Origin of the sequence: Rhizobium sp. CCGE531, from assembly GCF_003627795.1 — a bacterium.
Lineage (GTDB): Bacteria > Pseudomonadota > Alphaproteobacteria > Rhizobiales > Rhizobiaceae > Rhizobium.
On record NZ_CP032684.1, the window covers coordinates 1,569,894 to 1,797,922 of the forward strand.

A 228,029-nucleotide genomic window follows, 5' to 3' on the forward strand; every position below is an offset into this window, starting at 1 on the left:
GCGCTTTTGCCATTTCGGCGCGGATGGCCGCTTCGCTGACGCCGAGCGAGGTGGCGACCTCGATAGCTGTGTCTTCGGAGGCGCGGCCATCGCTGCCCAGCAGCTTGCGGTGGAACTGTTCATATTTTTCGGGCGCGAGCTGGCGGAAAGCGTTGGAGACGCGTGAGGCGGCAACCGAATCCTGGCCGAGGATCGGGAATTCCTTCAGCACGAAGCGCACGTCCTTGTCCTGCTTCAGCAGGGTGTCCATGTCGCCGAGGGCATGCCGGCAATAGGTGCAATTATAGTCGAAGAATTCCACGACGGTGATGCTGCCCTTCGGATTACCGATGGCCACGTCACCCTTGGAATTGAAGATCGCGTCCTTGTTCTGGTCGATCACCTGGCCCGACTGTGCGATACGGGCGTCGTCCTGCTTCTTCTCGAGTGCGGCCTGAGCGTCCAGCAGAACTTCCGGATGCTCGACGAGATATTCCTTGATGAAATCCCCGATTTCCTTCTTCTGCTGGTTATCCAGCGCGGCGGCCGGCTGGATTGTGGCGAAGGACGCTGTCAAGGCAATCGCCGAAACCGTCAGCAGTCTTTTGAGAGAAAAGGTCATTGGGTCCTCGTTTGAATTTAAGCGGAGACGTCGTTCTCGGGATGCGCATTACATCGTCGGGGCGGTATCCGCAAACATGCATCGACAATTTACGGTGCGTCCTTATCTCCAGAAACAGGAATTTTCACGACAAAGCCGCAATCGCGGGATTGTGAACGAACCGATATTGCGGCAAATGTCGCATGCCGATCCGATCCGAGAGAGAATTGATCTTGTTTTCCCTATCCAAGCGCAGCGATGTCGAACCCTTCCATGCCATGGATGTCCTGGCCGAGGCGACACGGCGGCGGCAGGCTGGGCACTCGGTCATTTCCATGGCAGTCGGGCAACCCTCGCATCCCGCGCCGCAGGCGGCACTGGAGGCGGCGCGCGCAGCCCTTGACCATGGCCGCATCGGCTATACGGATGCGCTGGGGACGCTTGCCCTGCGGCAGGCACTCTCCGTTCATTATCAGGCACGTCATGGCTTGAGCATCGATCCGAAGCGGATTGCCATCACCACCGGATCGTCGGCCGGCTTCAATCTCGCTTTCCTGACATTGTTCGACGCCGGCGACAGCGTCGCCATCGCCCGGCCGGGCTATCCGGCCTACCGCAATATCCTCGCAGCGCTCGGTCTCGATGTCATCGAGGTGCCGGTCACCGAGGAGACGCAGTTTACGCTCACTCCTGAAAGCCTCGAGGCGGCACAGGCAGCAAGTGGCAAGCGTCTGAAGGGCGTGCTGTTGGCAAGCCCCGCTAATCCCACAGGCACGGTGACGGGCAGGGCGGCGCTGAAGGCGCTTGCCGATTATTGCGCCGACCGTTCCATCGCCTTCATCTCCGACGAGATCTATCACGGGCTGACCTTCGTCGGCGAGGAGACGAGCGCGCTGGAGCTGACCGACGAGGCGATCGTCATCAATTCCTTCTCGAAATATTATTGCATGACCGGCTGGCGCATCGGCTGGATGGTCTTGCCGGAGCGGCTGGTCCGCCCTATCGAGCGCGTGGCCCAGAGCCTTTATATCTCGGCGCCGGAATTGTCGCAGATTGCCGCCGAGGCGGCGCTCGGGGCTGGCGCCGAGCTCGATGTCTATCGCGAAAGCTATGGCCGCAACCGCGATTTCCTGATGCGCCGGCTGCCGGAAATCGGCTTCCGCATCGCCTCGCCGATGGATGGCGCCTTCTACGCCTATGTCGACGTCAGCCGCTTCACCAATGACAGCATGGCCTTCGCCCGCAAGATGCTGGCGGAAATCAATGTCGCCGCCACGCCCGGCCTCGATTTCGATCCAGTAGAAGGACATCGAGCGATGCGGATCTCCTATGCCGGCTCGAATGCCGAAATCGAGGAAGCCACCGAACGCATGGCGGCTTGGCTGAAATAGTATCCGCAATCAATGATTTGCGTAGACTTTTGAAAGAACTTTCGCAGGCTCGGAAGTCGCATGCGTATGGTGCGTCACGATCTTTTTCAGACCTGCTTCCTTCGCTTGGAGCAATTCCAGCAAAAGTGCGAAGCGGTTTTGCGTCCGGAATTACGTGAAAGCAAAGAGATGGAGCATTTCCACGGCACCTGCTAAGCCGGAAATGCTCTAGATTTTGCGATCAATCGCAAAACTACAGCACCTTTGTCCGGCTCGCTTACGCACATCCTTCAAAAGCGTCCGTCAGCAGAAACGAAAAATCCGGCCGCGTCGCCACGGCCGGATTTCTGTCAAATCATTCCCTATCGAGCTTCTTAAAAGAAGCCGCGGCGCTGCCACCAGCCGGCCTTCTTCGGCTTGGTCGGCTCTCCATCGCCGTCGCCACCTTCATTGGTGCGGGTGGACTTTACCACCGGAGCGGAGGAGGAAACGTTGGATTCGCGATTGGCGCGGGCCGGCTTGGCTGCATCTTCGGTCGCCGACGCCTCTGCCGGATTGTCCAGAACTTCGGCGATCTCTGCGACCGCTTCGATTTCGACATCTGCCGCGGGTGCGGCTTCGACCTCAGGTGTCTCGACCGGCGATGCCTCGACGGCCTTTGCCTTCCGGCGACCGCGGCCCTTGGCGGGCTTGACATCCTCGGTGACGATGGCTGCCGTTTCGACAGCTGCCATGGCGGGCTGTCCCTCGACGGCGGCTTCGCCTTCGGCAACGGCGATCTCGGCCACAGTTACGGTTGCTTCGTCACCTTCTTCGGCGTCAGCCCCATCGGCTTCGTCCGAATTGGCTTCATCGCTTGCGGCCTGTTCGCCGCCTTCGCTTTCACGATTGCGTCGGCCACCACGCTTGCCGCGACGACGGCGCTTGCGCTTCTGCTGCGCGTCATCGTCGTCGTCACCACCAGCGGATGCGGCGTTTTCTGCGCCGGCATCGGCGTCATCATCGTCGCCTTCTTCTCCGTCGGCATCTTCAGCATTCGCTACGGAGTCGTCGTCGGAAACCGAAGCTGCCTGGCCATCATTGCCACGGCCGCGACGACGGCGGCGACGCTTGCGCTTGCGGTTGCCGTCATTGTTCTCAGAGCGGGCGGCAGGCTGCTGCTCGGTAGCTGCCGCGGCCTTTTCTTCCAGCTCTTCGTCTTCGTCCTCATCGGCTTCGATGACGATATCGTCTTCATCGTCATCGGGGATGGCTGCGAAGTTGAACAGGCTTTCGATCTTCACCGGATTGGCGACAGGCTCGCCGCGGTCGATCGCGAAATGCTGCGTGCCGACGGCATTGTCGGCGTCGATGACGATCGCCACGCCAAAGCGGGTTTCGTAATCAATGATCGTCTGGCGCTTGTGATTGAGCAGATAGAGCGCAATGTCCGGCGTCGTGCGCACGGTGATGTCGTGCGTCGTGTTCTTGAGCAGGTATTCCTCGATGCCACGCAGGACGTGCAGAGCGACGGAGGACTGCGAACGCACGTGGCCGGTACCGCCGCAATGCGAGCAAATCTGCGTCGTGCTTTCCAGAACCGATGCGCGGATGCGCTGGCGCGACATTTCCAGAAGGCCGAAATGCGAGATGCGGCCGACCTGGATACGGGCGCGGTCGTTCTTCAGGCACTCCTTCAGCTTCTTCTCGACGGCGCGGTTGTTGCGCTTTTCTTCCATGTCGATGAAGTCGATGACGATCAGGCCGGCAAGGTCGCGCAGACGAAGCTGACGGGCCACTTCATCGGCGGCCTCCAGGTTCGTCTGGAGCGCGGTATCCTCGATCGAATGTTCGCGGGTCGAGCGGCCCGAGTTGACGTCGATCGAAACCAGCGCTTCCGTCTGGTTCATGATCAGGTAACCGCCGGACTTCAGCGTCACCTGCGGCTGCAGCATGCGGTCGAGTTGCGCCTCGATGCCCGAGCGCGAGAAGATCGGATGGATGTCGCGATAGGGCTGAACCACCTTGGCATGGCTCGGCATCAGCATCTTCATGAAGTCTTTCGCTTCACGATAGCCTTCCTCGCCGGAGACGATGACTTCGCCGATATCCTTGTTGTAGAGGTCGCGGATCGAGCGCTTGATCAGGCTGCCTTCTTCATAGACGAGGCAAGGAGCGGTCGAAGCGAGCGTCAGCGTGCGGACGTTTTCCCACAGGCGCATCAGATATTCGAAGTCGCGCTTGACTTCGACCTTGGTGCGGTTGGCACCCGCCGTGCGCAGGATGACGCCCATGCCCTGCGGCACTTCGAGCAGCTTGGCAATTTCCTTCAGGCGCTTGCGGTCCTGCGGATTGGTGATCTTGCGGGAAATGCCGCCGCCGCGCGCCGTATTCGGCATCAGAACCGAATAGCGGCCTGCAAGCGACAGATAGGTGGTGAGCGCCGCGCCCTTGTTGCCGCGCTCTTCCTTGGCCACCTGCACCAGCAGGATCTGCCGGCGCTTGATGACTTCCTGGATGCGGTACTGCTTGCGCGGCTTGCGCTGGACGCGGTCCGGAACCTCTTCCATTGCGTCTTCGGCGCCGACGGATTCGATCACTTCCTCTTCATGGTCGTGATCATCATCGTCGTCGTCATCATGACGGCGCTTGGAGGAGCGGACGTCTTCGGAGATCGAATCGGTTTCGACCATGGCGGCCATTTCGCCCGACGGACCGTCCTCGTCCTCGCTCGGCGCATCGATCGCCGTCGTCGCTTCCGGGGCGGATGCCTTTTCGGCGGGAGCCTCCGCTACCACCTTCTTGCGGCTGCGGCGCGGCTTCTTGGCCGGAATTGCTTCCTCTGCGGGCGCCGCTGCTTCCGGGACGGAGGCCTCTTCCGCGATCGCGGTCGGCACTTCGGCTTCGTCGCTCTTCTTGGGAACGATGCCGATATCAGGCTGTTCCTGCTGCGAAAGGTCGAGCGCGGTTTCCACATGCTCGACATCATCGTCGCGGCGATGCTCTTCGGCCTCGGCCCTCAGAAGCGCCTGACGATCGGCGAGAGGGATCTGATAGTAGTCGGGATGGATTTCGGCAAAGGCCAGGAAGCCGTGCCGGTTGCCGCCGTAATCCACGAATGCGGCCTGAAGCGAAGGTTCGACCCTCGTTACTTTTGCAAGATAGATGTTGCCGCGGATTTGCTTCTTGTGCTGAGACTCGAAGTCAAATTCTTCTATGCGGTTCCCGCGAACGACAACGACGCGCGTCTCTTCCTCGTGAGACGCATCGATAAGCATTTTGTCTGCCATGAAAGCTGTGCTCCTCGGCGCAGACAACCGGATGGGGGCCCGCCTGTCGCTGGGACAAGCCGGACATGGTCCGCCGTTGCTGCACCGGATAATGAAAGTCGCGATTGGTTCGGAGATGACAGCATCCAGACGGCAGCCGGGGCATCATTTCCCTGGGGTCTGTTCACTCTCTTAAAAAGCTGCTGCGGTAGCATCCGTAACCAAGCGAGATCGACTATGCCTTAGACCCAACGAATGGGTCCGATGAATGTGCTCTCTAAAGAGCGTTTGGTGGCTCTCCACCGATGAATTTCCCGTCTGAACCGGAAATTCAGATATCCACTATTCGGAGCAGAAGCACTGCAGACGACGGATGACTGCCGCTTATGGCGCCTGGTACTCGAGGCGGCTGCCTTTGCGGCGACTCTATCCCGTCAACACTTCTACCCTAATATGCGTTGTATGTTTTATCTGTCACAATAGCAAGGGAAAAGCCAAGTATGCCATAATATTGATGGATTCGTCGGATGATGAGGACGCGGGGAGGGCGCATCAACGATTCGTCTCCCGGCGCATCATCGGGTGCGGCCATCACGTCAAACCTGGTTCCGCTATTGGGACTTCAAAAACAACGCCGAAACCAATATGGGGCGCGTTGGACAGTTGGTAAAGGGATTGCGGCATGTGGCGGAGATTGGCGTGAGGGCTTTGCGAATTGCGGCAGCGGCCTTCGCCCTTATGATTCTCGTGGTGCTTTCGGCATTTGCGCCTGCCTTGGCCGCGGATGGTCCGTTGCTCGCCTATGGCGCGCGCATAGCCGGCGACGATGCCCGCACGCGCATCGTCATCGACATGGACCGAGAGCCGGCCTTCACTGTCCATTATCTCGACAATCCCGCCCGCGTGGTGATCGATCTGCCCGCGACGGCATTCGGCTTTCCGGCCGCCGATCTCAAGCCGACCGGTCTCTTCAAAGATATCCGCTACGGCACCATGGATGCAGACAGCGCTCGCATCGTGCTGACGGCAAAAAAGCCGGTGAAGCTGGTCATGGCCAAGGTGCAGGCCGATGAAGGAGGCAAGGGGCAGCGCCTCGTGCTCGATGCCGAGATGGTGCCGACCGAACAATTCGCCGAGCTGGTGAAGAAGCAGAGTTGGACGAGCGACGATACCGCCAGGGATGTCGGTCCGGTCGCGCCGACGCAGAAGGCCGATCCGAATATCTTCCTGATCGCCGTTGACGCCGGTCATGGCGGCATCGACGCGGGTGCGACCGGTACCGACGGCGTCACGCAGGAAAAGGACATCACGCTCGCCTTCGCGAAGCTGTTTGCCGACAAGCTGAATGCCCAGGCCGGCATCAAGGCCTTCCTCACGCGTGACAAGGATCAATATTTGTCCTTGTCGGAGCGCGTAACCATCGCGCGCCAGAACCGCGCCTCGCTTTTCATCTCGCTGCATGCTGATACGCTGAAGCAGAAGGATATCCGCGGCGCGACCGTCTATACGATCTCTGACAAGGCTTCGGACCGGCTTGCCGGCGAAGTCGCCGACCGTGAAAACAATTCCGATCAGATCGCCGGGGCCGACGCTCAGGCACAGCCGGCCGCCGTCAACGATATTCTGATGGATCTGACCCGCCGCGAGACGCAGGCCTTCTCCATCTCGCTGGCGCAGGATGTGCTGTCCTCGTTCAACGGCCAGGTCTCGATGATCAACAATCCGCACCGTCACGCCGGCTTCCAGGTCTTGCAGGCGCCGGATGTACCCTCGATCCTGCTCGAGCTCGGCTTTCTCTCCAACAAGGAAGACGAGAAGCTGTTGCTCGACCCCGATTGGCGGCAGAAGGTGGCCGACAGGCTGACCGAAGCGGTGAAGCAGTATCGCGTATCGATCATCGCGAACGGCGGCTAACGGCGCCGAATGCCGATGATCAACCGTGGCTTCCATGTAACAGCGTTGAATATTAGAATTGAATGAAACTTGGAATACGGGGGCGAGCCCTATTTTGCTCACATTCCCGCCGTTACAGCGAACTATCATCCGCTCGCGAGTGAAGCACGGCTTTGTTTCAATGCCGTCTTGCATTAACACCGCGAGCATGCAAAACGCCCGTGGCTATGCGATGATCTCGCGCACATGCCGCATGAAGAACAAGCACCGGTAGTATCATATGATCAGACTGATTGGATATTTCTTTGGGCTGGGCTGCCTCCTGTTTCTGGGTGTTGCGGCTGCGGCGGCCATCTATCTGAGCGTGGTCTCCAAGGAACTTCCCGACTATGAGGTGCTTGCGAAATATGCGCCGCCGGTGACGACACGCATTCACGCCGGCAACGGCGCCTTGATGAAGGAATATTCGCGGGAGAACCGGCTTTTCGTGCCGATCCAGGCCATTCCCGATCGCGTCAAGGCAGCATTCCTTTCGGCGGAAGACAAGAATTTCTACAATCATCCCGGCGTCGATGTCGGTGGCCTAGCACGCGCCATTGTGGTGAACCTGCAGAACATCGGTTCCGGCCGCCGATTCGTCGGCGCATCCACCATCACGCAGCAGGTCGCCAAGAACTTCCTGCTTTCCGCCGACCAGACCTTCGACCGCAAGATCAAGGAAGCCATCCTCTCCTTCCGCATCGAACAGGCCTACAGCAAGGACAAGATCCTCGAGCTTTACCTGAACGAGATCTATTTCGGCCTGAATTCCTATGGCATCGCCGGCGCCGCGCTCACCTATTTCGACAAGTCCGTCAACGAGCTGACTATTGCCGAATCGGCCTATCTGGCCTCGCTTCCCAAGGGCCCGTCCAACTACAATCCGTTCCGCCGTGCCGAAGCAGCGCTCACTCGCCGCAATTGGGTGATCGACCGCATGGTGGAGAATGGCTATGTCAGCCAGAGCGACGGCGAAGAGGCAAAGAAGCAGCCGCTCGGCGTCGTGCCGCCGAAGAGCGGCCCGTCGCTTTTCGCCTCGGATTATTTCGCCGAAGAAGTCCGCCGCCAGCTGATCGACCAATACGGTGAAAAGACCCTTTATGAGGGCGGCCTTTCCGTCCGCACGTCGCTTGACCCGCAGATGCAGCTCGAAGCACGCAAGGCCCTGCAGGACGGCCTGGTCGATTATGACGAGCGTCGCGGTTATCGCGGCCCGCTCAAGCAGATCGCGACGTCGCAGGATTGGGGCGCCGAGCTTGTCAAGGTTCCCGCGCTGAGCGACGTGCCGGAATGGCAGGCCGCCATCGTCCTCTCCGTCTCCGATCAGGGCGTCGACATCGGATTGCAGCCGAGTGTCGATGCGGCAGGCAGGATTTCGACCCAGCGCAAGCGCGGCACGATCGCCGCTGCCGATATGCGCTGGGCCTACCGGTCGGCGGGCGGCAAGTCGGTGAAATCGCCGGGCGGCGTGCTGAGCGCTGGTGATGTGATTTACGTGCAGAAGACCGGCAACGCCGATTCGAGCAGCTATCGCCTGCGTCAGCCGCCGAAGGTGCAGGGCGGCCTGGTCGTCATGGATCCGCATACCGGCCGCGTGCTCGCCATGGTCGGCGGCTTCTCCTATGCGCAGTCCGAATTCAACCGCGCGACCCAGGCCAGGCGTCAGCCGGGTTCGTCGTTCAAGCCGTTCGTCTATGCGGCTGCGATGGATAACGGCTATACGCCGGCCTCCGTCATTCTCGACGATCCGCTGCAGATCACGCTCAGCAACGGCGATGTGTGGAAGCCGACGAACTACGAAGGCGAGGGCGGCGGCGTGCATACGCTGCGCTTTGCCATCGAACACTCCCGCAACCTGATGACTGTCCGCCTCGCCTCCGACATGGGCATGCCGCTGGTTGCCGAATATGCCGAGCGCTTCGGCATCTACGACCATATGAACCCGGTTCTCGCCATGTCGCTGGGTGCCGGCGAAACGACGGTACTGCGCATGGTTTCGGCTTATTCTGTCATCGCCAACGGCGGCAAGCAGATCAAGCCGACGCTGATCGACCGCATCCAGGACCGCTACGGCAAGACGATCTTCAAGCATGAGGAGCGCGTCTGCGCTAACTGCAATGTGAATGTCTGGCAGAACCAGGACGAGCCTGTCATTGCCGATAATCGCGAGCAGGTGCTCGATCCGATGACGGCCTATCAGGTCACGTCGATGATGCAGGGCGTCATCATTCGCGGTACGGCCGCCGGCAAGATCAAACTCAACACCGATGTCGCCGGCAAGACCGGCACCACCAACGATGAGAAGGATGCCTGGTTCGTCGGCTTCACGCCGAGCCTCGTCGCCGGCCTCTACGTTGGCTACGACACGCCGACCACGCTCGGCCGGGGCGGCACCGGCGGCGCGCTCGCCGCGCCGGTCTTCAACGAATTCATGCAGGTGGCGACGAAGGATCAACCGCCGGAGAAGTTCCAGGTCCCGGCTGGCATGACAATGGTTGCAGTCAATCGCGCGACCGGCATGGCCGCGCAGCAGGGCGATCCGAATGCCATCATGGAAGCCTTCAAGCCTGGCACCGGCCCGGCAACGAGCCTCCAGGTCATTGGTGGCGGCGATGCCGCGCAGGTGCCGCCGGAGGAGATTCTGAGGACGTCGCCGCAGGCGAACCAGGCGGTCACTTCCGGATCTGGCGGCCTTTTCTGATCCCATCCTATTTGCCTGATCAACATGCCGCGGGGCTTTACAGCCGCGGCATGTATATCTATGTCACCAGCACTCTTTGAATTGGATGGCCGTTCGTCTTGAGCGGCGAAATGAAGAAGCAGGATCATGAGAGCCGAAATCGAGAAAATAGTCGACGAAACCAAGCAGGCTATCACCCTGCTGAGGAGGCATCTTTGACTGGGACCAGGCGGTAAGACGACTGGACTGGTTGAATAACAAGTCGGAAGATCCGACCCTCTGGAACGATGCCGCCGAAGCGCAGAAGCTGATGCGCGAGCGCCAGCAGCTCGATGATGGCATTGGCGGCGTGCGCGCGCTCGAACAGCAGCTTACGGATAATGTCGGGCTGATCGAGCTTGGCGAGGAAGAGGGCGATGCAGAGGTCGTCCGCGAAGCTGAAGAGGCTCTCAAGGGCCTGAAGACGGAAGCGGCGCGCCGGCAGGTGGAGGCCATGCTCTCTGGCGAGGCCGACTCCAACGATACCTATGTCGAAGTCCATTCGGGCGCCGGCGGCACCGAGAGCCAGGATTGGGCGAACATGCTGTTGCGCATGTATACCCGCTGGGCCGAACGCCAGCGCTTCAAGGTGGAGCTGCTCGAAGTTCATGACGGCGAAGAGGCCGGCATCAAGTCGGCAACGCTTCTGGTCAAGGGCCACAATGCCTATGGTTGGATGAAGACCGAGTCGGGCGTCCACCGCCTCGTTCGCATCTCGCCCTATGACAGCAATGCGCGCCGTCACACGTCCTTCTCGTCGATCTGGGTCTACCCCGTCGTCGACGACTCGATCCAGATCGATATCAACGAAGGCGATTGCCGCATCGACACCTATCGCTCGTCCGGCGCCGGCGGTCAGCACGTCAACACCACCGACTCGGCCGTGCGCATCACGCATATTCCGACCGGGATCGTCGTGCAGTGCCAACAGGAACGCTCGCAGCACAAGAACCGCGCCAAGGCCTGGGACATGCTGCGCGCCCGCATGTACGAGGCGGAGCTGATGAAGCGGGAAGAGGCGGCCAATGCCGAAGCCGCTTCCAAGACGGATATCGGCTGGGGTCACCAGATCCGGTCCTATGTCCTGCAGCCCTACCAGCTGGTCAAGGATCTGCGCACCGGCGTTTCGAGCACCGCGCCCGGCGATGTGCTGGACGGTGATCTCAATGAATTCATGGAAGCCGCACTCGCGCATCGCATCAGCGGTGCCGCCGATGCGGTCGTCGACGACGTCGAGTGAGTTCGAACCCATCAACACCAATAAAAAAGCCCCGGAGACGGGGCTTTTTTATTGGCGGGTGCGCTGTAAATTCCGGCTTCAATCCGAAAACTGTTCCGCGAGGATCCGATCCGACCACGATCTGTCCGGATCGGAAAGAATGCGGGCTGTCGTATCTTCGCTCTGGCGGATTTGGATGCCAAGGACGGATTTGACCTCGGCATTGTCGGCGGCGGCGTTGACCGGGCGTTTTTCCGCTTCGAGCACGGTGATGTCGACCGTGACCTTGTTTGGCAGCAGCGCGCCGCGCCAGCGGCGGGGACGGAAGGCGCTGACCGGCGTCATGGCCAGCAGCGGCGCCTCCAGCGGCAGGATAGGGCCGTGGGCGGAGAGATTATAGGCCGTGGAGCCCGCCGGCGTCGTTACCATCAGGCCATCGCAGATCAGTTCCGGCAGACGGACCCGACCGTCGATCTCGACCTTCAGTTTCGCCGTCTGATAGGATTGGCGAAACAGCGACACCTCGTTGATGGCGAGAGCGACGCGGGAGCTGCCATCCGCATTGCGCGTGGTCATCTGCAGCGGATGGAATGCGTTTTCGACAGCCGCCTCGATGCGTTCGGCCAGGCAATCCGTTCGATAATCATTCATCAGGAAGCCGACCGAACCGCGGTTCATGCCATAGACGCACTTGCCGGAATTCATGGTACCGTGCAGCGTCTGCAGCATGAAGCCGTCGCCACCGAGCGCCACCACGACATCCGCGCTCTCCTGCGGCGTCTGGCCATAGAGGCGAATCAGTTCCTGCTGCGCAGCCTGTGCCTCCGGCGCGGTGGAGGCGAGAAAGCAAACGGATTGAAGATTGCGTGACATGCAACGTCCTTTAAGTGGCCATACTAGGTAATGTTATTCCCCTCCTGCGACAAGACGTTTCACTCGGACTGGTAAATCGTTGAAGCCGCGCACCGATCCCCCAGCTTTAAGGCCGAACGAGGTGATTTTCCCTTTACAGGATTTCAAAATCTGTTAGTTGGCATGCCCACATGCCCTTGTAGCTCAGTTGGTAGAGCACCTGATTTGTAATCAGGGGGTCGCGGGTTCGAACCCTGCCGGGGGCACCAGATTTTTCCAAGACTTGGTTGCCTTATTGATCGCTGGTATGGAAAATCGGCGACAACGAGATAATTTATAGACGCCGAAGCCTCAGCATGTCGGCGAAATCATCAACATAATATCTTGTCCCTGGAAACCTATGACCAGCAATCCCAAGAAGCCGAAGTTAGAGCATTCCGAACTCTCGGGTGAATTCACCGATGACGGTGTGACCGTCTTGGTCGATATCTTTCGTCCGGCCGGTACCAATGCCGACTGGCGGATGGAAGTCATTACGCCGGAGGAGGATCTGATCGAATGGGAAGAACCCTTCGCGACCGACCGCGAGGCGTTCGACGAATTCCTGGCAACGATCGCGCGCGACGGCATCAGGTCGTTCTTTGACGAGGCGGATCCCGCGATTCACTGAGCTGCAGATACGTCTTGGCGAGCTGCATCAAATCGCAGCGGTTCTCCATGCATGCATTTGCATGCGTGCTCGGGGTTATAGGCGCATTTACAATGGCCGAAATAGGCATACACTCCATCCGTCAATGGCGGGGAGGATACGTTCATGCGCGAGATATCGCGGCATGTCGTCTTGGGATTGCCGCTTGTCGTGATCACGGCGGTCACAGGCGTGCCAGCGTTAGCCGGTGAAAACTGCTACTGTAAAAATACGGATGGAAAGCAGCATGCGGTCGGCGAGGTTGCCTGCATGACCATCGGTGACCGCAGCTATCTCGCACAATGCGAGATGAACCTTAACGTCACCTCCTGGGCGAAGCTTCAGGACGGATGCCCGGTTACCGAGAGAGTGCTTTGGCGCCAATCGGCCTGGCACCCGGCGCCGATGACCGTGCGATGAGCATTGCCGGCCTGATCTAAAGCATCTGCTTCAGTCGGCCTATTTGCGAACCAGCAGGAGCGGTTCGCCTTCCTCTTCTTCGGACTTCTGGAAACTGCCGTCCGGCTTCATGTCGAAGGAGAGCGAGGAGCCATCACTGCCCAGCATCACCAGCCCGAAACCTTCGGCGGCCCAGAGTGAAAGCTTGAGCTCGCCAATCTCGGCGGCGCAGTCTCCGCTTGGTGACATTTTGGCGGTGCCGTCCTGATCCTTGTCGGTGGTGAGCGTGATATCGCAGACCGGCTTTCCGCCCGGCTGCTGGATGCGCCATGCGCCGGCAAGACTTGCGACGGTCGGCACGTGATCGACATCGCCCAGCGCCGGCAACAGCCATGTAGGGTCGCCGCCTTCGCTTTGCCACGGGGAGCCTTCCTCCTGCTGGAAGCGCATCAGCGGCTTGCCCTCGGCATCCGCGATGGCGAGCGCGCCGTCGTCCGTGAAGTTCCACGCGCGGGCTTTGGCGAGAGCGGGCAGGGGTGTCGCGCAGGCATCGGCACCGGTGATTTCGTGACCGCCAGCAACTGCGTTCGTCCCGAAGGTGAGACGGCAGCCCTTGGCGCCGCTTTCAGGCGCGACCAGCCATGTGCCGGTTTGTGCCTGAACGACTTCGTCGTCGGCTGCCGGGGCCGGCTGGGCCATTGTCAAAGCAAGGGCGGCGGAAACCGCCGCTAGACCGAGAGCACGGATCAAGGCAAATTCTCCCAACATGCCGCGGCCGCCAGGGGCGCCGCTATGATTTGAGATAGGACCGCGTCGCATATAGCGCGATCGCGGCTGCGTTCGAGACATTCAGCGATTTGATGGCGCCCGGCATGTCGAGCCGAGCCAGTGCATTCACCGTTTCCCGGGTCTTTTGACGCAGCCCCTTGCCCTCGGAACCGAGAACGAGTGCGATCTTGTCGCCGCTGAACGTGCCTTCCAGCGGTGCCGGCCCTTCCGAATCAAGACCGATCGTCGTGAAGCCGAGCCGATGCAGCTCGCCGAGCGCATCCGAGAGATTGGTGATCTGTATATAAGGTATGAGCTCGAGCGCACCCGAGGCGGATTTGGCGAGCACGCCTGATTCGGTCGGGCTGTGGCGCTGCGTCGTGATCACGGCACCGGCGTCGAAGGCCACGGCCGAGCGCATGATGGCGCCGACATTGTGCGGATCCGTCACCTGATCGAGAACGAGTAACAACGGACTGCCCTTCAGTGCTTCGAGGCGTCGCACGGGCAGGGGACGCGTTTCCAGCATCACGCCCTGGTGGATGGCTTCAGGACCCAGAATCTTGTCGATATCCTGCGGCGAGACGATCTCGACGGGAATGCCGAGTGCGTCGGCCGGGCCGATTTCCAGCCGCACCAGCGCATTCTGCGTCGTCGACAGCTTGATGTTCTTGCGCTCGGGATTGCCGAGAGCCGCGCGGACCGTGTGCAGGCCATAAAGAAGGACCTGGTCTGGCGCGAGCGCCGGCGGCTTCCAATCGTCCGCGCCAGCCCGCTTGCGCTTCTGCGGTGCCGGGGTCGGAATTTCACCACGTTCGCGCTTGGCGTCGCGATGCGCGCGACGCAGGGTGGCGTAATGCGTGTCCTTGGCCGATTTGTCGTCGGCCGTGTTTTCAGGGCCGGAGCGGCCGGATATTTTATCTTTGCTCATGCGGCTTTATAACCAGCGCCTTCCCGGGCGCATAGCCTCTTTCAGCGTCGGGCTTTTCCCACAGGCTGAAATTTTTTCGTCATTTTTGCCAATTCCTTGTGTTGACAGACGGAAATCGTCCGGTCATATACGCGGCGCAGATCGAAGCGGCGACGCCACGGTCGAGCAACTTGGTCGCAAGATCCAGTCGGAATACTGGAGGGATGCCCGAGTGGTTAAAGGGGACGGACTGTAAATCCGTTGGCTCAGCCTACGTTGGTTCAAATCCAACTCCCTCCACCATTCCGGACCGGATCTTGACCACCCGCGCGGGTATAGCTCAATGGTAGAGCAGCAGCCTTCCAAGCTGAATACGCGGGTTCGATTCCCGCTACCCGCTCCAAGCTTTTCAACCACTTAGCTATATCCTGTGTCACAGCGTGTCAGTCAGTCTTTTTGGCACGCCTTTCATTGCGAGCTTCCGTGATTCGGCGGCTGCTCTCCAATCCATCGCCGCGGCTATACCGGCGAGTGGTTTTTGTCGTGGTATGGGTCGCAAGATCACGGGCATCTTCCAAAGAGCCCGTTGCCTCGACGGTTTCGGAAACAGCTCCAGCTCTCGAATCCATCGACCAGACATTTGATGGAAAGCCGGCAGCATGCCGCACCCTGCGGAATTTCCCCGTATAACGGCTCTTCCGATATGGTTTCCAGTGATCCTCGTCAATGACGACTGGGCCAATATCGAGTTAAAGAACCTTATCGAGAGTTGAGCTTATTTTGCCGTTGTACAACTTTGATGTAAAACAGCGCGTTGCCTAAGTAGAGCTTGCAAGGAGCTATTATGAATTTGTCTGACGTTATGCAGAAGCCGCGCCGTAAGGTCGACAGAGCTAAGCGGCATATTTCAGAGCTTGTGCGAGAAACCAATCCCCTGTCGCGCGATCTCTATGAGCTAAAGATTGAAATTAATCGGTCCAGAGCCGTCCTCAGAACGCCGGACGAGCATCTCTTACGATACAAGCCTTTGACATCGATATCGGAACATTTCGGTGCCGTAATGGGGGATGCAGTTAACAACCTCCGCGAAGCGCTCGATTATTGGATGAATATGGCGCTTCAAACGGTGGGGCCGAAACAGAAGGCGCATTTTCCCTTCGCAAAGAGCAGTGTCGATCTAAGCACTTCGAAGGCATACAAGGATATACAAGCTTGGTTTCCTCAAGCTGCAAACTTTATCGCTACCATCATACAGCCGTGCTTCGACCAAAAACCGAATTTATGGGCAGTGACGAGCCTGTCAAACTATAACAAACACAACGATTTTCTGCCTTCAGTCGGAATTACCACAATCGAGAACGTGAATGTGCGTACAGGAGGGCTTACGATGCAAAGTTGCTCCATTGGTGGTCCTGCCGACCAAAAATTGAATTTAATTCAGAGTGTAGCACCAATACATTTTAGCAATGCGTACAATACAAAGGTAGAATTGCGTTTTGCTGGCGGGACCGAATTTGATGGCACTCTCGTGACCAAGCAGATGACAAGCATGATGGCTGCGGTGTCGTGCGCCTTGGATGACTTAGAGGGATTTATCGCGCCGTATTGTAAGTAGGGGACGGCTTGTCCAACGAGTTGAGGCCAAGAGGCATCAACTGGCCGTTGGCGGTGTTCATATTGTATCGAACCTGATCTATCCTGGCGATGACACGCTGTCGTCCTACTGCAAATAAAGCCTAATCGCGAACATGGCAGATGCTCGACGCCCTCATCCGCCTTGCGCTCATCCCATCTTTGCATATTTGACATGAAGGGTTGCTTATATTCTCGCGAGCGATAGATAATGCTCAAGCAACCGAAACGGGAGAGCGCAATGGGTATCTTCGACAAGATCAAGGGTGCAATCTGGGGAGAGGCGAAGGCTGCTCCAGCGCCGACACAGACTGCAGCAACCGCCAATCCGACGAGCGCGCCGACGCCGGCTCCCTCATCGACCACGGCGGCAACATCCCCCGCGACAAGCGCGCCATCCGCTCCGGTGGATGTCGCCGCCATTCTCGACGCTGCCGTCAAGAAGAATGGTCAGAAGCTCGACTGGAAACATTCGATCGTCGATCTGATGAAGGCGCTCGGTATGGATGCGAGCCTTTCCGAGCGCAAGGAACTGGCGCAGGAACTGGGTTACACCGGTGACGCCGGAGATTCCGCCAAGATGAACACCTTCCTTCATAAGGCGCTTCTGAAGAAGCTCGCGGACAATGGCGGCAAGGTGCCCGCCGATCTCCTCAATTGACATACGCGAAGCTTCGGTACGCCCACATTTGCTGGCCGCGCCGGATAACGCATCGCGGCAGATGACGATTTATTGCCGCTTGATTGTTTTGCGCCCTTTCCTTTCGGAGAGGGCGCTTTGCATTCACGGCCATCTCAGTCCGGAGGCATGCTTCCATTCCGCCGTCCGGCACTGGAATTCCCGCCCGTGCTTTCCTATCTAAGCGCCTGAACCGGCAAATGCTTTTTTGCCTTTCCGGATCGGGCGGCGAACCTTGCGTGGCGAATGAAAGTCGAAGGCTGCGGAGCATCCGTCATCGACCAGGCTGCGACGGGAATAGGGCCTGCAATTAAGTCTTGCGCAAATGCGATGAAAGCCTTAAACGGCGGCACTAAACCGGTTCGCCGGGGTCACTCATTACGTTCACAGGAAGCATTCAAATGGCAAAGAGTAAGTTTGAGCGCAATAAGCCGCACGTTAACATCGGCACGATCGGGCACGTTGACCACGGCAAGACGTCCTTGACGGCGGCGATCACGAAGTACTTCGGCGAGTTCAAGGCGTATGACCAGATCGACGCCGCTCCGGAAGAAAAGGCGCGCGGCATCACGATCTCGACGGCGCACGTCGAGTATGAGACGCCGGCTCGCCACTATGCGCACGTCGACTGCCCCGGCCACGCCGACTATGTGAAGAACATGATCACCGGTGCCGCACAGATGGACGGCGCGATCCTGGTTTGCTCGGCCGCCGACGGCCCGATGCCGCAGACGCGCGAGCACATCCTGCTTGCCCGCCAGGTTGGCGTTCCGGCGATCGTGGTGTTCCTGAACAAGGTCGACCAGGTTGACGACGCTGAGCTTCTGGAGCTGGTCGAGCTCGAAGTTCGCGAACTTCTGTCGTCCTACGACTTCCCGGGCGACGACATTCCGGTTGTCAAGGGTTCGGCGCTTGCCGCTCTTGAAGATTCGGACAAGAAGATCGGCGAAGACGCGATCCGCGAGCTGATGGCTGCTGTTGACGCCTACATCCCGACGCCTGAGCGTCCGATCGACCAGCCGTTCCTGATGCCGATCGAAGACGTGTTCTCGATCTCCGGCCGTGGTACGGTTGTGACGGGCCGCGTCGAGCGCGGTATCGTCAAGGTTGGCGAAGAAGTCGAGATCGTCGGCATCCGCGCGACGTCGAAGACGACGGTGACCGGCGTTGAAATGTTCCGCAAGCTGCTCGATCAGGGCCAGGCCGGCGACAACATCGGCGCACTGGTTCGCGGCGTGAACCGTGACGGCGTCGAGCGTGGCCAGATTCTGTGCAAGCCGGGTTCTGTCAAGCCGCACAAGAAGTTCATGGCCGAAGCCTACATCCTGACGAAGGAAGAAGGCGGCCGTCATACGCCGTTCTTCACGAACTACCGTCCGCAGTTCTACTTCCGCACGACGGACGTGACTGGCATCGTGACGCTTCCGGAAGGCACGGAAATGGTCATGCCGGGCGACAACGTCACGGTTGCGGTTGAGCTGATCGTTCCGATCGCGATGGAAGAAAAGCTGCGCTTCGCGATCCGCGAAGGCGGCCGTACCGTCGGCGCAGGCATCGTTGCCTCCATCGTCGAGTAATCTTCGGATTATTCCTTTATAAGAGGCCCCGCTGGAAACAGCGGGGCCTTTTCGCATTGGGAGGTATGCATGAGCCTGATCATTCTGACCGGCGCTTCGGGATCGGGAAAGACCGCGATCGCGCAGGCGATCGCCAGGGACCATGCGTCTATGTTAGCCGTCTATCATTTCGACAGTATCGGCGTGCCGTCGCTTGACGCCATGATCCAGGACCATGGTTCGCCCGAGGGCTGGCAGCGGGACAAGACCGTGGAATGGCTAGCGCGGCTTGCGCCACAGATGCGGAAGGGCAGGGCCATTCTTCTCGAAGGGCAGATGCGGCCATCCTTCATCAAGGAGGCAGCGGCGGCGGCCGATATCGGTGACTATCGCCTGTTGCTGATCGATTGCGACGACGCAGCGCGGATTCATCGCTTGGCGGTTGAGCGAGGCCAGCCGGAGCTTGCCGATGCGAACATGATGAACTGGGCGGCCTATCTGCGTCAGGAAGCCCGGAAAAATAGCTGCGAGATCCTCGACACGAGCGATCTTTCGATCGAACAGAGCGTGGATACGGTGCTGAAATATCTGTTCCGGTAGCTCCAATGATATCGTCACCGGACGGTGATATGGCTCTGCGTGAGTTCCGCTTTCGCACGACGCACGGCATCCGCAACGAAATCATTCTTCCCGCCGGTATAATGATCCCAGTCGCCATTTGCCTGTTCGGCGAGCCGGCGTATCTATCCGATTATTTTGCCGGAAGAACCTCCGGTCACCAAGGCTTGTCTTGCGAAATGGGCGCAGGGGCCTATTTATCGCTCGATTTTCCAAGGAGGAGATTTTCATGAAGAAACGTATTTTGTTCACGGGCGGCAGCGGCAAGGCGGGGCGTCACGCGGTTCCATGGCTGGTGAATGCCGGCTATGAGGTTCACAATATCGACCTCGTGCCGCTGAACAGCCCCGGCGTCACCAACCTGCAGGTCGATATCACCGATGCGGGACAAGTATATGATGTCCTGACCATGCATCGCGATTTTCCCGATCTCGACCACGGCAAAGGCGTGCAGCCTTTCGACGCAGTCGTGCATTTCGCCGCCATACCGCGCATCCTGATCAAGCCCGACAATGAGACGTTCCGCATCAACACGATGAGCACCTACAATGTCATCGAGGCGGCCGCGAAGCTCGGCGTGAAGAAGATCATCATTGCCTCCAGCGAGACAACCTATGGCATCTGCTTTGCCGAAGGCCATCGCGACTTCCATCAATTCCCGCTGGAGGAAGATTACGACGTCAACCCGATGGATTCCTACGGCTTGTCCAAGGTCGTGAACGAGAAGACGGCTCGGGCTTTCGCCGAGCGTTTCGGTATCGACATCTACGCGCTGCGCATCGGCAATGTCATCGAGCCGCATGAATATGAGCGCTTTCCGGAATTTTTCGCCAACAGCGAAATCCGCAAGCGCATCGCCTGGAGTTATATCGACGCCCGCGACCTCGGCCAGATCGTCCATCTCTGTATCGGCAAAGATGGTCTCGGTTTCCAGGTGTTCAATGCCGCCAATGATACGGTCTCGGCCAACACGCCGTCGCGCGAGCTTGCCGCGAAGCATTTTCCGAACGTGCTTTTCAACCGCGAGATCGGCGAGTATGAGGGCCTTTTGTCCAACCGCAAGATCCGCGAAGTACTGGGCTTCAAGGAAGAGCATAATTGGCGGAAATATGTGAACGTCTAGGGCTTTGCCTTTGAAACGATCCTCGGCGCTCTCTCGCGGCGCCGGGCGGGGAGAGGGGCAGCTGCGCTGCCTCTCCATTTGTTACGCAGCAAAACCAAAAATGCTTCCCCAAACACTCGACAAATATCGCCGTTTATTTAAGTAGGGTTGCGTTCGCGCAGCATCTCCTAGAGATTGCAGCGCATGGTCCGGTATATCCGCGCCCTTGTTTCGAACCAGCACCCTCCGGCCGACGTGCTTCAAGGGTGAGCAGAGCGCGATTTGCGTCGCGGCGAAAAGATAGTTGCCGGCTGACCTGCATGCGCTCAGCCGTTTCGGAGGTATCATGAAGGATAATGTCGCACGTATTTTTGTCGGTTTCGATTCCAAGGAAGTCGTGGCCTATCACGTCCTGACCCAGAGCATCATCGAGCGCTCGTCGATCCCGGTGGTCTTCTCGCCGATCGTGCTCAACAACCTCGACGGCATCTTCACGCGCGAGCGCAATCCGCTGCAGTCGACCGAGTTTTCCTTCTCGCGCTTCCTCGTGCCCTACCTCAGCGACTATCAGGGCTGGAGCATCTTCATGGATTGCGACATGCTCGCCCGCGCCGATATCGCCGAACTCTGGGCATTGCGTGACGATCGCTACGCGGCCATGTGCGTCAAGCATGATTACCAGCCGAAGATCGAAACCAAGTTCCTCGGCCAGACGCAGACCAAATATGAGAAGAAGAACTGGTCGAGCATGATCCTGTTCAACAATGCCAAGTGCACGGCATTGACGAAGGATTTCGTCAACACGGCAACCGGCCTTCAGCTTCATCAGTTCAAGTGGCTGGAGAATGACGACCAGATCGGTGAAGTTCCGGTCGTCTGGAACTATCTCGTCAACGAATATGACCACCGCGAAGATGCCAAACTCGTGCATTTCACCGACGGTGGCCCGTATTTCGACGAATATCGTAATGACGATTACGCCGAAGAGTGGTTCGCCATGCGAGACCGTATGCTGCACGTCCAGCAGAAGTGAGCGATTTGGATCGAAAGACGACAGGAAACATCGATCTCGGCATACCGGCCGCGGGTTCCGCCGCCGGCCTGAACAGCGCCGACGAGTGGCGGGCCATACTGGCGGGGTTTTCCCATATCGTTCTGGTCGCCAATAGCGACGTCGTCGATATCGCCAACCTGCAGGCGCAGTTTCCGGAGACTGCGCTCTTTGTCTTCTTCAACAAGGTCTACAAGGTCCTCGACCGCCCATTCCATGGACATTCGCTGCTGATCTCGCGCGGCCAGCCGCGCGGGGCCAACATCGTCTATCGCGGCGAGGTGGGCGAGGTCGTGAAATTCTTTCCGAAGGAATATTTCCTCGGCATCATGAATATCCGGCTTGGTCCGGAAGAGAAGCTTAATCCGGCAGCGGATTTCCAGGGTGCGCCGACCGGTCATCTCGATCTGGTCGGCTTCTGCTCCGATTTCTACACGGAAGACAAGACGCCGACGAGCGGCTTTGCCCTGGCGCTCTGGCTCAGCGACCTGAAGCTGCCCGGCGCGATCGTGCTTGCCGGTTTCTCGGCCAGGCGCAGTCAGAAGTGGAGGGTGGTCTCCGCCCATGATTGGAACTTCGAGCAGACGTTTTTGCGCCTGTTTGCCCGGCTCGGAAAAATTACCATCCATGGCGGGGTTGCGCTGAACCCCTATATCAGGCTTGCCCAGCGCTTTACCGAGCTGCCGCAGGCCGAAATTTCGCTGGCTGCGGCGGAAGTGCTGTCGGAACGGCTCGGCAATACGGATGCCGAAGTGGACAAGCTGATCTCACTGACGAATGTGATTCGCTCCACCGATAATTTCCTGCGCCGGCTCAGGCCGAAGTTTCTCAAGCGCAAGCCGAAAGGCTCTTCCGGAGAATAGCGAAGCCGTAGGCGCAGTTTCAGCGGCTTCCCCTCGCAAGTGCGTCCGGCAGCGCAAACATGGCCTGCGCGAAGTTGCGGGTGTGATTGGGAAAAACAAAAAACGCTCTTGCCAATCGTTTCGTCCCGCCGTAAAGGGAGCGCCATGTCTTCGAACTGCTTGGGCGGTCCACCGCTTGAAGCGAATAGTCGAAGGAAGAAGGGGTATAGCTCAGTTGGTAGAGCGGCGGTCTCCAAAACCGCAGGTCGTAGGTTCGAGCCCTGCTGCCCCTGCCATTTTTCTTGATTTGACTGGCGCGTCGTTTTCGCTGCTTCTTGGGTCGAGGATTATGCCGAACTGGCGGCAAAATTTAGAAAACACCGTATTGCCTCTTGTTAAATCGGGAATCGGTGTTTATGTAGGGTTTAACAGACACGCGGTGCGTGGGGCTGATATGTTCAGCTTTACGCGCCGTAATTGCGTGGGCAGTCAATGGCATCCAAAACGAATCCACTAGCGTTTCTGCAGCAGGTGCGCTCCGAGACGTCGAAAATTACTTGGCCCTCACGCCGCGAGACCATGATCTCGACGGTGATGGTGCTTGTCATGGTTGTTTTCGCTTCGCTGTTTTTCTTTGCCGCCGACCAGCTCATTGGCTGGATTCTCGGCTACGTACTGAATACCGGCAATTGATATCGGGTGGAGATGAACATGGCGGCACGTTGGTACATCGTCCACGCTTATTCTAATTTCGAAAAGAAAGTGGCTGAATCCATTGAGGAGAAGGCCAGGCAGAAGGGTCTCGAGCATCTGTTCGAGAGGATCCTTGTGCCGACCGAGAAGGTCGTAGAGGTCCGTCGCGGCCGCAAGGTCGATAGCGAACGCAAGTTCTTCCCGGGTTACGTGCTGGTGCGCGCCAACCTGACGGACGAAGCCTACCACCTAATCAAGAATACGCCGAAGGTGACTGGCTTCCTCGGCTCTGACAATAAGCCCGTTCCGATTCCGGATTATGAAGCCGAGCGCATTCTCGGTCAGGTCCAGGAAGGTGTCGAGCGGCCGAAGGCTTCCGTATCCTTCGAGATCGGCGAGCAGGTCCGCGTTTCCGATGGTCCGTTCGCTTCGTTCAACGGCACGGTTCAGGATGTGGACGAAGAGCGTTCGCGCCTGAAAGTGGAAGTGTCGATTTTCGGCCGCGCTACGCCGGTCGAGCTGGAATACAGTCAAGTCGAGAAAGTTTGATTGTGTCCTTTATGAGGGGTCGGCCTGGCGGCTGACCTTTCGTTTGAGTTTGGATATGAGTAATTGCTTACTTATATCTCGCGGCGAAGCCGCAATCCGCGTGGAAGGATAGGGTCTTAGCCGGGCCTGATGATCCGCACCACGCAACCGCAGCCGCCGGAGCGATCCGGCATTAGTCGACCGGGTAACCGGTCATGTAGAAAGGCAGAGAGAAATGGCTAAGAAAGTTGCAGGCCAGCTCAAGCTGCAGGTCAAGGCCGGCTCGGCGAATCCGTCGCCGCCGATCGGTCCTGCGCTTGGTCAGCGTGGCATTAACATCATGGAATTCTGCAAGGCGTTCAATGCCGCCACGCAGGAAATGGAAAAGGGTATGCCGATCCCGGTCGTCATCACCTACTACCAGGACAAGTCCTTCACCTTCATCATGAAGCAGCCGCCGGTCAGCTACTTCCTGAAGAAGGAAGCGAAGATCCCGTCCGGCTCGAAGACCCCCGGCAAGGGCGCCAAGGCTGGCACCCTCACCAAGGCTCAGGTGAAGTCTATCGCCGAAGCCAAGATGAAGGATCTGAACGCCGCCGATATCGAAGGCGCAATGGCCATGATCGAGGGCTCTGCCCGCGCCATGGGCCTGGAAGTGGTGGGTTAAGACCATGGTAGCAAAGCGTATTCAAAAGATTCGTGAAGGCGTTGATCCGACCAAGCTCTATGCTCTGGATCTGGCCATCAGCATGGTCAAGGAACGTGCCGTCGCCAAGTTCGACGAAACCGTCGAAATCTCGATGAACCTCGGCGTTGACCCGCGTCATGCCGACCAGATGGTTCGCGGCGTCGTCAACCTGCCGAACGGCACCGGCCGTACGGTTCGCGTTGCCGTCTTCGCTCGTGGCGTCAAGGCTGACGAAGCCAAGGCTGCAGGCGCTGACATCGTCGGCGCGGAAGACCTGGTCGAAATCGTTCAGGGCGGCAAGATCGACTTCGATCGCTGCATCGCCACCCCGGACATGATGCCGCTCGTCGGTCGTCTCGGTAAGGTTCTCGGCCCGCGCGGCATGATGCCGAACCCGAAGGTCGGCACCGTCACGATGGACGTCAAGGGTGCTGTCGAAGCATCCAAGGGCGGCGCTGTCGAGTTCCGCGTCGAGAAGGCTGGTATCATCCATGCCGGTATCGGCAAGGCTTCCTTCGACGCCAAGGCTCTGGAAGAAAACATCCGTGCCTTCGCCGACGCCGTCATCAAGGCAAAGCCGGCTGGCGCCAAGGGCAACTACGTCAAGCGCGTAGCGATCTCTTCGACCATGGGTCCGGGCGTCAAGATCGAGCCGTCGACGGTTACGGCGCCGGGCGCCCGATAAGTTCTGCTAGGCCCTGCGCCTGGTATTTTAAGAATTCCCGGCCTTTCGGGGCCGGGATTTCCGGAGAAATCCGGAATTCCTGTCCGAGATTGCAGGTGGTTATCCCTTAATCACTTAAGCCTGCATGAGACGGGTAAGACCCGAATTTTGAAGAAGCATCGCTTCGATGAACTCGGTTCGAGCCTTGGATGCCTTGTGCCTTGGAGCCTTTCGGCTCGAGCGCGAGGGGACAGGATCCTCAAGCGTCGCTTGGGATCTGAATTGATCCCAGGAGGCAAAGGCAACCCGGCAGGTCCGTTAATCCGGTCCTGTCAACTGGAGAAAAGCAGTGGAAAGAGCGGAAAAACGCGAATTCGTCACGGAACTGAACGAAGTCTTCAAGGCTTCGGGCTCGGTTGTCGTGGCCCACTATGCTGGTGCTACAGTCGCTCAGATGAACGATTTTCGTTCCAAGATGCGCGCTGCTGGCGGCACTATCAAAGTCGCGAAGAACCGCCTGGCCAAAATTGCTCTTCAGGGCACCGAAGCGGAAGGGATTTCCAATCTCTTCACCGGTCAGACGCTGATCGCATACAGCACTGATCCGATTACCGCTCCGAAGGTCGTCGTGGATTTCGCCAAGGGCAACGATAAGATCGTTGTTTTGGGCGGCGCCATGGGAACAACAACGCTCAACGCCGAAGGTGTGAAGTCGCTCGCGACCCTGCCTTCGCTGGACGAGCTGCGCGCGAAGCTGCTGGGCATGATCCAGACTCCGGCTACCCGCATCGCAGGTGTTGTTGCAGCGCCGGCAAGTCAGCTTGCTCGCGTGTTCTCGGCCTACGCCAAGAAGGACGAAGCCGCGTAAGGCGGTTTTTCGCTGTTCATAACCAACCAGTTCGAACCGAACAAAAGGAACTACAAAAATGGCTGATCTCGCAAAGATCGTAGACGACCTCTCCTCGCTGACCGTTCTCGAAGCCGCAGAACTGTCCAAGCTTCTCGAAGAAAAGTGGGGCGTTTCCGCCGCTGCTCCGGTAGCTGTTGCTGCCGTTGCCGGTGGTGCTGGCGCCGCTGCTGCCGTTGAAGAAGAAAAGACCGAGTTCGACGTCATCCTCACGGAAGCCGGCGCAAACAAGATCAACGTCATCAAGGAAGTCCGCGCCATCACCGGCCTCGGCCTCAAGGAAGCCAAGGATCTCGTTGAAGCCGCTCCGAAGGCTGTCAAGGAAGCTGTTTCCAAGGCTGAAGCCGCTGACATCAAGAAGAAGCTCGAAGACGCCGGCGCAAAGGTCGACGTCAAGTAAGCTTGAAACTGCTTTTGGGAGGTGGCTTTTTGCCGCCTCCCATTCGCCGTTTTTCTGAACGAATTACCCAAAAGCCGCGGGCAAAACGGCTTTTGGGTAATGGGTTCTTCAAGAGGATGGTCTCAAGCCGAACCGCGACGCAATCCGGCCGAGCGGTTTTTGGTTAGTTAGACGAGATTGAACTACTCATTGATTGATGGGGTCGCCTGGCCAGCGATTCCCGTCCGTTGCAGGCCCGGGTGCAGGATTTTAAAGGAGCGACGATGGCTCAGACCCTTTCTTTCAATGGTCGCAGGCGCGTACGCAAGTTTTTTGGTAAGATTCCCGAAGTCGCGGAGATGCCGAACCTCATCGAGGTCCAAAAGGCGTCCTACGATCAGTTTCTCATGGTCGAAGAACCGAAGGGCGGCCGCCCGGACGAAGGTCTTCAGACTGTCTTCAAGTCGGTGTTCCCGATCACCGATTTCTCCGGCGCTTCCATGCTGGAGTTCGTTTCCTATGAGTTCGAGCCGCCGAAGTTCGACGTCGATGAGTGCCGCCAGCGCGACCTGACCTATGCAGCGCCGCTGAAGGTGACCCTCCGTCTGATCGTGTTCGATATCGATGAGGATACCGGCGCGAAGTCCATCAAGGACATCAAGGAACAGAGCGTCTACATGGGCGACATGCCGCTCATGACGAACAACGGTACCTTCATCGTGAACGGCACCGAGCGCGTCATCGTCTCCCAGATGCACCGTTCGCCTGGCGTCTTCTTCGATCACGACAAGGGCAAGAGCCATTCTTCCGGCAAGCTGCTCTTTGCCGCTCGCGTCATCCCGTATCGTGGCTCCTGGCTCGATATCGAATTCGACGCCAAGGACATCGTCTACGCCCGTATCGACCGTCGCCGCAAGATTCCGGTGACGTCGCTCCTGATGGCGCTCGGCATGGATGGCGAAGAAATCCTGTCGACCTTCTATACGAAATCGCTCTACGAGCGCTCCGGCAATGGCTGGCGCATTCCCTTCAAGGCGGAAACGCTGAAGGGCGCCAAGACCGTTACCGACATGATCGACGCCGACACCGGCGAAGTCGTTGTCGAGGGCGGCAAGAAGCTGACGCCGCGCCTGCTGCGTCAGCTGCAGGACAAGGGCCTGAAGGCCCTCAAGGCGACGGACGAAGAGCTTTACGGCCTCTTCCTCGCGGAAGACATCGTCAACTTCCAGACCGGCGAGATCTATCTCGAAGCCGGCGACGAAATCGACGAGAAGACCCTGCCGGTCATCCTGAAGGCCGGCTTTGAAGAAATCCCGATTCTCGGCATCGACCACATCAACGTCGGCGCCTACATCCGCAACACGCTGTCTGCGGACAAGAACGAGAACCGTCAGGACGCCCTGTTCGACATCTACCGCGTGATGCGTCCGGGTGAACCGCCGACCATGGAATCGGCCGAAGCCATGTTCAACTCGCTGTTCTTCGATGCGGAGCGTTACGACCTCTCCGCCGTCGGCCGCGTGAAGATGAACATGCGCCTCGACCTTGACGTCGAAGACACCGTCCGTGTCCTGCGCAAGGACGACATCCTGGCCGTGGTCAGGATGCTTGTGGAATTGCGCGACGGCAAGGGCGAGATCGACGACATCGACAACCTCGGCAACCGCCGTGTCCGTTCGGTCGGCGAGCTGATGGAAAATCAGTATCGTCTCGGCCTGCTGCGCATGGAGCGTGCGATCAAGGAACGCATGTCCTCGATCGAAATCGACACGGTCATGCCGCAGGATCTGATCAACGCCAAGCCGGCCGCCGCCGCTGTTCGCGAATTCTTCGGCTCCTCGCAGCTGTCGCAGTTCATGGACCAGGTGAACCCGCTTTCGGAAATCACCCACAAGCGCCGTCTTTCGGCTCTTGGTCCGGGTGGTCTGACCCGCGAGCGCGCCGGCTTCGAAGTCCGCGACGTGCATCCGACGCACTACGGTCGTATTTGCCCGATCGAAACGCCGGAAGGTCCGAACATCGGTCTCATCAACTCGCTAGCGACCTTTGCCCGCGTCAACAAGTACGGCTTCATCGAAAGCCCTTATCGCCGCATCATCGACGGTAAGGTGACCAACGACGTGCTCTACCTCTCTGCCATGGAAGAGGCGAAGTACTACGTTGCCCAGGCCAACGCCGAGCTCGACGTCGACGGCTCCTTCATCGAGGAATTCGTCGTCTGCCGTCATGCCGGCGAAGTCATGCTCGCTCCGCGCGACAACATCAACCTGATGGACGTCTCGCCGAAGCAGCTGGTTTCGGTCGCCGCCGCTCTGATCCCGTTCCTGGAAAACGACGACGCCAACCGCGCTCTCATGGGCTCGAACATGCAGCGTCAGGCCGTGCCGCTTCTGCGTGCCGAAGCCCCGTTCGTCGGCACCGGCATGGAGCCGGTCGTCGCGCGTGACTCCGGTGCTGCTATCGGTGCCCGCCGTGGCGGCGTGGTCGACCAGGTCGACGCGACGCGTATCGTTATCCGCGCCACCGAAGACCTCGATCCGTCGAAGTCGGGTGTCGATATCTATCGCCTGATGAAGTTCCAGCGTTCGAACCAGAACACCTGCGTCAACCAGCGTCCGCTGGTCACCGTCGGTGACGTGGTCAACCGGGGCGACATCCTGGCAGACGGTCCGTCGACCGACCTCGGCGATCTGGCTCTCGGCCGCAACGTGCTCGTCGCGTTCATGCCGTGGAACGGCTACAACTACGAAGACTCGATCCTGCTCTCCGAGCGTATCGTTGCCGACGACGTGTTCACCTCCATTCACATCGAGGAATTCGAAGTGATGGCGCGCGACACCAAGCTCGGTCCGGAAGAAATCACCCGCGATATTCCGAACGTTTCGGAAGAGGCGCTGAAGAACCTGGACGAAGCCGGCATCGTTTACATTGGCGCCGAAGTTCAGCCGGGCGATATTCTCGTCGGCAAGATCACGCCGAAGGGCGAAAGCCCGATGACGCCGGAAGAAAAGCTCCTGCGCGCCATCTTCGGTGAAAAGGCGTCCGACGTTCGCGATACCTCCATGCGCATGCCGCCCGGCACCTACGGTACGGTCGTCGAAGTTCGCGTCTTCAATCGCCACGGCGTTGAGAAGGACGAGCGCGCCATGGCGATCGAGCGCGAAGAGATCGAGCGTCTCGCCAAGGACCGCGACGACGAGCAGGCGATCCTCGACCGCAACGTCTACGGCCGCCTGGTCGAGATGCTGCGCGGTCAGGTTGCTCTTGCTGGTCCGAAGGGCTTCAAGAAGGGCACCGAACTGTCGAACGCCGTCGTTTCGGAATATCCGCGTTCGCAATGGTGGATGTTCGCCGTCGAGGACGAAAAGGTCCAGGGCGAGCTGGAAGCCCTGCGTGGTCAGTACGACGAATCCAAGTCGCGCCTTGAACAGCGCTTCATGGACAAGGTCGAGAAGGTCCAGCGCGGCGACGAAATGCCTCCGGGCGTCATGAAGATGGTCAAGGTCTTCGTCGCTGTGAAGCGCAAGATCCAGCCGGGCGACAAGATGGCCGGCCGTCACGGCAACAAGGGCGTGGTATCGCGCATTGTTCCGGTGGAAGACATGCCGTTCCTGGAAGACGGCACGCATGTCGACATCGTGCTGAACCCGCTCGGCGTGCCCTCGCGCATGAACGTCGGTCAGATCCTCGAGACGCACCTCGGCTGGGCTTGCGCCGGCATGGGCCGTCAGATCGGCGATCTGATCGAGGCCTATAAGGCAAGCGGCAACATCGAACCTCTGCGTCAGACGATCGATATGGTCGTTGGCGACGGTCCGAAGAGCGATGACGTTCACGAATATGACGACGCTTCGGTTCTGCGTCTGGCCGATCAGTGGAAGCGTGGCGTGTCCATCGCGACCCCGGTCTTCGACGGCGCCGGCGAAGCCGACGTCAACGAGATGCTGGCAATGGCAGGTCTGAAGCAGACCGGCCAGTCGACGCTGTACGACGGACGTACCGGCGAACAGTTCGACCGTCAGGTCACGGTTGGCTACATCTACATGCTGAAGCTGAACCACCTTGTCGACGACAAGATCCACGCCCGTTCGATCGGTCCGTACTCGCTCGTCACCCAGCAGCCGCTGGGCGGCAAGGCACAGTTCGGCGGTCAGCGCTTCGGCGAAATGGAAGTCTGGGCGCTCGAAGCTTACGGTGCGGCCTACACGCTGCAGGAAATGCTCACGGTCAAGTCGGACGACGTGGCCGGCCGCACCAAGGTCTACGAAGCCATTGTTCGTGGCGACGACACCTTCGAAGCGGGCATTCCGGAAAGCTTCAACGTTCTCGTCAAGGAAATGCGCTCGCTGGGCCTCAGCGTCGAACTGGAAAATTCCAAGGTCGACGATCTGCAGACGGCAAGCCAGCTTCCGGACGCAGCCGAGTAAAAGCCTGTCGAGTGCGCGCTGTCGGTCAGCGCGCACTCTTGGAATATTGCAGCGCCGTCGGCGTCCTCTCGGATGCATGGCGCCGCAAGGCGGTTTTAAAGCGTCAGTCCGGTTCCCGGGATTTGCCGGCACTGTTCGCAATTCGAGGGCGTTTCGCCCCTAAAGGAGATAGGCATGAACCAAGAGGTCATGAATCTTTTCAATCCGCAGGTGCCTGCGCAGAATTTCGATTCCATCCGGATTTCGATTGCGTCTCCGGAGAAGATTCTTTCCTGGTCTTATGGCGAGATCAAGAAGCCGGAAACGATCAACTATCGTACGTTCAAGCCGGAACGCGATGGTCTTTTCTGCGCGCGAATCTTCGGACCGATCAAGGACTACGAGTGCCTGTGCGGCAAGTACAAGCGCATGAAGTACAAAGGCATCATCTGCGAAAAGTGCGGCGTCGAAGTCACGCTGTCGCGCGTTCGCCGTGAGCGCATGGGCCATATCGAGCTTGCAGCTCCCGTTGCCCACATCTGGTTCCTGAAGTCGCTTCCGTCGCGCATTTCGACGCTGCTCGACATGACGCTGAAGGATGTGGAGCGCGTTCTCTACTTCGAAAACTACATCGTCACCGAGCCGGGCCTGACCGCTCTGAAGGAGCATCAGCTTCTCTCGGAAGAAGAGTACATGCTCGCCGTCGACGAATATGGCGAAGACCAGTTCACCGCCATGATCGGCGCTGAAGCGATCTACGAGATGCTGGCCAGCATGCAGCTCGAAAAGATCGCCGGCGACCTGCGCTCCGAGCTTGCCGAGACGACGTCGGATCTCAAGCAGAAGAAGCTGATGAAGCGCCTGAAGATCGTCGAGAACTTCATGGAGTCGGGCAATCGTCCGGAATGGATGATCATGAAGGTCGTCCCGGTCATCCCGCCGGACCTGCGCCCGCTGGTTCCGCTCGATGGCGGCCGCTTCGCGACCTCGGATCTGAACGATCTGTATCGCCGCGTCATCAACCGTAACAATCGTCTGAAGCGCCTCATCGAACTGCGCGCTCCGGGCATCATCATCCGTAACGAAAAGCGCATGCTGCAGGAATCTGTCGATGCGCTGTTCGACAACGGCCGCCGTGGCCGCGTCATCACCGGCGCCAACAAGCGTCCGCTGAAGTCGCTGTCCGACATGCTCAAGGGCAAGCAGGGCCGCTTCCGTCAGAACTTGCTCGGCAAGCGCGTCGACTATTCCGGTCGTTCGGTCATCGTGACCGGTCCGGAGTTGAAGCTGCATCAGTGCGGCCTGCCGAAGAAGATGGCGCTCGAGCTGTTCAAGCCGTTCATCTACGCCCGCCTCGACGCGAAGGGTTATTCCTCGACCGTCAAGCAGGCCAAGAAGCTGGTCGAAAAGGAAAAGCCGGAAGTCTGGGATATCCTCGACGAGGTCATCCGCGAGCATCCGGTTCTCTTGAACCGCGCACCGACGCTGCACCGCCTGGGCATCCAGGCCTTCGAACCCATGCTGGTCGAAGGCAAGGCTATCCAGCTGCATCCGCTCGTCTGCACGGCCTTCAACGCCGACTTCGACGGCGACCAGATGGCTGTTCACGTGCCGCTCTCGCTGGAAGCCCAGCTTGAAGCCCGCGTGCTGATGATGTCGACCAACAACATTCTGCATCCGGCAAACGGCGCGCCGATCATCGTTCCCTCGCAGGACATGGTTCTCGGCCTGTACTACCTGTCGATCCTGAACCAGAACGAGCCGGGCGAAGGCATGGCCTTCTCCGACCTCGGCGAACTGCATCACGCCCTCGAAAACAAGGTTGTGACGCTGCACTCGAAGATCCGCGGCCGCTTCAAGTCGGTCGGCGAAGATGGGAAGCCATATTCGAAGATCTACGAAACCACGCCTGGCCGCCTGCTGATCGGCGAACTGCTGCCGAAGCACGGCAAGGTGACCTTCGACATCTGCAACCAGGAAATGACCAAGAAGAACATCTCGAAGATGATCGACACGGTCTACCGTCATTGCGGTCAGAAGGACACGGTCATTTTCTGCGACCGTATCATGCAGCTCGGCTTCTCCCATGCCTGCCGCGCCGGCATTTCGTTCGGCAAGGACGACATGGTCATCCCGGATACGAAGGTCAAGATCGTCGGCGATACCGAAGCACTCGTGAAGGAATACGAGCAGCAGTACAATGACGGCCTGATCACCCAGGGCGAAAAGTACAACAAGGTCGTCGACGCCTGGGGCAAGGCCACGGAAAAGGTCGCCGAAGAAATGATGGCCCGTATTAAGGCCGTCGAATTCGACGAAGCGACTGGTCGCCAGAAGCCGATGAACTCGATCTACATGATGAGCCACTCGGGTGCTCGTGGTTCGCCGAACCAGATGCGTCAGCTGGGCGGCATGCGCGGCCTCATGGCCAAGCCGTCAGGCGAAATCATCGAGACGCCGATCATCTCGAACTTCAAGGAAGGCTTGACCGTTAACGAGTACTTCAACTCGACCCACGGTGCCCGTAAGGGTCTGGCCGACACCGCCTTGAAGACCGCAAACTCCGGTTACCTGACCCGCCGTCTCGTCGACGTCGCGCAGGATTGCATCGTCACGCATGTCGATTGCGGCACGGAGAATGGCCTCACCATGACCGCCATCGTCGATGCCGGTCAGGTCGTCGCCTCGATCGGCGCCCGCATCCTTGGTCGTACGGCGCTTGACGATATCGATCATCCGATCACGGGTGAGCGCATCGTCGATGCCGGCCGGATGATCCTGGAGCCTGATGTCATCGAGATCGAGAAGGCTGGTATCCAGTCGATCCGTATCCGTTCGGCACTGACCTGCGAAATCCAGACCGGCGTCTGCGGTGTCTGCTACGGCCGCGACCTGGCTCGCGGTACGCCAGTCAACCTCGGTGAAGCTGTCGGCGTTATCGCCGCGCAGTCGATCGGTGAGCCTGGCACGCAGCTGACCATGCGTACCTTCCACTTGGGCGGTACTGCGACCGTGGTCGACCAGTCGTTCCTGGAAGCCTCTTACGAAGGCACCGTTCAGATCAAGAACCGCAACATGCTGCGTAACTCCGAAGGCAATCTCGTTGCCATGGGTCGTAACATGGCGGTGCAGATCCTGGACGAGCGTGGCGTCGAGCGTTCCTCGCAGCGCGTCGCCTACGGTTCGAAGCTCCACGTCGACGAAGGCGACAAGGTCAAGCGTGGCCAGCGTCTGGCGGAATGGGATCCGTATACCCGTCCGATGATGACGGAAGTGGCCGGTACGGTTCACTTCGAAGACGTCGTCGATGGCCTCTCGGTTCTCGAAGCGACGGACGAATCCACCGGCATCACCAAGCGTCAGGTTATTGACTGGCGCTCGACGCCGCGCGGCTCCGATCTGAAGCCGGCGATCGTCATCAAGGACGCCAGCGGCAATGTCGCCAAGCTGTCGCGTGGCGGCGAAGCCCGCTTCCTGCTCTCGGTCGAAGCGATCCTGTCGGTCGAGCCGGGGACGAAGGTGTCGCAGGGTGACGTTCTCGCCCGTTCGCCGCTGGAAAGCGCCAAGACCAAGGACATCACCGGTGGTCTGCCGCGTGTTGCCGAACTGTTCGAAGCCCGTCGTCCGAAGGACCACGCCATCATCGCTGAGATCGATGGTACGATCCGCCTCGGCCGCGACTACAAGAACAAGCGTCGCGTCATCATCGAGCCGGCGGAAGACGGTGTCGAGCCGGTCGAGTACCTGATCCCGAAGGGCAAGCCCTTCCACCTTCAGGACGGCGACTATATCGAAAAGGGTGATTATATCCTTGACGGTAACCCGGCTCCGCACGACATCCTGGCGATTAAGGGCGTGGAGGCTTTGGCTTCCTACCTGGTCAACGAAATCCAGGAAGTCTACCGCTTGCAGGGCGTTGTCATCAACGACAAGCACATCGAGGTGATTGTTCGTCAGATGCTGCAGAAGGTAGAGATCACCGATGCGGGCGACAGCCAGTACATCGTCGGTGACAACGTCGATCGTATCGAACTCGACGACATGAACGATACGCTGATCGAAGAAGGCAAGAAGCCGGCCTACGGCGATCCGGTCCTGCTCGGCATCACCAAGGCATCGCTACAGACGCCGTCCTTCATCTCGGCCGCTTCCTTCCAGGAAACGACAAAGGTGCTGACCGAAGCTGCTATCGCCGGCAAGACCGACGGTCTGCAGGGTCTGAAGGAAAACGTCATTGTCGGCCGTCTTATCCCGGCCGGTACTGGCGGTACCATGACGCAGATCCGCCGCATCGCCACGGCGCGCGACGAGCTCATCCTGGAAGAGCGTCGCAAGGGCACGGGTGCCGGCGTCGCAACGCCGATGCTGCAGGATCTCGCCAGCGAGAACAGCCCGGCCGAGTAATCGGTACCGAAGCGAGAGAAATGAAAACCGCCCGGAGCGATCCGGGCGGTTTCTTTTTTTGCTTAGCGTGAAATCGAATAGGCGAGGGCGGTTGGCCTCCGCCGGGCGGTTCCGTCAGCGGAAGCGGATGATGGCGACTTCGCCCTCGAGTGCGCCCTGATAGGCGGAGGCGTGCGGCTCCTCGTCCGGGATGTCTGTCAGCAGGCCGATCTGGTCGAGGTCGGCCTCGATGAAGCCTTCCTCGGCAAGTGCGTTGAGTGCCTCGCGCACGGCGGTATCGTCATCCGGCGCTTTCAGCATGACATGCAGGTCAATGCCTTCGCCGCCGTCGGTCTCGTAGCCTTTGCCGATGATGATGAAGACCATGGGGCCGTCGGAATTGTTGTCGTTGTCTGGCGTAGTAATCATCATACTTCCTTCGGGACTGTCGAATCGGCCCGGCGATTCCCGGCGGTCGCCTCGGGTCGTCGGGTGGAATTACCTTTCAGTGATTCCTTATAGGGATTTTGGCGAAATACCAAAGTCCATCTTGCCGAAGGGGCGGCATTTCCGTATCCCATGCGTCAAATGGCTGGTTTGCCCGGCCTTTCAGGCCTTTGTGACAAAGATAATTTCTTAACCGGCCTTGACGAACCGGCGGGAAACCAGTAGTACCGCCGCCATCGGAACCCATGTGAGGCATGGCTGTTCGGGGCGACTCGCCCTGGAGTTCACCTCAAACAAGGTTCTAAACGCACGTTGAAGACACGAATGCTGCACGCAAGACGCCATTTTCGGCGTCCTCTGCTTTTCTGTGGTCCATCTGCGAAAGCGGATCGGGCCACGTTTTGCGCATTGAGACGAACGTGTGTCGTTGCCGGTGACGGCGAGAGTCATGCCCGTAAGGGTGTCGAGATAGATTTACAAGGGATGGTTGAATGCCTACCGTAAACCAGCTGATCCGCAAGCCTCGCCAGGCGCAGGTAAAGCGTAATAAGGTTCCTGCTCTTCAGGAGAACCCGCAGAAGCGCGGCGTTTGCACCCGCGTCTACACGACGACGCCGAAGAAGCCGAACTCGGCTCTGCGTAAGGTCGCAAAGATCCGCCTGACCAACGGCTTCGAAGTCATTGGTTACATTCCGGGTGAAGGTCACAACCTTCAGGAACACTCTGTCGTCATGATCCGTGGCGGCCGCGTTAAGGACCTTCCGGGTGTCCGTTATCACATCATCCGCGGCGTTCTCGATACCCAGGGTGTCAAGAACCGCAAGCAGCGCCGTTCGAAGTACGGTGCGAAGCGTCCGAAGTAATTCGGTTTTAGATAAACCGGCGCTGCGCGAGGTTCTCCGCGTGGTAAAGCGCCGCTAACAGTTGAGAGACGAGAAGTACATGTCCAGACGTCACAGAGCAGAAAAGCGCGAGATCAACCCGGACCCGAAGTTCGGCGATCTGGTTGTTACCAAGTTCATGAATGCCATCATGCTCGACGGCAAGAAGTCCGTAGCTGAAAACATCGTATACGGCGCATTCGACGCCGTGCAGGGCAAGGCAAAGCAGGAGCCGCTCGGCGTGTTCCATCAGGCTTTGGATAACATCGCTCCGCACGTTGAAGTTCGTTCGCGCCGCGTTGGTGGTGCTACGTACCAGGTTCCGGTCGATGTTCGTCCGGAGCGCCGTCAGGCTCTGGCCATTCGCTGGCTGATCGCTGCTGCTCGCAAGCGTAACGAAACGACGATGGTCGATCGCCTCAGTGGCGAACTTCTCGATGCCTCCAACAACCGCGGCGCTGCCGTTAAGAAGCGCGAAGACACGCACAAGATGGCTGATGCCAACCGTGCGTTCTCGCATTATCGCTGGTAATCCCGAACGGTTTCGGAAAGGCAGTCCATTATGGCTCGCGAATATAAAATCGAAGACTACCGCAATTTCGGTATCATGGCGCATATCGACGCCGGTAAGACCACCACCACCGAGCGTATTCTTTACTACACCGGCAAGTCGCACAAGATCGGCGAAGTGCACGACGGTGCGGCCACCATGGACTGGATGGAGCAGGAACAGGAGCGTGGCATCACGATCACCTCCGCTGCCACCACGACCTACTGGAAGGGCCGCGACGGCAAGACCCGCCGCTTCAACATCATCGACACCCCCGGCCACGTCGACTTCACCATCGAAGTCGAGCGTTCGCTGCGCGTTCTCGATGGCGCCATCGCTCTGCTCGATGCCAACGCAGGCGTTGAGCCGCAGACGGAAACCGTCTGGCGTCAGGCTGAGAAGTATCATGTTCCACGCATGATCTTCTGCAACAAGATGGACAAGACCGGCGCTGACTTCTACCGCTCTGTCGAGATGATCAAGACCCGCCTCGGCGCCATCGCCGTTGTCATGCAGTTGCCGATCGGTGCGGAAACCGAATTCAAGGGCGTTGTCGATCTGATCGAGATGAATGCTCTCATCTGGCGCGACGAATCGCTCGGCGCTCAGTGGGATGTGGTCGAAATCCCGGAAGACATGAAGGCAAAGGCAGCCGAGTACCGCGAAAAGCTGATCGAGGCCGTTGTCGACATCGACGAAGCCGCGACTGAAGCCTATCTGGAAGGTATTCTGCCTGACAACGATCAGATCCGTGCGCTCGTTCGCCGCGGCACGATCGACGTCAAGTTCCATCCGATGTTCTGCGGCACTGCCTTCAAGAACAAGGGTGTACAGCCGCTGCTCGACGCCGTTGTCGACTATTTGCCGTCGCCGCTCGACATTCCGGCGATCAAGGGTATCGACGTCAAGACCGAAGCTGAGATCGAGCGTCATCCTGATGACAGCGAGCCGCTTTCCATGCTCGCCTTCAAGATCATGAACGACCCCTTCGTCGGTTCGCTGACCTTCGCCCGCATCTACTCCGGCAAGCTTGAAAAGGGCACGTCGGTCATGAATACGGTCAAGGACAAGCGCGAGCGTGTCGGCCGTATGCTGCAGATGCACTCGAACTCGCGTGAAGACATCGAAGAAGCTTTCGCTGGCGACATCGTCGCTCTGGCCGGCCTCAAGGAAACCACCACTGGCGATACGCTCTGCGACCCGTTGAAGCCGGTTATCCTCGAGCGCATGGAATTCCCCGAGCCGGTCATTCAGATCGCCATCGAGCCGAAGACCAAGGGCGACCAGGAAAAGATGGGCCTCGCGCTCAACCGTCTGGCTGCCGAGGATCCGTCCTTCCGCGTAAAGACGGACCAGGAATCGGGCCAAACGATCATCGCCGGTATGGGTGAGCTTCACCTCGACATCATCGTCGATCGTATGCGTCGTGAATTCAAGGTCGAAGCAACTGTCGGCGCGCCGCAGGTTGCCTACCGCGAAACCATCACGCGTCAGACGGAAAAGGACTACACCCACAAGAAGCAGTCGGGTGGTACTGGTCAGTTCGCTCGCGTCAAGATCGTGTTCGAACCGAACCCGGAAGGCGACGACTTCAAGTTCGAGTCGAAGATCGTCGGTGGTTCTGTTCCGAAGGAATACGTCCCGGGCGTTCAGAAGGGCATCGAGAGCGTTCTGTCTTCGGGTCCGCTGGCTGGCTTCCCGATGCTCGGCGTCAAGGCGACGCTCATCGATGGTGCCTTCCACGACGTCGACTCGTCGGTTCTGGCCTTCGAAATTGCTTCGCGCGCTTGCTTCCGTGAAGCAGCCCGCGAAGCAGGCGCCCAGCTCCTCGAGCCGATGATGAAGGTCGAAGTCGTGACGCCGGAAGATTACGTCGGCGACGTCATTGGCGACCTGAACTCCCGTCGTGGCCAGATCCAGGGCCAGGAAAGCCGCGGTATCGCCGTTGTCATCAACGCGAACGTCCCGCTGGCGAACATGTTCAAGTACGTCGATAACCTGCGTTCGATGTCTCAGGGTCGTGCACAGTACACGATGACCTTCGATCATTACGCGCCGGTTCCGTCGAACGTCGCACAGGAAATCCAGGCAAAGTATTCCGGTCAGAAGTGACCGGAATACCAATTGACCGATAACAAGAATTGATCCCCTCGGGGACAGGAAAAATGGAGAGCCGAAAATGGCAAAGAGTAAGTTTGAGCGCAATAAGCCGCACGTTAACATCGGCACGATCGGGCACGTTGACCACGGCAAGACGTCCCTGACGGCGGCGATCACGAAGTACTTCGGCGAGTTCAAGGCGTATGACCAGATCGACGCCGCTCCGGAAGAAAAGGCGCGCGGCATCACGATCTCGACGGCGCACGTCGAGTATGAGACGCCGGCTCGCCACTATGCGCACGTCGACTGCCCCGGCCACGCCGACTATGTGAAGAACATGATCACCGGTGCCGCACAGATGGACGGCGCGATCCTGGTTTGCTCGGCCGCCGACGGCCCGATGCCGCAGACGCGCGAGCACATCCTGCTTGCCCGCCAGGTTGGCGTTCCGGCGATCGTGGTGTTCCTGAACAAGGTCGACCAGGTTGACGACGCTGAGCTTCTGGAGCTGGTCGAGCTCGAAGTTCGCGAACTTCTGTCGTCCTACGACTTCCCGGGCGACGACATTCCGGTTGTCAAGGGTTCGGCGCTTGCCGCTCTTGAAGATTCGGACAAGAAGATCGGCGAAGACGCGATCCGCGAGCTGATGGCTGCTGTTGACGCCTACATCCCGACGCCTGAGCGTCCGATCGACCAGCCGTTCCTGATGCCGATCGAAGACGTGTTCTCGATCTCCGGCCGTGGTACGGTTGTGACGGGCCGCGTCGAGCGCGGTATCGTCAAGGTTGGCGAAGAAGTCGAGATCGTCGGCATCCGCGCGACGTCGAAGACGACGGTGACCGGCGTTGAAATGTTCCGCAAGCTGCTCGATCAGGGCCAGGCCGGCGACAACATCGGCGCACTGGTTCGCGGTGTGAACCGTGACGGCGTCGAGCGTGGCCAGATTCTGTGCAAGCCGGGCTCTGTCAAGCCGCACAAGAAGTTCATGGCCGAAGCCTACATCCTGACGAAGGAAGAAGGCGGCCGTCATACGCCGTTCTTCACGAACTACCGTCCGCAGTTCTACTTCCGCACGACGGACGTGACTGGCATCGTGACGCTTCCGGAAGGCACGGAAATGGTCATGCCGGGCGACAACGTCACGGTAGCGGTTGAGCTGATCGTTCCGATCGCGATGGAAGAAAAGCTGCGCTTCGCGATCCGCGAAGGCGGCCGTACCGTCGGCGCAGGCATCGTTGCTTCGATCGTCGAGTAATTCGAAGGCGGCCACTCCATCCGAGTGGCCGATTCGATGACAATAATATGATGCAAGCGGCGGTAGCCGCTTGCTTATGACATGGAAATGTTGCAAATGGCGCGCGAGCGCGATTTGAGCACTGCTTCGCATATAGCGAAGCGGCCAATGCGATTAACAATGAAGGTGGGCCGAAAGGTCTGAAGAGTGGATGGGGATTCCGTAGCCGGCGTCCCTCTCGATCTTTGAAACCGGTGATCCGCCTTAGGAAAAGAACAATCCGTGCCCTTTTTGAGCGGCACGCGAGATAACAAAACACAAGGATAACGTCGAATGAACGGCCAAAATATCCGCATTCGCCTGAAGGCGTTCGATCACCGGATTCTCGATGCTTCCACGCGCGAGATCGTGTCGACGGCGAAGCGCACCGGTGCTAGTGTCCGGGGCCCCGTTCCGCTTCCGACCCGTATCGAGAAGTTCACGGTCAACCGGTCCCCGCACATCGACAAGAAGAGCCGCGAGCAGTTCGAGATGCGCACGCATAAGCGCCTTCTCGACATCGTTGACCCGACCCCGCAGACGGTAGACGCGCTGATGAAGCTCGATCTCGCCGCCGGTGTCGATGTTGAGATCAAGCTCTGAGACCTGGTTCTCGAGCTGAGTGAGAAGGATTGAACCGATGCGTTCAGGTGTGATTGCACAGAAGGTGGGAATGACCCGCGTCTATAACGACGCCGGCGAGCATGTCCCGGTAACCGTATTGCGTTTGGATGGCTGCCAGGTCGTAGCCCAGCGCACAGTTGAGAAGAATGGCTACACCGCAGTTCAGCTGGGTGCCGGCCAGGCTAAAGTTAAGAACACGACGAAGGCCCTGCGCGGTCATTTCGCCGTCGCAAGCGTTGAGCCGAAGGCCAAGCTCGTTGAATTCCGTGTTACGGACGACAACCTGCTCGACGTCGGTACCGAGCTCAAGGCCGCTCACTTCACGGCGGGTCAGCTCGTCGACGTGACCGGCACGACGATCGGTAAGGGCTTTGCCGGCGCCATCAAGCGCCACGGCTTCGGCGGTCTGCGCGCCACGCACGGTGTGTCGGTTTCGCACCGCTCGCACGGTTCGACCGGCTCGCGCCAGGATCCGGGCAAGGTGTTCAAGAACAAGAAGATGGCTGGTCACATGGGCCAGACGCGCGTGACGACGCAGAACCTTGAAGTGGTTTCGACCGATGAAGATCGTGGTCTGATCCTCGTCAAGGGTGCGGTTCCCGGCTCCAAGGGTGCCTGGATCATCGTGCGCGACGCCGTCAAGTCGGCAGCGAAGTAAGGGAGCCAAACCAATGGAATTGAACGTCAAGACCCTTGAGGGCAAAGACGCTGGGAAGGTTTCCCTTTCTGACGCGATTTTCGGCCTCGAGCCGCGTGAAGACATTCTTGCCCGCGTCATTCGCTGGCAGCTTGCCAAGAAGCAGCAGGGCACGCACCAGGCAAAGGGCCGCGCGGACGTATCGCGCACCGGTGCCAAGATGTACAAGCAGAAGGGTACGGGCCGCGCTCGTCACCATTCGGCTCGCGCTCCGCAGTTCCGCGGCGGTGGTAAGGCTCACGGCCCGGTCGCCCGCAGCCACGAGCACGATCTGCCGAAGAAGGTTCGCGCCCTCGGCCTGCGTCACGCTCTCTCGGCCAAGTTCAGGGCTGAAGACGTGATCGTCATTGACGATCTCGTCGCAACCGACGCCAAGACCAAGGCACTCGCCGGCGCTTTCGAGACGCTCGGCCTGACGAACGCTCTGTTCATCGGCGGCGCTGAGCTCGACAGCAACTTCAAGCTCGCAGCCCAGAACATCCCGAACATCGATGTTCTGCCGGTTCAGGGCATCAACGTTTACGACATCCTGCGCCGCGGCAAGCTCGTGCTGTCCAAGGCCGCAGTTGAAGCTCTAGAGGAGCGATTCAAGTGACGGATCTTCGCCATTATGATGTGATCGTTTCTCCTGCGATCACCGAAAAGTCCACGCTGCTTTCGGACAATAACCAGGTTGTTTTCAACGTTGCCAAGAACGCGACGAAGCCTGAAATCAAGGCTGCCGTCGAAGCGCTCTTCGGCGTGAAGGTTACGGCCGTTAACACTCTGCTGCGCCTCGGCAAGACCAAGCGGTTCAAGGGTCTCGTCGGCAAGCAGAAGGACGTGAAGAAGGCTGTTGTGACGCTCGCCGAAGGCCAGTCGATCGACGTCTCCACCGGTCTCTGAGGAATAAGAAAATGGCATTGAAAACATTCAATCCGACGACCCCGAGCCAGCGTCAGCTGGTCATCGTCGACCGTTCTTCGCTCTACAAGGGCAAGCCGGTCAAGGCGCTGACGGAAGGCCTGACCTCCAAGGGCGGCCGCAACAACACCGGCCGCATCACCGTGCGTTTCCAGGGTGGCGGTCACAAGCGTACCTATCGTCTGGTCGACTTCAAGCGTCGCAAGTTCGACGTCGAAGGAACCGTCGAGCGCATCGAATACGATCCGAACCGTACCGCTTACATCGCTCTGGTGAAGTACACGGACGGCGAACTGGCCTACGTTCTCGCTCCGCAGCGTCTCGCTTCCGGCGACAAGGTCATTGCTTCGGAAAAGGCTGTGGACGTGAAGCCGGGCAACACCATGCCGCTTCAGTTCATCCCGGTCGGCTCCATCATCCACAACGTGGAAATGAAGCCGGGCAAGGGCGGTCAGATCGCGCGTTCCGCCGGTTCCTACGCCCAGCTCGTCGGTCGTGACCAGGGTATGGCGATCCTTCGCCTGAACTCCGGTGAACAGCGCCTCGTGCATGGCACTTGCCTTGCTTCGATCGGCGCGGTTTCGAACCCTGATCACGGCAACATCAACGATGGCAAGGCCGGTCGTTCGCGTTGGCGTGGCAAGAAGCCGCATAACCGCGGTGTTGTCATGAACCCGGTCGACCATCCGCACGGCGGTGGTGAAGGCCGCACCTCCGGTGGTCGCCATCCGGTGACCCCATGGGGCAAGCCGACCAAGGGCAAGCGTACGCGGTCGAACAAGTCGACCGACAAGATGATTATGCGCTCGCGCCATCAGCGCAAGAAGTAAGAGAGGAAGTCTCAAGTGGCTCGTTCAGTATGGAAAGGTCCGTTTGTTGACGGCTATCTTCTCAAGAAGGCTGAGAAGGTGCGCGAAGGCGGACGTAGTGAAATAATCAAGATGTGGAGCCGTCGTTCCACGATCATGCCGCAGTTCGTAGGCCTCACCTTCGGTGTCTACAACGGCAGCAAGCACATTCCGGTCAGCGTCAACGAAGACATGGTCGGTCACAAATTCGGTGAGTTCGCCCCGACCCGCACCTACTATGGTCACGGCGCGGACAAGAAGGCGAAGAGGAAGTAACAATGGGCAAGGCAAAAGCCGAACGCCGGCTGAAGGACAATGAAGCGCAGGCAGTTGCGCGCACGCTCCGCGTCAGCCCGCAGAAGCTCAACCTGGTTGCGGCTTCGATCCGCGGCAAGAAGGTTGATCGCGCACTCGCAGAACTGGAATTCTCCCGTAAGCGCATCGCAGGCGCCGTCAAGAAGACGCTCGAATCTGCGATCGCCAACGCCGAGAACAACCACGATCTCGATGTTGACTCGCTGGTCGTAGCGGAAGCTTACGTCGGCAAGTCGATCGTCATGAAGCGTTTCCACGCTCGTGGCCGCGGCCGCGCGTCTCGTATCGAGCGCCCGTTCGCGCACCTGACGATCGTCGTCCGTGAAGTTGAAGCTCAAGGGGAGGCCGCATAATGGGTCAGAAAATCAATCCGATCGGTTTTCGTCTCGGCATCAACCGTACCTGGGATAGCCGCTGGTTTGCGGACAATGCCGAGTACGGCCAGCTCCTTCACGAAGACCTGAAGATGCGCAAGTTCGTCATGAACGAACTGAAGCAGGCCGGTATCTCCAAGGTGGTTATCGAGCGTCCGCACAAGAAGTGCCGCGTCACGATCCACTCGGCTCGTCCGGGCCTGATCATCGGCAAGAAGGGCGCTGACATCGACAAGCTCCGCAAGAAGCTGTCGGACATGACGAATTCCGAAACGCACCTCAACATCGTTGAAGTGCGCAAGCCGGAAATCGACGCGACGCTGGTTGCCCAGTCGATCGCTCAGCAGCTCGAGCGCCGTGTTGCTTTCCGTCGCGCCATGAAGCGCGCCGTTCAGTCCGCGATGCGTCTTGGCGCCGAAGGCATCAAGATCACTTGCGCCGGCCGTCTTGGCGGCGCGGAAATCGCTCGTACGGAATGGTACCGCGAAGGCCGCGTGCCGCTGCATACGCTGCGCGCCGACATCGACTACGGTACGGCTGAAGCAGAAACCGCTTTCGGCATCTGCGGCATCAAGGTTTGGATCTTCAAGGGCGAAATCCTTGAGCACGATCCGATGGCCTCCGAACGCCGCGCGCTCGAGGGCGACGCCCAGGGTCCGGCTAGCCGTGATCGCGATAGAGACCGTCGCCGCGATAACGCTTGATAGCGTACGTGGCAGATAAGTTCGGAGAATAAGAAAATGTTGCAGCCAAAGCGTACGAAGTACCGCAAGCAATTCAAGGGCCGCATCAAGGGCGTTGCCAAGGGTGGTTCTGATCTCGCGTTCGGCGAATTCGGCCTGAAGTCGCAGGAGCCTAACCGCGTCAACGCTCGTGAGATCGAAGCGGCTCGCCGCGCGATCACCCGTTATATGAAGCGTGCCGGCCGTGTGTGGATCCGCGTGTTCCCGGATGTTCCGGTAACCAAGAAGCCGACCGAAGTCCGCATGGGTAAGGGTAAGGGCTCTGTCGAATACTGGGCATGCAAGGTCAAGCCCGGCCGTATGATGTTCGAGATCGATGGTGTGAGCGAAGAAATCGCTCGTGAGGCTCTGCGCCTTGGTTCCGCCAAGCTCTCGGTCAAGACGCGCTTTGTGCAGCGCATTGCAGAGTAAGGAAGAAGCTCATGAAAGCCGCAGATGTTCGCGCCCTGAGCGCCGACCAACTCAAGGACGAGCTTGCCAAGCTGAAGAAGGAGCAGTTCAATCTGCGCTTTCAGAAGGCGACCGGCCAGCTTGAGAAGTCCTCGCGCATCAACGAAGTCCGCAAGGACATCGCTCGCGTGAAAACCATTGCCCGCCAGAAGGCGGCAGAAGCAAAGGCCTAAAGGAAAAATAACATGCCGAAGCGCATTCTGCAGGGCGTCGTGGTCAGCGACAAGAACGAGAAGACGGTAGTAGTCCGCGTAGAGCGTCGTTTCGCTCATCCGCTGCTCCAGAAGACTGTTCGTCGTTCCAAGAAGTACAAGGCTCACGACGAGAACAATCAGTACAAAATCGGCGACACCGTTTCCATCGAGGAATGCGCGCCGATTTCCAAGGACAAGACCTGGACGGTCGTTCCCGCCCAGACCAAGTAACAGAATTTCGCTCAAGCCCTTGCGCTTGGGCGAAATATCTGTATGAAGCACGAGCTTGGAAGCAGGACGCTCGAGAACGAGCGTTCTTTTGCTTTGTTGATGGCCGGCAGAGACGACCCCAGTGGTCCCGAAGCCAGGCATAATCAGACAAGACACTAGTCCATAAGCCGGGGTAGGGGGTCGTTTGACCCAACCATTCCGGTAACAACAAGAAGGCGACCTGACATGATTCAGATGCAAACAAACCTCGACGTGGCGGATAATTCCGGCGCACGTCGTGTAATGTGCATCAAGGTGCTGGGCGGCTCGAAGCGCAAGTATGCCTCGATCGGCGACGTCATCGTCGTTTCGATCAAGGAAGCTATCCCGCGCGGCCGTGTGAAGAAAGGTGACGTGATGAAGGCGGTTGTCGTTCGTACCGCCAAGGACATCCGTCGTCCGGATGGCAGCGTCATCCGCTTCGATACCAACGCAGCAGTCCTCATCGACAACAAGAAAGAGCCGATCGGCACCCGTATCTTCGGACCGGTTCCGCGCGAACTGCGCGCCAAGAACCATATGAAGATCATCTCGCTGGCTCCAGAAGTACTGTAAGGAGCGGAGCGATGCAAAAGATCCGTAAGGGCGACAAGGTCGTCGTATTGACCGGTAAGGACAAGGGCCGCACCGGTGAAGTTATTCAAGTGTTGCCGAAGGAAGATCGCGCGTTAGTTCGTGGCGTCAACGTCGTAAAGCGCCACCAGCGCCAGACGCAGAGCCAGGAAGCCGGCATCATCAGCAAGGAAGCCTCGCTTCACCTTTCCAACATTGCGATCGTCGATAGGGACGGCAAGCCGACCCGCGTCGGTTTCAAGGTTGTGGATGGCAAGAAGGTCCGTGTGGCCAAGACCTCGGGAGAAGTGATCGATGGCTGAGGCAAAGTACGAGCCGCGGCTCAAGAAGGAATACGTTGCTCGCATCCGTGCAGCCCTGCAGGAGAAGTTCTCCTACGCTAACGAGATGCAGATCCCGAAGCTGGACAAGATCGTGATCAACATGGGTGTTGGCGAAGCGACGGCTGATTCGAAGAAGCCGACCGTTGCTGCTGCCGACCTGGCGGCCATCGCTGGCCAGAAGCCGGTCATCACCCACGCACGCAACTCCATCGCTGGCTTCAAGGTCCGCGAGAACATGCCGATCGGCGCCAAGGTGACGCTGCGCGGCGCCCGCATGTATGAGTTCCTGGATCGCCTGGTCAACATCGCGCTTCCGCGCGTTCGCGACTTCCGCGGCCTGAACCCGAAGAGCTTTGACGGTCGTGGCAATTTCGCCATGGGCATCAAGGAGCACATTGTGTTCCCTGAGATCAACTACGACAAGGTTGATCAGATGTGGGGCATGGACATCATCGTTTGCACGACGGCGACGACCGACGACGAAGCGCGGGCTCTTCTGAAAGAGTTCAACTTCCCGTTCCGTCAATAACCGTAACGACGAGCGTAGAAAAGGAAACCTGATATGGCGAAGACAAGCGCAGTTGAAAAGAACAAGCGCCGCCGCAATACGGTTGCCAACCAGACCGCGAAGCGGGCTGCTCTGAAGGCAATCATCATGAACCAGTCTCTCTCGATCGAAGACCGGTTCAAGGCCACTCTGAAGCTGGCATCGCTCCCGCGCGATGGATCGAAGACCCGTATTCGCAATCGTTGCGAAGTGTCTGGCCGTCCGCGCGCCTATTACCGCAAACTGCGCATGTCGCGTATCGCGCTGCGTGAACTCGGCAATCTCGGCAAGGTGCCGGGCATCGTCAAGTCGAGCTGGTAAGGAGCAGATTAGATGACCATGACTGATCCTTTGGGCGATATGCTCACCCGCATCCGCAATGGCGCTTCGCGTCGCAAGTCGTCGGTTTCGACGCCTGCGTCCAAGCTCCGTGCACGTGTTCTCGATGTTCTGCAGGCTGAAGGCTACATCCGTGGCTACTCCGTCGTCGATTTCGGCAACGGCAAGTCTGAGCTCAGCATCGAGCTGAAGTACTACGAAGGCTCGTCGGTGATCCGTGAGATCGGCCGCGTGTCCAAGCCGGGCCGCCGAGTTTATGTCTCGGTTAAGTCCATTCCGCAGGTCGCGAACGGTCTCGGCATCACCATCCTTTCGACTCCGAAGGGTGTGATGGCCGATCACCAGGCTCGCGAACAGAATGTTGGTGGCGAGGTTCTCTGCTCGGTCTTCTAAGATCGAACAGAGATCTCCTTCGAAACAGACAGGTTTGAAAAATGTCTCGTATCGGTAAGAAGCCCGTTCAGGTACCTGCAGGGATCACGGCCACGGTTGATGGCCAGAAAGTGACTGCGAAGGGCCCCAAGGGCGAGCTGTTTTTCGTCGCTAACGACGAAATCGGTCTCAAGCTGGAAAATAATGCAATCGTCGTGACGCCGCTCAACGACTCCAAGGATGCTCGCGCAAAGTGGGGCATGTCCCGCACGATGGTCGAGAACATCCTGAAGGGTGTTAAGGACGGCTACGAGCGCAAGCTCGAAATCAACGGCGTCGGCTACCGTGCCGCCCTGCAGGGCAAGAACCTGCAGCTCGCGCTCGGCTTCAGCCACGACGTGATCTACGAGCCGCCGGAAGGCATCACGATCGCTGTGCCGAAGCCGACGGAAATCGTCGTCACCGGCATCAACAAGCAGCAGGTCGGCCAGGTTGCCGCTGAAATCCGGGAATATCGCGGTCCTGAGCCCTACAAGGGCAAGGGCGTTAAGTATGCCGGCGAGCGGATCGTCCGCAAAGAAGGCAAGAAGAAGTAAGGATCACGCGAAATGGCTAGCAGGAAAGAAGCACTTGCACGTCGTGCCAACCGCGTGCGTCGTCAAATCAAGTCGGTGGCCAATGGCCGTCCGCGCCTGTCGGTTCATCGCTCTTCGAAGAACATCTACGTTCAGGTCATCGATGATGTGGCCGGCAAGACGCTTGCGTCTGCCTCCACCCTCGACAAGGATCTGCGCGGTTCTCTGAAGACCGGTGCCGATACCGCGGCGGCGGCCCTCGTCGGCAAGCTCGTAGCCGAGCGTGCCTCCAAGGCCGGCGTGAAGGAAGTCGTGTTCGATCGCGGCGCCTTCATCTACCACGGCCGTATCAAGGCTTTGGCTGAAGCAGCCCGCGAAGGCGGTCTGTCCTTCTGATCAAGTTTCCGGTCGGCAGCATTTAAACGCCGGCCGGATGTTCACCGGACCGCACGTCTCCCTTCAAGGGGAGGGCATGCGGTCTTTGTTGTTTGCCGATTGCACCCGGAAAAGAAAAAGGAAGAGGACAATGGCACAGGAAAAAAGGGGCTCGCGGGATGACCGTCAGAGCCGTGACGAGCGCGATAGCGAATTCGTCGACAAGCTGGTCGCGATCAACCGCGTCGCCAAGGTTGTAAAGGGTGGCCGCCGTTTCGGTTTTGCCGCTCTCGTCGTCGTTGGCGACCAGAAGGGCCGCGTAGGCTTCGGTCATGGCAAGGCACGCGAAGTGCCGGAAGCTATCCGCAAGGCCACCGAAAGCGCCAAGCGCGACATGATCTTCGTACCGCTGCGCGACGGCCGTACCCTGCATCATGACGTTCATGGCCGTCACGGCGCCGGCAAGGTTCTGCTGCGTTCGGCCAAGGTCGGTACCGGTATCATCGCCGGCGGTCCGATGCGCGCCGTCTTCGAAACGCTCGGCGTTCATGACGTCGTCGCCAAGTCGACCGGTTCGTCGAACCCGTACAACATGGTTCGCGCCACGTTTGACGCCCTGAAGCACCAGGTTCACCCGAAGGACATCGCAGCTCAGCGCGGCATCAAGTATGCCACTCTGCAGGCTCGTCGTACCGCTTCGGGCAACGCCGCCGAAGAATAAGGGAGTTTGACCTATGGCCAAGACGACCACCAAGAAGGCTGAAGCTAAGGCGACCGTTACGGTCGAGCAGATTGGCAGCCCGATCCGCCGTCCGGACGTTCAGCAGAAGACGCTGATCGGTCTCGGACTGAACAAGATGCACCGTCGCCGCACGCTGGAAGATACCCCGGCCGTTCGTGGCATGATCCGTGCTGTCCAGCATCTCGTTCGCGTTGTCGACGAGAAGTGAGCCGGAGGTAAATCGTTATGAAACTGAATGAGATCAAGGATAACGAAGGCTCGACCCATAGCCGCAAGCGCCTCGGCCGCGGCATCGGCTCCGGCTCCGGTAAGACCGGTGGCCGTGGTGTGAAGGGTCAGAAGTCCCGTTCGGGTGTTGCGATCAACGGCTTCGAAGGTGGGCAGATGCCTATCTATCGTCGCCTGCCGAAGCGCGGCTTCAACAATATCTTCGCCGCCGATTACGTTGTCGTATCGCTGGCCCGCATCCAGGCTGCCGTCGATGCCGGCAAGCTCGATGCCAAGAAGACCGTTGATGCGGCTGCCCTCAAGGCTGCCGGCGTGATTCGCCGCGTCAAGGATGGCGTTCGCGTCCTCTCCGACGGTGAACTGAAGGCGAAGATTGCGCTTGAAGTTGCAGGCGCTTCCAAGCCGGCGGTCGAAAAGATCGAAAAGGCAGGCGGCTCCATCAAGTTGCTCGCTTCTGCCGCAGAAGCTCCTGCCGCAGAATAATATTATCAAAGATCGCCCGAGGTGCTTCACTTCGGGCGATTTTTCTCCCATATGTGAGCCTCACGAACCTGAACGATGCGGCAGTGTCTTTCCGGTTGATAACGGGAACCGAGGGTGAGGCGTCCGATTGCATGGCAATCCGTCCGAAGCCCGAATTTTGAACAATTTACTTACTGATTCCGGACCCGGCCGATTATGCCGGAATTGGTGATGCGGAGATTTGCATGGCTTCTGCAGCGGAACAATTGGCGTCCAATCTCAATTTCTCGACCTTTGCTAAGGCTGAGGATCTCAAGAAGCGCTTGTGGTTTACGCTCGGCGCTCTCCTCGTCTATCGACTCGGCACTCACATTCCGCTTCCTGGCCTCAATCCTGCTGCTTATGCCCAGGCTTTCCAGAATCAGTCGGGCGGTATCCTCGGCCTCTTCAACATGTTTTCGGGCGGCGCCGTGCAGCGCATGGCTATCTTTGCGCTCGGCATCATGCCCTATATTTCGGCCTCGATCATCGTCCAGCTGATGACGTCGGTCGTGCCGTCGCTTGAAAACCTGAAGAAGGAAGGCGAGCAGGGCCGCAAGATCATCAACCAGTACACCCGCTACGGCACGGTTCTGCTCGGCGCGCTGCAGGCCTATGGCATTGCGATCGGCCTGGAGCATGGCAACGGCGTCGTGGTGGATCCCGGCTGGTTCTTCCGGATCTCCACCGTCATCACGCTGCTCGGCGGCACCATGTTCCTGATGTGGCTCGGTGAGCAGGTTACGTCGCGCGGTATCGGCAACGGTATCTCGCTGATCATCTTCGCCGGCATTGCCGCCGGTCTTCCGACCGCTCTTGCCGGCACGCTCGAGCTCGGCCGCACGGGTGCGCTGTCGACCGGTCTTATTCTTGCCGTTCTCGTCGTCGCCGTCCTGGTCATTGCGCTCATCGTCTTCGTTGAGCGCGCCCAGCGTCGCCTGCTGATCCAGTATCCGAAGCGCCAGGTCGGCACGCGCATGTTCCAGGGCGATACCTCGCACCTGCCGCTGAAGCTCAATACCTCGGGCGTCATTCCGGCCATCTTCGCATCGTCGCTGCTCCTGCTGCCGGCAACGGTTGCCGGTCTCGGCAACAACACGGCGCTCCCGACCTGGGTAACGTCGATCGTCGCCGCGCTTGGTCACGGCCAGCCCGTCTACATGGTGTTCTACGGTGCGCTGATCGCCTTCTTCGCCTTCTTCTACACCGCGCTCGTCTTCAATCCGAAGGACACGGCCGACAATCTGAAGAAGCATGGCGGCTTCATTCCGGGTATCCGTCCGGGTGAGCGCACTGCCGAATATATCGATTACGTGCTGACCCGCATCACGGTCATCGGCGCGATCTACCTCGTCTTCGTCTGCATCCTGCCCGAAATTCTCGTATCCCAGACAGGTATTCCCTTGTCTCTGGGTGGCACTTCGCTTCTGATCGTGGTTAGCGTAACGCTGGATACGGTGGCACAGATTCAGGGTCACCTGATTGCACAGCAATATGAAGGCCTGATCAAGAAATCGAAGTTGCGTGGAGGAAAGAGGGGGCGATGAGACTCATACTTTTAGGGCCGCCGGGAGCAGGTAAGGGGACCCAGGCCCAGCGTATCGTGGAAAACTACGGCATTCCGCAGCTTTCCACAGGTGATATGCTGAGAGCCGCGGTGGCGGCCGAGACTGAAGTTGGCAAGCGCGCCAAGGCTGTCATGGACGCCGGGAAGCTTGTTTCCGATGAGATCGTCAACGCCATTGTTTCCGAACGCATCGATCAGCCCGATTGCGCGAAGGGTTTCATTCTCGACGGTTTCCCGCGTACACTGGTGCAGGCTGATGCTACCGAGCAGATGTTGAAGGTCAAGGGCCTGGAGCTTTCGGTCGTCATCGAGCTCAAGGTCGATGATGCCGAACTGATTCGCCGGGTTTCCGGCCGTTATTCCTGTTCGAACTGCGGCAGCGTCTATCACGACACTGACAAGGTTCCGGCGACGGCTGGTGTCTGCGATAAATGCGGCTCGACGCATTTCAAGCGCCGGCCGGATGACAATGCCGAGACCATGGCAACCCGTCTCCAGGTCTACTACAAGGAGACCTCGCCACTGATCGGTTACTACTATGCCAAGGGCAAGTTGCAGAGCATCGACGGCATGGCCGATATCGAGCATGTGACCGACAGCATCGAAGGCATCCTCGCTAAGCTTGGATAGACTAAAATAAACTTGCCGGAGCGGTTGCTTTTTTGCGCTGATTCCGCTAAACACCGCGCCAACTCGCGACATGCTATGCGATCGGCGCGGATTTCCAACGGGAAGTCCGGGTACGGTCGTTTTGACATGTGGCGGACGCACATTGAACAAGCAGCTCCCGGGCTGCATAACAAGACCCTTTGCCAAGGCAAAAGGAATGCAAGGAGAACAGGCGTGGCTCGTATCGCTGGCGTCAACATCCCGACTGCAAAGCGCGTAGTTATTGCGCTTCGTTACATTCACGGGATCGGACCGAAGTTTGCACAGGAAATCTGCGAGAAGGTCGGTATTCCGGCCGAGCGTCGCGTCAACCAGTTGACGGATGCTGAAGTTCTGCAGATCCGCGAAACCATCGACCGTGACTACCAGGTCGAAGGTGACCTGCGTCGCGACACTGCGATGAACATCAAGCGTCTGATGGACCTGGGCAGCTACCGCGGCCTGCGTCATCGTCGCGGCCTGCCGGTTCGCGGCCAGCGCACGCACACCAATGCCCGTACCCGGAAGGGTCCGGCAAAGGCGATTGCTGGTAAGAAGAAGTAATTTCCGGGAAACCGGAATGGGGAGGCTGGCGGTCCGCCGGCCTCTTTTGAGTTTGGAGTGGGGCTCAACGAGCGTCACTCCGGTGTAGCCGCTGGCATTACGGCGGTGCAGAGATCCAAGAAAGGACTACCATGGCCAAGGAAGCCGTACGCGTTCGTCGTCGCGAACGTAAAAACATTTCGTCGGGCGTCGCACACGTCAACTCGACCTTCAACAACACGATGATCACTATCACCGACGCACAGGGCAACGCGATTGCCTGGTCGTCCGCTGGTGCCAAGGGCTTCAAGGGTTCGCGCAAGTCGACCCCGTTCGCTGCCCAGATCGCCGCTGAAGACTGCGCCAAGAAGGCTCAAGAACATGGCATGAAGTCGCTGGAAGTTGAAGTTTGCGGTCCGGGCTCCGGTCGTGAATCCGCTCTGCGCGCCCTCCAGGCTGCTGGTTTCATGATCACGTCGATCCGCGATGTGACCCCGATCCCGCACAATGGTTGCCGCCCGCGCAAGAAGCGTCGCGTCTGATCATCGCCACTCACGACACTGGCCGGGGTAGATGCGCCCGGCTCGGTGTTACTCAAGCTCGGTTGCCACGATTGGATGGTGGCAACGAACGGAAGGCAAAAACATGATTCAGAAAAACTGGCAGGAACTGATCAAGCCCAACAAGGTCGAGTTCACCTCGAGCGGCCGTACCAAGGCAACGCTCGTGGCCGAACCGCTGGAGCGTGGCTTTGGTCTCACCCTCGGCAACGCGCTGCGTCGCGTTCTGCTGTCTTCTCTGCGTGGCGCCGCTGTGACGGCCGTGCAGATCGACGGCGTGCTGCATGAGTTCTCCTCTATCCCGGGCGTCCGAGAAGACGTGACGGATATCGTGCTGAACATCAAGGAAATCGCCATCAAGATGGATGGCGATGATGCCAAGCGCATGGTCGTCCGCAAGCAGGGCCCAGGCGTCGTAACGGCTGGCGACATCCAGACGGTCGGCGATATCGAAATCCTCAACCCCGAGCATGTGATCTGCACGCTCGACGAGGGCGCCGAAATCCGTATGGAATTCACCGTCAACAACGGCAAGGGCTATGTCCCCGCCGAGCGCAATCGTGCGGAAGATGCTCCGATCGGTCTTATCCCGGTCGATAGCCTCTATTCGCCGGTCAAGAAGGTGTCCTACAAGGTTGAAAATACCCGTGAAGGACAGGTTCTCGACTACGACAAGCTGAGCATGTCGCTCGAAACCGATGGTTCGATCAGCGGTGAAGATGCCGTCGCTTTCGCGGCGCGCATCCTGCAGGATCAGCTTGGCGTGTTCGTCAACTTCGACGAGCCGCAGAAGGAAACCGAAGAGGAAGCAGTTACCGAACTCGCTTTCAATCCGGCTCTCCTCAAGAAGGTGGACGAACTCGAACTGTCCGTTCGCTCGGCAAATTGCCTGAAGAACGACAACATCGTCTACATCGGCGACCTCATTCAGAAGACCGAAGCAGAAATGCTCCGCACGCCGAATTTTGGTCGCAAGTCGCTGAACGAAATCAAGGAAGTTCTCGCTTCCATGGGCCTGCACCTCGGCATGGAAGTGCCGGCATGGCCGCCCGAGAACATCGAAGATCTCGCCAAGCGATACGAAGACCAATACTAAGGCCGCAAGCGCTCCGTGGAGCGCTTAAAGCTGGCCTTAGCATCTTAAACTGCGCATGCACCTTTCGCTCCGCTGGGAATTGGAGCGGGGCATGCGCCCAACAAACTGCAGGCGAGCGATGCTTGCAAGTGAAGGAGAATAGCCATGCGCCACGGTAAAGCCGGCCGCAAGCTGAACAGAACCGCTAGCCACCGTAAGGCGATGTTCGCCAACATGGCGGCTTCGCTCATCACCCATGAGCAGATCGTCACCACGCTCCCGAAGGCGAAGGAAATTCGTCCGATCGTCGAGAAGCTGGTAACCCTCGGCAAGCGCGGTGACCTGCACGCTCGTCGTCAGGCCATCTCGCAGATCCGCGACGCTGTTGTCGTTGCCAAGCTCTTCGACGCGATCGCAACGCGCTACGCCACCCGCAACGGCGGCTACCTGCGCATCATGAAGGCTGGCTTCCGCCAGGGCGACAATGCCGCTCTCGCAGTCGTCGAATTCGTCGATCGTGACATCTCTGCCAAGGGCGCAGCCGACAAGGCTCGCGTTGCTGCCGAGGAAGAAGCCGCAGCCGCTTAAGGCTCGCTTCGGACCAAAGATTGAAGGCCGGATGAGAAATCATCCGGCCTTTTCTGTAATCAAAGTAAACCTCCACCTACGGTGGAGGACTGGACGCGTTCTACACGGTAGTTGAGAGACCTCCTGCTTGAACCGCTGGCGTGGCCCAGACTTCGAACAAGGAGGTTTTATGGATGAGCAAACGCTCTCGCATGCGACGTGGGACTGCAAGTATCACGTTGTTTTTGGCAGCAAATACCGAACGAAAAGACTCTACGGGGACGTACGGCGTGAGTTGGGAGAACTCTTACGTCGGCTGGCACAGCAGAAAGGCTGCCAGATCGAAGAGGGTCATTTGATGCCCGACCATGTGCATATGCTGATATCGATCCCGCCGAAATATTCGGTTGCGCATATTGTTGGCTTTCTGAAGGGCAAGACGGCGCTTTATGTTGCCAACAAATATGCGCGCAAGCGGCGCTACAAGGGTTATCACTTTTGGGCGCGCGGGTATTTCGTATCGACGACGGGCTACAACGAGCAGGTCGTCAGACAGTATATCCGTAATCAGGAAAAGGCCGACAAAGCTTCCGACTTTGCCGACCTCTTCAATCGTAGCTACTAAGCGCTAACAAAACCACTTCTAGTGGTTCAAGCGCAGCGTTTCAAACCTCCACCTTTGGTGGAGGTCATGACTTCGTTTGTGGATCTTGGAAGCGGACTTTCATTCCTCGCGATCACTATGGAATATCGACGCTGCATTGCTGAGTCGTAGGGCGACTTATGCGCGTCTATCTGTGAAGGGCACCGTCAGGCATGCAGCGGGAATTGACACGCAGGAGAATAAGCCTGTTTCTGGCGCTGTTGCTGACCATAGCTTGCGGCCTAGCGCTCAGGCGGTTCGGATATGCGGCGCATCTGCCCTTCGAGATCGTCAAATACGGCGGCTCGATCCTGTGGGGAGCCATGGTCTACTGGCTGCTCGCGACGGTCTTTGCTGGGGCGCACCGGTTCAGGATCACCTTGGCCGCAATCATCGTCGCCGTGCTTGTCGAGCTTTTCAGGCTTTGGCACACGCCGGCGCTGGATGCATTTCGATTGACCACGACGGGTGCTCTGCTGCTGGGGCGGGTATTCTCGCCCTGGAATATTCTCGCCTATGTCACCGGTATCGCGGCGGCACTGACGCTGGATTGGGTGCTATCGCGGCGGAAACGGAACCGCTTGGTTTGATGCCAGACACCCTACCGCATGCCCATCAATATTCGCATAGCTGCATTTCCCATTTCAGGTAGTGCTTTTGACCATAATAATTTGAATCCTAATTAGTTTAGTGCTAATTGAATTCCATGACATCGTTAAATGCCCTGCAACGTCTCTTCACCGCCAATCTGCTGACGACCGGTCGCCAATGGCGACGCGTCGTCGATCTCGCGCTGAGCTCCTATGGCATATCTGAGGCCGCGGCCGCGCCGCTGCTTTGGATCGGCCGTCTGGGGGGAGGCGTTCGGCAGGTGGCTCTCGCCACCTATGTCGGCATCGAAGGACCGTCTCTGGTCCGCTTGCTCGATCAGCTCGAAAGCATGGATCTCGTCATCCGCAAGGATGATCCGACGGATCGGCGCGCGAAAGGCCTGTGGCTGACGGCCGAAGGCGAGATGCTTGCCTCCCGCATGGAGGACGCCCTCGACGAGCTGCGCGGCAAAATCCTCGCCAATGTCGACCCGGCGGATATCGAAGCTGCCGTTCGTGTTCTGAAGGCTTTCGAGGAATTCGAATCGCCGAGGACCGGCGGGGCCGAGCAGGAGCGGGAGAGAGCCCTATGAGCCTTCCATCCTGGCGCGACTGGCTGTTTTCGGTCAAAGCCTTCATTGCGGCGATCATGGCGCTGTTCATCGCGCTGTCGCTGGACCTGCCGCGCCCCTATTGGGCGATGGCCGCCGTCTATGTGGTCGCCAATCCGCTTGCTGGCGCAACCAGCTCCAAGGGGCTCTATCGTGCTCTCGGCACGCTCATCGGCGCCTGCGCGTCGGTGGTCCTCGTTCCGCTCTTCGTCAATGCGCCGGAATTGCTCTCCATCGTCGTCGCGCTGTGGACCGGCACCTTGCTGTTCATCTCGATGCTCGACCGTACCTCGCGCAGCTATGTCTTTATGCTGGCCGGCTATTCGCTGCCGCTGATCGCGCTTCCGACCGTCGGCGCGCCAGAAACCGTATTCGATGTAGCTCTTGCCCGTTCCGAGGAGATCATTATCGGCATCGTCTGCGCGAGCGTCGTCAGCGCCATCGTCTTTCCGAGCAGCGTCGGCACGGTACTTGGCCAGCGCATCGGCTCTTGGCTGGATGATGCAGGTACCTGGGCGGATGAGATCCTGCGCGGCGAGGGCGCTTCTCCCGCGACGCCCCTGAAGCGCCAGAAGCTTGCCGCCGATGTTTCCGGCCTCGATCTTGTCATCAGCCAGCTCAAATATGATGCGGGCAGCCGCGATATCGTCAGGCATTCGCGTGAGCTGCGCGGCCGCCTGCTGATGTTGCTGCCGCTCTTCTCCTCTCTCGCCGATCGCCTGCACGCGCTGAAAACCGGCGGAAAGCCACTGCCGCGGGAGCTTGTTGCGGTTTTGAACAATGTCGCCGATTGGCTCAGGCAGGGCGGTGGCGGCAAGGCCGACGATACCGCCGATGCGCTGTCGGGAAAGATCGAGGAATTGCAGCGGAGCGACATCGACCTCGGCTGGGATGATCTCGTCCGGTCGAGCGCTCTCGATCGCCTGAAGGAAATCGTCGATCTCTGGCAGGACTGCCTGACGCTGCGCGATCAGATCATCTCCGGCCAGCAGATCGGCACATGGCGTCCGGCCTTCCGCCACCGCAATGTCGTCGGTCATATCAGGCACTATGATTATGGCCTGCTTGCCTTCTCCGCCGGCGCGGTTGTCGTCGGCATCGCCGTTGCCTGCTTTTTCTGGATCTATTCCGGATGGCAGGATGGCGCGGGCTTTGTCACCATGGCGGCGGTTGCCTGTTCGTTTTTCGCCTCGCTCGATCGGCCCGCACCCTTCATCACCTCGATGTTTGTCTGGTGCGCCATGAGCCTGGTCATCGCCTGCGTCTATATCTTCGGCATATTGCCTTCTATTTCCGGCTTCGAGATGTTGGTCCTGGTCTTCGCGCCGCCCTTCCTGGTGATGGGCTTGTTGATCCCACGGCCGCAGACCAACATGCTCGCCATGCTGCTGGCGGTGAACGGTGCCACCTTCATCGCGCTGCAGGATCGCTACACGGCCGATTTCGCCAGCTTCGCGAACAGCGCCGTTGGGGCTCTCGCGGGCGTGGGCTTCGCTTTGGTCTGGACCTTACTCACCCGTCCGTTCGGCGCCGAACTTGCCGCTTGGCGGCTGGTGAGAGCCGGCTGGACCGATCTTGCTGAAACAGCGGCCGGCATCCGCCGCGCCGACCACGAGCGCCTGTCCGGCCGCATTCTGGATCGTCTAGGCCAGCTCGTACCCCGCCTGGCGGGCATCGAGAATCGCGAACTGAAGAAGGTCGACGGCTACGCCGATGTCCGTCTCGGCTTCAACGTGCTGATGTTGCAGAAGGAGCGCGGGCAACTGACGCCGGCTGCCGCCGCATCCGTCAGCGACGTCCTGATCGGCGTATCGGATTTCTATCGCTCCAGGCTGAAGGCCAAGCGCGCCATTGATCCCTCTGATGAATTGCGCGTGTCGATCGATCATGGCCTCGAAGCGGTCGCGCAGGAAAAACGCCACTCTGGCCGGGCGAGCCTCGATGCGCTGGTCGGCCTTCGCCGGGCTCTCTTTCCCCATGCCGAGCCGCCGGCGAGCTGGCGACCACCCGTATCGGACATAACCCAACCTCATTCCATTGCCGCCGAGTAATGTCATGCCCGCAGAATTCGATCTTTATGGCGTCTATATCCCACGCCTTCTCGTTCTCATGCTCGTGACGCTGTTTGCCGTCATCATCCTACGGCGCCTGCTCGCATGGATCGGGGCTTACACTCTGGTCTGGCATCGCGGTCTCTTCGATCTCGCGCTTTACGTCCTGCTGCTCGGCGCCGTCTCCTCTGTCTCTCGTTGGTACTTCACATGAACGCGCTCAAACTCATCGGCCGTGTGGCCGTCACTCTCATCTTCGTCATTGCCGCCGTCTATGTCGGCCGGCAGCTCTGGGGCCACTACATGGACGAGCCATGGACGCGCGATGCACGCCTCAGGGCCGATGTCGTTGGCATCGCGCCTGACGTCTCCGGTCTCGTGAGCGATGTGCTCGTCAAGGACAACCAGATCGTCAAGAAAGGCGATGTTCTCTTCCGTGTCGATCGCGATCGCTTTGCCATCGCTGCCGAGCAGGCGGATGCCGCCCTTGCAAGCAGCAAGGCCGCTCTCGATCAAGCCCGCCGCGAGAACCAGCGGCAGGCGCGCCTCGGCGATGCTGCCTCCCTCCAGCAGAAGGAGCAGGCGCAGACCACCGAAGAGCAGGCGGAAGCTTCTCTCCGTCAGGCGACCGCCAATCGCGAACTCGCACAGCTGAACCTCGACCGTTCCGAGATCCGCGCCACCGTCAACGGTACGATCTCGAACTTCGGGCTGCGTCCAGGCGACTATGTTTCGGCCGGCACAGCCAAGGTAGCGCTCATCGACACCGATTCCCTGCGCGTCGAAGGCTATTTCGAGGAAACCAAGCTGCCGCGCATCCATGTCGGCGACGAGGTCTTCATCCACCTGATGGGACAGGCAGAGAAGCTGACCGGCCATGTCGAAAGCATCGCCTATGGCATCGAGGATCGCGAGCGCACCTCCGGCAGCCTGCTCGCCAATATCACGCCGACCTTCAGCTGGGTGCGTCTGGCGCAGCGGGTGCCGGTGCGCATCGCGCTCGACAAGGTGCCCGACGGCACGAAGCTGATTGCCGGCCTGACGGCGACCGTCGAGGTGCAGGAGCAAGGCCAGGCCAAAATCGCCAGCGCTGCGGAATGACTATCCTCAGAGCCTGAGAAGAGCAGAGCGGCCGGCCTCAGGCCGCGCTGGAACTGGATGCTGCCACAGGCCTGCGCGCGGCCCGGCGTTTCTCCATCATGATCGGCCTGTAGGATCTGTAGAGGATCATGGCGATCAGCAGGCCGATATAGATGAACTGTTCCAGCGACAGCACCTTGGTCGATAGCGCAAAATGCAAGGCACCACAGGCGGCGATGATATAGACCAGGCGATGCAGCCAGATCCATTTCTTGCCGAGCCGTTTGATCGAGAAATTGTTCGAGGTCACGGCAAGTGCCAGCAGCATGACGAGGCCCGCCATGCCGAACATGATGAAGGGCCGCTTCAGCACATCGTTGATGACGGCCTGTACGTCGAGCGCCTGATCGAGAACCATATAGACGGTTAGGTGCATCAGCGCATAGTAGAAACAGATGAGGCCGAGTGCGCGGCGATAGCGCAGATAGTTCCAGCCGAAGAGATCCCGAAGCGGCGTGACCGCAAGCGTCAAAAGTAGGAAGCGGATCGCCCATAGCCCCAGGAAGAGCTCGAAGGTCTTCACTGCGTCGGCGCCGAGCTGGTCCGTCGCGCCGAGATAGAACTCCCATGCGGCCGGCAAAAGCCCGACAAAATAGAGCGCCCAAACGGAGGCGGGTTGCCAGCGCTTGGGCAGAGCGAAGGAGAGCGCCATCAGAAATTCACCCTGAGATCCATGCCGGTATAGAGGCTGGCGACCTGATCGGCATAGCCGTTGAAGGGCAGGGTGGGGTGGCGATTGGCGCCGAAGAAGCCGCCTTCGCCGATGCGACGCTCGGTCGCCTGGCTCCAGCGCGGATGGTCGACGGCCGGATTGACGTTGGCATAGAAACCGTATTCTTGGCTGTTGGTCGCCTGCCAGGTATTCAGCGGCTGCTTGTCGGTGAGCGTGATGCGGACGATCGACTTGATGCCCTTGAAGCCGTATTTCCAGGGCACGACGAGCCGAATCGGTGCGCCGTTCTGGTTCGGCAGGGTCTCGCCATAGAGCCCGACGGCAAGCAGCGTCAGCGGGTTGCGCGCCTCGTCCAGACGCAGGCCCTCGACATAGGGCCAGTTCAAGGATTGCAACAGGCCCGACTGCCCCGTCATCTCCTCCGGCCGGACCACGGTCTCGAAAGCCACGAATTGGGCGCTGGCTTGCGGTTCCACCTTGTCGAGCAGGGCGGAGAGCTGGAAGCCGTCCCAGGGGATCACCATCGACCAGGCTTCGACGCAGCGCATGCGATAGACACGCTCTTCCGGCGGGAACTCCTTGATCAGCGCGTCGATATCGAAGGTGCCGGGCTTGTTGACCATGCCGTCGACCTTGACCGTCCAGGGTCGAGGTTTGAATTTGCCGGAGAGGTTGGCCGGGTCGGATTTGTCGAGGCCGAATTCGTAGAAATTGTTGTAGGTGGTGACGTCCTTGATCGGCGTCAGCTTCTCATTGACCGTATAATTGCTCTTGGTTGCCGCCAGCGCTTCCGCCATCGCAGCCTTGTCGCCGATGGCCACCATGCCGATGCCGGCGGCCGCCGCCGTCAGGAAGCCGCGGCGCTTGAGATAGATCGAGCGGGGTGTGATTTCGGAAGATGCGATTTTGGGCGGACGGTAGGCAGCCATGGAACAATTCCTCTATGCGATAGCAGCTTCGATATAAGCGATACGCAGCAGACGCGGATTTTGTTACACTCTTAGGCCGGCATTTCTTTGGAAGTGAAAGCAACTTTTTGTGTGCGCTTGTGATCGGGCTGCTCCATTCCCAATTCTGGTCGTAACGCCTGCTTGCCCGGCTGCGGCCCATACCCGGCTGCGTACCGGATTCGCTTGAGTTGATAGTGACAGTATCGCACGATTGGATTAGGACAATTCCAAAAAGCGGAGTTGCCGGCGTCCCCTTTGGCTCGAAACCTTGGGCCCTGCCGACGCCACGCAAATTCCAGGATGACGAGGAAGAGACACCATGCCAGCTTATCGTTCCAGAACCACCACCCACGGCCGCAACATGGCTGGCGCGCGCGGCCTTTGGCGCGCCACGGGCATGAAGGACAGCGATTTCGGCAAGCCCATCATTGCGGTGGTCAACTCCTTCACCCAGTTCGTGCCCGGCCACGTCCACCTCAAGGATCTCGGCCAGCTCGTCGCGCGCGAGATCGAGGCGGCTGGCGGCGTTGCCAAGGAGTTCAACACCATCGCCGTCGACGACGGCATCGCCATGGGTCATGACGGCATGCTCTATTCGCTGCCATCGCGCGAGCTCATCGCCGACAGCGTCGAATACATGGTCAACGCCCATTGCGCCGACGCCATGGTCTGCATCTCCAACTGCGACAAGATCACTCCCGGCATGCTGATGGCCTCGCTGCGCCTGAACATCCCGACGATCTTCGTCTCCGGCGGCCCGATGGAAGCCGGCAAGGTCGTCCTGCACGGCAAGAAGGTCGCCCTCGATCTCGTTGACGCCATGGTTGCCGCGGCCGACGACAAGATCAGCGATGAGGACGTTCAGGTTATCGAGCGCTCTGCCTGTCCGACCTGCGGCTCGTGCTCGGGCATGTTCACGGCCAATTCGATGAACTGCCTGACCGAGGCGCTCGGCCTGTCGCTGCCGGGCAACGGCTCGACGCTCGCAACCCATTCGGACCGGAAGGAACTCTTCCTCGAAGCCGGCCGTCGGGTCGTTGCACTCGCGAAGCGCTATTATGAGCAGGACGACGTGACAGCTTTGCCGCGGACGATCGCGAGCAAGGGTGCGTTCGAGAATGCGATGGCACTGGATATCGCCATGGGCGGCTCGACCAATACCGTGCTGCATATTCTGGCGGCGGCGCACGAAGGCGAAGTCGATTTCACCATGGACGATATCGACCGCCTGTCGCGGCGCGTTCCCTGCCTTTCGAAGGTCGCGCCAGCCAAGTCCGACGTTCATATGGAAGACGTGCATCGCGCTGGCGGCATTATGGCAATCCTCGGCGAACTGAACCGCGCCGGATTGTTGAACCCCGATCTGCCGACCGTCCACGCCCCGACCTTGGGCGAGGCACTGGCGCAATGGGATATTGCCGTCACCGATAACAAGGCGGCTCTGGAGCTCTTCAGCGCTGCCCCCGGTGGTGTCCCGACGCAGGTTGCCTTTAGCCAGAGCGCACGCTGGGACGAGCTTGATCTCGATCGCGAAAAGGGCGTTATCCGCGATGCGCAGCATCCCTTCTCCAAGGATGGTGGCCTTGCAGTCCTCAAAGGCAATCTGGCGCTCGACGGCTGCATTGTGAAGACCGCCGGCGTCGATGAATCGATCCTGAAGTTCTCCGGTCCGGCCAAGGTCTTTGAAAGCCAGGACGCTGCCGTCAAGGGCATCCTCAGCAACGAGGTAGTAGCGGGCGATGTTGTCGTCATCCGTTATGAAGGCCCGAAGGGCGGCCCCGGCATGCAGGAAATGCTCTATCCGACGAGCTATCTGAAGTCGAAGGGCCTCGGCAAGGCCTGCGCGCTCATCACCGATGGACGTTTCTCCGGCGGCACGTCCGGCCTCTCGATCGGCCACGCCTCGCCGGAAGCGGCCAATGGCGGCACGATCGGCCTGGTGCGTGAAGGCGACATGATCGACATCGACATCCCCAACCGCACGATCAGCCTGCGTGTCGATGAGGCGGAACTCGCCGCTCGCCGCGAAGATCAGAACGTTAGGGGTTGGCACCCGGCCGAACCGCGCAAGCGCAATGTCACTACGGCGTTGAAAGCTTATGCGGCTTTCGCAACCAGTGCGGACCGCGGTGCCGTTCGCGATCTCAGCGGGAAGTAATAAGTCGCTTATCTAAAGCAAGCTGAAAACCCCTGATTACAAATCAGGGGTTTTTGAATTTTGGAACTCTTTCATTCGCTCACAACGGCCGATTGATCTGCTTGTACGCGTCATTCAGCTCTTTCTGACGCTCCTGATAGGACAATGTGAGGCAAGCGACGTCCGCGCCACAGGCCTGCCGCTTCTTCAGCCATTCCGTCTGCTGGTCCTGCATTGTGCCGCGCGCGCCCATGGCGAGAAGGCCGGAGAGCAGGTCGAAGGTCGTCACCATCTTTACATCCGCATCGTTGAGCGCCCGTACCTCGCATATGGTCTTTTCGTCCGGCTTCAGGCTCTGCGCCTCGCAATCGAAGCTGGCGGCGTGGGAGGCGCCGGCCATGCCTAAGGAAATGAGGAAGGTGGCGGCGGCAAGATGATTCAATCGCATGTTTGGTTCCCTTTGACGATTCCCAACACGAAATGCATGACAGCATGTTTTTGTTCGGCGAGCCTGTTTTTTATCGTTGCCAGCGTCCATTTATGCTTCATGCTTCCGCCCTCTTTTCTTTCTAGCGTCGGGCGCTACAACGTTGTTTAAAGAGAATTAAAAAGGGAAATTTCCATGCATGTCCTCCTGAAGCGCACTGCCGTTTCGATGATTGCCCTCATCATGGCGATGCCGCTTTCCGCTGGGGCCCAGACGGCGAAGACGCTGCCGGAAAGCAAGACGCAAATGCAGCTTTCCTTCGCTCCGCTGGTCAAGCAGACGGCCGGCGCCGTCGTGAACGTCTATGCCGAGCGTGTCGTGCAGCGCCAGTCCCCCTTCGCCGGCGATCCTTTCTTCGAGCAGTTTTTCGGCCAGCGCATGCCGAATCGCACCGAGAAGCAGTCTTCGCTCGGCTCGGGCGTCATCGTGGAGGCCAACGGCACCGTTATCACCAACAACCACGTCGTCGATGGCGCGGACGATATCAAGATCGCGCTTTCGGACGGACGCGAGTTTCCCTGCAAGGTCATCCTGAAGGACGATCGCGTCGATCTCGCGGTGTTGAAGATCCAATCGAAGAATGAGAGCTTCCCGGTTCTGCCGCTTAGCAATTCCGATGGCATCGAGGTCGGCGATCTCGTGCTCGCGATCGGCAATCCCTTCGGCGTGGGACAGACGGTGACCAGCGGCATTGTTTCCGCGCTCGCCCGCAACCAGGTGAAGAACGAGGTCGGCTTCTTCATCCAGACGGATGCCTCGATCAACCCCGGCAATTCCGGCGGTGCGCTCGTCAACATGACAGGAGAGCTGATCGGGCTCAACACGGCGATCTTCTCCCAGGGTGGCGGTTCCAACGGTATCGGCTTCGCCATCCCCGCCAATCTGGTTAAGGTCTTCCTTGCCGCGGCCGATCGTGGCGACAAGTCCTTCGAGCGGCCCTATATCGGCGCCACTTTCGAGCCGGTTACATCCGATGTCGCCGAAGCGCTCGGCCTGGACAAGGTGCGCGGTGCGCTGGTGACCAAGGTGGTCGATGGCGGCCCGGCGGCCAAGGCCGGCCTCAAGCCCGGCGAGGTGATCACGGCGCTGAACAACATCTCGATCGAGCATCCCGATGCGCTCGGCTATCGCCTGACGACGGCCGGCCTCGGCGTGACCGTGTCCCTGACCGTGCTTGACAACGGCAAGGAACATCAGGCCACGATGACGCTTGCCGCGGCGCCTGAATCCATCCCGCGCGATGAGCGGGTGATCGAGGGCAACAATCCCTTCTCCGGCGCGACCGTTGCCAATCTTTCGCCGCGGGTTGCTGATGATCTGCATCTGCCGCCGGATTCCACCGGCGTCGTCATCGAAAGCCTGAAGCAGAGCTCGCCGGCCGATCGGCTGGGATTTGCCGCGCGCGATATCGTTATTTCCATCAATGGCGTGGCGATCAATACGACCGAGATCCTCCAGCAGACCGTCACGTCAAACCCGAGCTTCTGGCGCGTCGAGATCGAGCGTGACGGCCAGCGCATCCGGCAGTTCTTCCGATGAGCAATGACCTGTTTGCACCGCGGATACCGGAGGAGGTCGCCAACAAGCGGCCTCTGGCCGATCGCCTGCGGCCGCAAACGCTGGCCGAAGTCACTGGCCAGGCGCATCTGACGGGCGAGGACGGTGTTCTGCGCCGGATGATCGAGGCGGGTTCGCTGGGATCGATGATCTTCTGGGGACCGCCCGGCACCGGCAAGACAACCGTTGCCAGGCTGCTTTCGGGTGAGGCGGGTCTCGCCTTCGAACAGATTTCGGCGATCTTTTCCGGCGTCGCCGATCTGAAGAAGGTCTTCGAAGCGGCGCGGTTGCGCCGCATGGATGGCCGCCAGACCCTGCTTTTCGTCGACGAGATCCATCGCTTCAATCGCGCGCAGCAGGATAGCTTCCTGCCCGTGATGGAAGACGGCACCGTCATTCTTGTGGGAGCGACGACAGAGAATCCATCCTTCGAACTAAACGCCGCTCTCCTCTCCCGCGCCCGCGTCCTGACATTCCATTCGCATGACGAGGAAAGCCTGGAGGAGCTGTTGCGCCGGGCCGAAACGGTGGAAGGCAAGCCGCTGCCGTTGACGGACGATGCCCGGGCCAGCCTGATCGGCATGGCCGATGGCGATGGCCGTTCGGTGCTGACCCTGGCGGAAGAGGTCTGGCGCGCCGCGCGCAAGGACGAGCTTTTCGATCCCGACATGCTGGTCAAGATCGTCCAGCGCCGCGCCCCGGTCTATGACAAGGCGCAGGATGGGCACTACAATCTGATATCGGCGCTGCACAAGTCGGTTCGCGGTTCCGACCCTGACGCCGCGCTCTATTATCTCGCCCGCATGTTCGATGCCGGCGAGGATCCGCTCTATCTGGGTCGCCGGCTGGTGCGCATGGCCGTGGAAGATATCGGGCTTGCCGATCCGCAGGCCCTGGTCATCTGCAATGCCGCCAAGGACGCCTATGATTATCTCGGGTCGCCGGAGGGGGAACTGGCTCTGGCACAAGCCTGCGTCTATCTCGCGACCGCGCCGAAATCGAATGCCGTCTACACGGCCTTCAAGGCTGCCACGCAGGCCGCCAAGCAGAACGGTTCGCTGCTGCCGCCCAAGCATATCCTCAACGCGCCGACGAAGCTGATGCGCACCGAAGGCTATGGCGACGGCTATCGCTACGACCACGATGAGCCGGACGCCTTTTCAGGCCAGAATTATTTTCCAGAGAAGATGGGTCGCCAGACCTTCTACGATCCACCGGAACGCGGTTTCGAGCGAGAAATCCGCAAGCGGCTGGATTGGTGGTCGAAGCTGCGTAAGGAGCGCGGCGAGCGCTAAGGTCCGGTATCACCGCCCGGTGGCGGTTTCCTGCGGTGCCTTCTGCATGCGGGGAGCCGATGCCGCATCGACGATCTTCACGCTCGATTCAGCCAGTCCGTTGTGGCCTTCCATGTCGACGACGAGATGCCAGTGACCTGATTCCGGAATGGTCAGCCGGATCGGTGATTTCTTGGCGACGCCGCCGATAAACTGGTGCTTGAGGGTTTCCGTGAAGCGCTCGAAATTCGCGCCGTTCATCAGCCTGACATTGGCAATTGCCGAGAGGGTGATTTCGATCACCGTTCCCGCGCGCTGTTCCCTAAGATCGTAGTGGCTGTAACGGAAAGCAGGCTTCGACATGGTTTTCTATTCTTTGGATATCTGGCCGAGAGCTTAACTGAGGGCGGTTAAGGAAGCGTTCGGCGGGATACTGTCGAAGCCTGCTAGGGGCAAGTTCAGTGCAGATTGGACGATGCTGGCGCGAAGCCGTCCAGGTCGAGGATAGCGCCTTCGGGCGCATGGCAGATGTCGGCCGGATTATGGCTGCATTCCTCGGAGGCGAAGTGCAGGGCCGCCGCTTCGTTGCGGAACAGTCCGCCGACGAGGCCTAGCCGGTCCTGAACGATCCAGCTGCCACGGCGGTCACGCCCAATGATGAAGCGGGCCGGAGCCGGCGAAATCGGGCTGTGGGCCGAACGGCGCTGAATATGCTGTGCGTTTGCCATGTCTATATTTCCTCTTGGATCTCTTCGGTTTCACTTAGTGTCCGGTCAGGCGCAGCACCATTTGCAAGGCGCCGGCGATCAGGAGGACAAGTCCGAGGCGCGGAGCGACGGAGCGAAGCCCGTTCAGCAATGCGTCCGAAGAAATGGGCCACTTGCTTCTTGCGAGGGCGGCCGTGCGAGGGCGTTGGAGGGGATCGGCGGATAGGCCGGCATGCGTATGGCGTGACATCATAGGTCCTTTCAGTGTCACCAGCACCGCCGGTCCGATAAGACCATTTCCGGTGCTATGCTGTTGAATCTATGGGGGAGTTGCTAGGTTTTCCATTTGCCTGAAGCGGCAAAAATATAAAAATCTCATAGGGATGGCGCGGTTTCACAATCCCAGGCGATAGGCATGGCGCGAGGCGAACCGGCCGCTGCCGTCGAGCTGAAACGGTGTGATTGCCGCTTGAATGGCCATAGCCGTCTCGCTGGTGACGCCGACCAAGGGCAGGCGTACATCCGCCTCGATATCCCTGACCAGTGACAGGGCGTGCTTGACCGTCGCCGGCTCGCTTTCGCGGGCCAGCGCGCTGAATAATGGCTGGAGGCGCTCGTCGATGGATTGAGCTGCGCTGACGTTGCCGCACGCAGCCGAATGCTGCATGGATCGAAAGAGGCGTGGGACGATATTGGCCGCACTGGAGAAGCAGCCATGACCATGCGCAGTGGTGAAGCCGAGCGCGCTGGCGTCGTTCGACGTAAAGAGCCCGAACCGTTCCGGCAGCAAAGGCCGCCAGAGATCGATGCGCGAGAGGTCACCGCTGCCATCGGCGATCGCGATGATTCCTGGAATCTCCGCCAGCCGTCCGACCGTCGCCGGAGCCAGGTCGATCGCGGTATGCGATGGCTGATTGTGGATGATAATCGGCAGCTCCATCTGCGCCGACAGCTGCTCGAAATGGTGGATGACGCCCTTCTGCGTCGGCTTGGAATAATAGGGGACTGTCACCAGGGCTGCATCGGCGCCAAGCCGCTGCGCCCGTATCGTTTCCTTTATGGTCGTCGCCGTATCGTTGGTTCCCGTTGCGACAATGACGGGAACCTTGTCTTCGGAAAGTTCGATACAGATTTCAATGGCGCGGATGTGCTCGGCTTCTGTCAGCGTCGGGCCTTCGCCCGTCAGCGAACAGACCAGCAGCCCGTCGATGCCGCTCAGCAGCTGCCATTTCACATGCGCCATCAAGGCGACACTATCGAAAGCGCCATCATGAAACGGGGTAACAAGGGCGGTGATCGCACCGCAGATGCGTCTCTGAAAAGTCAGACTGCTCATGGCGGCTACGTCTCAGAGGTAATGCAGCACGATGAAGAGCTCCAGCCCGCCGAGGAGCAGACCAAAGGCGAACATGGCCTGAAAGGTACGCTTTTCGCGGACCTGGCGATTGTTAAGCGTTTGCTGGCGCCGGCCTTTTACGCCTGGGGCCGATGCCGCAACGCGGTGATGTCTCTCATCGCTGTTGTGAACGAGGGCACGGATGGATTCCGTCAGATTGGGTGCGTGCGTGTCGAGCATGGGTCTATCTCCATATTCCACCGCAAGCGTAACGCTGGCCCCCATAGGAAATCCATTCGAGGCGGAAGGCGAAGAAGTAAGTGAGATATAAAGGGCCGGCATCCCCGGATTTTGCCCGGCAGCCGAGCCATAGACCGCTGCCGGAAAGTCAAAAATGCCTTTTGTGGCCAGCGCTAGGCCGCATCCTGCTGGTTCTTTTGGTCGAGCTGCGTGACCAGCGCCAGGATGGTTGCCGAGACCGGCGTCGGCACATTGGCGAGCTTGCCGAGCGAAACGACGACACCGACGAGCGGCGTGATTTCCAATGCCTTGCCGGCAAGCAGATCCTGCAGCATCGAGGTGCGCACAGGGCCAATCTGCCGCGAGCGCTCAACGCGTTCTTCGACCGACATGGCGATATGCGATCCCAAAGCCTCGGCGACGGCCTTCACCTCACTCATCACCTGGCCGACCATGGCTGCCAGCGCCGGGTCATCCATAATGTCGGACATCAATCCGCGGGTGAGCGCACTGATCGGGTTGAAGGCGGCGTTGCCCATCAGCTTGCTCCAGATATCGTCGCGAATGCGCATGGAAATGGAGATGTTGACGCCTGCGTTCCGCAGCAGTGCCGCGATGCCTTCTATGTCGGCGGTCGTTTCGCCGGACGGCTCGCCAAGGATGAAATGGCCGTTGTTGGCGAGCTTGATCTCGCCTGGGCCGACAACTTCCGCTCCCTGATAGGCAACGCAACCGATCACGCGCTCAGGCCCGACCAGGCGCCAGAGATCGCCGTTCGGATCGAGCTCCTCCATCTGGTGCTCGGCATGGCCGCTTTGCCTGTCCCGGTGAAAATACCACCACGGCACGCCGTTGAGGATCATGACGACGCGGGTGCCCGAATGCAGCAGTTTCGCAATGCCGGGGACGGCTGCGGCAAGCTGATGGCCCTTGAGCCCGGTGATGACGAGATCCTGCGGCGGTAGCTCGCCCGCATCGGCTGTTGCCGTCATCCGCGCCACAAGCGGGTTGTCCGCGCCGGCTTCCCAGAGGCGTATGCCGTCAGCGCGAATGGCCTCCAGGTGAGCTCCGCGAGCGACGACAGAGATCTGCGTCTCCGCTCCCTGGGAGGAAGCGAGCTTTGTGGCGATCGCGCCACCCAGCGCGCCGGCGCCGTAGACACAGATGTTCTTAAAGGGAGAGGATGTCATGGCTTGGTGCTCCGAATGAGATCGCGTGCTCAGAAGAGATATGTCGCGCTTTCGATTTAACGAAGGGTCTTTTAGATTTCAGGCAATTGGAATTGAAAATCGCCGAACCTTCCTCCACACTACATGCTTATGGAAGTTTCACCATGCTCGCCCAGGCGCGAATGAGGGCGATCGGCAAGGAAAATCCCTCCCGGCCGTCACGGGTTCGTGCGGATTTCGTGAACAGGATCATGTTTTCACTACATACATTGGGCGGCCTTAGACTTCTGGACAGCGATGGTCGCGAGGTCGCCTTTCCCGAAAAGGGCTTGTTGATCCTGACCTATTTGATGGCGGAGCCGCCGGCGCGCACGTCACGCAGCGCGATCGCCCGGCTTCTATGGGGGGATGACAATGGCAGCGCGCAGGTCAATCTGCGCAAGCTGGTTTCGCGGATAAGGGGCCGCCAGGCAGCTCTCGGCAGGTCGTTCCTTCGTTTCAGCGAAACGATCGTGGAACTCGAAGCGCCTCCGGAAGCCATAGACATGCCGCTTGCGAACACGGAACAGGCTGAGCCGACCGTTGCGAGATTGAGAGGGCTGATGAAAGCGCTCGAGGCGGAGTTCCTGCCGGAGGTCGATTGTCAGAGCGCGGTTTTCTTTCACTGGCGCAAGGCGCAAAGGCGGCGCCATGCCGATATGCTGAAGGAAACGCTGACTGCCGCTGAGGCCCAGGTGAGCACCGTAGAGGATGCCGCACTGGTGAAGGAGGCAGCGCTTCTGATCCTCGGCCTCGATCCGGAGGATCGGGATATCCATCGCATCCTGCTGCGGATATTCGAAGCCGCGGGAGAGGTGGAACACTTCAGGCGAATATTCGAGCAGCGTTCAGAGCTGTTGTCGTCATGGTCGGCGCGGTGGCGGGACGCTTCGGCAGGTGACGTGGCTGCAGACGCTCCTCCCGGCAGCCGGGTGTCGGGCAGGCCGCCGAAGGCGCGCATACCCCTAATTCTCCTGTCATCCTCGGAAAAGCAAGGCGCAGGATACGACGCCTCATCGCTGATGAGCGATATCACTGTCGGCTTCTGCGCCTTGGAGAGTCTCGACATTGCAGATCGCTGCACGGCGGTCCGGGTCGGCAGGGTCGGGGAGCGTGCTGTCGCAACGTTCGATCGATGGGATCGCTCTTACATTCTCGAAATGCGCCTCAGCGTTCGTGATGACGGACCGCTGCTGTTTTCGCAATTGGTCGATGCCGCCAGCGATGAGGTCGTCTGGGCGGAGCGCATCAGCCTTGGACAGTCCTCTCCGGAACAGCAGAGGCAGATGGTGACGCGCCATATCGTGCTATCCCTGGCAGGACAGATCGAACGTCGGGAGATGATGCGGTCTCACTTCGAAAAGGACCTGACAGCCTATCAGCGCTATCTTGCCGGAAAGCGTCACCTTGCTCGTCTCTCGGTGCCAAGCCTGCAGGAAGCGCGGGTAGAACTCAAAGCCGTGCTGGAAAGCAGCGGCCATTTCGCCCCCGTCCTGAGTTCCATTGCGCGAACCTACTCCAAGGAATGGGTGCTGACATCGGGTAGCGACGCGGCCCTGCTGGACGAGGCCGAGAACTATGCGATGCGGGCCATTGCGGCCCGGCGCGATATCGCCGACGGCTATCGCGAACTGGGCATGACGAAGACCTTGAAGAAGGCGAATGAGGAGAGCATAGAAGCGCTGAAACTGGCCGAAGCCCTCAATCCGGGCCATGCCGGCATCATTGCCGACCATGCCGAAGCATTGCTGCATTCCTCGCGGCCGGATCTTGCGCTGAGGAAGATCGAAAGCGCCATCGCGCTCAATCCGGCCAGCCCCGACACGTATTTCTGGACTGCTTCCGTGGCGAGCTACACGCTCGGCCGCTTCGAGGCAGCTCTCGATTATATCGGCCGCATGGTCGATTCACGCTTGGCGGACAGGATTTCCGCGGCGAGCCTGGCAATGCTCGGAGAAGAGGAAAGGGCCGGCTTCTTCGTCCGGCGGGTTCAAAATACCCATCCGGATTTCGACATCGATCGCTGGATTTCCGTCGTGCCGTTCAAGGAGCAGTGGCAACGCGACATCTATCGCGAAGGGCTGCAACGCGCCGGCTTCTGGAAACCTGTTTCGAACCCGATCCAGGTATAGCGGCGATCCTTCGCGCAAGGATGATTGCCGCGATTGATATGAGTGTTTTCCAATCGCTATAGGCTCGGGCTAGTCTTTACCACAATCGCATCCTAACCTCCGCTAGATCGCGCTGGACCAAGGACAACCAGTGCGGTATCGATTTCTCAATTGTCCTTTCTAAGTTGATGAATTCGCCGGGGAAGATCGTTGCGTTTCGAAGCCCTCAACCGTCTCTGGGACAGCGTTCGGGAGACCAGCCATGATTTCCGTGCCTCGACGGACGTTTTTCCCGTCGTCGACATCGAAAAGCTCGGTGCGACCCTCGACCTGAAGGAAAAGGGTGCCGCCGCCGGGCGCGAGAACCGGCCGCCGCCGGATGCGCAGTCGCATGACGAGACGGAGCAGCGTATCGTCGCCTGGGTTGAGGCGGAAAAGAAGAGTTCCTACCAGATCCTCGAAGACCAGTTCCAGACCTTCGACAGCCGCCTGCGCAACCTCGATTTCGAGGGCCAGTTCGGGCTGATACGCCAGGCGAACGCCTCCAGCATCTCGGATTTCAAGGCGGAAGTCGCAAGCGGCGTCGATGAACTTCACGGTCTGCGCCGCAAGCTGAAGACGGCCGAGGATGAAATGGTGGGCTTCAAGGCCAGGCACAAGCTGCAGCGCGCCGCGAAGGTTTCCAGCAAAGCTGCTTGGGGTTTCAAGGTCTCGTTGATCGTCTTCCTCGTCCTCATCGAAATGGTGATGAACGGCAGCTTTCTCGCCAAGGGAAGCGAGCAGGGCATCGTCGGCGGCGTGACGGAGGCGGCCGCCTTCGCCTTCCTGAACATCGGCGCTGCGCTGATATTCTCTTTCTTCTGCGTCCGCTTCCTGGTGCATCGATCCTTTGCGCTGAAGCTGCTCGGTCTCCTCGGTCTCGTCGCGTATGTCGCCGTGGCCTTGGGGATCAACATCGTGCTGGCGCATTATCGCGAGGTCTCGGCGACGATCCTGAGCGGAGCCGGTGCCGAAGTGATTCAGCGCCTGAAGGCAACACCTCTCGGACTGCAGGAACTGAACTCCTGGATGCTCTTTGCCGTCGGCCTGATGTTCTCACTCGTCGCCTTCATCGACGGCTGCTATCTGACCGATCCCTATCCGGGCTTTGCCGGCGTGCAGAAGCGCCTCGATGCGGCGAGAGACAATTACATCGACCGCAAGCTCGATCTGATCGAAGCCCTGCGCGAGATCCGCGACGAGCACAACGGCAAGATCGAGGAAATCATCCGCGACCTTTCGCTGCGCCGGCAGGAGACATCAGCCATCATCGCTCATCGCGCCAGGACGGCGGGTCTCTTTGCCGAACATCAAAACCATCTCGAGCGCGCCGCCAATGTGCTGCTCACCTCCTACCGCGATGCCAACAGGGCCGCACGCACCGAGCCGGAACCATCCTACTTCAAGGATGCCTATAAGATGGAGCGGCTGACGCCTGTCATGCGCAGCGAAGAGGAATGGGACGACAAGGTTCTGGGCTCGCGCATCCAGGGCGCACAGGCGGAATTGTCGGAGCAGATCAAGCGGATTGGCGAGGAATTCGAGCGCGCCATCGAGAAATACCATCAGCTCGACAGTCTTTTCCCGGAGAGCATCCTTGGCGCGACGCAAGCGGCGTAGCCGGCGCGGAGGATCCGCCGGCCTCATCATCGCAACGGTTTGTCTCGCGGTCCTGTCCCTCGGGATCGTCGGCGCCTATGGCTGGCTGCGCTACAAGGCGAGCGGCAATATCGCGATCGACCAAGCCTCGCTTTGCCCGGTGGACGGGCCGAAGGCGGAAACCGCCATCCTGCTCGATGTCACCGATCCGATATCAGACACGACGGCGCTTGATCTGCGCAACCAATTCCAGAAGATCGTGACTGATGTGCCGATCGGCGGCGCGATCGATATCTATGCGCTGACCGAAAAGGAGGGCGAGCTGATCCAGACCTTCCATGGCTGCAACCCGGGAAGCGGCACTAATGTCGATGAATGGACCAGCAATCCTCGCCTCGCGCAGGCGCGGTGGGAAAAGGGGTTCCAGAAGCCGCTCGCCGATATCGCCGGCAAGCTGACCGCGGGCGAGTCAGGCAGGCTGTCGCCGATCATGGCAGGCATCCAGAAGATCAATCTCGAAGTCTTTGCCAACGCGCCAGCAGGCTTGTCGAAGCGCCTCTACATCGCCTCCGACATGATCGAGCACACTGCCGCCTTCTCGAACTACCGGGATGGCGTCTCCTATCAGAAATACCAGCATAGCCCGGCAAACGACCGGTTTCGCACATCATTGAATGGGGTCACGGTCAAGATCCTTGCCTTTCAAAGGCCGAACATGAAGTTCAGCATGGAGGACCTTGCGAACTTCTGGGCGCAATGGATCAAGAACAGCAACGGTGATTTCGGCGGCTTCGTGCGGTTGGAGGGGATACGCTGATGGCCGGCACCGAAGCGAGATACCTCATCCGGGATTACGGGCCGATGGTGCTCTTCGCATCCATCACCATCGGCGGCATGATCTTCATCTGGTCGTCGAAACTCATGGGCTGGTCGTTGCCTGTCGTGACAGGCATACCGCTTCTGCTGATGGCGATCTATTTCATTGTGTCGCTGGCGGTTGCTGGGTTCCGGCTGCATAACGAGCAGGCGGGCGACAACCTCTACTACATGGGTTTTCTCTTTACCCTGTCGAGCCTGGGCGTGTCGCTCTATCTCTTTGCAGGCGAAACATCGATCGAGACCATCGTCCGCAATTTCGGCATTGCCGTCACCTCGACCATTGCCGGCGTGACGCTGCGCATTCTCTTCAACCAGATGCGGCGTGACCCGATCGACATCGAGCGCAGCGTCCGGCATGAACTTGCCGAGATGACACGGCGCGTGCGCACCGAACTCGACTCGTCATCGCGCGAATTCTCCCACTACCGGCGTGTCAGCAACCAGATGCTGTCGGAAGGGTTCGAGGAGATCGCGCGGCAGGCCGAGCGCAACGGCCAGGAGATCAACAAGATCCTGGAAATGCTGGCAAAGCAGGCGGTGACCCCGATCAACGACGCGGCCGCGCAGCTGACGGCAACGACCACGCAATTGTCCGAGATCATCGGCACCTTCGGTGCCGCCGTCGAGAATGTCGGCAGGAAGCTGGAAGAGATCCGCTCGCCCGAGGATGTCGTGCGCGCCGAGCTGGCGCCGGCGATCAGTGCCATCAAGGAGATGTCGGAGGCGCAATTGCAGCCGCTGCGCAATATCGAGGCGGCACTCGGCCGTATGGCGGAAGCGATGGGGCAGGCGCCGCCGCGATCCACTGCTGCTGACCTCGGGGCAGAGCCGGTGAGTGAAGCAGCGCCACGAAAACGTTGGTGGCATCTATGGTAGCAAATGGCTCGGACATTCAGCCGAAAATGGAGCACAAGGGCTACAATCGTGGCCTGATCCTTGGCCTGACGATGGCCGAATCCATGCTGCTTCTGGTCTTCTGCCTGCTGCTCGTGGCCGCTGCCTTGATTTCCGCGGAGAGAAACCGGCGCTACGAGGTCGAGCGCAAGCTCGAGAAGGCCGAACAGCAGGTCGCCTTGCTGGAGAAGAAGCGGGCCGAGCAGACCGCCGAGATCGTGCTGCTGCAATCGAAGGTCGTTTCCGGCGATCTCTCCGCCGCCGATAAGGCCGTGGTGGACAAGCAATGGCGGGAACTGGTGCTGGCGAAGGAGGCACTCGACAGCATCACGGACCAGGGAGCGACCGCGGTCGATCTGCAGTCGCTTTCCAAGGTTGCCGCCGCTCTGAAGGAGCACGGCGTCTCGATGGCGGCAGCTCCCGACCAGATCGATAAGTTGCTGGCTGAAAGCGGGGGCGGGAAGGGCATGCACGACTGGCCGCCCATCATCAATCTCGACGATGCCAAGAAGAATTATTTCCAATCGGGAAGCGCCGAGCTCACCGGCACCTTTTCACAGCTGCTCGGCACGACGATTACCGACGAAATCGCCAGCAATCTGAGCCTTTATGGCGCCAATATCGTCGAGGTGATCGGCCACACGGACGAACAGCCGGTGGCGCGTGAAAAGTCCAACCTCGACGATACGATCATCAACGCGATGGACGGCAAGCTGCCGGTATCGGCCCTGCTTCCGGCCGACAATGCCGGGCTCGGCCTTGCGCGCGCCATTGCCGTCGCCAATGTGCTCAAGGCCAACCCCAAGCTCAAGGGCGCCACCATCCTGCCGATGTCCGCCGCACAGTTGATCCTGCCCGGCGATACCGTCACCTCAGGCCAGCGCGGCGCCGTCGAGGCACGCCGCCGCATCGAAATCCGCGTGCGTGGCAGGACGGCACCGGTTGCCGTGATCAACGCCGGTGCCGCGCCCTCGACCAATACGCAATAGCGCCGGCACGGCGAGCTATCAGCTTTTCAAGCCTGGCGCCTCGTAGCCGGTGCGCTCCACATACTCAGTGTAGCCGCCGGTGTACTGGTGAATGCCGTCCGGCGTCAGCTCCAGCACGCGGTTGGAGAGTGCCCCGAGGAAATGCCGGTCGTGCGAGACGAACAGCATCGTGCCCTCATATTGCGACAGCGCCTCGATGAGCATCTCCTTGGTATCGAGATCGAGATGGTTAGTCGGCTCGTCCAGCACCAGCAGGTTCGGCGGATCGAAGAGCATGATCGCCATGACAAGCCGCGCCTTCTCGCCGCCCGACAGGACCCGGCATTTCTTTTCGACATCGTCGCCGGAGAAACCGAAACAGCCGGCGAGCGCGCGGAGCGAACCTTGACCTGCCTGCGGAAAATCGTGTTCGAGCTGCTGAAACACGGTGCGCTCGCCATCCAGCAGATCCATGGCGTGCTGGGCGAAATATCCCATCTTGACGCTTGCGCCGAGCGCGACGCTGCCTTCGTCCGGCTGCGTCGAACCCGCAACCAGCTTCAGCAGGGTGGATTTGCCGGCGCCGTTGATGCCCATGATGCACCAGCGCTCGCGGCGGCGCACCATGAAGTCCAGTCCCTCATAGATGCTGCGGCTGCCATATTTTTTGTGCACGTTCTTCAGCACGGCAACGTCTTCGCCCGAGCGCGGTGCCGGCTGGAATTCGAAAGCAACGGTCTGGCGGCGTTTCGGCGGCTCGACGCGGTCGATCTTCTCCAGCTTCTTCACGCGGCTCTGTACCTGCGAGGCATGCGAGGCGCGGGCCTTGAAGCGCTCGATGAACTTGATTTCCTTGGCGAGCATCGCTTGCTGGCGCTCGAACTGCGCCTGCTGCTGCTTCTCGTTCTGAGCGCGCTGCTGCTCATAGAACTCGTAGTCGCCCGAATAGCTGGTCAGGTTACCGCCATCGATTTCGATGATCTTTGTGACGATGCGGTTCATGAACTCGCGGTCGTGCGAGGTCATCAGCAATGCACCTTCATAACCCTTCAGGAATGCTTCCAGCCAGATCAGGCTCTCGAGATCGAGATGGTTGCTCGGCTCGTCGAGCAGCATGACATCGGGGCGCATCAGCAGGATGCGGGCGAGCGCCACGCGCATCTTCCAGCCGCCGGAAAGCGCACCGACATCACCGTCCATCATCTCCTGACTGAAGCTCAGGCCCGCCAGAACTTCGCGGGCGCGGCCCTCCAGAGCATAGCCGTCGAGCTCCTCGTAGCGCGCCTGCACCTCGCCATAGCGCTCGATGATCTCATCCATCCTATCGGCCTGATCCGGATCGCTCATCGCGGCTTCCAGCTCGCGAAGCTCGGCGGCAACCGCGCTGACCGGGCCTGCGCCCTCCATCACCTCGGAGACAGCACTGCGCCCCGCCATTTCGCCGACATCCTGATTGAAGTAACCGATGGTCACGCCCTTATCGACCGAAACTTGCCCTTCGTCGGGCAGCTCCCGTCCGGTGATCATCCGAAAAAGCGTCGTCTTGCCGGCACCATTGGGACCGACGAGCCCGATGCTCTCGCCCCTGTTGAGCGCGGCGGATGCCTCGATGAAGAGGATGCGATGGCTGTTCTGCTTACTGATATTTTCGATACGAATCATGGTTACGCCAGGCCCAAGGAAAGTTTTTCGGGGGCCTTATGCCACGGGTTACTGTCTCTGTCGCAGGTTTTTGGGCAGGCGAGTGCAACATCTGCGATCTGGGTCGCGAATGCGCTGAGCCTTTTCCGATTCAACTTCCTTTGAGGATGCGGTTTGCGCGTCCCAATACGTACAGCCCGGACTGTTTCCGGCCGGCATGCTCCTCAAGCCGTGGGGATAGTGTGCCCTCCGGTATCGTGTCGAGTTGGCGACGTCTGAATCCGCGCTAGGTCACCGACTCATAAGATCGTAGCCAGATACGAATTGAGGCGAGCTGGATAGATGCGAGGAAGTTGTCGTCGCGTTTGTCATATCGTGTTGCGATGGCCCGGAAGTGTTTGAGTTTGTTGAAGAACCGCTCGACAGCGTTGCGTTGTTTGTAGAGCCGTGAGCTGAAGGCAGGAATATTGACCCTGTTTGGCATGGGACGGATACAGCCCCATGCTCCACGTGCTTTGAGGTCTTGTCGCAGCCTGTCGCTATCATAAGCGCGATCAGCCAGAAGTATTTGACCGGGCCCGATGGTCGCAAACATATCGGTCGCCGAGCGTCCGTCATGGGCCTGTCCGGCTGTCAGCTTTAAGCGGATCGGTCGGCCATCGGCATCGACAAGAGCATGGATTTTGGTTGTCAGCCCGCCGCGCGAGCGACCCATGCAACCGGATCGCTCGTCTTTTTTTGACCGTTGGCAGCATGTTGGTGAACGCGGATCGACGAGCTGTCGATCATCTGGATGTCGCCATCGTAAGCTTCTGATATTGCATCGAGAATACGTGCCCAATGCCCCGCGTGACGCCATCGGTTAAAGCGGTTGACACAGGTCGTATAAGGGCCATAGCGCGCGGGAATATCCGCCCACGGCGCACCAGTTCTCAGCCGCCAGAAGATCCCATTCAATACGCGTCGGTCATCAACGCGGGCCTTACCACGAACCTTTGTCGGCAGAAGGGGTTCGATCACCGACCATTCGAAATCCGTCAAATCAAAGCGCGCCATCTCTGCCTCCAAGCCTGACAGACAGAGAATCACAAATCATTCAAATCCAAAACTATTTTATGGGTATGTGACCTAGAATCAAATAGGTAGAGCATGGTTTCGTAGCCAGCAGGCACGGGGAAAGCGTGGCGTCAGGGAGGGTGGCTATGGCGTTTTTTTGCGCGAGATCCCTGGAAGTTCGAGGGACTGTTCTTCAAACGAGGATTTTTTCGTGATCGCGACGGATTTTTCGCTGCTCCATCGTTCAAGCAGCGAGCTCACCGGTTGACGCCTGATCGGATGAGCATGTTCAATCAAAGCGCGGTAACCATACGATGCCGTCCATTTCCACCTATCTTAGCCGAATCTTATGCTCGGGCATGCAGCGGAGCTCCGGGAATTTAGCCTGCATCCTATTGTCCGGAGCAGCATTGATCGCCGCCGGCGGATCATCCGAGGCATGGTCTGCAAATGCGGTCTCCCGTCATGCGAAGCTCCATAAGCCGGTCAAGCAGATCGCGGATCAACGCCTGCTGATCGACACGCCGGATGGGAAGGGGGAGCTGCCCGTCTACGCCAATCATGCGGTCGACACGCCGACACCTCAGGTGACGAAGGTGCTGATCGTGATCCACGGCACGCTTAGAAACGCCGATGCCTATTATGCGACGGGGCAGAGACTGCTTGCAAAGGCGGGAGATCTCGCGAAAGGGACGATGGTTATCGCGCCGCAGTTTCTGATAAGGCCGGATGCCAAGGCATTCTCACTGTCGGCCCAGACGCTGGCCTGGACACAAAACGGGTGGAAAGGCGGAGAAGCCGCGCGCCAGCCCGCGCCGATCAGCTCCTTCTCCGCGCTCGATGCCTTGCTTCGGCATTTCGGGGATCGTCGCTTGTATCCTTCGCTGTCGACCATCGTCGTGATGGGGCATTCGGCGGGGGCGCAATTGGTGCAGCGCTACGCGGTGGTGGGGCGCGAGGCGGAAAGCCTGGCGAGCGCCGGCATCTCCGTTCGCTATCTTGTCGCCAATCCGTCGAGTTACCTCTATTTCGACAATGAGCGGCCAGCCTTGCCGGCGGATCAATCGGCGGCTTCCTGCCTGCGCGCAACGCAATGGCGATATGGCCTGACCTCCGCACCGTCCTATGTGTCCTCGCAGGATCCGAAGGCTCTCGAAGCCAGATATGCCGCGCGCAACGTCGTCTATCTGCTGGGGGAGGCGGACACGAACCCATATACCCATTTCATCGATCGGTCCTGCGCTGCCATGGCGCAAGGGCCATACCGGCTTGCGCGAGGGTTGACCTACTTCGACTATATGAAAAAGAGGCATCCGTCCGACCTCAATCAGAAGGTCGTCGAGGTACCTGGCGCGGGGCATGATGACGAGGCGATGCTCACGTCCGATTGCAGTATTTCGGTCTTGTTCGATCGACCGATCCCGCAATCCTGCCCGGTCGTCGCCGGAACGGCAAAAGGGGCCGGAGCGCAGCCGTAGCATTGTCCGAGCAGTCGATGCGTCAGCTGCGATATGCCGGTCGCGGGCGCCGGGATCGCGTTTTCCGGAGGATCGGTCGTTCTATGAACAGGTAACAAACGATGGCAAAAGCCAGCGAACCCAATGCGATGAACACGGGCTGTGCGCCGTGCGGCACCCCGATACGCAACAGCAGCGCCGTTACCATGACGGCCATGAGCACGTGCCAAACGTAAATGGAATAGGAGGCATCCCCCAGAAAATGCAGGGAGGCCAGTTTGGGCACGCGCCGCTCCCGTTCTGCGAAAACAGCGCCCGATAACAGCAGCACCGCAGGGATGCCCCAACGAACCGCCCGGTCGACATGAGGCGCCAGGTCACTCGCCAGCAGCAGCACGAAGCCGGCAATCATCAGGCCGATGGCGGCGTAAAAGGGCAGCCGAAAATCCTGCTTCCACAAGTGTCCGATGATGATTCCGGCCGCGAATTCAAGAATGACCGGCTCCGTGAAAACACTGAGATAGCCAAGAGGCAGCAGATAATGCGCAATGACGATGCTCACCAGAGCCGCCATCAGGAACCACAACCGCCTGAACGCCGGCAGGAGCAATGAAATGGAGAAGACGAGATAGAAGAACATCTCGTAGGACAAGGTCCAACCTTGCTCGACAACGGGATGCAGCGCTTCGTCCTTCAATACGGGCAGGAAAAGCAGCGAGCCGATCAAATTCTCGGCGCTCGCGTTCGTGTTGAAGAAGAACTGCGGTTTCAACACGGCTATGACGAATGTCGCCGCCGTCGCAATCCAATAAAGCGGCACTATTCTGATGAGCCGACGCAACATGAATTGCTGCGGCCCCACAGGTTTTCCCTCGGTCGTGACCCACATGATGAAGCCGCTGATGACGAAGAATATATCGACGCCCGCCGCCCCGATCTGGAATCTAAGGCCGTACGCCTCGCTGATGTGGAAGCAGAGCACGGAGATCGCGGCGATGCCCCGCAGATATTGAATGCCTGTGATGTCGTTGCCGATTTTCAAAACGGTGCCTCTCACGCGACTGGAATGCCGCCGCCAAGACCTTGCAGGCCGATTTGGCGATAGGAATGAGTCGAAAGGCCGGACACTCACGCAGAATGGCTTGGAGGGCACGGCGGACCGAATGTCAGTCGGGACAATTTCAGTGAAAACGGATGATTTCCCGCCGATTTCATGTCAGAAATCAGGCATTTCGGTTTGGGCGCGGTCGCTGCAAATTCGGGATTCTAGCTAGGTACGGCTTTGCTGGGAGGGTATATGAATGAGTAGGTACCGACAGACCTAAAATAAATGTATTGGTTTGATATACCTGAAAGCATAACGGCGGTGCTTATGCATGAACACGCGGAAAGTCGCGAACATGTACTTTATCTTCTGCAGCCATTTCTAGCGCCGATAGATAGGCGTATTTTTGTTTTTCTTCAAACACCTGTTCGCCCAATGTTTGCGTGACTTCTTTTAAAACATCCACCAACTCGATGAAATCTGGGCAGTTAACTCCCAGCCGGTTGCGAAGTTTTCTTACATAAAAATTCTTGAATCCCTTGAGTTTAAAACCCACAAGAGAACGATCTTCCATCGAAAAAATTAGAGTTAAAATCGGATCTATTCTCCTATAGATTGTAGGAGAGGACATGCGCAAGTACTCAAGGCTATCTGAGTCTTCGTAATAGATAGCCACAGGTTCGTATTCCTTTAAAGCTACCAAATCTATTTTCATCGCTACGTATCCGCTTTTCTACCATAGACGGCGGCGATATCTTTGTTTGTGGTCAATGGGCAGTAGGCCACTTTCGTCGGCTTCAACGACTTCCCAATGAGTTACGATACCGCGGCTCATCGGAGTCGATTTGCCTGATGGGGGGTGGCGACCGTAAGGGTAATCCATCCTTACATATATGACACAAACCAAATCCGACGGTATCGTCACCGCTTCGATGACGCATCCCATGGACGGTGCATATTTAAAACGTACACCAGGTTTCGTGACATAAGCGTAGACGTCATAACCTTGATCGTCATCTCCCAAGGGTCTCTTAATACCACGAAAACATGCATGTGCGCTACTCATTGAACGAAGTGAGGCCAGCACATCGCTATTTCGCCATCGTATCAATGCATTATTAACAGGCGGTATTTGGCCGTGGACTAGACACCAAAGATCTAACAAAGGCTGTCGGTGCCCGGCCTCTAAGGCTTTTCTGACGTTAGCGCCAGCTATACGAAAGGTCGTTGGCTCCGAACGATTTTCTGGCGACGGGCATATGATTGTTTGCGGAACTTCAATCCATGCGGAGGGCTTTCGCCCCCCGCCGTTAATCAAGACCAAGTTATGATTTTCAACAGGGCGGCGCATCAAACATACACCTCCCGTATCAATCAAGAGCAGCCGCTCGTTGCCCCGCACGTGTCGCACTTCTCGCAGGTTCCATTCCGGACCATCGTGAAGTTTTGGCACTCCGTGCACATGTTGCCGGTGTAGCCCTGCATGATGGAGCGGGCGCGGCGTTCGGATTCGAGCTTCTTGGCTTCCGTCTTGGCCGTTGCCGCGTCGCTTGCGGCCTTGTCGGTGAAGAGGCCGGTGGTTTCGCTCGCCAGTTCCTCTGCAATCTCTTCGGCCAATTCCTTCGCACGCTCCTCATAGTCGCGCTTGAAGGCGACCACTTCGGAGGTCGAGACCGCACTCGTCGGCTCCAGCTTGCGCACCGTGTTGCCGGCAAAGGCGGTGACGGTCGAAAGCGAGGCTGCGCGTGCCGGCGCGGCCGTTGCCGCACCCTTGATCTCGGCTGCCGGACGCTCGCCTGATGTCGGAACCAGCGTCGGCTTGTAGCCGCGGGTCAGGCCCTTGGAGACGACATCGGCCTTGCCTTCGGAAACGCCGCGCCCAAGCGCCGTGTTGCTGAAGTCCGAAGTGTCGACATGGGCAAGATCGTGACGGCCGAGATAGGAGATCGCCAGTTCACGGAACACGTAGTCGAGGATCGACGTCGCATTCTTGATCGCGTCGTTGCCGGTGACGATACCGGCCGGCTCGAACTTGGTGAAGGTGAAGGCGTCGACATATTCCTCGAGCGGCACGCCATATTGCAGGCCGAGCGAGACCGAGATCGCGAAGTTGTTGATGAAGGCGCGAAGCGCTGAGCCTTCCTTGTTCATGTCAAGGAAGATTTCGCCGAGACGGCCGTCGTCATATTCGCCGGTGCGCAGGAAGATCGTGTGCCCGCCGATCTTAGCCTTCTGGGTGTAACCCTTGCGGCGGCCGGGAAGCTTTTCCTGTGTGCGCACGACCTTCTCGATCACGCGTTCGACGATCTTTTCCGTGATGGTGACGGCCTGGGCGGCAGCAGGGGCCCGCAGGAGTTCCTCCAGCGCATCCTCGTCGCTATCGTCCTCGATCAGCGAGGCGTTCAGCGGCTGGCTGAGCTTGGAGCCGTCGCGATAGAGCGCGTTGGCTTTGAGGCCGAGCTTCCAGGACAGCATATAGGCGTTCTTGCAATCCTCGACGGTCGCTTCATTCGCCATGTTGATCGTCTTGGAAATGGCGCCCGAGATGAAGGGCTGGGCAGCCGCCATCATGCGGATATGGCTTTCGACCGAGAGGTAGCGCTTGCCGATCTTGCCGCAGGGATTGGCGCAATCGAAGACGGCGAGGTGCTCGTTCTTGAGGAACGGCGCGCCTTCCAGCGTCATCGCACCGCAGACATGGATGTTGGCGGCCTCGATGTCCTTCCTGGAGAAGCCGAGGTGATCGAGCAGGTTGAAGCTCATATCGGCCATCTGCTCGTCGGAAACCTTCAGCGTGCCCTTCAGGAAGTCGGCGCCGAGCGTCCACTGGTTGAAGACGAACTTGATGTCGAAGGCGCTCTTCAGGGCGGCGTTGACGGCATCGATCTTCTCGGTCGTAAAGCCCTTGGCCTTCAGCGACGAGGGGTTGATGGCCGGCGCCTGGTTCAGGTTGCCATGACCGACGGCATAGGCCTCGATCTCGGCAATCTGGCTTTCGGAATAGCCGAGCGAGCGCAGCGCTTCCGGAACGGCACGGTTGATGATCTTGAAGTAGCCGCCGCCGGCAAGCTTCTTGAACTTCACCAAGGCGAAGTCCGGTTCGATGCCGGTCGTATCGCAATCCATGACGAGGCCGATCGTGCCGGTCGGCGCAATCACGGTCGCCTGCGCGTTGCGGTAGCCGTGCTTCTCGCCGAGTTCCAGCGCCTTGTCCCAGGCAGCCTTGGCGTGAGCGACGAGATCCTGGTCCGGGTTCTCGGAGTGGATGAGCGCCACCGGATTGACCGACAGGTTCTCATAGCCCGAGGTTTCGCCATAGGCGGCGCGGCGATGGTTGCGGATGACGCGCAGCATATTCTCGCGGTTTGGCTGGAACATCGGGAAGGTCCCGAGTTCCGACGCCATTTCGGCCGAGGTCGCATAGGCGATGCCGGTCATGATCGCGGTCAGCGAGCCGGCGATGGCGCGGGCTTCGTCGCTATCATAGGGAATGCCCGACGACATCAGCAGGCCGCCGATATTGGCATAGCCGAGGCCGAGCGTGCGGTATTCATAGGAAAGTTCGGCGATGCGGCGCGAGGGGAACTGCGCCATCATCACGGAGACTTCGAGAACGACGGTCCAGAGACGAACGGCGTGCTCGTAATCGGCGATGTTGATGCGCTTCGTCGCCGCGTCCTTGAAGGTCATCAGGTTCAGCGAAGCGAGGTTGCAGGCCGTGTCGTCGAGGAACATGTATTCCGAGCACGGGTTGGAGGCGCGGATCGGGCCGGCTGCCGGGCTGGTGTGCCAGTCGTTCATCGTCGTGTTGAAATGCAGGCCCGGATCGGCCGATGCCCAGGCGGCGTAGGAGATGGATTCCCAGAGGTCGCGAGCCTTCAGCGTCTTGATGACCTTGCCGTCCTTGCGGGCGGTCAGGTTCCAGTCGCCGTCACTCTCGACAGCGCGCAGGAAGTCGTCCTTGATGGAGACGGAATTGTTGGAGTTCTGGCCCGATACGGTCAGGTAGGCTTCCGAATCCCAGTCCGTGTCGTAGGTCTTGAATTCGAGATCCTTATAGCCCTGGCGGGCGAACTGGATGACGCGCTGGACGTAGTTTTCCGGAACCTGATCCTTCTTGGCAGCGCGGATTTCGCGCTTCAGGGCAGGGTTCTTGGCCGGATCGAAGCAGTCCTCATTATCGCCTTCGCAATTGACCGTGGCCTTCATGATCGCCTTCAGGTGCTTGGCGACGATCTTCGAGCCGGTCACGAGAGCGGCAACCTTCTGCTCTTCCTTGACCTTCCAGTTGATGTATTCCTCGATATCCGGATGATCGATGTCGACGACGACCATCTTGGCGGCGCGTCGCGTCGTGCCGCCCGACTTGATGGCGCCGGCGGCGCGGTCGCCGATCTTCAGGAAGCTCATCAGGCCGGAGGAACGGCCGCCGCCGGAAAGCTTTTCGCCTTCGCCGCGCAGCATCGAGAAGTTCGAGCCGGTGCCGGAGCCATACTTGAAGAGACGCGCTTCGCGAACCCACAGGTCCATGATGCCGCCCTCGTTGACGAGGTCGTCCTCGACGGACTGGATAAAGCAGGCATGCGGCTGCGGATGCTCATAGGCCGACTTGGACTTGGTGAGCTTGCCGGTGAAGGGATCGACATAATAATGGCCCTGGCCAGGGCCGTCGATGCCGTAGGCCCAGTGCATGCCGGTGTTGAACCACTGCGGCGAATTCGGAGCGACGCGCTGGGTGGCGAGCATATAGGCAAGCTCGTCGCAGAAAGCCGAAGCGTCTTCCTCGGAGGAGAAGTAGCCGCCCTTCCAGCCCCAATAGGTCCAGGTTCCGGCCAGACGGTCGAAGACCTGGCGCGCGTCGGTTTCGGAGCCGCTCTGCTGCTCCTTCGGCAGGTCCTTCATGGCCGCATCATCGGGCACGGAACGCCACAGGAAGGAAGGAACGTCGTTTTCCTCGACCTTCTTGAGCTTGGCGGGCACGCCGGCCTTGCGGAAATACTTCTGCGCGAGAATGTCGGCTGCAACCTGCGAGAACTGCGCGGGCACGTCGATGTTTTCGAGGCGGAAGACGATCGAGCCGTCGGGATTCTTGATCTCGCTGGTCGCCTTGCGGAATTCGATCTCCGCATAGGGTGACTGGCCGGCCTTCGTAAAACGGCGTTCGATGCGCATGGTCCCAATCCTCATTCGTTGGTGTGCGCCCGCATGAAAGCAGGGCGCAAAAATTCTCATTCCGGCATCGCGATTCAACGCGCAGCCAGCTTTCAATCCGCTTTCTGACAGGGGGTGTCACCCGGAGATGAGCTTCCTGTATCTTGTGGTGATGGTGGCTGCAAACACTAAATATAGTATTAACAGCTTATTGCCGCCAGTCCCCGCATATATTTTTTCGACGGCATCGAGATCGACACAAAAACCCCCACGGCGGTCACCGGCAAAGGTGAATCGCCTTGAATCCAGATCCGATTTCGAATTGAGAACCAGCCCTCGTTTACCCGCCTGGTCCAGTCGCCGCCGCAACGTCGTCCATTAACTTTGAAAGACCCGATTCCGTCAAGGGGTGGTTTGCGATGGATTGTTAACCACAATATCTTGTGGGCTCACCTGTGGAAATTGGGGAAACGCCAGTAGAGTAGAAGAATCAAGAGCTTGGTGGGAGATGCTCGCCCTTTGTGCGGCCGAAGACGGCGCAAGCCCCATCACTGCCGGAGTCAAAAACGACAAAATTGTGACCGTGACCGGGATGCCATTGGCAAGGCAGCGAAATCATGCCGTGGCGCATCATGATTCGCTCGGAAACCCTTGAATTCCGCGCATTCCAGCTATTGTGACGCCTACTAAATCTAGTGGGCGCCGTAGCGCCCACCTCTATTACCGTCTTCCGGTTCAATCTCGACACGCAACGGAATCAGCGGGTGATTCGCAAAGCCGACAAGCGGGCTTAGCCGCGTTGACCCTTGGCGATCGGCTCCTGATAGGTGAAGCCCATGTCCCAGGGGAAGTAGATCCAGGTGTCCTGGCTGACTTCGGTGATGAAGGTGTCGATGGTCGGCACACCCTTCGGCTTGGCATAGACGCAGGCGAAATGCGCCTTCGGCAGCAGGTTGCGGACTTCGACGGCGGTCTTGCCGGTATCGGTCAGGTCGTCGATGACAAGCACGCCTTCGCCGCCATTGACCGTCAGTTCCGGCGCGATGCCTTTGAGCAGGTTCATTTCGCCTTGGCTGGAATAGTCGTGATAGGAGGCGACGCAGACCGTCTCGATCAGGCGGATATTGAGCTCGCGCGAGATGATGGCGGCCGGCACGAGGCCGCCGCGGGTGATACAGACGATTGCCTTGAATTCGCGGTTGAGGCCGGCAAGCCGCCAGGCAAGCGCGCGCGCATCGCGGTGGAACTGATCCCAGGATACGGGAAAGGCTTTATCGGGCAGGGACATGGCAGAAGCTCCGGGGCATGGAATAATAACGCGCCGGCAATGCCGGCGACCCTGAGCAGACCCCGCGGCGGGCGCGGACCATGAACCAAATCCGGAACGCGATTCGCTTGATATCTGCCTGAACAGGATCTCATCCGGGAAAAAGCCATATGCCTTTTCGGGACCATGCTCTGTCGACCGCGCGAACGGTTCCCTTGGCGGGAATTCTGTCATCGGTCGCTGCTTTCTGCTGGATTTGCCGGCAAAAGGCAATAGCCGCAAAGCCCGCAATCGGTGCACATCTGCACCGGAAACCGTTTGATTTGAGCTTTCGCGGCTCAGCGGGCCAGAAGCGTCATCGCCGTCATCGATTGCAGCAAGGTGCGCGTCGTGCCGCCGAAGATCATCTGCCACAGCCAGGAATGCGTATAGGCGCCCATGACCAGCAGGTCGATGCTGTCATCCGCCAGGCGGTTTTCGATGACCTGCGATGGCGTCGACTTGCCGGTGCAGGCCGCCGTCTCGAACCTGGCGCGAACGCCATGGCGCGTCAGCGCCGCCGCGATCCGCACGCCGGTTTCCCGCGATGGGTGGGTTTCCTTCTCGGACGTGCTGACCGAGAGGATCTCGACCGAATCCGCGGCCTTGAGGAAGGGCAGGGCATCGAAAGTGGCGCGCGCCGCTTCCTTGGATCCGTTCCAGGCGATCAGCACGCGGCGGACCGGTTTCGGAGCGGTCAATATGTAGGGGATCAGAAGCACCGGGCGGCCGCTGTCGAACAGGAAGGTTTCGACGTCGACCTGGGAGTCGCCGTATTTGGACGGGTCCGGCTGCACGGCAACCAGCAGATCGGCGCTGCGGGCGCTCTCGATCAGTGGTTCGGTGCCGTAGCCGACCGTGCTGGCAAAGCTGTGCCATTCGTAGTCGAGACCGGCGTTTTCCATCCTCGTGCGGAACAGCCGCTCGATTTCGAGTGCCTGGTTATGCGCGACATCCTGGAGAGCCTGCACGGCGACGGGGTCCGGGATTTCCATCGGCGCCACCAGCGGCACCGTCGAGACGATTTCCGCATGAAGGCCGACAACATAAGCGCCGTGTTCCCTAGCCAGCGCCGCCGCAAAATCGGCGGCGATGCGCGTGTTGGCGGGATTGTCGAGAACGGTCAATATGGTCTTGTAGGACATGACGTGATCTCCCATGCGGAGGGGTTGGATCTGCGCATTATATCTCCATTCCGCGATAAATTAATGCGCTTCGATCACCTCTGGTTCCGTCACGGGATGCACTTATTTGTTGAGCGTCATGCCTCAGTCGACTGATTTTCCTTTGCTTTCGCCTGGCGGATGGCTTCGATCATCGCGCGTACTTCGGCTGCGACATTTTCAACTAATTCAGCGGAACGGCCCCTCACGACGATTTCCGTCGAGAAGAACTGGCCGACATAGCGTGGATAGGAGCCGATGCTGGTGTCCGGATGCGCCTTCTGGATGAGCGCGAGCGGGGTGCCGATCTCGCCCTCGCCGTAAGGGCAGGAAATGGCGGTCGACAAAACACGCACCCCGGTCTTGAGCGTCGGTATGACATTATCGAGCATCGCCTGGAAAACCTGCGGCACGCCGGCCATGACATAAACATTGCCGATGTTGAAGCCGGGAGCGGTCGAGACCGGATTGGCGATGTGCTTCGATCCGATAGGCATGCGGGCCATGCGCTGGCGTGCCTCGGTGAATTCCATCTCGCGCCGCGCATACATTTCGCCCATGATCCGCATGGCCTCGGCGTCGTGCTCGCAGGGTACGCCGAAGGCCTTGGCTATGGCATCGGCGGTAATGTCGTCATGGGTCGGGCCGATGCCGCCCGACGTGAAGACATAGTCATACTGGCCGCGCAAGGCATTCAGCGCCGATACGATGGCATCCTCTTCATCGGCAACGATGCGAACCTCTTTCAGATCGATGCCGGCCAGCAGCAACACATCGGCGAGATGGCCGATATTCTTGTCCTTCGTCCGGCCGGAAAGCAGTTCGTCGCCGATGGCCAGCATGGCGGCTGTGACAATGGTATCGTTTGACATGAGGAGATCCGTGAAAAAGCGCATCGGCGCGTTCGCAAAAAGTCCGAGATAGGTAGCGCCGTTTTCCGCGAATGCAAACGGTCGATTTCGGATCCTCGGCAATCATCGGGAAGCGACGCAAATGAATTTTCGTCCACAGGGGATGAACAGTGCGTTCCGGGCATGGGGGCTGCGCTGCTGTCGCTCCGCTGATACAACACTCCGCGACAATCAACGCGTCCAACAAACGGGAGACGTTCATGGCTAAGGTTCTGGTTCTCTACTATTCCTCCTACGGTCATATCGAGAAGATGGCCTATGCCGTCGCGGAAGGCGCAAAGTCCACGGGTGCTGAAGTCACCGTCAAGCGCGTACCCGAACTCGTGCCGGAAGAAGTTGCCAAGGCCTCCTATTTCAAAATGGATCAGGAAGCCCCGGTCGCAACGCCGGATGAACTGGCCGAGTATGATGCGATCATCGTCGGCGCCGGTACGCGTTTCGGCACGGTCGCCTCGCAGATGCGCAATTTCTGGGACCAGACCGGCGGCCTTTGGTTCAGCGGCAAGCTCGTCGGCAAGGTCGGCTCGGCCTTCACCTCGTCCGCCACGCAGCACGGCGGCCAGGAATCGACCATCCTCGGCTTCATCCCGACCTTTCTGCATCAGGGCATGATCGTCGTCGGCCTTCCCTATGCCTTCCAGGGCCAGATGGGCACCGAGGAAGTCAAGGGCGGCTCACCCTACGGCGCTTCCACCATCACCAACGGCGACGGCTCGCGCCAGCCCTCCGAAATCGAGCTGGAAGCAGCAAAGTACCAAGGCGCACATGTCGCCAAGATTGCTGCTAAGCTGTCGGTCTGATTTGATTTTTGCACATTATTGGAGAGAGGCGTGGCGAAAGCTGCGCCTTTTTCGTTTGGGGTCGGGGAGGTCGGTCGCTAAAGAATGTTTGTCTCAACCTGCCGGGGTTTACGAGTAAGCCCGATGGGCAAAAGACACATATCTGAGAAACCTGCCCAGCCGCACAAAAAACGACCGCGCGGCGCTTTCCAAATCACACGACGCAAGATATTGAAATCGCCCAGCGCGGACGTGGCGAAACTGGTAGACGCAAGGGACTTAAAATCCCTCGGCCTTTGGCTGTACGGGTTCGACCCCCGTCGTCCGCACCATCGGCTCATCAGGAAACGGGTGGCTGCGGCTTTAGCCGATGCCTAATCTGATCCCATCAATCGGATCAGAGTATGCCATGTCCATTTTTCTTCATCTGCATGAGATTGCGGCAAAGCGTGGGGACTGTTTGCGCCCCGAATTGATCAGGGCGTTGCGAAGCGCAGGTCAGCAAAAAGCGGCCATCCCGATGGCTGTACAACGGCTACCGGCTGTCTTCGAGACAGCGGACCCGCTGGAAATGGAGCAATCGGCCGATTGCAAGCATCGCACGCATGCGAAGTAACCCAGGCGAAGCCCGCCGGCGCCGACGGATCGGTATTGGGCGGGCCTCTAACCATCGTCATGATGGCTGTGTCATATTGGACGCAGGGGGAGCTTGGCTGTCAACTCGCAGATTTTGAGAATTCAGCTGTCAGAAGCATAAATAGTTAATTGCTCGTTCGTTTGGGCAACATCGTTACTGCAGGTCTGAAAGTGCGATAAACAGGCTTTCTTTGCTCATCTTTCCTGTGTCATAGCGGGGATGGATTGAAGAAGGACGGACAAGCCGTGGACAAACAGACTGTTCTCGAAGCCACCGAGGCCATGCGTGGCCTTTTTCCCGCAACGCCGCTGCAGTTGAACGAGCATCTTTCCGCCCGCTATGGCGCCGATATCTGGCTGAAGCGCGAGGATCTGACGCCGGTCCGCTCCTACAAGATCCGCGGCGCCTTCAATTTCTTGCGCAAGGTAATTGCCGCAGGCGGCACGGGAAAGACCTTCGTCTGCGCCTCCGCCGGCAATCATGCCCAGGGCTTTGCCTTCGTCTGCCGGCATTTCAGCGTGCCGGGCGTGGTCTACATGCCTGTGACGACGCCGCAGCAGAAGATCGACAAGACCCGCATCTTCGGTGGCGAGTTCATCACCATCAAGCTTTTCGGCGATTTCTTCGATCAATGCTATCAGGCCGCGCGCGATCACGTCGAAAAGATCGATGGCGTCATGGTGCCGCCTTTCGACCATGCCGATATCATCGAAGGGCAAGCGACCGTCGCTGCCGAGATCGCGGAACAACTGCCTGATGGCGTTGTCGCCGACCATGTTCTTCTTCCGGTCGGCGGCGGTGGCTTGGCAGCCGGCATCACCGGCTATTTTGCCGATACGCTTGCCCGTGACGCCTTCACCTTTGCCGAGCCGGCCGGCGCGCCGAGCCTGCGCCGCAGCATCGAGGCGGGGCAGGTGGTCACGCTCGCCAAGGTCGATAATTTCGTCGATGGCGCTGCCGTCGGCCGTATCGGCGAGTTGAATTTCGCCGCCCTCAAGGGCTTTGCGGCAGAGCAGGTCAAGCTCATCGAGGAAAACGCCATCTGCGTTACCATCACCGACATGCTGAATGTCGAGGGCGTCGTGCTGGAGCCGGCCGGCGCGCTGGCGATCACGGCGCTGGAAAAGCTCGATCGCGACAGCATTCGCGGCAAGACCATCGTCGCCGTCGTCTCCGGCGGCAATTTCGATTTCGAGCGCTTGCCAGACGTCAAGGAGCGCGCCATGCGCTATGCCGGGCTGAAGAAATACTTCATCCTGCGCCTTGCGCAGCGCCCCGGCGCACTTCGCGATTTCCTCAACATGCTTGGACCGGAAGACGATATCGCCCGCTTCGAATATCTGAAGAAGAGCGCCCGCAATTTCGGCTCCATCCTGATCGGGATCGAGACGAAGAATCCCGATAATTTCAAGCAGCTTATCGCGAATTTTGAAAGCTCCGGCATGGGCTATGAGGACATCACCGAAAACGAGATCCTGGCAAACCTGATCATTTGACTTTGCGAGCCTGCAACCTTCATGCTAAAGGCGATCCATGGCTTCGTTCTTTTCAAATATCCTCTCGATCTTCACCGGTGGCGCATCGCAGGCTGGCACAGAAAAGTCCGCTGGTCCTGCCGTCAGTGTCGAGCCTCAAGTCCACGCCGGCTGCACGATCTATGCGACCCCGCAGCGCGAGGGCAATCAGTTCCGCCTTATGGGCCGGATCGAGAAGGATGTGAACGGCGAGATCCTGGTGCGCAATTTCATCCGCGCCGACGTCTTCACCTCGTCCGATGACGCGGTGGAATCGACCTTCCGCAAGGCGCAGCAAATCATCGATCAGAACGGCGCGGGCCTCTTCGGCGACGGCGAAAAGGTTCGCCAGGTCTGATATCGGGCAGATTTCCTTAATATGCGCGTGATGCAAGGGCCGCCTCCTGCATTTGCTCAGGCGGCCCATAACATTCATTGAAATCGATGGCTGGTTGGACTTTCGCTCGGGCTCAAGCTGTGCGGAACATCTTGGCGCCGGCCGGGGCGTTGACGGCGCCGCCGTCGACGGTGATTTCGATCGCCGTGACATTGGCGGAATCGTCGGAGGCGAAATAGAGCGCAGCCTTGGCGATTTCATCGGCTTCGCTCATGCGGCCGAGCGGGCTCAGGCCGCCAAAGCGCGCCTGCAGCGCATCCAGGGCCTCGGGCGTGGCAGCGCGCGGTTCCCAGATCGGCGTCTTGGTGGCGCCCGGCGTGACCTGGTTGACGCGGATACCGCGGGGCGCGAGCTCGGAAGCGAGATTGCGGGTCATGGCGCGAACGGCGGCCTTCGTGCCCGCATAGGCCGAGGCGCCGGGAATGCCGAGGACGGCATGCACAGAACCGTTCAGGATCACGGAGCCGCCGTCGTTCAGATGCGGCAGCGCCGCCTGCACAGTGAAGAAGACGCCGGTGAAATTGACGCGTACGACGGTTTCGAACTGCTCGAGCGTGGTGTTGCCGAGCGGGGTATCGCCGGCAATGCCGGCATTGGCAAAGACTACATCGAGTTTTCCAAGCTTCTCCGCAGCCTCGGCAAATGCCTTCTCCATGGCGGGGATGTCGGTCGTGTCGGCCTGCAATGCCAGTACGTTGCCGCCGAGTTGTTCCGCTGCCGCGGCCAATGTCTTGGCGTTGCGGCCGGTAATGGCGACCTTGGCGCCCTCGGCGAGGAAGAGGCGGGCGGTGGCAAAGCCGATGCCGCTGTTTCCGCCGGTGATGAGGGCAACCTTGTTGTTGAGACGCATGTTCGTAGCTCCTGTTGGCTTTTGTCACGATCTGGATTATGATCGTTATCTATAAGGATTATGATCATAATCCATTTTGTCAAGCCGGGTACGAAAGGATTTTCGATGGGCCGCTCACAATTGGAAAAGCAGAAGACGCACGAACGCATCGTGACGCTCGCCGCCAAGCGTCTGCGCGAGGAAGGATTGCAAGGGATCGGCGTCGCCGATCTGATGAAGGAGGCAGGCCTGACCGTCGGGGGCTTCTATAAGCATTTCGCCTCCCGCGACGAACTTGTGGCGGAAGCCATGGAATCGGCGATCGGATCATGGCGGCGGCAGCAGGAGGAAAAGGGGATCGATCCGGAGAGCATCCCGCTCAGCGATTATGTCGATATCTATCTCAGCGAAAGTCACCGCGATCACTGCGGCGAGGGCTGCGCCTACGCGGCGCTGACAGCGGATATGGCGCGCAGCAGCGATGCGGTCCGCTCGGTTGCGACGGACGGCCTGCGAAGAAATTTCGATGCCATGACGGCGCGCATGCCACAGCCGGAAACGGCCGAAGCGAGGCGGAGGGCAATCATCGCCTCCTGCCTTATGACCGGGGCGCTCGGCCTTGCGCGCGTGGCGAACGACGAGGCTCTTTCCAGTGAGATTCTGGAAATCGTCAAGCCGTTCGTGAAGGAACTGGCGCAAGCAAAATAGCAAAGCGGCCGGTTGAAGCCGGCCGCCTGTCAGTGTCCCAATACGGCAGTTAATTAAGCGGCGAGAGCCAGCTCGGAGGCGCGGGCCTGGGCGGCGCCGATTGCCTTTTCGACAGCTTCCGGACCAAAAGCGATGCCTTCGATGTAAACGGTCTCGACATCGGTGATGCCGATGAAGGCGAGAACCGACTTCAGGTAGGGAACGGCATGGTTCAGCGGAGCAGCCGGGCCTTCGGAGTAGACGCCGCCAGAGGCAAGCACGATGTAGGCCTTCTTGCCGGTCACCAGACCCTTCGGGCCGGTTTCCGTGTAGGTGAAGGTGCGGCCGGCGCGGGCGATGTTATCGATCCAGGTCTTCAGCGAGGAATAGATGTTGAAGTTGATGAGGCCGGTGCCGATGACCAGCGTGTCGGCTGCCAGCAGCTCGTCGACCAGCGCGTCGGAAACCTTGACCAGTTCCTGCTGCTCGGGCGTCCGGGCATCGGCCGGCGTACGGATGGCTGCGGTGAAGGGGCCGTCGATGTGCGGCAGGTTGTCTGCGGCGAGGTCGCGGTGAACGAGCGTCTTGCCCGGGTTGTTGGTCTTGATCTTCTCGGCAAGCTCGGTCGCGATCTTCGTGGAGAGCGAGTCTGGACGCGGGCTGGAAGTCAGAAGCAGAATGGAGGACATATCCGTTTTCCTTTTCAATGGGTTGCGAAAATCGGCTGGGAGAGTCCGATCACGTTCGCTTCAATAAATAAGTCCTCAGTGCTATCGAGAAAAACTGTGATAATATGGATTGGAATTATCGATAGAATGGATGGCAGATGCTCCCCAACCCCACCCTCGACCAATTGCAGGTCTTTCTGACCGTCGCTGAATCAGGCAGTTTTTCCGCCGCTTCGCGCGCGCTCAACCGCGCGCAATCGGTCATCAGCTACACCATTGCCAACCTGGAAGCACAGCTTGAAATGCCGCTGTTCGAGCGGTCCGGCTCGCGCCAGCCGAAATTGACGGATGCGGGCAGGGTGATGCTGGAGGATGCCCGCCGCATTCTTTCCGATCTCCAGGTGATGCGTGCGAGAGTGAAGGGTCTGAAGAGCGGGCTCGAGGCGGAGGTGGCAGTTGCCATCAGTGTCATGGTGCCGGTGCATGCGACCGTCGACGTGCTGCGGGAATTTCGGGATCGCTTCCCCTATGTTTCCTTGAGGCTCGATACCGGCGAACTCGGCTCGATGCTGGAGCTCGTCACCAGCGGCAGATCGACGATCGGTATTGGTGGCTCGGTGTTGAAGCAGGATGATGCTTTGGTCATCGAGCGCATCGGCCATTCCTTCATGATGCCGGTGGCCGCGCCCACACACCCCCTTGCGCAGATAGGAAGGCCGCTGACGCTTGCCGATGTGCGTGAAGAAGTGCAACTGGTTGTCACCGACGCGTCAAACCTCACGAATGGCAAGGATTTCAACGTCCTATCCTACAAGATCTGGCACCTCAGCGATATCGCCACCAAGCATCAGCTGATCAGAGGCGGCCTCGGCTGGGGCGGCCTGCCAGCCTCGTTCATCATGGAGGATCTGCAGAAGGGGCGGCTGGTGCCTTTGGCCCTCGATGCCTATGATCAGAGCGAATATCCGCTCTATGCCGTCCGCAAGGTCGACAATCCTCCGGGGCCTGCCGCCGCATGGATGATCGAGGCTTTCCGCTCGCGTCTGGCGCGATGCCCGAATCAGGAAGACTTCAGGGCGGCTGTCGAGATGTTCCATCCGGGTGACAAGCGTCTCGCCGCAGAATGAGAAGATCCTCTCCCCGCTGCGGGGAGAGGACAACAGCACTGAGGGATTACAGAACCAGCCGGTAGCTGCGGAAGCCGTCGGCGCCTTCGCCGGCATCTTCGATCTTCACGCTCTTGACCTGATCGAGGAAATCCTTTGCCTTTGGCGAGCTCTGGAACGTCGCCGTCGTGCCCGACAGCGGCTTGAAGGTCCAGTTGCCGTCGGCCGTCGGGTTGATCGTGCCCTGATCGTGGACATAGCGCACGATGACGTCGCGGTTGGTATCGGGTGCCTGGTAGATGACCTTGTCCGCGGCGATCTCGGGGAAGTTGCCGCCGCCGCCGGCGCGATAGTTGTTGGTGACAACAACGAACTTCTGCGCGGGGTCGATCGGCTTGCCGTTGAATTGCAGGTTCTGGATGCGGTTCGAATCGGCATTCAGGACCTTGCCGTCATCGCCGAAGCGACGCGGCTGCGAGAGGTCGATCTGATAGGTGACGCCGTCGATGACGTCGAAGTTATAGGATGGGAAGCTGTTGTTGATCAGATCCGCATCCTTGGCGCCCGGCTTGACCTGGTTGAACATGGCGGCCGACATTTCCAGCCAGTTCTTCACCTGCGCGCCGTTGATGACGACGGCCTGCACCGTATTCGGATAGAGATAGAGGTCGGCGACATTCTTGATGGCGATATTGCCGGCGGGAACGTCCGTATAATAGTCGGCGCCGTTGCGGCCACCGCACTTGAAGGGGGCAGCAGCCGAAAGAACCGGCAGGTCCTTGTATTGCGTCTCCTTCAGCATCTCCTTGATGTACCAGACCTGCGCCTGACTGACGATCTGGACCGACGGATCGTCGGCGACCAGCGCGAAGTAGGAGTAGAGCGGCGCAGACGTCTTGCCGACTGGCGTGCGCACATAGGTCAGTGTCGCCTCATGCTCGGCCTTTGCTGATTCCACCACTTCCTTCTTGTCGGCGACATCGGCGACGACCTTCTTCTTGTCGTCGCGATGGTAGATCGGCCGCGCCTCGGAGGTGAAGTCGACGATCTTCCAACCCTTGCCGTCCTTTTCCAGCAGCAGGTCGATGAGCCCGAGATGCGAGCCCCAGAAGCCGGCCATCACGGCAGGCTTGCCATGCAGCGTGCCCTTGACCGGATCGGCGTCCTTGACGCCGTCCCAGGTCTTCGGGCCGGGGAAAACAAGATGCTGGTGGCCGGTGAAGACGGCATCGATGCCATCGACCGCCGCGACATAGAGCGAAGCATTTTCCATCTTCTCGCTCGGGCCGCTGCCGTCGATACCGGAATGCGAGAGGGCAATGACGATATCCGCGCCTTCGGCCTTCATGACCGGAACCCATGCCTTGGCGGCTTCGACGATATCACGCGTCTGCGCCTTGCCTTCGAGGTTCTTGATATCCCAGAGCATGATCTGCGGCGGCACGAAGCCGATGAAGCCGATTTTGATCGAGCTTTCATTGCCGGCGCCGTCCTTGATCTTCTTTTCCTGGATCAGATAGGGCTTGAAAAACAGGTCATCCTTCGTCGGGTCGGAGGCGAGCTGGCCCTTGGTCAGGTTGGCGCAGACGAACGGGAAATTCGCGCCGGCCAGCACCTTGAACATGAAGTCGAGGCCATAGTTGAACTCGTGGTTTCCAAGCGTTCCCACCGAATAGCCGAGCGTGTTCATCGCCTTGATGACCGGATGGACATCGCCGTCCTTCATGCCGTGCTGATAGGCCATGTAATCGCCCATCGGATTGCCCTGTAGCACGTCACCATTGTCGATGAGGAGCGAGTTGGTGGCTTCGGCGCGAATATTGTCGATGATCGTTGCGGTGCGCGTCAGGCCCATCGTGTCGTTCGGCTTGTCGGCATAGTAGTCATAGGGGAAGACGTTGACGTGGATGTCAGTCGTTTCCATGAGGCGCAGATGCGCCTGGTTGCTGGCCGCGCGGGCGGCGAAAGGATGCAGCACGATCAGCGCCGCAGTGGCGCTGAGGCCTTGCAGCAGGGAACGGCGCGACATGCTGGGTAAATCCAGAATGGAAGACATGGAACACTCCTTCAACGATGGGGCTATAAGTCCGTCGATCATCTCTCGGGCGAGGGAGATTAGGACGATTTTCGAAGGTGTGCACCAGTAATGTGACAGGCTTATTGTGGATCGTAGCCGGCTTGCGCCGTCATTCGATCAGCGCTTGAGAACCGGCTTTATGTCCTTGTGGAAAAAGCGGAAATAGGACGCGACTTTCGCAGACGCGTTGGAGGAGCGATCGAACTCGATGCCGATACGGCCATTGTGAGCCCAGCGCACGAAACCATCCAGGAAGCCGATATCATCGCATTCGACGCGAACCTTGCTGCCCGCGGCCGCGTAGAGCGGCGACTGCAGGTCGAGAGCGATGCCGCTTGTGGAAATATCGACGACACGACCGGTGGCCAGCTTGGTGAAATAGCGGACCTGACCCATTAGGCGCGCATGATGGCGCGACGAACCTCGCGACTTGATTTTCAGATTGCCCTGGACGGGTGCTTTCGAAGAGAACTGCATGATGTTATCCCGGCTCATACATCTTTTTCCCCGCCTGGATACCAGGTGTGTATTGAAGGATGTTTAGGATAAACGCTAAAATTGCATTGGACCGTATCGAATCGGCACCGGAATCAGGTTTCCGATCATTGCCGGGGACGTGATATCGAGACGTAGCTATCGAAAGGTGCAGGAGATGCGCATCATTTCCTTGAATGCATGGGGCGGTCGGCTGCATGAGCCGCTTATCCCCTATCTCGTCGATGTCGATGCGGATGTTCTGTGCCTGCAGGAAGTCGTTCGCACGCATGGCGCGCAGTCGGAATGGCTGGTCTATCGCGATCACGGAATCGAGCTTCCGCAGCGGGCCAAACTCTTCGATGAACTCAAACTTGCTTTGCCGGCTTACGATGCCTTCTTCCTCCCCGTTGCGCGAGGTGATCTCTTCGACGGCGACCGGCGGCTTTCCTCGGAATTCGGCTTGGCGACCTTCGTGCGCAAGACCCATCCCGTCATCGGCCAGGCAGCAGGCTTCGTTCACGGTAAATTCTCGGCTGACGGTTACGGGGATCATCCACGCTCGCGCATCGCCCATTGCATCCGTCTCTTCGACTACGAGCGCGGCTATCCCGTTACCATTGCCCATATGCATGGCTTGCGAGACTTGGAAGGCAAGGATGACACGCCGGCGCGCCGCCATCAGGCGAATGCGCTTGTCGAACTTATCCGCCAGGTGAAACAGGACGGTGATCGGCTGGTCGTCTGCGGCGATTTCAACGTGCTGCCGGGAAGCGAAACCTTCGAAATACTTGGCAGCCTGGGACTAATTGATCTCGTCACCTCGCGGGGACATGGCGACACACGCACGTCTCACTATCGCAAGCAGCCCCGCTTTGCCGACTACATGCTGGTGACGCCAAATGTCGAGGTGATCGACTTCGATCCGGTCGCCGAGCCTGAAGTTTCCGATCATCGCGCGCTGCTGCTGAATCTGCGCTGACGAAGATCACAGGCCGACATTCGGCCGCTCGATGATTTCGCGCAGCGCAAAGCTGGAATTGATCTTCACGACATGTGGCAGCGCGGAGAGCCAGTCGCGGTGGATGCGCTCGTAGTCTTCGAGATCCCGCGCGGCAACGCGCACTATGTAATCGTATTCCCCAGACATGAGATAGCAGGCAAGCACGTTCGGACAGCGCTTCACCGCCGTTTCGAATTCCGACAGCGTCTTGGCGAACTGGCCGGATAGGGAGATGTGCACGAAGGCGATCATCTTATAATCAAGCGCCTTTTGCGACAGATGCGCATGATAGCCGTCGATGACGCCGCTCTTTTCGAGGATATCGAGCCGGCGGGAGCAGGCCGAGGGCGAGAGGCCGACCTTTTCGGCCAGTTCCGCATTGGTGATCCGCGCGTTCTGCTGCAGCATCCGCAGAATCGAATGATCTATGGCGTCGAGGTCTGACATTCGAAGAACTTTCGAAAAAACTCCTGTTTGCGCAATAAACCACGAAAAATGACCGCAACGCAAATCGTCTTTGCAAGGACATTGCGGGGCGGAGGTGGTCTGATTTCCATTGGAGAAAATGCGAGCCGCACAAGCATTCGAGGAGGAATGAAATGCGCGTTGGTTGCCCCAAGGAAATCAAGAACCACGAATATCGCGTCGGCCTAACGCCGGCGTCGGTTCGTGAATATGTCGCCCATGGTCATGAAGTCTGGGTCGAAACGAAAGCCGGTGCCGGTATCGGCGCGGACGATCATTCCTACGCTGCCGCCGGCGCCAAGATCGCCGCAAGCGCCAAGGACATTTTCGAGAAGTGCGACATGATCGTCAAGGTCAAGGAGCCGCAACCCTCGGAATGGGCGCAGCTCCGCGAGGGCCAGCTTCTCTACACCTATCTGCATCTTGCGCCCGATCCGGAACAGACCAAGGGCCTGCTTGCTTCAGGCGTCACAGCCGTCGCCTACGAGACCGTGACCGACGAGCGCGGCGGCCTGCCGCTGCTGGCGCCGATGTCCGAGGTCGCCGGCCGCCTGTCGATCCAGGCGGGCGCGACGGCCCTCCAGAAGGCCAATGGCGGCCTCGGGATCCTGCTCGGCGGCGTTCCCGGCGTACTGCCGGCCAAGGTGGCGATCATCGGCGGCGGTGTCGTCGGCCTGCATGCCGCCAAGATGGCGGCAGGGCTCGGCGCCGATGTCAGCATTCTCGATCGCTCGCTGCCGCGCCTGCGCCAGCTCGACGATATCTTCAATGGCCGCGTCCACACCCGCTATTCCAGCATTCAGGCGCTGGAGGAAGAGGTCTTCTCCGCCGATCTCGTCATCGGTGCCGTGCTGATCCCCGGTGCCGCCGCGCCGAAGCTGGTGACGCGCGAAATGCTGTCAGGCATGAAGAACGGCTCGGTCATCGTCGATGTCGCCATCGACCAGGGCGGCTGCTTCGAGACCTCGCATGCGACGACGCATTCCGATCCGACCTATGTGGTCGAAGGCGTCGTGCATTATTGCGTCGCCAACATGCCGGGTGCGGTTCCCGTCACCTCGGCCCATGCCCTCAACAATGCCACGATTTATCACGGCCTCGCGCTCGCCGATCGCGGCCTGCGTGCCATCGCGGAAGACAAGCACCTCCGCAATGGCCTCAATGTCCACAAGGGCCGCATCACCAACCGGCCGGTGGCCGAGGCGCTGGGCTACGAGCCCGTTGCGCCCGAAAGCATATTGAACGTCGCATAATCCGCATCAAATGGAGGCGCCGGCGTAGGCATATGCCGGCGCCTCCATTTTATCGATGCGGCATTGATAGCAGTTGTTGCGCGCCGAGCGGACGTGGACATAGGCGATGTCGGGACGTTCGAGCAGGGAGGCCGCATAGACGGCAATGTCATCGGTCGGCGTTACCGCACCGGTTCCGTAGACGATGCGATCGTTCTTCCCATAGCCGCGCACGATGAAATCCTTGCTGGTTGTCAGCACGGGCGGCAGGATCTCTTCAGCCTCGTAGCGCTGGCACGGCGTCTTGTGCAGGAAGATAGGACCCGTCTCCGCATAGGGCTGCAATTCCGGAAAGGGCCGATAGGCAAACACGAACAGCTCTTCGCCGGCATCGATATTGCGCAGGCAGTGGCGGCAGGGATGGCCCGGACCATCGGAGATCATGGTCTCCGGCCGGTGACCATAAGCATCGGCGCCGCCGTTCCACAGAGCTTCGGCGTCGGAGGTGGGCATGGCTGCAAAGGCAATGGAGGGCATGGCAAAGCTCCTTTCGAGATCTGCCATGTGATGCTCCGGAACGAGGCGCGAAACCACCCGATTCCTGCCACGTCGAAGTGTCAGCTTTTCTTCGCGAGCTCCAGCAATTCCTTGTCGCTCAAGGGCCGGACGATGCCTTCACCGGTCGAGATCGGCGAGAAGCCGAACATCTGGTAGAGCTGCAATGCCCGCGGATGATCGAGATTGTTCGTCGTCGTCACGATCCGTTGCGGGTTCAGCGTCCATATGGCGTAGAGCGACTGGAGCAGGAACCATTTGCCGATGCCGAGGCCGAGCGCATTTTCAATGAGGCCGAAATGGCTGAGCTCGATCGTCTCCTCGTCCTGCCGGAAATATTCGAAGAATCCCCCCGGAGCGCCGTTGACGTAGAGTACGCTGATATCGTTGCGCTGGTCATGAAGGACAGCGGCCAGTTCTTCATCCGAGAGACGAATCCGGTCCACCCAGTGCCAGCGGGCCCCAACCTGGCGATAGAGATAGCGATAGAAGGGCAGCGGAATATCAGGCGAACGCATGATCGCCGTCTGGATGTTGACCGGCACCGGCAGGCTTGACTTGGGCGGTGCGGTCATTTCCAGTCGGGTGATATGAACCTTGATGGACGAGGGTGTCTTCACGGACGGGGCGCTCAATCTTGACCGGTGACGATGGGCGTATCTGCCCGGCTGCCCCATTCCGACCAGGAGCCGTCATAGAGCTTGTTGCTGTCATGGCCGAGGGATTCGAGCGCCAGCGTGATGATCGCCGCTGTAATGCCGGATCCGCAGGTCGTCACCACAGGCTTGTCGAGATCGATGCCGGCCTTCTCGATCGTTTCGCGCAGCTCCGGCAGGGACTTGAATTTGCCGTTCGTGGCAAAGACGCCCGAGGGCAGGCTTCTCGCTCCCGACATATGGCCCGAGCGCATGCCTTCGCGCGGCTCAGGCTCCGTCGCCGCGAAACGACCGGCGCTGCGGGCGTCGGCGATCTGCAGGGAACTGCTGTCGACGATACCGCGCATCTCGTCGAGCGAAACGACGCGGCTGCCGTTGAACTTGGGCTTGAACGTCGCGGGCGCGAAGGCAGGCGGCGCCGTCTCCAGTGGCCGCCCTTCGGCCTTCCAGCCATCCAGGCCGCCATCGAGCACGAAGACGTTCGGCGCACCCATGACGATGTGGAAAAGCCACCAGACGCGCGGCGAGGCGAACAGACCGGGACCGTCATAGATGACGATGCGATCGCTCTCGCTGATGCCGAGCTTGCCGACTTCGGCCGCGAAGAATTCGGGCGAGGGCACCATATGCGGCAGGTTGGTCGAATGATCAGCTATCTTGTCCTGATCGAAGCGGGCGGCGCCTGGAATATGGCCGCTGGCATATTCCGCATCGGCATTGCGCTTCTGCGCCGGCAGATAGAAGGATGCGTCGAGGATGCGCAGGTCCTTGGCGCCCAACTCGCCTTGCAGCCAGTCGGCGGATACGACGAAACGGCTCTTGTCCGCTGCCATGATGATCTCTCCCTGCTATGGTCTATTGGTTTTGATATCGGGATATGGATATAGGCGCTTGCCGGGTCAATTCTCGTCGGTCGCAGTGCCGAAGCGAATGCGGAAACGGCGGTTTTCCTTGCCCTTCTTCTCGATCTTGGCGATGTGGATCGCGCCGACCTCCTGCGTCTCGGACACATGCGTGCCGCCGCAGGGCTGGCTGTCGATGGCCGAATCCTCGCCGATGCAGACGACGCTGACCCTGCCGAGACCCATCGGCGGGCGCACATTCTTGGACTTGACGATGCCGGGATTGGCGATCAGTTCCTCGTCCGTGATCCAGCGGACGAAAACGGGATGGTTCTCGTTGACGAGCGCCATCATCCTCGCCGTCACCTCGTCCTTGTCGATCGTCTCGCTCATGTCGAAATCGACCCGGCTTTCATCCTCGCCGACGGCCGCGCCCGTAATCGGATATTGGCAGACCACGGAAAGCAGATGGCAAGCCGTATGCATGCGCATCAGCTTGTAGCGGCGCACCCAGTCGACGTGTAGCACCAGCTTCTCGCCGACGAGTGGCAAGGGCTGATCTTCGAGCGGCACATGGATGATGATGTCCTTGATCGGCCCATGCTTCGTCTGGCCGAGCATGATCCTGGAGCCGTCGCCCCGCTCCAGGAAGCCCGTATCGCCCGGCTGGCCGCCCGATGTGGCATAGAAGCAGGTCTGATCGAGCTCGATGCCCCCGTCTTCGTGGATTGCGGTTACGACTGCTTCGGCGGTCGAGAGATAGAAATCGTCACGATAGAGGGCATTGACGGTCATAAGATCACGCTGTTGTTTCGTATGGGACGGCGATTTCAGTCCGCTTTTCCAAATAGCCCGGCAGCGGCAAGCCCTTCGACTTCAGGAAATCGGGATTGAAGAGCTTGGACTGGTAGCGATTGCCGTAATCGCACAGGATGGTCACGATCGTATGTCCGGGACCGAGATCCCTCGCGAGGCGAACGGCGCCGGCAATATTGATGGCGGTCGAGCCGCCGAGGCACAGGCCCTCGTGTTCGACCAGATCGAAGACATGAGGAAGCGCTTCCGCGTCCGTGATCTGATAGGAGAAATCGGGCGTAAAGCCTTCCAGATTTGCCGTGACGCGACCCTGGCCGATGCCTTCGGTGATCGAGGAGCCGGAGGATTTCAGTTCGCCATTCTTGTAGAATTCATAGAGGGCGGCGCCTTCCGGATCGGCAATGCCGATCTTGATGTCCTTGTTGAAGGCATGCAGGCCCATGGTGACGCCCGCCAGCGTGCCGCCGGAGCCGACGGAGCAAATGAAGCCGTCGATCTTCCCGTTGGTGTCGGCCCAGATTTCCTTGGCGGTCGTCTCGATATGGGCCTGACGGTTGGCGACGTTGTCGAACTGGTTTGCCCAGATCGCGCCGTTCGGCTCCGTCTTCGCCAGTTGCTCGGCAAGCCGACCCGAAACCTTCACGTAGTTGTTCGGGTTCTTGTAGGGAACGGCGGGAACCTCGACCAGTTCGGCGCCGAGCAGCTTCAGCGCGTCCTTCTTTTCCTGGCTCTGTGTCTCAGGAATGACGATGACGGTGCGGTAGCCGAGCGCCTTGGCGACCAGCGTCAGGCCGATGCCGGTATTCCCGGCCGTGCCCTCGACGATGACGCCGCCAGGCCTCAGCAGCCCCTTCTTCTCGGCATCGCGGATGATGTAGAGCGCGGCGCGATCCTTCACCGATTGGCCGGGATTGAGGAATTCGGCCTTGCCGAGAATGATCGAGCCCGTCGCCTCGGAGGCGCCCTTGAGCTTGATCAGCGGCGTATTGCCAATTGCTTCGAGGACGGACGGATGGACGGTCATTGGAATCTGCCTTCTGTTCGCAACTACTGTAAGAACGGTCTTTTCCCTTCACAAGGCGGCATAGGCAAGAAATTCTGTTCCTCGCTATTTGTTCGCGCCGCAAAATTCGACTTGGCAGCCTTCGTTGGCCGAAGTCCGCCGCGTGACGGGCCAGTCTCCATTTGGTGACATTGTTTTCCTCGTTGGGCCGCTAAACAGGCCGAAAGCGGCCACAATGATACGCTATTTCTAAAATGCCACGGACGGCCGCGGTAAAGCGTTTGATTAGGCGGCCGCCAGCCAAGGAGAAGAGCCATGAGCCCGTTCATCGCACGTCCTGAACACGGCGTCGCCTGGATTACCGGCGCGAGTTCCGGTATCGGCCGCGCGCTTGCGCTGAAGCTGGCGGAAGAAGGCTATAAGGTGGCCGTGACTGCCCGCAGCCACGACAAGCTTCTGGCCTTGCAGGCGGAGGCAAGCGCGCTTGCAGGCAGCATCGTCGTGCTCGACGGCGATGTGACCGATGCCGAGGATATGGAACACACCGTTGCGGCAATCGAATATCAGCACGGCCCAGTCGCCTTGGCGGTTCTGAACGCCGGCATCTATCTGCCAGCGCGTGGCGAAGACCTCAATCACGAGGCGTTCGAGCGCAGTTTCGCCGTCAATCTTCATGGCGTCGTCAACTGCCTCGTTCCGGCGGTCCGGCATATGCGCGCAAGGGGATACGGCCAGGTTGCCCTCGTGTCTTCCGTCGCCGGCTACGGCGGCCTGCCCGGTGGCGCTGCTTATGGAGCCAGCAAGGCCGCGCTCATCAACATGGCCGAAAGCTTGAATTTCGAGCTCGATCGCATGGGTATCCGTATCCAGCTCGTTACCCCCGGCTATGTCGAGACGCCGTTGACGGCAAAGAACAAGTTCGAAATGCCCGATATAGTATCGGCGCAGCAGGCAGCCGATGCGATATCAGCCGGATTGAAATCGTCGGCCTTCGACATCTGCTTCCCGAAGGGCCTGGTCTTCCGGGCAAAGCTTTTGAAGTTCTTGCCCTATGGCCTCTATTTCCGGGTGCTGAGATATTTTCTCGGCGTCGGCCATAAGGGGCGGTCCGTTGGCCCGCATGTCACCCCGCATCCGGCGGAATAGCGTCTATCCATCCTTTTTCAGGGATGCGTGGGCATCGAGCGCATGCAGCCGTGCCGCGGCGTGATCGACGGTCGGCCAGTTTTTTCCAGCCACTTCCCTTGTTTCTTCAAACGATTTGTCGCCGCCGGAACCAGTATACGATGTCTGTCGCAAAATGGTTCCACCAATGCGCGTTTCATCGCGAAATGGCACTCGCAACTCTCGTGAGGAAATCTGGATGCGGTTTGTGATATAAGGGATGCTTGTCACTGTTCTGTAATGCAAATTCGCTAGCAGTCCACCCGATTGGCGGCCCAGAATTGACAGGCGGGGAAGATTAACATGGCGGAAATCCGGATCGAACAAGTTCGCAAGGCCTATGGACGCAATCAGGTCGTCCATGGCGTCGACCTGAATTTCCGCTCGGGCGAGTTCGTCGTCATCCTCGGGCCTTCCGGCTGCGGCAAGTCCACGCTGCTGCGGATGATCGCCGGCCTTGAGGATATTTCGTCGGGCGAGATCGTCATCGACGGCAAGGTGGTCAATCAGCTCGAGCCGCGCGAGCGCGGCTGCGCCATGGTTTTCCAGAATTATGCCCTCTATCCGCACATGGATGTCGCCGCTAACATGGGCTACGCGCTGAAGGTTGCCGGCGTGCCGCGCGCCGAGCGCGATCGCCGCATCAAGGAAACCGCCAAGATCGTCGGCCTTGAAGATTTCCTCGCCCGCAAGCCGGCCGAGCTTTCCGGTGGTCAGCGCCAGCGCGTCGCCATGGGCCGCGCCATCATCCGCGAGCCGAAGGTCTTCCTTTTCGACGAGCCGCTTTCCAACTTGGATGCCAAGTTGCGCGTTCAGATGCGCGTCGAAATCCGCCGCCTGCACAAGCGCCTTTCGGCGACGTCGGTCTTCGTGACGCACGACCAGGTCGAGGCCATGACGCTCGCCGACAAGCTCGTCGTCATGTACAAGGGCAATGTCGAGCAGGTCGGCACGCCGCTCGAGGTCTACAATACGCCGCGCACCCGCTTCGTCGGCTCCTTCATCGGCTCGCCGGCCATGAACTTTCTGGAAGGCACCTTCGCGGCCAATGGCGAACAGTTTATCTTCGACGGCATTCCGATCGCCATCGACGCCAATATCGGCAAGCGCCACGCCGGCCAGCCGGTCGCTCTCGGCGTCCGTCCCGAGCATGCGCGTCTCGTCCCCGCAGGCACACCGGGCGCTATCCCGGCAACGGTCGATTTTGTCGAAGAGCTGGGCGCCGGCCGCGTCATCCATTGCGATATCAACGGCTCGAGCTTTGCCGTCGCGGTTGCCGATCACACGACCGGTCAGACCGGCCAGTCGGTCGCGTTGGAGCTGCCGCAGCAGCACACCCATCTCTTCGCCCAGGATACCGGCCTGCGGCTCGACGCCGTCGCCTCCGTCACGCCGCTCAAGGTTCTGGCAAGCTGATTTCAAACATGACTTTTCAGTAGGTGCGCCCGGAAGTCTTTCCCGACTTCCGGGTTTTTTGTTTGTGCTGTCATAAGAGGTCTCCCTCTTCCCGCGAGCGGGGAGAGGGGTTTGGCTCGCTACGGCCGCACCCCAAGCAGGGTGCGGTAGACAAAGAGATTACTTCTCGGTCGAGATGAGGCCGCGAACGAACCAGCGCTGCATCAGAACGACGACGGCAAGCGGCGGCAGCATGACGATCAGCGTGCCGGCCATGGCGATATGCCATTCCGGAAGGCCGCCGACGTTTGGGATGAGCGACTTGAGCTCGTGCACAGCCGTCACATGCGCGGGATCGGTGGTCACCAGCAGCGGCCACAGATACTGGTTCCAGGCCCAGAGGAACATGATGGTGCCGAGTGCGGCCATGTTGGTGCGCGACAGCGGCAGCAGGATGTCGATGAAGAAGCGCAGCGCTCCGGCGCCGTCCATGCGCGCGGCCTCGGTCAGCTCCTCCGGTATCGTCAGGAAGAACTGGCGATAGAGGAAGGTGCCCGTCGCCGTCGCGACCAATGGCAGGATCAGGCCGATCGAGGAGTTGAGCAGCCCGAGGTTCAGTGCGACCTCAATGCCTGTAACCTTCTGGATGAGCCAGCTGATGCCGGTTATGTCGAGGATACCCTGATAGGGCGACAGGACATTGGCGGCAACTGCGTAAGTCGGCACGATACGCACTTCAAGCGGCAGCATCAGCGTTATGAAGATCAGCCAGAAAATGAAATGGCGGCCGGGGTAACGGAAATAGACGAGTGAAAAGGCGGTAATCGCCGAAATGATCACCTTGCCCGCCGCAACACCGGTGGCGAAGATCAGACTGTTCAGCAGCTTGGGGCCGAGATTGGCGGTCGTCCAGGCTGTCTTCATGTTGACCCAGAAATCCGAGCCGGGGATCAGCGACATCGGCACTTTGTTGACGTCGGCGATGTTGTGGGATGCGGCTATGGCGACGATGGCTATCGGTCCCACTGCCACCAAGAAGCCGAGGAACAGGATCAGATGGGTGAAGAAATTGAGAATGGGTGTGCGCTCGATCATGTCAGCCTCAACGGTAATGCACACGCTTCTCGATGAAGCGGAACTGGAAGATGGTGAGCACGACGATCAGCAGCATCAGAATGATGCTCTGCGCCGCCGCGCCGGAAAAATCGAGTCCTTTGAAGCCGTCGGAATAGATCTTGTAGACCATGAGGTTGGTCGAGTTGTGCGGGCCGCCTGATGTCATGATGTCGACGATGCCGAAAGAATCCTGGAAGCTCTCGGTGATGTTGATGACGAGCAGGAAAAAGATGGTTGGCGTGATCAACGGGAACTGGACGTCCCAGAAGCGACGGAGCACGCTGGAGCCGTCCATCGCAGCCGCCTCGATCAGCGACCGCGGAATGGCCTGGAAGGCAGCCAGGAAGAAGATGAAGCTGTAGGCGATATATTTCCAGGAGAAGGCGGCGATGATGCAGGCCATCGCGGCGTTTCCGTCGAGGCCTGGGTCCCAGATTCCTGGCCACCATTGATTGACCACGGCAATGAGGCCGGCTTCCGGCGCCAGAATGAAGCGGAAAGCCATTGCCGCTGCGGGCGCGGCGATGCCGTAGGGCCAGATCAGTACCACGCGGTAGATTTTAGAACCGCGCAATTGCCGATCGGTCAGCGCTGCGAGTATGAGCCCGCCCACCATGGAAATGCCAGTGCTGATCGCCGCGAACGTGATGCTGATCGTGATCGAGTTCCAGTAGTCCGCGTTGGCGATAATGGATTTGAAATTATCGAGGCCGACCCAGATGTTGCCGCCGCCCCAGGGCTGCTGCAGCGTCAGCGACCAGAAGACCGCCTGACCGGCCGGCCAATAGAAAAAGGTGAAGATGAGGAGCAGTTGCGGCACTGCGAACAGGATGCCGACGCTCCATTTGCTGAAAGTTATACGCTTTTCCATTGTCTCTTCCGGCTTGGTATCCCGATGCCACGCTTGCTCTCATAACGAACGTCCGCCGGGAAACCTCGGCGGACGCTGTCTGTCTTGAGCTCGTGCTGCTTACGGCAGCTGCTTGCCCTTGTAGGTGGCTTCGAAGCGGTCGAGGACGGCGTCGCCGTTCTTGACCAGGTTGTCGATGCCTTCCTGGACGCTGACCTTGTTGGCGAAGATGGCCTGCATCTGGTTGCCGAATTCAGCGCGGATCTGTGTGAAGCTGCCGAGGCGGACGCCGCGGGTGATCGGGGTCGGCTCGGAAGCGGTCAGGCTGGCGATGGCGACTTCGCGGCCCTTATAGGGAGCCTTGTCGTAGAAGCCGCTGGACTTCATGAAGTCGAAGCCGGACTTCTTGACCGGGATGTAGCCGGTATTGGTGGACCAGAAGAGAGCGGTTTCAGGCTTGCCGATGAAGTCGAGGAACGCTGCAGCGCCCTTGTATTCGTCAGCCGACTTGCCGGAGAGAACCCAGAGCGAAGCGCCGCCGACGAGGGAGTTCTTGCGCTCGGTACCGGCGTATACCGGGAGTTCGGCGACATCCCAGGCCATGCCGGCCTTCTGGGTCTTGGTGATCGAACCATGGTCGCCGACCGAGGTCATGATCATCTGGCAATCGCCGGAAGCGAAGGCCTGAACCATGTCTTGGCCGAGGTCCTTGGACTTGATCTTGATGAGGCCCTGGTCGTACCAGCTCTTGAGATCCGTTACGTACTTGACGAACTTGGTCTTGTTGACGGTCAGACGGGCGTCGAGGCCGTCATAGCCGTTGTTCTTCGTGGCGACCGGCTGGTCGTGGATAGCAGAGAACTGCTCCATCAGCTGCCAGCTTTCGTTGCCGGAGATATTGATCGCCATCGGGCAATCATAGCCGGCGCCCTTCAGGGCCTTCATGTCTTCGGCGGCTTCTTCCCAGGTCTTCGGAGCGGCGGTCTTGCCGATCTTGGCGAAGGCGTCCTTGTTCCAGTAGAGCAGGGCGGTCGACGAGTTGAACGGGAAGGAGAGCAGTTCGCCCTTGGAGGTGGCGTAATAGCGGGCGATACCCGGGAAATAGTCGTCCCACTTAACCTTGTAGCCGTTTTCGGACATCAGCTTGCTGACCGGGTAGTAGGCACCCGAGAGCATCATGGTTGCGGTACCGACGTCATAGACCTGGACGATCGCCGGCTGCTTGCCGGCACGGAAGGCGGCAATGGTGTTCTGCAGGGCGGCGTCGTAATTGCCCTGGCTGACGCAGGAGACTTCATAATCCTTCTGGGACTCGTTGAAGTTCTTGCACAGCGTCTGGACGACGCGTTCCAGGTCGCCCGACAGGCCGAACCAGAAATCGAACTTGGTCGGAGCAGCGGCAGCAGGCAAAGCCAGCGCTACGCTCATGACGCCGGCAGCAACGGCCGAAATACAGTTTTTAAGTTTCGACATAATCCCTATTTCCTTTTTGAAAGCTCGGAACCGGTGGTCTTGCGCAAGTCCGCGGTAGCGGCGTTATAGACAAGCTGTGTGACAGTTTGTTGAGAGCAAGAATCCCATATTGCCGGGGCATTTCCGGCCGAAATCAGGGGTTTCAGGTTGTGGATCTTTCAACGATCGAGCATTTGAGTCAATGCTAATCAAAGCGTGCAATATTGGATGGCTCGCGTTGGGCTTGCCGCATGTTCGTGAGCCAACGGCCGGCTTGCTTGCCGCCCGCCCGATTGGTGATGCATGATCCCTTCGGGGCGAATCCGGAAAAGCATGGAAGGTGGGGAGCGATGGATCTCAGCGAGCGACAGAAGATGGCGGCGGGGGAATGGTATTGCTGCTTCGATCCGGAACTCGACGGCCTTCGCTGGCGGGCGCGGGACGCCGTGCATCAGCACAATACGATGCCGCCGGCCGAACGCGGCAATCTCGGACCGGCTCTCGCTGCGCTCTTTGCCGATGCCGGCGAGAATGTTTTCATCGAAGCGCCGTTCCATTGCTCCTACGGCATCAACATCTCGCTCGGCCGGCGGGTCTATATGAATGCCGGCTGCACCATTCTCGACAGCGGCAGCGTCAGCATCGGCGATGGCAGCATGCTGGGACCGGGTGTCCATATCTATTGCGCCGAGCACCATAAGGATCGCGAGCTGCGCGGTGCTGGCATCGAAATCGCGCGGCCGGTCACCATCGGCAACAGCGTGTGGATTGGCGGCGGCGCGATCCTTGTCGGGGGCGTGACGATCGGCGATGGCGCAATCATCGGCGCGGGCGCGGTCGTGACCAGGGATGTCACAGCCGGTGCGACCGTTGTCGGCAATCCCGCCCGCGCGATCGGCGCAAGATGAGAGACTAGTTGGCCGGACGGCGCTTCCTGGTCCACCATACGGCGAAGCGACGGCGCCAGCGGCGAACCATGGGCATGTCGTGCGAGAGCACGATGAAGCCCAGGGGCAGCATCCAGAAGCCGAGAACCGGCAGGAAGCCGAGCAGGCCGCCGAAGATGAGGGCTACGCCCACACCCATGCGGGCAAGGCGGGATCGGGGCAGGGGAATTCTCACCGAGCCGAAAACAAGCTCGCGGGTTGAGGGATCAATGCCGAAACGGCGGGTTTTCCGGCCATTTCGATCGGCATTTTCGGTCGTTTGGCTTTGATCGGTCATCCACAGGAAATGGTGAGGCGGGGAAATAATGCAAGAGAATTCGATTTTTTTGAAAAAACCGCTTGGCAAATCGGGAAAGCATTTGTATTACCCCGCTCACACCGCGCCAAGCGCATTCCCTGGTAGCTCAGCGGTAGAGCATTCGACTGTTAATCGACAGGTCGCCGGTTCGAATCCGGCCCGGGGAGCCACTTTCTTCCAAAAATTTGCAGCATAAAGATAGTGGCGGCAGCGTCGCCGTTTCGCTGACCAATGGTCATCGGCTCGTGCAACGGGCGAAGCTTTAGCAGCGCAGTTTGGCAGTTTTATTGCACATGCTTCGCGCCGGCGATTTCTCGACCTTTTGCCTTTCATCCATATTTCACAGGGAAACCGTTCTCATTGCCTGCGTTTCCAAGTCGTGGCAGGATCGCGACGCTCATTGGACCGGCATGGGACCGCAATGGGACAGGAGAGATCTGGCATGGTGGAGAATGCAGTCGCCGGGAAGGCGGATACGCGCCGCATTTCGTGGGTGGGATGGGCGCTCACGGTGATTGTGGTCCTTGTTTTTGCGGCAGACGCCGCCGTTGACTTGTTTTCGCCCGCCACGCTCGCGGCCGAGATGACCGCGACCGGATTTCCGACCGATCAGGCAGGGTTATTGGGGCTGATCATCGTCGTCTGCGTGGTTCTTTACGCTATTCCGCGCACGGCCGTTCTCGGTGCAATCCTGCTGACGGGCTTTCTCGGCGGCGCGATCTGCACGCATTTTCGCCTCGGAGAAATCGGCTCGCCGCCACAACTTATCAGTTTGCTTCTGGGGGGCATGGCGTGGGGTGGACTTTACCTTCGCGACGAGCGCGTCCGACGCCTCCTGCCCATCCGCTCCGCGATCGGCTGAGAATCGGCGATGCACATAATTCGTGGTTTTTGCACTGCAATAACAATATCTTGCATCGCATTTTGCTTGTTCGGACAGTGCGAATGGTAGCGGGCTAATGAGAATGTGCCGATAAGACACACCGGCAATCTCCACCCGACACGAACGGCAGCTTTCCTGCGGATATATGTGGTATTTTCGAAAAAACTGGTTCAAGGTATGGTTGCTCTTGCAAGTGTGAGAGCATGTTCATGTCGTCAGTGCAACACGGCGCGTGAACATACATGCGCGATCCGCGCAGCATAGTCCCCCAATGCTTTAGAGGTTCGACATGAAAAACTTGATTCTTGCTTCTGCAGTCGCTTTGGCATCGGTCTTTGCCTTCAGCGCGCCGTCCGAGGCCGCTCCGATGCATCATCGCCACCATTACGGCCATCATTATCATCATCACTGCTATATGAAGAAGGTGAAGCACAGGGTTCATGGCCGTTGGGTCGTCCGTAGGGTACGCGTCTGCCGCTGAGCGGTAGACGGTCGGAACTGGCGCAAGTTCCCTTCTGAAACGAGTCGGCCGCTACCGATATTTCAGGTAGCGGCCTTTTTTTGGCTTAGTCGGAAGGCATTGCGTGTCCTGCTTTGCCAGCTTAGCGGGGCAAGAAACGGTTATAACGCCATAGTCGGTGGCAGGCTGGGATATCAGGGTCGAATTTCGAATATTACACCGCCGTGATGCCGATGGTGATAGCGACCGTCGTCCCGCCATCCGTCATCCCGCCATCCGTCGTCCCAGTGACGGCGTTCCCAGCGGCGCTCCCGCCAATGGCGGTGATCGCGGTCGCGCCAATAAGGCCCGCGGTCGTCATCCATATATCTGCGTGTTCCGCGTTCCTGTACCAGAATGACGTTCGACGCTGTCGATGAGCTGCCAAGCGAGGCAGACGCGGCGGGCAGGGCAGCCGATAGTACGGAACCCACGGCAAGTGCCGCGGTCAAAGCGATTGAAGCGAGATGTTTCAAGGCGGTAACTCCTATATTCAGCTACGTCCCTCTCAGCGATAAACGCCACCGTGACGACAAGGTTCCCCTCTCCGATTGATCGGGAAGCCTTGTGACACGCGTGCTGATAGCGGGATGGCTCTGTAGTTTCCAAAGCGCGTCGCGATCTTTCAGATCCGCTCCATGCGCTTTAAATTCCTGATTTTTCGCATGTCGCTATCGCAAAACCGCTGCACGCTTTTGCGCGACATGCTTAGGCGGCGTGGACAAATTTGAGCCAGTATCTGGCGGTGGCGAGATGGACCATTCCAAGGAAGCTGCTGGCCAGTTGATCGTATCGGGTGGCGATGGCGCGGTTGATCTTGAGCTGTCCGAACATGCGCTCAATGCGATTGCGCTGCTTGTAGAGCGCCCGATCATGCTCGATTTTCACGCGGCGGTTTGACCGGCCAGGAATGACGGCCTGGATCTTCCGTTCAGCAAGGTCGGCACGGATAGCGTCTGCGTCGTAGCCCTTGTCGGCGAACAAAGCGTCAGGTGCGCGCTCTGGCAGGTCGATCAGGGCGTCATAGGCTTTGCAATCTGCTGCCTCGCCGACCGTCAGATGGAAGGCGAGCGGTCGTCCGAGGGCATCAGCCAGGCAATGAAGCTTACTGGTGAACCCGCCCCGCGAGCGGCCAAGAGCGCGTCGATGAGTCCCCCTTTTCCGCCCGCTGCCGAGACATGGGCGCGGACTGTTGTGCTGTCGATGCTGTAGTGGCCGCTGTCTGCCATGATCTCGGCCAGCGTAACCGCGACCGCCTCCCAGACGCCGGCTTCACTCCATCGCCGGAACCGCCGATAGATGGTGTTCCAACTGCCATATTTGGGCGGCACGTCGCGCCACGGAGCGCCGCAGCGGAGCCGCCACAGGATGCCGTTGATGATTGAGCGGTTCTGCTCGGGCGGCCTGCCTCGGCCACGGTTCTCAGACTCGATCGGCAGCAAGCCCTTCAGAATACGCCATTCAGCTTCGGTCAGATCGCCCCTGCTCAAGCCTGCCTCCAAAAAGCAGCCTTGAATCAATCCCTGCACGCCTCGTCAATCATTTCGGCTTCCCCGTCAGCCCTGTTTCCCGATAGGTTCGCAAAACCCGGAGCATCAACACATGTATCGCATCACTTTGGAATGCCATGATGTTCCCGCCGCAGCGGGAGACGAAGCGGCGCGCAACATCACCGAAACGTTTCGGCTTCACTATCCGCACGAACACAACGTCAGTTGCACCTTTGTGGACGGCAAGCTGAGACTGGTCGCCGAGAACGATTATGACCCCGAAGGGCTCAATCTGATGGACGAGTTCTCCGACAACATCTGCGCATATGTCGAGCCCTTCGACGGCGACCTCAAGCTGGTGAGTATAGAAACGCTTCGCTGAATTTGTCCACGCCGCCTAGGAGTTGCCGTCAAAAAGGGGGCCGGCAGGGAAAGCCGGACCCCTTCCTTCTCTGATCGGAGGTCAAGTCTGATCAGGTCAGAAGTTGCGTTCGAAGCGCAGGATGCCCGAAACGGTATCGTCGTGGGCATAGTCATAGTGAACGTAGGTCAGTTCCGGCTCGACCAGGAGGTTCTTGACCGGATTGAACTTCAGGTTCGTGGTTGCTTCGAACATCTTGGAGTCGGTGTAGGCGAGCTGCAGGTTCCACTTCAGCTTTTCGTTGACCGGAACGCCAACGCCGCCCCATACCGCCCAATCGCCCCAGCCGCACTTCGAGCCGTTGACAGTGCCATTCGGCGCCGTGCAAGCGGAGATGTCCTGGTTCGAACCGGCATACTGGTTCAGTTTCTTGCCGTCGGTGTTGTAACCGCCCATCAAGAAAGCCGTGAAGGCGCCGAAATCAGCGTCGATACGAGCCTTGACTGCACCTTCTTCGACGATGGAGTCATAACCGCCAACGACCTTAAAACCCCATGCGCCAGCCTTGTAGCCGAGACCGGCGACAACGTTCGGGGCATAGTGGTTGCCCTTGGACTGTTCCCATGCGCCATCGTAAGTCGTCGAATCCGAGGCGGAGTTGGTGTCTTCGAGCGAGATGACCGCCGAGAAGCCGTTGCCGCCGTCATATTCGTAGGTCAACTGGTTGAGTTCGTACGGGCCGTCATAGATCACATCGTCGTTGATGACGTCGCCGGCGTAACCGATGTAGAGGTTGTACTGCGAGTCTTTCTTACCAACCGTGAAGCCGCCGAGGCTGATATAGGACCACAGCAGGTTGGTGGAGGTGGAGCCGCCGTCGTTCCAGTCCCAGCGAACGATGGTTTCGGTCTTCAGCGGACCGTATTCGGTGTCGGTCGCGGTATCGACGTTCAACTCGGCGCGGGTGTGCCACAGCGTGCCCTGGTGGCTGTCGCGGTTGTAGGCGTTGTACCATTCACCTTCGGTACGAACCTTGCCGCCGATCTTGAGGCAGGTTTCCGTGCCTGGAATGAAGAAGTAGCCAGCACCGTAAGCGTCGCAGATACGAACGTATTCGAGCGGCTCCGGCTCAGCAGCGACGATAGCGTCGGCCGCGTGAGCACCGGAAACTGCTGCCAGCGCAGCAGCGGAGCCGAGAAGAAGGCTCTTGATGTTCATGATAACTCCAATCTTTCTTGATTGGGCATGAGATATCGCGCCGAAAAACGACGTGCCCAACCCATCCCGTTCATGTTCCCTATTCAGTAGGTGCAAAGTAATAAGCTTCGCGAACTATTTCTTGAGCCTGCTTCACTGATTTGGCAAGATACTAAGGGTGGCGAACTATATGTGCGCTACTTGAAAACGGGCGTTGTTGCAAAAATGACGCAATTCGTTAATCGAGACCGACTGCGGCCGCTTTCGATCTCTGTCCGCACGGCACCCGCCGTGTGAGTGGGGAGGTGCTGGCGGCGGCTGATCGATACGGCCGACAACTGTACCATCTTACAAAATTGAGACTTTGAGCCGCGATTGCCGCAATGATTCTCGAAGAAAGAAATTGGAGAAAGGGCGTTTCCCGAGCCGGCCTGGCTGTGGTGCGTCCGACGACATTACTGGGGGCGTAGTGTCGTCGGACGCGGCACTGATCCGGTTCGGGGGTGGCATCCAAACCGGTAGCACTGATTCTAGCATCTACCGTAGGTACCTATAACCTACCTGAATGGACTGGCGGCGGGGTTGCTTCAGGACAGGGTCCTATCCGGCTCTGGCGCGAAGGTTCGACCGATGCGGGTAAAACGCTGGAATTGCTGCTGAAGCGATGCTGCCAACCAGCTGGGCAGCGGTGCGCGAAACTACTGCCGGCAGCTCGGAGAGAAGCTGGAACGGGACCGAATTGCCATACCATCGCATGATGCGCTCAGCTGGCGCGCTTGAGAGCATCTTCCGGAAAATCAAATACAAATTTGAGCATTGAAGGGAGAGTTGGAGGCCTCGCCCGGAATCGAACCGGGGTGCAAGGATTTGCAGTCCTCTGCGTAACCACTCCGCCACGAGGCCATCCGAAAGCAATTTGCGTTGTGGTGGCGCGGATTTAGAATGATCCAAAGAAAACCGCAAGAGGCAATTTTGAAACAAAGAGGCAATTTTGAAAAATGTCCACTTTGATTTCTGAAGTTGCTTGTCCCGCAATCGGCTGTACCCATCGCAGGAGCGCCGACGCGGGAGCTCTCGATCTATGATCGAATTACAGGCAGCGGGAGTTGCGAAAAATTCCTTGTTCGCAAAAAGCAAAAGCGGTCCAGTCTAGGGAAAAAACCGGGCCGCCTTTCGCTGGACTAGAGGTCAATCAAATTCAGCGCCCTAATTATAAGTCTGACTTAGTAATTGTCAACGGGAATGAGATGTGGCCCGGCCCGCCGGATGCGCCGAGCAGCCGTCGCCGGCATCGGGAATGCCTACTCCTCAAGGCATGGAAAGGCGAATTTGTAGGAGCGTGCAATCAACGAGCTGGCAGGCCGCTCGAGCTGCCAGGAGTGTTCCGCCATCCACTTGCAGGCGATCGCCGTTGCCTTTGCGTTGCTGAGCTCGGGCGGCAGGCAGAAGGCGCCGACGAACTGCTGAAGATAGCGCTCGTAGCGGGACGAGTTCTTCGGCGTCTGCTTGGTGGCGCGGATCGTCAGGTTTTTCGTCCGCTGCGCTTCGTCGAGAATGCCCTGTATATAGACCGAGGCAAGCGTGCGATCTTCTTCGCACCATTCGTCGAGCTGTTTGCCGGTCACGACATGTCCGATGATGGGCGCTGTCTCCTGCGGCGCTTCCTCGCTCAACGCGACCTGGGGCAGGAAAAGGAGAAGCGCTGCGACGGAGAGCGAAAGCCTCATTCGGAAACCTACATCATTGAAGAAAGACTGGCGGCGAGGAAAACCACCAGCGGCAGCGAGGTTGCAACGAAAAGAACGAGAGAGACAGGCATACCAGCCACCTTCTATTCAAATCTAGTCTTAACCCGAAGGGCTTCGGGCCGGAAGGTAGATCTGTGACCACACCCAGGCGGGTCCACATCAAGAAGCGTGGTCCCGTCAAGTTAACATTTTGCTAACGGATGTCCCGAGGTGAAGCACGGGGAATTGCGCGACGTCACCGGCGAGGGGCTTCGTCGAGGGGCTTGGATCTGCATTTCAGGATGCCGATTGTTGTGCGTTGGCGACGCATGGCCATGAATCTCCGCCCCGTTTACCGCAATGCCTTGAAAGCGTGACGTCAGGCGATTAAGACACGCGTAACAGAATGTAGAGCCGGCCCGTTCGGCATGAAGGGCGCAAGAGGATAAGATGGATTTCGAAGCAGCGCGCGTGAAGATGGTCGAGAACCAGATCCGGACGACGGATGTCACCTCCCATTCCGTGTTGAATGCCTTTTTGGCGGTGCCGCGCGAAAATTTCGTGCCGGAGAAGTCGAAGGTCCTGGCTTATATCGACAATGATATCGAGATCGCCCCCGCTGCGGCCGGCAAGCCAGCCCGCTTCCTAATGGAGGCATCGCCATTGGCGAAGCTCCTGCAGCTTGGCGTCATCACCAAGGAGGACAAGGTTCTCGATCTCGGCTGCGGCACCGGATATGTATCCGCCATCCTGTCGCTGCTTGCCGAGAAGGTTGTCGCCCTCGAAAGCGATGAGGGTCTTGCCGCCCAGGCCAAGGCTAATATCGCCGCTCTCGGCTACGACAATGTCACTGTTGTCACCGGCGATCTCGAAAAGGGCCACGCTGGCAACGCTCCCTACGATGTCATTTTCATCGATGGCTCGATCGAGCAATTGCCGCAGGGGCTGCTGGATCAGCTCGGTGAAGACGGCCGCCTGATCACGGTCATCGGCTATGGTCATGCCGCCCGCGCAACCGTTTTCATGCGCGAACGTGGCGCCTTCTCGGAAAACGTCTTTTTCAACGCATCGATCAAGCCGCTGCCGGGCTTTGCCAAGGCCAAGGAATTCGTATTCTGATTTTCCGAACGGTCTGATGATCCAGCTTGCGACAGGCGCCTCAGGGCGCCTGTTTTTTATTGTCGGCGCCTGTGGCAAAATCGCAGACAACGGAGCGATTCGTCGGGATCGTAACAAAACTGTGCATCACCGGGTTTAGTGCTTTGACGGTGATTTTTTTCCCGAGGGCAGTCATCTAGGGTGGCCCTGATTCGGGTGCCACGTTGGCGAGTTTCCGGTCGTTGAATATGGAAAACGGGGATGAATATGGCTCAGCCAAATGTAGTGCGTGAACCGTCCATGGAAGAGATTCTGGCATCGATCCGCAGGATCATCGAAAGCAACGAACCTGTGGGCACCAAGCCGATTTCTTCGCCGCATCTTGCCGCTTCCAACATGCGCGACGACGATATTCCGCTGACCGTGGATGAAGAGTTCGCTGCCGCGGATCGCGTCCGCGCCGCGGAGCAGGACCCGCGTTTCGTCGCCGCAAACTCGCAAATGCCCGTTGCAGAGCCGGAAGATGCCGGTCGTGGTTTGTCGCTGGCGGATGTCGCAGCGCGCGTCCGCGCCGCTTCCGAGCGCAACACCGCCGCCTTGCTGAATGCCGGGCGCGAGCCCCCGCAGCTGCGTGAACTGCCGCCGGCCATGGCTGCGCGTCTTGCCGAAGTCCACGTCGAGCCTATCGCCGACGTGCCGCTGCGGCATGCCATTACTGATATCGTAGCGCCGGTCGCTCCACCCGCCGCGCAGGCCGTGGCAGAAGTCGAGATCGATGCCGAAATGGATGAATTGCAGCCGACGGTAGCTGCCCCTGCGCCCCAATTGGCCGCAGTTCAGACAGCGGCATTGGCTTTCCCGGAACCCGCCGTAACCGTTGCGGCGGAAATGGAAGCTTCCCTGCCGCCGGCTCACCTCGTGTCTGCGTCGCCGCTGATGTCTGAAGCGGCCGGCGCGCACGTTACCCGTTCGTTTGAAGAGCTTGCCGCCATTGTCGACGGCGGCCCGCGCCGCTCCCTCGATGAGCTGGCTCAGGAGATGCTGCGGCCTATGCTGCAGGAATGGCTCGACGACAATCTGCCGACCCTTGTCGAGCGTCTCGTGCGCGAGGAAATCGAACGAGTGGCCCGCGGCCCGCGCCGCTGACAAGCCTGAGCTTCGGGTAACCGATCCGCCGCTCCGGGCTTCGGGGCGGCTTTTTTATTGACTTGCCCACAGCCATCCTATTTACAACCCGCATCATCCAATCCTCAAGATCCGGTCATAAAATGCTCGACAAAACATATGATTCCGCCGCAGTCGAACCGAAGATCGCCCAAAAATGGGATGAGGCCGACGCCTTTCGCGCCGGTGCGAACGCCAAGCCGGGCGCGGAAACCTTCACCATCGTCATTCCGCCGCCGAACGTGACCGGTTCGCTGCACATGGGCCATGCGCTGAACAACACGCTGCAGGACATCATGGTGCGGTTCGAGCGCATGCGCGGCAAGGACGTTCTCTGGCAGCCCGGCATGGATCATGCCGGCATCGCCACGCAGATGGTCGTCGAGCGTCGTCTCGCCGAACGCCAGCAGCCGGATCGCCACAAGATGGGCCGCGAGGCCTTCATCGAGAAGGTCTGGGAATGGAAGGCGGAATCGGGCGGCTTGATCTTCAATCAGCTCAAGCGCCTCGGTGCCTCCTGCGACTGGTCGCGCGAACGCTTCACCATGGACGAGGGCCTGTCGGAGGCTGTTCTCGAAGTCTTCGTCACGCTCTACAAGGAAGGCCTGATCTATCGCGACAAGCGGCTGGTCAACTGGGATCCGAAGATGCTGACCGCGATTTCGGATATCGAGGTCGAGCAGCACGAGGTCAACGGCAATCTCTGGTACCTGCGTTACCCGCTGGAGCCAGGCGTCACCTATCAGCACCCGGTTGCCTTCGATGACGAGGGCAAGCCGACGGAATGGGAAACGCGCGACTATCTTGTCGTCGCCACCACCCGTCCCGAGACCATGCTCGGCGATACCGGCGTCGCGGTCAATCCGAGCGACGAGCGCTATAAGTCGATCATCGGCAAGCATGTCATCCTGCCGATCGTCGGCCGCCGCATCCCGATCGTCGCCGACGAATATCCGGATCCGACGGCAGGGACCGGTGCGGTCAAGATGACGCCGGCGCATGATTTCAACGACTTCGACGTCGGCAAGCGCCGCGGCCTGCGCGTCGTCAATATTCTGACCCCGGAAGCCACCATCACCATCAAGGACAACGAGGACTTCCTCGAAGGTCTCGATCATCCGGCCGCTCTGCACGGCGCATGGGATGAGCTGGAAGGTAAGGACCGCTTCGAGGCGCGTAAGATTATCGTCCGCATTTTTGAGGAATCCGGGCTGCTCGATAAGGTCGAGCCGCACAAGCACACGGTTCCGCACGGCGACCGAGGCGGCGTGCCGATCGAACCGCGCCTGACCGAACAGTGGTATGTCGACGCCAAGACGCTCGCCGAGCCGGCGATCGCCTCCGTTCGCGATGGCCGCACCAAGCTCGTCCCGAAGAGCTGGGACAAGACCTATTACGACTGGATGGAGAACATCCAGCCCTGGTGCGTTTCCCGTCAGCTCTGGTGGGGTCACCAGATTCCCGCATGGTACGGACCGGATGGCCAGGTCTTCGTCGAAAAGACCGAGGAAGAGGCGCTGCAGGCGGCGATCCAGCATTATCTCTCGCATGAGGGGCCGATGAAGGCCTATGTCGAGGACCTGCTGGAGAACTTCAAGCCGGGCGAAATCCTGACGCGCGACGAAGACGTGCTCGATACCTGGTTCTCCTCCGCGCTCTGGCCGTTCTCGACGCTCGGCTGGCCGGATGAGACGCCGGAACTGGAGCGCTACTATCCGACGAACGTTCTCGTCACCGGCTTCGACATCATCTTCTTCTGGGTTGCCCGCATGATGATGATGGGCCTTCATTTCATGAAGGATGAGAACGGCGAGCCTGTCGAGCCGTTCAGCACGGTCTATGTCCACGCCCTGGTGCGCGACAAGAACGGGCAGAAGATGTCGAAGTCCAAGGGCAACGTCATCGATCCCCTCGAACTGATCGACCAGTACGGCGCCGATTCGCTGCGCTTTACGCTCGCGATCATGGCGGCGCAGGGACGTGACGTGAAGCTCGATCCGGCCCGCATCGCCGGCTACCGCAACTTCGGCACCAAGTTGTGGAATGCCACGCGTTTTGCCGAGATGAACGGCGCCAAGAGCGATCCGCACTTCGTGCCGGAAGCCGCCGAACTCACCGTCAATCGCTGGATCCTGACCGAATTGGCGCGTGCCGAGCGCGACGTTACCGAGGCGCTGGAAAGCTTCCGCTTCAACGATGCGGCAAGCGCGCTCTACCGCTTCATCTGGAATCAGTTCTGCGATTGGTATCTCGAACTGCTGAAGCCGATCTTCAACGGCGACGACGAGAGCGCCAAGGCGGAGGCGCAGTCCTGCGCCGCCTATGTTCTCGAAGAGACCTACAAGCTGCTGCATCCGTTCATGCCCTTCATGACCGAGGAGCTTTGGGCGCATACGGCGGGCGAGGGCAACGAGCGCGGTGGCCTGATCTGCCATGCTGATTGGCCGGCGCCTTCCTATGCGGACGATGTTGCCGCCGATGAAATCAACTGGCTGATCGATCTCGTTTCCGGCATTCGTTCGGTGCGCGCGGAAATGAACGTGCCGCCGGCAGCGACCGCGCCGCTGGTGGTCGTCGATGCGAACAGCCTGACGCGGGAGCGCCTATTCCGTCACGACGCCGCCATCAAGCGGCTGGCGCGCGTCGAAACGGTCTCGCTTGCCGACACGGCACCGAAAGGCGCGGCGCAGATCATCGTCGGCGAGGCGACCATCTGCCTGCCGCTCGGCAGCCTCATCGATCTCTCGGCCGAAAAGGCGCGTCTCGAAAAGGCCATCGCCAAGAACGACCAGGAGATCGCGCGCATCAACGGCAAGCTTTCGAACGAGAAGTTCGTTGCGAACGCGAATCCGGATGTGGTCGCCGCCGAGCGCGAACGCCTCGGTGAACTCGAAGGGCAACAGGCGAGCCTCAAGGTGGCACTGGCTCGGGTCAGCGAAGCGAGCTGAGAAAGAGAGAACTGAAGCGCATTGCGATCTTTCAGACCCGCTCCTTGCGCTTTAAGTTCTTGATCTTGCGCGTGTCGTTATCGCAAAGCCGCCGTGCGGCTTTGCGCGAAATGCTTTCTGATTTTGTGAGAGGCACGCGGCTTTCGTCGCGTGCCTTTCTGTTTGTTTCTTTGATTCGATATCGATCAACTGGGCTGTGCGCCCCGATCCACGCCAGTTTCACACAGGCAAAACATATTACACCGAAATCTGCTCGGCATTCGTGAAAAGCAGAGCTGTTGTCATATTGTGACAGAATTGTTGCGGCGAAGAATAAAAATCCAAGCAGGGGCGAAAATGATATTGAAAAGAAAAAATTTACCTAACCGTGCGGATTTTGGCCGGCGTAGTTCGTTTTCTTACGTAAATCAATCACTCTTTTACCGGATTTCGCGCCTTGTGGGCCACATTGCCAATTCAAGTGATCGTCGCAACAATCGAAAAAGCGAATGCACACGTGGGGGAGTTACAATGGCATTTTCTATTGCGTTGAGGGGCGCAGTTTCACTGGTCATCGGCACGTCTTTTGCGAGCGCGGCCTTTGCCGGCGGCCTCGACCGTGCCGGTTATGACATCGATTTGCTCTTCGACAAGGGCCGTTATGTTTTCGAGTCCGGCGTTACCTATGTCATGCCCGACCGCAAGTTGAAGAATGCGAAAGACACCGATCCGAGCGACGGCAATCTCAATAACCGAAGCCACTCGACCGATGCCTCGGAAAATTATGCGATGCCCTTTGCCGCCTTTAAGATCGGCATCACCGACAACATCGACTGCATGGCCGACTATTCTCAGCCATTCGGCGGGCATCTCAATGAAGGCCAGAACTGGGCCGGCGCCAACAATGAAATCGAGGTGAAGGTTCGCACGAACAATTACGGGGCCACCTGCTCGTACAAGTTCGATGCTGGCCCGGGCGAGCTGCGTTTCATCGGCGGCGGTTTCTATCAGGAGGTCAGCGGTTTCAAATCACGCCTCGTCTCAGCCATCCCGGCTCCGCTTTCCTCCGTCTACGACGGTGTCGGCTCGCTTGACGTCGACGGTCACGGCTGGGGCTGGCGCGCCGGTCTGGCCTATGAAATCCCGGAATATGCCTTCCGCACGAGCCTCGTCTACAATAGCCGGGTCAAGTACGACAACCTCAAGGGCAGCGTCGATCTGAGCGAGCTGCCGCCGATTCGGCCGTTCTTCGGTGCGGTAACCTCCGTCTTCGGGTCGGCCGAGGCTCCGGACTCGCTGGAGTGGAAAGTGCAGAGCGGCATCGCGCCGGACTGGCTGGCCTTCGGCTCGGTCAAATGGACGAATTGGAGCGTGCTGCAAAGCATCGCCCTTTGCCCGACCTCGACCCGTGGCGTCGCCTCGTGCAGGACCGGCGGCCCGACGCAACTGACGTCGCTTGACCTCTTGTATCGCGATGGCTGGACCATTACGGGCGGTATCGGACACAAGTTCAATGACAAGTGGAGCGGCGCCGTCAGCCTGAGCTGGGATCGTGGTACCAGCGAGGGCTACGGCATGAACTCCGACACATGGACGCTCGGTGCGGGTGTTGCCTACAAGGCGACGGAGCATGTTCAGTTCAACTTCGGCGGCGCACTTGGCCTGATGACATCAGGCAAATCCGGACCGATCACTCGCGGCGGCATCGTCTACGGCGACGACGCCAGCTACAGCTTCGGTAATGACTTGGTCGCCGCTCTTCAGACTTCGGTGAAAGTCAGCTTCTGAGAATAAGTCATTGGATTGACGGAACTTATCCTCTATCTCTTGATGTCGTCGATAGCGCCGCGGGCTCGTATGAGTCCCGCGGCGTTTCTTTGCCGGGCCTGGGCAGACGGGAGCGCCAAATCGGCCTCCTTGCCGCATTTATGGTTAAGGAAGTCACAAGGCCGATAAAATTTTTGTGATGAATTAGCAACACTCTATTTCAAGACATTGCAGCCACCTGATCAGATTACAATTTGTCCATTTCCCGCCACAAATGGGGAGCAGCGATTACGTGGGCACAGGGGTTAGCCTTGTAGAAAGTGCGTAAACGATCGATGGGTGAACTTCCACTTTGGCATAAGCAACAATCCCGGATCGGAGCAGTGATGCTTCCGATGCAGTGGAAAAGTCTTTGTCCGCCAAAGGAAGCCGTTAGCCCGACGACGTTCGATCTCACTCCTCGGCAAGCGATTGGGAGCGCTGGTTCGGCGATGGGATACGATAACGGCCGCACAAATGCTGGTTTGGACATAATTGCAAGCTACGATCGCAATTGTGGCAAACAGCCTCGGTTGAATGCCATGGGAACCTTCCTTGCAAAGGATGATCCAGTCTCATGCGCCATCAGGGAAAACATTCGCGAATCTGACGGCGTGCATGCAAGCGCCGTGACAGGCCCGAATGGAGCGAAAGAAATCGACTGTTATGTTTAAGTCCGAGTTCATATCAGCGAGAGTCATGATGCTCAGCCTGTCCCTCGCCACGGCAGTGGCGCTGGCGGGTCAAGCCAAGGCATTCGATATCACTGCCGGCGTCACCAAGGAATCGGGTCCGTTCGACCTCTTCAAGTTCGGCTTCAAGGCCTACAAGAACGGGCAGAAGGAGGAGGCGGTCGAAGCCTATCGCTACGCCGCCGAAAAGGGCCATACCGGCTCGCGCTGGGCTCTCGCCAACATGTATGCCGATGGCGACGGCGTTACGCAGAGCGATTTCGAAGCTTTCAAGATCTATAGCGAGATCGCCCAGCAGGGCGTCGAGCCCGGCTCGGAAGATACCGGCTTCTTTATCAACGCGCTGCTCGCTCTAGCCAGCTACTACAAGACCGGCATTACCAACAGCCCGGTCAAGATCGATCTGAACCAGGCTCGCCAGCTCTATTTCCAGGTCGCTTCGACCTTCGGCGTTCCCGAGGCGCAGTTCCAGTTGGCGCAGATGATGCTCTCCGGCGAGGGCGGTGCCACCAATGTGCAGCAGGCCAAGAAGTGGCTGAACCAGGCGCGCAAGAGCGGTCACCCGGGCGCCATGTCCGTCTTCGGCAATATCCTGTTCCAGGAAGGTCAATCCATCCGGGGCCTCGCCTTCATGACCGCGGCATTGGATAAGTGCAAGCCGAAGGACTGCAGCTGGATGGAAGACCTGCAGGAGAAGGCATTTTCTGTTGCCAATGAGAACGACCGTCGCGTGGCGGTCTCCATGGCCCATCAGCTTGACGTCGCCGGCTCCGATTGACGCCGGCTTGAATTGGGTCGCGTTCGCTTGAATGCCGCGGGACTGCAGCCGATCCGTTTTGTTTCGGTCGGCGTTTAGTTGCCGAAATCGAGATGCGCGATGACGGGCACGTGGTCGGAAGGCTTTTCCCAGGCGCGCACATGCTTCTCGATCGCCGTCGCGGTGAGCCGATCGGCCGCCTCCGGCGAGAGCATCAGGTGATCAATCCGGATGCCATTGTTCTTCGGCCAGGCGCCGGCCTGGTAATCCCAGAATGAGTAAAGCTTCACTGCATCCGTCGTGGCGCGCACAGCATCCGTAAAGCCGAGATGTTCGAGCTGACGGAAAGACTGGCGCGTTTGCGGCAGGAACAGCGCATCGCTCTCCCAGACCTTCGGATCGAAGCAGTCATGCGGCTCCGGAATGACATTGTAGTCGCCGGCGAGGACCAGAGGCTCCTCAAGGGCCAGTCGATCCGACGCGAATTTGCGTAGGCGCTCCATCCAGCCAAGTTTGTAGGGATATTTCTCGGTATCGACCGGATTGCCGTTCGGCAGATAGAGGCAGCAGACGCGCAGGGCGCCATGCCCGGGCACGGAAAACACTGCTTCCATGAAGCGGGACTGTTCGTCGCCATCGTCGCCGGGCAGTCCCCGCGTCACTTCATCCGGCTTGATCTTGGAGAGAATGGCGACACCATTGAAGCCTTTCTGCCCGTGGGTCTCGACATGATAGCCGAGCGCCTCCACCTCCAGCCGCGGAAAACCTTCGTCGACGGTCTTGATCTCCTGCAGGCAGGCGATGTCCGGGTTCGAATCCTTCAGCCACTGGCAGAGGTTCTCGATACGCGCTTTGACGCCGTTGATGTTCCAGGTGGCGATTTTCATGGGTAGCTCATTCCCTTTGCTTCGCCCCGTTGTATCCGCAGCCGAGGGGCTTGACTACAGCCCATATGAAAACCGGCCCGGAGCGATGGCTTCAGGCCGGCGATCAAACTGTGGAAAAGCGCGTAGCGGTTTTCCGTCCGGAATTGCGAGAAAACAAAGAGCCGGAACGGTTCAGGGATCAGACCGAGAAACTCGTGCCGCAGCCGCAGCTTGCGACCGCGTTCGGATTCTTGATCTGGAAGGATTGGCCGAGCAGGTTGTCGACAAAATCGATCTCGGAACCCGCCATATAGACCAGCGACAATTGATCGATCAGCACGGTGGCATTGCCCTTTTCGACGACGATATCATCATCTTCCGGGCCTTCGACGAGATCGAATTTATAGGAAAAGCCGGAACAGCCGCCGCCTTCGACGGCAACGCGAAGCGCGCGTTTGCCGGCGTCCGCGCCGACGATCGCAGCGATTCGCTTTGCAGCGGCGTCGGATAGGGTAACGTTAGTCTCAGTCATGCTTTCCTCCTGCCGGGGTCAAGATCCGGAGAGAACCAAATAGGCCGCCGAACTTTCAAACGGCTGATATCCATAGCCTTTATCATGAAAGTCAGGCCGGTGACAGCTCTGGTTTCGTGGTTGAGCCACACACCGTTTTGCTGTTTTCTTATCTATAGGTATGAAGGCTGCAATGCGGCGTCAATGGGTCACCGCTTCGCGATGGGATCGTATATTCCGATCTGCAGGCAACGCCCTGGCCGGGTATGATGAAACGACCTTCGCGTCTGTGGTGATGCGGGGGACCAAATGCCGGAATGGATTGATAATGACGATCGATACGCATGCATTGGGTTTTGGATATGGCGAGAAGGCGGTCTATGCGACGGACCCCTGGGCATCGCGCGGAAGGCTCTATGACGAGGGGTCGAGCCCGACGCGCTCCGAATTCCAGCGCGATCGTGACCGGATCGTCCACACGACCGCTTTCCGGCGCCTGAAGCACAAGACGCAGGTCTTCATCGCCCAGGACGGCGATCATTACCGCACCCGGCTGACGCATACGATCGAGGTGGCGCAGATCGCGCGCGCCCTGGCGCGTGCCTTGAAGCTGGATGAAGACCTGGCGGAAGGCGTGGCGCTGGTTCACGATTTCGGCCACACGCCCTTCGGCCATACCGGCGAGGATGCGTTGCACGACATGCTGCTGCCCTATGGCGGCTTCGATCACAACGCGCAGTCGCTCCGCATCGTGACGAAGCTCGAGCGCCGCTATGCCGATTTCGATGGGCTCAATCTCACTTGGGAAACGCTCGAAGGCCTGGTCAAGCACAATGGTCCGCTCATGACGCCTGACGGCAAGGGCATTCGCGGGCCGGTGCCGCAGCCGATCCTCGACTATTGCGAGATCCACGATCTCGAAATCGCGACTTTTGCCAGCCTCGAAGCGCAGGTTGCCGCGATTGCCGACGATATCGCCTATAACACGCACGACATCGACGACGGCCTGCGCTCTGGCTATCTGACGTTCGATATGCTGGAGGAGGTGCCGTTTCTCGCGGGGCTGATGGCCGAGGTGAGGGCGCGCTATCCGCATCTGGAGCCGAGCCGCTTCACGCACGAGATCATGCGCCGCCAGATCACCCGTATGGTCGAGGACGTCATTGCCGTTTCTCAGCAGGCGCTTGCCGAAATCAAGCCGGGGAATGTCGCCGACATCCGTGGCGCCGGCCGCATCGTCGCGACCTTCTCGCCGGAGATGGCCGAAACCGACAGACTGATCAAGCAGATGCTGTTCAAGCGCATCTATCGCCATCCCGACATCATGCGCATCCGTGCCGGCGCGGCGCAGATCGTAACGGACCTCTTCCACGCCTATATGGAAAATCCCAAGGAGATGCAGAGCCATTACTGGGTGGATCATATCGCCGGGCTTGCGATTGCTCCCAAGGCAAGGCACGTCGGCGACTATCTGGCCGGCATGACCGACACCTACGCCATCACCGCCCACAAGCGTCTGTTTGACCAGACTCCCGATTTGCGGTAGGCAGCGGCGGCGTCGGGCCGATAGCGGCCCGCCCAAGCTATGCGTGGACGATATCATGAACCTTTTCACCGACTTCGAAGTAAGAATTAAGAACGCTCTCGAGCAAATTGATATTGTGAGAGAAAAGCGATCGGAACTCGACTTCGGACGTATCGGCGTGGAGCCGCCGCGAGACGCCAGCCATGGCGATGTCGCCACCAATGCGGCCATGGTGCTGTCCAAGCCGCTGGGCTCGAATCCGCGCGCTCTTGCCGAGATTATCGTTGCCAAGCTGAAGGAGGACGCCGACGTCGCCGAGGTTTCGGTTGCCGGTCCGGGCTTCATCAATATCCGCCTTTCGGTCGGCTATTGGCAGCGGCTGCTGGCGACGATGATCTCCGAGGGCGAGAAATTCGGCCGCTCGAAGCTCGGTGCGGGGCAGAAGGTCAACGTCGAATACGTTTCGGCCAACCCGACCGGGCCGATGCATGTCGGCCATTGCCGCGGCGCCGTCGTCGGCGATGCGCTGGCAAACCTGCTGGCCTTCTCCGGCTATGAGGTTACCAAGGAATACTACATCAACGATGCCGGTTCGCAGATCGACGTGCTGGCGCGCTCGGTCTTCATTCGTTATCGCGAAGCGCTTGGCGAGCAGGTCGGCGAGATCCCGTCGGGTCTCTACCCTGGCGACTACCTGGTTCCCGTCGGCGAGGCGCTCGCCAAGGAATTCGGCACCAGGCTGCGCGGCATGCCGGAAGAGCAATGGCTTCCCATCATCAAGGATCGCGCCATCGACGCGATGATGGCGATGATCAAGGAAGACTTGGAGGCGTTGAACGTCAAACATGGCGTGTTCTTTTCCGAACGCACCCTGCATGCCAATGGCGCCGCACTGATCCGCACCGCGATCAATGACCTGACCTTCAAGGGCTATGTCTACAAGGGTGCGCTGCCGCCGCCGAAGGGGCAGTTGCCGGAAGATTGGGAAGATCGCGAGCAGACGCTCTTCCGCTCGACCGAAGTGGGCGACGATATCGACCGCCCTCTGATCAAGTCGGACGGTTCCTATACGTACTTTGCCGCCGACGTCGCCTATTTCAAGAACAAGTTCGACCGCGGCTTCAACGAGATGATCTATGTTCTCGGTGCCGACCATGGCGGCTACGTCAAGCGCCTGGAAGCAGTCGCGCGCGGCGTTTCCGATGGCGCGGCAAAGCTGACAGTGCTTCTATGCCAGCTCGTCAAGCTGTATCGTAACGGCGAGCCGGTGAAGATGTCGAAGCGCTCGGGCGATTTCGTCACGCTGCGCGAAGTCGTCGATGAAGTCGGCCGCGACTCCGTGCGTTTCATGATGCTTTACCGGAAGAATTCCGAGCCTCTGGACTTCGATTTTGCCAAGGTCACCGAGCAGTCGAAGGACAATCCGGTCTTCTACGTGCAGTATGCGCATGCCCGCTGCATGTCGGTCTTCCGTCAGGCCAAGGAAGCCTTCCCGGATATCGATATCGCCTCGCTCGATCTGTCAAAGGCTGTCGTCGGCGCGATCTCAGATCCGGCCGAATTGCAGCTGGTCGCCAAGATTGCGGAATTCCCGCGAATCGTCGAAGCTGCAGCACAGTCGCAAGAGCCGCATCGCATCGCATTTTACCTTTACGATCTGGCAAGTTCCTTCCATGGACACTGGAATAAAGGTAAAGATTTACCTGAATTACGATTTGTTAACGATAAGAACCGAGAATTGAGCATTGCCAGACTTGGGCTGGTGTACGCTGTCGCGTCGGTTTTGAAGTCAGGTCTTGGTATAACCGGGACCGCAGCACCGGACGAAATGCGATAAACGTCACCATTTACCCACATTGCGCTGGCATTAATTGTAGTGTTTGCGAGTGGAACGGGTGATGGCAGAAAAACAGTTGGCGTATCGCGCAAGCGGAAACGACGAGTTCTTTGCGGATGATGATCCGCTCGCAGAACTCGCTCGTATCGTAGGTTTCGAGCCGCACCCCGCTGCTCAGGCAACTCCTGCGGCTCAACGGCAGGAGCCGGCCTTCAATCTCGAAGACGAGCTTCTTCGCGAATTCGAGCGGTACGATACACCGCGAATGAGCCCGGCAAATGACATTTCCGTCCCGACGGAGCCGGTATCTCCTCCAAGCCAGGCTCAGTCGCCGGGTCCCGTCGAGCCGGTGCGGGCCGAGCCTAAATTTGAGGAGCCTGCCCAGCAGGTTGCGGCTCCCGTCAAGCCGACGATCGGCGCTCGTGACCTGATCGACGAGCTGGAGATGTCGATTGCGCCTGCTTTGCAGTCGACGCCGAAAGCTGCGCCCATCGAGCCGCCGGCGGCAGCTCCAGTCGCCAAGACGCCGCAATCCGCTGCTGCCACGATGCGGCTGCCGATAGCCAATTTCACGCTTGCAACCCCGGTTGCGCCGCGTGAGCAGCCGGCGCCTTTCATTGCGCCGCCGGCACCGCAAGCAGCTCCCGCCGAAGCAATGTTCGACGAGGTGCCAGATTTTGAGCAGCTTGGCCCTGTCGAGCCTTTCAGCGCTCAAGAACCGGCTTCGCAGCCCGTAGCGCCTCAGCCAGCTCCGGCCGTCTTCAAGGCACCTGAGCCGCCAAAGGTTGCCAAGGCCGATCCCGCTGCGCTTGCAGCCGAGATCGATGCCCTGCTGGCCGATGTAAATCGATATCCCGTCCCTTCCAGGGCCGCTACGCCAGCTGAGCCGGCCTTCGGCGATTTCAGCGTTTCGTTTGACGAGCAGTCGATAGCGCCGGCCGCTTCTGCGGTTGCACCGTCGCCTCAACAGCCGATCGCCTTCGATACGGAAGATCCGTTTGCCGGTCAGGATTTCGAATTCGATCTCGCCGATATCGAGATGGAACTTGCCGGTCTCGATTTCGCCGAAGCCGAGAAAGCTCCTGCTGCCCGGCAGCCGGCTCCGGTTATCGAGCCGATCATTTCCCGCGCAACGCCGGTTATGCCGGCGCCGGTCGCTCCTGCGGCTGCCGTCGTGGCGCCGCAGCCGATCCAAGCCGCGCCGATGCCGGTCGTGCCTGTTGCTCACAAGGCAGCCCCGGCGTTCGAGGCCGAACAGGCATTGCCTTTCGATCCGACGGAAATCTCCGAGACAGAGGATCGTGTCGAGACTTTTGAAGGCTCGCACGTTCCGCATCTGCCGCCGATCGAGCCGGAAGAGCCGGTCGTCGTTCCACCGGAATATGATTTCGATCTCGATTCCGAGATGGCGAGCCTTCTGGGTACGCCGGCCAAGGAAGCGGCATCTGAGCCGATCAAGTCGGCTGCCGCCGCCGTGCTCGGAGGTGCCGCCGTTGCGGCTTCCTGGTCGAAGAATGCGGCTGCCCAGCCTGCCGCAGCCGCCGCCAAGCAGCCCATCGAGGAATTCGACGAGTTCGAGCGCGCGCTGGAAGAAGACTTCCGCCGCAGCTACCGCGAAGCGTCCAGCCCAGTCGAGAACGTCGCCAGGATGACGCTGAACCCGGCCGCCGGTGGCCGCCGGCCTGCGCGCTCGGTGCGCGGCATGGCGACCGCTGCCGCCGTCATCGTGGTTCTCGGCGCCGGCGCCTATGGCGCCTATAGCTGGATCCGCCATGGCGCGCCGATCTCTAGCTTCTCCGGCGAGCCGCGTGTGATTGCCGCCGATAGCGACCCTGTAAAGGTCGCTCCGGAAAATCCGGGCGGCACCGTAGTCCCGAATCAGGACAAGGCCGTGTACGACCGCGTCGCGGGCGACAGCACTGCGGCGCCGAAGCAGAAGGCGCTCGTCTCCTCGAACGAGCAGCCTGTCGACGTCGTGCAGAAGACCCTGATCCCCGAAGCGGTGTCTCCGGATGACGGCAGCGCCGATCAGGTCACGTCGACGCCCGTCGGCGAAACCGAGGATCCGCGCTTATTGCCCAACCAGAACGGCGGGAACACCAATGTCGCTGCCAATGGCGACGATCAGGTACCGGCTGTTTCGCCGCGCAAGGTGCGCACGATGATCGTCAAGCCGGATGGCTCGCTGGTTCCGCGTGACGAGCCGGCCGCCGATACGACGACGACCGCCGTAGCCAAGCCGGCGAACAACCCGGTCGCATCGACCCCTTCGCGTCCGTCTCCGGCTAATACCCAGCCGACGGCTCAGGCCAATAATGGCGATGCCGCCAGCGCCGAAAGCACGCCGATCCGCGTCGTCAAGACGAACCCGGTTCCGACGGCACGCCCCGAGCCCGCGAAGACAGCCTCGGCCGCTCCGGCACAGGATGCGCAGCCGAAGGTTCAGCCGAAGCAGGTTGCCGCTGCGGCCCCGGCGGCTGTTCCGGCTTCGACCTCTGCCGCAAGCAGCGGCGCTTACGGCGTGCAGATCGCCTCTCTGCCGACGGAAGCCGACGCACAGAAGTCTCAGGCAAACCTCAAGGTTAAGTTCGCCGGCGTCATCGGCAATCATCCGCTTGAGATCCGCAAGGCCGATATCGCCGGCAAGGGCACCTACTATCGCGTCCGCGTCGTCGCCGGCTCGAAGGATGAAGCCGCGGCCATCTGCACGCGCTATCGCGCCGCCGGCGGCACCTGCCTGATCTCGAAGTAAGGATCGGACACGAAACTGATGAAAACGGCGGGCATCGGCTCGCCGTTTTCGTTTGAAATGCGCTGTTCTTGTGTATCTGCGCTTGACCTCACTCGCATTTCCCGGCGCAAGCCTTATGATTCGGGTATGACCGAATCGAAATCCATGATCCTTGGCTGTAGCGGCCACTCCCTCACGCCCGAAGAGCGATCCTTCTATCAGGGGGAGCAGCCGTGGGGTTTCATCCTGTTCGGACGCAATATTTCCGAGCCGGCACAGATCGCCGATCTCGTTGCGTCCCTGCGTGACAGCGTCGGGCGCAACGCTCCGGTCTTCATCGATCAGGAGGGCGGCAGGGTGCAGCGCATCCGTCCGCCGATCCTGCCGCATTACCCCTCGGGACAGGCGCTGGGTGACATCTACCGTCAGGATCGCGGACGCGGCCTGCGCGCCGCATGGCTGATGTCGAGGCTGCATGCTTTCGATTTGCTGAAGTTCGGGATCAATGTCGATTGCCTGCCCGTGCTGGACGTGCCAGTCGAGGGGTCGAGCAATGTCATCGGCAATCGCGCTTACGGCAGCGATCCGGTGACGGTGACGGAGATGGGACGCGCGGCGGCCGACGGTTTGAAGGCCGGCGGTGTGCTGCCCGTCATGAAGCATATGCCAGGTCACGGGCGCGGCTTCGCGGATTCGCATCATGAACTGCCCGTCGTCTCGGCGCCGCGTGCCGAGCTCGAGGCACATGATTTCGCGCCCTTCGCAGCACTCAAGGACGAGCTGATGGCAATGACGTGCCACGTCGTCTTCAGCGATATCGATCCGAACAACCCCGCCACGACCTCGCGCAAGGTGATCGAGGAGATCATCCGCGGCCATATCGGCTTCCAGGGGCTGCTCCTGTCGGACGATACCTCGATGAATGCCCTCAAGGGTACGATCGGCGAGCGCGCGGCAAATATCATTGCCGGCGGATGCGATATCGTGCTGCATTGTAATGGGGTTATGGAGGAGATGCTGCAGGTCGTGCGCAATGTTCCCGCCCTGGCGGGTGCATCGCTGGCAAGAGCCAACGCGGTCGAGGCGGCATTCGGAAAGAACGACGGTGCCGACGAAGCTGCGGTTCGCGCAGAATTCGACGCGATGTTCGCAGTGGCGTAAACCGGGCTTCGAGGAATTGACGGGTGACAAGGTGAGCGGCACGGAAAAGCTTCAGCAGGCGGCAACGCCGATGGACAAGCTCTGGCAGCAGGGCGAGGCACAACGCGGCCTGCATGAGCCGTCTCTGGTCGTCGACCTTGCCGGCTTCGAAGGGCCGCTCGATCTGCTGCTGCATCTGGCGCGCACCCAGAAGGTCGATCTGTCCCGCATTTCCGTGCTGGCGCTTGCCGAGCAATATCTCCAGTTCATCGAAAGCGCCCGGCGCATTCGCATCGAACTCGCGGCCGATTATCTCGTCATGGCCGCATGGCTCGCATATCTGAAATCCAAGCTGCTGATCCCGCAGCAAAGCAAGGAAGACGGCCCGACGGGCGAGGAAATGGCGGCGACGCTCGCCTTCCGCCTGAAGCGGCTGGAAGCGATGCGCGACGCGGCAACCGGCCTCGTCAATCGCAATCGTCTCGGCCGGGATTTCTTGGCGCGCGGCGCGCCGGAACATATTCCGGACCGGCGCCAATCCGCCTTCGATGCCAGCCTCTATGATCTTCTGACGGCCTATGCCAGCCTGCGTCAGCGTCAGGCCGTGACGCAGGTTACGATAGAGAAGCGCCGCGTCTGGTCGCTCGCCGATGCTCGCGTCATTCTCGACCGCATGATCGGCGAGATCACCGATTGGACCGCATTGGAACATTACCTGCTGAGTTACATGACGACTGCCAGCGATCGCGTAACGGCCATCGCCAGCGCGTTTGCGGCTTCGCTCGAACTGGTGCGCGAGGGGCAGCTGGAAATTCGCCAGGAAGGCGCGTTTCAACCGCTCTATATGCGGCGCGGGCCGAAGCATTCGTCGCTGGAAGCAGCGGAATAGGACAGGGACGAGCGTGATCGAGCCAGACGACGAGCATATGGAACTCGAGGCGGAAACGCTTCAGATCGACGAGCGCCGGTTGAGCGAGGCCGAGCGGATCGCCGAAGCGCTGGTCTTCGCCTCGGCCCAACCGGTCTCGGAGGCCTTCATCGCCGAGCGCGTGGCGCAGGGCGTCGATATTCCCGCCGTCATGCGGAAGCTCAAGGCCGATTACGCCATGCGCGGCGTCAATCTTGTTCAGATAGATGGAGCCTGGGCCTTCCGTACGGCCGCGGATCTCTCCTTCGTGATCCGGCGCGACGAGAGCGAGGTGCGCAAGCTGTCGCGCGCTGCACTGGAGGTGCTGGCCATCATCGCCTATCACCAGCCGGTGACGCGCGCGGAGATCGAAGACATCAGGGGCGTGCAGACCTCCAGGGGCACGCTCGACGTGCTGATGGAGGCCGGCTGGGTTCGCTTCCGTGGCCGCCGCCGCACGCCGGGGCGGCCGGTCACGCTCGGCACGACGCGCGATTTCCTCGATCATTTCGGCCTGGAAGAGCTGCGCGACCTGCCCGGTCTCGAAGAATTGAAGGGGGCAGGGCTGCTGTCAGGCCGGATTCCCGCCAATTTCAACATCCCGTCGCCCTTGATGAACGACGAGCTTACGGAAGACGAGGATCCGATTACCCAGATGGATCTGGAAGAGCTTGGGATCCTGCCGCCGAGCGGTGAGAGCTCCGGCGACTGATCCCATGGGCTGACCCCGGAATGGCCCCCAGGAATGACCCGCGGACGTGGTTGTATTTCCATCGATGGATTTTCGCTGAATTTCCGGCCAAGTCTCTCTTTTGCCATCAGCGGATGCGAATATGAAAATCATCCTCTCGATTTGGAGACGTTTGGTGGCGGTTGGTCGCCTGCATGGACGTTCATCATCCTGATATGCGTGGATGCGCTGCATTTTGTTGTTTGAAAAACATCCGCAAACGTCTTACATCGGGAAGACACTGTAATTGGGAGTTAAAGCAATGGGTTCTCTAAGCATATGGCACTGGCTCATCGTCCTCGCCATCGCGCTTTTGTTGTTCGGCCGTGGAAAGATCCCGGAGCTGATGGGTGATGTCGCCAAGGGCATCAAGAGCTTCAAGAAGGGCATGAACGACGACGAAGATACTTCGGCGCAGCCGACATCCGCGACGACGACGTCCCGCACGGTCGAGCATAAGGCTGACGAAACGAAGTAATCATGTCGGGCGAACGCCAAGCTGAGAGGTTTGCCGTTGGCCCAGGAGCCTTTGCATGTTCGATATAGGCTGGTCCGAGCTGGTGATTATTGCCGTCGTGGCCTTGGTGGTGATCGGCCCCAAGGAATTGCCGGCGACCCTGCGGACAATCGGCAAGATGACGGCCCGAGCCAGGAAGGTCGCTGGCGAATTCCGCGCTCAATTTGATGAAGCCATGCGCGAGGCGGAGCTGGACGACGTGCGCCAGACGATCGCCGACGCCCAGAAGCTCAATCCGGTCAACTCGCTGCGGGAGGCGATGAACCCGCTGCGCGAGATGGGCAACGAGATAAAGGCCGATCTGCAACGCGCGGCAACGCCGGATCAGGCCGCCGCAACCTCGACTCCTTTGCCAGCCGAGCCCGTGCCCGGCGTTTCGGCTGGCTTGCCGGAAGCGCTTGCGGCTACGTCCGCGCCGAGCAATCCGGCCTTGGTCGCCGCGCCCGCTCCGCAGCCATCAGCTGTTGCAGGCGAAGCGGCGGCAGGTGCAGCCGTTGCGAAGCCGAAGGCCGTACGCAAGCCGCGTCCGAAGCTGGTTGCCAAGGTCGATGATGTTGCGGCTGCCGTCGTTCAGACGCCCGTCGTTACGGAAAAACCGAAGCGTGCCCCGCGCAAGGTCGCGACCGCCGTTGCAGCTAAGACGCCTCCAGCTCCCAGGACGCGCGCTGTAGCCAGCAAGGCGGCGCCTAAAACGCCCAAGAAGAAGGACCAGGCATGACGGGTGATATCGATGATAAGCCGCAGCCGCTTATCGAACACCTTATGGAATTGCGCACGCGGCTTATCTGGTCGATCGTGGCCTTCTTCATTGCCTTCATCGGATGCTTTGCAGTGGCAAAGCATCTCTTCAACTACCTGGTCTATCCCTATAAATGGGCGGTCGAATGGGCTCATCTCGATCTTTCCAAGGCCGAGCTGATCTATACGGCCCCGCAGGAGTTCTTCTTCACCCAGGTAAAGGTCGCCATGTTCGGCGCCCTGGTGATTTCATTCCCGATCATCGCCGCGCAGATCTACAAATTCGTGGCGCCGGGCCTCTACAAGAATGAACGTTCTGCTTTTCTTCCGTTCCTGATCGCATCGCCGGTTCTGTTTCTGATGGGTGCGGCACTCGTCTACTTCTTCTTCACTCCGATGGTGATGTGGTTCTTCCTGAAGATGCAGCAGGCGCCGGCCGATGGTCAGGTGGGCATCGCGCTGTTGCCGAAGGTTTCGGAATATCTGAGCCTGATCATGACACTGGTCTTTTCTTTCGGCCTTGTCTTCCAGCTTCCCGTCATCACGACGCTGCTTGCGCGCGTCGGCCTGCTGACCTCGACCTGGCTGGCGGAAAAGCGCAAGTTCGCGATCGTTTTCGCTTTCATCGTTGCCGCTGTGCTGACGCCGCCGGATCCGATGTCCCAGATCGGCCTTGCACTGCCGACAATCCTTCTCTACGAGATTTCCATCTACGCGGCGCGACTCGTGGAACGCCAGCGTACCCGGCAAGCGCTTGATGAGAGTGGCGGGGCTTCCGAGATCACCAAGACGGACGACGTCTAGGCGAGGAAGGCTTAGCCTTATTTCCCAGGTATTGCCGTTTCGACCTCCGACCGAAACCTCGGTCGGAGTTGTACTCATGTCAAACGACCTGGAACGAAAATGCTTGATATCAGATGGATTCGTGAGAATGCCGAGGCTTTCGATGCGGCGCTTGCCAAGCGCGGCGCGGAGCCCCAGTCGCAAAGCCTCATCTCGCTCGATGAGAAGCGCCGCTCCGTCGTTCAGTCCGTCCAGGATATGCAATCCCGCCGCAATGCCGCCTCCAAGGAGATCGGCGCGGCGATGGCACAGAAGAACAGCGAGCTTGCCGAGAAGCTGAAGGCCGAGGTCGCCGACATCAAGACCTCGCTTCCGGCGGCCGAAGAGCAAGAGCGCACGCTGACGGCCGAGCTCCATGATGCGCTGTCGCGCATCCCGAACATCCCGCTCGAAGACGTGCCCGTTGGCAAGGATGAGCACGACAACGTCGTCAAGCACGCCTGGGGCTCCAAGCCCACTTGGAACCACCAGCCAAAAGAGCATTTCGAGATCGGCGAAGAGCTCGGCTACATGGATTTCGAGCGCGCGGCGAAACTGTCCGGCTCGCGCTTTACGGTGCTGACCTCGCAGCTCGCTCGGCTGGAGCGGGCGCTCGGCCAGTTCATGCTCGATCTGCATACCAGTGGGCATGGCTATACTGAGGTCAGCGCGCCGCTGATGGTGCGTGACGAAGCCATGTTCGGCACCGGCCAGCTGCCGAAATTTTCCGAGGATTCCTTCAGGACCACGGACGGTCGCTGGCTGATCCCGACGGCGGAGGTTTCGCTGACCAATCTCGTTTCCGGCGAGATCCTTGATCAAGAAAAACTTCCGTTGCGCTTCACTGCGTTGACCCCGTCCTTCCGCTCCGAAGCAGGCTCCGCCGGACGCGACACGCGCGGCATGCTGCGCCAGCACCAGTTCTGGAAGTGCGAGCTGGTTTCGATCACCGATGCCGAAAGCTCCATTGCCGAGCACGAGCGGATGACGGCCTGTGCTGAAGAAGTGCTGAAGCGCCTCGGCCTGCACTATCGCGTCATGACGCTTTCGACCGGTGACATGGGTTTCGGCGCGCGCAAGACCTATGACCTCGAAGTCTGGCTGCCGGGGCAGGATACCTATCGCGAGATTTCGTCCTGCTCGGTCTGCGGTGATTTCCAGGCCCGGCGCATGAATGCGCGCTATCGCGGCAAGGACGACAGGAACACCAAATTCGTTCACACGCTGAACGGCTCCGGCACCGCAGTCGGCCGCTGCCTGATTGCCGTTCTCGAGAATTATCTCAATGCCGATGGTTCCGTCACTGTTCCGGACGCACTGCTGCCATATATGGGTGGTGTGAAGAGGATCGAGAAAGCGGCATAATCGAGCGGTGGGGCGATGCGTATTCTTCTGACCAACGATGACGGTATTCATGCCGAAGGGCTGGCTGCGTTGGAGCGTATCGCCCGCACTTTGTCTGATGATGTCTGGGTTGTTGCACCCGAGACGGATCAGAGCGGCCTTGCACATTCGCTGAGCCTTTCCGAGCCGTTGCGCATGCGCAAGGTCTCCGACAAGCACTTTGCGCTCAGGGGAACACCGACCGATTGCATCATCATGGCGATCCGGCAGGTTCTGGACGGCAAGCCGGATCTGGTGCTCTCGGGCGTCAACTCCGGCTCGAACGTCGCCGACGACGTAACCTATTCCGGAACCATCGCCGGTGCGATCGAAGGCACGCTGCAGGGCGTGCGCTCCTTTGCGCTGAGCCAGGCCTATGTCTATGAAAACGGCGCGCGCGTCGTGCCCTGGGAAGTGGCCGAGACACATGCTCCGGCCTTGCTCGGCAAGCTCATGGATGTCGATCTGCCCAATGGGACCTTCCTCAATCTCAACTTTCCGAATTGCCCTCCCGACGAAGTGGCAGGGGCGGAAGTGACGGCGCAGGGCAATCTCGCCTTCAATGTGCAGGTCGAGGAGCGGGCCGACGGCCGCGGCTTCCCTTATTATTGGCTTCGCTTCGGCGAACGCAGTGGTATCTTCCGTCCGGGGACCGATATTCAGGCGCTGAAACAAAATCGTATTTCGGTAACGCCTTTGAAACTCGATCTGACGGATTATTCGGCGCAAGACCGCGTGGCGCGGGCGCTCGGTATGGAGTAGCGGATTGACACCTCGTTTGGTGGAGAAGGAAGGCTTTGCGGCCGTGGTTTTGCGGCTACGGGCAGAAGGCATATTGGATATCGATCTGATGACGGCGGTCGAGCAGACGCCGCGCCTGCCTTTCGTGCCGCCGCAATTTACCGATGATGCCTATTCCGGCCGCACGATTCCGATCGATTGCGGTTCCTTCATGGAGGGCATCGATCTGGTCGTGCGCATTCTCCACAGCCTGAAGATCAAGCCGGGACACCGCGTTCTCGAAATTGGAACGGGGAGCGGTTTCACCGCCGCCGTCATGGGGCGAATCGTCGAGCGTGTTCTGACGATCGACCGCTACAAGACACTGACCACATCGGCGCAGCAGCGCATGGATGCGCTCGGGCTGCGCAATGTCGTCATCCGTCAGGCGGATGGCAGCGCCGGTCTGCCGGGCGAGGGCACCTTCGACCGTATCCTGGTCACCACCGCATTTCCGACCATGCCGCGCTTCTATGCCGAGCAGCTGGTATCGGGCGGATCGATGATCGCGCCGCTGATGGTATCGGACGATATTTGCCGCCTTGTGCGGCTGACGAAGACCGGCAGCCGCTTCGAGCGCGAAGAGCTGTTCGATGTTCCCTATCAGCCCATCGTGCCGATGCTCGCCTCTTATCTCTGAGGCTCAATTCGCGATAATGCCTGTGAAACAAGGCGTCTCGGCGCTGTTCCGTCTTCTATGGTTAGCAATTCCTCAAAAAAACACATGCCGCACCAGTGCTTTAACCGCATGGTAAGATTAACGCGCTTTAATCGACCCATAATCGGTTGCGTCTCAAGTGGGTCGAGTCATGGGTTTCAGTCTTTCTTCGAACTTCGGTAAATCGGCAGGGAAAGTCCTGGTGGCCATTCTTCTGGCGAGCACCGCGACGGCTTGTAGCTCAGATACGACCCGGTTCAGCGGGCTCTTCAACAAGACGGACAATGTGACGACCGGTTCGATCAATCGGCGCAGCTTGAATGGTCCGAATGGCGATCCGGTGCCGCGCGCCGATGTCGCCCAGGCCGGTGGTTACGGCCAGCAGGACTATTCGCAGCAGAGCGCACCGGTAGCGCAACCCTACCCGAACTCGCCGGCTCGCTATAATCCGTCCTATTCCAGCGCGCGTGCATCCACCGCACCCGTTGCAATTCAGCGCACCGAACTTGCTCCTCCCGGCGCCTCCGGCAGCGCCGCTCGCCCCCGTGGTGGTTCGCGTGCCGAAACCGAGGCGCTTGCCCAGCCGTTCCCGGCATCGCACAACAATAACGGCTCGCGCGCAGCACCGGCTCTCGCACCCGATGCGATGTCGACCGGTACGATCAAGACGGCGGCCGCGCCTGAAATGTCTCCGGGCTGGACCACTGTCAACGCGCCAAGCGTGACGCTGCGCCAGGGCGAAAGCGTCGCGCTTCTGTCGCGCCGCTACGGCGTTCCGGAAAAGGAAATTCTGCGCGCCAACGGCCTGCGTAGCGGTGCCGGCGCCCAGCCCGGCCAGCAGATCATCATCCCGACGATGAATGGCGCTGGCGCCTCGAGCCCGGCCAAGATGGCTTCCGAAGCAACGGATCTTTCCAAGGGCGGCAAGATGCCGGCCCCGGCCAAGGCGCCGCAGCAGGAAGCCCTCGCACTGCCTTCCGGCAACCAGATGCGCGGCAAGTCCCAGGCCGGCCTTGCCGATCCCAATAAACTTGCCGCCGGCAATGGCAAGGGCCCGACCCCGAAGGGCGCCTACGTCGTCAAGCCGGGTGATTCGCTGGCAAGAATTGCCAAGGAAAGCGGCGTCACCGTCGCCGAACTGAAGCGTGCGAACAATATGCAGGCCGGCGACAGCATCCGGATCGGTCAGGCGCTGGCTCTGCCGCATGGCGCCGTTGCCGCAGACCCGGTCAAGACCGCTTCCATCGAGCCGCAGAAGGTTTCGGTGAAGCCCGGTGCCGCGCCGGTCGCAGCGCCGAAGCAGGCCGCCGCCGAACCGATCGCAAAGCAGGCCCCCAAGGCTGTCGCCCATGCGGATACGGCAGCCGATGCCAAGCCGCAGGCGGTCGCCTCCGCTTCCCCGAGCCAGTCCATCAACGATGCCGCCAAGTCGGATGCGCAGGCCGATGCGCCGGAAGCAACCGGCATCGGCAAGTTTCGCTGGCCGGTTCGCGGTGCCGTGGTCGCCGGCTACGGCTCCAACGTCAACGGCAGCCGCAACGACGGTATCGACATTTCCGTTCCCGAGGGCACGCCCGTCAAGGCCGCCGAAAACGGTGTCGTCATCTATGCCGGCAACGGCCTGAAGGAGCTTGGCAACACGGTTCTGGTCCGTCACGACGACGGTACGGTCACCGTCTACGGCCATGCCGACGCGCTCAGCGTTACCCGCGGCCAGAAGGTTCAGCGCGGCCAGACGCTGGCAACGTCCGGTATGAGCGGCAATGTCAGCCAGCCGCAGCTGCACTTCGAAGTCCGCAAGAATTCGGCTCCGGTCAACCCAATGACGTTCCTTGAATAGGTAGTGCGTCTCAAGGACTCTGCAAAAAGCCCGGTCAGTGCCGGGCTTTTTGTCGTTCATGGCCTGGTTGATTGAAGATCAGTCCCGTTCCAGCACGATGCGCTGCCGCCCGGCGAGATCCTGGATATATTGCCACGCGACGCGGCCGGAGCGGGCGCCGCGGGTCGTTGCCCATTCAAGCGCTTCGTGATGCATCTGGGCGCGATCGAGCTCGAGCTTGAAGTGGTCGGCATAGGCGTCGATCATCTGCAGGTAATCTTCCTGGCTGCACTTGTGGAAGCCGAGCCAAAGGCCGAAGCGGTCGGAGAGCGAAACCTTCTCCTCCACGGCCTCGGAGGGATTGATCGCCGTCGACTGTTCGTTCTCCATCATATGCCGCGGCAGGAGGTGGCGGCGATTTGACGTCGCGTAGAACAGCACATTATCAGGCCGTCCCTCGACGCCGCCGTCCAGCGCCGCCTTGAGGGACTTGTAAGCTGTGTCGTCGTGATCGAAGGAGAGGTCGTCGCAGAAGATGATGATGCGATGCGGTGCGGATTTCAGGATGTCGAGCAGCACCGGCAGCGACGAGATATCTTCGCGGTGCACTTCGATCAGCTTCAGCGAAATGCCGGTCGAGCGGCGCACGTCTTCATGCACGGCCTTGACGAGCGACGATTTGCCCATGCCGCGCGCGCCCCAGAGCAGGACGTTGTTGGCGGCAAAGCCGTCGGCGAAACGCAAAGTGTTTTCATGCAGGATGTCGCGCACATGGTCGACGCCGCGAATGAGCGTGAGCGCCACGCGGTTCGGCCGCGGAACCGGCTGCAGATGGAGCCGGGCGGGAGCCCAGACGAAACAGTCGGCGGCATTCCAGTCGTTGACGGCCGGAGCCGGCCCGGCGAGGCGTTCGAGCGCGTCGGCGAGGCGGCGGACTTCGGCAAGGATCAGGGTGTTTTGATCTTCAGTCACCGTTTCCTCCTGAATATTGAACAAGAAAGTCGTAAAATGCGCGCGCTGTCTTGCCGGGTATCATGCTCCTTCGGGGGGTGAAAGGCTAACAGACCGGGAAAACGGTACGGTTGGCGGCTGTTTTTGTTGCAATCGTCATGCGCCTAACTATATTCCGGCCACCTGACGCGGGCCCCGTTCCCGCTCGGAGTTCAAGGGAGTTTTCGATGTTTATCACCAACGCATATGCGCAGAGCGCGACAGATTCGGCCGCGAGCGTCTTCGGCGGGTCCGGCTTTGAAATGATCATCCTGTTTGTGCCGCTGATGGTCGTTTGGTATTTCCTTCTTATTCGTCCGCAGCGCGCTCAGGCGAAGAAGCGTGACGAGATCCTGAAGAACATCCGTCGCGGCGATCAGATCGTTACCAGCGGCATCGTCGGCAAGGTCACCAAGGTCATCGACGAAAAGGAACTGGAAGTCGAAATCGCCGAAGGCGTGCGCATCCGCGTCGTCCGCAGCGCCATTTCGGAAGTTCGCGTCAAGGGTGAGCCGGTCAAGGCAGATGCCGCGTAAGGCACTTGGCTGAAGGCGACGCCCGTCGCCGCTTGCGCATCCTCGAAAATCGGCATCGACTTTCTTGAAGGATTGTGCACAAATTCAAGATGTTACTGCGCCCGTTGCATTTTCTTTTGAAAGCGGGGCGCGGTAGGGAAGCCCTAACTCGAGAGAACGATGCTGCACGTCTCCTGGTGGAAGACCGCCCTGATCTGGTTCGTCGTTCTCTTGAGCGTGCTTCTGGCCGCTCCGAACCTGCTTGGCGAGCGCTCGCTTTCATCGCTGCCCGCATGGTGGGCACATCGAAAGGTCGAGCTCGGGCTCGACCTTCGCGGGGGCTCTCATCTCCTGTTGAGGATAGAGCGAGGCGATGTCGAGAAGGATCGCCTGGAAACCATTGTCGGCGATATCGCGACACGGTTGCGCACCGTCAATGTTGGCTATTCCGGCCTGACCGGCACCGGCCGCAAGATTCAGCTTCGCATCAATGATCCCGCACAGGTTCAAGCCGCTCTGACGGCATTGCAGCCGCTGACCACCGGATCCGACAAGCCGGCCGTCGCTCTGTCGCAGGGCGAAAACGGCACGATGACGCTCGATATCACCGACGCGGATATCGACCGCCATATAACGTCGGCAATCGCCCGCTCGATCAGGGTCATCCGCGCCCGTATTGCGCAGCTTGGAGTAGGGGAGCCCCAGATCCGCAGGCAAGGCGCCGACCGCATTGTCGTGCAGGTGCCCGACCTCGCCGATGCGCAGCGGCTGAAGAACCTCCTCGGCCAACCCGCCAAGCTCAGCTTCCGCCTCGTCGATCCATCGATGACGGTCCAGGATGCGATGGATAATCACCCGCCCGCCGGATCCGATGTGCTGTTTTCCGAAGACGACCCGCCGGTCGGATATCTCGTGCAGAGGCAACCTCTGCTTTCGAATGTCGATTTTTCCGACGCGGTCTCTGTCACCAACGACCAGAGCGGTGAGGGTACGGTCTCCGTCAAGCTGACGCCGGAGGCCACCCGTCGCTTCGCGCAATCGACCGCAAGCAATCTCGGCAAGGTCATCGTCGTCGTTCTTGATGATCAGGTCATCTCCGCGGCTTCCCTGAAGACGATCATCGCCACTGGCGAGATCGATGTTCCCGGAGATTTCACTGTTCAGGGCGCGCAGGATCTGACCGTCATGATCAAGAGCGGACCGCTGCCCGCGACGTTGACGACGGCCGAGGAACGGACCATCCAACCGGGTCTTGGCGGCGAGACAGCACGCTATGGCGTGATAGCCTGCATCGCAGCCGCGGTCTTCGTCGCGGCCCTGATGATCGGCTTTTATCGTCTGCTCGGTATCATCGCGACCATCGCGCTTCTCATTAATATCGTCATGGTGATCGCAGCCATGGGGCTGCTCGGCATCACGCTGACGCTTCCCGGCGTTGCCGCCATCGTCCTGATCATCGGCATCGGCCTGGATGCGCTGGTGCTGATCTACGAGCGGGTGCGCGAAGAGGAAAAGAAGACCCATCTGCTCGTCGATGCGCTGCGCCATGGTTTCAACCGGGCAGCAGCAACGGTGGCGGATGCCAATCTGACCGTGTTTATCGTTGCGGCCATTCTCTTCTATGCGAGCACAGGCGCAGTGCGCGGCTTTGCCGCCACCCTCATGGTCGGCGTCTTCACCACCTTCTTCACCTCGTGCTTCGTTACCCGGTCGCTGGTAAACATGTGGATATCGCGCCGCAAGCCGCGCACGTTGCTGGTCGGCGTTCGGAGCGGCATTTTCGATAATGCCAATATCCGCTTCATGGGCATCCGCCGTTACACCTTCACGATATCGGCGGCGCTGTCGGTCATCACGCTTGTCGCCTTCGCGACGCTCGGCATGCATCTCGGCATCGATTTCGCCGGCGGATCGATCATCGAGGTCCGCGCCAAGCAGGGTGTTGCCGATGCGGCGGATATTCAATCGCGCCTCGATGCCGTCATTCCAGGCGATGTGCGCGTCGAGCGGCTTGCCGATCGCCTCGGCGCCGTGATTCGCGTCCATGCGCAGGAGGGCGGTGAAAATGCCGAGCAGTCCGCCGTATCCCTGGTGCGGGACGAATTGGGCAAGGATTATAATTTTTCCCGCGTGGAGGTCGTCGGTCCCGCCGTGTCGGGTGAAATCACGACGACTGCCTCCCTTGCCGTTTTGGCGGCGCTAGCAGCAATTCTCATCTACATATGGTTGCGTTTCGAATGGCAGTTTGCCGTCGGCGCAATCATCGCCACGCTGCATGACGTCATTCTGACGCTCGGCCTCTTCGTGCTGAGCGGCATGGAATTCAACATGACCGGCATCGCCGCGATCCTGACCATCGTCGGTTACTCGCTGAACGACACGGTTGTCGTCTACGACCGCATGCGCGAAAACCTGAAGCGCTATTCGCAGATGCCGCTGCCGATCCTGATCGACGCTTCCATCAATCAGACACTATCTCGTACCATTCTGACGTCCGCGACGACGCTCCTGGCGCTCTTCGCGCTCTACATCTTCGGCGGCGAGGTGATCCGTGCCTTCACCTTCGTACTGCTTTTCGGCGTCGCGGTCGGCACTTTTTCGTCGATTTATATTGCAGCGCCGGTGCTGATCCTGTTCAAGCTGCGGCCGGACAAGTTCCAGACCGGCGGCGAAAGCAATGGACCGGCGGCCGGCGATATCCAGTCAGGCAAACCAGCGGTGTGATATAGTGGCTAAAGGAATAGAAATCCGTAGCGCGCATTTTCCGGGGCGCGCACCGATCGACGCTTACGGCAATGGCGGCTTCCGCTTTGCCGACATGTCGCATCGCGGCTCGCTGCTTTGCCTGCCCTCGGGCATTTATGGATGGGATATGCTGCAGGGCGATGCGCTGACACCGGACCGCTTCCAGAAGGTGCTCGATGAAGCTGCCGAGATCGAAGTGCTGCTCGTTGGCACCGGTACGGAACTGCGGCCATTGCCTGCCGAGCTGAAGGCAGCCTTGCGCGCCAGGCAGATTTCGTCCGACCCGATGAGTACCGGCGCTGCCGTGCGCACCTTCAATATCATGCTGTCCGAGTCGCGAGCCGTGGCTGCGGCGCTGATTGCCGTTTGACCTCTGGATCCGTTCGCATGACGACCAAAGCTGCGCTCCGTAGCAACCGGGACATATGCCTTGCAACGCTTCGCGACACCGATCGCGACCGCTATCTCGCCTGCCTGCTGGCGCCGGAAGAGAAGCGTCCGGCGCTTGCCGCGCTCTATGCCTTCAATGCCGAGCTGGCGCGCGTACGGGATCTCGTGCACGAACCGCTGCCCGGTGAAGTGCGCATGCAGTACTGGCGCGATCTTCTCGAAGGGCAGGCCCATGGCTCGAGCGAGGCCAATCCGCTTGCCGCCGAGCTCCTCACCGCGATCGAAGAGTACCGCCTGCCGCGCCAGACGCTGATCGACATGATCGATGCGCGCATTTTCGATCTCTACGACGATCCGATGGAAACGCGCGGCACTTTGGAAGGCTATGCCGGCGAGACGGCTTCGGCGCTGATCCAGCTGGCAAGCCTGGTCTTGTCGGCGGATGAGGCCAAGCGTTCCGCGGATGCCGCCGGTCATGCCGGTGTCGCACAAGCGATTGCCGGGCTGCTGCTGTTGATGCCGCTCCATCGTCATCGCGGCCAGCTTTACCTGCCGCTTGAGATTTTGACGGCAACGGGTCTCGATCGTGATTCCTTCCTTGCTGGCGAGGATAGACCGCGTATTTCAGCGGCGATCGAAGCATTTGCCGGCCTGGGCCGCGAGCATCTTGCCAAGGCGAGGGCGGCGGGAGCCATTTCGCCGGCAGTATTCCCGGCCTTTCTGCCCGTCACCCTGGCAGAACCGGTCTTGAAGCAGGCACCGAAGCTTGGCGCCGGTCTCTTCGATCGATCCCTGGCATTGCCGCAATGGCGCCGGCAGATGCGCATGGCGACGGCGTCGATTACAAAGAAAATCTAAAATACGCCAAGCTCGCGCAAGTCTCGGCCTGTATGGAGAGGGCTGGGCACTTGAATTTGCATTTCCGGGGGAGTTGCCATGGGTATTGTCGTCTGGTGCATATTGTTCGCCATCGTCATCTTCATTGCCTATTACGCGACGCGCATGGCGTCACAGAACAAGGAAGACGGCCTGCACGATACCGGCCTCGCCATTCTGGAATTCGGCCGCGCCTTTCCGACCGAGGCGATACGCCAGCTGCAGACGACGACCGACGGACAAGCGGTCTTCGTGCGGCTGCATGACGACAAAGCGGGCTTCATGCGCAATGTGCGCAATCACTTCAGCGTCCATTTGTTCGAGCCCGGCCGGGCGCATGCCAAGATCTCGGCAACCGGTCGCGGCTTGACCGTCGATTTTCTGGATGCGCCCCACCATAACGGCACGTTCGAATTCAAGACGCCCGCCGAAGCCGCTGAGGTCTCGCTCTGGCTGCTCGGCAATTACGTTGCCGGTGAAGACACCAAGCTGCAGGAGCAGGCATCGCCGGCCAAGGCTTGAAAATCCCGAAAGTTCGAGACGGTCAGGCACTCTCCGCGAGAACCGGTATCTGCACGCCCAGCCATTTCGCGCAGTCACCAAGCGCGCGCTTGGCGATAAGCTGACGCTTCATGATGGTCTTGTCCTTGCCGCGGAAGCGTTTGACGCCCTCCGGCTTGACGATCGATCCCGGCTCCAGCTCCGGGAAAAGCCCGAAATTGATGTTCATCGGCTGGAAAGAGCGCTTGCCCGGCTCTTCGTCCGAGACGATGTGGCCGCCGGTGATGTGGTTCAGCAGCGAACCGAGCGCGGTCGTATCCGGCGGCGGTAATGGCGTTTCGCCCCTGCGTTCAGCGGCAGCGAAGCGGCCGGCGAGCAAGCCGATGCTGGCGCTTTCGACATAGCCTTCGCAGCCGGTGATCTGACCGGCAAAACGCAGGCCCGGCCGGGATTTCAGCACCAGCGAGCGGTCGAGCAGGGTCGGCGAATTGATATAGGTATTGCGGTGCAGGCCGCCGAGGCGCGCGAATTCCGCATTTTCAAGGCCGGGGATCAGCCGGAAGATCTCCGCCTGCGCTCCATATTTCAGCTTCGTCTGGAAGCCGACCATGTTGTAGAGCGTGCCGAGCGCATTGTCCTGGCGCAGCTGCACCACGGCATGGGCCTTGACCGTGGGATTGTGGGCGTTGGTCAGGCCCATCGGTTTCATCGGCCCATGACGCAGGGTTTCGCGTCCGCGCTCCGCCATGACCTCGATCGGCAGGCAGCCGTCGAAATAGGGCGTGCCTTCCCATTCCTTGAAGCCGACGGGATCGCCGGCGATCAACGCATCGAGGAAGGCATTATATTGGGCTTCGTCCATCGGACAGTTGATATAGTCCTTGCCGGTGCCGCCGGGACCGACTTTGTCGTAGCGCGACTGATACCAGCAGATGTCCATGTTGATGCTGTCGCGGTAGACGATCGGCGCGATGGCGTCGAAGAAGGCAAGCGCATCCGCACCTGTTTCCGCCTGGATGGCGCTGGCAAGCCCAGGTGCCGTCAGCGGGCCCGTGGCGATGATCGCCTGGTCCCATTCCTTCGGAGGCAGACCCTGGATTTCCTCGCGGACGACGGTAATCAAGGGATGGCCCGCAATCGCCTGCGTCACCGCTGCGGAAAAGCCATCGCGGTCGACTGCGAGCGCGCCACCGGCCGGCACCTGATGCTTGTCAGCACATGCCATGATGAGGGAGCCCGCCATGCGCATCTCGGCATGGATGACGCCGACGGCATTGCTGGTCGCGTCGTCGGAACGAAACGAATTGGAGCATACCAGTTCGGCAAGATCGTCGCTCTTGTGTGCTTCCGTGCCGCGAACGCCGCGCATCTCATGCAGGATGACGGGTGCGCCGGCGCTGGCGATTTGCCAAGCAGCTTCCGAGCCGGCGAGCCCGCCGCCGATGACGTGGATGGGGGAGTGGGAATTGGTCTGTGTCATGCGCGCGTCATTATCACGAGCGAGGCGGCGATCCAATCGCTTTGCTAAAGCATGTCGCGCAAAACCGCGCAGCGGTCTTATGGCAAACTTGATCTCTGGCCTCGCGCTTGGTGAGGTCTATGTATTGAAAGGCCTCGAGGGCGGCTCTGCAAGCGTGATGCGATTTCCGTCAGGGTCCGTGCACTGGGCGATCCTTCCGTAGTCACCTTTCGATTCACCTGTGAACTTCACGCCTATTTCTTCGAGCGATCTGCGGGCTTCATCCATTTTCGGCACTACGATGGTCAGTCTGCCGGACCCCGCATTCTCCTTGTCATGGAAGATTTGAATGTTTGCGCCCGCGACGTTGCGCCATTGGATCAACCCGTCCATGGGACGATCATCAGGCTCCCGGTCGAAAAGCTGGGTATAGAACGCCTCCGCTCTATCCATACTTGCTGTCGCGAGCGCGGCGTAAATTCCTTGGATTTGCATTCCCATGCCTCCCTTCCAAACCGACACCATCTGTAAATGAGAAAAGGCGCGGTTCCGTTCCAAGATCGCATGTGATGGCGGCAGCCGCTGTATGGCCGGCGGCATTGATATCCGGCCCCATCATTAGTCTGAACGGAGCGCTTCAATCGCCGGAATCAAAAACGGCGCCGAAAGGCGCCGTCTTGGGCAGTCCACTCAGTCCGTATCGATTAACGGAAAGAGCGGGAAGCGATGTTGCGGATCTCGTAGCGGCTGACGCCGATGTCCGAAAGGGTCTGGCTGGAGAGGTTGCCGAGTTCGTTCAGGGTGCGGCGGTAGCTGATCCAGTTCTTAGCAATGCGAATCGGGTTCATGATCTTGTCCTCAGTATCTTGGTTGCGAGCGGTACGATTACCGCCTCAGCGCTTGCACTCTATATAGGCGTGAGGACGTGTTTTGTGCAGTGCAAAGAAAAGGCGTCTGCTATGCATTTGTGCAATATGACGCCCAAAAAGCCATCAATGCCTAAAATCTGTGTGCCTTGCGTATTGCGAATGGCTCGCGGCCGACAGTTCAATGCTGCATATGCGCAATAAGCAAAAAAAGAACGCCCGTCGCGGCGGTCCGCAACGGGCGTTGAGAAGGCTCTCGCTGTTGGGCGAAGCCTATCCGGCGATTAGCGGCCGGTGGCTTCGCGGGCAACGCGATGGATGTCGGCGCGGTCGATGCCGAGGTCGTGCAGTTCACGCGAGCTCATGCGGCCGAGTTCATTGACGGTCTGACGATACTTGCGCCAGTTGTTGAAAGAGCGGGTCAGGTTCATTTTAAGTCCCTTTCGAGGATTTGAAGATCTCGCGGTCCCATCCCTGGTTCCGTCCTTGATCTGATGCTTCTTAATATATGCTGCGCTGCAAGAACTAAAAGCGCCAAAGCATCATGCCACCTATGCGAAAAGTGCAACTCTTCCAGGCGGATTGCCTAAGAAGATGGCTGCTTTATGTGCATAGCGCGGCTGAAGGAAGAATGGGTCGGAGAGCGTCATGCCTGGTTCGGCCCGGCGTCTCAGGGGAGATGCGCGAGATTGCCTAGGTTCGGCCGTGCTTTCGCCAGCCTTGCTCTTTTGGGGTAGGTCGGGTTGCCTCGTCGGCTGTTACCGGTAGGTGGATTTGCCCGCGATTGGCTCTGCGTGCCGGTTGTGGGCGTCAATCCACTGCAGCGGCGTTCGAAGTACATAAACCGATTTAGGTGGATAAAAAATAACGCCCACCGCGGGAGGAGGATGCGGTGGGCGTCATTTGAGATGATTGACGACTGGGAGGAGGAGTGTCGTCAATCTATCGGAGCGCACTGGGAGGAGGAGTGTGCGGCTCCGAATTCCGTGTCGGGACATAAATCCCCAGGCTTCTCCGACTAAAGCCGGCCCGGCGCGCCATTGCCGTGTTTGTTGTCTTATTAATAGTATGACTTTTTGATTTTGTGCAGCGCAATAATTTCATGGGAGGTATGCCGAATGCGCATGTCTTGCGAGGGTATCGTGATACCTAACCCTATAATGCCAAATGACCGCTTAATTCTGTATTAACATGGGGCATATTTGTCCCGAAGGCGTGCACAGCTTAGATGCTGAAGTATGATATGTCTCCCGTGCAAGGGGAATCGTGGATAGGGAGCCGGGATGTATAGGGGCAGGCTGGAACGGGATCTGAAAATCTGGGTCGAGAAAGGTCTTGTCGATGTAGGCGCCGCAAAGGCGATGCTACGTGAATATGACGGCCGCCAGTCGAGCTTCAGTGCCGGGCGCGTGCTGACTATCATAGCGGCCGTGCTTCTCGGCCTGGCGATACTGCTTTTCGTTTCCGCCAATTGGGAGGCGATTCCGAGGATCGCGCGCCTCGCGGGGCTCGTCGCCATGATATGGGCCTTCTATCTCGCCGCCGCCCATCTGCTCACCCTGGGGCGCTCGATTATCGCATCCGGACTTTTGATCCTGGGCACGCTGAGCTTCGGCGGCGCCATGGCGCTCGTCGGCCAGATGTACAACATGTCCGGCGACGAGCTGACGATGATGCTCGTCTGGTTTGCGGCGGCCTGCCTTGTGGCGGCGCTGTTTCGTTTAAGCGCGCAGGTCGCGCTTGCCGGCTTTCTGGCCTGGGCATTTTGCGGCGTCTATCTATGGGACCATTTCGATCAGTGGCGTGGTATCATGCCATGGGTGCCGCCTCTGATGGCCGTCATTCTGATTGCGCTCGTTCGATATGTTGACGCGCCAGGCGCGCGGCATCTCGCCTACCTCATGCTGGTAGGGTGGTTGACCTGGCTTTTCGGCCGGCATGAGAGCCTGAATACGGCAATCCTCTTTGCCGGCCTCGGGATGGCAGCCTTTCTTCTCGTCAGCATCCCCGCTTCGCCGCTGATGTCTCTTGTGCGAACGGCTGGAGCGGCCCCAGCATTCTACACTTTTCTGATCGCATCGATCGGCTTCTTCCTGGTCCATGCCGAGATCAGCAATGGGTCCTTCGAAAACAATGTCTGGGTGGAAGACAAGCTGCCGCTCATCATCGTGGCGGCGGCGACGCTGGCGAGTTCTGTCATCGCCATCGCCCTCAGCGGCCGTGACAATGGCGCGGTGCGCTATCTCGCCTATTTCGTTTTTGCTTGTGAGGTTCTCTACCTCGCCAGCGAGACGATCGGCTCGATCATCGGGACGGCCGGCTTCTTTCTTGTCGCCGGTGTGCTCGTGGCGATTGCCGCGTGGCTGGTCATCCAGCTCGAACGGCGCTTTTCCGACAATCGCGGGCAGGGAACACGGGCATGACCGATATAGCTGAGACGAACCCGGCCATCGGCCCCCGACGTCTATGGATCGCCGCCATCGTCGTGGCTGCGCTGCAGACCGCCGTCCTGGGCTACATGGTTGGCGAGCGCGCATGGGGGCTGCGAAGCGGCACCGAAATTCTCCTGAAGACAGCGCCGGTCGATCCGCGCGATCTCCTGCGCGGCGACTATGTGACTTTGAACTATGACATATCGCGGGTTCCGTTCTCGACGATGGTCGAGGGACCACCGAAAATGAGCCGAAGTGCCGCGATATTGTCCGTTCGCCTGAAGAAGCAGGATGACGGTTACTGGGGTATCGTCGAATCATCCTTCGGAGCGCTCGATCCGAAACCCGATACGGTCGTGCTCAAAAGCCTGCCTGTCGATTATGTTTTCTATGGCGATGCGACCGATCCGTCGCAGGCGATTGTCGGGGTCACCTATGGCATAGAGCGCTATTATGTGCCCGAGGGGCAGGGGCACGATATCGAGAGCGCACGCAATGACAATCGTGTCGCCATAGCGGCTCGCGTCTCTTCCGATGGTGTTGCCCATATCAAAAGCCTGCTTCTCGACGGCAAATCCGTCTATGAAGAGCCGCTTTACTGACCATATCTGCGTGAAGACGCCGATAAGCTTTGGGCGTCGTCGCGGAACCGTCATTTTTCCTTTGCGTGGTTTGAAACGGGTGATATAGAGACGCCGCGCTCCGGAAGGCCCCATGGGCAGGCATCTCCATGCGGTTTTGGGAACGCGGGTATGGTGAAATTGGTAGACACGCCAGATTTAGGTTCTGGTGCCGCAAGGCGTGGGAGTTCAAGTCTCTCTACCCGCACCAGCACTGTCTTGTGGACGGGGGGGAGGCTGACGAAGCCTGTCTTCCAAGACGCCGCAGGACGCGCCATTTTGCCCAAAGCATCCCGCTTTCGATGAGGAAGGGGACAAGATGTTTTGGCTCGTAACGGGATAGGGCTGCCTTTTGCGCGTTCATTCGAAGGCGCGGCGCTCTAGCAAGATGAAAGAGAATTGCATCCAAGCCACGCTCGGGATTTTCCGGCGTCGTGCTCATCGAAACGAACGGCTGTCTGGGCACGGCCGCCATGAATGAAGGTAGGACAATGCAGGTTATCGAAACGCTCGCTGAAGGGCTGAAGCGCGAAATCAAGGTCGTCATCCCGGCCAAGGACATGGAAGTGCGCATGAACGAGCGCCTCGCCGAGGTCAAGGACAAGGTCCGCATCAACGGCTTCCGTCCGGGCAAGGTTCCGGTCTCGCACTTGAAGAAGGTCTACGGCAAGTCGATCATGGCCGATCTGGTGAACGAGATCGTTCGCGACCAGCCGCCGGCAATCCTGACCGAGCGCGGCGAAAAGTCGGCAACCCAGCCGGAAGTCGCCATGACCGAGGACAAGGACGAGGCTGAAAAGATCCTCTCCGCCGAAGCCGATTTCGAATTCACGCTTTCCTACGAAGTCATTCCGGCGATCGAGCTGAAGCCGGTCAACGGCATCAAGGTGACCCGCGAAGTCGCTGAAATCAGCGAAGATGAAGTGACCGAGCAGATCCTCAAGATCGCCGAAAGCGCCCGCAGCTACGAGACCAAGAAGGGCAAGGCCGCCGACGGCGACCGCGTCACCATCGACTACCTCGGCAAGGTCGACGGCGTTGCCTTCGACGGTGGCAAGGATGAAGACTCGCAGCTCGTTCTCGGCTCCAACCGCTTCATCCCGGGCTTCGAAGAGCAGCTCGTCGGCGTCAAGGCTGGCGATGAGAAGGTCATCACCGTAACCTTCCCGGCCGACTATCCGGCCAAGAACCTCGCCGGCAAGGAAGCTACCTTCGACATCAACGTCAAGGAAGTTGCAGCCGCCGGCGAAATCGAAATCAACGACGAACTCGCTTCCAAGCTCGGCCTCGAATCGGCCGACCGCTTGAAGGAAATCGTTCGCGGCCAGATCGAAAGCCAGTACGGCTCGGTGACCCGCCAGAAGGTCAAGCGCCAGATCCTCGACCAGCTGGACGAAATGTACCAGTTCGACACGCCGCAGAAGCTGGTCGAAGCCGAATTCGCCAGCATCTGGCGCCAGATCGAGACGGACCTCGCTGAATCCGGCAAGACCTTCGAAGATGAAGACACCACGGAAGAGAAGGCTCGCGAAGAATATCGCAAGCTCGCCGAGCGTCGCGTTCGCCTCGGTCTCGTTCTCTCCGAAATCGGCGAGAAGGCCGGCGTCGAAGTCAGCGAAGACGAACTGCAGCGCGCGCTTTACGCACAGCTCCAGCAGTTCCCGGGCCAGGAAAAGGAAATCCTCGAATTCTTCCGCAACACGCCCGGTGCTTCCGCCAACCTGCGCGCGCCGATCTTCGAAGAAAAGGTCATCGACCACCTGCTGACCGAAGTCGACGTCACGGACAAGACCGTTTCCAAGGAAGCGCTGCTGGCCGAGGATGAAGAAGAAGGCAAGCCGGCTGCCAAGAAGGCTGCTCCGAAGAAGAAGGCTGCCGCCAAGGCTGAAGCAACGGAAGCTGCCGCCGAAGGCGAAGAAGCTGCAGCGCCGAAGAAGAAGGCCGCACCGAAGAAGAAGGCTGCTGAAGACAGCGCCGAGTAATTGGTTTTCTTCTTGGATGAAATCAGGCCCTGCCGTTCGCGGCGGGGCTTTTTGTTTCTGCCGGTGCGAGAGACTCCCTCTCCCCGTTTGCGGGGAGAGGGGACTAACCGCAATTGCTGCACCCGGGGAATGCCGCTCAAAGCTCCGACTTGATATCACCCATGCGGTTCCAGGCGTCGAGGCCGGCGATCTTGTAGGCTTCGGCGAGTGTCGGATAGTTGAAGGTGTTCTCGACGAAATATTCGACGGTGCCCTTGAGGTTCAGCACGGCCTGGCCGATGTGGACGAGCTCGGTCGCGCCTTCGCCGACGATGTGGACGCCGAGCAGCCGGCGGGTCTTCAGCGAGAAGATCATCTTCAAGAGGCCGGTGTCGAGACCCATGATATGGCCGCGCGAGGTCTCGCGGAAGCGCGCGATACCGCATTCGTAAGGGATATGCCGCTCCTTGACCTCTTCCTCGGAGAGGCCGCAGGTGGAAATCTCCGGCACGGCATAAATGCCGTAGGGGAAGTATTTCGGCGGCTCCTTGGCGATGGCGCCGACGGCGACGCGGGCGGCGATGCGGCCCTGTTCCATCGAGGTGGAGGCAAGGCTTGGGAAGCCGACGACATCGCCGGCGGCAAAGATATGCGGGACTTTCGTGGCAAAGGTCTCCGGATTGACGCTCAGACGACCGCGATTGTCTGCCTCAAGGCCAGCAGCAGGCAGATTGAGCGTATCCGTCGCGCCCATGCGGCCGGCGGCAAACAACACCATGTCGGTGGTGATGCGGCGGCCGTTGTCCAGCGTCAGCTCCACCTTGCCGCTCGGCAGGCGCTCGACTTTCTCAGCCTTCTGGCCGAGCAGCAGCTTCATGTTGCGATCGCGCAGCTGATAGGCGAAGTCTTCGACGATTTCCTTGTCGATGAAATCGAGCATGGTCGACTTCGGATCGATCAGCGTCACCTGCGTATCGAGCGCGCTGAAGATGGTAGCATATTCGATGCCGATGACGCCGGCGCCGATGACGACCATCGACCGTGGCAGTTCCTCGATATCCAGCAGCTCGTCGCTGTCGAGCACTGTCTTGCCATCGAAGGGCATGTAATCCGGCCGGAACGGCTTGGTGCCGACGGCCAGCAGGATGCTTGCCGCCGTGACATTGACGACTTCGCCGTCGTCCTTGACGACCTGCATGGTCTGCGGATCGATGAAACTTGCCTTGCCCCGCATGTGCTGCACGCGATTGCGGGCAAACTGATGCTCGAGCACCTCGACTTCGTGGTCGAGCGTGATCAGCAGGCGGCGGCGCAGGTCCTCCGCGCTGATCTCCTGTTTGACGCGATAGGCCCGGCCATAGAAGCCGCGCTCGCGCCAGCCGGAGAGGTTGAGCGCGGTTTCGCGCAGCGTCTTGGAGGGAATGGTGCCCGTGTGGACCGAGACGCCGCCGACGCGCTTGCCTTGCTCGATGACGAGCACCCTCTTGCCCAGTTTGGCGGCCTGGATAGCGCCTCTGCGGCCTGCAGGGCCGCTACCCACCACTAGGAGATCGAATTGGTCCATCGGAAAGCCTCGGATGACTGGATAGGGAATCAATGTCGCAACGCAACAAGCACTCCGTCAACCGGTAGCTGCTCAATGTTACAGATTATCTAACGGGAAGGGCCCGCAGTCAGGACGCGGAAAAGCCGAGCCAGGGTTCCAGCTTCTCGAATGTCCGATCCATGGCGTAGGCGCGAGTAAAGGAAAATGAAAGATGACCGTAGAAGATCGACATCTGGTTTTCCGCCGTTGCCTCGTTCGTCTTGGCGATGGCGGCGAGATAGAGCGCCGAAGCGAGCCCTGTGCGGTCCGCTCCCGCCTGGCAATGAATGAGAAGTGGCTTCGGCGCGTCGCGCATGATTTCGATAAGCTGTGCGGCCTGCTGCTGCGTCAGCTCGCGACCGGAAGACATGTGGAAATCGATGTGGTTGATATTGAGCTGCTTGGCCTCGGCGACTTCCTTGTCATACCAATGACGACCGCTGTTGTCGCCGCGCAGGTTGATGATGGTCTTGATGCCGTATTGCTTTTGAAGCTCGGCAATCGTGGCGGCCGACGGCTGGGAGGAGCGATAGAGTTCGCCGGCGATGACCGGGTGGAAGTTCGTTGTCCAGAGCATATGAGCGTAGAAACCGGCTGCTACCGCCGTGAAGGCTCCCAAGGCGACAAGCGCGCCGCGGCCAACAAGTAGAAGGCGATGGGAAAGCGGCGACGACGTCTTCGGCATGCGATCTCCGGGGCGGGCCGACCGCGCAAGCAGATTGGCCAAATCAAAACAACGACTTCCGCCGGCGGATTCGCCGATTGGAATGCGGCGATCCTTCTGCCAGATCATCCTGACGCAGAACTGAAAAACCACAATGAAGACAGCGAGGGACGATCTTGTAGGTTTTGAGAAGTTGGAAATACAGAACGGTTTTGGAAAAATATTTTGTATCAAAAAGATATGATTGTTTTTTAATGTACGAATTAAAGCGCGCGCGACAATTTCAGATCAAACGCAATGCGCGGAAGCTGACATGACCGTTCTTGCCAATGATAACATGGTCGTGAACGGTGATGCCCAAGGGCTTGGCAGTGTCGATAATCGTCTTGGTCATATCGATATCGGCGCGAGACGGCGTCGGATCTCCCGACGGGTGGTTGTGCAGCAGTCTAGCCACCTTAAATATGATTGTATTTTCAGTTACTTATCGGAGTAGGCGAGAAAAGTGGGGTATAGGAGTGGTGCCTGTAGCCACTGACGGAACGTGATCATCCCGCTCGGTCCCGCATAACCGTCCCAAGACTCGCACGCTCATTATTGGTCATCATTTGCCGTCCGTCAATTCGCGCTCCACGGCGTGATGTAGGTCGAATATCCGCGGCACAGCCGCGCTTTCGCCGAGTCACCAATTCCTAGCGGACTCACTTTGGCCAACGATCGCGAGGTGGATTGGCCTATTTCGGATATCCGCAGGACGGCGAATAAGGCCAGGGGACCGTTTTGGAAGTCCGCGCGCGTGTCAGATGATTACTGTGGGATGGTGTTCAGGATATTGAGGTCTGTGGTCGAGGCAGTCGAGACAGCTGCCTTAGTCACTCGCGCCAATGCCATGCGTGCTGTTACAGGCCACTATGTGGTTCCTGTCCCATTCCTCTAAGGCTTGCCTTGGATAAAGCACGGCTTTTCCGATCTTCAGAAATGGGGGGCCCACTCGCATAGCACGCCAGTTCCGCAACGTGCCCACGCTTATCGCTTCCCGATACCGCTCGGCGACCTCTTCGGCGGTTAGGTACATGGGTCCTTCCACTACAGCGACTCCAACTAAGGGTTCAAGGCCACCCGTACCAACCGTGGCCATAAAGTCCGACATCAGCAGAGAATTGAACCAAAGCGGTGTTCAGAGGAATGCGAATTTCCGGGGGTTTTGGTGACTGTGCGCGTAGGACTTCCGGTCGCGTGCGGCATTCTCGCGCTTCATCGTAGGCTCACGACCCCGTATCGCTGGTTTCAGGCCGTGCGGGATTAATATTCAACAAGGCAGATTCGAAAGGTCGCAGCATCACAGGGGGAGCCAAGGGGTCTTCCCCCTTGCTCCCCTGCAAACACCGCCTGCGCATGGCAGGGCCGCCGGCTCGCAAGCCGGTACGGTCACAACTACCTCCGAGAATCTCGATCCGACCCGCTCGGCCTGGCAGCCCGGCGATGCTCGCCGGCATTTGCCCCCTCCATCCCCGCGCGCTCACGCGCCCCCGGGAGGCATGTCGGGGACATGCCTCCGGCATTGACCAAGGAAAGGATTGGAACAATGGCAAGGACAGCAAAGAAGGCGAAAGCCGCCGCGATTGCGATGGAAGAAAACACGGCTGCGGACGAAAACCTTCGCAGCATCGGGCAGGAGACGGGGGATATCGTGGCGATGCTACCCGCCCCTGAAGATACCGGGGCGGCGGCAGGGCAAACCGCGACCGCTCTTGCAAGCGGCGGGGAAATCCTGATCCCGCTCGACAAGCTCAAAAAGTCGCCCCGCAACGCGCGGAAAACCCCTCACAGCAATGACACGATCGAAACTTATGCGGCGAGCATCGGCGCCAAGGGTATTTTGCAAAATCTTGTGGTCGAACCGGAACTGGAGGCGGATGGCGAGCCAACCGGCTTCTACTTCGTGACCATCGGCGAAGGCCGCAGGCTGGCACAATTGGTGCGAGCCAAGCGTGGGGAGATCAGCGAAAGCGAACCGGTCCGCTGTGTCATCGATACGGCCAACGACCCGTTCGAAATCAGCCTGGACGAGAACGTCACGCGCACCGATATGCATCCTGCTGACCAGTTCGAAGCCTTCCGTGAGCTCGCGGAGAACCGGGGATGGGGAGCGGAGGAAATCGCCGCCCGGTTCGGCGTGACCGCCCATGTCGTCAAGCAGCGGTTGCGGCTTGGAGCGGTGAGCCCGAAGCTGATGCAGTTCTATCACGATGGCAGCCTCAACCTTGACCAGTTGATGGCGTTTACAGTGTCGGACGACCATAGTCGTCAAGAGCAGGTCCATGACAGCCTTGGCTACAATCGCGAAGCCTACATCATCCGCCGCGAGCTTACGCGTTTCCATGTATCGGCAAGTGATCGCAAGGCGATCTTCATCGGGGCCAAAGACTATGCCGAGGCGGGCGGCACGATCTTTCGCGACCTCTTTACCGAGGATCGCGGCGGCTACTTCGAGGACGCGGCGCTGCTGGATCGGCTTGTTCTCGAAAAGCTGCAAAGCACCGCCGCCGAGCTACCGGCGACGGAGGGTTGGAAGTGGGCAGAAGCGTTCATCGACTATCCGCACGCCCACGGATTTCGCCGCTCCTATCCGCAGCCGGTCGAGCTTTCGCCGGAAGACCTCGCGTCCCGGGATGCCGCACAGGAAGAGTTTGACCGGTTGACGGCGGAATGGGAAGCCACCGAAGAGGACTTGCCGCCCGATGTCGATCAGCGCTTTGCCGAGCTTGAAGCGGAGATTGAGCGCGTTGACGCCCTGCGCCATGCCTACGATCCCGAGGACATTGCCGGCGGCGGCGCGTTCGTGTCGCTCAACTACGATGGCACGGCCCGCATCGAACGCGGCTTCATCAGGCCCGACGATGAGAGGCGGAAGCCGGATGCGGATACCATGGACGATGGCGAAACCATCATCGACGGCGTGCGTGTCAACGCTGACGGCGAGGTTATCGATGATGGAGAAGGGCAGGGCGATGACCCGTCTTCCGGTTCCGGCAATCAGCCGCCAGAGGAAGAGGAAGGCGATGCGGCGCAGCCGGTTTCCGACATTCTGACCCGTGACCTGACCGCGCACCGGACGTTGGGGCTTCAGCTTGCTCTTGGCGAGCAGCCTGAAATAACCCTGATCGCCGTCACCCATGCTCTCGCCGCGCAGACCTTTTATCGCGGCGCGGAAGCTCACGCCCTCGAAATCCGCCCGACGAGCCCAGCGCTGTCCAGCCATGCAGACGGCATCGAGGACACGGCGGCGGCGAAAATGCTGGCGGATCGCCATACAGGTTGGGCGACGGACATGCCGCGCGACGTGGCCGATCTGTGGGGCTTCATTGCCGGACTTGATCACGTGAGCGTCATGGCGCTCTTCGCCCATTGCGCGTCAATGACGGTCAACGCCGTCAAATTGCCATGGGAGCAGCGCCCGCGCACGCAGCGCTCTGCGGACCGGCTGGCAACGGCGCTTCGATTGGACATGAGCCAGCATTGGAGGCCGACCGTTCGCACCTATCTCGGGCGTGTCACCAAGGCTCATATCCTCGCCGCCGTTAGGGAAGCCTGCGGCAACGAAGCGGCGGAGCGCATCGCGGATATGAAGAAGGCGCCGATGGCGGAGGCCGCCGAGCAGCTTCTCGGGCAAACCGAGTGGTTGCCGAAGCTCCTGCGCAGTGAGCGACCCGCTTCGGTGTCGCCAGAAGAAGGACCGGACGAAGGCTTGGAGGCCTTCGACACGGAAGAAGACGTTCCACATGCTGGAGAGATCGTCTTCCCGGAAGCCGCCGAGTAAGCGAGTTGGCCGGAGCGGCAACGCTCCGGCCTCTTCCCGCCAACTGAGAAAATTCGCGGCCGCGCCATAGGGCGCGGCCGTGACCTCGACGCAAACATGGGCATCATGCCACCAGACCTTGGAACACAATGAACAGGACGGAAGGATCCTTGTAGGGAAGGAATGCCGCTCATGACACCGGTGATCCTGATGGCCGTAGCACTCCTTCTCGGGTTGTGTGTTCTGGCCTTTAGGCTCGCGGCCTATGCCCTGCCTCTCATGGCCGGGCTTGCAGCGGGCCGGTTGGCGATCGCTTGCGGCGCGCCCATTGCCATTGTGGCGGTCTTCGGGCTGGTGGCTGCGGTTTCATCGTTTTCGGCACTCGTCTATCTGCAAGCTATCCAGCGGCATCCTGCGGCAAGACTGGCCGTCGCCGTGATCTACGCAACCCCTGCCGCCGTCGCAGGCTATGCCCTGATGTTCGGCGTCCTCAATGGCGTCCAGATGGAGGGCTTCATCCGGCAATGTCTTTGCCTAGCAGGCGGTGGATTTGTGGCTGTTTCAGCCATCTCTCGGCTAACGGCATGGCGTTGAGCGCGCGGCTTTGGCCGCACAAACCTTGCACGATTCACAGTATTGCGCGGTTTGCAGAAGGTGCGACTGTGGCGGCTTCCATCTGTCGACAAACAAGGAGTAGCCGATGGCACAGCAACAGACTTTGGAATTCTATAGTTATTCAATGATTTCCCGTCGGGAAGAGCCGCGTTGGAAGGAAACCGGCATTCGGTCCGAATATTTTGCCGATCTGGACGAGGCAAGGGCCGCCGTCATTAGTATGCGTGAAGAATTGGCGGAGGATCACGATGATGTCGACGCCTACCGACTGGAACGGATCCGAACCGCCCCCTTGACGAAAGAAAATTTGCTGATCCTGCTCAATCAAGGCATGGGGGCGTTCCTCACAGGCTACGAAGTCGTGGAGACGGTTGGCTAGCAGCGACGTGGCTGCCGTGCCGGTCGCGCCTGCCGTGCGCGGCCGGTGGATGTCCTCACTCGCAATGACGCAGAGCGTCACCGGGCTGAACGACAGCCCGGTGCTTGTGTCCGATCCACCCATCGAAGGTCGACGACGACAGGTGGATCTTCCAGCTTGGCAACGAGGTAGGAATGGACCCTGGTAACGGTCCCGTATCCTCTGACAGTTCATCCGCAGTCACACCGAGAACAGCAAAAGTCCGGTCCGTCATGCGTGCTCTCCTCAATCGGCGGAAGGCACTTAGAAGCCGTGAGATTAAGCCGTGTTGCGGCCGAGCCCGAGAAACCTCTGACCGAGAGAACTGAATGCTCCGATGGTAGCCATGATGCGGCTGCCCTCGTTTCACTGACAACGATCACGCCCAACGCGAACTCGATTGATCTGGTCTGACCGAAGACCGGCAGCGCAATCGCCACCTCGATCTCAAGTCCGCAACGTCCGCCATCCGCTTTTTTCCGCCGCCGGCCTGGCCGGCTTTGCATCGCGAATTCAAAAAAACGGCTCTCGGCCGTCCGCCATTTCATTTCCGGCCATGCTGGTGCGGCCCGATCGTCCCCGGTCCAACGACCGTCATCGAGATCGCGACGGGCGCGGTCCGATCAGCAAAAGGACATCGCATCATGGCTACCATTGGCACCTTCAACCGCTCCGAAACCGGCGAAATCTCTGGCTCCGTCAAGACCCTCACCCTCAACGTCAAGTCCGTGAAGTTCGTGCCCGCCGAGGGCGACACCGAAAACGGTCCGGACTACCGCGTGCTCGCAGCAGCCGTCGAATTCGGGGCGGCGTGGAAGAAGCAGTCCGACAAGGGCAATTCCTACCTCTCCGTCAAGCTGGACGATCCGAGCTTCGCCGCCCCGATCTACGCCAGCCTGGTCGAAACCGAAAGCAACGAACTGGCGCTCATCTGGTCACGCCGCCGCGCCGCAAGCTGAGTAATGCGACAGGGCCCCGCTGGCGGGGCCCTGTCGGCGCTTGGCCGCTTTGCTAGCAAGAGCCAACACTCGCCGCTCTACAAGACAGGATCGATCGGTAACTGCTACGAAGCGGCCGCTTAGATTGCGGGAACCTTTGGAATATAGCCGAGCCTCTTCAACAATGAATTGAGCACATACATTTGCGCATGCATCTCCATTGCCGCTTCAATATAGGCGAGATGCTGAGCGCCACCGCTCGCCTTGCCCGCCTGGACCTCGTGAGGCAACAGTTCCCAAAGCTGCTGGGCCTTTTCCAGGCGGTGTCTGTGGGAGCGGATGGCATCGACCGTAAGAGCCTGCAAATCCATGCTCGGAAGTCCTGCAGTCAATCCCACAATTGCTGGGATATCCAATGATCTTTGCATTCTAAAGTCTCCGAAATGCTCTTCTGTCAGTCAGTTTCCTCTAAGCTGACCCCCGGCATTCAACAGGCAAATTCTTCAGAGCGCAAAGTGCAGATTTGCACCTCCGGGCAGGGAAACATGGCCAAAGCCCCGATTGCGTCGCTTTCCAAGCCTCGCCCGGGCCGCTTCTAACAACAGCGCCTACACACTCCATTCTCGTTTTCCGGGCACTTCCGGTCGAGCGCAGCCCAAGCGTCCTTCGGACGCCGACAGAAAACCCACCATTTGAGTAGGGGAGCCAAGGGAGACTTTCCCCCTTGCTCCCCGCAAACGCCGCCTGCGCATGGCAGGCCCGCCGGTTCGCAGGACTGATCACAGCAATCACCACCCAATTTCTCCATCTGGTCCCGCTCACGCTGGCAGCCCGGCCGTGCTCGCCGGCATTTGCCCCCTCCATCCCCGCGCGCTCGCGCGCCCCCGGGAAGCATGTCGAGGGACATGCCTCCGGCATCCAAGGGAAAAGGAGCAAGGACATGAACATCATCAATAGCAGCCAGAACAGCCAGCAGGTCAGCGGAGGTTTTCGCGTGGACATTTCGCGCGGCGAGCGCGTCGGACGCGTCTCATCGGAATGGTTTTCGCGGCCGGACGACGAGCGTTTTCTGTCGCTGACGGAGCTTTACGACGCAGTGAAGGCGCGAGCGGATCGTGCGACGGCGCGGACCGTGGAAAGTCGTGCGGTGCGCGTCGAGGCCAGCCGCGACAACGCCGAGCGGCTTTCGCTGATCGTTCCCGGTCAGGATCAACCAATTGCACCGACACATTGGAGCTTTGGCCAGCTTTGCAGCATCGTCGGTGCACCGGCGACTTATATGCGCCAGCTTCCCGCGCCGCTAGCAGCCATCAACCTACAGCACGGCCTGCTTTCGCATCAGGCTGAACTCGTGAAAACCTATGAGGCGGATGAAGGCCGAATCGAGCTTCGGGCGGTGACGGGTCCGGATTACGGCCGCATTCATGATTGGAGATTGGTGGAAGCCGTGATGAAAATCGCGGGCGATGGCGTCGGCGATACGATGTGGAAGGTGCCGGGCGTGCTGGATTGGGCGACCATGACGCACAACCCTTTCGTTGACGTGACGAAGGACACTACCACACTCTACGCCAGCGACCGCGACGTTTTTCTGTTCTTGGTGGACGACACCCATCCAATTGAGGCCGGACGCCTGCCGAGCGGAGAGCCGGATTTGTACTTCCGGGGCTTTTATGCGTGGAACAGCGAAGTCGGCAGCAAGACCCTTGGGATTGCGAGCTTCTACCTGCGCGCCGTTTGCATGAATCGCAATTTGTGGGGCTGCGAGAATTTCGAGGAAATCACTATTCGGCATTCCAAGTTTGCGGCCCAGCGCTTTGCCCATGAGGCCGCACCCGCTTTGACGGGCTTCGCCAATTCGTCCCCCGCGCCCTTCGTTGCCGGCATCAAAGCAGCAAGGGAGCGGATCGTTGCCCGCAGCGATGAGGATCGCCAGACGTTCCTTCGCAAGCGAGGCTTCAGCAAGGCGGAGACGGGAAAGATCATCGATGCCGTGTTGCAAGAGGAAGGCCGCCCGCCGGAAAGCATCTTCGATTTCGTGCAGGGAATGACGGCGCATGCCCGCACCAAATCGCATCAGGACACGCGGCTTGATCTGGAGGTGAAGGCTAAGAGCTTGCTCGAGCGGGCGTAATGACATTGGGACCGGAAGCGGGCAAATCACGCTTCCGGTCCCCGGCCCGCCACACGTCAAGTCTGGGTATTCGAGAACCTGACGGATTCGTCCGGTACCGGGAACCCCCAATAACGGTATAGCGCCATGCCGATTTGGCGCGCGGGCTCGCCGGGCTTGCGCCCGGCTCGCGTTTTCGACCCACAAACTTTCCGAATAGACGACTGGCCACGGCGACGAATACCTAATATATTGGGTGGTAGTATATTAGGTATCCAGCGACTCCTCGCCAATGAGCCTGAGGGAGAGAGTCGCCAGAAACCTGCGTCGCGTAAGACAGGAGAAATCCATGTCGCAGGAAGAGCTTGCCCATCGTGCCCACATCAATCGCAACTATGTCGGCATGCTCGAACGCGAAGAGTTCGCGGCCTCGGTCGACATGCTCGACAAGCTCGCACTTGCGCTGGGGATCGATCCGATCGAATTCCTCCGCAACGAGGACTAATGCCCGCCAAGTTTCTTCTCCAAACCGATCAACGTCACGTCATGAGCTACCCCTAATGTGGGCTTGCTGCAACGTCATGCTTGTGAAACTCTTGACGCAGGTCGATGGGGCCAGCACCAAAACAAACCGGGCGCCCGCATGGTGAGGATCGATCCATGAGCAAGCCGCTGCGGGAAGACGGCCCGCCATTGACCGACCGGGTCAACGATTACGATGAGGCGCATTTCGCGACCTATCTGCGGCTGCTGGACGCCGATGCAGAGGGGGCAGACTGGCGCGAGGCGGTGAAGATCATCTTTGGCATCGATCCCGAGACCGATCCGGTTCGCGCAGAACGTATTTATCAAACGCATCTTGCGCGGGCACGGTGGATGACGGAAACGGGCTATCGGCACCTGCTCGATCCTCGCACGCAATAGCCTTCCGATCCCTCACGTGCCGCTACCGCGGAATGCTCGTATTGGGGGCATTTTGGGAGGTCGCTATTCCAAAATTATGGGTTGTTCCATTTTCCGCGCCAAGGATACATGACCGGCTCTCTCATGTTCGCATCCGGAAAGGGTCATGCCGATGGAACCATTAGAGGATTGGCGCTCGCCGAAGTTTGAAGAGGCGCTCGGCCGGCTGGATAGAGGCGGCATCAGCTTCGAGTTCCTGCGTCGCAATGAAGAGTATCGCGAGCATTATGACACGGCGACCGGCGACAGTTTGACGGACCAGCAAGCCGTCATTGCCGCAAGGGAGGGTCTTACCCGGCGATGGGGCGTTTTGTTTCCCTGCTGACCCTTACCAGCCTGCCACAAAGTCCAGTCCGATCTGGCTGCCGGAACTCGATCCCGCGACACTTATCATTGCGCCCGCGCCGCCGGGCTTCAACGATTGCTTGTCCATTGTGCCGCAAGATCTGCCTGCCGAACGGACCGTTCAGCGCCAGGGCTTGCATGTCCAGCTCAGCGACAGCGAAGGTGTCCATCGCCTTTGGTTTCCGGAGGGCGATGCGCCGCTCAGGGCGGCCGTTCTCATTCCGCTCGATGCGCATCTGGCAGAACGCCTCCAAAGCCTGCAGCGATGGCACCGCTGGCTATCCGGCCAGCCCTCCGGACGTTGGCCGCGCTGGCAACGCTTCTCGCCCTATCGCATCCACCGCTTCAGCCTGATGCTGCGAGCCTGGGATGGGGTCAATAAGGGCGTCTCCCGACAGGAAGTGGCAGGCGTGCTCTTGAACCCGGCGCTCAGGAAACTGCGCTCCATCGACTGGAAAAATTCGCCGGAGCGCCGCCGGCTTCACCGTCTGCTCAAGACTGCGCAGGACCTGATCAAGGACGGTTATCGCCGTCTAATCAAGCCGGACTCCGAGTAGACAAAACCATCCCGCACAAAAAGCCTCTGCAGCATGCCACCTCGTCTTCGCGAGGGGGACACTCGCAGGACGCCGCTCTTTTTGTCACTCCGCCTTGCCCGCCAATCTTCGCCATCGTCGCAACCGATCCGCCCCTTCCGCGGCGGCTGAGACGGAGGCCTCCGATGCAGCAGAAAACCGATCCCGATTGGCCGCGCTTCGTGCGCACCCCCGAGGCTGCGCGGCTGCTCGATCTTTCTCCCCGGACGCTGGAAAAGCACCGCTGCGAAGGAACGGGCCCGGTCTATCGCAAGCTCGGTGGCCGCGTCGTCTACTCCGTCGCCGACCTTGAAGCCTGGGTGAGGGCATCTGCGCGCCAGTCCACCTCCGAGCGGGCAACGGCGCTGCCGATCGGCGGCCAAGCCGCCGGCGCGGCGCGCTGACCGGTGCTGCTGCCGATGTCGACGCACAGGACATATCAGGGACAGCAGCTTGAACTGTTCCAGGCGCGCGGCGGCGGTATCGCCGCCCGTGACGCGCAGGACCTGATGTCCTGGCCCTTCTTTTCACTCGCCAAATCCCGCCGCGTGAGGCCGATCGACTTCCGCATGGGCGACGTCTGGATCCGCGTCGAGGCCACCGCCGAATACGGCATGGCGACCATCTGGGACGCAGATATTCTGATCTGGGCTGCGTCGCAGGTCGTCGAGGCGCGCGACAAGGGTTTGCGCACCTCGCGCTTCATGTCGGCCACCCCTTATGAAATCCTTTCCTTCATCAATCGCGACGACTCCGCGCGCAGCTACGAACGGCTGAAAGCCGCGCTTGACCGGCTGCAATCCACGACGGTCGTGACGTCGATCCGCCAGCCGTCCGAACGGCGGCGCCACCGCTTCTCCTGGATCGCCGAATGGAAGGAGCGGCTGGATGCCAACGGCCGGCCGCTCGGCATCGAGCTCATTCTCGCCGACTGGTTCTACGCCGGCGTCCTCGACAACGCCCTGATCCTCACCATCGACGAAGCCTATTTCAATCTGACAGGCGGCCTCGAGCGCTGGCTTTACCGCCTCGTGCGCAAGCATGGCGGCCGCCAGAGATGGGGCTGGAGCTTCGATCTCGAGCACCTGCATCTCAAGTCCGGCAGCCTTTCACCACTCCGTCGCTTCCGCTTCGAGATCAGGGCCATCGTCGGCCGCCAGCCGCTTCCGAACTACCGGTTGGCGCTTTCGATCGATCCGGACGGGCGCGAGCGGCTGACCTTCCGACCGGCGCGCCCCGAACACCCCGCGGCCCGCAAAACTGTGGGAGCCATGTCATGAGCGGATTTCTGTCGATCCGTGGAACCGGCCGCTGTGGACAGGCTGTGGATGCGCCCGTGCTATCGGGAACGCTCGAACCCGTGCCATCCGGAACGCCATCCCCGTGCTATCGGGAACGCAAACAGGTCGTAACCCATTGGCGTTCCAAGCCGAAATCGGCCCCCTCTAACTTCCCTAACATAGAATCCTTCGGATTCTTCCTAACGCACTCCGGCAAATCGCTGACTGTGGACGATACCGCCGCGGGCCGTTTCGATCCTGCGCGCCTTCCATTCCGCACTGTCGGAGGCGCGCGATGACCGGACATTCGACGCCCGAAAGCTTTGCCGTCGGCACAACGCGGGTCGAGCTGACCTGGCGCGAGAAGCGTATCGAGCACTGGATCCGCTTTGGCGCCATTGCCGAGGACCAGCGGCTTGACCGTCATCGCCGCATCGTCGGTTTTGCGCCCGGCAGCGTATTCGCCTTCGTCCGCTGGGCGGCGAACCAATACGGCACGATTATTTCGCGCATCGACATCGTACGCGCCGTCGGCGCCGGCGAGCCGTACCAGACGCTGCCGTTCGTCCGTCCCGGCGGCGAAATCCTGCTCAGGCTCCATGGCTGGCCAAAGGTCGAAACGGTGCTCAAGGCCATCGATGCGATCGAGCGGCTCGGGATCGTCCCGGCCGACGTCGCGCCGGACCACTGGCGGCATATCCACAATCGTCTGAGCGTCAACGAGCCGTTCCGTGCCTATGCGCTCGACCAACACCGCGCGTGGCTGAAGCGCGCTGCGATCGGCGAACCGCCTACACAAGGAGAGCATCGATGACACGCTTTGCCTGGGTCATTGCGACCTATGTCTCGGCTCTTGGCGCGACCGCCTCGATCTTCATCCATCCGCAAAAGAAGCTGATCTGGAATGCATCTGCGAGCGCTCCGATCGGGCTTTATCGCATCGAGCCGGGGAACGATGTCGATGTCACCGATCTCGTCGCGGTCATGCCGCCGGACGACGTCGCCCGCTTCATGGACGAACGCCGATATTTGCCAAAGGGCCTGCCGCTCTTGAAGCGTGTCCTGGCGCTCTCCGGCACCAGAGTTTGCCGCCAGGGTAATGCGATCTCCGCCTATGACATGGTCTATGGCGCCGCCCTCGAGCGCGACACACGCGGGCGTCCTCTGCCGGTCTGGCAGGGCTGCATCACGATCGGCAAGGACCAGGCCTTCTTGATGAACTGGGACAGCCCCGACAGCTTCGACAGCCGGTATTTCGGGGCGCTCCCTCTCACCTCCGTCGTCGGCCGGGCGATTCCGGTCTGGACGACCGGCGATCCTGATCCGGCGGCGGACACATCCCGCCAGCCTCTCACGAGCCCTGAGAGCTCATTTCACTAACGAAGAAAGGTAGTGCCCATGTCACAGATTGGAACATTCACCCGCAATGCCGACGGCTTTTTCGGCCGCATACGCACGCTGACACTCGACGTCGAAGTGACCATCCTGCTGATCGAAGAAGCCGAGGTCGAGAACGCACCGAACCACCGGGTCTTCGCCAGCGGATTGGAAGTGGGCGCGGCCTGGGACCGCACTGGCGAGCGCGCCGGCGCCTACCTCTCGGTCGCGATCGACGATCCGTCCTTCGTCGAGCCGATCCGCGCTCGGCTGTTCGAGTCCGACACTAAGAAGGATTCATGGAACCTGCACTGGACGCGCAAGTCGAAGCGCGACGAGCAGGCGTGATCATGCGCGACAATCGTTCTCATGCATCGTCCGGCCCAATCCCCTTGATCGATCGGGCGCCGGTCAATCCCCTCGACCCGATCGCCTTTCGCCGCGCCATCGCGCGCAGCGAAGGTCCAGGGCGGCGGCGGATTTTCCGGGCGGCAGACATGTCCGGCCGCGTTGCCCGTCCGGAAAATCTCAGCCGACGGCGAAGCCTTGCCCTTGACCGCAGTGAGCACGATGGCAGGCTTTCGGCGGTTCGGGACGGCGGTGCATGCGCTGCCATTTCTGCCACCGTCGCGCGGCTCGTCGCCGGTCTTTTGGTCGCTGTACTGCCGAGCGCGGTGCTCGCCGATCCGCCGGCACAGCACCGGATGCTCGCTCGGGCGACGATCGGACAGTCGGATCCGTGGGCGGCCTATGTCAGCGAAGCCGCCAAACGTTTTGCCATTCCCGAGCGCTGGATCCGCGCGGTCATGCAGATCGAGAGCGCCGGCGACCGGCGCGCCGTGTCGCTGAAAGGAGCGATGGGGCTGATGCAGATCATGCCGGCGACCTGGGAGGAACTGCGCGTCCGATATCGGCTCGGCAACGATCCCTTCGACGCACGCGACAACATCCTTGCGGGCGCTGCCTATCTTGCCGAACTGCATGATCTCTATGGTTCGCCCGGTTTTCTCGCCGCCTACAATGCCGGTCCGCGTCGCTACGAACGCCACCTGGTCACCGGCAATCCGTTGCCTGCTGAAACCGTCGATTATCTCGCGAAGATCGTGCCATTGATCGACACAAAAGCCGCCATAGTCGTGCAGAGCGCTGACCGTTCACCGCATTTCAAATGGGCGAAATCATCGCTGTTTTTCGCGCGCACTGCAGTCGAAACTGGCGACGCCTTGCCAGCGGAGGATAAGCCTTCAGACCGATCATTTGACCGCCGTCGAGTCGTTGATTTGTCGGCGCTTGCGGCATCCTCAGACGGCCTGTTCATCCGCCGCGATCAAGTGAGGGAGCCGCAGCAATGAATGGCGTATTGCATCGTGTTGTGGGTTGGCGAGGCGTAGCTGTTGCGAGCGACGGGGGAGGCGGGGCGGTAACGACCGAAGGAAGGCAAGATAAAAGCCGCACATCGCGGCTGGGACGGTCGGTTGATTTGATTGGCCTTTTCCGGCTTTTCCGCACCTCGCGGGCCACATGCGCGATGTGCGCACTCTCAAATCATACAGTGATTTCAACGAAAACTGCACATCGTGGCGGCAAACCGCATGAACCGTGACGATGATTTCCGCATCCGGCCAGGGCGCATCCGCTCCAGCAAGGCTGGGCGCGCTCGGCCATTCATCGCCCAGGCGCTCGCCGCAGCTCAGAAGGCCGGCGGGCGCGTCTCGCGGTCCGGCAAGGTGACCTCCGGCCGTGGCCGCAGTCCGAGCTTCGCACGTGGCCGCGTGGCGAGCGTACGCGCCAATCGCCTGATCACCAGTCGCTCGCGGCATTGCGCAGTCAAGGCGCGTTTCGTGCGCAACAAGGGAGCGCGCGGGCCGCTCGCCCGGCACCTGAACTATCTGCGCCGCGATGGTGTCACCCGTGATGGCGAGAAGGCGCGGATGTTCGGCCCCGAGACCGACAACGCCGACGCCAACGACTTCGCCGATCGCTGCAAGGAAGATCGTCATCATTTCCGGTTCATCGTCTCGCCGGAAGACGCAGTCGACATGGAGGACCTGAAGCGCTTTACGCGCGAGCTGATGCAGCAAGCCGAACAGGATCTCGGCACCAGGCTCGACTGGATCGGCGTCAATCACTGGAACACCGACAATCCGCATGTGCATGTCCTTCTGCGCGGCCGCGCCGATAACGGGCAGGATCTCGTCATCGACCGTGACTATATCAAGAGCGGCTTGCGCGACCGGGCGCAGGATCTCGTGACACAGGAACTTGGCCCTCGCACCGATCTCGACATCAGCCGTTCGCTTGAGCGCCAGATCGAGACCGATCGCTGGACGGCGCTCGATCGGCAGATCGCCGCCGACGCCGGACCGAACGGCGTCATTGATATGGCGCCGCTCCCCGATCAGCAGCCAGACGCCTATCTCGTCCAGAAGGTCGGCCGTTTGCGATATCTGGAGCGGCTTGGCCTCGCCCAATCCGTCGGAGGCGGCCAGTGGGTGTTGGGGGACGACGCGGAAGCGACATTGCGTGAGCTTGGCCTACGTGGCGACATCATCAAGCGCATGCATCAGGCGCTCACAGAGCAGGGGATCGAGCGCGGTGCGGCGGATTATGTGCTTTCCGGCGAGGCGCAGGAGCGGCCGCTTACCGGCCGGCTGGTTGAGCGCGGCCTCGACGACGAACTGCACGGCACGGCGTTTGCGGTGGTCGATGGCACGGATGGCCGTACGCACCACATCCGGTTTGCCGATCTCGACGCGGCAGGTGATGGCTCGCCGAGCTCGATCGTTGAACTGCGCGCCTTTGAGGATGCGAAAGGCGCTCGGCGTGTCGCGCTCGCCGTTCGTTCCGATCTCTCGCTCGAAGCGCAGATCAAGGCCGATGGCGCGACCTGGCTCGACCGCCAGCTGATTGCCCGCGACCCGGTCGAGCTCGGCGGCGGTTTCGGGGTCGATGTCCGCCAGGCGATGGAAGCCCGAACGCAACATCTGATCGGGGAGGGGTTGGCGCGGCGCGAGGGCGAGCACATCGTCTTCGGCCGTAACCTTATTGGCACGCTGCGTCAGCGCGAACTCGATGCGCTCGGTGAGAAGCTATCGCGTGAGAGGAACATGCGGTCCCAGCCGTCCGCCCCTGGCGACTATGTCTCGGGCACGTATCGGCAGCGTTTCGCGCTCGCGTCCGGCCGCTTCGCCATGGTGGACGATGGCCTCGGCTTCAAGCTCGTGCCGTGGACGCCATCGATCGAAAAACATATCGGCCAACACGTCTCCGGTGTTGCCCGCGCGGACGGCGGCGTCGACTGGAGTTTTGGGCGTAAGCGCGGCCTTGGTCTCTGAGCCGCAAGCAGCAAGTATTTTTGCGATAGCTTGCGCCGGCTTTCGATGCCCGGTTTCGCGCGCGTTGCAACGCGTGTGGCAATCGGCTTTCCTGTCGGACCACTTCGACCGCGAAAGGGACAAACCACTTGCCGGCTACGCGCGTTCTCTGGAGCCAGATCATTGTCGTGCTTCTCATCGTGCTGATCACGATCTGGGCTGCGACGCAGTGGACCGCGTGGCGGCTCGGATTTCAGCCGCGGCTTGGTTCGCCCTGGTTCGAGTTGGCAGGTCTGCCGTTCTATCCCCCGCCGGCTCTCTTCTGGTGGTGGTATTTCTATGACGCCTATGCGCCGCATGTCTTCCTCGAAGGCGGCGCCATTGCCGCATCTGGTGGCCTGATCGCGGTCGCTGCCGCAATCGCCATGTCGATCTGGCGCGCGCGGGAAGCCAAGGAGGTTCACACCTACGGGTCCGCCCGCTGGGCCGAGCGCAATGAAATCGAAAGGGCAGGGCTCTTGGGCAATGACGGCGTCGTTCTCGGTCGCTATGACGACGCCTATCTGCGCCACGACGGCGCTGAACATGTTCTCTGCTTTGCCCCGACCCGATCAGGCAAGGGCGTCGGCTTGGTCGTGCCGACGCTCCTGACTTGGCCGGGGTCGGCGATTGTCCACGATATCAAGGGCGAGAACTGGGAACTCACCGCAGGCTTCCGCGCGCGGCATGGCAGGGTCCTGCTCTTCGATCCGACCAATCCAAACTCGGCCGCCTACAATCCGCTACTGGAAGTTCGCAAAGGCGAATGGGAGGTGAGGGACGTCCAGAACGTCGCCGACGTTTTGGTCGATCCGGAAGGCTCGCTCGAGAAGCGGAACCACTGGGAGAAGACGTCTCATTCGCTGCTGGTCGGCGCGATCCTGCACGTGCTCTATGCCGAGAAGGACAAGACGCTCGCCGGTGTCGCGGCCTTTCTCTCCGACCCCCGCCGGCCGATCGAGTCGACGTTGGCAGCAATGATGACGACGCAGCATCTGGGGGAGAATGGTCCACACCCGGTGATCGCCAGTGCGGCGCGTGAACTCCTCAACAAGTCCGACAATGAGCGCTCCGGTGTGCTGTCCACGGCCATGTCGTTCCTCGGTCTCTATCGCGATCCGGTGGTCGCCACCGTTACCCGCCGCTGCGACTGGCGGATTACCGACATTGTCGGGGGCGAACAGCCGGCAACGCTCTATCTGGTCGTTCCGCCGTCCGATATCTCACGCACTAAACCGCTCGTCCGTCTCGTCCTCAACCAGATCGGTCGACGGCTGACGGAAGATCTTCACGCGCGAGAAAGTCGGCATCGCATGCTGATGATGCTCGATGAGTTTCCAGCACTCGGCCGCCTCGATTTCTTCGAAAGCGCGCTCGCCTTCATGGCAGGCTACGGCATCAAGGCGTTTTTGATCGCACAGAGCCTCAATCAGATCGAGAAGGCCTACGGCCCGAACAATTCCGTTCTCGACAACTGCCATGTGCGGGTGAGCTTTGCCACCAATGACGAGCGCACCGCCAAGCGCGTGTCCGACTCGCTTGGCACCGCGACCGAGATGCGCGCCATGCAGAATTATGCCGGCCATCGGCTGGCGCCATGGCTCTCGCATCTGATGGTCTCGCGATCGGAGACGGCGCGCCCGCTGTTGACTCCCGGGGAAGTGATGCAGCTTCCGCCGGACGACGAGATCGTCATGGTGGCTGGTATCCCACCGATCCGGACGAGGAAGGCGCGATATTATGAGGATGCTCGGTTGAAGGAGCGTGTCATATCCGCTCCCCCGAGCGACACGGGCATCGAGAACCCACTGGCGAGGGACGACTGGTCAGACTTAGTCGCACTGACAGGAAAACCCCTAACCGACGATAGCGCTGCTGGCGCTAAAGCCGTGCATCCCAAATACGGAGACGGAAGCGAGGATGAGGCGAATGCCGGCCTCCGCCGGGAGCCAGGGCTGGAGGCGCATAAGGATATAGCACCCGAAGCGACAACGTCATCAGTCAACGAGTTTCATCTGGATCGCGACGAGCCCGAGGGGGATGCGATCTCCGCGCGGATGCTCGCGCGCCGTATGCGCCAAGTCGCACGCCAAGCCTCCATGGATCCGCATGACGGGGTGGAGCTTTGATATGGCTGTAACCGCCGAAAGAAAACAGCGCCTGTCGGTATACCTGGATCCGGACTTGAAGCGGCGACTCGCCGACTTCGCCGATCGGCGGGAGCAATCGGCTTCGTTGATTGCGGAAGCCGCCATTGCGTCCTTCCTCTCGCCGGATGCGGATGAGCGCAGGGAAGCCGTCGTCGTCAAGCGTCTTGATCGCATTGACCGTAACCTTAGGTGCTTGGAACGGGATTTGGAAATAGCCAGCGAGACCTTGGCGCTGTTCATCCGGTTCTGGTTGAACGCGACAGTCCCCCTGCCTGACGAGGTCCAAGCGGAAGCTCGCGCGAAAGGGGCGCAAAGATACGATCAATTTGTTCAAGCCCTCGGACGCCGGTTGACGCAAGGCCAGAAGCCGCTTCACCGCGAGGTCTCCCAGGAGATCGATTAAGCTGAGCACGCCAGCATGGAAACTACGTTTCGCGCATTATCTCGCCACGCAACCACCATCGGCGAAAACCTGCCAACACGATTGGCTGCCGGTCGGTCCCAGGAGCGCACCTGTGCCTGAGTTCGAGAGGGTGAACGAGGCGTCGGATTGGCCGATCACCTTGAACGAGTACAAGGCGCTCTTGCTGGCGTTGACCCAAGACGATGTACCGGTCGAAAAGATCAGGCCAATCCAGATCCTGACCGGCCGAAGCCCGCGCCTCATCCACAACCGCTACAAGGAGTTGCGCCGTCGTGGCGTGCCAAAGCTCCGGGCTGCGGTTGCTGCCGGTTCGCCGTCGGGATTCTGGCACATGTCAGGACACCCGGCGGTCCAACAGACCCTGCGCAACCACCACTTCGAGTCGCTCGGTCTCCCCCGTCTCTATGTCTCTGTCTAAGCTTAATCCGGTCGAACAGCCGCGGTACGTGATCCGTATGCCCAGGGGTGTGGGAGGGGCGGCGCCGCGAGGCGTACCCTTATCCCGATCCCCGGCCCCATTCCAGCCAAGTCAAATTCTTGGCTCGCCTAACAAATCTGTTGCCCACAGGGTCGTTGGTTGTGATCCCTGTCAAGGTGACGGACATTGGTTCTTCATGGATGCAGGACCTTTCGGTGTTTCGGTGTGCCAGCCGCTTTACACTTAGACCAATGATGAACGCCACTCGGCCACCTGTCTTAAACCCGACGCGCCCGATGAAATGAACCGAACGAAGCATCAGCCGATGCGGTAGGGCAGGCGGCCCCGCTTATGGTGTTCGATGACCAACTGGCTCTTATAAGGTGGAACAGCGCGGGCGGCGCAGTCGGTGCGCTCGCAGATGCGGCATGAAATGCCGATGGGGTCAAACGCAGCGCGATTGCGTATTTCCATGTTGTCAGCGTAGACGAAATGATCCGCGTAGGAAATCTCACAGCCGAGTGCGAGCGCATAGTGTTGGCGGGGCGCCTGAAATCCGTGGCCACCCTTGGTGATTTGGGTTGCGACACAAAGGTATTGTGCCCCGTCAGGGGTCTCGGCAAGCTGGCGGATGATTTGTCCGGGTGCTTCGAAGGCCCGATGCGCGTTCCAGAGCGGGCAAGCCGCGCCAAAACGGGCGAATTGAAGTTTCGCCGCGCTGTGCCGCTTGGTGATGTTGCCGGCCCGATCAATGCGAGCAAAAAAGATTGGAATTCCCTTGTCACCCGGGCGCTGCAACGTTGATAGCCTGTGGCACACCTGCTCAAGACTGGCGCCGAATTTTACTGACAGCAAGTCGAGATCGTGACGCACTTCACGTGCGGCTTGCTTGAATCGACGATAGGGCAGAATAAGCGCGCCGGCGAAATAATTGTGAAGGCCAATTCTGCATATTTCGGTCGCCTGACCCGTGCGAAAGTTGGCAGCGGCCAAAAGCCGGTCGATCCCTGGCCCCGCCGCGAGCTGCGCGATCTGCAGGGCAATCTGGAAATCCCGCGTTGGCTGAGTGAGATATGGGCTGAGCGTCAACACGCGCCGTGCTTCGTCAAAGCTTCGGATCAGATCTTCGTTATCAGCTGTGCGGCTGATGTGAACTTTAAACGCGTTTTCGAGGTGAGAGGATAAAACGGTATAGGAGTCCTGCTCGCCAATGCCGATTTCGGCGGCGAGCTTTTCCGCCATCATATCGATTTCATGGATATAATTATCCATGAAATGAAAGTAGTCGCGGACCTCTTCATATGGCGTCTGCTCGACGGCCGCCGTTACGCGGCCGAGGGTGTCGTCGATGCTCGCCAGGCGCTCGGAATTGTGTCGGTAGGCTTGGTGCGCGGCAATCAGCGCGTGGGCAATCCCCGGTGCGTTTTGCGCGACAAGCTTCAATTCCTGCAGGTTTGCCCCATAAGCGCTGAACAGCGGATCTGTGAGCGCCTCGGCTAATGCTGAGAGCAATCGGTCATTTTCCCCGCCGGACAGGTCGGAAAGATCGATCTTGAACTTGTCCGCCAAGGCGAGCAGCACCGCAGCGGAGACGGGCCTCTGGTTGCTCTCGATCTGATTGAGATAGCTGACCGAAATGCCGAGCCGCTCGGCAAACTGCACCTGGGTCGCGTCGTTGGAAATGCGCAATTCGCGCACCCTTCGACCAATATAGAGTTTTCCTGCCGCCATTTCACAATTTCACAAAAAGCAAGTCAAGTTTTTGTGGTTTGCACATGTTCACACCTTCCGCGGTTTTGCAAGTGAACATCTCACGGTAAATGCGTGAGGAGGATCAAGGGGCGAGACAATGCGCGAAATACTGGATCAACTCGAAATACGCCGACAGGCGGCCCGGCTCGGGGGTGGGGAAACTCGAATTGCGAGCCAGCATTCGAAGGGCAAGCTGACGGCGCGGGAACGTCTCGATGTGCTCCTCGATGAGGGGTCGTTCGAGGAATACGACATGTACGTCACCCACCGCACCACCGATTTCGGCATGGCCGACAACAAGGTACCCGGCGATGGCGTCGTGACCGGCTGGGGCACGATCAATGGCCGGCTGGTTTACGTGTTCTCGCAGGATTTCACCGTCCTTGGCGGATCGCTATCCGAGACGCACGCGCAGAAGATGTGCAAGATCATGGATATGGCGGCCCGCAACGGCGCGCCGGTGATCGGCCTCAACGATTCCGGCGGCGCCCGCATCCAGGAAGGTGTCGCCTCGCTCGCCGGCTATGCCGAAGTCTTCCGCCGCAATGCCGAGGTCTCCGGCGTCATCCCGCAGATCTCGGTGATCATGGGACCGTGCGCCGGCGGCGCCGTCTATTCGCCCGCAATGACCGACTTTACTTTCATGGTGCGGGATTCGTCCTACATGTTCGTCACCGGTCCTGATGTGGTCAAGACGGTCACCAACGAGATCGTCACCGCCGAAGACCTCGGCGGCGCCAAGACCCACACGACCAAATCCTCGGTCGCCGACGGCGCTTTCGACAATGATATCGAGGCGCTGCTTCGTATCCGCGACTTGTTCGACTACCTGCCGCTCAACAATCGCGACAAGCCGCCCGTCCGACCGTTCTTCGACGACCCGGCAAGGCTGGAGGTGCGCCTCGACAGCTTGATCCCCGATAGCGCCAACAAGCCCTACGACATGCGCGAGTTGATACTGGCGATCGCCGACGAAGGCGATTTCTACGAGATCTCGGAAGGTTTTGCCCGCAACATCCTCACCGGCTTCATCCGCATCGAGGGAGAGACGGTCGGGGTCGTCGCCAACCAGCCGATGGTGCTGGCCGGCTGCCTCGACATCGATTCCTCGCGCAAGGGCGCAAAGTTCGTGCGCTTCTGCGATGCTTTCAACATCCCGATCCTGACGCTGGTCGACGTCCCCGGCTTTCTGCCCGGTACAGCGCAGGAATATAACGGCATCATCAAGCATGGCGCCAAGCTGCTCTTCGCCTATTCGCAAGCCACGGTGCCGATGGTGACGCTGATCACCCGCAAGGCCTATGGCGGCGCCTATGACGTCATGGCCTCGAAACATATCGGCGCCGACGTCAACTACGCCTGGCCGACCGCCGAGATTGCCGTCATGGGCGCCAAAGGCGCCGCGGAAATCCTCTACCGGTCCGAACTCAAGGACGCCGAGAAGATCGCCGCCCGCACCAGGGAGTATGAGGATCGCTTCGCCAACCCGTTCGTGGCCGCCGAACGTGGCTTCATCGACGAGGTGATCATGCCGCATTCCTCGCGCAAACGTATCGCCCGTGCCTTCGCCATGCTGCGCTCGAAGAAGCAGGAAAGCCACTGGCGCAAACACGACACGATACCGCTGTGAGGATGCCGTGCGTCGTCAACGTGCCGGAGAGCCTCAATCGCGCTCGCCTCAAATGGAAGCACAATGAAGCTTCACAGACTTTCCTGATTGAAGATTAGGCCAAAAATGATCACGAAAATCCTGATTGCCAACCGAGGCGAGATCGCCTGTCGCGTTATCCGCACGGCCCGCGCCCTGGGCATCAAGACGGTCGCCGTCTATTCAGACGCCGACCGCGAGGCCATGCATGTGAAGCTTGCCGACGAGGCGGTGCATATCGGTGCTGCCCCCTCGGCCCAATCCTATCTGGTGATTGACAGGATCATCGAGGCGGTCAAGGAAACCGGGGCGGATGCCGTGCATCCAGGCTATGGCTTCCTCTCGGAAAATCGCAACTTTGCCGAACGGTTGAAGCAGGAAGGCGTTACCTTCATCGGTCCGCCGGTCGGCGCTATCGAGGCGATGGGTGACAAGATCACCTCGAAGAAGATTGCAGCCGAAGCGGGTGTCTCCACCGTGCCGGGCTACATGGGCCTGATCGCCGATGCCGAACGGGCTGTGAAGATTTCAGCCGAGATCGGCTATCCCGTGATGATCAAGGCGTCTGCGGGCGGCGGCGGTAAGGGCATGCGCATTGCATGGAGCGATCAGGAGGCCCGCGAGGGCTTTTCCGCCTCCAAGAACGAGGCGAAGAGCTCCTTCGGCGACGATCGCATCTTCATCGAAAAATTCGTCGACCAGCCGCGCCATATCGAAATCCAGGTTCTGGGCGACCAGCATGGCAACGTGATCTATTTGGGAGAGCGCGAGTGCTCGATCCAGCGCCGCAACCAGAAGGTCATCGAGGAGGCACCGTCGTCCTTCCTCGACGAAGCGACCCGAAGGGCCATGGGCGAACAGGCGGTGCAGCTTGCCAAGGCCGTCGGTTATTTCTCCGCCGGCACGGTGGAGTTCATCGTTGACGGCAGAAGGAATTTTTATTTCCTCGAAATGAACACCCGCCTGCAGGTTGAGCATCCGGTCACCGAGCTCATCACCGACATCGATTTGGTCGAGCAGATGATCCGCGTCGCCAATGGCGAGGTGCTGTCGATCCGGCAGGAGGACGTCGTCCTTAACGGCTGGGCGATGGAAAGCCGCCTTTATGCAGAGGATCCCTATCGCGGCTTTCTGCCGTCGATCGGCCGGCTGACCCGCTACCGCCCACCGGCGGAGGGCCACCAGCCGGACGGCACTATCGTCCGCAACGATACCGGCGTTTGCGAGGGAGGCGAGATCTCGATGTATTACGATCCGATGATCGCAAAGCTCTGCACCTGGGCCCTGGGCCGCAGTCAAGCGATCGACGCAATGGCAACGGCGCTCGATCGGTTCGAGGTCGAGGGGATCTGCCACAACCTCCCCTTCCTATCGGCCGTCATGGCCCATCCGCGCTTCCAGTCCGGCAACATTACCACGGCCTTCATCGGCGAGGAGTGGCCGGACGGTTTTGCAGGCGTTTCACCGAACAACGATCAGGCGCGACTGCTCGCCTCCGTTGCTACCTATGTTCACTTGGTCGAAGAAAACCGCCGCACCAAAATCTCCGGAACGCTCGCCAATCACACCCGAAAGCTCGGCGAGGACTTCGTCGCCGTCGGTGGCGATCAGTCCTGGCCGCAGAGGGTGGCCGATGAAGGCCGCGTCATCAACATCGCCTATGGCGACGGCATCAACCACACGGTCGAAAGCGACTGGCAACCGGGCGCGACTCTCTCCGCCTTTGTGATCAACGGCCAGCGGCTCAGCATAAAAGTAGCGCGCGTTAGCACCGGCTGGCGCTTGCGCTTCGGTGGTGTGGACATGGTCCACCACGTGATGACGCCGCGCATTTTCGAACTCGCGCAGTATATGCCGGTGAAGCAACCGGCCGATACGTCAAAGCAACTTCTTTGCCCGATGCCGGGCGTCATCACCCAGGTGCTGGTCAGCGAAGGGGATACGGTCGAAGCCGGTCAGCCGCTTGCCACCGTCGAGGCAATGAAGATGGAGAACATGCTGAAGGCGGAGAGGAAATCCAAGGTGAAGGCTATCAAGGCCGAAGTGGGCAAAAGCCTCGCGGTCGACGAAGTGATCATGGAGTTCGAGTGACACCGGCACACGTTGTCGAGCAACTACACAGATCCTGCCGTCGACGGACTGGGACCCGCCAACTTCGAAAGGGAGACATTCAATGACCCAGAAAAGACCCTCTGCCGACTGGGAAAAGCTCGCCGAGAAGGAACTCAGGACCTCGCCCGATGGCCTTATCTGGCAGACGCCAGAGGGCATCGCCGTCAAGCCGCTATATACGGAAAAGGATACGGCGAACCTTGCCCATCTCGGTTCGCTGCCAGGGCTCTCGCCGTTCACACGCGGGCCACGCGCCACCATGTACGCGGGCCGTCCCTGGACCATCCGGCAATATGCCGGCTTCTCGACCGCCGAGGAATCCAACGCCTTTTACCGCAAGGCGCTCGCCGCCGGCCAGAAGGGCCTGTCGGTCGCCTTCGACCTCGCCACGCATCGAGGCTACGACAGCGACCACCCGCGGGTCACCGGCGATGTCGGCAAAGCGGGCGTGGCGATCGACTCAGTCGAGGACATGAAGATCCTGTTTGAAAAAATCCCGCTGCAGGACATGTCGGTGTCGATGACGATGAATGGCGCGGTCATCCCGATCCTCGCCAATTTCATCGTCGCCGGCGAGGAGCAGGGCGTGTCGCGTGCCGAACTCTCCGGCACGATCCAGAACGACATCCTCAAGGAGTTCATGGTTCGGAACACCTATATCTATCCGCCGGAAGCGTCGATGCGGATCGTCGCCGACATCATCGAATACACCTCGAAGGAAATGCCGAAGTTCAATTCGATCTCGATCTCCGGCTACCACATGCAGGAGGCCGGCGCGACGCTGGTGCAGGAACTCGCCTTCACGCTCGCCGACGGCCGCGAATATGTCCGCGCCGCGATCGCCAAGGGCCTCGATGTCGACGATTTCGCCGGTCGACTTTCCTTCTTCTTCGCCATCGGCATGAATTTCTTTATGGAGGCCGCCAAGCTGCGCGCCGCGCGGTTCCTCTGGTCGCGGATCATGGAGGAGTTTTCGCCGAAGAAGGTCCCGTCCTCGATGCTGCGCACCCATTGCCAGACGTCCGGTGTGTCGCTGCAGGAGCAGGATCCCTACAACAATATCGTCCGCACCGCCTATGAGGCGCTGTCGGCCGCACTCGGCGGCACGCAGTCGCTGCACACCAACTCCTTCGATGAGGCGATCGCGCTGCCGACGGAGTTTTCCGCCCGCATCGCCCGCAACACCCAGCTCATCCTTCAGCATGAGACCGGCGTCACCAAAGTCGTCGATCCCCTGGCGGGCTCCTATTATGTCGAGAGCCTGACTGCCGAACTTGCCGAAAAGGCCTGGGCGCTGATCGAGGAAGTTGAGGAACTGGGCGGCATGACCAGGGCCATCGACACCGGCCTGCCGAAGCGACTGATCGAAGAGGCCGCAACGCGCAGACAGGCTGCCGTCGACCGCGGCGATGAAGTGATCGTCGGCGTCAACAAGTACCGGCTGGCGGAAGAGGATCAGATCGAGACTCTCGACATCGACAACAATGCGGTGCGCGACGCGCAAATCAGACGGCTTGAGAAAATCCGCCAGACCCGTAATCCTCAGAAATGGGCGGCAGCGCTTGAGGGCTTGAAGGAGGTTGCGCGCACCCGTCAGGGAAATCTTTTGGCCGCCGCAGTCGAGGCAGCGAGGGCGCGCGCGAGCGTCGGGGAGGTCTCGGACGCCATGCGCGAGGCCTTTGGCGATCACTCGGCAGTGCCTGAAGTCGTCGCTGACGTCTATGGCCCGGCGAGCGAGAACGATCCGGAATATCAGACCCTGAAAGGCCGGGTGTCTGAACATATCCGCAAATCGGGGCGTCGACCGAAAGTTCTCGTCGCCAAGCTCGGACAGGACGGGCACGACAGGGGAGCCAAGGTGATTGCCTCGGCTTTCGGAGATATCGGTTTTGATGTCGTGGCGGGCCCGCTTTTCCAGACTCCCGATGAGGCGGCCGATCTAGCGATCGAGAACAAGGTCGATGTCATCGGTGTCTCATCGCTCGCCGCTGGACACAAGACACTGATGCCTCAACTTGTTGCTCTCTTGAAGAGGAAGGGTGCCGACCATGTCATAGTCGTTTGCGGCGGCGTCATTCCCCGCAAGGACTACGAGTTCTTGTACGAGCACGGTGTAGCCGCGGTGTTCGGGCCCGGCACAAATGTCGTCGATGCGGCCCGCGCGGTGCTCGATCTGACAGAGGGAAGGCTGCGCAATGCATGACATCCTGACATGGGTTAATCACATCGCCCTAGCGGTGCCTGATCTCGAAGCTACCGCCGCGCGCTATCGCGATAGCTTCGCCGCCACGGTCTCCGAGCCACAAGCCCTACCAGAACATGGTGTCACCGTCGCCTTCGTGGCGATTGCCAACACGAAAATCGAACTTCTCGAGCCCTTGGGCGAGAATTCGCCGATATCGTCGTTCCTCGCCAAAAACCCGGACGGCGGCATGCACCATATCTGCTACGAAGTCCCAGACCTTCTCGCCGCCCGCGACCACCTCAAAGCAGCCGGCGCGCGGGTGCTGGGCGACGGCAATCCCAAGATAGGTGCCCATGGCAAGCCTGTGCTGTTTCTGCATCCAAAGGACTTCTTCGGCACGCTGATCGAGCTGGAAGAGGTCAATTAATCCGGCAGCTACAGGCACATTTATCATCGCAATAGTGAGGAGTGATCGACGATGAGCCACGTCATGACTGACGGTCTCCACTTGGATCAACATCAGCCGATACAATGGATCACCGTGGAAGAGGCAAGGGCAATTTACAATCGTCCCTTCAATGATCTTCTGTTCCGGGCACAGCTGGTACACCGCACCAATTTCGATCCCAATGCCATCCAGATGAGCCGACTCCTGTCGATCAAGACCGGCGGCTGCGCCGAGGACTGCGGCTATTGCAGCCAGTCCGCCCATTATCCGACCGGCCTCAAGGCCTCGAAGCTCATGGAGGTCGAACGTGTCCTGACAGAGGCGCGCAAGGCCAAGGAGGGCGGCGCGACGCGCTATTGCATGGGGGCCGCCTGGCGCAATCCGAAGGACCGCGACATGGAAGCACTCATTGCCATGGTCGAAGGGGTTAGGGCGATGGGCATGGAGACCTGCATGACGCTCGGCATGTTGACGCCCGAACAATCGGCACGGCTCGCGGAGGCGGGGCTCGACTATTACAACCACAACATCGATACCTCCGAACGCTATTACTCCGAAATCATCACCACCCGCAGCTTCGCGGATCGGCTGGAAACGCTGGCGAATGTCCGTGACGCTGGTATCAAAGTCTGCGCCGGCGGCATTCTCGGCATGGGCGAGACGGTCGAAGACCGGATCTCTATGCTGGTGACGCTCGCCAATCTGCCCGCGCCGCCGGAAAGCGTGCCGATCAACATGCTGATCCCGATCCCCGGTTCGAAGCTCGCCGATGCGGCGCCCGTCGACCCGATCGACTTCGTTCGCACGATTGCGCTCGCCCGTATCCTGATGCCGCGCTCGCATGTGCGGCTGTCGGCCGGCCGCACCGAGATGAGCGATGAGATGCAGGCCCTCTGTTTCTTTGCCGGCGCCAATTCCATCTTTGTCGGCGATACGCTGCTGACGGCGGACAATCCCGGAGAAGATCACGACGCTGCACTTTTCCGCCGCCTCGGTCTCAAGCCGATGGCCCTGGAGCCGGCTCATTGAGCGCGCCTGCACTCGCCCGCTACGAGGCGAAGCTTGCCGGCCTCCACCGCAGAGCACGTGTTCGCACCCTCCTGCCGCAGCAGGGTGTGGACTTCACTTCCAACGATTACCTTGGGCTCGCGAACGCGCCACGTCTGAAGGCGGCAATATCCGTCGCGATCGAAAGGGGCGTGCCGGCTGGCGCCGGGGGCTCGCGGCTGCTGCGCGGCAATCACGCCGAGCACGAGGCGCTTGAAGCGGAAGCTGCGTCGTTGTTCGGAGCTGATAGAGTGCTCTATTTCGGCAGCGGCTATATGGCGAATGCAGCGCTTTTCTCGACCTTGCCGCAGCGCGACGACTTGATCGTCCACGATGCGCTGATCCATGCGAGTGCGCATGAGGGGATCGCGGCAAGCAAGGCAGAGGTGGTGGCCGCGCGGCACAACGATATCGATGCGTTTGACCAGGCGATCCGCAACTGGCGGCAAACCGGAGGTAAAGGGCACCCGTGGATCGCGGTGGAGAGCCTTTATTCGATGGACGGGGACCGGGCGCCTGTCTTCGAACTTGCGGAACTTGCGGATCGGCACGACGGCTTTCTCGTTGTCGATGAGGCGCATGCGACCGGCATATTCGGTCCTGGCGGGCGCGGCTTGGCCGCCGGTCTGGAAAACCGGGGCAACGTCGTGGCACTGCACACCTGCGGCAAGGCGCTCGGCGTTTCAGGCGCGCTTCTCGGCCTGCCGACAGCTCTCGCCGACTATCTGATCAACCGCGCCCGCAATTTCATCTATTCGACTGCGCCCTCTCCCTTGATGGCGGCAGGGGTGCGAGAAGCGTTGCGTATAATCGTCGACGAACCGGAGCGGCGCCTGAGACTGGAGCGCTTGAAGAATTTCGCCGGAGAACAACTTCGGACCAGGCTCGGTGCTAGCCCCAGCGCTTCGCAGATCCTGCCTGTAATGATCGGTGACAATGCTCGTGCGCTCCGGATCGCCGAAGGCATGCGAGCCGAAGGTTTTGACATCCGGGCGATCCGGCCGCCGGCCGTTCCGGACGGCACGGCGCGTCTCAGGATTTCCATCACGCTCAATGTCGATGAAGGCCGGATCGCGGAGATGTTCGAGCGGCTTGCCGCCGTTACCGAGGAGGGCAGGTCATGACCCCGCGCTTCGTCATCACTGGCACCGATACCGGCATCGGCAAGACGGTATTTTCCGCAGCCTTGGCCGGCGCCTTGAACGGGTCCTACTGGAAGCCGGTGCAATCGGGCCTCGATGACGAAACCGACAGCGAAGCTGTGGCTCGCCTCGGCGATGTGCCGCCCGAACGCATCTTGGCGGAAGCCTATCGCCTTTCCACACCTGCCTCGCCGCATCTGTCGGCCCGGCTCGACGGTGTTGCGATCGACCCGAGCCGACTTGTTCCGCCGGAGACCAACGGGCCGCTGGTGATCGAAGGGGCAGGGGGGCTTCTCGTGCCGCTTTCGGACGAGCTGGTGTTCGCCGACATTTTCGCCCGCTGGCAGATTCCCGTCATCCTCTGCGCCCGTACGTCACTGGGCGCGATCAATCACACGCTGCTGTCGCTCGAAGCGATGAGGCATCGCGGTATCCCCACATTCGGCGTCGCCTTCATCGGCGAGGAAAACCTAGAGACGCAACGGATCATCGTGGACATGGGCGGTGTCCGGTCGCTCGGCCGACTGCCGACGCTCCCCAGCGTCAAATCAGAGGCGGTTCGGCAAGCATTTAAAGACAACTTCGATCTGGCTTCTTTTGCCGGGATGCTTGAATGACCCGTTCGCCCGTTTGGCACCCCTTCACCCAGCATGCGCTGGAACCGCCGATTAAGCGCGTCGTCTCCACGGAAGGCGCCTACCTGATCGACGAAGACGGCAATCGCATCCTCGATGCGACCTCGTCATGGTGGGTGATCACGCACGGTCATCGGCATCCCGCAATCGTAAACGCGATCCGCGAGGCAAATGAAGCCTATGACCAGATCATTTTTGCCGAATTCTCGCATGCGCCCGCCGAGGAACTGGCCGAGGGACTGACCGCGGTCGCGCCGCCCGGATTGAAGCATGTCTTCTACTCGGACAGCGGCTCGACCTCCGTCGAGGTCGCGTTGAAGATGGCGCTCGGCTATTTCCACAACATCGGCGAACGGCGCGACCGCATCGTCGTCATGGAGCATGGCTATCATGGCGATACGATTGGCGCTATGTCGACCGGAGACCGAGGCGTCTTCAACGCTGCCTATGAGCCGTTGCTATTCGGCGTCGACCGATTGCCTTTTCCCGAAACGGATCGCGAGCAAGAAACGCTCGATATGTTCGAGCTATTCTGCCTCTCGGGTCGTGTGGCGGCACTGGTGATCGAGCCTTTGGTCCTTGGCGCCGGCGGCATGAAAATGTACGGTGCCGGGTTGCTTGCCGGGCTGAAGGAGATCGCCGAACGTTACGATTGCCTGTTCATCGCCGATGAAGTTATGACCGGCTGGGGGCGAACAGGCACCCTGTTTGCCTGCGAGCAGGCCGGTATAACTCCTGACATTCTCTGCACGTCCAAAGGATTGACGGGTGGTGCCCTGCCGCTTGCAGCAACGCTCTGCACGGGCGAGATATTCGACGCCCACCTCTCCACCGACCGGCGCAAGACCTTCTTCCATTCGAGTTCCTATGCCGCAAATCCGATCGCCTGCGCGGCGGCTGTCGCTAATCTCGAGGTCTGGCGCGGTGAGCCCGTTGCCGAGCGGGTTCACAGTCTTGAGACACTACATTGGCAGAGCCTGCCGAGGTTCGAGGCAGACGCGCGCTTCACAAATATCCGGCAGGCCGGGACGATTGCGGCCCTCGACCTTGTCGTGCCGGCCGGCGGCTATCTCGCCGATGTGGGGCCACGCATGCGCAAGCTGTTTCGCGAACGTGGGCTGCTCATCCGTCCACTAGGAAACGTCATCTACCTGATGCCGCCCTATTGCGTTACCGCCGATGAGCTCTGCCATGCCTATGACGCCATCGACGAGGTGGCTTCCATTGTTCTCGAGAGAGAATGATGATGTCGGGCCGTTCTTCTCGTTTGGCCGGGTTCGGGCATGCCGCGCCTGCACGCTGCGTCGGCAATGCAGAAATCGAGATGCAACTCGGCCTTGAAGCGGGCTGGATAGAGCGTCGGACGGGCATCCGGACGCGCCATTGGGCCGAAGATAGCGAGACCTTGAGCGGCCTTGCAGCGCAGGCTGCACATATGGCGCTCGACGATGCGGCAATCGCACGCGAAGACATCGCGCTCACGCTGCTTGCGACATCCACCCCCGATCACCTGTTGCCACCCTCCGCACCACTGCTCGCGCACAAGCTGGGCCTCCGAAAATCCGGGGCGATCGATCTGGCCGGCGCCTGTTCGGGCTTTCTCTATGCACTGACGCTCGCGGACGGTTTCGTCCGCGCACAGGGGCGCCCCGTGCTCGTGGTCGCCGCAAATATCCTGAGCCGGCGTATCAATCCCGCAGAGCGCGCGAGCGCCGTGCTGTTTGCCGACGCGGCCGGTGCGGTCGTGCTTGCCCCATCTCGGGACCGCCAACGCGGCCTCCTCTCGGCCGACCTCGCCTCGGACGGACGTGGATATGAGCTGATCCAGATTCCGGCCGGCGGCAGCAATCGACCGTTTTCAAGCGATCTGAGCGCCGAGGACGTGCTGATGACAATGCGCGATGGCCGTGAGGTGTTTTCGCGCGCCGTCGCCCTGATGACGAGGACATCTAGGCGCGCACTGGACCAGGCCGGGCTTGCCGCCGCCGAGATCGACCGCTTCATTCCGCATCAGGCGAATGTGCGCATGTTCGATGCCGTCGCTGGCTCACTCGGCATCGATCCGGCAAAGACCGTGCGGACGATCGAGACCTACGGCAATTCGTCCGCCGCCACCATTCCATTGTCGCTCTCCGTCGCCAACAGCCAAACAGCCTTCGCCGAGGGCGAGACGCTGCTCCTGACCGCCGCTGGGGCCGGTCTAACCGGCGGAGCCACAGTCGTTGTCGTCTAGGCGTCCCCATTCAAAGGAGAAATAGCGTTGGAGAAATATGTCGGTGCGAAGCTGCACGGGATTCGCGTGACGGGTTCGAAGCTGAACTACCACGGGTCGATCACCATCGATGCCGACTTTTGCCGTGACGTCGGGATCAAGCCGCTCGAATATGTCGAGATCTGGAACAAGATGTCTGGGGCCCGCATCAGCACCTATGTCCTCTATGGTCAGGCAGGTTCGCGCTGTTGCATCCTCAATGGCGCCGCCGCCCGCACCTGCCAGGAGGGCGACGAGATCATCATCGCATCCAGCATCTATGGCGAGATCGACGATGTCATCGCCTTAAAGCCAAAGGTGCTTGTCTTCGGATCGGGCAATTCAGTTGTCGATCGGATTACCTACGAGGTCTTTCGACGACCGGACGGGTCTCTGGACATGACGGTTACAAGCAATGTTCCCGACAACGACTGTGTTTTCCCGCGATGATGGTGTCTGGTGTACATCCAACCTCGTCTCTTCTTGAAGGAACCGATAGGATCTAGACCAGGAGATGACGCCAAGCCTGCTGTGGCGGGTTCTTCCTACTATTCATCTTCGCGCATCTTGTGCCGTGTATTATCAGATTGGCGGTACGTTGTGCCGTTTATAGTCTTGTTGGCGGAATATCCGGCATGAAGCGCTTTTGCCGATGTGGTAGTTTCAAGCCCATGACCCTTGGGGAGGAACGAGTGGAAATGAATCCGAATATCATGAGCCGCGTTGACGATGAATTAGAAACGGGCGAATGGCTCGCTTCGCTTGAAGCCGTGACGACCTATGAAGGAGAGGGACGCGCGCGCGAGCTTCTCGAGGCTCTTGAGAAGAGGGCGCGCGAACTCGGAATTTATCCGCAGACGCTGCCCTATGTGCCCTACCGGAACTCTATTCCGCTCTCCAAGCAGGCGCCCTTCCCCGGCAATCTCGAGCTAGAGGAGCGCATTACCTCGATCATCCGCTGGAATGCCCTGGCAATGGTCGTGCGCGCCAATAAAGCCTATGGCGAACTAGGCGGCCACGTCGCGAGCTATGCCTCCGCCGCCGAAATTTTCGAGGTCGGCTTCAACCATTTCTTCAAGGGTCCGGGCGAGGACGGAGGTGACCTTGTTTATTTCCAGCCGCATTCGGCCCCGGGTGTCTATGCGCGCGCCTTCCTCGAGGGCCGTTTGAGCGAAGAGCAACTGAAGAATTACCGACAGGAGCTCGGCGGCAACGGCCTGTGTTCTTATCCGCATCCATGGCTGATGCCGGATTTCTGGCAGTTCCCGACGGGGTCAATGGGCATTGGCCCTATCAACGCCGTCTACCAGGCGCGTTTTCTACGCTATCTCCGCGACCGGGGCCTCGCTAAGACCGACCAGCAGCACGTCTGGGGGGTGTTCGGTGACGGCGAGATGGACGAGCCTGAGTCAATCGCAGGCCTTTCGTTGGCCAGCCGTGAATCGCTCGATAACCTCACTTTCATCGTCAACTGCAACCTGCAGCGCCTCGACGGTCCGGTCCGCGGAAATGGTCAAATCATCCAGGAGTTGGAAAACCTCTTCCTCGGTGCCGGCTGGAACGTCATCAAGGTCCTTTGGGGCTCGGAATGGGACGCCATCTTCGCCGCAGACAAGAGCCATGCCCTGCTACGTCGTTTCGCGGCGACGGTGGACGGCAAATACCAGTCTCTCGGCGCACATGATGGCGCTTACAACCTTACGAACTTCTTCGATGAGGACCCCGACGTTCGCAAGCTGGTCTTACACATGTCCGAGCGCGAGATCGATGCGCTCAAGCGCGGGGGTCATGACTTCCGCAAGCTTTATTCCGCATTCAAAGCCGCCAAGGAAACCAAGGGGCGCCCGACCGTCATCCTGGCTAAGACCAAGAAGGGCTACGGTATGGGTGGCGCCGGCGAGTCGCGCATGACGGCGCACCAGGCGAAGAAGCTCGACGTAGATGCGCTCAAGGCGTTTCGCGACAAGTTCTCGCTGCCCCTGGATGACGAACAGGTCGAAAAGCTGGAATTCTACCGTCCGGCCGACGACTCTCCCGAGATCAGCTATCTTCGCTCACGCCGAAGCGACCTGGGGGGCTACATTCCCCAGCGTCGCCAGAAGGCTGATCCGCTCACCGTGCCGCCAATTGACAGCTACGCTGCCTTTGCTCTTGCGAGCGATGGCCGGGAGAACTCGACGACCACCGCGGCGGTTCGCGTCTTCAGCAACCTGATCAAGGATCCCGGCATTGGCCAGCGTGTCGTGCCGATCGTCGCTGACGAGGCGCGTACCTTCGGCATGGCAAACCTGTTCCGGCAGGTCGGCATCTATTCGCCTGTCGGCCAGCTCTACGAGCCGGAAGATGCCGGCTCGATGCTCTATTACAAGGAAGCCGTCGACGGGCAGCTCCTGGAGGAGGGCATCACCGAGGCGGGGGCAATCTCGTCGTGGGTGGCTGCGGCCACCTCCTACAGCGTGCATGGCGTACCCATGCTGCCGTTCTACATCTATTATTCGATGTTCGGCTTTCAGCGCGTCGGCGACCTTATATGGGCCGCTGCCGACCAGCGCGCCCGTGGGTTCCTGATCGGGGCAACCGCTGGCCGTACCACGCTCGGGGGTGAGGGGCTGCAACACCAGGACGGTTCCAGCCATCTGCTCGCTTCAACGATTCCGAACTGCCGCGCGTATGACCCCGCCTATGCCTACGAGATGGCGGTCATTATCGACGAGGGCGCGCGGCGCATGCTCGAGCAAAATCGCGACGAGTTCTTCTACATCACCGCGATGAACGAGAACTACATGCAGCCGTCCATGCCGTCGGATGAGCGCGATGGTATCATCAAGGGCATGTACCGCCTCGGCCCGGCTGGTCAGCCGGATGCCGCTGTCCGCCTTGTCGGTGCCGGTGCCATCCTTCCCGAAGTGGTCGCTGCGGGCGAGCTCCTGAAGAAGGACTGGAACGTCGACGCGACGGTCTTCAGCGCGACGAGCTTCAGCGAGCTTGCCCGCGAAGCAACGGAAGTCGAGCGCGCAAATCGCCTGTCGCCGGAAAAGGAACCGCGCCGCAGCCATGTTGAAACGCTGCTTGAGGGGGATGCTCCTGTCGTTGTGGCGACGGACTATGTCCGTGCGCTGCCGCAACTGATCAGCCCCTATGTGAAGGCGAGCTTCGTGGCGCTTGGAACGGATGGATTCGGCCGCAGCGATACGCGTGCTGCACTGCGGACCTTCTTCGAAGTCGACAAGCACAACATCGTAGTTGCTGCCCTTGCCGCTCTCGCCAAAGAGGGCATTGGTGACGCAAAGACCGTTGCCAAGGCCATCAGCAAATATGGCATCAACGCCAGTGCGCCTGCGCCCTGGACCGTCTGATCCTCCGATTATGTCTCATAGAAAGCTCGCACCATGAGTGCCGTCCAAAAGATATATCTACCCGACATCGGAGACTACAAAGACGTTCCGATCGTCGAAATCACCGTGAAGCCCGGCGACATCGTTGCTGTTGACGATCCGATCATCACTCTTGAAACGGACAAGGCGACGATGGAGGTTCCGTCTCCATCCGCCGGTCGCGTCGCTGCACTGCTCGTCGAGGTCGGGACGAAGGTTTCCAAGGGTTCCCTTATCGCGGAAATCGAGGCCATCGGCGCCGAAGCGGCGATCGCCACCAGCGGGCCGGCGACTGAGGCACCGCTAATAACGCCGTCGCCGGCTGCCCCCGCGTTGCAGGAGGCACGACCGGCTGCACACCCGGCAGCCCCTGCGCAGGAGCAGGTCATGTCGTCCGAAACCCTGGGAGCGATGTTGCATGCCACGCCATCCGTAAGGGTCTATGCGCGCGAGCTCGGTGTTGATCTCGTTCGCGTCAAAGCGACCGGCCCGAAGGGGAGGATCCTGCGCGAGGACGTGCAGAAATTCGTCAAAGGCGAGGTCAACGCGCCGAAGGCGGCGTCAGCTTCTGCCGGAAGCCTGGCATTTGCCGGTCTCCCGGCTTGGCCGCAGATCGATTTTTCCAAGTTCGGCGAAGTCGAAAAGAGCCCACTGACGCGTATCCAGGAAATCTCCGGCGCAAGCCTTGCACGCAACTATCTGACTATTCCGCATGTCACGAACTTCGACAATGCGGATATCACGGAGCTCGAGAACTTCCGCACGCAGCTCAACGGCGAGAAGCGCCACCCGGTCGTCAAGCTGACGATGGTCGCGTTCCTCCTCAAGGCTTCCGCGCTGGCGCTGAAAGCCTATCCTCGGTTCAATTCTTCCCTCACAGGCAATGAACTGACCTTCAAGAAATACGTGAACATCGGCTTTGCCGTGGATACGCCGAAGGGCCTGATGGTTCCGGTTATCAAGGATTGTGACAAGAAGGGCCTGATCGACATCGGCCAGGAAATGTCGGTCCTTGCGGAGAAGGCGCGCGAGGGCACGCTGTTGCCGGCCGACATGCAGGGCGGATGTTTCTCCGTCTCGTCGCTTGGCGGTATTGGCGGAACGGGTTTCACGCCCATTATCAATGCGCCGGAAGTGGCCATTCTCGGCGCGGCGCGCTCAGCGATGCAGGCGGTGTGGAATGGCGAGGAATTTAAGCCGCGCCTGATCATGCCGATCAGCCTCTCCTGGGATCATCGGGTGGTGGACGGTGTCGCCGCGGCACGCTTCCTCGGCTACATCGCCTCGGTTCTCGGCGACTTTCGTCGCGCAATCCTTTGAGGTGTGGACATGACAATTGTTGAAATCCGCGTCCCCCCGCTGGGCGACTTCAAGGATGTGCCCGTTGTCGAGCTGTTCCTGAGCAAGGGACTTTCCGTTCAACCCGAGCAGTCGATGATCACCGTCGAGAGCGACAAGGCGACGATGGACGTGCCGTCGCCGATCGCCGGCACGATTGTCGAAGTGCTCGTTGCTGTCGGCGACAAGGTGAGCGAAGGCACCCTACTGGCGAAGGCCGAAGTGGCGGATAGCAATCAGGCTATCTCGTCGAACTCGGCGACTTCTGCGGCGCCGCTGCAAACCGGAGCCCCGGCTGATGCGGTAGATGTCGTTGTGATCGGTGGAGGACCTGGCGGCTATTCCGCAGCGTTTCGTGCCGCCGACCTCGGCCTGAAGACCGTCATCGTCGAGCGCTACGCAACCCTGGGCGGGGTTTGCCTCAATGTGGGCTGCATTCCTTCGAAAGCATTGCTGCATCTGGCCGCAGTAAAGGAAGAGGCCGAAACGCTGGCCGGCCATGGCATTACCTTCGGTGAGGCCATAGTCGATATCGCGAAAGTGCGTGACTTCAAATCCTCGGTCGTGCAGCGTCTGACCGACGGTCTTGCGGCAATGGCGCGGGCGCGCCAGGTGGATGTCGTGGTCGGCACTGCGACGTTCATCGGCCCCAACATGCTCCAGATTGCCGGCAATGAGACGACGACGCAGATTGCTTTCCGCAACTGCATCATCGCTGCCGGTTCGTCGGCGATGAAGTTGCCGGTGCTGCCGGATGATTCAAGGGTGGTGACCTCGACGGGCGCGTTGCGGCTAGAGACGATCCCGAAGCGGATGCTGGTGGTCGGTGGCGGTATCATCGGTCTCGAAATGGCGACCGTATACAGTGCCCTTGGGGCGCGTGTTGACATTGTCGAACGCTTGGATTGCCTGTTGGTCGGCGTGGATCGGGATCTCGTTGCGATATGGCTGAAGCAGAACGGCCACCGCTTCGAGCAGATCATGACCGAAACGACGGTCGATGCCGCAACCGCAAAGGAGAACAGCATCGAGGTGAGCTTCTCCGGCAAAAACACCGAGAAGATCAACTATGAACTTGTTCTTCAGGCGCCCGGCCGCCGGCCGAACGGCGATCAGTTGGGTCTTGCTGCTGCTGGTCTTGCGACGCAGAATGGCTTCATTGCGGTCAACGAGGAAATGCGCACATCAGTCAGCCATATCTTTGCGATCGGCGATATCGTTGGCCAGCCGATGTTGGCGCACAAAGCGGTGCATCAGGGGCATGTCGCCGCAGAAGTGGCGGCCGGCCACAAAGCGGGCTTTGAGACCGACCTGGTGCCGTCGGTTTGTTATACGAGTCCCGAGATTGCTTGGGTTGGCATGACCGAGGAACGGGCGACGAAAGACGGGCTGAAAGTGAAGGTTGCGAAGTTCCCCTGGGCTGCATCGGGCAGGGCAATCGCTAACGGTGCAGACTATGGCATGACGAAGCTCATTCTCTCGGAGGAAACCGGACGGATCATCGGCGGCGCCATCATCGGCCCGAGCGCCGGCGACATGATCGGTGAGGTATGCCTCGCGATCGAGATGGGCGCGGATGTGATCGATATCGGCCGAACGATCCATCCGCATCCCACGCTCGGCGAAACGATCGGCTTTGCGGCAGAAGTGGCGTTGGGCACGTGTACCGATTTGCCTCCCAGCCGTCGCATGAAAGGCTAGTCAATTGCCGGCCCACCCTTATGATATGGCGTTCGAGCCACCCCACCAGTAGGAATGTCACTTGGCCAAACTCGACGCCCTTGATGTGCGAATCCTGGAGACCCTGCAAACCAACGGGAAGCTCACCAATGTTGAGCTCGCCAAGATGGTCGGACTGTCGCCGTCTCCCTGTCTTGCGCGTGTACGCGCGCTTGAAGACAGCGGTCTTATTTCGCACTACGTTGCCCTGCTTGACCCGGAGTCGCTCGGTGGACTGATGAGCGTTTTCATCCAGGTTCGCCTGGAGCGTCAGGCTATCCGCGAACTGGGTGCTTTCGAGGAAGCGATGATCAGCTTTCCGGAAGTTATGGAGTGTTACCTCATGACAGGCGAGGCTGACTATCTCCTTCGTGTCATCGTTCCTAATCTCGGGGCACTGCAGGAGTTCATCGTGGAACGTCTCTCGAAGATCGAAGGCGTCGCCAATATTCGCTCCAGCTTTGCCTTGAAGCAGGTCAAGTATAAGACGGCCTATCCCATACGAGAGATCGTCAAGTGGAAGGCCCCCTGACTGTCGCCGCGATTAAGTCATCTCTGGTGTATGGCCTTTTCGAAGCAGTCCAGTTGCCGTTAGACCCCGACATCCCATCTAGCAAAGTTTTGGTGCCGCGACTACACCGTTGCTGTCATTTGTTGATGCCGATCCCGGCGGGGGGCGGGGCGAAGGCATTTGAGCGTGCTTTAATTGACCGCGCCGAATGTCGCTCGATCGATAGACGTCTTTGTGCGGGATAGGGGCATCACCATCGGACAGAAATTGTCTTGTCAAAGGCTGACGGCATGAGATGCTGCAGTTGATCTTGGCCGTAGCATTGCATGCTTGAAATTGGCGGCGGCGAAGCTACCTCGGCAGGAAATGCCCGCCTGAAACTGCTATTCGCTCACCATGAATTCCGATGGCGAAGGTGAGGCGGTGATGGATAGCGCGGTTGAGGTCGAGACGCTTAAGGGAGCAGAAATCATTGTTCGGGCTCTCAGGGACAACGGTGTGGGCACGATCTTCGGATATCCGGGCGGTGCCGTGCTCCCGATATATGACGTGCTCTTCCAACAAGCCGATATCAGGCATGTTCTCGTAAGACATGAGCAGGGAGCAGGGCATGCTGCCGAGGGCTACGCCCGGTCCACGGGGCAGGTTGGTGTTGTGCTCGTTACGTCGGGACCCGGTGTCACCAATATGATCACACCACTTCAGGATGCGCTGATGGATTCGGTTCCGATCGTGTGCATCTCCGGCCAGGTTCCCACAACACTGATCGGGACGGATGCATTTCAGGAGTGCGATACGGCAGGCATTACCAGGCCATGTACGAAACACAACTTCGTCGTCACCGATGTGAGCCATCTCGCGGCAACCATACATGATGCTTTCCGGATCGCCATATCGGGCCGTCCGGGGCCCGTGCTGGTCGACGTTCCGAAGGATTTCCAGCTCGCGATCGGACCATATGCAGACCGCCCCCGGACCCGACTCGCGGCGCCTCCGCAGCCCGTCTGCGCGACCGACATCAAAACGGCGGCAGATCTCATCATCAACGCTCGCAAGGGAATTATCTACACCGGCGGCGGTGTCATAAATTCCGGCCCCGAAGCGTCGGCGCTTCTTCGCCAACTCGTCGCCAAAACGGGATTTCCGATTACATCAACGCTGATGGGGCTCGGCGCTTATCCGGCAACGGGCAAAGCCTGGTTAGGCATGCTTGGCCTGCACGGCACCTACGAAGCAAACATGGCGATGAACCAGTGCGACGTAATGCTGTGTATCGGCGCTCGGTTCGATGATCGAGTGACCGGGCGCGTGGATCGCTTTTCTCCGCATTCAAGGAAAATCCACATCGACATCGATTCCTCCTCAATCAACAAGATTGTTCAGGCCGACGTGAAGATCCGCAGCGACGCCGCCGAGGCGATGAGAAACCTGCTTCAGGCGTTGGACACGCGGTCGCAGAGGTTGTCGCCTGAACGCGTAAAAGACTGGTGGCGACAAATCGAAACTTGGCGAGCGCTGAACTCACTGGCCTACCGTCCTCGTAAGGACGAAATCATGCCTCAGTTCGCGCTCGAACGCCTTTGGGCCATGATTAAGGACCGAAATCCATACATAACCACTGAAGTCGGCCAGCATCAGATGTGGGCGGCCCAATACTGCGGCGTTTACGAGCCTCAACGTTTTATAAAGTCAGGAGGGCTGGGTACGATGGGATTTGGGTTACCGGCGGCGATCGGAGTCCAAGTCGCTCACCCCGACGAACTCGTTGTCGACGTCGCTGGTGATGCATCTATTCAAATGAACATTCGCGAGATAGCAACCGCCGTTCAATATAGGGCGTCAGTCAAGGTATTCATACTCAACAACCATCACCTCGGCATGGTTCGACAGCTACAGCAACACTTCCATCTTAACCGGAAGTCGCACAGCTATTCCGCGGCGATGCCGGATTTTGTCAAACTTGCGGACGCATATGGTGCGCATGGGATCCGCTGCGACCATCCAGACGATCTTGACGATGCGATTGAGGAGATGATTAGTATTGACGGGCCGGTTGTGTTCGATTGTCGCGTCACCAACCTCGAAAACTGCTATCCCATGATCAAGCCTGGTGCCGCTCACGATCAGATGTGGCTAAACGATATTGGCGAAACCCACTTGATGAGTACTGAGCACACCCCTGCCGTTTTATAATCCGGGTCAAAGACACTCTGGTGAGATATTAGACCTCGCAGAGCCTGTGATCGGGGGGCAAAGTCTCGTCACCCGGAAGAGCTTTGCCTAATCAGAGCATTGCCGATGCGGGGCAGGGATCGCCTGAGCCGCTTGGGGAATCCGCTGAAGTCTGCGTGCCAACCGTAACGGGGTGATGGACCTTCCGAATCTTCGCCGCTGACTTGGGTTGGTGAGCGCCGGGGCTCTAATCGCCGTTGGATGAAAGTTCAGTGGCAGGTCAGCGGCACGACCATTAGCTTTCGGGCGTTCAAGGGCGGAATGCCGCCTCTCGGCGGCCCAAAGCGGAAACTAGCGCAGAAGTGTGCCGCCGGGTCCCTCTTGGGAGTTTCCCTGCCGGAAGAAGAATAGGGTGCGCCTGTTTCGACAGCGAAATTGTGGCGTTCGTCAACGGCGGCTTTCACCGTAGAGGAGAGGTGACGCAGGAGAAATTTCCTGCGTCAGCTTGACCTTCGCCTCTCCTCAAGTGTCGCCCATTTGATCATCGCCGGAAAGCCCGCCCGTTCAGAAGCTCGCCAGGCTATCATCAACTCCGGCAGCACTTGCTGTTAGCGGGCTCTCAAAGCGCGCTTCCTCCTTGTACCCATGGGAGGTTGCGATCAATATCACTCGTGCATTTCGTCCGATCTCTCCATTTTTCGCTAGCCTGCGCAAACCAGTGAGTGTTGCGACGCTGGAGAGTTCCAGATAGAGGCCCTCTCGGCCAAGGACTGCCTGATCTGCAGCGACCTCACCGTCGTCAACCGCGACTGCTAGTCCGTCTGTCAGCTCAAGGGCGTGCAAGGTCTGCTGTGTGACGGTGTTGCCGCCGATCGACACCATGTTTGTATCGTCAGGAAATGAGCCAACCATTCCATGTCCCGCAATTGCATGCGCAATACGTGGACATGGTTCGATGGCGTGAACTCTGGGAACTGATCGAAGAAGACCCGCTCTTTGGAGATCGCTATAACCCTTGGCGATGCCCCAGATTAGGTCTCCGCGAGCAGTGGGCACAAGAATATCCGTTGGCTGCTGCTCTTGAAATTCGAGGTAAAGTTCTAGCGCTATCGCGCGGTAACCGTCGACGCCGAACGGATTGCTTCCAACCGGTGGAATAGTGTAATTCGTCGCTGGATACCATTCGCCACATCGGGCTTTGCGCGCAATTAGCTTCCAACGATCGTCGGAGGTTTCAGTCGCAACAATACGCGCTCCATGCGCTTCGATAGCTCGGCGCCAATTGGGGCTCATGTCCGGCGTCGTGACAACAACGCACTCGAGTCCGCTTCGTGCCGCATAGGCCGCCATCGACACGCCGGCGTTGCCACTCGACGCCACTGCGATGGTTCGGATGCCGACATCCAAAGCGCGTTGTGCAATCAGGGCCCCCATTCTGTCTTTGTGGGACCCTGTTGGATTGGTGAACTCGTTTTTTGTGTAGAGTTCACCAACACCCAAAGCGGCGGCAAGGAGAGGCAGGCTCGATAATTGCGTGTTACCTTCGCCGAGCCCGGACGTAGGATAGCTAAGCCAGTTGCTTACTGTGTTGTGATCCAGGGAGGAGGGCCATTCGCTGAAGTGTGGCGCCACGCTCGCGGGTATGCCAGAATCCAAACAAGATGGGCATCCCTCGAAATAATCCTCCAACGGATGAATGATCTGGCAGCGGATGCACTGCATTCCGCTGACTCTCGGGTTGATCTTAAGCGGCATGGGCGCGTCCTTGCATGCTGGAAGGCGCAAGATCCTGCAGAAGCTCTACGAGGCAATCGCCGCGTTTCACGAGCGTCGGGAAACGTTTGCATACGACCATGCCTGCGCACGAGAAGTGAACTTCCTGCGGCTGATTGAATGGCCTGTCGATTGAGTGAAGCAAGCCCGCCAACTGCCCCTCCTTGACGTCGTCACCAAGCTCAACGAAGGGCTCGAACATTCCGTCGGTTTCGGCATAGACAAGAAGGTCTGTGCTTGAACAATCCATCAGCCTGACCGCAACAGCCTCTGTGACGTCGTTCCACCGCAAGATACCGATATGCTTGAGCAGCCTCAACACCCCTTGCTCCGCCAGGTCCAGTCCAGAGCGATTGAGTGTCGCGCCGCCGCCAAGTTCCGCAGTGACTACCGGAACACCAGTGCGCTCGGCCGCGGCCGGCAACGTGGTGCTCCCGCCACCACCGCTGCCGTCTGTCACAAACCCGATCGGCGCGCCGAAGACCCGGAGTAGCTCGAGTAGTTTCTCGTGCTGCTGCGGTGACTTGCCGGGGCGAATGAGCGCGCAGGGCATGTAGTCGAGAGAACGTCCGCCTGAATGCAGATCGATGACGAGATCCGCCATCGGAAGAAGCACTTCCGTTACGTAGTGAGCGATCATTTCTGTTGCCGTGCCGTGCGCGCGTCCCGGATAAAGACGATTGAGGTTGCCCTCGTCGATCGGCGACACGCGGCGGCCGGCTTCAACAGCTGGGAAGTTGAGGGATGGCATGATGATAACGCGTCCTGTCACATCAGTTTCACTGAGCTTCCTCGCGAGGCGCATATGGGCGATCTGGCCTTCGTATTCGTCGCCATGAGTGCCCCCGATTAGAACCGCCGTCGGCCCCTCACCATTTTTGATACAAACCACGGGGATGGGAATCCACCCGTATGCCGAGTTGTCGGTCGAGATGGGCAGACGCAGGCAGTCAACCTGCTTGCCTTCCCGGTTGTAGTCGATGGGGGACCAGATGCGCGTAGTAGCTGACATTCTCAAACCTTCAGAATTCTGGAGTTAACGGATGATGGGAAGTGTGTCGGGCGACAATTCGCTCAGAAATTCGATGCCATTATCAGTAACGAAAACGACCTCTTCGAACTGGAACACGGCGCCATCGCGCTCCAGCTTCGGTTCGATATGGAAAATCATTCCTGGTTGAATAATCGTCGGATCGGTCCGCGAAAGAGACGGCGGCTCGGTGACATCCAGTCCGCCACCGTGACCGATCCGTGACACGTGGCTGTAGAGTTTCCCCAGGTTCGCTTCGCGCCACATCTTCTCGAAGATGCCATAAACGTCGGAGCACGCCATTCCAGGGCGGATCTGCCGGGCAAGATCAATCGTCAGAGAGCGTACATCAGTGTAGGTCTTTGTTTCCCATTCATGAGGTTCACCTGCGCGCGCGATGCGATTGCGATCGGCCGGATAGCCTCCATAGGTCGCGCGGAAATCGGTCCAAACATAGTGGCCTTCCTCAAGCTTGCGGTCCTTCGCCGTCCGGCCATAGGCGAAATCACCCTTAGAAAACAACATCGCGATCTGGTCTGTGTTTTCTGCCCCGTTAAGAAAGGTCTGAGCCTGCATGAGATAATACAGCTCGTATTCCGTCATGCCGATGCGAGCCTGCGCGATTGCTTGGTCGAAGGCGGAATTCACGATTTCAAATGCCGTGCGCTTGAGATCGGCCTCGAATCTCGATTTGATCAATCGAACCCTCCATATCGCATCCGTCGCGGTCTCGACCCTTCTGTCGACCGAAAGGGTGTTGAGGACGTCGATCAGAGCCAACGAGCCGCGGCCGAACATGTCCTGGCCATAATCGATGGCGATGTGGCGCGGGCCTTGGGTGTTTTCGCCAATCCAGTCCGAGATTGCCTTAACCGCTTCAGCGAGATAGCCATCATAATAGCGGGCCGAGAAAATTCGCGGTTTCATTTCGATCGTCGGCGCTTCGCCAAGGCTCCCGATCACCACAAAGTCATTCACCGAAATAATTGCGAACAGGGGACGCGGTTTAGAATCCCAAGACAGTTCCTGGTAATCGGTGAAATAGTCGACATTCTTCTTGTCGGTTAGAACAACGATATCGAGTTGCGAAGCCGCCATCTCCCGACGAATGTTCGTGAGCCGCTGGCTAAGTTCAGCCTCTGGCACAGCGGGAGCAGGGAGTCTGAAAGTGGAGGGAATCTGAAGGTGCGGAAGGATCATTTTTTTGACTTCAACTGATGTTTAGATTTCGGATTGGATGGAACATTGAGTGAGCACGCAAGCCGGTCGAATGGCGCCTGCAGAACACCAAAAATCGTGACGTTCCGCTTATCCGTCGTTATTTTGTAGAGACGGCGTAGCATCGGATATCCATTTGGGACGCCGAAGACTTCGGCAGCTTGCCCTGCGGCTGGCGCTGCATCTATGATGTGAGAGGTGCCTGTGATCTTAAAATCGTGGCGCTCCAGCGCGTTGGTTACGAACTGCTCGCCGAATTCATCGACGATGTCGCTATCGACATCTGAGGATAGATATGTCGCATCATAGACGATAGGAACGTCGTCGCCGAAGTAGACCATCTTGCGGACACAAAGCATCGCTTCTTTCGGTGGATTGAATACCTGTAAGGTCGTGTCAGCTATCTTTTCCCTGGTGATTGACAGCAGCCGTATGGAGGCATTGTCAAACGGAGACATCCATCCCTCAAGGTCCAGCAGAAAGCGTTGGTGGTCCTTAACAAAGGTGCCCTTTCCAGTAACTGCTGTTAGCGCGCCAACAGCCTGCAGATCACGCAGCGCACGCTTGACCGTGATCGGACTGACGCCAAATTCCTCACTCAACATCGCCGTGGATGGGATCGGCGCTTCCGACTGATAGGTGCCGTTCCGAATCCGATCTAATATCTCTTCGCGGACCGACTCGTGCAGCGACGCCGATGTCCGCAAGCGTGATTGAACCATTACTCTTCTCCATTCTGTGCAATCCAATACGGCAACTTAGAAAAGTTTGATTCTCAACCGTTTTCAACACATGGCCAACCCAAGCGCATTCTCGGTTGACATAGTTAGTATACCTAGTATAGAAAACGGCTGTCGTCAACCGAAGGGGAACGAAAATGCAGAATACAAAAATCTTCAGAAGAGCCATCTTGATCGGTGGTGCCGTGCTTGCGATGGCCAGTGCGGGAGTGCCTAGTGGGCGTGCCGACGAACTGGCGGATCGCGTCCTAAGTGAAGGCAAAATCACCATTGGAATACATAACCAAGCGCCTTGGGGATATGTTGACAAGGATGGTGAGGTGACAGGTGTCGGGCCCGATATGATCAAGGCTGTGTTGGGGCCGTTGGGTGTCAAGAAGGTCGATTTCGTCGCTATGGACTGGGATGCATTGATCCCAAGCCTGATGTCCAAGCGGATTGACGTTGTGGCTTCCGGGATGGCCGTTACCGAAGAGCGATGCAAGCAGGTCGTCTTCAGTAATCCGGACCTGGTGATTGGCGACGGCGTGATGGTTCTTGCAGGGAATCCGCACAACATCCACAGCTACGATGATGTTGCCAAAAACCCCGATCTGATCATGGGCGGCGGCCGCGGTAGTTCCAACACCGAGAACGCCATCAAAGCCGGCATCCCGAAGGATCGTATGATCATGTTTCAGGACACTCAATCGTCCGTCGCGGCTCTGCTGGCTGGACGTATTCAGGCGGACACAGAGTCCATGGGAACCGCCATCAACACCGTGAATGATCCCAAGCTTAAGGGCAAGCTCGAGCTCGCGCAGCCTTTCACCGGGCTTGTACTGGAGAACGGCAAACAGGCAGCAAACTATGCAGCGATCGCCTTCAGACCTGAGGACACAAAATTGCGCGACCTCTATAATGAAAGCTTGGAAAAATTAAAGGCTGAAGGAGCGGTCTCGAAGATCTTCGTGAAGAACGGCTTCAGCGAAAAAGCGGTCGCCCCAGCTGGCATTACTCCAAAGAGCCTCTACGCCGACTGCAAATAAGTTGCGCATAAAAGGAAGCAGGGCGAATGACTCTCTTCGAAATTCTCTCGAGCATATATGAAGGTCTCGGGGTGACGGTCACGATCACCGCTCTCGGTCTGCTGTATGCAATACCGTTCGCCCTGCTTGCTGGTGTGCTCCAGCACTTTTCAACGGGTACCGCGCGGTGGTTCATTACCGCAGTCATAGAGTTTTGGCGCAGTTCTCCAGCTATCGTCCTTCTCTATGCCTTCTATTATTCACTCCCGGCGTTCGATATCTACTTGTCCGCAACGACGGTGGGCGCAATGGTGCTCGGACTCAATGCTGGCGCATACAGCAGCCAATCCGTGCGCGCCGCATTGCAGGCAATCAGTCGCGGTCAATGTGAGGCTGGACTGGCCTTGGGGCTACGGCGGTTTACCGTACTCCGCCTCATTGAATTGCCGCAAGCCATATCAGCGATGATCCCGACCTTCATCAATGATGCAATCCAGTTAATCAAAGGAACATCTTTAGTTTCGCTTATAACTCTGACAGACATGACCTATCGGGCTAAGCAAATAGCACAGCTTAGCTATGATCCGTCGGGCATATATTCTGGACTTTTACTGTCGTACCTCATAATCTGCTATCCAGTTACAATACTTGGCAGATATCTGGAAAAATCCCAAGAAAAAAAGAGGTTGAGATAAATGGATTTCGATTTCGGCTTTGCGGCAAACATTATTCCGAGAATCCTGGAAGGGATTTGGAATACCCTTCTAGTTGCAATTCTCAGCTTTGCGGGCGCAGCGACTTTGGGATTTATTTGGGAACTACTGCGACGCTCCCACTGGATCGTCCGCCCGATTGCACAATTTGTCATCGACGCAATCCGCTCCACGCCAGTGTTGGTACAAATATACTTTCTGTTTTTCGTGCTTCCATACTACGGAATCGTATTGCCGGCTATGTTCGTTGGGGTTTTTGGGTTGAGCTTTTACTTCTCAGGCTATTTGTCTGAAGTTTTCAAAGCCGGAATCGACGCCGTACCGGTTGGACAAGCCGAAGCGGCTGAGAGTTTGGGTATTGGGTGGGGCGACACGGTGAGATTCGTCATTGCGCCGCAAATGCTCCGCAACATCGCGGCTCCTATGGGTGCTTATTCTATCGCGATTTTGAAGTCTACGCCGCTTCTGGCTGTAATTGCCGTACCAGAAATGCTCGGCAGCGCCCTGGACGTAGCATCCGAGACTTATCGCTACGCTGAGCCCATGATGGTTGTGGGGATCTTGTTCATCATCTTGTCGCTCATGGCGGTTGCGCTGGTGAGCCGATTGGAACGACGTCTTGGGCTGGGACACGCATCGAAACTAAAAAGCGCCTGATAGGCGCCGGGAGGAATAACATGGTACTAAATTCAGCGGAGAAGATAACGAATTTCAGCCAAGCCCCCTCGGCAGTCGCTCCCGCAGTAGTTCTAATTGAAAACGTATCGAAGTGGTATGGAGCGTTTCAAGTCCTCCGCGACGTAAGCCTGGATGTGAAGCTCGGCGAACGCATTGTTATCTGCGGACCGTCGGGTTCCGGTAAATCGACATTGATCCGTTGCATCAATCAACTGGAAAAGCACCAAAAGGGTAGGATCGTCGTTAACGGCACCGAATTGCGTGCCGGGATGAGAGGATTGGCCGAGGTACGCCGTGAGGCCGGGATGGTTTTCCAGCAATTCAATCTCTTTCCGCATTTGACCGTGATCGATAACTGTACCTTGGCCTTGATGCGGGCGCGGAAAATGTCGCGGGATGCAGCCGAAAAAATCGCGATGGAAAATCTCGACCGGGTACGAATACCCGAGCAGGCCCGCAAGTACCCGAGCCAACTTTCAGGCGGTCAGCAGCAGCGTGTTGCGATTGCGCGCGCGCTGTGCATGAAGCCCAAGATCATGCTGTTCGATGAGCCTACGTCGGCACTTGACCCGGAGATGGTCAAGGAAGTCCTTGAGGTCATGACTAGGCTCGCTAGCGAAGGCATGACGATGATATGTGTGACGCACGAGATGGGATTTGCGCGTGAAGTCGCAGACCGCGTCGTTTTCATGGATGGCGGCGAAATTATCGAGCAGGGGACGCCCGCCCGTTTCTTCGATCACCCTGAGCATGAGCGAACCAAGCGATTTCTTGGGCAACTGGTTCACTGACATAGTTGCCACTAGGTCGTCGAACGGTAGCAGACACAGGAGATCGAGATGCGGGATGTTGTCTTAAATGGTAGCGAGCCAGATCGCGTTGCTCTTTATCACGTGATCGAACGCAAGCTCCTGTGGCTGTCGTGCTGGATGATTGACCAGGCGAACCGTCGAGAAAAGATCGACGGCGTCAAAGTCGGCGGACATCAGGCTTCATCGGCGTCGATGGTATCGATCATCACGGCGCTTTACTGTGCCGTCCTGCGTCCTGAAGACCGCGTTGCGGTCAAGCCACACGCCTCGCCTGTCTTTCACGCACTTCAATATCTTGCCGGCAACCAGACACGGGAAAAGCTCGAGAATTTTCGAGGATATGGCGGCGCGCAGTCTTATCCGAGCAGGACCAAGGATGTCGACGACGTGGACTTTTCCACTGGTTCCGTCGGTCTCGGAGTCGCGATAACGACGTTCGCATCCCTTGTGCAGGATTATGTTCACGCGCGGAGCTGGGCAGCAGCGAACCAACCAAAGGGTAGGATGGTGGCGCTGGTCGGGGACGCAGAACTCGATGAGGGCAACATATATGAGTGCCTGCAGGAGGGTTGGAAACACAATCTTCGAAATTGCTGGTGGATCATCGACTACAACCGACAGAGCCTCGACGGTGTGGTGCGCGAGGGCCTTTATGAGCGGATTGAAACGGTTTTCCGCGCCTTTGGCTGGGATGTCGTGACGCTTAAATATGGCGCATTGCAACGCGCCGCATTTCAGGAACGGGGTGGCGACGCACTCAAAGCTTGGATCGACGCTTGCCCCAATCAACTCTATTCCGCGCTGACGTTCCAGGGAGGAGCCGCCTGGCGCAAGCGACTGACGGACGAGATCGGTGATCAAGGCGACGTGACTGCATTGCTGAACAAACGCGACGATCAAGCGCTTGCGGCTTTGATGGAAAATCTCGGCGGTCACTGCCTTTCCACTCTGGTCGACACGTTCAACGCCATCGACCATGATCGCCCGACTACGTTCATTGCCTACACGGTCAAAGGATGGGGCACACCGCTCGCCGGCCATAAGGATAACCATGCTGGTTTGATGACCGAAGCCCAGATGGATTTGTTCAAGAAGGCCATGAACATCCGTGATGGTCACGAGTGGGGCATGGCCGAAGGGCTCGGGGTCGAAGGAACAGCGTTGTGTCAATTCATCGCAGCGATACCGTTTTTCGCCGCCGGACGTCGGCGTCACGCCGGACCAGATATCTCGGTCACCCGCGATGCGGTTCCGATACCCTCGTCAGCGGGAGACAGCATTTCCACCCAAGCAGCGTTCGGCAAGATCCTGGACGCCATTGCGAAATCCGACAGCGAATTAGCAGACCGCATCGTCACGACATCGCCGGACGTCACCGTCTCCACAAATCTCGGTCCCTGGGTCAATCGCCGACAATTGTTCGCCCGCACGGAATTGGCGGATACATTTCGCGCCGAGCGGGTGCCCAGCGCCCAAAAGTGGACATTCACACCGCAAGGCCAGCATATCGAACTCGGCATCGCCGAGATGAACCTGTTTCTTTTGCTCGGCGCAATGGGGCTCTCTCATTCGCTTTTCGGCGAACGACTGATCCCGATCGGAACGGTGTACGATCCGTTCGTCTCTCGTGGCCTCGATGCGTTAAACTATGCCTGTTACCAAGACGCGCGGTTCATGATCGTGGGCACGCCGTCTGGTGTAACTTTGGCGCCGGAGGGCGGCGCTCACCAGTCGATCGCAGCTCCCTTGATAGGCATGAGTCAAGACGGGCTGGCCAGCTTCGAACCTGCATTTGCCGACGAATTGGCAGCCATCATGACGTGGGCCTTCGACTATATGCAGCGAGACGGCGAGGGGGATCCCAATGAACGCACATGGCTTCGCGACGAAACCGGCGGGGCGGTTTATTTGCGACTGTCGACGCGTCAACTCGAACAGCCGAGACGTCCGTATGATTCAGCCTTTAAACAAGGCGTGATAGATGGCGCCTATTGGTTGCGGGAGCCCGGCCCCAACTGTGATCTCGTTATTGCCTACCAGGGGACGGTGGCAAGCGAAGCAATTGCGGCTGCGGGCATGATTGGCGACATACGCCGTGACATAGGCGTTCTTGCAGTCACCTCGGCTGATCGGCTCAATGCGGGCTGGCAGGCGGCGATGCGAGCACGCGCGCGTGGCCATGTGGATGCGGCTGGACATATTGAGCGCCTGCTTGCGCCGCTGCCGCGCCACGCTGCGATTGTGACCGCCATCGATGGTCATCCGGCAACGCTCTCCTGGCTGGGTGGGGTTATCGGCCACCGCACTCATAGTCTGGGCGTTGAGCATTTTGGCCAGACCGGCACGGTCGCCGACCTCTATCGCCATTTTGGTCTCGACGCCGCCAACATCGCCGAAGTGGCTACTAACCTTACACCGGGGCGTCGAACTGGCAGAGCGGCATAACGATCTGACATCGTCTCCATCTGCGAAGCCAGCGTCGACTGGCTTCGCCACAACACCTCTCAGCGGCAGTGCCCTTAATAGCCTACCCTGTGCATATTTTGCAGCACGATCAGCCTCCATGCATGACTGATCTCGCCTGAAGGAGAATTCAATGCCACTTGACTTGCGTTTGCCCTCGCGTCCTATCACCCTTAACGCGAGGCCATTGCTGCCCGCCCCAATTGTACCAAGCGATGAACTGGAAGCGCGGCTCAGCCGTACGCGAGCCGCAATGAGTCGCTGCGAAACCGATGTCTTGATTCTCACGGACGAAAAGAACGTTCGCTACTTCACCGACTACCGGACGCTCTCATGGACCTATCATGCTCGTCCGGTGTTGGCCGTGCTGACACTCGAACGGTTGCTCGTCTTCGGCAGTCTGGGGGAACTGCGGCTGATGGAAAGCGTGCCGCGTCCATTCTCGCCGATTGCCTATGACGGCTATCTACCCGGGGCGGTCGACGCCATTGTAGATCAGATTTCCGCCATGCCCGCCTCATCTCGCCGACGGATCGCTGTCGACTACGGCCCCGATATGTTCGGTCGCGGATCGCTCTACTTGATCGATCGGTTGAAACAAATCGCATCCGACGAGTCTGTTCGAAGCGCGACTGATATCTTGTGGCAGATACGACTGATCAAGACGCCGTTCGAAGCAGAAATGAAGAAGGTCGCCCTCGCCATCGTGAATGACGCATTTGATCAGGTGATTGGAAATGCCTATGCCGGCATCTCGGAGTTTGAGCTTTGCCAAATGATGCAAGCCCAGATCTACCTCAATGGGGCGGAAAGTGCGGATCCGATCGCGATGCTGTTCAGCGACGGTGACTTCTTTTATGGCCGCACACCGTCGGATCGGAAGTTGAAAGAAGGTCACTACATCTGGACGGACTTTCGCGCCACCTACGGGGGGTATCCTGCAGATCGCAATCGAATCGCGCGATGCGGCGAGCCGTCGGATTGGGAAATCGCGACATACAAGAGTGTCCGATCGCTAACGATCGAGCTTGTCAATGGCATCAGGCCCGGCCTTCGCTGCTGTGACATTTACAGCAATTTTCAGCGCCTTTGGAAGGAAGCTGATCTTGGCCAAATATACGGGCACGTCTCGCGCATAGGACACGGCGGCGGACTCGATGTCACGGAACCGCCATCGATTTCGGCGGCCGACCAGACCGTGATAGAGCCGGGGATGATTTTCCACCTCGAACCGAAGCTTGAAAAGAACGGCGCGGTGTTCCAGTTTGAAGAGGTCGTATTCGTTCGTGATGGCGGGGTTGAGTTTCTTAGTGACCTATCACCCGAACGGATTCCGGTCGTTTAGACCAGCCAGCGGTCAATAGGCGCAGCGTCCAACTCATGGTCTCTCCACGTCCCTCCACGATAGCTTGCAGGTCGTCGGCCGGATTTTACGAATGGGTTCAGCCGAACGGCCGCTGGAGAGATCGGGCGTCAGTGGCGAAGTCGATGGGGTGCCGACGCACCGTCATCACTGAATAGTGTAAGCGTGACAACAGCGCTTCGGGCTCCGCGGTGGCCAAATTTTTTCGCCTGGCAGGCTATTTTTACCGCTCCGCCTGTACCCGGCACCATTGTGGACGACGTGATGCCTCTCAACGCTGCACCTGAAATTTCGAGTTACCACGTGCCTTTTTGGACGTAGCGTTTATCCCCAAACCAAAGGACTACGTCTTTAGGAGAGCAAAACGGCTCGTTCGACGGCTATTCAGCTCTTAACAGGCAATACAAATCGTCCAAGGAATTCAGGTGATCTATGTTCATTATCGTCTTGATGATGTGCGAAGTATTTTTCTCGATCGCCGAGCCCCGAAGGTTTCGTGCGAACTTTTCCGCGACATCATTCATGCTAAAAGGCCTCCGCCAGTGGCCCGGAGGCCATTCGACCGTCGTGGTAAAGCTCCGTCCGTCCCTGGTGTGGAGAATTATTGTCGATAAATATTGGTCATGCTTCCAGAATGCCTCTTCCGCGACTGGATCAAGCTCAACATCAATTCTCTGCATGAGTTCAGCCACGCGGTTATTTCTCATGAGCGACGGCGAATACCACTCTCTGCCGACTTCAACTGAGAGAAGCGCCATAGCCGATACATATTCAATGGACAGCTGAGCATCGATATCGCTGGCTGGAGCCTTGTCCGAAAACCATTCCGTTATTCTCGAAAAACTTCTGATTTTCAGCTTTTCAAGATTTTCGGGATCGATGTTATGCTCCTTCACGAGGCTGGAAACCCCGTCAATTGTGGTATGGAGGAACGCGCAGCTCGGATACGGTTTTAACGACGATTCTCTAGTGCGCCAAACCTCCCCCAAATCGGCAGAAAGCTGAGCGGGTTCGAATTGATCCGACCCGATGATCTTGGCGAAGCCCCTTTCGGGGTCGCTCAACATCGCAAATGGGCCGACAATATCGCGGCGAGCGCAGAGTGCTGCGTCAATCCCTCCAAGCGCCATCTGACCATAATTTGCCTTGAGAGCGTGTGCCGGTCGACCATATTGCACATACCAGAGGGGAAGGGAGGTATTGGCGCCCGCGTGTCCGAGGGCGGATCGGAATTGCTCTTCAGATCCGCCCGACACCACCATGGCCGCCGCTCCAGCCGCGATTCCGTGCCATGCGTGGTAGACCGCGAAACGGCGGTAAACATCCGGGGTGGCCTGAGTTGCGTCGTGAACCCGCAATCCTGCCTCATATCCAGCTACAACTCCTGCAAGGAAGCGCTTGGGTGTTGATTTGAGGTACTCCGCCATCGCGAGTGCCGCAGGTATCACGGTTGCGCTTGGATGCCCGGCGGCGACGTCTTCATAATCAAGTACGTCAGAGAGCCAGGCATTTAATTTTGTAGCCATTGATGGGGAAAGTTGAAGGCGAGTGCCGGGAACGCAACACCCGCCCGTGTCTTCTCCAGCTTGGTACGCGGCCAATAACTTCTCACCTAGAGGAGTGTCCGTTCCGGCGACGATACATCCGATCGTGTCCAGCGTGATGAGCTTGGCATGCTTCAGCACATCGACTGGTATGCTTTCGTATCTAAGTTCTGTCAGGAACTTCGCCAAAAGACCAGCGTCGTTGTGAGCGGCGCCGCGGGGAAAGAGGATGTGTTCAACTGACGATAGCGCACCCACTGACATAATTTTCCTTTCTTAAGCGGAACGAAGTGACCTACCGTTCCGACCAGAGACCCTCATGGAAAGTGAACGGTGGCTAACCGTGCCGCCCTTTTCCCAAGCGCACAGCAGCTCTCCACCCATTGACATACCTGTTATACCAGGTCTACATAATCTCGCCGTGGCACGCAACTTGAATTTTGCCTCCGCGTTTTAGAAAGCGTGACCGATAACAAGAGGTCATTCGCGAGTTCGAACACCGCCGGGCGGTACCTGTTTTGATTCTGTCTGGCGAAGCCTGATGGGCACTCGAAGGAGCTATTTAAAGTCATGCAAGACAAACTGAACGTTGTTCCCTTCATCAGCGTCGATCATATGATGAAGCTGGTGCTTGCAACCGGTGTCGAACGCTTCCTCGTCGAGCTTGCCGCCTATATCGAGGAGGACTTCCGCCGCTGGGAGTGCTTCGACAAGACGCCGCGTGTCGCCTCTCACAGCGCCGAAGGCGTCATCGAGCTGATGCCGACCAGTGATGGCGAGACCTACGGCTTCAAATACGTCAACGGCCATCCCAAGAACACCCGTTCCGGTCGCCAGACGGTCACCGCTTTCGGCGTGCTTGCCGATGTCGGCAACGGCTATCCGATGCTCTTGACCGAGATGACGATCCTGACGGCGCTCAGGACCGCGGCGATGTCGGCCGTCGCTGCCAAGTACCTGGCACCGAAGGGCGCCCGTACCATGGCGATGATCGGCAACGGGGCGCAGTCGGAATTCCAGGCCATCGCCTTCAAGGCGATCCTCGGCGTCGACAAGCTGCGGCTTTACGACATCGATCCATCCGCGACGGCTCGCTGCCGGAAGAACCTTGCCGGCATGGGTTTCGAGATTATGGCCTGCGCCTCCTCGCAGGAAGCGGTCGAAGGCGCCGAGATCGTCACCACCGTCACCGCTGACAAGCAGAATGCGACGATCCTCACCGACAACATGGTCGGCCCCGGCATTCACATCAACGCCGTTGGCGGCGACTGCCCCGGCAAAACCGAGCTTCACGGCGACATCCTGCTGCGCTCCGATATCTTCGTCGAATACCCGCCGCAGACGCGCATCGAAGGCGAGATCCAGCAGCTCGCTCCGGACCACCCGGTTGTCGAGCTTTGGCAGGTGATCGCCGGCAAGGCGGCCGGCCGTTCGGGCGAGCGTCAGATTACGCTGTTCGACTCCGTCGGCTTCGCCATCGAGGATTTTTCGGCGCTGCGCTATGTGCGCGACTGCCTCAAGGACACCGGCCTTTATGAAGAACTCGATCTGCTCGCCGATCCCGACGAGCCGCGCGATCTCTTCGGCATGATCCTGCGCGCGGCAAAAGCGGCTTCCACACCTCAAAAGATCGGAGCGCTCTGATGAGCAGACAGTCCGTTCAGGCCCCCAGGGGCGTCGTGATGATCCGGCCGCATCATTTTACGCCGAATCCGATGACCGCCGCCGACAACGCGTTTCAGTCCAATGACGAAAAGCGGGCCGCCGCAGCGGTCGCCAGCGCCGCCTACGATGAGGTAACGCGCATGGCGGAAGGCCTCGCCGAGGCTGGCGTCGCCGTCCATGTCTTTGAGGACCGGACGGTTGCAACGCCCGACTCCGTCTTCCCCAACAATTGGTTCTCGACCCATTCCGGCGGCCACGTTGCGGTCTATCCGATGTACTCGCCCAATCGGCAGAAAGAGCGTCGCGGTGACGTGATCGAGATGCTCAAGACCGAGTACCGCGTGCAGGATGTCATCGATTATTCCGGCCTTGAGAAAGACCATGTCTATCTTGAAGGCACCGGCGCTATGGTCCTCGATCACATCGGCCGGGTCGCCTACGCGGTGCGCTCCAACCGTACCAACGAAGTGGCGCTGGAGCGCTTCTGCACGCACTTCAACTTCGAGCCGATGGTCTTCGACGCCGTCGATCGCAGCGGCCAGCCGATCTATCACACCAACGTGCTGATGTGCGTCGGGACCGATTTCGCTTTGCTTGGAACGCAGATGGTTCGCGATCTTCGGCGCCGGCAGGAAGTTGTCGACAGGCTCAGGGAAACCGGCCGCGAGGTCATCGAGGTTTCCATCGAGCAGATCGAGAATTTTGCCGGCAATGCCATCGAGCTGGAGGGCGGCGACGATCGCGTGCTGGCGCTGTCGGCGCGCGCCCACGCAGCCCTGTATCAGGAACAGATAGCGGCGATTGAGCACTCCGCCAAGCTCTTGCCGTTCGACGTCTCGACCATCGAACTCGCCGGCGGCTCGGTGCGCTGCATGCTCGCGGGCATTCACCTGTCACGGCGCACTCCGCAGACGGAACATCTCCTATTAGCGGCCGAATGAGCGCGCGCGCAGTCGAACATTGGAACTAAGGACAACCAACAATGTCGCAGACCAGATCAGTCTATGAGTTCAACTCGGCAATCGTCCGGGAACCATCCACCTCCGTTATCAATGGCCTGCGCGCCAACGATCGCGGCGGCCCGACTTACGACGGCGTGAAGGTCGAGCACGACGCCTACATTGCGGCGCTACGCAATGCCGGTGTCGAGGTCACAGTGCTTCCGCCGCTTGAGGACTTCCCGGACTCCATCTTCGTCGAGGACCCGGCACTTGTGTTCACCAACGGCGCCATCCTGCTCCGGCCGGGCACCCGGAGCCGAGCCGAGGAAACTGCCGAACTTGCGCCGGTGCTGCGCGAGATGTTCGAGACCGTTCTTGAACTGCCCGCAACGGGCCAGGCGGACGGCGGCGACATCATGTATACCCCGAAAGGCCTGCTGATCGGCCTCTCCGACCGCACTGATAAGGATGGTGCCGAGGGACTTGTCGCCTGCATCGAAAAGCTTGGTGGACAGGCTCAGATTGCCGAGACTCCGAAAGGCGTTTTGCACTTCAAGACAGGCTCCTCGCTGCTTGACGACGAGACTGTGATCGCGACGGCCGCCCTTGCCGATGCTGCTGTCTTCGAAGGGTTTCGCAAGTTCGTCGTTCCAGAAGGTGAAGAGCCGGCGGCGAATGTGCTCCGGGTGAACGATGTCGTCTTCGCCAGCGCCAACCACCCACGCACGCTCGAGAGGCTCGACAACGAGGGCTACAGGGTCGTGCCGCTGAAGACGGCCGAGATCGAGAAGATCGACGCTGGGCTCTCCTGTATGTCGCTGCGGTGGTATCGCAACGGCAGATAGGCCGACACAAGTTCGAATACCGGAGATGCCGCTCCATTCCCCAGGTGCCGCCGCTGGCAAGTGCCTCCGGCATATGGCCTCTTGGTGGATGAGGGCTTGGTGGGCGGCTTTTTCCCAGCCTCCTCCCGAGGAGCCCCTTATCGGAGTGATCTCAATGTGGAAACGACGACGAGGCTGTCGATCGTAAACAAGAATAATTGTGAGGAAGAGAGATGGACCTTCGCCATCTTCGGTATGTCGTAGCGGCGGCCCGCAACGGGAGCTTCAGTGCGGCGGGTCATGAGTTGAACGTCCGCCAGCCGATCATAAGCAAGCGCATTCGAGAGTTGGAGGACGAGCTTGGTGTCTTTCTGTTCGACCGCGCCACATCGGGGGCGCGGCTCACACCGACAGGCGAAGAATTCGTGGTCGGCGCCCGGCGTATCATCGAGGCATTTCAGCGGCTCTCCGAACGGGCGAGGGCACGCGGCGCCGGCAAGACCGGACGTCTGGTGGTCGGCTTTTATAAGTCGATGTCATCGGGATGCTTTCGTACAGCCTTGAAGACCTTTCGGAGCAAGTTCCCTGGCGTCGAGGTGGAACTGCTGGAGGCTTCCTATATCGAGCTCAAGGCCGGCGTGATGTCTGGTACGATCGATTTCGCCATCGTTCTCGGCGACACAGGCAGGACCGAGCTTCTGGATTCGATGCCGCTTTGGGCGGCGCAAATAATGGTGGCCCTGCCGAAAGACCACGCGCTGGCCGAGAAGGCAACCGTCTATTGGTCCGAACTAAAGGGCGAGCGGTTTCTTGTGCCTCACGATGATCCTGGTCCCGACATCCGCAATATCATCCTTAGTCATCTCGCAGCACCTTCCGATCATCCGGAGATCATCACGCGGCAGCTGAGCCGGGAAAGCATCCTGGGCGAGGTCGCGAGCGGGCAGGGGATCAGCCTGCAGTGCGAAAACACGCAGCCTGTCCTCGGGCAGGGCGTTGTCCTTCGGCCCGTGCATGATGGCAACGGCGGCGTCCGGCTCGGCTACATCGCCTGCTGGCGGCCGGACAATTCCAACCCGGTTATCAAGAACTTCTTCGAAATCTTCCGTTTTGTCGATTGAGTCAACGGCTGCCACGCGTCAGCCAGCGAACGCGCCTACGACGGCGCAAGTATTTTACGAACGCTTACGCCCGTCCACGACGCCCAGGATTCTCTTGTTGCTGAGCGCTTATTTCTGCCTTTCTTGAATGTCTCCGTCGCGATCCGCCGCCTGGCCGATCGCCGGAAGCGGGGACCACATGCCGGGACGTCACCATCAGAACCAGGAAGCGATCTCGCGCGGCGCGCGCATGCTGCGCACGGGCCTGCTATCGCGCGACATCTCGAAGACCCGGCCGTGGTTGAGGTCATGCTGAATCCGGACGGCCGCCTCTGGGTCGACCGGTCGAGAGAAGGGCTGGCAGACACCAGCGAGACATTGCCTGCCGCCGACGGTGAACGAATTGTCCGTCTCGTCGCCCACCACGTCGGCGCCGAGGTTCGTCCTGGAAGCCCCGCGTTTCCGTGGAACTTCCAGAAACCGGCGAGCGCTGCGAGGGCCTGCTTCCGCCCCGTGGTCGCTGCCACCACCTTCGCGATTCGCAAACCCGCCGTCGCCGTCTTCACGCTTTCCGACTACATCGCGGCCGAAATCATGGCCGACGCGCAGGCCGATGTCCTGCAGATCGCGGTCGAGCGGCGGAAGAACATCCTCGCCGCCGCCGGCACTTCCACCTGCAAGACGACGTTGACCAATGCTCCTGGCCGAAGTCGCCAAGTCTTCCGATCTCGTCAAATCGTCGCTGCGTCTCAGACCCGACCACATCCCCATCGGCGAGGTACGTGGCGCTGAAGCACTCGATCTCCTCAAGGCCTGGGCACCGACCACCCGGGCGGCATCGGCACCATTCACGCCAATTCCGCAATCGGCGCACTCCGGCGCCTCCAATAGCTGGTGGAGGAAGCGGTGGTCACGGTGCCCCGGGCGATGATCGCCGACACCATCGACCTGATTGCCGTGCTCTCCGGCCGCGGCATTGCCCGTCGGCTTGCCGAGATCGCGTTTGTCGACGGGCTCGATCCGGTGACCAGCGACTACCGCACCTGCGGCACATCCCCCAACCGACCGCCAACCGCTTCCGAGAGGAGAAGAGGAATGACCGTGTCCGCCATGTCCCGATTTCGCCAGTCCCGCCGTCAGTTCATGCGGGCGACAGCGTTCCTGTCCATCTTCGAAATGACAGCGCTGCCGGCGTATGCCTCCGCCTTTTGTCATGCGTATGCGCGGTGCAAATTGCTAACGGAAGCCGGACTTTGCTGCGAGGATCGGAGCTGGTGTATTACTCAGAACGCAAACGAACTCGTTATATTGTTGTATTCGTTAGGATATCCTTCATATCGAAACCAAATCAATCAACCCAGTTTTGTCCCCCTTCAAGCGATAATGCCGTCCAGATTCGATCGGCAGAGGTTCGCGTAAAGGGTGGAAAGCCATTGGCCAATGGCTCTTCAGATCTCTAGAAGTGACAAGGAACTTCCCAAAATATGCATCGAAATATGAGGTCATTCCGTGGCAGAGGCCGGAGCTGTGGGCGATGACACGGTGTTCAACCGGATTCAGGGCGTTTGGATTTAGATAGTCATAGTTCCTAAAATGAATAGTTGGCGAGAGGCGCACAAAATCATGCTGCATCTGGGTAACCGTGAAGTATGCACGTTCGGCAAACAGGTTAAACCCAGAAAGATCAACCCCGCATTGGTCAAACACAGAATTTTCCTCAAAAGCTTGTACGTCACTGCATAGAAACCCGAATTGCTGAACCCGATCTGGTATGACAACTGTAGTAGGACTGGCGATTTGGCGGATGTCCTCCGCGATCGCCTCAAAGCCCTCACCAACGACTCCTGCGTCTAATGTCTCTGTGAAGATGATGTCAGGTGCCGAAGGAAGGTCGCCGTCTAAGATTGCTTGCCTTGAGGATTTTGCAATCACAGCAATGCAATCCTGCAAATGATTGGCGTGTATAATCTGCCGCGCAGTGTCCGCAATTCGCTCATCCATCTCGCATGTGAATACTCTTCGAGCCCCATATCTGGCGAAGAGCATCGCCGGAAGGCCGGCGCCAGTTCCGATTTCAACAACAGTCTTCCCAGTGACATTGCAAGATGCAATAGCTGCCTCTATTGCTGTATTTCGTGCGGGGTCCCGCATCATTTTGAAATGCCACCTGGGCACTTTCACATACGCGTCAGCGGGTGATTTGATTTCATTCATTTCGGTACTCCCAGAAGGTGTAACGCTGTCTCGTGAACCGCGATCGAGAACGGCCAGATCGGCGTGTGTGAGCTACAAAGCTTCCACAACGCCTCATTCAAACTGAAAACAAGCTGTTCTCGCTTAGGCTCGACCTTCGCGCGGCCGTTCCGGCTCGAGAAGGAAGCAGCAATAATCGTACCAAGCATACAGATTGTAGGACATCTCCACCCAAAATCCTGGGGGAGTTGTAGCGCCCCCAAGTTGGGCGCGCCGCCGTGCCTGGTGCTGGAACTTGTATTCGAGCCTTAGCGCATGCTCAGCTACCTGCTAAAGTGTCTACCGCACCCTTATCGCAAGCCTCTCGGACTGTTGAAGGCTCAGGCTACGGAGCCCTCGATGTCCACCTTCGTATGAGTCGTTCATGGCTTCTCCTGTCCCAACAATTGGCCGATCTCCAACAAGGTTGCGCCGGAGCGGACAAACGAGGCGGCAAAGATAGGGCCTATTCTAGTGGAGGGCAGGCGTAGCCGCCAATTCAGGCACAGTCGAGCGCCAAATCGGCGATCACCGTGACGGCGCTGCGCGAGAGACCACGCAGCCCTAGGCGCCGTAACTGGATCTTCGCAGTGCAGCGCGGGCCAATCGTGCCACCGTCATGCTCACCCTCGTTGTGACCTGTCGTCCAGCGACGTTGATCAGAAAGCATGGCTCGGAGCATATGCTAAGCGCCGGTCTTCCTGTCGCCAGCCGCATGGTGCGCTACGAGATACCTCGATGACGCCTCAGCCGTACCTGGACTAGTGCCCGTCCATAGTGTGCTGCGAACGTGACGTTCGACATCCTCGGGCATTGTTTTCGACGCGCGCGGTATGGGGAACGCAAAGCGGGCGACTCGAAGCGGAGCCACGCGGTGGCGGTCTGAACGATCAGTTGTCGCGACCATCGTTCATCTCCCGCCCGACCTTGGGCAAGCTGATGGGCGGCCCACCTTTGGGCCCGCTGAGAGAATATCCTGAGGCGTGACAGGCCTGTCATGCGGAAGATCGATCCATCGGGCGACGATCAGGAGTTCTCTGGCAGTCCGCAGCAAGGTGGCATGCGCAACCACATCCCCTGTGGCGCGATGCACAAGATAGCGCTGTCGCTCGTCAGCTGCCGGACCTGCTTGATGACGTACCAGAACCTTAGGGTAATTGAAGAGCGCGTCGAACATGATCGGAACTCCGGGTTGATGAGGAGGTTCGACCACTATCGGTCCGCTAATTATTATGTGGCGCGCGAAAGCGCCTTCACGGCGGAAACGCTGGGCGCCGCGCTCGAGCGCCACATCCGATGCGAACAGCTCGCCCAGTTCGATTGTCGCCGCCGCGCCCGCCTTGCCCCCAAATCTCTTCGGAGCCTATGAATCACGCCCAAGGCTCGGCGGCGAGCGACTTCTTCAATAGATGGGGTGATTGGGGTCTCAGCCGCGCCTAACTGCGGGCGGCTACTCCTGTCGGGATGTGGGAGCGTGGTCGATGTGAATCGCCACAAACATCGGGAAGTAGCAGCCATGAAGTATTTTGCCGGACTTGACGTGTCTTTGGAAGAGACCGCGATTTGCGTCATCGATGAGAGCAGTCGGATCGTGAAGGAAACACGAGCGGCAAGCGAACCGCAGGCTTTGTCCGATGCGTTGCGGAAACTCGATCTGCCGCTGGATCGCATCGGCTGGAAGCGTGCTCGCTGACGGCCCTGGCTTCACCATGGATAGTGTGCCGAAGGCCTGCCTGCGATCTGTATCGAGACGCGCCAGGCCAACGCGGCCATGAAGACGATGCCCAACAAGACCGATCGCAACGATGCCCGCGCGCTCGCGCAGATCATGCGCATGGGCTGGTATCGGCAGGTGCATGTGAAGAGCCGGCAATGCCGGTTGTGGCGCGCGCTGTTGGTGGCCCGCCCCACGGTGCTGAACGAGATGCGCAGGATAGAGAACGTGGTACGCGCCATCCTGCGCGAGGCTGGTGTCAAGCTTGGCAGGCCCTCGCGCACTGCCTTTGCTAATGGTGTGCGCGAGCTGGCAGACGCCGAGGCGATGGTGATGGTCGAGCCGCTGCGTTCGATCCTCGGCTCCATGCTCAAGGAGTTCGCCCGCCTGACAAAGCAGGTTCTCGACATCGTGCGCAAGGAGGGAAGAAGTCTGTCGGCGACTGATGAGCGCGCCCGGCGTCGGGCCGATCACCGCGCTCACCTTCCGCGCCACGATCGACCGGCCGGAGCGTTCGGTCAGCAGCGCGACAATCCGGGAGAGAGGTCTCACCTTGATCGCAGCGCCGCATCGGCTCCTCGCGGGCAGTGGGAGCGCATCTGGGCCTGACGCCGGCGCGATACCAGTCCGGTGAAACCGACATACCGGGCAGAGTCAGCTGCTGCCGCGACGAACTCGCCCGCACTGCCCTCTACGAGGCAGCACATTCGCTGCTCGTGCGCTCGAGGAAATGGTCGAGCTTGTGTGCCTGGGGCATGAACATCGCCAAACGCCGCGGCATGGCGCGAGCCCGCGTGGCGGTAGCCCGCAAGCTGGCCGTCATCCTGCACCGCATGTGGGCCGACGGAACCGAATTCCGCTTTGGAAAGGAAGCCGCCGGTCCGCATCGACATGAACAAGGAACAAAGGGACAAATACGAACACAGACGTAAGCGACAAGCCGGGGCCGTTCAGGCGGCGTAGTTCCATGGCATGAGCGCGTCGATTTCACTGCTGGGCCATCCATTCGCAAGGCGCTCAAGCGTCTGGGTCAACCAAGCTTGCGGATCGACTGCATTCATCTTTGCCGTTTGCAGGAGCGTCGCGATGGTCGCCCAAGTCCGGCCGCCACCGTCGCTTCCAGCGAATAGACTATTTTTTCTCGTGATCGCTTGGGGTCTGATTGCTCGCTCGACTATGTTGGAGTCGAGTTCGATGCGGCCGTCGGTCAGGAAGCGCTCGAAGATGTCTCGACGCGAGATGGCATACCGCAGAGCTTCGGCGAGTTTGGATTTTCCAGAGACCCGTGGCAGGGTCGCCTGCCAGAGAGTGAAGAGGTCACGGACGATCGCTGCGGAGATCTCCTGGCGTGCAGCGACACGAGCTTCAGGGCTTTGGCCGCGCACACGCTCCTCGATCTCCCATAACCTCGCCATACGCTCGACGGTGTCTGTAGCGACCTTCGAGCTCTTTGCGACATGCAACTCGTAGAACTTTCTCCGGCTGTGCGACCAACAGCCGGCCAGGATGGCGCTGTCATTGCCTCCATCTTTCCGGACGAGCTTGTTATAAGCGGCATATCCGTCGACCTGCAGGATTCCACGATAGCCGCTCAGGTGTCGTGCGACACACTCGGTGGCTCGACTGTCCTCGAAGCGATAGGCTACCATCGGTGGACCGCTGCCCCCAAAAGTCCGGTCATCCCTGGCATACGCCCATAGCCATGCCGTCTTCGCTGATCGGCGAGGATATTGAGCTCGAACCCCAGCTTGCCCATCCATTGAGCCATCAGCTTGCGGTCGAGTTCGACCTTGTCGCGTGCGTAGATGGCTTCCTGGCGATAGAGTGGCAGCCCGTCGGCATATTTGGAAACGGCGATCTGGGCCAGAAGTGCTTCCGTCGGAATGCCACCTTCGATGATATGTGCCGGAGCCGCCGCCTGGACGACACCATCCTCGTTCCTAAAGGCATACTTCGGCCGGCGGGTGACGATGACACGGAACTTCGCTGCCACGACATCCAGCCGCTCGGAGACGTCTTCTCCAATCAGGATTTTGGTCTTACCTGCATGTTCTGGAAGCTCTTCCGGTTCGATCACGACCTCGACGCGCTCAAGATGAGGCGCAAAGCCCTTGCGTGGCCGCGGAGCGCGTTTGCTGTCCGCGCTACCGCGGCCTTTCGTGACCTGAGCCTTGATCGTCGCAATGCCGGTCTCGATCTCTTCGAAGACAAAGGCATGCTGCTCGTCATCGACGGTGGATGATGCAAGCCTTTCCGAGCGTCGGCCAAATCGGGCGCGATCGAAAGCCTTCAGGATCTGCGTCAGCCGCTCGATGCGCTCATCGGCGTCCGCGTTGCGGGCCTCTAGATCGTCAACCTGCTTCTCCAAAGCCTCGACGCGGGCTGCTTTTGCGGCCATGGCAAGAACCATGGCTTTGAGAGCCTCTACATCATCCGGGAGCTCAATCTCGGGCCGCGTCATGGGTATGATCAGAGCATATTTTGCCGCGCTCCGCCCATGCTTTCAGGGACCTGATTCACTTCGCCGCAGCGGTTTTACCCAACAATCTCGGGAGGCTTCACCGGCGTGGATCGAACCCGCTTCCAGTCCATTCCGTCGACTAAAGCCAGAAGCTGGGCATGATTGAGCTGGACGCGATGATGGCCGATCCGGGGCCAGCAGAACTGGGCTTTTTCCAGCCGCTTCGCATAGAGGCAAACGCCGGAGCCATCCCACCACACGATCTTGACTCGGTCTGCTCTCTTGGCCCGAAAGACATAAAGTGCACCGTTGAACGGATCACTGCCAGCATCCCGTACCAGCGAAAGCAAGCTGTCCGGCCCCTTTCGGAAGTCGATGGGATGGCTCGCAAGAAAGACCTTCACGCCGGACGGGATCATGCCGACCGCACCGCTCGGATCACCCGCTGCAGGTGTGCTTCGCCGATATCTGCGTCGGCCCGGATAACGACGTCGCCGATGATAAGCTCGATCATCGCACGTGTGCCAATCGTCCCAGTCTCCGTCTGACCAGCCCGATCTTGCGAGGAGGATCGTTGTCCGTCACGAGCATCACGACGCCAGCCAAATAGCTGCGAGGGATGTATGCCGATGCGATGCGCAATGGCTGAGACGCTTGCGCCGGGCTCCATTGCCTCGTAAGCGCATAGGCGACCCCACGTAGCATCCAGATAGAAAATCACTCATTTTCAGCATGAATCATGCTGGGAATCCTATGAGTGAAGATATGAATCATGGTCGTACGTTCGAAATTCTGACGGCGGAGCCGGTGCGAACGCGGCGGAAACCGAAGTCGTGGTCAGATGAGGCGAAAGCTCTGATCCTGGAACAAGCGCTGGCTCCGGGCGCGAATGTCTCTGCGGTCGCGCGTGCCCATGGAATGGACCCGTCGCAGCTCTTTGGATGGCGGCGAGTAGCCCTCGCATCTGGTTCGGTTCAGCGCCTGAGAGCAACCGAAAACGATGAGGCGTTTACTCGTTTCGAGGCGGTGCGGACGGACACTGTCGAGATCCAGGTGGGCGACACGACACTTCGCGTCAGCGCTTCGATCGATCCGGCGCTGCTGAGCGGCATTGTCAGGGCGGTACGGCAAGCATGATCGCTTCGGGTGTCGTGGTCTATGTGTCGTGCCAACCGGTCGACTTCCGCAAAGGCGCTGCGTCGTTGATGGCCCTGGTGCGGGATGGCGGCCTCGACCCCTTTAGCGGTGCTCTTTATGTATTCCGCTCAAAACGGGCAGACCGGATCCGCATTGTCTGGTGGGACGGCAGTGGGGTCTGCCTTTACGCAAAAATACTCGAGGAAAATGGCTTCTGCTGGCCTGTCCCGTCTGCTGCCCGCGTCCGTCTCGACCATGCGCAATTAATGGCACTTCTGGCCGGAATGGATTGGAAAAAGATCCGCTCCGCCAAGGTGCGGCGGCCACTTTCGATCGGCTGATGACGATGTGCGGCAAGATGAATCATGTTGCTGTAAGTGTTGGGAAATCGGCTGATTTTATGCTCTATTACGCGCATGGTTTTACCCGGTCCCGACCTTCCTGACGACGTCGATGCGCTGAAAGCGATGATCATCGCTTTGAACGCAGAGAAGGCTGCGACTGACGCCGAAATTGCCCGAATGAAGGCTGTCCAACAGAAAGCCGACGAGCGGATCACCA

The 228,029-nt window shown here is 59.6% G+C and carries 219 protein-coding genes, 8 tRNA genes and 4 pseudogenes (2 of these 231 cut by a window edge); 166 read left to right on the forward strand and 65 right to left on the reverse strand.

Annotation, left to right across the window (positions count from 1 at the left end; translation table 11 throughout):
• A protein-coding gene (locus tag CCGE531_RS07695; protein ID WP_120663655.1) for a DsbA family protein crosses the window boundary here: on the reverse strand, positions 1-601 show its 5' portion. Its footprint begins 167 nt before the window's first position; the window shows 601 of its 768 coding nt (coding positions 1-601); the start codon lies at positions 599-601; its stop codon lies beyond the left edge, outside the window.
• 212 nt (positions 602-813) lie between these two features.
• Here CCGE531_RS07695 and CCGE531_RS07700 point away from each other — a divergent pair, with 212 nt between their 5' ends.
• Positions 814-1,971 carry an aminotransferase class I/II-fold pyridoxal phosphate-dependent enzyme gene (locus CCGE531_RS07700; RefSeq protein ID WP_120666602.1) on the forward strand — a complete coding sequence of 386 codons (1,158 nt, stop codon included), beginning with the start codon at positions 814-816 and terminating at the stop codon, positions 1,969-1,971.
• A 60-nt stretch (positions 1,972-2,031) separates the two neighbouring features.
• A complete protein-coding gene (locus CCGE531_RS35180; RefSeq protein ID WP_281024447.1) occupies positions 2,032-2,166 on the forward strand; it encodes a hypothetical protein in 135 nt (44 codons plus the stop codon).
• 158 nt (positions 2,167-2,324) lie between these two features.
• Here CCGE531_RS35180 and CCGE531_RS07705 read toward each other — a convergent pair whose 3' ends face one another.
• A complete protein-coding gene (locus CCGE531_RS07705; RefSeq protein ID WP_120663656.1) occupies positions 2,325-5,219 on the reverse strand; it encodes a ribonuclease E/G in 2,895 nt (964 codons plus the stop codon).
• Positions 5,220-5,936: 717 nt separating this feature from the next.
• Between CCGE531_RS07705 and CCGE531_RS07710 the strand changes: the two genes are divergently transcribed.
• The 3 genes from CCGE531_RS07710 to prfB all read left to right on the forward strand — a co-directional run bounded on the left by CCGE531_RS07710 (position 5,937) and on the right by prfB (position 11,089).
• Positions 5,937-7,112: an N-acetylmuramoyl-L-alanine amidase gene (locus tag CCGE531_RS07710; protein WP_245459089.1), complete on the forward strand. Its 1,176-nt coding sequence runs from the start codon at positions 5,937-5,939 to the stop codon at positions 7,110-7,112.
• A 259-nt stretch (positions 7,113-7,371) separates the two neighbouring features.
• On the forward strand, positions 7,372-9,831 hold the full coding sequence (locus tag CCGE531_RS07715; RefSeq protein ID WP_120663658.1) for a penicillin-binding protein 1A: 2,460 nt from the start codon (positions 7,372-7,374) through the stop codon (positions 9,829-9,831).
• Positions 9,832-9,957: 126 nt separating this feature from the next.
• A protein-coding gene (gene prfB, locus CCGE531_RS07720) for a peptide chain release factor 2 (protein ID WP_120663659.1) occupies positions 9,958-11,089 on the forward strand; the annotation gives its coding sequence in 2 pieces (ribosomal slippage) (positions 9,958-10,026 and positions 10,028-11,089; 1,131 coding nt in all).
• A 78-nt stretch (positions 11,090-11,167) separates the two neighbouring features.
• Here the strand turns inward: prfB and CCGE531_RS07725 are convergent.
• Positions 11,168-11,941, reverse strand: a complete 774-nt coding sequence (locus CCGE531_RS07725; RefSeq protein WP_120663660.1) for an NAD kinase — start codon at positions 11,939-11,941, stop codon at positions 11,168-11,170.
• A 172-nt stretch (positions 11,942-12,113) separates the two neighbouring features.
• On the opposite strand from CCGE531_RS07725, the gene CCGE531_RS07730 reads away from it, so the two are divergent.
• The 3 genes from CCGE531_RS07730 to CCGE531_RS07740 all read left to right on the forward strand — a co-directional run bounded on the left by CCGE531_RS07730 (position 12,114) and on the right by CCGE531_RS07740 (position 13,028).
• Positions 12,114-12,189, forward strand: a tRNA-Thr gene (locus CCGE531_RS07730).
• Positions 12,190-12,320: 131 nt separating this feature from the next.
• On the forward strand, positions 12,321-12,590 hold the full coding sequence (locus CCGE531_RS07735; RefSeq protein ID WP_120663661.1) for a hypothetical protein: 270 nt from the start codon (positions 12,321-12,323) through the stop codon (positions 12,588-12,590).
• Between the two features lie 144 nt (positions 12,591-12,734).
• Positions 12,735-13,028 carry a hypothetical protein gene (locus CCGE531_RS07740; RefSeq protein ID WP_120663662.1) on the forward strand — a complete coding sequence of 98 codons (294 nt, stop codon included), beginning with the start codon at positions 12,735-12,737 and terminating at the stop codon, positions 13,026-13,028.
• Between the two features lie 39 nt (positions 13,029-13,067).
• Here the strand turns inward: CCGE531_RS07740 and CCGE531_RS07745 are convergent, their stop codons facing one another.
• Positions 13,068-13,757 carry an AprI/Inh family metalloprotease inhibitor gene (locus CCGE531_RS07745; RefSeq protein ID WP_120663663.1) on the reverse strand — a complete coding sequence of 230 codons (690 nt, stop codon included), beginning with the start codon at positions 13,755-13,757 and terminating at the stop codon, positions 13,068-13,070.
• A gap of 40 nt (positions 13,758-13,797) precedes the next feature.
• Positions 13,798-14,706, reverse strand: a complete 909-nt coding sequence (gene rlmB, locus CCGE531_RS07750; protein ID WP_120663664.1) for a 23S rRNA (guanosine(2251)-2'-O)-methyltransferase RlmB — start codon at positions 14,704-14,706, stop codon at positions 13,798-13,800.
• Positions 14,707-14,903: 197 nt separating this feature from the next.
• Between rlmB and CCGE531_RS07755 the strand changes: the two genes are divergently transcribed.
• The 19 genes from CCGE531_RS07755 (at position 14,904) to rpoC (ending at position 34,834) form a co-directional block, all read left to right on the forward strand.
• A tRNA-Tyr gene (locus CCGE531_RS07755) sits at positions 14,904-14,988 on the forward strand.
• A 26-nt stretch (positions 14,989-15,014) separates the two neighbouring features.
• Positions 15,015-15,088: transfer RNA gene (locus CCGE531_RS07760), tRNA-Gly, on the forward strand.
• Positions 15,089-15,529: 441 nt separating this feature from the next.
• Positions 15,530-16,300: a hypothetical protein gene (locus CCGE531_RS07770; RefSeq protein WP_120663666.1), complete on the forward strand. Its 771-nt coding sequence runs from the start codon at positions 15,530-15,532 to the stop codon at positions 16,298-16,300.
• 258 nt (positions 16,301-16,558) lie between these two features.
• Entirely contained in the window at positions 16,559-16,978 is a 420-nt protein-coding gene (locus CCGE531_RS07775) for a DUF3597 domain-containing protein (RefSeq protein ID WP_120663667.1), read from the forward strand.
• A gap of 419 nt (positions 16,979-17,397) precedes the next feature.
• Positions 17,398-18,573 (forward strand): elongation factor Tu, encoded by a 1,176-nt coding sequence (gene tuf / locus CCGE531_RS07780; RefSeq protein WP_003573803.1) that lies wholly within the window; start codon positions 17,398-17,400, stop codon positions 18,571-18,573.
• 69 nt (positions 18,574-18,642) lie between these two features.
• Positions 18,643-19,152: an AAA family ATPase gene (locus tag CCGE531_RS07785; protein WP_120663668.1), complete on the forward strand. Its 510-nt coding sequence runs from the start codon at positions 18,643-18,645 to the stop codon at positions 19,150-19,152.
• 29 nt (positions 19,153-19,181) lie between these two features.
• Positions 19,182-19,403 (forward strand): hypothetical protein, encoded by a 222-nt coding sequence (locus CCGE531_RS34645; RefSeq protein WP_205586477.1) that lies wholly within the window; start codon positions 19,182-19,184, stop codon positions 19,401-19,403.
• The gene (locus tag CCGE531_RS07795; RefSeq protein ID WP_120663670.1) at positions 19,400-20,293 is read left to right on the forward strand and encodes an NAD(P)-dependent oxidoreductase; all 894 of its coding nucleotides are present in this window, start codon (positions 19,400-19,402) and stop codon (positions 20,291-20,293) included. The genes CCGE531_RS34645 and CCGE531_RS07795 overlap by 4 nt, the downstream gene beginning before the upstream one ends.
• A 325-nt stretch (positions 20,294-20,618) precedes the next feature.
• A complete protein-coding gene (locus tag CCGE531_RS07800) occupies positions 20,619-21,305 on the forward strand; it encodes a glycosyltransferase (protein ID WP_120666604.1) in 687 nt (228 codons plus the stop codon).
• A 5-nt stretch (positions 21,306-21,310) separates the two neighbouring features.
• Complete coding sequence (locus tag CCGE531_RS07805; protein ID WP_205586493.1) at positions 21,311-22,186, forward strand: 3-deoxy-manno-octulosonate cytidylyltransferase; 876 nt, start codon at positions 21,311-21,313, stop codon at positions 22,184-22,186.
• Positions 22,187-22,385: 199 nt separating this feature from the next.
• A tRNA-Trp gene (locus tag CCGE531_RS07810) sits at positions 22,386-22,461 on the forward strand.
• 196 nt (positions 22,462-22,657) lie between these two features.
• On the forward strand, positions 22,658-22,858 hold the full coding sequence (secE, locus tag CCGE531_RS07815; RefSeq protein ID WP_112341906.1) for a preprotein translocase subunit SecE: 201 nt from the start codon (positions 22,658-22,660) through the stop codon (positions 22,856-22,858).
• Positions 22,859-22,876: 18 nt separating this feature from the next.
• A complete protein-coding gene (nusG, locus tag CCGE531_RS07820; RefSeq protein ID WP_120663671.1) occupies positions 22,877-23,407 on the forward strand; it encodes a transcription termination/antitermination protein NusG in 531 nt (176 codons plus the stop codon).
• Between the two features lie 214 nt (positions 23,408-23,621).
• Complete coding sequence (rplK, locus tag CCGE531_RS07825) at positions 23,622-24,053, forward strand: 50S ribosomal protein L11 (RefSeq protein ID WP_120663672.1); 432 nt, start codon at positions 23,622-23,624, stop codon at positions 24,051-24,053.
• A gap of 4 nt (positions 24,054-24,057) precedes the next feature.
• The gene (rplA, locus tag CCGE531_RS07830) at positions 24,058-24,759 is read left to right on the forward strand and encodes a 50S ribosomal protein L1 (RefSeq protein ID WP_120663673.1); all 702 of its coding nucleotides are present in this window, start codon (positions 24,058-24,060) and stop codon (positions 24,757-24,759) included.
• Positions 24,760-25,087: 328 nt separating this feature from the next.
• Entirely contained in the window at positions 25,088-25,606 is a 519-nt protein-coding gene (gene rplJ, locus CCGE531_RS07835) for a 50S ribosomal protein L10 (protein ID WP_077472949.1), read from the forward strand.
• Positions 25,607-25,664: 58 nt separating this feature from the next.
• Positions 25,665-26,045: a 50S ribosomal protein L7/L12 gene (rplL, locus tag CCGE531_RS07840; protein WP_120663674.1), complete on the forward strand. Its 381-nt coding sequence runs from the start codon at positions 25,665-25,667 to the stop codon at positions 26,043-26,045.
• Between the two features lie 263 nt (positions 26,046-26,308).
• On the forward strand, positions 26,309-30,451 hold the full coding sequence (gene rpoB / locus CCGE531_RS07845; protein ID WP_120663675.1) for a DNA-directed RNA polymerase subunit beta: 4,143 nt from the start codon (positions 26,309-26,311) through the stop codon (positions 30,449-30,451).
• Between the two features lie 174 nt (positions 30,452-30,625).
• Complete coding sequence (gene rpoC / locus CCGE531_RS07850) at positions 30,626-34,834, forward strand: DNA-directed RNA polymerase subunit beta' (protein WP_120663676.1); 4,209 nt, start codon at positions 30,626-30,628, stop codon at positions 34,832-34,834.
• Between the two features lie 114 nt (positions 34,835-34,948).
• Here rpoC and CCGE531_RS07855 read toward each other — a convergent pair whose 3' ends face one another.
• On the reverse strand, positions 34,949-35,242 hold the full coding sequence (locus CCGE531_RS07855; protein WP_120663677.1) for a transcriptional regulator: 294 nt from the start codon (positions 35,240-35,242) through the stop codon (positions 34,949-34,951).
• A gap of 509 nt (positions 35,243-35,751) precedes the next feature.
• Here CCGE531_RS07855 and rpsL point away from each other — a divergent pair.
• From rpsL to CCGE531_RS08040, 37 genes are all read left to right on the forward strand, one after another.
• Complete coding sequence (gene rpsL, locus CCGE531_RS07860) at positions 35,752-36,123, forward strand: 30S ribosomal protein S12 (protein ID WP_003507760.1); 372 nt, start codon at positions 35,752-35,754, stop codon at positions 36,121-36,123.
• Between the two features lie 79 nt (positions 36,124-36,202).
• The gene (rpsG, locus tag CCGE531_RS07865; RefSeq protein ID WP_034513449.1) at positions 36,203-36,673 is read left to right on the forward strand and encodes a 30S ribosomal protein S7; all 471 of its coding nucleotides are present in this window, start codon (positions 36,203-36,205) and stop codon (positions 36,671-36,673) included.
• A 30-nt stretch (positions 36,674-36,703) separates the two neighbouring features.
• On the forward strand, positions 36,704-38,803 hold the full coding sequence (gene fusA, locus CCGE531_RS07870) for an elongation factor G (RefSeq protein ID WP_120663678.1): 2,100 nt from the start codon (positions 36,704-36,706) through the stop codon (positions 38,801-38,803).
• Between the two features lie 67 nt (positions 38,804-38,870).
• Entirely contained in the window at positions 38,871-40,046 is a 1,176-nt protein-coding gene (gene tuf / locus CCGE531_RS07875) for an elongation factor Tu (protein ID WP_003573803.1), read from the forward strand.
• 312 nt (positions 40,047-40,358) lie between these two features.
• Positions 40,359-40,667, forward strand: a complete 309-nt coding sequence (gene rpsJ, locus CCGE531_RS07880) for a 30S ribosomal protein S10 (protein WP_003547547.1) — start codon at positions 40,359-40,361, stop codon at positions 40,665-40,667.
• 37 nt (positions 40,668-40,704) lie between these two features.
• Positions 40,705-41,346 (forward strand): 50S ribosomal protein L3, encoded by a 642-nt coding sequence (gene rplC / locus CCGE531_RS07885; RefSeq protein WP_120663679.1) that lies wholly within the window; start codon positions 40,705-40,707, stop codon positions 41,344-41,346.
• A gap of 13 nt (positions 41,347-41,359) precedes the next feature.
• A complete protein-coding gene (gene rplD, locus CCGE531_RS07890; protein WP_120663680.1) occupies positions 41,360-41,980 on the forward strand; it encodes a 50S ribosomal protein L4 in 621 nt (206 codons plus the stop codon).
• On the forward strand, positions 41,977-42,270 hold the full coding sequence (locus CCGE531_RS07895; RefSeq protein WP_047634801.1) for a 50S ribosomal protein L23: 294 nt from the start codon (positions 41,977-41,979) through the stop codon (positions 42,268-42,270). The genes rplD and CCGE531_RS07895 overlap by 4 nt, the downstream gene beginning before the upstream one ends.
• Positions 42,271-42,281: 11 nt before the next feature.
• The gene (rplB, locus tag CCGE531_RS07900) at positions 42,282-43,118 is read left to right on the forward strand and encodes a 50S ribosomal protein L2 (protein ID WP_120663681.1); all 837 of its coding nucleotides are present in this window, start codon (positions 42,282-42,284) and stop codon (positions 43,116-43,118) included.
• Between the two features lie 15 nt (positions 43,119-43,133).
• Positions 43,134-43,412: a 30S ribosomal protein S19 gene (gene rpsS, locus CCGE531_RS07905; RefSeq protein ID WP_120663682.1), complete on the forward strand. Its 279-nt coding sequence runs from the start codon at positions 43,134-43,136 to the stop codon at positions 43,410-43,412.
• 2 nt (positions 43,413-43,414) lie between these two features.
• Complete coding sequence (gene rplV, locus CCGE531_RS07910; protein WP_120663683.1) at positions 43,415-43,804, forward strand: 50S ribosomal protein L22; 390 nt, start codon at positions 43,415-43,417, stop codon at positions 43,802-43,804.
• On the forward strand, positions 43,804-44,529 hold the full coding sequence (gene rpsC / locus CCGE531_RS07915) for a 30S ribosomal protein S3 (RefSeq protein WP_004118393.1): 726 nt from the start codon (positions 43,804-43,806) through the stop codon (positions 44,527-44,529). The genes rplV and rpsC overlap by 1 nt, the downstream gene beginning before the upstream one ends.
• 36 nt (positions 44,530-44,565) lie before the next feature.
• Entirely contained in the window at positions 44,566-44,979 is a 414-nt protein-coding gene (gene rplP, locus CCGE531_RS07920; RefSeq protein WP_034480417.1) for a 50S ribosomal protein L16, read from the forward strand.
• 11 nt (positions 44,980-44,990) lie between these two features.
• Positions 44,991-45,191, forward strand: a complete 201-nt coding sequence (gene rpmC, locus CCGE531_RS07925) for a 50S ribosomal protein L29 (protein WP_007690763.1) — start codon at positions 44,991-44,993, stop codon at positions 45,189-45,191.
• A 12-nt stretch (positions 45,192-45,203) separates the two neighbouring features.
• Positions 45,204-45,443: a 30S ribosomal protein S17 gene (gene rpsQ, locus CCGE531_RS07930; protein ID WP_120663684.1), complete on the forward strand. Its 240-nt coding sequence runs from the start codon at positions 45,204-45,206 to the stop codon at positions 45,441-45,443.
• A 225-nt stretch (positions 45,444-45,668) separates the two neighbouring features.
• Positions 45,669-46,037, forward strand: a complete 369-nt coding sequence (gene rplN, locus CCGE531_RS07935) for a 50S ribosomal protein L14 (protein WP_003573790.1) — start codon at positions 45,669-45,671, stop codon at positions 46,035-46,037.
• A gap of 11 nt (positions 46,038-46,048) precedes the next feature.
• Complete coding sequence (rplX, locus tag CCGE531_RS07940; protein ID WP_120663685.1) at positions 46,049-46,357, forward strand: 50S ribosomal protein L24; 309 nt, start codon at positions 46,049-46,051, stop codon at positions 46,355-46,357.
• Positions 46,350-46,907 carry a 50S ribosomal protein L5 gene (gene rplE / locus CCGE531_RS07945; RefSeq protein WP_120663686.1) on the forward strand — a complete coding sequence of 186 codons (558 nt, stop codon included), beginning with the start codon at positions 46,350-46,352 and terminating at the stop codon, positions 46,905-46,907. The genes rplX and rplE overlap by 8 nt, the downstream gene beginning before the upstream one ends.
• A 33-nt stretch (positions 46,908-46,940) precedes the next feature.
• Positions 46,941-47,246 carry a 30S ribosomal protein S14 gene (gene rpsN, locus CCGE531_RS07950; protein WP_120663687.1) on the forward strand — a complete coding sequence of 102 codons (306 nt, stop codon included), beginning with the start codon at positions 46,941-46,943 and terminating at the stop codon, positions 47,244-47,246.
• Between the two features lie 12 nt (positions 47,247-47,258).
• Entirely contained in the window at positions 47,259-47,657 is a 399-nt protein-coding gene (rpsH, locus tag CCGE531_RS07955; RefSeq protein ID WP_034480422.1) for a 30S ribosomal protein S8, read from the forward strand.
• 41 nt (positions 47,658-47,698) lie between these two features.
• Positions 47,699-48,232, forward strand: a complete 534-nt coding sequence (rplF, locus tag CCGE531_RS07960; protein WP_120663688.1) for a 50S ribosomal protein L6 — start codon at positions 47,699-47,701, stop codon at positions 48,230-48,232.
• Between the two features lie 12 nt (positions 48,233-48,244).
• Positions 48,245-48,607 (forward strand): 50S ribosomal protein L18, encoded by a 363-nt coding sequence (gene rplR, locus CCGE531_RS07965; RefSeq protein WP_034480424.1) that lies wholly within the window; start codon positions 48,245-48,247, stop codon positions 48,605-48,607.
• A gap of 130 nt (positions 48,608-48,737) precedes the next feature.
• Positions 48,738-49,307, forward strand: a complete 570-nt coding sequence (rpsE, locus tag CCGE531_RS07970; RefSeq protein WP_034480425.1) for a 30S ribosomal protein S5 — start codon at positions 48,738-48,740, stop codon at positions 49,305-49,307.
• A gap of 13 nt (positions 49,308-49,320) precedes the next feature.
• Complete coding sequence (gene rpmD, locus CCGE531_RS07975; RefSeq protein WP_120663689.1) at positions 49,321-49,536, forward strand: 50S ribosomal protein L30; 216 nt, start codon at positions 49,321-49,323, stop codon at positions 49,534-49,536.
• A gap of 17 nt (positions 49,537-49,553) precedes the next feature.
• On the forward strand, positions 49,554-50,039 hold the full coding sequence (gene rplO / locus CCGE531_RS07980; protein ID WP_120663690.1) for a 50S ribosomal protein L15: 486 nt from the start codon (positions 49,554-49,556) through the stop codon (positions 50,037-50,039).
• A 224-nt stretch (positions 50,040-50,263) separates the two neighbouring features.
• Positions 50,264-51,604: a preprotein translocase subunit SecY gene (gene secY, locus CCGE531_RS07985; protein ID WP_120663691.1), complete on the forward strand. Its 1,341-nt coding sequence runs from the start codon at positions 50,264-50,266 to the stop codon at positions 51,602-51,604.
• Entirely contained in the window at positions 51,601-52,254 is a 654-nt protein-coding gene (locus tag CCGE531_RS07990; protein ID WP_120663692.1) for an adenylate kinase, read from the forward strand. Before secY ends, CCGE531_RS07990 begins: the two co-directional genes overlap by 4 nt.
• Positions 52,255-52,467: 213 nt before the next feature.
• Positions 52,468-52,836, forward strand: coding sequence for a 30S ribosomal protein S13 (rpsM, locus tag CCGE531_RS07995; protein WP_015339612.1), 369 nt, complete (start codon positions 52,468-52,470; stop codon positions 52,834-52,836).
• A gap of 131 nt (positions 52,837-52,967) precedes the next feature.
• Positions 52,968-53,357: a 30S ribosomal protein S11 gene (gene rpsK / locus CCGE531_RS08000; RefSeq protein ID WP_003547577.1), complete on the forward strand. Its 390-nt coding sequence runs from the start codon at positions 52,968-52,970 to the stop codon at positions 53,355-53,357.
• Positions 53,358-53,460: 103 nt separating this feature from the next.
• Positions 53,461-54,471, forward strand: coding sequence for a DNA-directed RNA polymerase subunit alpha (locus CCGE531_RS08005; protein ID WP_034507362.1), 1,011 nt, complete (start codon positions 53,461-53,463; stop codon positions 54,469-54,471).
• Between the two features lie 144 nt (positions 54,472-54,615).
• The gene (gene rplQ / locus CCGE531_RS08010) at positions 54,616-55,038 is read left to right on the forward strand and encodes a 50S ribosomal protein L17 (protein WP_120663693.1); all 423 of its coding nucleotides are present in this window, start codon (positions 54,616-54,618) and stop codon (positions 55,036-55,038) included.
• 169 nt (positions 55,039-55,207) lie between these two features.
• On the forward strand, positions 55,208-55,642 hold the full coding sequence (tnpA, locus tag CCGE531_RS08015) for an IS200/IS605 family transposase (protein ID WP_120663694.1): 435 nt from the start codon (positions 55,208-55,210) through the stop codon (positions 55,640-55,642).
• Positions 55,643-55,833: 191 nt separating this feature from the next.
• On the forward strand, positions 55,834-56,250 hold the full coding sequence (locus CCGE531_RS08020; protein WP_205586478.1) for a DUF2809 domain-containing protein: 417 nt from the start codon (positions 55,834-55,836) through the stop codon (positions 56,248-56,250).
• A 116-nt stretch (positions 56,251-56,366) separates the two neighbouring features.
• Positions 56,367-56,843, forward strand: coding sequence for a MarR family transcriptional regulator (locus CCGE531_RS08025; RefSeq protein WP_120663695.1), 477 nt, complete (start codon positions 56,367-56,369; stop codon positions 56,841-56,843).
• Positions 56,840-58,912, forward strand: a complete 2,073-nt coding sequence (locus CCGE531_RS08030) for an FUSC family protein (RefSeq protein ID WP_120663696.1) — start codon at positions 56,840-56,842, stop codon at positions 58,910-58,912. The genes CCGE531_RS08025 and CCGE531_RS08030 overlap by 4 nt, the downstream gene beginning before the upstream one ends.
• A gap of 4 nt (positions 58,913-58,916) precedes the next feature.
• A complete protein-coding gene (locus CCGE531_RS08035) occupies positions 58,917-59,126 on the forward strand; it encodes a DUF1656 domain-containing protein (RefSeq protein WP_092844950.1) in 210 nt (69 codons plus the stop codon).
• The gene (locus CCGE531_RS08040; protein ID WP_120663697.1) at positions 59,123-60,013 is read left to right on the forward strand and encodes an HlyD family secretion protein; all 891 of its coding nucleotides are present in this window, start codon (positions 59,123-59,125) and stop codon (positions 60,011-60,013) included. Before CCGE531_RS08035 ends, CCGE531_RS08040 begins: the two co-directional genes overlap by 4 nt.
• Before the next feature lie 37 nt (positions 60,014-60,050).
• Here CCGE531_RS08040 and msrQ read toward each other — a convergent pair whose 3' ends face one another.
• A complete protein-coding gene (msrQ, locus tag CCGE531_RS08045) occupies positions 60,051-60,707 on the reverse strand; it encodes a protein-methionine-sulfoxide reductase heme-binding subunit MsrQ (protein ID WP_120663698.1) in 657 nt (218 codons plus the stop codon).
• Entirely contained in the window at positions 60,704-61,654 is a 951-nt protein-coding gene (msrP, locus tag CCGE531_RS08050) for a protein-methionine-sulfoxide reductase catalytic subunit MsrP (protein WP_120663699.1), read from the reverse strand. Before msrP ends, msrQ begins: the two co-directional genes overlap by 4 nt.
• Positions 61,655-61,994: 340 nt before the next feature.
• On the opposite strand from msrP, the gene ilvD reads away from it, so the two are divergent.
• On the forward strand, positions 61,995-63,833 hold the full coding sequence (ilvD, locus tag CCGE531_RS08055) for a dihydroxy-acid dehydratase (protein ID WP_120663700.1): 1,839 nt from the start codon (positions 61,995-61,997) through the stop codon (positions 63,831-63,833).
• A 79-nt stretch (positions 63,834-63,912) separates the two neighbouring features.
• Here the strand turns inward: ilvD and CCGE531_RS08060 are convergent, their stop codons facing one another.
• A complete protein-coding gene (locus CCGE531_RS08060; protein ID WP_245459092.1) occupies positions 63,913-64,212 on the reverse strand; it encodes a hypothetical protein in 300 nt (99 codons plus the stop codon).
• Positions 64,213-64,434: 222 nt separating this feature from the next.
• Here CCGE531_RS08060 and CCGE531_RS08065 point away from each other — a divergent pair, with 222 nt between their 5' ends.
• On the forward strand, positions 64,435-65,838 hold the full coding sequence (locus CCGE531_RS08065) for a DegQ family serine endoprotease (protein WP_120663702.1): 1,404 nt from the start codon (positions 64,435-64,437) through the stop codon (positions 65,836-65,838).
• On the forward strand, positions 65,835-67,151 hold the full coding sequence (locus tag CCGE531_RS08070) for a replication-associated recombination protein A (protein ID WP_120663703.1): 1,317 nt from the start codon (positions 65,835-65,837) through the stop codon (positions 67,149-67,151). The genes CCGE531_RS08065 and CCGE531_RS08070 overlap by 4 nt, the downstream gene beginning before the upstream one ends.
• Before the next feature lie 9 nt (positions 67,152-67,160).
• On the opposite strand, the gene CCGE531_RS08075 is transcribed toward CCGE531_RS08070, so the two are convergent.
• The 5 genes from CCGE531_RS08075 to CCGE531_RS08100 all read right to left on the reverse strand — a co-directional run bounded on the left by CCGE531_RS08075 (position 67,161) and on the right by CCGE531_RS08100 (position 70,603).
• Entirely contained in the window at positions 67,161-67,493 is a 333-nt protein-coding gene (locus tag CCGE531_RS08075) for a DUF1883 domain-containing protein (RefSeq protein WP_120663704.1), read from the reverse strand.
• Positions 67,494-67,588: 95 nt separating this feature from the next.
• The gene (locus CCGE531_RS08080; RefSeq protein ID WP_120663705.1) at positions 67,589-67,858 is read right to left on the reverse strand and encodes a hypothetical protein; all 270 of its coding nucleotides are present in this window, start codon (positions 67,856-67,858) and stop codon (positions 67,589-67,591) included.
• Between the two features lie 373 nt (positions 67,859-68,231).
• Entirely contained in the window at positions 68,232-69,173 is a 942-nt protein-coding gene (dapA, locus tag CCGE531_RS08090; RefSeq protein ID WP_120663707.1) for a 4-hydroxy-tetrahydrodipicolinate synthase, read from the reverse strand.
• A gap of 12 nt (positions 69,174-69,185) precedes the next feature.
• A complete protein-coding gene (locus CCGE531_RS08095) occupies positions 69,186-69,413 on the reverse strand; it encodes a hypothetical protein (protein WP_120663708.1) in 228 nt (75 codons plus the stop codon).
• Between the two features lie 173 nt (positions 69,414-69,586).
• The gene (locus CCGE531_RS08100) at positions 69,587-70,603 is read right to left on the reverse strand and encodes a 2-dehydropantoate 2-reductase (protein WP_120663709.1); all 1,017 of its coding nucleotides are present in this window, start codon (positions 70,601-70,603) and stop codon (positions 69,587-69,589) included.
• Positions 70,604-70,833: 230 nt separating this feature from the next.
• On the opposite strand from CCGE531_RS08100, the gene CCGE531_RS08105 reads away from it, so the two are divergent.
• From CCGE531_RS08105 to CCGE531_RS08125, 5 genes are all read left to right on the forward strand, one after another.
• Entirely contained in the window at positions 70,834-72,753 is a 1,920-nt protein-coding gene (locus CCGE531_RS08105; protein ID WP_162943863.1) for a hypothetical protein, read from the forward strand.
• Positions 72,754-72,942: 189 nt separating this feature from the next.
• On the forward strand, positions 72,943-74,391 hold the full coding sequence (locus CCGE531_RS08110; protein ID WP_120663711.1) for a hypothetical protein: 1,449 nt from the start codon (positions 72,943-72,945) through the stop codon (positions 74,389-74,391).
• A complete protein-coding gene (locus CCGE531_RS08115; RefSeq protein WP_120663712.1) occupies positions 74,369-75,187 on the forward strand; it encodes a hypothetical protein in 819 nt (272 codons plus the stop codon). Before CCGE531_RS08110 ends, CCGE531_RS08115 begins: the two co-directional genes overlap by 23 nt.
• Positions 75,187-76,125, forward strand: coding sequence for a hypothetical protein (locus tag CCGE531_RS08120; protein WP_120663713.1), 939 nt, complete (start codon positions 75,187-75,189; stop codon positions 76,123-76,125). The genes CCGE531_RS08115 and CCGE531_RS08120 overlap by 1 nt, the downstream gene beginning before the upstream one ends.
• Entirely contained in the window at positions 76,119-77,132 is a 1,014-nt protein-coding gene (locus CCGE531_RS08125) for an OmpA family protein (RefSeq protein WP_120663714.1), read from the forward strand. Before CCGE531_RS08120 ends, CCGE531_RS08125 begins: the two co-directional genes overlap by 7 nt.
• Positions 77,133-77,150: 18 nt before the next feature.
• Here the strand turns inward: CCGE531_RS08125 and CCGE531_RS08130 are convergent, their stop codons facing one another.
• On the reverse strand, positions 77,151-78,773 hold the full coding sequence (locus CCGE531_RS08130) for an ABC-F family ATP-binding cassette domain-containing protein (protein WP_120663715.1): 1,623 nt from the start codon (positions 78,771-78,773) through the stop codon (positions 77,151-77,153).
• 265 nt (positions 78,774-79,038) lie between these two features.
• A protein-coding gene (locus tag CCGE531_RS08135; RefSeq protein ID WP_120663716.1) for an IS5 family transposase occupies positions 79,039-79,808 on the reverse strand; the annotation gives its coding sequence in 2 pieces (ribosomal slippage) (positions 79,039-79,494 and positions 79,497-79,808; 768 coding nt in all).
• Between the two features lie 410 nt (positions 79,809-80,218).
• Here CCGE531_RS08135 and CCGE531_RS08140 point away from each other — a divergent pair.
• Positions 80,219-81,286 (forward strand): alpha/beta hydrolase, encoded by a 1,068-nt coding sequence (locus CCGE531_RS08140; protein ID WP_245459012.1) that lies wholly within the window; start codon positions 80,219-80,221, stop codon positions 81,284-81,286.
• A gap of 22 nt (positions 81,287-81,308) precedes the next feature.
• Here CCGE531_RS08140 and CCGE531_RS08145 read toward each other — a convergent pair whose 3' ends face one another.
• The 6 genes from CCGE531_RS08145 to CCGE531_RS08175 form a co-directional block, all read right to left on the reverse strand.
• A complete protein-coding gene (locus tag CCGE531_RS08145) occupies positions 81,309-82,418 on the reverse strand; it encodes an acyltransferase (protein WP_348633015.1) in 1,110 nt (369 codons plus the stop codon).
• A gap of 217 nt (positions 82,419-82,635) precedes the next feature.
• Positions 82,636-83,025 carry a hypothetical protein gene (locus CCGE531_RS08150; RefSeq protein WP_120663718.1) on the reverse strand — a complete coding sequence of 130 codons (390 nt, stop codon included), beginning with the start codon at positions 83,023-83,025 and terminating at the stop codon, positions 82,636-82,638.
• A 659-nt stretch (positions 83,026-83,684) separates the two neighbouring features.
• Positions 83,685-87,482, reverse strand: coding sequence for a vitamin B12-dependent ribonucleotide reductase (locus tag CCGE531_RS08155; protein WP_120663719.1), 3,798 nt, complete (start codon positions 87,480-87,482; stop codon positions 83,685-83,687).
• 769 nt (positions 87,483-88,251) lie between these two features.
• Complete coding sequence (gene gpt, locus CCGE531_RS08165; protein ID WP_120663721.1) at positions 88,252-88,749, reverse strand: xanthine phosphoribosyltransferase; 498 nt, start codon at positions 88,747-88,749, stop codon at positions 88,252-88,254.
• Between the two features lie 317 nt (positions 88,750-89,066).
• Positions 89,067-89,912: a universal stress protein gene (locus CCGE531_RS08170; RefSeq protein WP_120663722.1), complete on the reverse strand. Its 846-nt coding sequence runs from the start codon at positions 89,910-89,912 to the stop codon at positions 89,067-89,069.
• A gap of 116 nt (positions 89,913-90,028) precedes the next feature.
• On the reverse strand, positions 90,029-90,802 hold the full coding sequence (locus CCGE531_RS08175) for a competence/damage-inducible protein A (RefSeq protein ID WP_120666611.1): 774 nt from the start codon (positions 90,800-90,802) through the stop codon (positions 90,029-90,031).
• 239 nt (positions 90,803-91,041) lie between these two features.
• On the opposite strand from CCGE531_RS08175, the gene wrbA reads away from it, so the two are divergent.
• The 4 genes from wrbA (at position 91,042) to CCGE531_RS08200 (ending at position 94,129) form a co-directional block, all read left to right on the forward strand.
• Entirely contained in the window at positions 91,042-91,641 is a 600-nt protein-coding gene (wrbA, locus tag CCGE531_RS08180; RefSeq protein ID WP_120663723.1) for an NAD(P)H:quinone oxidoreductase type IV, read from the forward strand.
• Between the two features lie 225 nt (positions 91,642-91,866).
• Positions 91,867-91,952 (forward strand) — tRNA-Leu (locus CCGE531_RS08185).
• 550 nt (positions 91,953-92,502) lie between these two features.
• On the forward strand, positions 92,503-93,753 hold the full coding sequence (gene ilvA, locus CCGE531_RS08195; RefSeq protein ID WP_120666613.1) for a threonine ammonia-lyase: 1,251 nt from the start codon (positions 92,503-92,505) through the stop codon (positions 93,751-93,753).
• A 37-nt stretch (positions 93,754-93,790) separates the two neighbouring features.
• The gene (locus CCGE531_RS08200; RefSeq protein ID WP_120663725.1) at positions 93,791-94,129 is read left to right on the forward strand and encodes an HlyU family transcriptional regulator; all 339 of its coding nucleotides are present in this window, start codon (positions 93,791-93,793) and stop codon (positions 94,127-94,129) included.
• Between the two features lie 112 nt (positions 94,130-94,241).
• Here CCGE531_RS08200 and CCGE531_RS08205 read toward each other — a convergent pair whose 3' ends face one another.
• Positions 94,242-95,018 (reverse strand): SDR family oxidoreductase, encoded by a 777-nt coding sequence (locus CCGE531_RS08205; protein WP_120663726.1) that lies wholly within the window; start codon positions 95,016-95,018, stop codon positions 94,242-94,244.
• 105 nt (positions 95,019-95,123) lie between these two features.
• Here CCGE531_RS08205 and CCGE531_RS08210 point away from each other — a divergent pair, with 105 nt between their 5' ends.
• Complete coding sequence (locus CCGE531_RS08210) at positions 95,124-95,705, forward strand: TetR/AcrR family transcriptional regulator (protein ID WP_120666615.1); 582 nt, start codon at positions 95,124-95,126, stop codon at positions 95,703-95,705.
• A gap of 53 nt (positions 95,706-95,758) precedes the next feature.
• On the opposite strand, the gene CCGE531_RS08215 is transcribed toward CCGE531_RS08210, so the two are convergent.
• Complete coding sequence (locus CCGE531_RS08215; protein ID WP_120663727.1) at positions 95,759-96,373, reverse strand: FMN-dependent NADH-azoreductase; 615 nt, start codon at positions 96,371-96,373, stop codon at positions 95,759-95,761.
• A gap of 137 nt (positions 96,374-96,510) precedes the next feature.
• On the opposite strand from CCGE531_RS08215, the gene CCGE531_RS08220 reads away from it, so the two are divergent.
• Positions 96,511-97,479 (forward strand): LysR family transcriptional regulator, encoded by a 969-nt coding sequence (locus CCGE531_RS08220; protein WP_120663728.1) that lies wholly within the window; start codon positions 96,511-96,513, stop codon positions 97,477-97,479.
• Positions 97,480-97,525: 46 nt separating this feature from the next.
• Here the strand turns inward: CCGE531_RS08220 and CCGE531_RS08225 are convergent, their stop codons facing one another.
• Both CCGE531_RS08225 and CCGE531_RS08230 read right to left on the reverse strand, forming a co-directional pair.
• On the reverse strand, positions 97,526-99,514 hold the full coding sequence (locus CCGE531_RS08225) for a bifunctional 2',3'-cyclic-nucleotide 2'-phosphodiesterase/3'-nucleotidase (protein WP_120663729.1): 1,989 nt from the start codon (positions 99,512-99,514) through the stop codon (positions 97,526-97,528).
• A 138-nt stretch (positions 99,515-99,652) separates the two neighbouring features.
• Positions 99,653-100,012: a PilZ domain-containing protein gene (locus CCGE531_RS08230; protein ID WP_120666617.1), complete on the reverse strand. Its 360-nt coding sequence runs from the start codon at positions 100,010-100,012 to the stop codon at positions 99,653-99,655.
• Between the two features lie 175 nt (positions 100,013-100,187).
• Between CCGE531_RS08230 and CCGE531_RS08235 the strand changes: the two genes are divergently transcribed.
• Positions 100,188-100,991 (forward strand): endonuclease/exonuclease/phosphatase family protein, encoded by an 804-nt coding sequence (locus CCGE531_RS08235; RefSeq protein ID WP_120663730.1) that lies wholly within the window; start codon positions 100,188-100,190, stop codon positions 100,989-100,991.
• Positions 100,992-100,997: 6 nt separating this feature from the next.
• Here the strand turns inward: CCGE531_RS08235 and CCGE531_RS08240 are convergent, their stop codons facing one another.
• Positions 100,998-101,459 (reverse strand): Lrp/AsnC family transcriptional regulator, encoded by a 462-nt coding sequence (locus tag CCGE531_RS08240; RefSeq protein WP_120663731.1) that lies wholly within the window; start codon positions 101,457-101,459, stop codon positions 100,998-101,000.
• Between the two features lie 152 nt (positions 101,460-101,611).
• On the opposite strand from CCGE531_RS08240, the gene ald reads away from it, so the two are divergent.
• Positions 101,612-102,730: an alanine dehydrogenase gene (gene ald / locus CCGE531_RS08245; RefSeq protein ID WP_120663732.1), complete on the forward strand. Its 1,119-nt coding sequence runs from the start codon at positions 101,612-101,614 to the stop codon at positions 102,728-102,730.
• Positions 102,731-102,736: 6 nt separating this feature from the next.
• Here ald and CCGE531_RS08250 read toward each other — a convergent pair whose 3' ends face one another.
• The 5 genes from CCGE531_RS08250 to CCGE531_RS08270 form a co-directional block, all read right to left on the reverse strand.
• Entirely contained in the window at positions 102,737-103,246 is a 510-nt protein-coding gene (locus CCGE531_RS08250; protein WP_120666618.1) for a DUF1203 domain-containing protein, read from the reverse strand.
• Between the two features lie 80 nt (positions 103,247-103,326).
• Positions 103,327-103,941 carry a GNAT family N-acetyltransferase gene (locus tag CCGE531_RS08255; protein ID WP_120663733.1) on the reverse strand — a complete coding sequence of 205 codons (615 nt, stop codon included), beginning with the start codon at positions 103,939-103,941 and terminating at the stop codon, positions 103,327-103,329.
• Positions 103,896-104,753 carry a 3-mercaptopyruvate sulfurtransferase gene (sseA, locus tag CCGE531_RS08260; protein ID WP_120663734.1) on the reverse strand — a complete coding sequence of 286 codons (858 nt, stop codon included), beginning with the start codon at positions 104,751-104,753 and terminating at the stop codon, positions 103,896-103,898. Before sseA ends, CCGE531_RS08255 begins: the two co-directional genes overlap by 46 nt.
• Positions 104,754-104,819: 66 nt before the next feature.
• On the reverse strand, positions 104,820-105,557 hold the full coding sequence (locus CCGE531_RS08265; RefSeq protein WP_120663735.1) for an alanyl-tRNA editing protein: 738 nt from the start codon (positions 105,555-105,557) through the stop codon (positions 104,820-104,822).
• 4 nt (positions 105,558-105,561) lie between these two features.
• The gene (locus CCGE531_RS08270; protein ID WP_120663736.1) at positions 105,562-106,602 is read right to left on the reverse strand and encodes a cysteine synthase A; all 1,041 of its coding nucleotides are present in this window, start codon (positions 106,600-106,602) and stop codon (positions 105,562-105,564) included.
• A gap of 294 nt (positions 106,603-106,896) precedes the next feature.
• Here CCGE531_RS08270 and CCGE531_RS08275 point away from each other — a divergent pair, with 294 nt between their 5' ends.
• Positions 106,897-107,727 carry an SDR family NAD(P)-dependent oxidoreductase gene (locus CCGE531_RS08275; RefSeq protein ID WP_120663737.1) on the forward strand — a complete coding sequence of 277 codons (831 nt, stop codon included), beginning with the start codon at positions 106,897-106,899 and terminating at the stop codon, positions 107,725-107,727.
• Positions 107,728-107,730: 3 nt separating this feature from the next.
• Here CCGE531_RS08275 and CCGE531_RS34185 read toward each other — a convergent pair whose 3' ends face one another.
• Positions 107,731-107,919, reverse strand: coding sequence for a hypothetical protein (locus CCGE531_RS34185; protein WP_162943864.1), 189 nt, complete (start codon positions 107,917-107,919; stop codon positions 107,731-107,733).
• Positions 107,920-108,048: 129 nt separating this feature from the next.
• On the opposite strand from CCGE531_RS34185, the gene CCGE531_RS08280 reads away from it, so the two are divergent.
• The gene (locus tag CCGE531_RS08280) at positions 108,049-109,161 is read left to right on the forward strand and encodes a sn-glycerol-3-phosphate import ATP-binding protein UgpC (protein WP_120663738.1); all 1,113 of its coding nucleotides are present in this window, start codon (positions 108,049-108,051) and stop codon (positions 109,159-109,161) included.
• 159 nt (positions 109,162-109,320) lie between these two features.
• Here CCGE531_RS08280 and CCGE531_RS08285 read toward each other — a convergent pair whose 3' ends face one another.
• The 3 genes from CCGE531_RS08285 to CCGE531_RS08295 all read right to left on the reverse strand — a co-directional run bounded on the left by CCGE531_RS08285 (position 109,321) and on the right by CCGE531_RS08295 (position 112,579).
• Positions 109,321-110,235: an ABC transporter permease subunit gene (locus tag CCGE531_RS08285; protein ID WP_120663739.1), complete on the reverse strand. Its 915-nt coding sequence runs from the start codon at positions 110,233-110,235 to the stop codon at positions 109,321-109,323.
• Positions 110,236-110,242: 7 nt separating this feature from the next.
• The gene (locus CCGE531_RS08290) at positions 110,243-111,127 is read right to left on the reverse strand and encodes an ABC transporter permease subunit (RefSeq protein ID WP_120663740.1); all 885 of its coding nucleotides are present in this window, start codon (positions 111,125-111,127) and stop codon (positions 110,243-110,245) included.
• A gap of 99 nt (positions 111,128-111,226) precedes the next feature.
• A complete protein-coding gene (locus tag CCGE531_RS08295; protein ID WP_120663741.1) occupies positions 111,227-112,579 on the reverse strand; it encodes an extracellular solute-binding protein in 1,353 nt (450 codons plus the stop codon).
• Positions 112,580-112,908: 329 nt separating this feature from the next.
• On the opposite strand from CCGE531_RS08295, the gene CCGE531_RS08300 reads away from it, so the two are divergent.
• A complete protein-coding gene (locus CCGE531_RS08300) occupies positions 112,909-113,466 on the forward strand; it encodes a sugar O-acetyltransferase (protein WP_120663742.1) in 558 nt (185 codons plus the stop codon).
• Between the two features lie 4 nt (positions 113,467-113,470).
• On the opposite strand, the gene CCGE531_RS08305 is transcribed toward CCGE531_RS08300, so the two are convergent.
• Positions 113,471-113,782, reverse strand: coding sequence for a hypothetical protein (locus tag CCGE531_RS08305; RefSeq protein WP_120663743.1), 312 nt, complete (start codon positions 113,780-113,782; stop codon positions 113,471-113,473).
• A gap of 116 nt (positions 113,783-113,898) precedes the next feature.
• Here CCGE531_RS08305 and CCGE531_RS08310 point away from each other — a divergent pair.
• The 3 genes from CCGE531_RS08310 to CCGE531_RS08320 all read left to right on the forward strand — a co-directional run bounded on the left by CCGE531_RS08310 (position 113,899) and on the right by CCGE531_RS08320 (position 115,167).
• Positions 113,899-113,973: transfer RNA gene (locus CCGE531_RS08310), tRNA-Asn, on the forward strand.
• Positions 113,974-114,245: 272 nt separating this feature from the next.
• Entirely contained in the window at positions 114,246-114,665 is a 420-nt protein-coding gene (locus tag CCGE531_RS08315) for a DoxX family protein (RefSeq protein ID WP_120663744.1), read from the forward strand.
• A 310-nt stretch (positions 114,666-114,975) separates the two neighbouring features.
• Positions 114,976-115,167, forward strand: a complete 192-nt coding sequence (locus CCGE531_RS08320; RefSeq protein ID WP_120663745.1) for a hypothetical protein — start codon at positions 114,976-114,978, stop codon at positions 115,165-115,167.
• A gap of 193 nt (positions 115,168-115,360) precedes the next feature.
• Here CCGE531_RS08320 and CCGE531_RS34190 read toward each other — a convergent pair whose 3' ends face one another.
• Both CCGE531_RS34190 and CCGE531_RS08325 read right to left on the reverse strand, forming a co-directional pair.
• Positions 115,361-115,507, reverse strand: coding sequence for a hypothetical protein (locus tag CCGE531_RS34190; protein ID WP_162943865.1), 147 nt, complete (start codon positions 115,505-115,507; stop codon positions 115,361-115,363).
• 386 nt (positions 115,508-115,893) lie between these two features.
• Positions 115,894-116,675, reverse strand: a protein-coding gene (locus CCGE531_RS08325; protein ID WP_245459015.1) for an IS5 family transposase whose coding sequence is annotated in 2 segments (ribosomal slippage) — positions 115,894-116,351 and positions 116,351-116,675 — 783 coding nt in all. Because the reading frame shifts where the segments join, the coding sequence is not laid out codon by codon here.
• Positions 116,676-116,787: 112 nt separating this feature from the next.
• Here CCGE531_RS08325 and CCGE531_RS08330 point away from each other — a divergent pair.
• Positions 116,788-117,057 (forward strand): hypothetical protein, encoded by a 270-nt coding sequence (locus tag CCGE531_RS08330; RefSeq protein WP_120663746.1) that lies wholly within the window; start codon positions 116,788-116,790, stop codon positions 117,055-117,057.
• A gap of 96 nt (positions 117,058-117,153) precedes the next feature.
• Here the strand turns inward: CCGE531_RS08330 and CCGE531_RS08335 are convergent, their stop codons facing one another.
• The 3 genes from CCGE531_RS08335 to CCGE531_RS08345 form a co-directional block, all read right to left on the reverse strand.
• A complete protein-coding gene (locus CCGE531_RS08335; RefSeq protein ID WP_120663747.1) occupies positions 117,154-118,254 on the reverse strand; it encodes a porin in 1,101 nt (366 codons plus the stop codon).
• A gap of 808 nt (positions 118,255-119,062) precedes the next feature.
• Positions 119,063-119,136, reverse strand: a tRNA-Cys gene (locus tag CCGE531_RS08340).
• 398 nt (positions 119,137-119,534) lie between these two features.
• Entirely contained in the window at positions 119,535-119,960 is a 426-nt protein-coding gene (locus tag CCGE531_RS08345) for a Rap1a/Tai family immunity protein (RefSeq protein WP_120663748.1), read from the reverse strand.
• 450 nt (positions 119,961-120,410) lie between these two features.
• On the opposite strand from CCGE531_RS08345, the gene CCGE531_RS08350 reads away from it, so the two are divergent.
• From CCGE531_RS08350 to exoR, 5 genes are all read left to right on the forward strand, one after another.
• Positions 120,411-121,079, forward strand: a complete 669-nt coding sequence (locus CCGE531_RS08350) for a protein-L-isoaspartate O-methyltransferase (RefSeq protein ID WP_120663749.1) — start codon at positions 120,411-120,413, stop codon at positions 121,077-121,079.
• Between the two features lie 240 nt (positions 121,080-121,319).
• Complete coding sequence (locus CCGE531_RS08355; protein ID WP_120663750.1) at positions 121,320-122,204, forward strand: DUF2497 domain-containing protein; 885 nt, start codon at positions 121,320-121,322, stop codon at positions 122,202-122,204.
• 122 nt (positions 122,205-122,326) lie between these two features.
• Positions 122,327-125,170: a valine--tRNA ligase gene (locus tag CCGE531_RS08360; RefSeq protein ID WP_120663751.1), complete on the forward strand. Its 2,844-nt coding sequence runs from the start codon at positions 122,327-122,329 to the stop codon at positions 125,168-125,170.
• Positions 125,171-125,680: 510 nt separating this feature from the next.
• On the forward strand, positions 125,681-126,937 hold the full coding sequence (locus tag CCGE531_RS08365; RefSeq protein ID WP_120663752.1) for an OmpP1/FadL family transporter: 1,257 nt from the start codon (positions 125,681-125,683) through the stop codon (positions 126,935-126,937).
• Between the two features lie 684 nt (positions 126,938-127,621).
• On the forward strand, positions 127,622-128,425 hold the full coding sequence (gene exoR, locus CCGE531_RS08370) for an exopolysaccharide production regulator ExoR (protein WP_120663753.1): 804 nt from the start codon (positions 127,622-127,624) through the stop codon (positions 128,423-128,425).
• Between the two features lie 74 nt (positions 128,426-128,499).
• On the opposite strand, the gene xth is transcribed toward exoR, so the two are convergent.
• Together xth and erpA are read right to left on the reverse strand one after the other, a co-directional pair.
• Positions 128,500-129,291, reverse strand: coding sequence for an exodeoxyribonuclease III (gene xth, locus CCGE531_RS08375; protein ID WP_120663754.1), 792 nt, complete (start codon positions 129,289-129,291; stop codon positions 128,500-128,502).
• Between the two features lie 178 nt (positions 129,292-129,469).
• Positions 129,470-129,802 (reverse strand): iron-sulfur cluster insertion protein ErpA, encoded by a 333-nt coding sequence (erpA, locus tag CCGE531_RS08380; protein WP_120663755.1) that lies wholly within the window; start codon positions 129,800-129,802, stop codon positions 129,470-129,472.
• A 307-nt stretch (positions 129,803-130,109) separates the two neighbouring features.
• On the opposite strand from erpA, the gene CCGE531_RS08385 reads away from it, so the two are divergent.
• The 14 genes from CCGE531_RS08385 (at position 130,110) to CCGE531_RS08450 (ending at position 145,389) form a co-directional block, all read left to right on the forward strand.
• Positions 130,110-131,327 (forward strand): deoxyguanosinetriphosphate triphosphohydrolase, encoded by a 1,218-nt coding sequence (locus CCGE531_RS08385; protein WP_120663756.1) that lies wholly within the window; start codon positions 130,110-130,112, stop codon positions 131,325-131,327.
• A gap of 55 nt (positions 131,328-131,382) precedes the next feature.
• Complete coding sequence (gene argS, locus CCGE531_RS08390; protein ID WP_120666620.1) at positions 131,383-133,143, forward strand: arginine--tRNA ligase; 1,761 nt, start codon at positions 131,383-131,385, stop codon at positions 133,141-133,143.
• A gap of 61 nt (positions 133,144-133,204) precedes the next feature.
• Positions 133,205-135,895, forward strand: a complete 2,691-nt coding sequence (locus CCGE531_RS08395; RefSeq protein WP_120663757.1) for an SPOR domain-containing protein — start codon at positions 133,205-133,207, stop codon at positions 135,893-135,895.
• Between the two features lie 126 nt (positions 135,896-136,021).
• Positions 136,022-137,035, forward strand: a complete 1,014-nt coding sequence (gene nagZ / locus CCGE531_RS08400; RefSeq protein ID WP_120666622.1) for a beta-N-acetylhexosaminidase — start codon at positions 136,022-136,024, stop codon at positions 137,033-137,035.
• Positions 137,036-137,105: 70 nt separating this feature from the next.
• On the forward strand, positions 137,106-137,903 hold the full coding sequence (locus CCGE531_RS08405) for a ScpA family protein (RefSeq protein ID WP_120666624.1): 798 nt from the start codon (positions 137,106-137,108) through the stop codon (positions 137,901-137,903).
• 37 nt (positions 137,904-137,940) lie between these two features.
• Complete coding sequence (scpB, locus tag CCGE531_RS08410; protein WP_120666626.1) at positions 137,941-138,633, forward strand: SMC-Scp complex subunit ScpB; 693 nt, start codon at positions 137,941-137,943, stop codon at positions 138,631-138,633.
• 33 nt (positions 138,634-138,666) lie between these two features.
• The gene (locus CCGE531_RS08415; RefSeq protein WP_120663758.1) at positions 138,667-138,858 is read left to right on the forward strand and encodes a hypothetical protein; all 192 of its coding nucleotides are present in this window, start codon (positions 138,667-138,669) and stop codon (positions 138,856-138,858) included.
• 55 nt (positions 138,859-138,913) lie between these two features.
• Complete coding sequence (locus CCGE531_RS08420; protein ID WP_120663759.1) at positions 138,914-139,129, forward strand: twin-arginine translocase TatA/TatE family subunit; 216 nt, start codon at positions 138,914-138,916, stop codon at positions 139,127-139,129.
• Positions 139,130-139,184: 55 nt separating this feature from the next.
• Entirely contained in the window at positions 139,185-139,886 is a 702-nt protein-coding gene (gene tatB / locus CCGE531_RS08425) for a Sec-independent protein translocase protein TatB (protein ID WP_120663760.1), read from the forward strand.
• A complete protein-coding gene (tatC, locus tag CCGE531_RS08430) occupies positions 139,883-140,710 on the forward strand; it encodes a twin-arginine translocase subunit TatC (protein WP_120663761.1) in 828 nt (275 codons plus the stop codon). Before tatB ends, tatC begins: the two co-directional genes overlap by 4 nt.
• A 99-nt stretch (positions 140,711-140,809) precedes the next feature.
• Positions 140,810-142,093: a serine--tRNA ligase gene (gene serS, locus CCGE531_RS08435; protein WP_120663762.1), complete on the forward strand. Its 1,284-nt coding sequence runs from the start codon at positions 140,810-140,812 to the stop codon at positions 142,091-142,093.
• Between the two features lie 15 nt (positions 142,094-142,108).
• Positions 142,109-142,873, forward strand: a complete 765-nt coding sequence (gene surE, locus CCGE531_RS08440) for a 5'/3'-nucleotidase SurE (RefSeq protein WP_120663763.1) — start codon at positions 142,109-142,111, stop codon at positions 142,871-142,873.
• A 4-nt stretch (positions 142,874-142,877) separates the two neighbouring features.
• Positions 142,878-143,531, forward strand: coding sequence for a protein-L-isoaspartate(D-aspartate) O-methyltransferase (locus CCGE531_RS08445; protein ID WP_120663764.1), 654 nt, complete (start codon positions 142,878-142,880; stop codon positions 143,529-143,531).
• Between the two features lie 169 nt (positions 143,532-143,700).
• Positions 143,701-145,389: a peptidoglycan DD-metalloendopeptidase family protein gene (locus tag CCGE531_RS08450; protein ID WP_120663765.1), complete on the forward strand. Its 1,689-nt coding sequence runs from the start codon at positions 143,701-143,703 to the stop codon at positions 145,387-145,389.
• 78 nt (positions 145,390-145,467) lie between these two features.
• Here the strand turns inward: CCGE531_RS08450 and CCGE531_RS08455 are convergent, their stop codons facing one another.
• Complete coding sequence (locus CCGE531_RS08455) at positions 145,468-146,340, reverse strand: ATP-binding protein (protein ID WP_120666627.1); 873 nt, start codon at positions 146,338-146,340, stop codon at positions 145,468-145,470.
• 206 nt (positions 146,341-146,546) lie between these two features.
• On the opposite strand from CCGE531_RS08455, the gene yajC reads away from it, so the two are divergent.
• From yajC to CCGE531_RS08480, 5 genes are all read left to right on the forward strand, one after another.
• Complete coding sequence (gene yajC, locus CCGE531_RS08460) at positions 146,547-146,894, forward strand: preprotein translocase subunit YajC (RefSeq protein ID WP_120663766.1); 348 nt, start codon at positions 146,547-146,549, stop codon at positions 146,892-146,894.
• 159 nt (positions 146,895-147,053) lie between these two features.
• A complete protein-coding gene (gene secDF, locus CCGE531_RS08465; protein WP_120663767.1) occupies positions 147,054-149,597 on the forward strand; it encodes a protein translocase subunit SecDF in 2,544 nt (847 codons plus the stop codon).
• 4 nt (positions 149,598-149,601) lie between these two features.
• A complete protein-coding gene (locus tag CCGE531_RS08470; protein WP_120663768.1) occupies positions 149,602-149,988 on the forward strand; it encodes an Mth938-like domain-containing protein in 387 nt (128 codons plus the stop codon).
• A 17-nt stretch (positions 149,989-150,005) separates the two neighbouring features.
• Positions 150,006-150,866 (forward strand): phytoene/squalene synthase family protein, encoded by an 861-nt coding sequence (locus CCGE531_RS08475; protein ID WP_120663769.1) that lies wholly within the window; start codon positions 150,006-150,008, stop codon positions 150,864-150,866.
• 78 nt (positions 150,867-150,944) lie between these two features.
• Positions 150,945-151,406, forward strand: coding sequence for a hypothetical protein (locus CCGE531_RS08480; protein WP_120663770.1), 462 nt, complete (start codon positions 150,945-150,947; stop codon positions 151,404-151,406).
• A gap of 22 nt (positions 151,407-151,428) precedes the next feature.
• Here the strand turns inward: CCGE531_RS08480 and trmFO are convergent, their stop codons facing one another.
• From trmFO to CCGE531_RS08500, 4 genes are all read right to left on the reverse strand, one after another.
• On the reverse strand, positions 151,429-152,865 hold the full coding sequence (gene trmFO, locus CCGE531_RS08485; protein ID WP_120666629.1) for a methylenetetrahydrofolate--tRNA-(uracil(54)-C(5))-methyltransferase (FADH(2)-oxidizing) TrmFO: 1,437 nt from the start codon (positions 152,863-152,865) through the stop codon (positions 151,429-151,431).
• A 117-nt stretch (positions 152,866-152,982) separates the two neighbouring features.
• The gene (locus CCGE531_RS08490) at positions 152,983-153,345 is read right to left on the reverse strand and encodes a VOC family protein (protein ID WP_245459018.1); all 363 of its coding nucleotides are present in this window, start codon (positions 153,343-153,345) and stop codon (positions 152,983-152,985) included.
• Positions 153,346-153,548: 203 nt separating this feature from the next.
• On the reverse strand, positions 153,549-153,692 hold the full coding sequence (locus CCGE531_RS08495) for a DUF1127 domain-containing protein (protein ID WP_007690982.1): 144 nt from the start codon (positions 153,690-153,692) through the stop codon (positions 153,549-153,551).
• A gap of 302 nt (positions 153,693-153,994) precedes the next feature.
• Positions 153,995-154,141, reverse strand: a complete 147-nt coding sequence (locus tag CCGE531_RS08500; RefSeq protein ID WP_015339702.1) for a DUF1127 domain-containing protein — start codon at positions 154,139-154,141, stop codon at positions 153,995-153,997.
• Between the two features lie 852 nt (positions 154,142-154,993).
• On the opposite strand from CCGE531_RS08500, the gene CCGE531_RS08505 reads away from it, so the two are divergent.
• The 4 genes from CCGE531_RS08505 to tig all read left to right on the forward strand — a co-directional run bounded on the left by CCGE531_RS08505 (position 154,994) and on the right by tig (position 158,744).
• On the forward strand, positions 154,994-156,133 hold the full coding sequence (locus CCGE531_RS08505; protein WP_120663771.1) for a DUF2157 domain-containing protein: 1,140 nt from the start codon (positions 154,994-154,996) through the stop codon (positions 156,131-156,133).
• The gene (locus tag CCGE531_RS08510) at positions 156,130-156,744 is read left to right on the forward strand and encodes a GDYXXLXY domain-containing protein (protein ID WP_120663772.1); all 615 of its coding nucleotides are present in this window, start codon (positions 156,130-156,132) and stop codon (positions 156,742-156,744) included. The genes CCGE531_RS08505 and CCGE531_RS08510 overlap by 4 nt, the downstream gene beginning before the upstream one ends.
• A gap of 144 nt (positions 156,745-156,888) precedes the next feature.
• Positions 156,889-156,973 (forward strand) — tRNA-Leu (locus CCGE531_RS08515).
• 280 nt (positions 156,974-157,253) lie between these two features.
• Positions 157,254-158,744: a trigger factor gene (tig, locus tag CCGE531_RS08520; RefSeq protein WP_120666633.1), complete on the forward strand. Its 1,491-nt coding sequence runs from the start codon at positions 157,254-157,256 to the stop codon at positions 158,742-158,744.
• 136 nt (positions 158,745-158,880) lie between these two features.
• On the opposite strand, the gene sthA is transcribed toward tig, so the two are convergent.
• The 4 genes and pseudogenes from sthA to CCGE531_RS08540 all read right to left on the reverse strand — a co-directional run bounded on the left by sthA (position 158,881) and on the right by CCGE531_RS08540 (position 162,047).
• Entirely contained in the window at positions 158,881-160,287 is a 1,407-nt protein-coding gene (gene sthA / locus CCGE531_RS08525; RefSeq protein ID WP_120663773.1) for a Si-specific NAD(P)(+) transhydrogenase, read from the reverse strand.
• A 109-nt stretch (positions 160,288-160,396) separates the two neighbouring features.
• On the reverse strand, positions 160,397-160,993 hold the full coding sequence (locus CCGE531_RS08530) for a dual specificity protein phosphatase family protein (RefSeq protein WP_120666635.1): 597 nt from the start codon (positions 160,991-160,993) through the stop codon (positions 160,397-160,399).
• Between the two features lie 262 nt (positions 160,994-161,255).
• Positions 161,256-161,420: pseudogene (locus tag CCGE531_RS08535) on the reverse strand (JAB domain-containing protein); the annotation flags it as partial.
• A gap of 420 nt (positions 161,421-161,840) precedes the next feature.
• Positions 161,841-162,047 (reverse strand): helix-turn-helix domain-containing protein, encoded by a 207-nt coding sequence (locus CCGE531_RS08540; protein ID WP_120663774.1) that lies wholly within the window; start codon positions 162,045-162,047, stop codon positions 161,841-161,843.
• A 510-nt stretch (positions 162,048-162,557) separates the two neighbouring features.
• On the opposite strand from CCGE531_RS08540, the gene CCGE531_RS08545 reads away from it, so the two are divergent.
• The 4 genes from CCGE531_RS08545 to CCGE531_RS08560 all read left to right on the forward strand — a co-directional run bounded on the left by CCGE531_RS08545 (position 162,558) and on the right by CCGE531_RS08560 (position 166,742).
• A complete protein-coding gene (locus tag CCGE531_RS08545) occupies positions 162,558-164,792 on the forward strand; it encodes a ParB/Srx family N-terminal domain-containing protein (RefSeq protein WP_120663775.1) in 2,235 nt (744 codons plus the stop codon).
• Positions 164,793-164,963: 171 nt separating this feature from the next.
• Positions 164,964-165,365: a hypothetical protein gene (locus CCGE531_RS08550; RefSeq protein ID WP_162943867.1), complete on the forward strand. Its 402-nt coding sequence runs from the start codon at positions 164,964-164,966 to the stop codon at positions 165,363-165,365.
• Between the two features lie 106 nt (positions 165,366-165,471).
• Complete coding sequence (locus CCGE531_RS08555) at positions 165,472-165,765, forward strand: hypothetical protein (RefSeq protein WP_120663777.1); 294 nt, start codon at positions 165,472-165,474, stop codon at positions 165,763-165,765.
• Positions 165,766-166,427: 662 nt separating this feature from the next.
• Positions 166,428-166,742: a DUF736 domain-containing protein gene (locus CCGE531_RS08560; RefSeq protein WP_120666637.1), complete on the forward strand. Its 315-nt coding sequence runs from the start codon at positions 166,428-166,430 to the stop codon at positions 166,740-166,742.
• A gap of 119 nt (positions 166,743-166,861) precedes the next feature.
• Here CCGE531_RS08560 and CCGE531_RS08565 read toward each other — a convergent pair whose 3' ends face one another.
• Entirely contained in the window at positions 166,862-167,149 is a 288-nt protein-coding gene (locus tag CCGE531_RS08565; protein ID WP_120663778.1) for a transcriptional repressor TraM, read from the reverse strand.
• Positions 167,150-167,661: 512 nt separating this feature from the next.
• Between CCGE531_RS08565 and CCGE531_RS08570 the strand changes: the two genes are divergently transcribed.
• From CCGE531_RS08570 to CCGE531_RS08640, 15 genes are all read left to right on the forward strand, one after another.
• Positions 167,662-168,855, forward strand: a complete 1,194-nt coding sequence (locus CCGE531_RS08570; RefSeq protein WP_120666639.1) for a DUF932 domain-containing protein — start codon at positions 167,662-167,664, stop codon at positions 168,853-168,855.
• Between the two features lie 271 nt (positions 168,856-169,126).
• Entirely contained in the window at positions 169,127-169,339 is a 213-nt protein-coding gene (locus CCGE531_RS08575) for a helix-turn-helix transcriptional regulator (RefSeq protein WP_120663779.1), read from the forward strand.
• 155 nt (positions 169,340-169,494) lie between these two features.
• A complete protein-coding gene (locus CCGE531_RS08580; RefSeq protein WP_120663780.1) occupies positions 169,495-169,758 on the forward strand; it encodes a DUF2285 domain-containing protein in 264 nt (87 codons plus the stop codon).
• A 145-nt stretch (positions 169,759-169,903) separates the two neighbouring features.
• The gene (locus CCGE531_RS08585) at positions 169,904-170,122 is read left to right on the forward strand and encodes a DUF6499 domain-containing protein (RefSeq protein WP_120663781.1); all 219 of its coding nucleotides are present in this window, start codon (positions 169,904-169,906) and stop codon (positions 170,120-170,122) included.
• A 109-nt stretch (positions 170,123-170,231) separates the two neighbouring features.
• The gene (locus tag CCGE531_RS08590) at positions 170,232-170,699 is read left to right on the forward strand and encodes a DUF2285 domain-containing protein (protein ID WP_245459021.1); all 468 of its coding nucleotides are present in this window, start codon (positions 170,232-170,234) and stop codon (positions 170,697-170,699) included.
• Between the two features lie 164 nt (positions 170,700-170,863).
• Positions 170,864-171,121, forward strand: a complete 258-nt coding sequence (locus CCGE531_RS08595) for a helix-turn-helix domain-containing protein (RefSeq protein WP_120663782.1) — start codon at positions 170,864-170,866, stop codon at positions 171,119-171,121.
• Between the two features lie 15 nt (positions 171,122-171,136).
• A complete protein-coding gene (locus CCGE531_RS08600) occupies positions 171,137-171,997 on the forward strand; it encodes a replication initiator protein A (RefSeq protein ID WP_120666643.1) in 861 nt (286 codons plus the stop codon).
• A 295-nt stretch (positions 171,998-172,292) separates the two neighbouring features.
• Positions 172,293-172,811, forward strand: coding sequence for a DUF2840 domain-containing protein (locus tag CCGE531_RS08605; protein ID WP_120663783.1), 519 nt, complete (start codon positions 172,293-172,295; stop codon positions 172,809-172,811).
• Positions 172,808-173,377 (forward strand): S26 family signal peptidase, encoded by a 570-nt coding sequence (locus CCGE531_RS08610; protein WP_120663784.1) that lies wholly within the window; start codon positions 172,808-172,810, stop codon positions 173,375-173,377. Before CCGE531_RS08605 ends, CCGE531_RS08610 begins: the two co-directional genes overlap by 4 nt.
• 18 nt (positions 173,378-173,395) lie before the next feature.
• Positions 173,396-173,722: a DUF736 domain-containing protein gene (locus CCGE531_RS08615; protein ID WP_120663785.1), complete on the forward strand. Its 327-nt coding sequence runs from the start codon at positions 173,396-173,398 to the stop codon at positions 173,720-173,722.
• Entirely contained in the window at positions 173,674-174,726 is a 1,053-nt protein-coding gene (locus CCGE531_RS08620) for a lytic transglycosylase domain-containing protein (protein WP_245459024.1), read from the forward strand. The genes CCGE531_RS08615 and CCGE531_RS08620 overlap by 49 nt, the downstream gene beginning before the upstream one ends.
• A gap of 240 nt (positions 174,727-174,966) precedes the next feature.
• Positions 174,967-176,709 (forward strand): VirD2 family relaxase/mobilization nuclease, encoded by a 1,743-nt coding sequence (locus CCGE531_RS08625; RefSeq protein ID WP_120663787.1) that lies wholly within the window; start codon positions 174,967-174,969, stop codon positions 176,707-176,709.
• Between the two features lie 128 nt (positions 176,710-176,837).
• On the forward strand, positions 176,838-178,856 hold the full coding sequence (locus tag CCGE531_RS08630; RefSeq protein WP_120663788.1) for a conjugal transfer protein TraG: 2,019 nt from the start codon (positions 176,838-176,840) through the stop codon (positions 178,854-178,856).
• A 1-nt stretch (position 178,857) separates the two neighbouring features.
• Positions 178,858-179,280, forward strand: a complete 423-nt coding sequence (locus CCGE531_RS08635; RefSeq protein ID WP_205586993.1) for a CopG family transcriptional regulator — start codon at positions 178,858-178,860, stop codon at positions 179,278-179,280.
• 112 nt (positions 179,281-179,392) lie between these two features.
• Positions 179,393-179,719, forward strand: a complete 327-nt coding sequence (locus tag CCGE531_RS08640; RefSeq protein WP_120663790.1) for a hypothetical protein — start codon at positions 179,393-179,395, stop codon at positions 179,717-179,719.
• 318 nt (positions 179,720-180,037) lie between these two features.
• Here the strand turns inward: CCGE531_RS08640 and CCGE531_RS08645 are convergent, their stop codons facing one another.
• Positions 180,038-181,450 (reverse strand): short-chain fatty acyl-CoA regulator family protein, encoded by a 1,413-nt coding sequence (locus CCGE531_RS08645; protein WP_120663791.1) that lies wholly within the window; start codon positions 181,448-181,450, stop codon positions 180,038-180,040.
• Between the two features lie 118 nt (positions 181,451-181,568).
• On the opposite strand from CCGE531_RS08645, the gene CCGE531_RS08650 reads away from it, so the two are divergent.
• The 15 genes from CCGE531_RS08650 to CCGE531_RS08720 all read left to right on the forward strand — a co-directional run bounded on the left by CCGE531_RS08650 (position 181,569) and on the right by CCGE531_RS08720 (position 202,074).
• On the forward strand, positions 181,569-183,101 hold the full coding sequence (locus CCGE531_RS08650) for an acyl-CoA carboxylase subunit beta (protein ID WP_120663792.1): 1,533 nt from the start codon (positions 181,569-181,571) through the stop codon (positions 183,099-183,101).
• A 105-nt stretch (positions 183,102-183,206) separates the two neighbouring features.
• On the forward strand, positions 183,207-185,210 hold the full coding sequence (locus CCGE531_RS08655) for an acetyl/propionyl/methylcrotonyl-CoA carboxylase subunit alpha (RefSeq protein ID WP_120663793.1): 2,004 nt from the start codon (positions 183,207-183,209) through the stop codon (positions 185,208-185,210).
• Between the two features lie 82 nt (positions 185,211-185,292).
• Positions 185,293-187,434, forward strand: a complete 2,142-nt coding sequence (gene scpA, locus CCGE531_RS08660; RefSeq protein ID WP_120663794.1) for a methylmalonyl-CoA mutase — start codon at positions 185,293-185,295, stop codon at positions 187,432-187,434.
• 1 nt (position 187,435) lies between these two features.
• A complete protein-coding gene (gene mce / locus CCGE531_RS08665; RefSeq protein WP_120666645.1) occupies positions 187,436-187,843 on the forward strand; it encodes a methylmalonyl-CoA epimerase in 408 nt (135 codons plus the stop codon).
• A 63-nt stretch (positions 187,844-187,906) separates the two neighbouring features.
• On the forward strand, positions 187,907-188,893 hold the full coding sequence (bioB, locus tag CCGE531_RS08670) for a biotin synthase BioB (protein ID WP_245459026.1): 987 nt from the start codon (positions 187,907-187,909) through the stop codon (positions 188,891-188,893).
• Positions 188,890-190,035 carry an 8-amino-7-oxononanoate synthase gene (locus CCGE531_RS08675; protein ID WP_120663796.1) on the forward strand — a complete coding sequence of 382 codons (1,146 nt, stop codon included), beginning with the start codon at positions 188,890-188,892 and terminating at the stop codon, positions 190,033-190,035. Before bioB ends, CCGE531_RS08675 begins: the two co-directional genes overlap by 4 nt.
• Positions 190,032-190,670: a dethiobiotin synthase gene (gene bioD / locus CCGE531_RS08680; RefSeq protein WP_120663797.1), complete on the forward strand. Its 639-nt coding sequence runs from the start codon at positions 190,032-190,034 to the stop codon at positions 190,668-190,670. The genes CCGE531_RS08675 and bioD overlap by 4 nt, the downstream gene beginning before the upstream one ends.
• Positions 190,667-191,932: an adenosylmethionine--8-amino-7-oxononanoate transaminase gene (locus CCGE531_RS08685; protein WP_120663798.1), complete on the forward strand. Its 1,266-nt coding sequence runs from the start codon at positions 190,667-190,669 to the stop codon at positions 191,930-191,932. Before bioD ends, CCGE531_RS08685 begins: the two co-directional genes overlap by 4 nt.
• A gap of 2 nt (positions 191,933-191,934) precedes the next feature.
• Positions 191,935-192,921 carry a beta-ketoacyl-ACP synthase III gene (locus CCGE531_RS08690; RefSeq protein ID WP_120666647.1) on the forward strand — a complete coding sequence of 329 codons (987 nt, stop codon included), beginning with the start codon at positions 191,935-191,937 and terminating at the stop codon, positions 192,919-192,921.
• A 27-nt stretch (positions 192,922-192,948) separates the two neighbouring features.
• Positions 192,949-193,389 carry an aspartate 1-decarboxylase gene (locus CCGE531_RS08695; protein ID WP_120663799.1) on the forward strand — a complete coding sequence of 147 codons (441 nt, stop codon included), beginning with the start codon at positions 192,949-192,951 and terminating at the stop codon, positions 193,387-193,389.
• 248 nt (positions 193,390-193,637) lie between these two features.
• Positions 193,638-196,295, forward strand: a complete 2,658-nt coding sequence (mdeB, locus tag CCGE531_RS08700; protein WP_120663800.1) for an alpha-ketoglutarate dehydrogenase — start codon at positions 193,638-193,640, stop codon at positions 196,293-196,295.
• A gap of 33 nt (positions 196,296-196,328) precedes the next feature.
• A complete protein-coding gene (aceF, locus tag CCGE531_RS08705; protein WP_120663801.1) occupies positions 196,329-197,633 on the forward strand; it encodes a dihydrolipoyllysine-residue acetyltransferase in 1,305 nt (434 codons plus the stop codon).
• Between the two features lie 9 nt (positions 197,634-197,642).
• Positions 197,643-199,352, forward strand: coding sequence for a dihydrolipoyl dehydrogenase (gene lpdA / locus CCGE531_RS08710; RefSeq protein ID WP_120663802.1), 1,710 nt, complete (start codon positions 197,643-197,645; stop codon positions 199,350-199,352).
• 61 nt (positions 199,353-199,413) lie between these two features.
• Positions 199,414-199,902 (forward strand): Lrp/AsnC family transcriptional regulator, encoded by a 489-nt coding sequence (locus tag CCGE531_RS08715; RefSeq protein WP_162943868.1) that lies wholly within the window; start codon positions 199,414-199,416, stop codon positions 199,900-199,902.
• A 375-nt stretch (positions 199,903-200,277) separates the two neighbouring features.
• On the forward strand, positions 200,278-202,074 hold the full coding sequence (locus CCGE531_RS08720) for an acetolactate synthase 3 large subunit (RefSeq protein ID WP_120663803.1): 1,797 nt from the start codon (positions 200,278-200,280) through the stop codon (positions 202,072-202,074).
• A 543-nt stretch (positions 202,075-202,617) separates the two neighbouring features.
• Here the strand turns inward: CCGE531_RS08720 and CCGE531_RS08725 are convergent.
• The 4 genes from CCGE531_RS08725 to CCGE531_RS08740 are packed head-to-tail and all read right to left on the reverse strand — an operon-like array spanning position 202,618 to position 206,796.
• Entirely contained in the window at positions 202,618-203,808 is a 1,191-nt protein-coding gene (locus CCGE531_RS08725; protein ID WP_120663804.1) for a pyridoxal-phosphate dependent enzyme, read from the reverse strand.
• Entirely contained in the window at positions 203,798-204,838 is a 1,041-nt protein-coding gene (locus CCGE531_RS08730; protein ID WP_120663805.1) for a succinylglutamate desuccinylase/aspartoacylase family protein, read from the reverse strand. Before CCGE531_RS08730 ends, CCGE531_RS08725 begins: the two co-directional genes overlap by 11 nt.
• Before the next feature lie 24 nt (positions 204,839-204,862).
• Positions 204,863-206,056, reverse strand: a complete 1,194-nt coding sequence (locus CCGE531_RS08735; RefSeq protein WP_120663806.1) for a Xaa-Pro peptidase family protein — start codon at positions 206,054-206,056, stop codon at positions 204,863-204,865.
• The gene (locus CCGE531_RS08740) at positions 206,053-206,796 is read right to left on the reverse strand and encodes a GntR family transcriptional regulator (RefSeq protein ID WP_120663807.1); all 744 of its coding nucleotides are present in this window, start codon (positions 206,794-206,796) and stop codon (positions 206,053-206,055) included. Before CCGE531_RS08740 ends, CCGE531_RS08735 begins: the two co-directional genes overlap by 4 nt.
• A 155-nt stretch (positions 206,797-206,951) precedes the next feature.
• Between CCGE531_RS08740 and ehuB the strand changes: the two genes are divergently transcribed.
• The 6 genes from ehuB to CCGE531_RS08770 all read left to right on the forward strand — a co-directional run bounded on the left by ehuB (position 206,952) and on the right by CCGE531_RS08770 (position 213,832).
• The gene (gene ehuB, locus CCGE531_RS08745; protein WP_120663808.1) at positions 206,952-207,842 is read left to right on the forward strand and encodes an ectoine/hydroxyectoine ABC transporter substrate-binding protein EhuB; all 891 of its coding nucleotides are present in this window, start codon (positions 206,952-206,954) and stop codon (positions 207,840-207,842) included.
• Positions 207,843-207,868: 26 nt separating this feature from the next.
• Complete coding sequence (locus CCGE531_RS08750; protein WP_120663809.1) at positions 207,869-208,516, forward strand: amino acid ABC transporter permease; 648 nt, start codon at positions 207,869-207,871, stop codon at positions 208,514-208,516.
• A complete protein-coding gene (gene ehuD, locus CCGE531_RS08755; protein ID WP_120663810.1) occupies positions 208,517-209,191 on the forward strand; it encodes an ectoine/hydroxyectoine ABC transporter permease subunit EhuD in 675 nt (224 codons plus the stop codon).
• Between the two features lie 44 nt (positions 209,192-209,235).
• Complete coding sequence (locus CCGE531_RS08760) at positions 209,236-210,003, forward strand: amino acid ABC transporter ATP-binding protein (RefSeq protein ID WP_348633852.1); 768 nt, start codon at positions 209,236-209,238, stop codon at positions 210,001-210,003.
• A 48-nt stretch (positions 210,004-210,051) separates the two neighbouring features.
• Entirely contained in the window at positions 210,052-212,469 is a 2,418-nt protein-coding gene (locus CCGE531_RS08765) for a 1-deoxy-D-xylulose-5-phosphate synthase N-terminal domain-containing protein (protein WP_120663812.1), read from the forward strand.
• Between the two features lie 151 nt (positions 212,470-212,620).
• A complete protein-coding gene (locus CCGE531_RS08770; protein ID WP_120663813.1) occupies positions 212,621-213,832 on the forward strand; it encodes a Xaa-Pro peptidase family protein in 1,212 nt (403 codons plus the stop codon).
• Between the two features lie 398 nt (positions 213,833-214,230).
• On the opposite strand, the gene CCGE531_RS08775 is transcribed toward CCGE531_RS08770, so the two are convergent.
• The gene (locus tag CCGE531_RS08775; protein ID WP_162943869.1) at positions 214,231-215,652 is read right to left on the reverse strand and encodes an MmgE/PrpD family protein; all 1,422 of its coding nucleotides are present in this window, start codon (positions 215,650-215,652) and stop codon (positions 214,231-214,233) included.
• Positions 215,653-215,964: 312 nt separating this feature from the next.
• On the opposite strand from CCGE531_RS08775, the gene CCGE531_RS08780 reads away from it, so the two are divergent.
• The 5 genes and pseudogenes from CCGE531_RS08780 to CCGE531_RS08800 all read left to right on the forward strand — a co-directional run.
• Positions 215,965-217,038, forward strand: a complete 1,074-nt coding sequence (locus tag CCGE531_RS08780) for an ornithine cyclodeaminase (protein ID WP_120663815.1) — start codon at positions 215,965-215,967, stop codon at positions 217,036-217,038.
• On the forward strand, positions 217,038-218,000 hold the full coding sequence (locus CCGE531_RS08785; protein WP_120663816.1) for an arginine deiminase-related protein: 963 nt from the start codon (positions 217,038-217,040) through the stop codon (positions 217,998-218,000). Before CCGE531_RS08780 ends, CCGE531_RS08785 begins: the two co-directional genes overlap by 1 nt.
• A 41-nt stretch (positions 218,001-218,041) precedes the next feature.
• Positions 218,042-218,845: an arginine deiminase family protein gene (locus CCGE531_RS08790; protein ID WP_120663817.1), complete on the forward strand. Its 804-nt coding sequence runs from the start codon at positions 218,042-218,044 to the stop codon at positions 218,843-218,845.
• Positions 218,846-219,057: 212 nt separating this feature from the next.
• On the forward strand, positions 219,058-219,945 hold the full coding sequence (locus tag CCGE531_RS08795; RefSeq protein ID WP_120663818.1) for a LysR family transcriptional regulator: 888 nt from the start codon (positions 219,058-219,060) through the stop codon (positions 219,943-219,945).
• 178 nt (positions 219,946-220,123) lie between these two features.
• Positions 220,124-220,941: pseudogene (locus CCGE531_RS08800) on the forward strand (ATPase, T2SS/T4P/T4SS family); the annotation flags it as partial.
• A 315-nt stretch (positions 220,942-221,256) separates the two neighbouring features.
• Here the strand turns inward: CCGE531_RS08800 and CCGE531_RS08805 are convergent.
• Positions 221,257-222,138, reverse strand: coding sequence for a 50S ribosomal protein L11 methyltransferase (locus CCGE531_RS08805; protein WP_120663819.1), 882 nt, complete (start codon positions 222,136-222,138; stop codon positions 221,257-221,259).
• Between the two features lie 517 nt (positions 222,139-222,655).
• Complete coding sequence (locus CCGE531_RS34195; protein ID WP_162943870.1) at positions 222,656-222,826, reverse strand: hypothetical protein; 171 nt, start codon at positions 222,824-222,826, stop codon at positions 222,656-222,658.
• Positions 222,827-223,153: 327 nt separating this feature from the next.
• On the opposite strand from CCGE531_RS34195, the gene CCGE531_RS08815 reads away from it, so the two are divergent.
• Both CCGE531_RS08815 and CCGE531_RS08820 read left to right on the forward strand, forming a co-directional pair.
• On the forward strand, positions 223,154-223,525 hold the full coding sequence (locus CCGE531_RS08815) for a hypothetical protein (protein ID WP_120663821.1): 372 nt from the start codon (positions 223,154-223,156) through the stop codon (positions 223,523-223,525).
• A 147-nt stretch (positions 223,526-223,672) separates the two neighbouring features.
• A pseudogene (locus CCGE531_RS08820) lies at positions 223,673-224,802 on the forward strand (transposase).
• 18 nt (positions 224,803-224,820) lie between these two features.
• Here CCGE531_RS08820 and CCGE531_RS08825 read toward each other — a convergent pair.
• The 3 genes and pseudogenes from CCGE531_RS08825 to CCGE531_RS08835 form a co-directional block, all read right to left on the reverse strand.
• Positions 224,821-226,331, reverse strand: a pseudogene (locus CCGE531_RS08825) (IS66 family transposase).
• A gap of 74 nt (positions 226,332-226,405) precedes the next feature.
• Entirely contained in the window at positions 226,406-226,750 is a 345-nt protein-coding gene (tnpB, locus tag CCGE531_RS08830) for an IS66 family insertion sequence element accessory protein TnpB (RefSeq protein ID WP_003592504.1), read from the reverse strand.
• Complete coding sequence (locus CCGE531_RS08835) at positions 226,747-227,001, reverse strand: transposase (RefSeq protein WP_097603757.1); 255 nt, start codon at positions 226,999-227,001, stop codon at positions 226,747-226,749. The genes tnpB (CCGE531_RS08830) and CCGE531_RS08835 overlap by 4 nt, the downstream gene beginning before the upstream one ends.
• Before the next feature lie 95 nt (positions 227,002-227,096).
• Between CCGE531_RS08835 and CCGE531_RS08840 the strand changes: the two genes are divergently transcribed.
• The 3 genes from CCGE531_RS08840 to CCGE531_RS08850 all read left to right on the forward strand — a co-directional run.
• Positions 227,097-227,468 (forward strand): transposase, encoded by a 372-nt coding sequence (locus tag CCGE531_RS08840; protein WP_245459029.1) that lies wholly within the window; start codon positions 227,097-227,099, stop codon positions 227,466-227,468.
• Positions 227,465-227,809 carry an IS66 family insertion sequence element accessory protein TnpB gene (gene tnpB, locus CCGE531_RS08845; RefSeq protein WP_120663823.1) on the forward strand — a complete coding sequence of 115 codons (345 nt, stop codon included), beginning with the start codon at positions 227,465-227,467 and terminating at the stop codon, positions 227,807-227,809. The genes CCGE531_RS08840 and tnpB (CCGE531_RS08845) overlap by 4 nt, the downstream gene beginning before the upstream one ends.
• 75 nt (positions 227,810-227,884) lie before the next feature.
• A protein-coding gene (locus CCGE531_RS08850) for an IS66 family transposase (RefSeq protein ID WP_120663824.1) crosses the window boundary here: on the forward strand, positions 227,885-228,029 show its start. Its footprint extends 1,454 nt past the window's final position; 145 of the gene's 1,599 nt are visible here — the first part of the coding sequence; it begins with the start codon at positions 227,885-227,887; its stop codon lies off the right edge, out of view.

Excerpts from the sequence above, each read along its gene's own strand:
- CCGE531_RS35180 (WP_281024447.1), top strand. The coding sequence starts at position 2,032 with ATGCGTATGGTGCGTCACGATCTTTTTCAGACCTGCTTCCTTCGCTTG.
- CCGE531_RS07705 (WP_120663656.1), bottom strand. The coding sequence starts at position 5,219 with ATGGCAGACAAAATGCTTATCGATGCGTCTCACGAGGAAGAGACGCGC.
- CCGE531_RS07710 (WP_245459089.1), top strand. The coding sequence starts at position 5,937 with ATGATTCTCGTGGTGCTTTCGGCATTTGCGCCTGCCTTGGCCGCGGAT.
- CCGE531_RS07715 (WP_120663658.1), top strand. The coding sequence starts at position 7,372 with ATGATCAGACTGATTGGATATTTCTTTGGGCTGGGCTGCCTCCTGTTT.
- CCGE531_RS07725 (WP_120663660.1), bottom strand. The coding sequence starts at position 11,941 with ATGTCACGCAATCTTCAATCCGTTTGCTTTCTCGCCTCCACCGCGCCG.
- CCGE531_RS07735 (WP_120663661.1), top strand. The coding sequence starts at position 12,321 with ATGACCAGCAATCCCAAGAAGCCGAAGTTAGAGCATTCCGAACTCTCG.
- CCGE531_RS07740 (WP_120663662.1), top strand. The coding sequence starts at position 12,735 with ATGCGCGAGATATCGCGGCATGTCGTCTTGGGATTGCCGCTTGTCGTG.
- rlmB (WP_120663664.1), bottom strand. The coding sequence starts at position 14,706 with ATGAGCAAAGATAAAATATCCGGCCGCTCCGGCCCTGAAAACACGGCC.
- CCGE531_RS07770 (WP_120663666.1), top strand. The coding sequence starts at position 15,530 with ATGAATTTGTCTGACGTTATGCAGAAGCCGCGCCGTAAGGTCGACAGA.
- CCGE531_RS07775 (WP_120663667.1), top strand. The coding sequence starts at position 16,559 with ATGGGTATCTTCGACAAGATCAAGGGTGCAATCTGGGGAGAGGCGAAG.
- tuf (WP_003573803.1), top strand. The coding sequence starts at position 17,398 with ATGGCAAAGAGTAAGTTTGAGCGCAATAAGCCGCACGTTAACATCGGC.
- CCGE531_RS07785 (WP_120663668.1), top strand. The coding sequence starts at position 18,643 with ATGAGCCTGATCATTCTGACCGGCGCTTCGGGATCGGGAAAGACCGCG.
- CCGE531_RS34645 (WP_205586477.1), top strand. The coding sequence starts at position 19,182 with ATGGCTCTGCGTGAGTTCCGCTTTCGCACGACGCACGGCATCCGCAAC.
- CCGE531_RS07795 (WP_120663670.1), top strand. The coding sequence starts at position 19,400 with ATGAAGAAACGTATTTTGTTCACGGGCGGCAGCGGCAAGGCGGGGCGT.
- CCGE531_RS07800 (WP_120666604.1), top strand. The coding sequence starts at position 20,619 with ATGAAGGATAATGTCGCACGTATTTTTGTCGGTTTCGATTCCAAGGAA.
- secE (WP_112341906.1), top strand. The coding sequence starts at position 22,658 with ATGGCATCCAAAACGAATCCACTAGCGTTTCTGCAGCAGGTGCGCTCC.
- nusG (WP_120663671.1), top strand. The coding sequence starts at position 22,877 with ATGGCGGCACGTTGGTACATCGTCCACGCTTATTCTAATTTCGAAAAG.
- rplK (WP_120663672.1), top strand. The coding sequence starts at position 23,622 with ATGGCTAAGAAAGTTGCAGGCCAGCTCAAGCTGCAGGTCAAGGCCGGC.
- rplA (WP_120663673.1), top strand. The coding sequence starts at position 24,058 with ATGGTAGCAAAGCGTATTCAAAAGATTCGTGAAGGCGTTGATCCGACC.
- rplL (WP_120663674.1), top strand. The coding sequence starts at position 25,665 with ATGGCTGATCTCGCAAAGATCGTAGACGACCTCTCCTCGCTGACCGTT.
- rpoB (WP_120663675.1), top strand. The coding sequence starts at position 26,309 with ATGGCTCAGACCCTTTCTTTCAATGGTCGCAGGCGCGTACGCAAGTTT.
- rpoC (WP_120663676.1), top strand. The coding sequence starts at position 30,626 with ATGAACCAAGAGGTCATGAATCTTTTCAATCCGCAGGTGCCTGCGCAG.
- CCGE531_RS07855 (WP_120663677.1), bottom strand. The coding sequence starts at position 35,242 with ATGATTACTACGCCAGACAACGACAACAATTCCGACGGCCCCATGGTC.
- rpsL (WP_003507760.1), top strand. The coding sequence starts at position 35,752 with ATGCCTACCGTAAACCAGCTGATCCGCAAGCCTCGCCAGGCGCAGGTA.
- rpsG (WP_034513449.1), top strand. The coding sequence starts at position 36,203 with ATGTCCAGACGTCACAGAGCAGAAAAGCGCGAGATCAACCCGGACCCG.
- fusA (WP_120663678.1), top strand. The coding sequence starts at position 36,704 with ATGGCTCGCGAATATAAAATCGAAGACTACCGCAATTTCGGTATCATG.
- tuf (WP_003573803.1), top strand. The coding sequence starts at position 38,871 with ATGGCAAAGAGTAAGTTTGAGCGCAATAAGCCGCACGTTAACATCGGC.
- rpsJ (WP_003547547.1), top strand. The coding sequence starts at position 40,359 with ATGAACGGCCAAAATATCCGCATTCGCCTGAAGGCGTTCGATCACCGG.
- rplC (WP_120663679.1), top strand. The coding sequence starts at position 40,705 with ATGCGTTCAGGTGTGATTGCACAGAAGGTGGGAATGACCCGCGTCTAT.
- rplD (WP_120663680.1), top strand. The coding sequence starts at position 41,360 with ATGGAATTGAACGTCAAGACCCTTGAGGGCAAAGACGCTGGGAAGGTT.
- rplB (WP_120663681.1), top strand. The coding sequence starts at position 42,282 with ATGGCATTGAAAACATTCAATCCGACGACCCCGAGCCAGCGTCAGCTG.
- rplV (WP_120663683.1), top strand. The coding sequence starts at position 43,415 with ATGGGCAAGGCAAAAGCCGAACGCCGGCTGAAGGACAATGAAGCGCAG.
- rpsC (WP_004118393.1), top strand. The coding sequence starts at position 43,804 with ATGGGTCAGAAAATCAATCCGATCGGTTTTCGTCTCGGCATCAACCGT.
- rplP (WP_034480417.1), top strand. The coding sequence starts at position 44,566 with ATGTTGCAGCCAAAGCGTACGAAGTACCGCAAGCAATTCAAGGGCCGC.
- rpmC (WP_007690763.1), top strand. The coding sequence starts at position 44,991 with ATGAAAGCCGCAGATGTTCGCGCCCTGAGCGCCGACCAACTCAAGGAC.
- rpsQ (WP_120663684.1), top strand. The coding sequence starts at position 45,204 with ATGCCGAAGCGCATTCTGCAGGGCGTCGTGGTCAGCGACAAGAACGAG.
- rplN (WP_003573790.1), top strand. The coding sequence starts at position 45,669 with ATGATTCAGATGCAAACAAACCTCGACGTGGCGGATAATTCCGGCGCA.
- rplX (WP_120663685.1), top strand. The coding sequence starts at position 46,049 with ATGCAAAAGATCCGTAAGGGCGACAAGGTCGTCGTATTGACCGGTAAG.
- rplE (WP_120663686.1), top strand. The coding sequence starts at position 46,350 with ATGGCTGAGGCAAAGTACGAGCCGCGGCTCAAGAAGGAATACGTTGCT.
- rpsN (WP_120663687.1), top strand. The coding sequence starts at position 46,941 with ATGGCGAAGACAAGCGCAGTTGAAAAGAACAAGCGCCGCCGCAATACG.
- rpsH (WP_034480422.1), top strand. The coding sequence starts at position 47,259 with ATGACCATGACTGATCCTTTGGGCGATATGCTCACCCGCATCCGCAAT.
- rplF (WP_120663688.1), top strand. The coding sequence starts at position 47,699 with ATGTCTCGTATCGGTAAGAAGCCCGTTCAGGTACCTGCAGGGATCACG.
- rplR (WP_034480424.1), top strand. The coding sequence starts at position 48,245 with ATGGCTAGCAGGAAAGAAGCACTTGCACGTCGTGCCAACCGCGTGCGT.
- rpsE (WP_034480425.1), top strand. The coding sequence starts at position 48,738 with ATGGCACAGGAAAAAAGGGGCTCGCGGGATGACCGTCAGAGCCGTGAC.
- rpmD (WP_120663689.1), top strand. The coding sequence starts at position 49,321 with ATGGCCAAGACGACCACCAAGAAGGCTGAAGCTAAGGCGACCGTTACG.
- rplO (WP_120663690.1), top strand. The coding sequence starts at position 49,554 with ATGAAACTGAATGAGATCAAGGATAACGAAGGCTCGACCCATAGCCGC.
- secY (WP_120663691.1), top strand. The coding sequence starts at position 50,264 with ATGGCTTCTGCAGCGGAACAATTGGCGTCCAATCTCAATTTCTCGACC.
- CCGE531_RS07990 (WP_120663692.1), top strand. The coding sequence starts at position 51,601 with ATGAGACTCATACTTTTAGGGCCGCCGGGAGCAGGTAAGGGGACCCAG.
- rpsK (WP_003547577.1), top strand. The coding sequence starts at position 52,968 with ATGGCCAAGGAAGCCGTACGCGTTCGTCGTCGCGAACGTAAAAACATT.
- CCGE531_RS08005 (WP_034507362.1), top strand. The coding sequence starts at position 53,461 with ATGATTCAGAAAAACTGGCAGGAACTGATCAAGCCCAACAAGGTCGAG.
- rplQ (WP_120663693.1), top strand. The coding sequence starts at position 54,616 with ATGCGCCACGGTAAAGCCGGCCGCAAGCTGAACAGAACCGCTAGCCAC.
- tnpA (WP_120663694.1), top strand. The coding sequence starts at position 55,208 with ATGGATGAGCAAACGCTCTCGCATGCGACGTGGGACTGCAAGTATCAC.
- CCGE531_RS08020 (WP_205586478.1), top strand. The coding sequence starts at position 55,834 with ATGCAGCGGGAATTGACACGCAGGAGAATAAGCCTGTTTCTGGCGCTG.
- CCGE531_RS08025 (WP_120663695.1), top strand. The coding sequence starts at position 56,367 with ATGACATCGTTAAATGCCCTGCAACGTCTCTTCACCGCCAATCTGCTG.
- CCGE531_RS08030 (WP_120663696.1), top strand. The coding sequence starts at position 56,840 with ATGAGCCTTCCATCCTGGCGCGACTGGCTGTTTTCGGTCAAAGCCTTC.
- CCGE531_RS08035 (WP_092844950.1), top strand. The coding sequence starts at position 58,917 with ATGCCCGCAGAATTCGATCTTTATGGCGTCTATATCCCACGCCTTCTC.
- CCGE531_RS08040 (WP_120663697.1), top strand. The coding sequence starts at position 59,123 with ATGAACGCGCTCAAACTCATCGGCCGTGTGGCCGTCACTCTCATCTTC.
- msrP (WP_120663699.1), bottom strand. The coding sequence starts at position 61,654 with ATGGCTGCCTACCGTCCGCCCAAAATCGCATCTTCCGAAATCACACCC.
- ilvD (WP_120663700.1), top strand. The coding sequence starts at position 61,995 with ATGCCAGCTTATCGTTCCAGAACCACCACCCACGGCCGCAACATGGCT.
- CCGE531_RS08060 (WP_245459092.1), bottom strand. The coding sequence starts at position 64,212 with ATGGCCGGCGCCTCCCACGCCGCCAGCTTCGATTGCGAGGCGCAGAGC.
- CCGE531_RS08065 (WP_120663702.1), top strand. The coding sequence starts at position 64,435 with ATGCATGTCCTCCTGAAGCGCACTGCCGTTTCGATGATTGCCCTCATC.
- CCGE531_RS08070 (WP_120663703.1), top strand. The coding sequence starts at position 65,835 with ATGAGCAATGACCTGTTTGCACCGCGGATACCGGAGGAGGTCGCCAAC.
- CCGE531_RS08075 (WP_120663704.1), bottom strand. The coding sequence starts at position 67,493 with ATGTCGAAGCCTGCTTTCCGTTACAGCCACTACGATCTTAGGGAACAG.
- CCGE531_RS08080 (WP_120663705.1), bottom strand. The coding sequence starts at position 67,858 with ATGGCAAACGCACAGCATATTCAGCGCCGTTCGGCCCACAGCCCGATT.
- dapA (WP_120663707.1), bottom strand. The coding sequence starts at position 69,173 with ATGAGCAGTCTGACTTTTCAGAGACGCATCTGCGGTGCGATCACCGCC.
- CCGE531_RS08095 (WP_120663708.1), bottom strand. The coding sequence starts at position 69,413 with ATGCTCGACACGCACGCACCCAATCTGACGGAATCCATCCGTGCCCTC.
- CCGE531_RS08100 (WP_120663709.1), bottom strand. The coding sequence starts at position 70,603 with ATGACATCCTCTCCCTTTAAGAACATCTGTGTCTACGGCGCCGGCGCG.
- CCGE531_RS08105 (WP_162943863.1), top strand. The coding sequence starts at position 70,834 with ATGTTTTCACTACATACATTGGGCGGCCTTAGACTTCTGGACAGCGAT.
- CCGE531_RS08120 (WP_120663713.1), top strand. The coding sequence starts at position 75,187 with ATGGCCGGCACCGAAGCGAGATACCTCATCCGGGATTACGGGCCGATG.
- CCGE531_RS08125 (WP_120663714.1), top strand. The coding sequence starts at position 76,119 with ATGGTAGCAAATGGCTCGGACATTCAGCCGAAAATGGAGCACAAGGGC.
- CCGE531_RS08130 (WP_120663715.1), bottom strand. The coding sequence starts at position 78,773 with ATGATTCGTATCGAAAATATCAGTAAGCAGAACAGCCATCGCATCCTC.
- CCGE531_RS08150 (WP_120663718.1), bottom strand. The coding sequence starts at position 83,025 with ATGAAAATAGATTTGGTAGCTTTAAAGGAATACGAACCTGTGGCTATC.
- CCGE531_RS08155 (WP_120663719.1), bottom strand. The coding sequence starts at position 87,482 with ATGCGCATCGAACGCCGTTTTACGAAGGCCGGCCAGTCACCCTATGCG.
- gpt (WP_120663721.1), bottom strand. The coding sequence starts at position 88,749 with ATGTCCCTGCCCGATAAAGCCTTTCCCGTATCCTGGGATCAGTTCCAC.
- CCGE531_RS08170 (WP_120663722.1), bottom strand. The coding sequence starts at position 89,912 with ATGTCCTACAAGACCATATTGACCGTTCTCGACAATCCCGCCAACACG.
- CCGE531_RS08175 (WP_120666611.1), bottom strand. The coding sequence starts at position 90,802 with ATGTCAAACGATACCATTGTCACAGCCGCCATGCTGGCCATCGGCGAC.
- wrbA (WP_120663723.1), top strand. The coding sequence starts at position 91,042 with ATGGCTAAGGTTCTGGTTCTCTACTATTCCTCCTACGGTCATATCGAG.
- CCGE531_RS08200 (WP_120663725.1), top strand. The coding sequence starts at position 93,791 with ATGGCTTCGTTCTTTTCAAATATCCTCTCGATCTTCACCGGTGGCGCA.
- CCGE531_RS08205 (WP_120663726.1), bottom strand. The coding sequence starts at position 95,018 with ATGCGTCTCAACAACAAGGTTGCCCTCATCACCGGCGGAAACAGCGGC.
- CCGE531_RS08210 (WP_120666615.1), top strand. The coding sequence starts at position 95,124 with ATGGGCCGCTCACAATTGGAAAAGCAGAAGACGCACGAACGCATCGTG.
- CCGE531_RS08215 (WP_120663727.1), bottom strand. The coding sequence starts at position 96,373 with ATGTCCTCCATTCTGCTTCTGACTTCCAGCCCGCGTCCAGACTCGCTC.
- CCGE531_RS08220 (WP_120663728.1), top strand. The coding sequence starts at position 96,511 with ATGCTCCCCAACCCCACCCTCGACCAATTGCAGGTCTTTCTGACCGTC.
- CCGE531_RS08225 (WP_120663729.1), bottom strand. The coding sequence starts at position 99,514 with ATGTCTTCCATTCTGGATTTACCCAGCATGTCGCGCCGTTCCCTGCTG.
- CCGE531_RS08230 (WP_120666617.1), bottom strand. The coding sequence starts at position 100,012 with ATGCAGTTCTCTTCGAAAGCACCCGTCCAGGGCAATCTGAAAATCAAG.
- CCGE531_RS08235 (WP_120663730.1), top strand. The coding sequence starts at position 100,188 with ATGCGCATCATTTCCTTGAATGCATGGGGCGGTCGGCTGCATGAGCCG.
- CCGE531_RS08240 (WP_120663731.1), bottom strand. The coding sequence starts at position 101,459 with ATGTCAGACCTCGACGCCATAGATCATTCGATTCTGCGGATGCTGCAG.
- ald (WP_120663732.1), top strand. The coding sequence starts at position 101,612 with ATGCGCGTTGGTTGCCCCAAGGAAATCAAGAACCACGAATATCGCGTC.
- CCGE531_RS08250 (WP_120666618.1), bottom strand. The coding sequence starts at position 103,246 with ATGCCCTCCATTGCCTTTGCAGCCATGCCCACCTCCGACGCCGAAGCT.
- CCGE531_RS08255 (WP_120663733.1), bottom strand. The coding sequence starts at position 103,941 with ATGGGGCAGCCGGGCAGATACGCCCATCGTCACCGGTCAAGATTGAGC.
- sseA (WP_120663734.1), bottom strand. The coding sequence starts at position 104,753 with ATGGCAGCGGACAAGAGCCGTTTCGTCGTATCCGCCGACTGGCTGCAA.
- CCGE531_RS08265 (WP_120663735.1), bottom strand. The coding sequence starts at position 105,557 with ATGACCGTCAATGCCCTCTATCGTGACGATTTCTATCTCTCGACCGCC.
- CCGE531_RS08270 (WP_120663736.1), bottom strand. The coding sequence starts at position 106,602 with ATGACCGTCCATCCGTCCGTCCTCGAAGCAATTGGCAATACGCCGCTG.
- CCGE531_RS08275 (WP_120663737.1), top strand. The coding sequence starts at position 106,897 with ATGAGCCCGTTCATCGCACGTCCTGAACACGGCGTCGCCTGGATTACC.
- CCGE531_RS08280 (WP_120663738.1), top strand. The coding sequence starts at position 108,049 with ATGGCGGAAATCCGGATCGAACAAGTTCGCAAGGCCTATGGACGCAAT.
- CCGE531_RS08285 (WP_120663739.1), bottom strand. The coding sequence starts at position 110,235 with ATGATCGAGCGCACACCCATTCTCAATTTCTTCACCCATCTGATCCTG.
- CCGE531_RS08290 (WP_120663740.1), bottom strand. The coding sequence starts at position 111,127 with ATGGAAAAGCGTATAACTTTCAGCAAATGGAGCGTCGGCATCCTGTTC.
- CCGE531_RS08295 (WP_120663741.1), bottom strand. The coding sequence starts at position 112,579 with ATGTCGAAACTTAAAAACTGTATTTCGGCCGTTGCTGCCGGCGTCATG.
- CCGE531_RS08300 (WP_120663742.1), top strand. The coding sequence starts at position 112,909 with ATGGATCTCAGCGAGCGACAGAAGATGGCGGCGGGGGAATGGTATTGC.
- CCGE531_RS08305 (WP_120663743.1), bottom strand. The coding sequence starts at position 113,782 with ATGACCGATCAAAGCCAAACGACCGAAAATGCCGATCGAAATGGCCGG.
- CCGE531_RS08315 (WP_120663744.1), top strand. The coding sequence starts at position 114,246 with ATGGTGGAGAATGCAGTCGCCGGGAAGGCGGATACGCGCCGCATTTCG.
- CCGE531_RS08320 (WP_120663745.1), top strand. The coding sequence starts at position 114,976 with ATGAAAAACTTGATTCTTGCTTCTGCAGTCGCTTTGGCATCGGTCTTT.
- CCGE531_RS34190 (WP_162943865.1), bottom strand. The coding sequence starts at position 115,507 with ATGACGACCGCGGGCCTTATTGGCGCGACCGCGATCACCGCCATTGGC.
- CCGE531_RS08330 (WP_120663746.1), top strand. The coding sequence starts at position 116,788 with ATGTATCGCATCACTTTGGAATGCCATGATGTTCCCGCCGCAGCGGGA.
- CCGE531_RS08335 (WP_120663747.1), bottom strand. The coding sequence starts at position 118,254 with ATGAACATCAAGAGCCTTCTTCTCGGCTCCGCTGCTGCGCTGGCAGCA.
- CCGE531_RS08345 (WP_120663748.1), bottom strand. The coding sequence starts at position 119,960 with ATGAGGCTTTCGCTCTCCGTCGCAGCGCTTCTCCTTTTCCTGCCCCAG.
- CCGE531_RS08350 (WP_120663749.1), top strand. The coding sequence starts at position 120,411 with ATGGATTTCGAAGCAGCGCGCGTGAAGATGGTCGAGAACCAGATCCGG.
- CCGE531_RS08355 (WP_120663750.1), top strand. The coding sequence starts at position 121,320 with ATGAATATGGCTCAGCCAAATGTAGTGCGTGAACCGTCCATGGAAGAG.
- CCGE531_RS08360 (WP_120663751.1), top strand. The coding sequence starts at position 122,327 with ATGCTCGACAAAACATATGATTCCGCCGCAGTCGAACCGAAGATCGCC.
- CCGE531_RS08365 (WP_120663752.1), top strand. The coding sequence starts at position 125,681 with ATGGCATTTTCTATTGCGTTGAGGGGCGCAGTTTCACTGGTCATCGGC.
- exoR (WP_120663753.1), top strand. The coding sequence starts at position 127,622 with ATGTTTAAGTCCGAGTTCATATCAGCGAGAGTCATGATGCTCAGCCTG.
- xth (WP_120663754.1), bottom strand. The coding sequence starts at position 129,291 with ATGAAAATCGCCACCTGGAACATCAACGGCGTCAAAGCGCGTATCGAG.
- erpA (WP_120663755.1), bottom strand. The coding sequence starts at position 129,802 with ATGACTGAGACTAACGTTACCCTATCCGACGCCGCTGCAAAGCGAATC.
- CCGE531_RS08385 (WP_120663756.1), top strand. The coding sequence starts at position 130,110 with ATGACGATCGATACGCATGCATTGGGTTTTGGATATGGCGAGAAGGCG.
- argS (WP_120666620.1), top strand. The coding sequence starts at position 131,383 with ATGAACCTTTTCACCGACTTCGAAGTAAGAATTAAGAACGCTCTCGAG.
- CCGE531_RS08395 (WP_120663757.1), top strand. The coding sequence starts at position 133,205 with ATGGCAGAAAAACAGTTGGCGTATCGCGCAAGCGGAAACGACGAGTTC.
- nagZ (WP_120666622.1), top strand. The coding sequence starts at position 136,022 with ATGACCGAATCGAAATCCATGATCCTTGGCTGTAGCGGCCACTCCCTC.
- CCGE531_RS08405 (WP_120666624.1), top strand. The coding sequence starts at position 137,106 with ATGGACAAGCTCTGGCAGCAGGGCGAGGCACAACGCGGCCTGCATGAG.
- scpB (WP_120666626.1), top strand. The coding sequence starts at position 137,941 with ATGGAACTCGAGGCGGAAACGCTTCAGATCGACGAGCGCCGGTTGAGC.
- CCGE531_RS08415 (WP_120663758.1), top strand. The coding sequence starts at position 138,667 with ATGACCCGCGGACGTGGTTGTATTTCCATCGATGGATTTTCGCTGAAT.
- CCGE531_RS08420 (WP_120663759.1), top strand. The coding sequence starts at position 138,914 with ATGGGTTCTCTAAGCATATGGCACTGGCTCATCGTCCTCGCCATCGCG.
- tatB (WP_120663760.1), top strand. The coding sequence starts at position 139,185 with ATGTTCGATATAGGCTGGTCCGAGCTGGTGATTATTGCCGTCGTGGCC.
- tatC (WP_120663761.1), top strand. The coding sequence starts at position 139,883 with ATGACGGGTGATATCGATGATAAGCCGCAGCCGCTTATCGAACACCTT.
- serS (WP_120663762.1), top strand. The coding sequence starts at position 140,810 with ATGCTTGATATCAGATGGATTCGTGAGAATGCCGAGGCTTTCGATGCG.
- surE (WP_120663763.1), top strand. The coding sequence starts at position 142,109 with ATGCGTATTCTTCTGACCAACGATGACGGTATTCATGCCGAAGGGCTG.
- CCGE531_RS08450 (WP_120663765.1), top strand. The coding sequence starts at position 143,701 with ATGGGTTTCAGTCTTTCTTCGAACTTCGGTAAATCGGCAGGGAAAGTC.
- yajC (WP_120663766.1), top strand. The coding sequence starts at position 146,547 with ATGTTTATCACCAACGCATATGCGCAGAGCGCGACAGATTCGGCCGCG.
- secDF (WP_120663767.1), top strand. The coding sequence starts at position 147,054 with ATGCTGCACGTCTCCTGGTGGAAGACCGCCCTGATCTGGTTCGTCGTT.
- CCGE531_RS08475 (WP_120663769.1), top strand. The coding sequence starts at position 150,006 with ATGACGACCAAAGCTGCGCTCCGTAGCAACCGGGACATATGCCTTGCA.
- CCGE531_RS08480 (WP_120663770.1), top strand. The coding sequence starts at position 150,945 with ATGGGTATTGTCGTCTGGTGCATATTGTTCGCCATCGTCATCTTCATT.
- trmFO (WP_120666629.1), bottom strand. The coding sequence starts at position 152,865 with ATGACACAGACCAATTCCCACTCCCCCATCCACGTCATCGGCGGCGGG.
- CCGE531_RS08490 (WP_245459018.1), bottom strand. The coding sequence starts at position 153,345 with ATGGGAATGCAAATCCAAGGAATTTACGCCGCGCTCGCGACAGCAAGT.
- CCGE531_RS08495 (WP_007690982.1), bottom strand. The coding sequence starts at position 153,692 with ATGAACCCGATTCGCATTGCTAAGAACTGGATCAGCTACCGCCGCACC.
- CCGE531_RS08500 (WP_015339702.1), bottom strand. The coding sequence starts at position 154,141 with ATGAACCTGACCCGCTCTTTCAACAACTGGCGCAAGTATCGTCAGACC.
- CCGE531_RS08505 (WP_120663771.1), top strand. The coding sequence starts at position 154,994 with ATGTATAGGGGCAGGCTGGAACGGGATCTGAAAATCTGGGTCGAGAAA.
- CCGE531_RS08510 (WP_120663772.1), top strand. The coding sequence starts at position 156,130 with ATGACCGATATAGCTGAGACGAACCCGGCCATCGGCCCCCGACGTCTA.
- tig (WP_120666633.1), top strand. The coding sequence starts at position 157,254 with ATGCAGGTTATCGAAACGCTCGCTGAAGGGCTGAAGCGCGAAATCAAG.
- sthA (WP_120663773.1), bottom strand. The coding sequence starts at position 160,287 with ATGGACCAATTCGATCTCCTAGTGGTGGGTAGCGGCCCTGCAGGCCGC.
- CCGE531_RS08530 (WP_120666635.1), bottom strand. The coding sequence starts at position 160,993 with ATGCCGAAGACGTCGTCGCCGCTTTCCCATCGCCTTCTACTTGTTGGC.
- CCGE531_RS08540 (WP_120663774.1), bottom strand. The coding sequence starts at position 162,047 with ATGTACCTAACCGCCGAAGAGGTCGCCGAGCGGTATCGGGAAGCGATA.
- CCGE531_RS08545 (WP_120663775.1), top strand. The coding sequence starts at position 162,558 with ATGGCAAGGACAGCAAAGAAGGCGAAAGCCGCCGCGATTGCGATGGAA.
- CCGE531_RS08550 (WP_162943867.1), top strand. The coding sequence starts at position 164,964 with ATGACACCGGTGATCCTGATGGCCGTAGCACTCCTTCTCGGGTTGTGT.
- CCGE531_RS08555 (WP_120663777.1), top strand. The coding sequence starts at position 165,472 with ATGGCACAGCAACAGACTTTGGAATTCTATAGTTATTCAATGATTTCC.
- CCGE531_RS08560 (WP_120666637.1), top strand. The coding sequence starts at position 166,428 with ATGGCTACCATTGGCACCTTCAACCGCTCCGAAACCGGCGAAATCTCT.
- CCGE531_RS08565 (WP_120663778.1), bottom strand. The coding sequence starts at position 167,149 with ATGCAAAGATCATTGGATATCCCAGCAATTGTGGGATTGACTGCAGGA.
- CCGE531_RS08570 (WP_120666639.1), top strand. The coding sequence starts at position 167,662 with ATGAACATCATCAATAGCAGCCAGAACAGCCAGCAGGTCAGCGGAGGT.
- CCGE531_RS08575 (WP_120663779.1), top strand. The coding sequence starts at position 169,127 with ATGAGCCTGAGGGAGAGAGTCGCCAGAAACCTGCGTCGCGTAAGACAG.
- CCGE531_RS08580 (WP_120663780.1), top strand. The coding sequence starts at position 169,495 with ATGAGCAAGCCGCTGCGGGAAGACGGCCCGCCATTGACCGACCGGGTC.
- CCGE531_RS08585 (WP_120663781.1), top strand. The coding sequence starts at position 169,904 with ATGCCGATGGAACCATTAGAGGATTGGCGCTCGCCGAAGTTTGAAGAG.
- CCGE531_RS08595 (WP_120663782.1), top strand. The coding sequence starts at position 170,864 with ATGCAGCAGAAAACCGATCCCGATTGGCCGCGCTTCGTGCGCACCCCC.
- CCGE531_RS08600 (WP_120666643.1), top strand. The coding sequence starts at position 171,137 with ATGTCGACGCACAGGACATATCAGGGACAGCAGCTTGAACTGTTCCAG.
- CCGE531_RS08605 (WP_120663783.1), top strand. The coding sequence starts at position 172,293 with ATGACCGGACATTCGACGCCCGAAAGCTTTGCCGTCGGCACAACGCGG.
- CCGE531_RS08610 (WP_120663784.1), top strand. The coding sequence starts at position 172,808 with ATGACACGCTTTGCCTGGGTCATTGCGACCTATGTCTCGGCTCTTGGC.
- CCGE531_RS08615 (WP_120663785.1), top strand. The coding sequence starts at position 173,396 with ATGTCACAGATTGGAACATTCACCCGCAATGCCGACGGCTTTTTCGGC.
- CCGE531_RS08620 (WP_245459024.1), top strand. The coding sequence starts at position 173,674 with ATGGAACCTGCACTGGACGCGCAAGTCGAAGCGCGACGAGCAGGCGTG.
- CCGE531_RS08625 (WP_120663787.1), top strand. The coding sequence starts at position 174,967 with ATGAACCGTGACGATGATTTCCGCATCCGGCCAGGGCGCATCCGCTCC.
- CCGE531_RS08635 (WP_205586993.1), top strand. The coding sequence starts at position 178,858 with ATGGCTGTAACCGCCGAAAGAAAACAGCGCCTGTCGGTATACCTGGAT.
- CCGE531_RS08645 (WP_120663791.1), bottom strand. The coding sequence starts at position 181,450 with ATGGCGGCAGGAAAACTCTATATTGGTCGAAGGGTGCGCGAATTGCGC.
- CCGE531_RS08650 (WP_120663792.1), top strand. The coding sequence starts at position 181,569 with ATGCGCGAAATACTGGATCAACTCGAAATACGCCGACAGGCGGCCCGG.
- CCGE531_RS08655 (WP_120663793.1), top strand. The coding sequence starts at position 183,207 with ATGATCACGAAAATCCTGATTGCCAACCGAGGCGAGATCGCCTGTCGC.
- scpA (WP_120663794.1), top strand. The coding sequence starts at position 185,293 with ATGACCCAGAAAAGACCCTCTGCCGACTGGGAAAAGCTCGCCGAGAAG.
- bioB (WP_245459026.1), top strand. The coding sequence starts at position 187,907 with ATGACTGACGGTCTCCACTTGGATCAACATCAGCCGATACAATGGATC.
- bioD (WP_120663797.1), top strand. The coding sequence starts at position 190,032 with ATGACCCCGCGCTTCGTCATCACTGGCACCGATACCGGCATCGGCAAG.
- CCGE531_RS08685 (WP_120663798.1), top strand. The coding sequence starts at position 190,667 with ATGACCCGTTCGCCCGTTTGGCACCCCTTCACCCAGCATGCGCTGGAA.
- CCGE531_RS08690 (WP_120666647.1), top strand. The coding sequence starts at position 191,935 with ATGTCGGGCCGTTCTTCTCGTTTGGCCGGGTTCGGGCATGCCGCGCCT.
- mdeB (WP_120663800.1), top strand. The coding sequence starts at position 193,638 with ATGAATCCGAATATCATGAGCCGCGTTGACGATGAATTAGAAACGGGC.
- aceF (WP_120663801.1), top strand. The coding sequence starts at position 196,329 with ATGAGTGCCGTCCAAAAGATATATCTACCCGACATCGGAGACTACAAA.
- lpdA (WP_120663802.1), top strand. The coding sequence starts at position 197,643 with ATGACAATTGTTGAAATCCGCGTCCCCCCGCTGGGCGACTTCAAGGAT.
- CCGE531_RS08720 (WP_120663803.1), top strand. The coding sequence starts at position 200,278 with ATGAATTCCGATGGCGAAGGTGAGGCGGTGATGGATAGCGCGGTTGAG.
- CCGE531_RS08725 (WP_120663804.1), bottom strand. The coding sequence starts at position 203,808 with ATGCCGCTTAAGATCAACCCGAGAGTCAGCGGAATGCAGTGCATCCGC.
- CCGE531_RS08730 (WP_120663805.1), bottom strand. The coding sequence starts at position 204,838 with ATGTCAGCTACTACGCGCATCTGGTCCCCCATCGACTACAACCGGGAA.
- CCGE531_RS08735 (WP_120663806.1), bottom strand. The coding sequence starts at position 206,056 with ATGATCCTTCCGCACCTTCAGATTCCCTCCACTTTCAGACTCCCTGCT.
- CCGE531_RS08740 (WP_120663807.1), bottom strand. The coding sequence starts at position 206,796 with ATGGTTCAATCACGCTTGCGGACATCGGCGTCGCTGCACGAGTCGGTC.
- ehuB (WP_120663808.1), top strand. The coding sequence starts at position 206,952 with ATGCAGAATACAAAAATCTTCAGAAGAGCCATCTTGATCGGTGGTGCC.
- CCGE531_RS08750 (WP_120663809.1), top strand. The coding sequence starts at position 207,869 with ATGACTCTCTTCGAAATTCTCTCGAGCATATATGAAGGTCTCGGGGTG.
- ehuD (WP_120663810.1), top strand. The coding sequence starts at position 208,517 with ATGGATTTCGATTTCGGCTTTGCGGCAAACATTATTCCGAGAATCCTG.
- CCGE531_RS08765 (WP_120663812.1), top strand. The coding sequence starts at position 210,052 with ATGCGGGATGTTGTCTTAAATGGTAGCGAGCCAGATCGCGTTGCTCTT.
- CCGE531_RS08770 (WP_120663813.1), top strand. The coding sequence starts at position 212,621 with ATGCCACTTGACTTGCGTTTGCCCTCGCGTCCTATCACCCTTAACGCG.
- CCGE531_RS08780 (WP_120663815.1), top strand. The coding sequence starts at position 215,965 with ATGCAAGACAAACTGAACGTTGTTCCCTTCATCAGCGTCGATCATATG.
- CCGE531_RS08785 (WP_120663816.1), top strand. The coding sequence starts at position 217,038 with ATGAGCAGACAGTCCGTTCAGGCCCCCAGGGGCGTCGTGATGATCCGG.
- CCGE531_RS08790 (WP_120663817.1), top strand. The coding sequence starts at position 218,042 with ATGTCGCAGACCAGATCAGTCTATGAGTTCAACTCGGCAATCGTCCGG.
- CCGE531_RS08795 (WP_120663818.1), top strand. The coding sequence starts at position 219,058 with ATGGACCTTCGCCATCTTCGGTATGTCGTAGCGGCGGCCCGCAACGGG.
- CCGE531_RS08805 (WP_120663819.1), bottom strand. The coding sequence starts at position 222,138 with ATGAATGAAATCAAATCACCCGCTGACGCGTATGTGAAAGTGCCCAGG.
- CCGE531_RS34195 (WP_162943870.1), bottom strand. The coding sequence starts at position 222,826 with ATGCTTTCTGATCAACGTCGCTGGACGACAGGTCACAACGAGGGTGAG.
- CCGE531_RS08815 (WP_120663821.1), top strand. The coding sequence starts at position 223,154 with ATGCGGAAGATCGATCCATCGGGCGACGATCAGGAGTTCTCTGGCAGT.
- tnpB (WP_003592504.1), bottom strand. The coding sequence starts at position 226,750 with ATGATCCCGTCCGGCGTGAAGGTCTTTCTTGCGAGCCATCCCATCGAC.
- CCGE531_RS08835 (WP_097603757.1), bottom strand. The coding sequence starts at position 227,001 with ATGGAGCCCGGCGCAAGCGTCTCAGCCATTGCGCATCGCATCGGCATA.
- CCGE531_RS08840 (WP_245459029.1), top strand. The coding sequence starts at position 227,097 with ATGAATCATGGTCGTACGTTCGAAATTCTGACGGCGGAGCCGGTGCGA.
- tnpB (WP_120663823.1), top strand. The coding sequence starts at position 227,465 with ATGATCGCTTCGGGTGTCGTGGTCTATGTGTCGTGCCAACCGGTCGAC.